204 protein-coding genes, 1 tRNA gene and 1 riboswitch (1 of these 206 only partly in view) are annotated in these 227730 nt (G+C 73.6%); of the genes, 96 read left to right on the top strand and 109 right to left on the bottom strand.

What is annotated here, in order from left to right:
* Positions 1 to 1299 carry the 5' portion of a KamA family radical SAM protein gene (locus ABD284_RS11210; protein WP_344142715.1) on the bottom strand. Its footprint begins 72 nt before the window's first position, so 1299 of the gene's 1371 nt are visible here — the first part of the coding sequence; the start codon lies at positions 1297 to 1299; the stop codon falls past the left edge of the window.
* Positions 1300 to 1789: 490 nt separating this feature from the next.
* Here ABD284_RS11210 and plsX point away from each other — a divergent pair, with 490 nt between their 5' ends.
* Together plsX and argS are read left to right on the top strand one after the other, a co-directional pair.
* Positions 1790 to 2890: a phosphate acyltransferase PlsX gene (plsX, locus tag ABD284_RS11205; RefSeq protein ID WP_344142714.1), complete on the top strand. Its 1101-nt coding sequence runs from the start codon at positions 1790 to 1792 to the stop codon at positions 2888 to 2890.
* A 254-nt stretch (positions 2891 to 3144) separates the two neighbouring features.
* On the top strand, positions 3145 to 4878 hold the full coding sequence (gene argS, locus ABD284_RS11200) for an arginine--tRNA ligase (protein WP_344142713.1): 1734 nt from the start codon (positions 3145 to 3147) through the stop codon (positions 4876 to 4878).
* Positions 4879 to 6297: 1419 nt separating this feature from the next.
* On the opposite strand, the gene ABD284_RS11195 is transcribed toward argS, so the two are convergent.
* Positions 6298 to 7041, bottom strand: coding sequence for a cellulose binding domain-containing protein (locus tag ABD284_RS11195; protein WP_344142712.1), 744 nt, complete (start codon positions 7039 to 7041; stop codon positions 6298 to 6300).
* A 197-nt stretch (positions 7042 to 7238) separates the two neighbouring features.
* Positions 7239 to 7802 carry a hypothetical protein gene (locus ABD284_RS11190; protein WP_344142710.1) on the bottom strand — a complete coding sequence of 188 codons (564 nt, stop codon included), beginning with the start codon at positions 7800 to 7802 and terminating at the stop codon, positions 7239 to 7241.
* 367 nt (positions 7803 to 8169) lie between these two features.
* Here ABD284_RS11190 and ABD284_RS11185 point away from each other — a divergent pair, with 367 nt between their 5' ends.
* Complete coding sequence (locus ABD284_RS11185; protein ID WP_344142709.1) at positions 8170 to 8787, top strand: YceI family protein; 618 nt, start codon at positions 8170 to 8172, stop codon at positions 8785 to 8787.
* Between the two features lie 35 nt (positions 8788 to 8822).
* On the opposite strand, the gene rbsK is transcribed toward ABD284_RS11185, so the two are convergent.
* Positions 8823 to 9746 (bottom strand): ribokinase, encoded by a 924-nt coding sequence (gene rbsK / locus ABD284_RS11180; protein ID WP_386698768.1) that lies wholly within the window; start codon positions 9744 to 9746, stop codon positions 8823 to 8825.
* A 73-nt stretch (positions 9747 to 9819) separates the two neighbouring features.
* Complete coding sequence (locus ABD284_RS11175; RefSeq protein WP_344142707.1) at positions 9820 to 10662, bottom strand: exodeoxyribonuclease III; 843 nt, start codon at positions 10660 to 10662, stop codon at positions 9820 to 9822.
* A gap of 655 nt (positions 10663 to 11317) precedes the next feature.
* Between ABD284_RS11175 and ABD284_RS11170 the strand changes: the two genes are divergently transcribed.
* The 4 genes from ABD284_RS11170 to ABD284_RS11155 all read left to right on the top strand — a co-directional run bounded on the left by ABD284_RS11170 (position 11318) and on the right by ABD284_RS11155 (position 16863).
* The gene (locus ABD284_RS11170) at positions 11318 to 12043 is read left to right on the top strand and encodes a response regulator transcription factor (RefSeq protein WP_344142706.1); all 726 of its coding nucleotides are present in this window, start codon (positions 11318 to 11320) and stop codon (positions 12041 to 12043) included.
* A complete protein-coding gene (locus tag ABD284_RS11165; protein ID WP_344142704.1) occupies positions 12044 to 13462 on the top strand; it encodes a sensor histidine kinase in 1419 nt (472 codons plus the stop codon).
* A gap of 133 nt (positions 13463 to 13595) precedes the next feature.
* Positions 13596 to 15533: an acyl-CoA dehydrogenase family protein gene (locus ABD284_RS11160; protein WP_344142702.1), complete on the top strand. Its 1938-nt coding sequence runs from the start codon at positions 13596 to 13598 to the stop codon at positions 15531 to 15533.
* Between the two features lie 121 nt (positions 15534 to 15654).
* A complete protein-coding gene (locus ABD284_RS11155; RefSeq protein WP_344142701.1) occupies positions 15655 to 16863 on the top strand; it encodes a winged helix-turn-helix domain-containing protein in 1209 nt (402 codons plus the stop codon).
* 68 nt (positions 16864 to 16931) lie between these two features.
* Here the strand turns inward: ABD284_RS11155 and ABD284_RS11150 are convergent, their stop codons facing one another.
* The 5 genes from ABD284_RS11150 to ABD284_RS11130 form a co-directional block, all read right to left on the bottom strand.
* Complete coding sequence (locus ABD284_RS11150; protein ID WP_386698806.1) at positions 16932 to 17513, bottom strand: GNAT family N-acetyltransferase; 582 nt, start codon at positions 17511 to 17513, stop codon at positions 16932 to 16934.
* A 57-nt stretch (positions 17514 to 17570) separates the two neighbouring features.
* On the bottom strand, positions 17571 to 18878 hold the full coding sequence (locus ABD284_RS11145; protein ID WP_344142700.1) for an RNA polymerase sigma factor: 1308 nt from the start codon (positions 18876 to 18878) through the stop codon (positions 17571 to 17573).
* Between the two features lie 7 nt (positions 18879 to 18885).
* On the bottom strand, positions 18886 to 19299 hold the full coding sequence (locus tag ABD284_RS11140) for a YciI family protein (protein WP_344142838.1): 414 nt from the start codon (positions 19297 to 19299) through the stop codon (positions 18886 to 18888).
* A gap of 174 nt (positions 19300 to 19473) precedes the next feature.
* Positions 19474 to 20616, bottom strand: coding sequence for an acetyl-CoA C-acetyltransferase (locus tag ABD284_RS11135; RefSeq protein WP_344142699.1), 1143 nt, complete (start codon positions 20614 to 20616; stop codon positions 19474 to 19476).
* Between the two features lie 112 nt (positions 20617 to 20728).
* Positions 20729 to 22777, bottom strand: a complete 2049-nt coding sequence (locus ABD284_RS11130) for a DHA2 family efflux MFS transporter permease subunit (RefSeq protein WP_344142698.1) — start codon at positions 22775 to 22777, stop codon at positions 20729 to 20731.
* 228 nt (positions 22778 to 23005) lie between these two features.
* On the opposite strand from ABD284_RS11130, the gene ABD284_RS11125 reads away from it, so the two are divergent.
* Positions 23006 to 24148, top strand: coding sequence for an acyl-CoA dehydrogenase family protein (locus ABD284_RS11125; RefSeq protein WP_344142697.1), 1143 nt, complete (start codon positions 23006 to 23008; stop codon positions 24146 to 24148).
* 34 nt (positions 24149 to 24182) lie between these two features.
* Positions 24183 to 24350 carry a hypothetical protein gene (locus ABD284_RS11120; protein ID WP_311546654.1) on the top strand — a complete coding sequence of 56 codons (168 nt, stop codon included), beginning with the start codon at positions 24183 to 24185 and terminating at the stop codon, positions 24348 to 24350.
* Positions 24351 to 24446: 96 nt separating this feature from the next.
* Here the strand turns inward: ABD284_RS11120 and ABD284_RS11115 are convergent, their stop codons facing one another.
* From ABD284_RS11115 to pdxH, 3 genes are all read right to left on the bottom strand, one after another.
* Complete coding sequence (locus tag ABD284_RS11115) at positions 24447 to 26699, bottom strand: ATP-binding SpoIIE family protein phosphatase (RefSeq protein ID WP_344142695.1); 2253 nt, start codon at positions 26697 to 26699, stop codon at positions 24447 to 24449.
* 209 nt (positions 26700 to 26908) lie between these two features.
* Positions 26909 to 27619: an iron-dependent transcriptional repressor DtxR gene (locus tag ABD284_RS11110; RefSeq protein WP_344142694.1), complete on the bottom strand. Its 711-nt coding sequence runs from the start codon at positions 27617 to 27619 to the stop codon at positions 26909 to 26911.
* Positions 27620 to 27935: 316 nt separating this feature from the next.
* Complete coding sequence (pdxH, locus tag ABD284_RS11105; protein ID WP_344142693.1) at positions 27936 to 28601, bottom strand: pyridoxamine 5'-phosphate oxidase; 666 nt, start codon at positions 28599 to 28601, stop codon at positions 27936 to 27938.
* 148 nt (positions 28602 to 28749) lie between these two features.
* Between pdxH and ABD284_RS11100 the strand changes: the two genes are divergently transcribed.
* From ABD284_RS11100 to ABD284_RS11085, 4 genes are all read left to right on the top strand, one after another.
* Positions 28750 to 29856 carry a citrate synthase 2 gene (locus tag ABD284_RS11100; protein ID WP_344142691.1) on the top strand — a complete coding sequence of 369 codons (1107 nt, stop codon included), beginning with the start codon at positions 28750 to 28752 and terminating at the stop codon, positions 29854 to 29856.
* A gap of 124 nt (positions 29857 to 29980) precedes the next feature.
* Complete coding sequence (serC, locus tag ABD284_RS11095) at positions 29981 to 31129, top strand: phosphoserine transaminase (RefSeq protein ID WP_344142690.1); 1149 nt, start codon at positions 29981 to 29983, stop codon at positions 31127 to 31129.
* Positions 31130 to 31294: 165 nt separating this feature from the next.
* Complete coding sequence (locus ABD284_RS11090; RefSeq protein ID WP_344142689.1) at positions 31295 to 32290, top strand: glycerophosphodiester phosphodiesterase family protein; 996 nt, start codon at positions 31295 to 31297, stop codon at positions 32288 to 32290.
* Complete coding sequence (locus tag ABD284_RS11085; RefSeq protein ID WP_344142688.1) at positions 32287 to 33240, top strand: aminoglycoside phosphotransferase family protein; 954 nt, start codon at positions 32287 to 32289, stop codon at positions 33238 to 33240. Before ABD284_RS11090 ends, ABD284_RS11085 begins: the two co-directional genes overlap by 4 nt.
* Positions 33241 to 33760: 520 nt before the next feature.
* On the opposite strand, the gene ABD284_RS11080 is transcribed toward ABD284_RS11085, so the two are convergent.
* Positions 33761 to 34822 carry a hypothetical protein gene (locus tag ABD284_RS11080; protein ID WP_344142687.1) on the bottom strand — a complete coding sequence of 354 codons (1062 nt, stop codon included), beginning with the start codon at positions 34820 to 34822 and terminating at the stop codon, positions 33761 to 33763.
* 100 nt (positions 34823 to 34922) lie between these two features.
* Here ABD284_RS11080 and ABD284_RS11075 point away from each other — a divergent pair, with 100 nt between their 5' ends.
* Entirely contained in the window at positions 34923 to 35648 is a 726-nt protein-coding gene (locus ABD284_RS11075) for a 3-keto-5-aminohexanoate cleavage protein (protein ID WP_344142686.1), read from the top strand.
* A gap of 320 nt (positions 35649 to 35968) precedes the next feature.
* Here the strand turns inward: ABD284_RS11075 and thpR are convergent, their stop codons facing one another.
* From thpR to ABD284_RS11055, 4 genes are all read right to left on the bottom strand, one after another.
* A complete protein-coding gene (thpR, locus tag ABD284_RS11070) occupies positions 35969 to 36592 on the bottom strand; it encodes an RNA 2',3'-cyclic phosphodiesterase (RefSeq protein WP_344142685.1) in 624 nt (207 codons plus the stop codon).
* A 171-nt stretch (positions 36593 to 36763) separates the two neighbouring features.
* Complete coding sequence (locus tag ABD284_RS11065) at positions 36764 to 38050, bottom strand: MFS transporter (protein ID WP_344142837.1); 1287 nt, start codon at positions 38048 to 38050, stop codon at positions 36764 to 36766.
* Positions 38051 to 38261: 211 nt separating this feature from the next.
* Positions 38262 to 38711: a MarR family winged helix-turn-helix transcriptional regulator gene (locus ABD284_RS11060; RefSeq protein WP_344142684.1), complete on the bottom strand. Its 450-nt coding sequence runs from the start codon at positions 38709 to 38711 to the stop codon at positions 38262 to 38264.
* 186 nt (positions 38712 to 38897) lie between these two features.
* Entirely contained in the window at positions 38898 to 40397 is a 1500-nt protein-coding gene (locus ABD284_RS11055) for an NCS2 family permease (RefSeq protein ID WP_344142683.1), read from the bottom strand.
* A 236-nt stretch (positions 40398 to 40633) separates the two neighbouring features.
* Here ABD284_RS11055 and ABD284_RS11050 point away from each other — a divergent pair, with 236 nt between their 5' ends.
* Positions 40634 to 41053 carry a DUF2530 domain-containing protein gene (locus tag ABD284_RS11050; RefSeq protein WP_344142682.1) on the top strand — a complete coding sequence of 140 codons (420 nt, stop codon included), beginning with the start codon at positions 40634 to 40636 and terminating at the stop codon, positions 41051 to 41053.
* 66 nt (positions 41054 to 41119) lie between these two features.
* A complete protein-coding gene (locus ABD284_RS11045; protein ID WP_344142680.1) occupies positions 41120 to 42604 on the top strand; it encodes a DUF7059 domain-containing protein in 1485 nt (494 codons plus the stop codon).
* Positions 42605 to 42634: 30 nt separating this feature from the next.
* On the opposite strand, the gene ABD284_RS11040 is transcribed toward ABD284_RS11045, so the two are convergent.
* The 5 genes from ABD284_RS11040 to ABD284_RS11020 form a co-directional block, all read right to left on the bottom strand.
* On the bottom strand, positions 42635 to 45748 hold the full coding sequence (locus ABD284_RS11040) for a sacsin N-terminal ATP-binding-like domain-containing protein (protein WP_344142679.1): 3114 nt from the start codon (positions 45746 to 45748) through the stop codon (positions 42635 to 42637).
* 121 nt (positions 45749 to 45869) lie between these two features.
* On the bottom strand, positions 45870 to 46535 hold the full coding sequence (locus ABD284_RS11035; RefSeq protein ID WP_344142678.1) for an AIM24 family protein: 666 nt from the start codon (positions 46533 to 46535) through the stop codon (positions 45870 to 45872).
* A gap of 206 nt (positions 46536 to 46741) precedes the next feature.
* The gene (locus ABD284_RS11030) at positions 46742 to 47551 is read right to left on the bottom strand and encodes a DUF3027 domain-containing protein (protein ID WP_344142677.1); all 810 of its coding nucleotides are present in this window, start codon (positions 47549 to 47551) and stop codon (positions 46742 to 46744) included.
* A 202-nt stretch (positions 47552 to 47753) separates the two neighbouring features.
* A complete protein-coding gene (locus ABD284_RS11025; RefSeq protein ID WP_344142835.1) occupies positions 47754 to 48137 on the bottom strand; it encodes a cold-shock protein in 384 nt (127 codons plus the stop codon).
* Between the two features lie 519 nt (positions 48138 to 48656).
* Complete coding sequence (locus ABD284_RS11020; RefSeq protein ID WP_344142676.1) at positions 48657 to 49451, bottom strand: hypothetical protein; 795 nt, start codon at positions 49449 to 49451, stop codon at positions 48657 to 48659.
* 255 nt (positions 49452 to 49706) lie between these two features.
* Between ABD284_RS11020 and ABD284_RS11015 the strand changes: the two genes are divergently transcribed.
* The 3 genes from ABD284_RS11015 (at position 49707) to ABD284_RS11005 (ending at position 53325) form a co-directional block, all read left to right on the top strand.
* Positions 49707 to 50057 carry a hypothetical protein gene (locus ABD284_RS11015; protein WP_344142675.1) on the top strand — a complete coding sequence of 117 codons (351 nt, stop codon included), beginning with the start codon at positions 49707 to 49709 and terminating at the stop codon, positions 50055 to 50057.
* 44 nt (positions 50058 to 50101) lie between these two features.
* Positions 50102 to 52561 (top strand): helicase-associated domain-containing protein, encoded by a 2460-nt coding sequence (locus ABD284_RS11010; protein ID WP_344142674.1) that lies wholly within the window; start codon positions 50102 to 50104, stop codon positions 52559 to 52561.
* Positions 52562 to 52857: 296 nt separating this feature from the next.
* Complete coding sequence (locus tag ABD284_RS11005; RefSeq protein ID WP_344142673.1) at positions 52858 to 53325, top strand: hypothetical protein; 468 nt, start codon at positions 52858 to 52860, stop codon at positions 53323 to 53325.
* Positions 53326 to 53329: 4 nt separating this feature from the next.
* Here the strand turns inward: ABD284_RS11005 and ABD284_RS11000 are convergent, their stop codons facing one another.
* Together ABD284_RS11000 and ABD284_RS10995 are read right to left on the bottom strand one after the other, a co-directional pair.
* Positions 53330 to 53545 (bottom strand): hypothetical protein, encoded by a 216-nt coding sequence (locus tag ABD284_RS11000; protein ID WP_344142672.1) that lies wholly within the window; start codon positions 53543 to 53545, stop codon positions 53330 to 53332.
* Positions 53538 to 54008, bottom strand: a complete 471-nt coding sequence (locus ABD284_RS10995; protein WP_344142670.1) for a hypothetical protein — start codon at positions 54006 to 54008, stop codon at positions 53538 to 53540. Before ABD284_RS10995 ends, ABD284_RS11000 begins: the two co-directional genes overlap by 8 nt.
* On the opposite strand from ABD284_RS10995, the gene ABD284_RS25865 reads away from it, so the two are divergent.
* Positions 53944 to 54252 (top strand): WCX domain-containing protein, encoded by a 309-nt coding sequence (locus tag ABD284_RS25865; RefSeq protein ID WP_465269416.1) that lies wholly within the window; start codon positions 53944 to 53946, stop codon positions 54250 to 54252. The genes ABD284_RS10995 and ABD284_RS25865 overlap by 65 nt on opposite strands.
* Positions 54249 to 54731, top strand: coding sequence for a CD225/dispanin family protein (locus ABD284_RS10990; protein ID WP_344142668.1), 483 nt, complete (start codon positions 54249 to 54251; stop codon positions 54729 to 54731). Before ABD284_RS25865 ends, ABD284_RS10990 begins: the two co-directional genes overlap by 4 nt.
* A gap of 24 nt (positions 54732 to 54755) precedes the next feature.
* On the opposite strand, the gene ABD284_RS10985 is transcribed toward ABD284_RS10990, so the two are convergent.
* The gene (locus ABD284_RS10985) at positions 54756 to 55133 is read right to left on the bottom strand and encodes a GNAT family N-acetyltransferase (protein WP_344142667.1); all 378 of its coding nucleotides are present in this window, start codon (positions 55131 to 55133) and stop codon (positions 54756 to 54758) included.
* Between the two features lie 256 nt (positions 55134 to 55389).
* On the opposite strand from ABD284_RS10985, the gene ABD284_RS10980 reads away from it, so the two are divergent.
* The 6 genes from ABD284_RS10980 to ABD284_RS10955 all read left to right on the top strand — a co-directional run bounded on the left by ABD284_RS10980 (position 55390) and on the right by ABD284_RS10955 (position 60376).
* The gene (locus ABD284_RS10980; RefSeq protein ID WP_344142666.1) at positions 55390 to 55881 is read left to right on the top strand and encodes a hypothetical protein; all 492 of its coding nucleotides are present in this window, start codon (positions 55390 to 55392) and stop codon (positions 55879 to 55881) included.
* 207 nt (positions 55882 to 56088) lie between these two features.
* A complete protein-coding gene (locus ABD284_RS10975; RefSeq protein WP_344142665.1) occupies positions 56089 to 57735 on the top strand; it encodes a DNA repair helicase XPB in 1647 nt (548 codons plus the stop codon).
* 61 nt (positions 57736 to 57796) lie between these two features.
* The gene (locus ABD284_RS10970) at positions 57797 to 58696 is read left to right on the top strand and encodes a transposase (protein ID WP_344142663.1); all 900 of its coding nucleotides are present in this window, start codon (positions 57797 to 57799) and stop codon (positions 58694 to 58696) included.
* Positions 58697 to 58954: 258 nt separating this feature from the next.
* Entirely contained in the window at positions 58955 to 59323 is a 369-nt protein-coding gene (locus tag ABD284_RS10965) for an ArsR/SmtB family transcription factor (RefSeq protein ID WP_344142661.1), read from the top strand.
* On the top strand, positions 59320 to 59808 hold the full coding sequence (locus ABD284_RS10960; protein WP_344142660.1) for an SRPBCC family protein: 489 nt from the start codon (positions 59320 to 59322) through the stop codon (positions 59806 to 59808). The genes ABD284_RS10965 and ABD284_RS10960 overlap by 4 nt, the downstream gene beginning before the upstream one ends.
* Before the next feature lies 1 nt (position 59809).
* Positions 59810 to 60376, top strand: a complete 567-nt coding sequence (locus ABD284_RS10955; protein ID WP_344142658.1) for a maleylpyruvate isomerase family mycothiol-dependent enzyme — start codon at positions 59810 to 59812, stop codon at positions 60374 to 60376.
* A gap of 40 nt (positions 60377 to 60416) precedes the next feature.
* Here the strand turns inward: ABD284_RS10955 and ABD284_RS10950 are convergent, their stop codons facing one another.
* Positions 60417 to 60653, bottom strand: a complete 237-nt coding sequence (locus tag ABD284_RS10950; protein WP_311546682.1) for a hypothetical protein — start codon at positions 60651 to 60653, stop codon at positions 60417 to 60419.
* A 227-nt stretch (positions 60654 to 60880) separates the two neighbouring features.
* Between ABD284_RS10950 and ABD284_RS10945 the strand changes: the two genes are divergently transcribed.
* On the top strand, positions 60881 to 61867 hold the full coding sequence (locus ABD284_RS10945) for a R2-like ligand-binding oxidase (RefSeq protein WP_344142657.1): 987 nt from the start codon (positions 60881 to 60883) through the stop codon (positions 61865 to 61867).
* A 104-nt stretch (positions 61868 to 61971) separates the two neighbouring features.
* On the opposite strand, the gene ABD284_RS10940 is transcribed toward ABD284_RS10945, so the two are convergent.
* Both ABD284_RS10940 and ABD284_RS10935 read right to left on the bottom strand, forming a co-directional pair.
* Positions 61972 to 62565, bottom strand: a complete 594-nt coding sequence (locus ABD284_RS10940) for a phospholipid scramblase-related protein (RefSeq protein WP_344142656.1) — start codon at positions 62563 to 62565, stop codon at positions 61972 to 61974.
* Between the two features lie 83 nt (positions 62566 to 62648).
* Positions 62649 to 64103: an FG-GAP repeat protein gene (locus ABD284_RS10935; RefSeq protein WP_344142654.1), complete on the bottom strand. Its 1455-nt coding sequence runs from the start codon at positions 64101 to 64103 to the stop codon at positions 62649 to 62651.
* 387 nt (positions 64104 to 64490) lie between these two features.
* On the opposite strand from ABD284_RS10935, the gene ABD284_RS10930 reads away from it, so the two are divergent.
* Complete coding sequence (locus ABD284_RS10930) at positions 64491 to 64919, top strand: NUDIX hydrolase (RefSeq protein ID WP_344142652.1); 429 nt, start codon at positions 64491 to 64493, stop codon at positions 64917 to 64919.
* Between the two features lie 152 nt (positions 64920 to 65071).
* On the opposite strand, the gene ABD284_RS10925 is transcribed toward ABD284_RS10930, so the two are convergent.
* Positions 65072 to 65566, bottom strand: coding sequence for a DoxX family protein (locus tag ABD284_RS10925; protein WP_344142651.1), 495 nt, complete (start codon positions 65564 to 65566; stop codon positions 65072 to 65074).
* Between the two features lie 92 nt (positions 65567 to 65658).
* On the opposite strand from ABD284_RS10925, the gene ABD284_RS10920 reads away from it, so the two are divergent.
* Positions 65659 to 66618: a LysR family transcriptional regulator gene (locus ABD284_RS10920; RefSeq protein WP_344142650.1), complete on the top strand. Its 960-nt coding sequence runs from the start codon at positions 65659 to 65661 to the stop codon at positions 66616 to 66618.
* 352 nt (positions 66619 to 66970) lie between these two features.
* On the opposite strand, the gene ABD284_RS10915 is transcribed toward ABD284_RS10920, so the two are convergent.
* Positions 66971 to 67822 carry a helix-turn-helix domain-containing protein gene (locus tag ABD284_RS10915; protein WP_344142649.1) on the bottom strand — a complete coding sequence of 284 codons (852 nt, stop codon included), beginning with the start codon at positions 67820 to 67822 and terminating at the stop codon, positions 66971 to 66973.
* A 163-nt stretch (positions 67823 to 67985) separates the two neighbouring features.
* Between ABD284_RS10915 and ABD284_RS10910 the strand changes: the two genes are divergently transcribed.
* Complete coding sequence (locus ABD284_RS10910; RefSeq protein ID WP_344142648.1) at positions 67986 to 68411, top strand: PPOX class F420-dependent oxidoreductase; 426 nt, start codon at positions 67986 to 67988, stop codon at positions 68409 to 68411.
* A gap of 375 nt (positions 68412 to 68786) precedes the next feature.
* Here the strand turns inward: ABD284_RS10910 and ABD284_RS10905 are convergent, their stop codons facing one another.
* The 4 genes from ABD284_RS10905 to thrC all read right to left on the bottom strand — a co-directional run bounded on the left by ABD284_RS10905 (position 68787) and on the right by thrC (position 73400).
* A complete protein-coding gene (locus ABD284_RS10905; protein WP_344142646.1) occupies positions 68787 to 69551 on the bottom strand; it encodes a maleylpyruvate isomerase family mycothiol-dependent enzyme in 765 nt (254 codons plus the stop codon).
* A 269-nt stretch (positions 69552 to 69820) separates the two neighbouring features.
* Complete coding sequence (gene groL / locus ABD284_RS10900) at positions 69821 to 71452, bottom strand: chaperonin GroEL (protein WP_344142644.1); 1632 nt, start codon at positions 71450 to 71452, stop codon at positions 69821 to 69823.
* Between the two features lie 343 nt (positions 71453 to 71795).
* Positions 71796 to 72074, bottom strand: a complete 279-nt coding sequence (locus ABD284_RS10895; protein WP_311546692.1) for a MoaD/ThiS family protein — start codon at positions 72072 to 72074, stop codon at positions 71796 to 71798.
* 60 nt (positions 72075 to 72134) lie between these two features.
* Positions 72135 to 73400 (bottom strand): threonine synthase, encoded by a 1266-nt coding sequence (gene thrC / locus ABD284_RS10890; protein WP_344142642.1) that lies wholly within the window; start codon positions 73398 to 73400, stop codon positions 72135 to 72137.
* A gap of 12 nt (positions 73401 to 73412) precedes the next feature.
* Positions 73413 to 73555, bottom strand: a riboswitch (SAM riboswitch).
* Positions 73556 to 73899: 344 nt separating this feature from the next.
* Here thrC and ABD284_RS10885 point away from each other — a divergent pair.
* The gene (locus ABD284_RS10885) at positions 73900 to 75339 is read left to right on the top strand and encodes an alpha,alpha-trehalose-phosphate synthase (UDP-forming) (RefSeq protein ID WP_344142833.1); all 1440 of its coding nucleotides are present in this window, start codon (positions 73900 to 73902) and stop codon (positions 75337 to 75339) included.
* Positions 75340 to 75420: 81 nt separating this feature from the next.
* On the opposite strand, the gene ABD284_RS10880 is transcribed toward ABD284_RS10885, so the two are convergent.
* Entirely contained in the window at positions 75421 to 76074 is a 654-nt protein-coding gene (locus ABD284_RS10880) for a GrpB family protein (protein ID WP_344142641.1), read from the bottom strand.
* A gap of 393 nt (positions 76075 to 76467) precedes the next feature.
* On the bottom strand, positions 76468 to 77724 hold the full coding sequence (locus ABD284_RS10875; RefSeq protein WP_344142640.1) for a S8 family serine peptidase: 1257 nt from the start codon (positions 77722 to 77724) through the stop codon (positions 76468 to 76470).
* Positions 77725 to 77991: 267 nt separating this feature from the next.
* Here ABD284_RS10875 and ABD284_RS10870 point away from each other — a divergent pair, with 267 nt between their 5' ends.
* Both ABD284_RS10870 and otsB read left to right on the top strand, forming a co-directional pair.
* A complete protein-coding gene (locus ABD284_RS10870; protein WP_344142639.1) occupies positions 77992 to 78327 on the top strand; it encodes a DUF3263 domain-containing protein in 336 nt (111 codons plus the stop codon).
* A gap of 150 nt (positions 78328 to 78477) precedes the next feature.
* Positions 78478 to 79302 (top strand): trehalose-phosphatase, encoded by an 825-nt coding sequence (otsB, locus tag ABD284_RS10865; RefSeq protein ID WP_344142638.1) that lies wholly within the window; start codon positions 78478 to 78480, stop codon positions 79300 to 79302.
* A gap of 177 nt (positions 79303 to 79479) precedes the next feature.
* Here the strand turns inward: otsB and ABD284_RS10860 are convergent, their stop codons facing one another.
* Positions 79480 to 79971 (bottom strand): nuclear transport factor 2 family protein, encoded by a 492-nt coding sequence (locus ABD284_RS10860; protein ID WP_344142637.1) that lies wholly within the window; start codon positions 79969 to 79971, stop codon positions 79480 to 79482.
* 843 nt (positions 79972 to 80814) lie between these two features.
* On the opposite strand from ABD284_RS10860, the gene ABD284_RS10855 reads away from it, so the two are divergent.
* Both ABD284_RS10855 and ABD284_RS10850 read left to right on the top strand, forming a co-directional pair.
* Positions 80815 to 81624 (top strand): helix-turn-helix domain-containing protein, encoded by an 810-nt coding sequence (locus ABD284_RS10855; protein WP_344142635.1) that lies wholly within the window; start codon positions 80815 to 80817, stop codon positions 81622 to 81624.
* A complete protein-coding gene (locus tag ABD284_RS10850) occupies positions 81621 to 81803 on the top strand; it encodes a DUF397 domain-containing protein (protein WP_344142634.1) in 183 nt (60 codons plus the stop codon). Before ABD284_RS10855 ends, ABD284_RS10850 begins: the two co-directional genes overlap by 4 nt.
* A 34-nt stretch (positions 81804 to 81837) precedes the next feature.
* On the opposite strand, the gene ABD284_RS10845 is transcribed toward ABD284_RS10850, so the two are convergent.
* On the bottom strand, positions 81838 to 82776 hold the full coding sequence (locus ABD284_RS10845; protein ID WP_344142633.1) for a GlxA family transcriptional regulator: 939 nt from the start codon (positions 82774 to 82776) through the stop codon (positions 81838 to 81840).
* Positions 82777 to 82984: 208 nt separating this feature from the next.
* On the opposite strand from ABD284_RS10845, the gene ABD284_RS10840 reads away from it, so the two are divergent.
* The 4 genes from ABD284_RS10840 (at position 82985) to ABD284_RS10825 (ending at position 84907) form a co-directional block, all read left to right on the top strand.
* Complete coding sequence (locus ABD284_RS10840; protein WP_344142632.1) at positions 82985 to 83635, top strand: DJ-1/PfpI family protein; 651 nt, start codon at positions 82985 to 82987, stop codon at positions 83633 to 83635.
* A gap of 173 nt (positions 83636 to 83808) precedes the next feature.
* Positions 83809 to 84138 (top strand): hypothetical protein, encoded by a 330-nt coding sequence (locus ABD284_RS10835; RefSeq protein ID WP_344142631.1) that lies wholly within the window; start codon positions 83809 to 83811, stop codon positions 84136 to 84138.
* 5 nt (positions 84139 to 84143) lie between these two features.
* The gene (locus ABD284_RS10830) at positions 84144 to 84611 is read left to right on the top strand and encodes a DUF2269 family protein (protein WP_344142630.1); all 468 of its coding nucleotides are present in this window, start codon (positions 84144 to 84146) and stop codon (positions 84609 to 84611) included.
* Between the two features lie 2 nt (positions 84612 to 84613).
* Positions 84614 to 84907 carry a hypothetical protein gene (locus tag ABD284_RS10825; RefSeq protein ID WP_344142629.1) on the top strand — a complete coding sequence of 98 codons (294 nt, stop codon included), beginning with the start codon at positions 84614 to 84616 and terminating at the stop codon, positions 84905 to 84907.
* Between the two features lie 49 nt (positions 84908 to 84956).
* On the opposite strand, the gene ABD284_RS10820 is transcribed toward ABD284_RS10825, so the two are convergent.
* Positions 84957 to 85982: a serine hydrolase domain-containing protein gene (locus tag ABD284_RS10820; RefSeq protein ID WP_344142628.1), complete on the bottom strand. Its 1026-nt coding sequence runs from the start codon at positions 85980 to 85982 to the stop codon at positions 84957 to 84959.
* Between the two features lie 457 nt (positions 85983 to 86439).
* Positions 86440 to 87348, bottom strand: a complete 909-nt coding sequence (locus tag ABD284_RS10815) for a hypothetical protein (RefSeq protein WP_344142626.1) — start codon at positions 87346 to 87348, stop codon at positions 86440 to 86442.
* A gap of 169 nt (positions 87349 to 87517) precedes the next feature.
* Here ABD284_RS10815 and eccCa point away from each other — a divergent pair, with 169 nt between their 5' ends.
* The 4 genes from eccCa to ABD284_RS10795 all read left to right on the top strand — a co-directional run bounded on the left by eccCa (position 87518) and on the right by ABD284_RS10795 (position 94118).
* Positions 87518 to 91543, top strand: coding sequence for a type VII secretion protein EccCa (eccCa, locus tag ABD284_RS10810; RefSeq protein ID WP_344142625.1), 4026 nt, complete (start codon positions 87518 to 87520; stop codon positions 91541 to 91543).
* Positions 91540 to 91974, top strand: coding sequence for a hypothetical protein (locus ABD284_RS10805; RefSeq protein WP_344142624.1), 435 nt, complete (start codon positions 91540 to 91542; stop codon positions 91972 to 91974). Before eccCa ends, ABD284_RS10805 begins: the two co-directional genes overlap by 4 nt.
* A 2-nt stretch (positions 91975 to 91976) precedes the next feature.
* On the top strand, positions 91977 to 93002 hold the full coding sequence (locus ABD284_RS10800) for a DUF6177 family protein (RefSeq protein WP_344142623.1): 1026 nt from the start codon (positions 91977 to 91979) through the stop codon (positions 93000 to 93002).
* A 66-nt stretch (positions 93003 to 93068) separates the two neighbouring features.
* The gene (locus ABD284_RS10795) at positions 93069 to 94118 is read left to right on the top strand and encodes an ADP-ribosylglycohydrolase family protein (protein ID WP_344142622.1); all 1050 of its coding nucleotides are present in this window, start codon (positions 93069 to 93071) and stop codon (positions 94116 to 94118) included.
* A 493-nt stretch (positions 94119 to 94611) separates the two neighbouring features.
* Here the strand turns inward: ABD284_RS10795 and ABD284_RS10790 are convergent, their stop codons facing one another.
* The 3 genes from ABD284_RS10790 to ABD284_RS10780 are packed head-to-tail and all read right to left on the bottom strand — an operon-like array spanning position 94612 to position 98570.
* Positions 94612 to 95094, bottom strand: a complete 483-nt coding sequence (locus tag ABD284_RS10790; protein WP_344142621.1) for an RNA-binding protein — start codon at positions 95092 to 95094, stop codon at positions 94612 to 94614.
* Between the two features lie 36 nt (positions 95095 to 95130).
* Positions 95131 to 95967 (bottom strand): hypothetical protein, encoded by an 837-nt coding sequence (locus tag ABD284_RS10785; RefSeq protein WP_344142620.1) that lies wholly within the window; start codon positions 95965 to 95967, stop codon positions 95131 to 95133.
* 5 nt (positions 95968 to 95972) lie between these two features.
* A complete protein-coding gene (locus tag ABD284_RS10780; RefSeq protein WP_344142619.1) occupies positions 95973 to 98570 on the bottom strand; it encodes an ADP-ribosyltransferase in 2598 nt (865 codons plus the stop codon).
* 482 nt (positions 98571 to 99052) lie between these two features.
* On the opposite strand from ABD284_RS10780, the gene ABD284_RS10775 reads away from it, so the two are divergent.
* On the top strand, positions 99053 to 101314 hold the full coding sequence (locus ABD284_RS10775) for a terpene synthase family protein (RefSeq protein ID WP_344142618.1): 2262 nt from the start codon (positions 99053 to 99055) through the stop codon (positions 101312 to 101314).
* A 55-nt stretch (positions 101315 to 101369) separates the two neighbouring features.
* Here the strand turns inward: ABD284_RS10775 and ABD284_RS10770 are convergent, their stop codons facing one another.
* On the bottom strand, positions 101370 to 101711 hold the full coding sequence (locus ABD284_RS10770; protein ID WP_344142617.1) for a DUF6507 family protein: 342 nt from the start codon (positions 101709 to 101711) through the stop codon (positions 101370 to 101372).
* 22 nt (positions 101712 to 101733) lie between these two features.
* Complete coding sequence (locus ABD284_RS10765) at positions 101734 to 102237, bottom strand: hypothetical protein (RefSeq protein WP_344142615.1); 504 nt, start codon at positions 102235 to 102237, stop codon at positions 101734 to 101736.
* A gap of 186 nt (positions 102238 to 102423) precedes the next feature.
* Between ABD284_RS10765 and ABD284_RS10760 the strand changes: the two genes are divergently transcribed.
* From ABD284_RS10760 to ABD284_RS10735, 6 genes are all read left to right on the top strand, one after another.
* Positions 102424 to 102759: a hypothetical protein gene (locus ABD284_RS10760; RefSeq protein WP_344142613.1), complete on the top strand. Its 336-nt coding sequence runs from the start codon at positions 102424 to 102426 to the stop codon at positions 102757 to 102759.
* A gap of 33 nt (positions 102760 to 102792) precedes the next feature.
* The gene (locus ABD284_RS10755) at positions 102793 to 103089 is read left to right on the top strand and encodes a pore-forming ESAT-6 family protein (RefSeq protein ID WP_386698803.1); all 297 of its coding nucleotides are present in this window, start codon (positions 102793 to 102795) and stop codon (positions 103087 to 103089) included.
* 347 nt (positions 103090 to 103436) lie between these two features.
* Positions 103437 to 104528, top strand: coding sequence for a TNT domain-containing protein (locus tag ABD284_RS10750; RefSeq protein WP_344142611.1), 1092 nt, complete (start codon positions 103437 to 103439; stop codon positions 104526 to 104528).
* Positions 104529 to 104615: 87 nt separating this feature from the next.
* Positions 104616 to 105941 carry a type VII secretion integral membrane protein EccD gene (eccD, locus tag ABD284_RS10745; protein WP_344142609.1) on the top strand — a complete coding sequence of 442 codons (1326 nt, stop codon included), beginning with the start codon at positions 104616 to 104618 and terminating at the stop codon, positions 105939 to 105941.
* Positions 105942 to 105984: 43 nt separating this feature from the next.
* Positions 105985 to 106893 (top strand): MinD/ParA family ATP-binding protein, encoded by a 909-nt coding sequence (locus ABD284_RS10740; RefSeq protein ID WP_344142608.1) that lies wholly within the window; start codon positions 105985 to 105987, stop codon positions 106891 to 106893.
* A gap of 3739 nt (positions 106894 to 110632) precedes the next feature.
* Entirely contained in the window at positions 110633 to 111463 is an 831-nt protein-coding gene (locus tag ABD284_RS10735; protein ID WP_344142607.1) for an SAM-dependent methyltransferase, read from the top strand.
* A gap of 109 nt (positions 111464 to 111572) precedes the next feature.
* On the opposite strand, the gene ABD284_RS10730 is transcribed toward ABD284_RS10735, so the two are convergent.
* Positions 111573 to 111998 (bottom strand): SRPBCC domain-containing protein, encoded by a 426-nt coding sequence (locus ABD284_RS10730; protein WP_344142605.1) that lies wholly within the window; start codon positions 111996 to 111998, stop codon positions 111573 to 111575.
* A gap of 478 nt (positions 111999 to 112476) precedes the next feature.
* On the opposite strand from ABD284_RS10730, the gene ABD284_RS10725 reads away from it, so the two are divergent.
* Positions 112477 to 113121 (top strand): maleylpyruvate isomerase family mycothiol-dependent enzyme, encoded by a 645-nt coding sequence (locus tag ABD284_RS10725; protein ID WP_344142603.1) that lies wholly within the window; start codon positions 112477 to 112479, stop codon positions 113119 to 113121.
* Between the two features lie 115 nt (positions 113122 to 113236).
* On the opposite strand, the gene ABD284_RS10720 is transcribed toward ABD284_RS10725, so the two are convergent.
* The 3 genes from ABD284_RS10720 to cysS form a co-directional block, all read right to left on the bottom strand.
* Positions 113237 to 113309 (bottom strand) — tRNA-Thr (locus tag ABD284_RS10720).
* 55 nt (positions 113310 to 113364) lie between these two features.
* Complete coding sequence (gene rlmB, locus ABD284_RS10715) at positions 113365 to 114417, bottom strand: 23S rRNA (guanosine(2251)-2'-O)-methyltransferase RlmB (RefSeq protein ID WP_344142601.1); 1053 nt, start codon at positions 114415 to 114417, stop codon at positions 113365 to 113367.
* Between the two features lie 424 nt (positions 114418 to 114841).
* Positions 114842 to 116248, bottom strand: a complete 1407-nt coding sequence (cysS, locus tag ABD284_RS10710) for a cysteine--tRNA ligase (protein ID WP_344142599.1) — start codon at positions 116246 to 116248, stop codon at positions 114842 to 114844.
* Positions 116249 to 116676: 428 nt separating this feature from the next.
* On the opposite strand from cysS, the gene ABD284_RS10705 reads away from it, so the two are divergent.
* Positions 116677 to 118521 (top strand): DUF2637 domain-containing protein, encoded by a 1845-nt coding sequence (locus ABD284_RS10705; RefSeq protein WP_344142598.1) that lies wholly within the window; start codon positions 116677 to 116679, stop codon positions 118519 to 118521.
* Positions 118522 to 118977: 456 nt separating this feature from the next.
* Here ABD284_RS10705 and ispF read toward each other — a convergent pair whose 3' ends face one another.
* The 3 genes from ispF to phoU all read right to left on the bottom strand — a co-directional run bounded on the left by ispF (position 118978) and on the right by phoU (position 121078).
* A complete protein-coding gene (gene ispF / locus ABD284_RS10700) occupies positions 118978 to 119484 on the bottom strand; it encodes a 2-C-methyl-D-erythritol 2,4-cyclodiphosphate synthase (RefSeq protein WP_344142597.1) in 507 nt (168 codons plus the stop codon).
* A 26-nt stretch (positions 119485 to 119510) separates the two neighbouring features.
* The gene (locus tag ABD284_RS10695; protein ID WP_311547025.1) at positions 119511 to 119993 is read right to left on the bottom strand and encodes a CarD family transcriptional regulator; all 483 of its coding nucleotides are present in this window, start codon (positions 119991 to 119993) and stop codon (positions 119511 to 119513) included.
* 422 nt (positions 119994 to 120415) lie between these two features.
* Positions 120416 to 121078: a phosphate signaling complex protein PhoU gene (gene phoU / locus ABD284_RS10690; protein WP_344142596.1), complete on the bottom strand. Its 663-nt coding sequence runs from the start codon at positions 121076 to 121078 to the stop codon at positions 120416 to 120418.
* A 123-nt stretch (positions 121079 to 121201) separates the two neighbouring features.
* On the opposite strand from phoU, the gene ABD284_RS10685 reads away from it, so the two are divergent.
* Positions 121202 to 122380 carry a sensor histidine kinase gene (locus ABD284_RS10685; protein WP_344142595.1) on the top strand — a complete coding sequence of 393 codons (1179 nt, stop codon included), beginning with the start codon at positions 121202 to 121204 and terminating at the stop codon, positions 122378 to 122380.
* Positions 122377 to 123069, top strand: a complete 693-nt coding sequence (locus ABD284_RS10680) for a response regulator (protein ID WP_344142593.1) — start codon at positions 122377 to 122379, stop codon at positions 123067 to 123069. Before ABD284_RS10685 ends, ABD284_RS10680 begins: the two co-directional genes overlap by 4 nt.
* 75 nt (positions 123070 to 123144) lie before the next feature.
* On the opposite strand, the gene dtd is transcribed toward ABD284_RS10680, so the two are convergent.
* Together dtd and ABD284_RS10670 are read right to left on the bottom strand one after the other, a co-directional pair.
* Positions 123145 to 123570 (bottom strand): D-aminoacyl-tRNA deacylase, encoded by a 426-nt coding sequence (dtd, locus tag ABD284_RS10675; RefSeq protein WP_344142591.1) that lies wholly within the window; start codon positions 123568 to 123570, stop codon positions 123145 to 123147.
* Between the two features lie 83 nt (positions 123571 to 123653).
* Positions 123654 to 125420, bottom strand: coding sequence for a DUF2207 domain-containing protein (locus ABD284_RS10670; RefSeq protein WP_344142589.1), 1767 nt, complete (start codon positions 125418 to 125420; stop codon positions 123654 to 123656).
* A 182-nt stretch (positions 125421 to 125602) separates the two neighbouring features.
* Between ABD284_RS10670 and ABD284_RS10665 the strand changes: the two genes are divergently transcribed.
* From ABD284_RS10665 to ABD284_RS10655, 3 genes are all read left to right on the top strand, one after another.
* Positions 125603 to 126586 carry a neutral zinc metallopeptidase gene (locus ABD284_RS10665; RefSeq protein WP_344142588.1) on the top strand — a complete coding sequence of 328 codons (984 nt, stop codon included), beginning with the start codon at positions 125603 to 125605 and terminating at the stop codon, positions 126584 to 126586.
* Positions 126587 to 126662: 76 nt separating this feature from the next.
* Entirely contained in the window at positions 126663 to 127610 is a 948-nt protein-coding gene (locus ABD284_RS10660) for a neutral zinc metallopeptidase (RefSeq protein WP_344142586.1), read from the top strand.
* Positions 127611 to 127740: 130 nt separating this feature from the next.
* Positions 127741 to 130212 (top strand): hypothetical protein, encoded by a 2472-nt coding sequence (locus tag ABD284_RS10655; RefSeq protein WP_344142584.1) that lies wholly within the window; start codon positions 127741 to 127743, stop codon positions 130210 to 130212.
* Here ABD284_RS10655 and ABD284_RS10650 read toward each other — a convergent pair.
* The 5 genes from ABD284_RS10650 to ABD284_RS10630 all read right to left on the bottom strand — a co-directional run bounded on the left by ABD284_RS10650 (position 130099) and on the right by ABD284_RS10630 (position 132653).
* Entirely contained in the window at positions 130099 to 130392 is a 294-nt protein-coding gene (locus ABD284_RS10650) for a DUF2516 family protein (protein ID WP_344142831.1), read from the bottom strand. The two genes, ABD284_RS10655 and ABD284_RS10650, sit on opposite strands and share 114 nt — an antisense overlap.
* A gap of 191 nt (positions 130393 to 130583) precedes the next feature.
* A complete protein-coding gene (locus tag ABD284_RS10645) occupies positions 130584 to 131525 on the bottom strand; it encodes a M56 family metallopeptidase (protein ID WP_344142583.1) in 942 nt (313 codons plus the stop codon).
* Positions 131526 to 131529: 4 nt separating this feature from the next.
* Complete coding sequence (locus ABD284_RS10640) at positions 131530 to 131892, bottom strand: BlaI/MecI/CopY family transcriptional regulator (RefSeq protein WP_344142582.1); 363 nt, start codon at positions 131890 to 131892, stop codon at positions 131530 to 131532.
* A gap of 159 nt (positions 131893 to 132051) precedes the next feature.
* A complete protein-coding gene (locus tag ABD284_RS10635; protein ID WP_344142580.1) occupies positions 132052 to 132306 on the bottom strand; it encodes a hypothetical protein in 255 nt (84 codons plus the stop codon).
* Positions 132303 to 132653: a DUF6247 family protein gene (locus ABD284_RS10630; RefSeq protein WP_344142578.1), complete on the bottom strand. Its 351-nt coding sequence runs from the start codon at positions 132651 to 132653 to the stop codon at positions 132303 to 132305. Before ABD284_RS10630 ends, ABD284_RS10635 begins: the two co-directional genes overlap by 4 nt.
* Before the next feature lie 157 nt (positions 132654 to 132810).
* Between ABD284_RS10630 and ABD284_RS10625 the strand changes: the two genes are divergently transcribed.
* The 5 genes from ABD284_RS10625 to ABD284_RS10605 all read left to right on the top strand — a co-directional run bounded on the left by ABD284_RS10625 (position 132811) and on the right by ABD284_RS10605 (position 137490).
* Positions 132811 to 133350, top strand: coding sequence for an O-acetyl-ADP-ribose deacetylase (locus ABD284_RS10625; RefSeq protein WP_344142576.1), 540 nt, complete (start codon positions 132811 to 132813; stop codon positions 133348 to 133350).
* 22 nt (positions 133351 to 133372) lie between these two features.
* The gene (locus ABD284_RS10620; RefSeq protein WP_344142575.1) at positions 133373 to 134347 is read left to right on the top strand and encodes an alpha/beta hydrolase; all 975 of its coding nucleotides are present in this window, start codon (positions 133373 to 133375) and stop codon (positions 134345 to 134347) included.
* Positions 134348 to 134764: 417 nt separating this feature from the next.
* Entirely contained in the window at positions 134765 to 136027 is a 1263-nt protein-coding gene (gene mshA, locus ABD284_RS10615) for a D-inositol-3-phosphate glycosyltransferase (RefSeq protein WP_344142830.1), read from the top strand.
* Between the two features lie 119 nt (positions 136028 to 136146).
* Entirely contained in the window at positions 136147 to 136662 is a 516-nt protein-coding gene (locus ABD284_RS10610; protein ID WP_344142574.1) for a YbjN domain-containing protein, read from the top strand.
* Positions 136663 to 136743: 81 nt separating this feature from the next.
* Entirely contained in the window at positions 136744 to 137490 is a 747-nt protein-coding gene (locus ABD284_RS10605; protein WP_344142573.1) for a phosphoglyceromutase, read from the top strand.
* A 351-nt stretch (positions 137491 to 137841) separates the two neighbouring features.
* Here ABD284_RS10605 and ABD284_RS10600 read toward each other — a convergent pair whose 3' ends face one another.
* Positions 137842 to 138204 carry a DsrE family protein gene (locus tag ABD284_RS10600; RefSeq protein ID WP_344142571.1) on the bottom strand — a complete coding sequence of 121 codons (363 nt, stop codon included), beginning with the start codon at positions 138202 to 138204 and terminating at the stop codon, positions 137842 to 137844.
* A gap of 62 nt (positions 138205 to 138266) precedes the next feature.
* Positions 138267 to 139049: a GIDE domain-containing protein gene (locus ABD284_RS10595; RefSeq protein ID WP_344142570.1), complete on the bottom strand. Its 783-nt coding sequence runs from the start codon at positions 139047 to 139049 to the stop codon at positions 138267 to 138269.
* Between the two features lie 308 nt (positions 139050 to 139357).
* Here ABD284_RS10595 and ABD284_RS10590 point away from each other — a divergent pair, with 308 nt between their 5' ends.
* The 3 genes from ABD284_RS10590 to ABD284_RS10580 all read left to right on the top strand — a co-directional run bounded on the left by ABD284_RS10590 (position 139358) and on the right by ABD284_RS10580 (position 143170).
* Positions 139358 to 139885: a nitrobindin family protein gene (locus ABD284_RS10590; RefSeq protein ID WP_344142569.1), complete on the top strand. Its 528-nt coding sequence runs from the start codon at positions 139358 to 139360 to the stop codon at positions 139883 to 139885.
* 1195 nt (positions 139886 to 141080) lie between these two features.
* Positions 141081 to 142109: a CAF17-like 4Fe-4S cluster assembly/insertion protein YgfZ gene (gene ygfZ, locus ABD284_RS10585; RefSeq protein ID WP_344142568.1), complete on the top strand. Its 1029-nt coding sequence runs from the start codon at positions 141081 to 141083 to the stop codon at positions 142107 to 142109.
* Positions 142110 to 142396: 287 nt separating this feature from the next.
* Entirely contained in the window at positions 142397 to 143170 is a 774-nt protein-coding gene (locus ABD284_RS10580) for a GIDE domain-containing protein (RefSeq protein ID WP_344142566.1), read from the top strand.
* 289 nt (positions 143171 to 143459) lie between these two features.
* Here the strand turns inward: ABD284_RS10580 and ABD284_RS10575 are convergent, their stop codons facing one another.
* The 9 genes from ABD284_RS10575 to ABD284_RS10535 form a co-directional block, all read right to left on the bottom strand.
* Positions 143460 to 144170: a type 1 glutamine amidotransferase gene (locus tag ABD284_RS10575; RefSeq protein WP_344142565.1), complete on the bottom strand. Its 711-nt coding sequence runs from the start codon at positions 144168 to 144170 to the stop codon at positions 143460 to 143462.
* Positions 144171 to 144188: 18 nt separating this feature from the next.
* Entirely contained in the window at positions 144189 to 145445 is a 1257-nt protein-coding gene (locus ABD284_RS10570) for a MurT ligase domain-containing protein (protein ID WP_344142563.1), read from the bottom strand.
* Positions 145446 to 145699: 254 nt separating this feature from the next.
* The gene (locus ABD284_RS10565) at positions 145700 to 147715 is read right to left on the bottom strand and encodes a hypothetical protein (protein ID WP_344142562.1); all 2016 of its coding nucleotides are present in this window, start codon (positions 147713 to 147715) and stop codon (positions 145700 to 145702) included.
* Between the two features lie 413 nt (positions 147716 to 148128).
* Entirely contained in the window at positions 148129 to 148437 is a 309-nt protein-coding gene (locus ABD284_RS10560) for a DUF1416 domain-containing protein (RefSeq protein WP_344142561.1), read from the bottom strand.
* Positions 148438 to 148545: 108 nt separating this feature from the next.
* Positions 148546 to 149385 carry a sulfurtransferase gene (locus tag ABD284_RS10555; protein WP_344142559.1) on the bottom strand — a complete coding sequence of 280 codons (840 nt, stop codon included), beginning with the start codon at positions 149383 to 149385 and terminating at the stop codon, positions 148546 to 148548.
* Between the two features lie 70 nt (positions 149386 to 149455).
* On the bottom strand, positions 149456 to 149878 hold the full coding sequence (locus ABD284_RS10550; protein ID WP_344142557.1) for a DUF4395 domain-containing protein: 423 nt from the start codon (positions 149876 to 149878) through the stop codon (positions 149456 to 149458).
* Positions 149879 to 150212: 334 nt separating this feature from the next.
* Positions 150213 to 150761, bottom strand: coding sequence for a TlpA family protein disulfide reductase (locus ABD284_RS25780; RefSeq protein ID WP_386698742.1), 549 nt, complete (start codon positions 150759 to 150761; stop codon positions 150213 to 150215).
* 4 nt (positions 150762 to 150765) lie between these two features.
* On the bottom strand, positions 150766 to 151461 hold the full coding sequence (locus ABD284_RS10540; RefSeq protein ID WP_344142555.1) for an LmeA family phospholipid-binding protein: 696 nt from the start codon (positions 151459 to 151461) through the stop codon (positions 150766 to 150768).
* Positions 151462 to 151704: 243 nt separating this feature from the next.
* Positions 151705 to 152940, bottom strand: coding sequence for a putative quinol monooxygenase (locus ABD284_RS10535; RefSeq protein ID WP_344142553.1), 1236 nt, complete (start codon positions 152938 to 152940; stop codon positions 151705 to 151707).
* A gap of 186 nt (positions 152941 to 153126) precedes the next feature.
* On the opposite strand from ABD284_RS10535, the gene ABD284_RS10530 reads away from it, so the two are divergent.
* Positions 153127 to 154032 carry an HAD family hydrolase gene (locus tag ABD284_RS10530; RefSeq protein WP_344142551.1) on the top strand — a complete coding sequence of 302 codons (906 nt, stop codon included), beginning with the start codon at positions 153127 to 153129 and terminating at the stop codon, positions 154030 to 154032.
* A 66-nt stretch (positions 154033 to 154098) separates the two neighbouring features.
* Here the strand turns inward: ABD284_RS10530 and ABD284_RS10525 are convergent, their stop codons facing one another.
* The 10 genes from ABD284_RS10525 to ABD284_RS10480 form a co-directional block, all read right to left on the bottom strand.
* On the bottom strand, positions 154099 to 155112 hold the full coding sequence (locus ABD284_RS10525; RefSeq protein WP_344142549.1) for an NAD-dependent epimerase/dehydratase family protein: 1014 nt from the start codon (positions 155110 to 155112) through the stop codon (positions 154099 to 154101).
* A gap of 351 nt (positions 155113 to 155463) precedes the next feature.
* Complete coding sequence (locus ABD284_RS10520; protein ID WP_013155353.1) at positions 155464 to 155562, bottom strand: 30S ribosomal protein bS22; 99 nt, start codon at positions 155560 to 155562, stop codon at positions 155464 to 155466.
* A gap of 339 nt (positions 155563 to 155901) precedes the next feature.
* Entirely contained in the window at positions 155902 to 156540 is a 639-nt protein-coding gene (locus ABD284_RS10515) for a histidine phosphatase family protein (protein ID WP_344142547.1), read from the bottom strand.
* A gap of 326 nt (positions 156541 to 156866) precedes the next feature.
* Positions 156867 to 158156 (bottom strand): glutamate-1-semialdehyde 2,1-aminomutase, encoded by a 1290-nt coding sequence (gene hemL, locus ABD284_RS10510; RefSeq protein WP_344142546.1) that lies wholly within the window; start codon positions 158154 to 158156, stop codon positions 156867 to 156869.
* Positions 158157 to 158275: 119 nt separating this feature from the next.
* Complete coding sequence (locus ABD284_RS10505) at positions 158276 to 159235, bottom strand: carbohydrate ABC transporter permease (RefSeq protein ID WP_344142545.1); 960 nt, start codon at positions 159233 to 159235, stop codon at positions 158276 to 158278.
* A complete protein-coding gene (locus ABD284_RS10500; protein WP_344142544.1) occupies positions 159228 to 160169 on the bottom strand; it encodes a carbohydrate ABC transporter permease in 942 nt (313 codons plus the stop codon). The genes ABD284_RS10505 and ABD284_RS10500 overlap by 8 nt, the downstream gene beginning before the upstream one ends.
* Positions 160153 to 161550, bottom strand: coding sequence for a Gfo/Idh/MocA family protein (locus ABD284_RS10495; RefSeq protein WP_344142543.1), 1398 nt, complete (start codon positions 161548 to 161550; stop codon positions 160153 to 160155). The genes ABD284_RS10500 and ABD284_RS10495 overlap by 17 nt, the downstream gene beginning before the upstream one ends.
* A 73-nt stretch (positions 161551 to 161623) precedes the next feature.
* Positions 161624 to 163780 carry a hypothetical protein gene (locus ABD284_RS10490; RefSeq protein ID WP_344142542.1) on the bottom strand — a complete coding sequence of 719 codons (2157 nt, stop codon included), beginning with the start codon at positions 163778 to 163780 and terminating at the stop codon, positions 161624 to 161626.
* On the bottom strand, positions 163767 to 165089 hold the full coding sequence (locus tag ABD284_RS10485) for an ABC transporter substrate-binding protein (RefSeq protein ID WP_344142541.1): 1323 nt from the start codon (positions 165087 to 165089) through the stop codon (positions 163767 to 163769). Before ABD284_RS10485 ends, ABD284_RS10490 begins: the two co-directional genes overlap by 14 nt.
* A 185-nt stretch (positions 165090 to 165274) precedes the next feature.
* Positions 165275 to 166303 (bottom strand): LacI family DNA-binding transcriptional regulator, encoded by a 1029-nt coding sequence (locus tag ABD284_RS10480; protein ID WP_344142539.1) that lies wholly within the window; start codon positions 166301 to 166303, stop codon positions 165275 to 165277.
* A 124-nt stretch (positions 166304 to 166427) separates the two neighbouring features.
* On the opposite strand from ABD284_RS10480, the gene ABD284_RS10475 reads away from it, so the two are divergent.
* From ABD284_RS10475 to ABD284_RS10465, 3 genes are all read left to right on the top strand, one after another.
* Positions 166428 to 167813: a glycoside hydrolase family 5 protein gene (locus ABD284_RS10475; protein WP_344142538.1), complete on the top strand. Its 1386-nt coding sequence runs from the start codon at positions 166428 to 166430 to the stop codon at positions 167811 to 167813.
* Positions 167814 to 167937: 124 nt separating this feature from the next.
* The gene (rraA, locus tag ABD284_RS10470; protein WP_344142536.1) at positions 167938 to 168432 is read left to right on the top strand and encodes a ribonuclease E activity regulator RraA; all 495 of its coding nucleotides are present in this window, start codon (positions 167938 to 167940) and stop codon (positions 168430 to 168432) included.
* Between the two features lie 48 nt (positions 168433 to 168480).
* The gene (locus tag ABD284_RS10465) at positions 168481 to 169035 is read left to right on the top strand and encodes a hypothetical protein (protein ID WP_344142535.1); all 555 of its coding nucleotides are present in this window, start codon (positions 168481 to 168483) and stop codon (positions 169033 to 169035) included.
* Between the two features lie 145 nt (positions 169036 to 169180).
* Here the strand turns inward: ABD284_RS10465 and ABD284_RS10460 are convergent, their stop codons facing one another.
* On the bottom strand, positions 169181 to 170362 hold the full coding sequence (locus ABD284_RS10460; RefSeq protein ID WP_344142534.1) for a metal-dependent hydrolase family protein: 1182 nt from the start codon (positions 170360 to 170362) through the stop codon (positions 169181 to 169183).
* A 1-nt stretch (position 170363) separates the two neighbouring features.
* The gene (locus ABD284_RS10455) at positions 170364 to 171593 is read right to left on the bottom strand and encodes a metal-dependent hydrolase family protein (RefSeq protein WP_344142533.1); all 1230 of its coding nucleotides are present in this window, start codon (positions 171591 to 171593) and stop codon (positions 170364 to 170366) included.
* Between the two features lie 93 nt (positions 171594 to 171686).
* On the opposite strand from ABD284_RS10455, the gene ABD284_RS10450 reads away from it, so the two are divergent.
* The 4 genes from ABD284_RS10450 (at position 171687) to ABD284_RS10435 (ending at position 175911) form a co-directional block, all read left to right on the top strand.
* A complete protein-coding gene (locus ABD284_RS10450) occupies positions 171687 to 172592 on the top strand; it encodes a MurR/RpiR family transcriptional regulator (RefSeq protein ID WP_344142532.1) in 906 nt (301 codons plus the stop codon).
* A 115-nt stretch (positions 172593 to 172707) separates the two neighbouring features.
* Positions 172708 to 174141 carry a sodium:solute symporter family protein gene (locus tag ABD284_RS10445; protein ID WP_344142531.1) on the top strand — a complete coding sequence of 478 codons (1434 nt, stop codon included), beginning with the start codon at positions 172708 to 172710 and terminating at the stop codon, positions 174139 to 174141.
* 1 nt (position 174142) lies between these two features.
* A complete protein-coding gene (locus ABD284_RS10440) occupies positions 174143 to 174871 on the top strand; it encodes an HAD-IA family hydrolase (RefSeq protein WP_344142530.1) in 729 nt (242 codons plus the stop codon).
* A 203-nt stretch (positions 174872 to 175074) separates the two neighbouring features.
* The gene (locus tag ABD284_RS10435) at positions 175075 to 175911 is read left to right on the top strand and encodes an alpha/beta fold hydrolase (RefSeq protein ID WP_344142528.1); all 837 of its coding nucleotides are present in this window, start codon (positions 175075 to 175077) and stop codon (positions 175909 to 175911) included.
* Between the two features lie 44 nt (positions 175912 to 175955).
* Here ABD284_RS10435 and ABD284_RS10430 read toward each other — a convergent pair whose 3' ends face one another.
* From ABD284_RS10430 to ABD284_RS10395, 8 genes are all read right to left on the bottom strand, one after another.
* The gene (locus tag ABD284_RS10430; protein WP_344142527.1) at positions 175956 to 176624 is read right to left on the bottom strand and encodes a bifunctional DNA primase/polymerase; all 669 of its coding nucleotides are present in this window, start codon (positions 176622 to 176624) and stop codon (positions 175956 to 175958) included.
* A gap of 97 nt (positions 176625 to 176721) precedes the next feature.
* Positions 176722 to 177705 carry a porphobilinogen synthase gene (gene hemB / locus ABD284_RS10425; RefSeq protein ID WP_344142526.1) on the bottom strand — a complete coding sequence of 328 codons (984 nt, stop codon included), beginning with the start codon at positions 177703 to 177705 and terminating at the stop codon, positions 176722 to 176724.
* 14 nt (positions 177706 to 177719) lie between these two features.
* A complete protein-coding gene (locus ABD284_RS10420; protein ID WP_344142525.1) occupies positions 177720 to 179405 on the bottom strand; it encodes a bifunctional uroporphyrinogen-III C-methyltransferase/uroporphyrinogen-III synthase in 1686 nt (561 codons plus the stop codon).
* Positions 179406 to 179573: 168 nt separating this feature from the next.
* Positions 179574 to 180515 carry a hydroxymethylbilane synthase gene (hemC, locus tag ABD284_RS10415; RefSeq protein ID WP_344142524.1) on the bottom strand — a complete coding sequence of 314 codons (942 nt, stop codon included), beginning with the start codon at positions 180513 to 180515 and terminating at the stop codon, positions 179574 to 179576.
* Between the two features lie 2 nt (positions 180516 to 180517).
* Positions 180518 to 181996: a glutamyl-tRNA reductase gene (locus ABD284_RS10410; RefSeq protein ID WP_344142523.1), complete on the bottom strand. Its 1479-nt coding sequence runs from the start codon at positions 181994 to 181996 to the stop codon at positions 180518 to 180520.
* A 106-nt stretch (positions 181997 to 182102) separates the two neighbouring features.
* Complete coding sequence (locus ABD284_RS10405) at positions 182103 to 182795, bottom strand: redox-sensing transcriptional repressor Rex (RefSeq protein ID WP_344142521.1); 693 nt, start codon at positions 182793 to 182795, stop codon at positions 182103 to 182105.
* A gap of 284 nt (positions 182796 to 183079) precedes the next feature.
* The gene (locus tag ABD284_RS10400; RefSeq protein ID WP_344142519.1) at positions 183080 to 183355 is read right to left on the bottom strand and encodes a glutaredoxin family protein; all 276 of its coding nucleotides are present in this window, start codon (positions 183353 to 183355) and stop codon (positions 183080 to 183082) included.
* A gap of 53 nt (positions 183356 to 183408) precedes the next feature.
* Positions 183409 to 183669, bottom strand: coding sequence for a MoaD/ThiS family protein (locus tag ABD284_RS10395; protein WP_344142517.1), 261 nt, complete (start codon positions 183667 to 183669; stop codon positions 183409 to 183411).
* Between the two features lie 107 nt (positions 183670 to 183776).
* On the opposite strand from ABD284_RS10395, the gene ABD284_RS10390 reads away from it, so the two are divergent.
* From ABD284_RS10390 to pstB, 7 genes are all read left to right on the top strand, one after another.
* Positions 183777 to 184544 carry a winged helix-turn-helix transcriptional regulator gene (locus ABD284_RS10390; protein ID WP_344142515.1) on the top strand — a complete coding sequence of 256 codons (768 nt, stop codon included), beginning with the start codon at positions 183777 to 183779 and terminating at the stop codon, positions 184542 to 184544.
* 278 nt (positions 184545 to 184822) lie between these two features.
* Positions 184823 to 186016, top strand: a complete 1194-nt coding sequence (locus tag ABD284_RS10385) for a hypothetical protein (RefSeq protein WP_344142514.1) — start codon at positions 184823 to 184825, stop codon at positions 186014 to 186016.
* Positions 186017 to 186124: 108 nt separating this feature from the next.
* The gene (gene mshD / locus ABD284_RS10380; protein ID WP_344142513.1) at positions 186125 to 187141 is read left to right on the top strand and encodes a mycothiol synthase; all 1017 of its coding nucleotides are present in this window, start codon (positions 186125 to 186127) and stop codon (positions 187139 to 187141) included.
* Between the two features lie 308 nt (positions 187142 to 187449).
* Complete coding sequence (gene pstS / locus ABD284_RS10375; protein WP_344142512.1) at positions 187450 to 188562, top strand: phosphate ABC transporter substrate-binding protein PstS; 1113 nt, start codon at positions 187450 to 187452, stop codon at positions 188560 to 188562.
* A 237-nt stretch (positions 188563 to 188799) separates the two neighbouring features.
* Positions 188800 to 189771 carry a phosphate ABC transporter permease subunit PstC gene (gene pstC / locus ABD284_RS10370; protein ID WP_344142511.1) on the top strand — a complete coding sequence of 324 codons (972 nt, stop codon included), beginning with the start codon at positions 188800 to 188802 and terminating at the stop codon, positions 189769 to 189771.
* Complete coding sequence (gene pstA, locus ABD284_RS10365; protein ID WP_344142510.1) at positions 189768 to 190877, top strand: phosphate ABC transporter permease PstA; 1110 nt, start codon at positions 189768 to 189770, stop codon at positions 190875 to 190877. Before pstC ends, pstA begins: the two co-directional genes overlap by 4 nt.
* A 54-nt stretch (positions 190878 to 190931) precedes the next feature.
* Entirely contained in the window at positions 190932 to 191711 is a 780-nt protein-coding gene (pstB, locus tag ABD284_RS10360) for a phosphate ABC transporter ATP-binding protein PstB (RefSeq protein ID WP_311546964.1), read from the top strand.
* A 104-nt stretch (positions 191712 to 191815) separates the two neighbouring features.
* On the opposite strand, the gene ABD284_RS10355 is transcribed toward pstB, so the two are convergent.
* Positions 191816 to 192820, bottom strand: a complete 1005-nt coding sequence (locus ABD284_RS10355) for an inorganic phosphate transporter (RefSeq protein ID WP_344142508.1) — start codon at positions 192818 to 192820, stop codon at positions 191816 to 191818.
* A 40-nt stretch (positions 192821 to 192860) separates the two neighbouring features.
* The gene (locus ABD284_RS10350) at positions 192861 to 193478 is read right to left on the bottom strand and encodes a DUF47 domain-containing protein (RefSeq protein WP_344142507.1); all 618 of its coding nucleotides are present in this window, start codon (positions 193476 to 193478) and stop codon (positions 192861 to 192863) included.
* Between the two features lie 562 nt (positions 193479 to 194040).
* Here ABD284_RS10350 and ABD284_RS10345 point away from each other — a divergent pair.
* The 3 genes from ABD284_RS10345 (at position 194041) to purM (ending at position 197180) form a co-directional block, all read left to right on the top strand.
* Positions 194041 to 194541: a sterol carrier family protein gene (locus tag ABD284_RS10345; RefSeq protein ID WP_344142505.1), complete on the top strand. Its 501-nt coding sequence runs from the start codon at positions 194041 to 194043 to the stop codon at positions 194539 to 194541.
* A gap of 10 nt (positions 194542 to 194551) precedes the next feature.
* Positions 194552 to 196027, top strand: a complete 1476-nt coding sequence (gene purF / locus ABD284_RS10340) for an amidophosphoribosyltransferase (RefSeq protein WP_344142504.1) — start codon at positions 194552 to 194554, stop codon at positions 196025 to 196027.
* A 97-nt stretch (positions 196028 to 196124) separates the two neighbouring features.
* Positions 196125 to 197180 carry a phosphoribosylformylglycinamidine cyclo-ligase gene (purM, locus tag ABD284_RS10335; protein WP_344142503.1) on the top strand — a complete coding sequence of 352 codons (1056 nt, stop codon included), beginning with the start codon at positions 196125 to 196127 and terminating at the stop codon, positions 197178 to 197180.
* 141 nt (positions 197181 to 197321) lie between these two features.
* Here purM and ABD284_RS10330 read toward each other — a convergent pair whose 3' ends face one another.
* On the bottom strand, positions 197322 to 197579 hold the full coding sequence (locus ABD284_RS10330) for a DUF3073 domain-containing protein (RefSeq protein WP_344142502.1): 258 nt from the start codon (positions 197577 to 197579) through the stop codon (positions 197322 to 197324).
* A 397-nt stretch (positions 197580 to 197976) separates the two neighbouring features.
* Between ABD284_RS10330 and ABD284_RS10325 the strand changes: the two genes are divergently transcribed.
* The 3 genes from ABD284_RS10325 to ABD284_RS10315 all read left to right on the top strand — a co-directional run bounded on the left by ABD284_RS10325 (position 197977) and on the right by ABD284_RS10315 (position 201342).
* Positions 197977 to 198912: a DUF8083 family protein gene (locus ABD284_RS10325; protein ID WP_344142501.1), complete on the top strand. Its 936-nt coding sequence runs from the start codon at positions 197977 to 197979 to the stop codon at positions 198910 to 198912.
* 675 nt (positions 198913 to 199587) lie between these two features.
* A complete protein-coding gene (bldC, locus tag ABD284_RS10320; RefSeq protein ID WP_011293174.1) occupies positions 199588 to 199791 on the top strand; it encodes a developmental transcriptional regulator BldC in 204 nt (67 codons plus the stop codon).
* A gap of 267 nt (positions 199792 to 200058) precedes the next feature.
* On the top strand, positions 200059 to 201342 hold the full coding sequence (locus tag ABD284_RS10315; protein ID WP_344142496.1) for an ROK family protein: 1284 nt from the start codon (positions 200059 to 200061) through the stop codon (positions 201340 to 201342).
* Between the two features lie 81 nt (positions 201343 to 201423).
* Here ABD284_RS10315 and ABD284_RS10310 read toward each other — a convergent pair whose 3' ends face one another.
* The gene (locus tag ABD284_RS10310; protein ID WP_344142495.1) at positions 201424 to 203871 is read right to left on the bottom strand and encodes a xyloglucanase; all 2448 of its coding nucleotides are present in this window, start codon (positions 203869 to 203871) and stop codon (positions 201424 to 201426) included.
* A 355-nt stretch (positions 203872 to 204226) separates the two neighbouring features.
* Entirely contained in the window at positions 204227 to 204586 is a 360-nt protein-coding gene (locus ABD284_RS10305) for a YkvA family protein (protein ID WP_344142493.1), read from the bottom strand.
* Positions 204587 to 204754: 168 nt separating this feature from the next.
* Between ABD284_RS10305 and ABD284_RS10300 the strand changes: the two genes are divergently transcribed.
* From ABD284_RS10300 to ABD284_RS10285, 4 genes are all read left to right on the top strand, one after another.
* On the top strand, positions 204755 to 205648 hold the full coding sequence (locus ABD284_RS10300; RefSeq protein WP_344142492.1) for an N-acetylmuramoyl-L-alanine amidase: 894 nt from the start codon (positions 204755 to 204757) through the stop codon (positions 205646 to 205648).
* 168 nt (positions 205649 to 205816) lie between these two features.
* Entirely contained in the window at positions 205817 to 206428 is a 612-nt protein-coding gene (locus tag ABD284_RS10295; protein ID WP_344142490.1) for a hypothetical protein, read from the top strand.
* A 384-nt stretch (positions 206429 to 206812) separates the two neighbouring features.
* Positions 206813 to 207604, top strand: coding sequence for a DivIVA domain-containing protein (locus tag ABD284_RS10290; RefSeq protein ID WP_344142489.1), 792 nt, complete (start codon positions 206813 to 206815; stop codon positions 207602 to 207604).
* A 212-nt stretch (positions 207605 to 207816) separates the two neighbouring features.
* Complete coding sequence (locus ABD284_RS10285) at positions 207817 to 208848, top strand: M48 family metallopeptidase (protein ID WP_344142488.1); 1032 nt, start codon at positions 207817 to 207819, stop codon at positions 208846 to 208848.
* A 79-nt stretch (positions 208849 to 208927) separates the two neighbouring features.
* On the opposite strand, the gene ABD284_RS10280 is transcribed toward ABD284_RS10285, so the two are convergent.
* Complete coding sequence (locus ABD284_RS10280) at positions 208928 to 209566, bottom strand: TetR/AcrR family transcriptional regulator (protein ID WP_344142487.1); 639 nt, start codon at positions 209564 to 209566, stop codon at positions 208928 to 208930.
* A 413-nt stretch (positions 209567 to 209979) separates the two neighbouring features.
* Here ABD284_RS10280 and ABD284_RS10275 point away from each other — a divergent pair, with 413 nt between their 5' ends.
* On the top strand, positions 209980 to 210252 hold the full coding sequence (locus tag ABD284_RS10275) for a DUF6504 family protein (RefSeq protein ID WP_344142485.1): 273 nt from the start codon (positions 209980 to 209982) through the stop codon (positions 210250 to 210252).
* Positions 210253 to 210329: 77 nt separating this feature from the next.
* Here ABD284_RS10275 and ABD284_RS10270 read toward each other — a convergent pair whose 3' ends face one another.
* The 10 genes from ABD284_RS10270 to ABD284_RS10225 all read right to left on the bottom strand — a co-directional run bounded on the left by ABD284_RS10270 (position 210330) and on the right by ABD284_RS10225 (position 222446).
* Positions 210330 to 210641 (bottom strand): hypothetical protein, encoded by a 312-nt coding sequence (locus ABD284_RS10270; RefSeq protein WP_344142483.1) that lies wholly within the window; start codon positions 210639 to 210641, stop codon positions 210330 to 210332.
* 505 nt (positions 210642 to 211146) lie between these two features.
* Entirely contained in the window at positions 211147 to 211617 is a 471-nt protein-coding gene (locus tag ABD284_RS10265) for an NUDIX hydrolase (RefSeq protein ID WP_344142482.1), read from the bottom strand.
* Between the two features lie 42 nt (positions 211618 to 211659).
* Positions 211660 to 212292 (bottom strand): class I SAM-dependent methyltransferase, encoded by a 633-nt coding sequence (locus ABD284_RS10260; protein ID WP_344142481.1) that lies wholly within the window; start codon positions 212290 to 212292, stop codon positions 211660 to 211662.
* 108 nt (positions 212293 to 212400) lie between these two features.
* The gene (locus ABD284_RS10255) at positions 212401 to 212772 is read right to left on the bottom strand and encodes an anti-sigma factor antagonist (protein ID WP_186355789.1); all 372 of its coding nucleotides are present in this window, start codon (positions 212770 to 212772) and stop codon (positions 212401 to 212403) included.
* A gap of 313 nt (positions 212773 to 213085) precedes the next feature.
* A complete protein-coding gene (gene meaB, locus ABD284_RS10250; protein ID WP_344142479.1) occupies positions 213086 to 214159 on the bottom strand; it encodes a methylmalonyl Co-A mutase-associated GTPase MeaB in 1074 nt (357 codons plus the stop codon).
* A gap of 34 nt (positions 214160 to 214193) precedes the next feature.
* Positions 214194 to 216425: a methylmalonyl-CoA mutase gene (gene scpA / locus ABD284_RS10245; protein ID WP_344142478.1), complete on the bottom strand. Its 2232-nt coding sequence runs from the start codon at positions 216423 to 216425 to the stop codon at positions 214194 to 214196.
* Positions 216422 to 218338, bottom strand: a complete 1917-nt coding sequence (locus tag ABD284_RS10240; protein WP_344142477.1) for a methylmalonyl-CoA mutase family protein — start codon at positions 218336 to 218338, stop codon at positions 216422 to 216424. The genes scpA and ABD284_RS10240 overlap by 4 nt, the downstream gene beginning before the upstream one ends.
* Positions 218339 to 218463: 125 nt before the next feature.
* Positions 218464 to 220014, bottom strand: a complete 1551-nt coding sequence (locus ABD284_RS10235; protein WP_344142476.1) for a hypothetical protein — start codon at positions 220012 to 220014, stop codon at positions 218464 to 218466.
* A 121-nt stretch (positions 220015 to 220135) separates the two neighbouring features.
* The gene (locus ABD284_RS10230; RefSeq protein ID WP_344142474.1) at positions 220136 to 220762 is read right to left on the bottom strand and encodes a YigZ family protein; all 627 of its coding nucleotides are present in this window, start codon (positions 220760 to 220762) and stop codon (positions 220136 to 220138) included.
* A gap of 121 nt (positions 220763 to 220883) precedes the next feature.
* The gene (locus ABD284_RS10225) at positions 220884 to 222446 is read right to left on the bottom strand and encodes an SLC13 family permease (protein ID WP_344142472.1); all 1563 of its coding nucleotides are present in this window, start codon (positions 222444 to 222446) and stop codon (positions 220884 to 220886) included.
* A gap of 224 nt (positions 222447 to 222670) precedes the next feature.
* Here ABD284_RS10225 and ABD284_RS10220 point away from each other — a divergent pair, with 224 nt between their 5' ends.
* The 3 genes from ABD284_RS10220 to ABD284_RS10210 all read left to right on the top strand — a co-directional run bounded on the left by ABD284_RS10220 (position 222671) and on the right by ABD284_RS10210 (position 224729).
* On the top strand, positions 222671 to 223444 hold the full coding sequence (locus ABD284_RS10220; protein WP_344142471.1) for a helix-turn-helix transcriptional regulator: 774 nt from the start codon (positions 222671 to 222673) through the stop codon (positions 223442 to 223444).
* Positions 223445 to 223475: 31 nt separating this feature from the next.
* Positions 223476 to 223955 (top strand): DUF3291 domain-containing protein, encoded by a 480-nt coding sequence (locus tag ABD284_RS10215; protein ID WP_344142470.1) that lies wholly within the window; start codon positions 223476 to 223478, stop codon positions 223953 to 223955.
* Positions 223956 to 224120: 165 nt separating this feature from the next.
* A complete protein-coding gene (locus ABD284_RS10210; protein ID WP_344142469.1) occupies positions 224121 to 224729 on the top strand; it encodes a superoxide dismutase family protein in 609 nt (202 codons plus the stop codon).
* 112 nt (positions 224730 to 224841) lie between these two features.
* On the opposite strand, the gene ABD284_RS10205 is transcribed toward ABD284_RS10210, so the two are convergent.
* The gene (locus ABD284_RS10205) at positions 224842 to 225573 is read right to left on the bottom strand and encodes a YidC/Oxa1 family membrane protein insertase (RefSeq protein WP_344142468.1); all 732 of its coding nucleotides are present in this window, start codon (positions 225571 to 225573) and stop codon (positions 224842 to 224844) included.
* Positions 225574 to 226264: 691 nt separating this feature from the next.
* Entirely contained in the window at positions 226265 to 226570 is a 306-nt protein-coding gene (locus ABD284_RS10200; protein ID WP_344142467.1) for a DUF6412 domain-containing protein, read from the bottom strand.
* A 274-nt stretch (positions 226571 to 226844) separates the two neighbouring features.
* Here ABD284_RS10200 and ABD284_RS10195 point away from each other — a divergent pair, with 274 nt between their 5' ends.
* Positions 226845 to 227165, top strand: a complete 321-nt coding sequence (locus ABD284_RS10195) for a phosphatase (RefSeq protein WP_344142465.1) — start codon at positions 226845 to 226847, stop codon at positions 227163 to 227165.
* Positions 227166 to 227730: the final 565 nt, after the last annotated feature.

The following is a 227730-nucleotide window of genomic DNA, read 5'->3' as shown; positions in this document are numbered from 1 at the left end:
GCCGAGTGCGGGTTCCAGGTCGGAGAGCCAGACGGCCTTCTCGTCGTAGCGGGCGAAGAAGGGCCTTCCCACGAGCTCGGGGTCGCGGGCCTGGATGAAGTGGCAGACGAACACCTTCTCGCCGGCCACCTCGGCAACCCCGTCGATGCACACCTTGCCGGGCGTGGCCGACATGGAGGGCCCGCGCACGGTGCGCGCCAGGCCGGAGACCTCGGCGAAGGCGCCGCGGAAGATCTCGTAGGCCTCGGCCAGCGGGACGGCGAAGTAATCCTGGGGCCCGGTGTCGCGCTCGACGAACATGTAGTAGGGCACCATGCCGTGGCGGACGTGGCTGCGCCACATGCTCGCCCATGTGGCCGGGTCGTCGTTGATGGTGCGGATCAGCGGCGCCTGGGTTCGGATGACCGCGCCTGTGTCGCGGATGCGCGCGACGGCCTTGCGGACCAGGTCGGGCGCCATCTCGTTGGGGTGGGAGAAGTGCGCCATGAACGCGAGGTTCTTGCCTGCGGCGACGACCTCCTCGAACAGGCGCAGCGTGCCCTCCGCATCGGGGTCGGTGGTGAAGCGCTGCGGCCAGTAGGCCAGCGACTTCGTGCCGATGCGGATCGACTCCAGGGTCTCCACGCCCAGCAGCGGCTCGATGTAGCGCCGCAGCACCGTCTCGCCCATGATCATCGGATCGCCGCCGGTGAGCAGGACGCTGGTGACCTCGGGGTGCCGGTGCAGGTACTCGACCAGATGGTCGACCTCGCTGGAGGCGAACTTGAGGTCGGGCTCGCCGACGAACTGCGCCCAGCGGAAGCAGTACGTGCAGTAGGCGTGGCAGGTCTGGCCCTGCTTGGGGAAGAACAGCACGGTCTCGTGGTACTTGTGCTGCATGCCCTCCAGCGGGTCCTTGCCCGTGGAGGTGGGGACGTTGAGCTCCATCTGCCCGGCCGGGTGGGGGTTCAGCCGCGCGCGGATCTCGTTGGCCGCGCGGTTGACCTCCGACCGGGCTGCGTCCTGGCGCAGCAGGTCGGCCATCCGGGAGACGTCGGCGGAGGGCAGCATGTCCGCTTGGGGGAAGACCAGCCGGTAGATCGGATCGTCCGGCGCGGCGTCCCAGTCGATCAGCTCGTCGACGACGTAGCTGTTGACCCGGAACGGCAGCACCGTGGCGACCGCTCGGACCGCGAGGCGCTCGGCCTCGCCCAGACCGGCGCGAGCCGTGAGCTCGTCCAGGTGCTTCGTCGTGTAGGCACGAAACCGGCGCCCGGTCGACTCGGGCGGGGACGGTGCCGCGTCGTGCGTCAAGCTCACGTGTCTCCTTTCCTGGGGGCGACGGCCCGCCGTGCGGGTGCAGCAGGGCAGGCGGTAGCCGGGGAGCCCGCGGTCGGCGGGCTTCCCGCGAATCATGGACCAGCTGTTGTGGGCCGGAAGGGACGATTGTCCCGAACCGGCCGAAGGTCGGTCTTACCCGAATCCCTATGGTTCGTACCCAGTTTCCCGCCGCCAACTGCTGAGCAGGGCCTTTTCACACTCCTGTGGACGCCGCGGGGCGGGGGGCGGGCACCGCTGCGCGTAACCTGGGCGCGTACGGTCAGGTGCGCCTGGGTGCGGGGGCGCGAGGCGAGAGGGTCGGCCGCGGCCTGTGCGTCCCGCGGCCGGGGCTGACGGTCAGGGTCGGGAATGACGGTCGAGGTCGGGGGATGACGGCCTCGGCCAGGGGCTGACGGTCGGGGCCGGGGCAGGGTCGGGGCCGGGGGCCGATCCCTGGCCGACGTTAACGGCGATCGAATGAGGGGGGCGGGTGACCACACCGCAGGCGGGCGCCCGCGACGGGCGCGGCGGGCCGGTCATCGCCCTGGACGCGATGGGCGGCGACCACGGTCCGCGGGAGGCGGTCAGAGGCGCCGTCCGGGCTGTGCGCGAACACGGACTGCGCGTCGTGCTGGTCGGCAGACGCGCCGAGGTCGCCCGGCTGCTCGCCGAGGAGGAGGCCGTGGGCGCCATGCCCGTCCTGCACGCGGAGGACGCGCTGGCCATGCATGAGGGCGCGCTGGCGAGCTGGCGCCGTCCGCGGTCCAGCGTCGCGGTGGCCTGCAAGCTCATCCGCCAAGGCGAGGCGAGCGCGCTGGTCTCGGCCGGGTCCACCGGCGGTGTGGTCGCCACCTCGACGGTGCGGCTGCGCACCCAGCAGGGGATCATGCGGCCGGCGCTGGCCGTGGCGCTGCCGACGCGGCCGCGCCCCACCATCCTGCTCGACGCGGGCGCCAACGCCGACGCCAAGCCCGAGATGCTGGTGCAGTTCGCGCACTTGGGCGCCGCTTACGCCCGCAGCGCGTTCGGCGTGGAGGAACCGCGGGTGGCGATGCTGACCATCGGCTCGGAGCCGGGCAAGGGCAACCGGCTGGCCCGCAAGACCGCCGAACTGCTGACGGCCGCCGCCGCGCAGGCGCCGCACGCCACGCGGCTGGACTTCCGCGGCAACGTGGAGGGCCACGACCTCCTCGCGGGCGAGGTCGACGTGGTGGTCACCGACGGGTTCACCGGCAACGTCGCGCTGAAGTCGGTCGAAGGCGCGGTGCGTTTCACGTTGCAGGCCGTGGGAGAGGCGATGACCTCGACCACCATCGCCAAGGCCGGGTCCCTGCTGCAGCGCAGGGCGCTGCGCGAGCTGCGCGACCGGCTGGACAGCGACACCTACGGCGGCGCGGTGCTGCTGGGGCTCAACGGCAGCGTGGTCATGGCCCACGGCGCCAGCCGCGCACCGGCGATCGAGCGCGCCTGCCTGCTCGCCCACGACCTGACCTCCGGCGGGATCAGCGAGGAGGTGCGCAGCCGGGTCCAGGCCGCGGCGCGCACCGCCCGGCGGCCCCGCCTGGGAGCGGCCGAGGACCACGCGCGCTAGCCGGGGCCCGCGGTCTGGCCGGGGCGTTCGGCACGTTCGGGGGGTCCGGGGGCGGGTGTCCGGGCGCGGGGGTCCGGGTGGCCGGGGGCAAGTGTCCGGGGCGCACCGACCTTCGTGTTGGCGCGGGCCCGCGGCACCCGGGGCACAGCGCCTCCCGCGGCGGCGGTCAGGTGCGCGCAGCGCCGCGCGTCGGCCCGCACCGGGCCTGTGGAAACCGCACCGGGGCGGTATGGCAGGTCGGTAGGCTTGACGTCATGGCCGACCCGCAGGAGATCCTCGCAGCACGGGTCCAGTCCGCACTCGGCGCCGCACTGGGCGCCGATTTCGCCGAGACCGACCCTGTCATCCGTCCGTCCCAGTTCGCCGACTACCAGGCCAACGCCGCACTGGCGCTGGCCAAGCGACTCGGCCGAGCCCCGCGCGACGTCGCCGCCGACATCGTCGCGCACCTGGACGTCGGCGACATGTGCCGCGAGGTCGAGATCAGCGGCCCCGGCTTCGTGAACCTGACCCTGCGCGACGACTGGATCGCCGGGCAGGCGCAGAACCAGCTGGACGACCCGCGCGCGGGCGTGCCGCGCCAGGACGCCCAGACCGTGGCGATCGACTACTCCGCGCCCAACGTCGCCAAGGAGATGCACGTCGGGCACCTGCGCACCACCGTGGTGGGCGACGCCCTGGCGCGCGTGCTGGAGGCGCTGGGCCACGGCGTGGTCCGCCAGAACCACATCGGCGACTGGGGCACGCCCTTCGGCATGCTCATCGAGCACCTGCTCGACTCGGGCGAGGGCTCGGCCGAGGCCGAGCTGGTCAAGACCGACCCCAACGCTTTCTACCAGGCCGCACGCGAGAAGTTCGACGGCTCGCCGGAGTTCGCGGCGCGGGCACGCAAGCGTGTGGTGGAGCTGCAGGCGGGCGACCCCGAGACCCTGCGGCTCTGGCAGGAGCTGGTCGACCTCTCCACGGTCTACTTCAACCGGATCTACGCCAAGCTCGACGTCACGCTCACCGACGCCGACCTCGCCGGCGAGAGCAAGTACAACGACATGCTCCCCGGTATCTGCGAGGAGCTGGAGCGGCGGGGCATCGCCGAGATCAGCGAGGGCGCGCTGTGCGTCTTCCTCGACGGCTTCACCGGCCGCGAGGGCAAGCCGGTGCCGCTGATCGTGCGCAAGAGCGACGGCGGCTACGGCTACGGCACCACCGACCTCGCCACGGTCAAGTACCGGGTCGAGGAGCTGGGCGCCCACCGCCTGCTCTACGTCATCGGCGCGCCGCAGTCACTCCACCTGCGGATGGTGTGGGAGACCGCGCGCAAGGCCGGATGGCTGCCCGAGGGCGTCGACCCCGTCCACGTGCAGATCGGCAACGTGCTCGGCTCCGACGGCAAGATCCTGCGCACCCGCAGCGGCAAACCCATCCGGCTGATGGAGCTGCTGGACGAGGCGGTGGAGCGCGCGGCCAAGGTGGTCGCCGACAACCGTCCCGACCTGGACGAGGACACCCGCGCCGGCATCGCCCGCGAGGTCGGCATCGGGGCGGTCAAGTACGCCGACCTCTCGGTCTCCCACGACACCGAGTACGTCTTCGACTACGACCGGATGCTGGCGCTGAACGGCAACACCGGCCCTTATCTGCAGTACGCGACCGCGCGTATCCGCTCCATCTTCCGCAAGGGCGGGGTCGACCCCGCGGCCGCGGCGGGCCCGGTCGCGATCACCGAGCCGGCCGAACGCGAGCTGGCGCTGTCCCTCCTGGGTTTCGGCCCGGCCGTGGCCTCCGTGGGCGCGACCCTGGAGCCGCACCGGCTGTGCACCTACCTGTTCGACCTCGCGCAGGCGTTCACCGGGTTCTTCGAGAACTGCCCCGTCCTCCAGGCCGAGGACCCGGCGGTGCGCGAGTCCCGCTTCGCGCTGATCGCGGCCACCCTGCGCACCTTGGAGAGCGGTCTGAACCTGCTGGGTGTGCGCGCACCGGAGCAGATGTAACCATCGCAGCACGCCCGGGGAGATCCACGGGCGCGCAAGCGATGGGGTGATGAGAGCGGCGGGTGGCCCGCCCCGCGGTAGTCGGCCCGGGTGGCAGTGGTTGGGCGCGCGACGAGGCAGCAACGGCGGCGGATGATCGAGCCCGCGACCATCGGTCCGGCTACTTCCGGATACCCACGCGACGAGGCAGCAACGACAGCGGACGGTCGAGCCCGCGACCATCGGCCCCGCCGCCCCCGGTTGAACTCCCAACGAGGCAGCAAGGGCGGTGGGTGGTCGAGCCCGCCAGTATCGGTCCGGCTCCCCCGGTTGCGCACGCGACGAGGCAGCGAGGACGGCGGGGGTCCAGCCCGCCAGTATCGGTCCGGCTCCCCCGGTTGCGCACGCGACGAGGCAGCAAGGGCGGCGGGGGGTCCAGCCCGCGACCATCGGTCCGGGTGCCGGTGGTTGGGCGCACGACGAAGCAGCGACGGCGGCGGATGGCCCGCCCCGCGGTAGTCGGCCCGGGTGGCAGTGGTTGGGCGCACGACGGAGCAGCGAGGACGGCGGGGGGTCGAGCCCGCGACCATCGGTCCGGGTGCCCAAAGGTTGCGCACGCGACGGGGACAGCAACGGCGGCGGGTGACCAGGCCACGGCCATCGGTCCGGCTGCCCCCGGTTACCCACGCGACGAGGCAGCAACGACAGCGGACAACCCGGCCCGCGACCATAGGAGACGAGACCCGCCGGATGCACACGGCGGCACCCCGGAGCGCCGCAGCACCCGTCCACGCAAGGCGATTCCTCCTTATGTGTCCGGATTACACCCCGCATAGAAGACCCTGCGTCGCCGCCGACGGCGACGAGACCCGCCGAATGCATGCCTGAAGGGCCTCCAGCGACGGTTTTCGGCGGCCCCGTCGCCCCGGGGGCGGTCGCAACACTCGGGGAAACAGACAAAACGGGACAAGAAGGCGTCACGTTTTCCGCATGACGGAAGCGCGGTGGACGGCGGCGGCGCCTCGCTGGTTTGAGCAGACTCATGCTCCCCCGATGGCTCACCTGGGGGCGGTATGCCCGAAATTTTCCCGCCAGGTCCGCCACCGGTGCCGGTACTCGCCGCTTCACCGCCTTCGCCCCCGCCGCCCCCGCCGCCCCCGCCGCCCCCGTTGGTCGTGGCATCGGCGGCGCCGTGCTCGGTGGGCGCGGGGTCGACCATCCGCGTCCGCGACGAAGCGGGCGGGTCGTGTTCCTTCCCCGAGGGGTCGCGCGCCTCCGCCGCTTCTGCGTTGGCGCTCGCCGGGGATCGCCCTGCGGGACGCACGGTGACGGTGGGCAATCTGGAGGTGTTCGGCTTTGAGGAGGTGGACACGCCCGTGCAGCGCCCCGTGCGCCGCTCGTGCGGTGGGCGGACAGGAGGGGGCCGGTTGAGGCGGCGGCTCAGGCCGGGGTGCAGGTCAGCCGGGGGTTTCCGTTGTCGCCCCTGGCGCTGCCGATGAAGCCGAATGCGGTGCTCTCCCCGGCGGCCAGCTCGCCGTTGCGGCCGACGTCGCTCGCGGTATAGCTGCCCCCGCCGCCGGACACCTCGGCGTTCCACGCGTGGTGGATCCTCTGGCCGTCGGGGAAGTCCACGGCCACCCGCCAGCCGTTGATCGGTGCGTCGGCGCTGACCGTGACCTCGGCCTGGAAGCCGCTGGACCACTCGTTGGTCACCGAGTAGCCGACCGCGCAGCCCCCGCTGGGCTCCGCCCCCGAGCCGGACGGCTCCTCACCGCCTGCCTGGGTGCCCTGGGGCGCCGTGCCGCCGTCCGGCCCTTCCGCGCCGGCGCCGCCCTGGCCCCTTCCGTCGGCCTCGGCCTGCTCCGACTCCTCCGGCGAGGGCTCCGCGGGCGTCGCCGAGGGCGCGCGGGCTTCGGCGGAGCTCTGCTGCTGGCCGTCGGCCACCGGCGCCTGGCTCGTGCTCGGGCTCGCGCTCGCCTCGTGCGGGGACGGAGGCGGTGGCGGATCGGCCACGTCCACTTCGGTGTCCCCGCCGCTCAGCACCATGCCCGCGATCAGCAGCCCGCTGCAGGCCAGCCCGCCGGACACGGCTCCGGCCGCGAGCAGGCGGCGCTTGCGCCGCTCCCGCCTGCGCCGCGCCATCCGGGTGGGGGCCGGCTCCGCGTCGTGCGTGTCGCTGCTCATACGGATCGCTGACTATTCGGGGGGATGAACGCGCCGGCGCCGGTTCCGTGGAAGGCAGGGGACCCGCGGCACCCAGGCAGCACAAGGGTACAACGCGGACACATCCGCACAAGGCGGACGCGGCCGGATCCGACCGCCGCCGACTGCATCGTCCGGCTGCGGGCGGGCGAGGACAGGCACCGACGCGGCCGGTGCGGTCAGTAGGGGTAGTCGGTGTACTCGTCCGTGGGCGTGCTGTCGGGAGACTCGGGGATGTCCCAGTCGCCGTCCTGCCACGGCGGCGAATCCGGATGGCCGTCGCCCGGCCCGTCTCCCGACCCCGGGCCGCCGCCGTCCTGCCAGTCCTGCCATTCCCGCCAGTCGCGGCCGTCGCCGTCTTGCTCCCCTCCGGAGCCGGATCCGGCGCCCGCGCCGGAGCCCGTGCCGCCGTCCGCACCGTCTCCGCCTTGGGCCGGCGCGCTGCTCTCGGTCTCCGGGACCGCAACGGGGGCCGATGCTTCGGCGGAGATCTGCTGCCTGCCGTCGTCCACCGGGGCCGGGGTCGGGGATGCGCTGGCGCCGCCGGGCGGCGGTGGCGGGTCGTCCACCCCGACTTCGGTGCCCTCGCCGCTCAGCGCCATGCCCATGATGAGCACACCGCTGCAGGCCAGGCCGGCGGTCAGGACACCGGCCGCGAGCAGGCGGCGCTTGCGGCGCCGTTCCTGCCTGCGCCGAGCGGTCCGGGTCAGGACCGGCTCCGCGCCGTGCGTATCGCTGCTCATACGGATCGCTGACTTCTCGGGGGACGGGCGCACAGGCGCCGGTTCCATAGGGTGCAGGGGGCCCACGGCGCACAGGCTCCACAAGGGTACAACGCGTCCATCCCGGACCGAGGCCGCAAAGCACCGCATCCGGACGGATCACCCTCCGGGAATGTGAGATACGCGATAGCGGAATGCGTGAAAGGCGACCGAAAGCAGTCTTTCACCGAGGACCGATACCCCTTGACCGTCGCGCACCGGCAATGGGGAACCGCGCGTGCGCCCCGGAGAATCCCCCGCCGTCCGGCGAGTAACCCCAGGTGCGATGCCGAAAGGCGTTGAAACGGGATATTAGCCTGAGATAGATCGAAACGAGGGGAAAGCAGACATGAACCCACACTCGTCCGAAGGCTACGACTTCGGCCCCGCGCCGGGCCACTGGCATCTGGATCCCATCCACTCCTGCATCATCTTCGTCGCCCGCTACCTGCGCTACGGCCGGGTTCAGGGTACGTTCAGCGACGCCAAGGGAGCGGTGATGGTGGCCGAGGATCCCATGCAGTCCAAGGTCGACGTCGGTATCCGCGCGTCCTCGGTCAACACGGGTGTGCAGGCGCGCGACGACCACCTGCGGTCCGCGGACTTCCTGGATGTGCAGAACCACCCCGAGATCAGGTTCACCAGCACCCGGATCGAGGAGCGCGCCGTGCAGAAGCGCACCTTCCTCCTCCACGGCGACCTCACGATCCACGGCACCACGCGGCCGATCACCCTCGACTGCCAGTGGGCGGGCGAGGCCCCCGACTACGCGAGCCCCGAGGACACCTACGGGCACTTCTTCGCCGGCAACGCCCAGATCCGGCTGTCGGACTTCGGCGTGGGCGACGGCGGGCCCGTGCCCTGGGGAGGCCGCCTGGTCGGCGACACCATCGACATCGTCCTCGAACTGCGGGTCCAGGACACCGACCCGATCCACTTCCAGCGCCAGATCGGCCACGTGGCCTGACGGCCCCGCACCGGCGCCGCCCGAAGGTCTGGTGATCAGCCTTCGGCCAGCAGTTCCTCGATCTCGGCGCGCTCCGGCATGGAGGGCGCCGCTCCGTGCCGCTGAACGGACAGGGCGGCGGCCGCGGCGGCGAAGCGCAGCGCGTCCTCGGGCCCGCGCCCCTCCGCCCGGGCGACGGCGAACGCGCCGCAGAACGTGTCGCCCGCGGCCGTGGTGTCGACCGGGACCACACGGCGGGCCGGCACGTGGACGGGCTCTTCGCCCCGCGCTCCGTAGAGGGAGCCGTCCTCGCCGAGCGTGATGATCGCCTCGGGCACCGTGCGCAGCAGCGCCGCCAGCGCCTCGCGCGGATCGGTCTCACCGGTGATGGCCGCGGCCTCGTGCTGGTTGGGCACCAGCAGGTCCACGGCCTCAAGCAGCTCAGCGGGCAGCTCCCGTGCGGGCGCCGGGGTCAGCACGGTCGGTACACCCGCGGCGCGCCCGGCGCGCGCGGCCGCGACGACCCCCTCCATCGGCAGCTCCAGCTGCAGGAGCAGGGCCGCGCTGCCCTCGATCAGCGCCGCGTCACCGTCGAGCAGTCCGGTGACCTCGCCGTTGGCTCCGGGCACGACGATGATCGAGTTGGCGCCGTCCGCCTCCACCACGATGTGGGCGACCCCCGAGGCACCGGCCACCGTGCGCAGCCGCGACACCTCGACCCCGCATTCGACGAGGTTCGTGCGCAGCTGCGTGCCGAACGCGTCGTCGCCCACCGCCCCGAGGAAGGCCGTGTCGGCCCCGGCGCGGGCCGCCGCCACCGCCTGGTTGGCGCCCTTGCCGCCGGGAACCTGGGCGAAGCTCGTGCCCGTGACCGTCTCGCCCCTGCCGGGGGCGGCCTCGACGTAGGCGACGAGGTCGGTGTTCACGCTGCCGAAGACCGCGATGCGCGGCCGTACCGCGGGGGAGGTGGTCGAAGTCACGCCCCGAACCATATCGGCCGGCCTGCGTGCGCCGGAGCCGCCCCGCCCGGGCGTGCGGCCGCCGCAAGGCCGGTCAGGCGCCCGCCAGGCCCGCGGAGTCGGCCGCCGCGGACTCGTCCTCGGCTCCGCCGTCGAGGTCGACCATAACGGGTGCGTGGTCGGAGGCGCCCTTGCCCTTGCGCTCCTCGCGGTCGATCAGGGCGCCGGAGACGCGCGCGGCCAGCGCGGGCGAGGCCAGCACGAAGTCGATCCGCATGCCCTTGCGCTTGGGGAACGACAGCTGCTTGTAGTCCCAGTAGGTGTAGACGCCCGGACCGGGGGCGTAGGGGCGCACGACCTCGGTGAACCCGGCTTCGACGACGCTGGTGAACGCGTCGCGCTCGGGCTTGGTCACGTGCGTGCTGCCCTCGAACTCGGCCATGTCCCACACGTCGTCGTCCTGGGGAGCGACGTTGAAGTCGCCGCACAGCGCGATGCCGGCCTGCGGGTCCTCGGCCAGCCGCTCGGCGCCGTAGGCGCGCAGCGCCTCCAGCCAGCGCAGCTTGTAGGCGTAGTGGGGGTCGTCGATCTCGCGGCCGTTGGGCACGTACAGGCTCCACACCCGCACGCCGCCGCAGACGGCGCCCAGCGCCCGGGCCTCGGGCGCCTCGGGATCGCCCCAGCCGGGCTGGCCCGGGAAGCCGACCTGGACGTCCTCCAGCCCCACACGGGACAGGACCGCGACCCCGTTCCACTGCGACAGCCCGTGGTGGGCGACCTCGTAGCCGAGGTCGGTGAAGAGCTGGGTCGGGAACTGGTCGTCGCGGCACTTGGTCTCCTGCACGGCGGCGACGTCGACGTCGCTGCGCTGCAGCCACGCGGCGATCCGCTCGCCGCGTGCCCGGACACTGTTGACATTCCACGTCGCGATACGCACACCGCCAGGTTAGCGCGCGGGTATGACAGCACGCGCGCTCCCGAGGCGGCCGGTCACGGCAGCCGGCGAGGTGAGGGAGGGCGGGTGGCGGGTACGACCAGTCGACAGAAGAGGTCTCGGTGCGGCCGTCCTCCGCACCGAGACCTCTTTGCTTCGCGCGCAGCGCCGCCGCGCGCGACCGCCGCGGTTCCGCGGCGCCGGTACTCGATTTCCGTCGGTACCCGTTCGTGCCCAGTGAGACGGCCGGGACGCCCGTTCGGTTCGCCTCGGAGCGCACGAATCCTCGCGCCGCTGCGATTCGGAGGCGGATCCGCGGCGCGTTATCAGCGATTTCCCAGCGCGTGCTCTGCCGGGTCCCAGCACTCTGCGCCATGCTGGCGCCGGGCCGCCGGCCGAACTGGACCGCGCGGCCCGCCGCCACGCGCCTGCGCGCAACCCGGACGTGCGGGGTCGTGGCGGCGGCGGGGCGCCGGGCACGGCGCGCGCCCGGCGTCCCCGCCGGCAAGGCGCCCCGGGCGCCACCGCTTCTGGCTCTGTGCGAGTCTCGTACGCCGCAAACGCGCGGGACGCGCGAGCGTGTCACCGCGTCCCAGGCCTGCGGCATCATGGGAGTCCAGGCCGGAGACCGCTCCGGAACCGCTCAGAGGTGGAATGCATGCGTGAGACCGCGACACGCTCGCACGTACTGGTTATCGACGACGAGCCCAACATCCGCGACCTGGTGCAGGCGGCGCTGCGCTTCCACGGATTCAGCGTGGCGACCGGGGAGACGGGCGAGGCCTGCCTGGACATGGTGCGCGACCAGGGCGCCGACCTCATCGTGCTCGACGTGCTCCTGCCCGACATCAGCGGTTTCGAGGTCTGCCGTCAGCTGCGCGAATCCGGCGACGAGGTCCCCGTCATCTACCTCACCGCGCGCGACACGCCCTCCGACACCGTCACCGGGCTGTCGCTGGGCGGCGACGACTACGTCACCAAGCCGTTCTCCGTCGAGGCGCTGGTCGCGCGCGTGCACGCGCTGCTGCGCCGAACACGCCGCGACGACGGCGGGGGCGGCGAGTCCGACCGCACCGAGGGCGTGCTGCGGGTCGGCGACCTCGAACTCAACGAGCGCAGCTGGACCGTGCGGCGCGCCGGAGTTCCCATCGAGCTGTCGCCGACCGAGTTCCGGCTGCTCGCCTACCTGATGAGCAACGCGGGCCAGGTGCTGACCCGCGCGCAGCTGCTGGAGAACGTGTGGGGGTGGGACTACGCCGGACAGTCCCAGATCGTGGAGACCTACGTCAGCTACCTGCGCCGCAAGCTCGACCCGCTCGGGCCCGCCCTGATACACACCCAGCGCGGCGTCGGGTACGCCCTGCGCACCCGGGACAGCACCTAGATGACCTACCGGGGAGGACTGCGCTGGCGGCTGCTGGTCGGGCTGCTCGCGGTCACCGGCACCGGCCTGCTGGTGACCTGCGTCGTCGGCTTCCTCACGCTGCGAAGCTTCATCACCGAGCGCATCGACGCCCAGCTCCAGCTCACCGCCGAGCGCGCGATGGTCCGCCTGGACAACGACACCCCGCCGGCGGGCGTGGACGCGCCCAGCCCGTCCCCCTACTTCGTGGTCCTTCTCGACAGCTCCACCGGCCAGATCACCCAGGTCTACGGCGACAGCTACCGCGAGGACGTCGTGCTGGACCGCATCCGCGCCATACCGCTGGAGGACTGGCGCGACTACGCCTCGACCGGCGAGATCTTCGAGCTGGAAGGCGTCGACGCCAACGTCGCCCCCTACCGCGCGACGGTGCGGCTGCGCACCGACACGATCATGGTCGCCGGAGTGCCCACGGGCGACCGCGAGCAGTACCCCTGGCAGCTGGTGATGACCCAGCTGGTCACGGCCACCCTGCTACTGGGCGGGCTGACCCTGGCGGGCCGCTGGCTGATCGGCCGCGGCCTGCAGCCGCTCGACGACATGGCCACCACCGCCAACCGGATCAGCGTCGGCTCCGACATGTCGGTGCGGATGCCGGGCTCGGGCACCCACAGCGAGGCCGGGCGCCTGTCGCTGGCCATCAACACGATGCTGCAGCGCATCGAGGACGCGTTCGCCGCCCAGCGCGCCTCCGAGGAGCGGGTGCGCTCCTTCGCCGCCGACGCCTCCCACGAGCTGCGCACTCCGCTGACGACCATCCGGGGCTACGCCGAGCTGTACCGGCAGGGCGCCATCCCCGACGCCGAGCTGCCGGGGGCGATGGAGCGCATCGAGAACGAGTCGCAGCGCATGAGCCGGCTCGTCGCCGAGCTGCTGGAGCTGGCGCGGCTGGACCGCACCGGTTCGCTCCAGCACGGCGAGGCCGACCTGGCCGTGCTGTCCGAAGACGTCGTGCGCGACGCACGTGCCCTGGAGCCCCAGCGCGAGTTCGTCCTGGAGGCGCCCTCGGAGCTGTGGTGCGTCGCCGACGAGGCGCGGCTGCGCCAGATCCTGGCCAACCTGCTGGCCAACGTCCGCGAGCACACCCCCGGCAAGACGCCGGTCGCGGTGCGGCTGCGCGCCGAGGGCGAGTACGCGGTGCTGGAGGTGGCCGACCAGGGCCCCGGCATGGCCGCCGACGACCTGCGGCGCGCCTTCGACCGCTTCTACCGCGGCAACCGCACCCCGGGCAGCGGGAGCGGGCTGGGCCTGTCCATCGTGCAGGCGATCGCCGACGCGCACGGCGGCGACGTCGACCTCGACTCGGCACCCGGCCGGGGCACCACGGTGCGGGTGCGGATCCCGCTGCGCACACCGGACCGGGACCCGGACACGGACTGAGCCATGCGGCTCCGCGGCCCAGCGGCGCTCCGGGACGTCCGCCATGCTTCACGACACCTACCGACGGGTAGGAGCGTGGCACAGGACATGACGACCCCGGCGCGACGCTGTGCTGGTGAGGTGATCCGACGACATGACCGCGGTGAACCGCGAATCCGCTCCCGAGCACGTCGACGAGCGCCAGGCCCGCGCGGTGGCCGAGGCCGCCCGCGAGACCGAATGGCGCAGACCCAGCTTCGGCAAGGAGCTCTACCTCGGCCGACTGCGGCTGGACCTGGTCCACCCCTATCCGCGCCCCTCCGCCGAGACCGTGGAGGAGGGCGAGGCGTTCATCGCCCGGCTGCGCGACTTCTGCACCACCATCGACGCTCAGCGCATCGAGCGCGAGGAGCGCATCCCCGACGAGGTCATGCGCGGCCTCAAGGAGCTGGGGGCGCTGGGCATGAAGATCCCTAAGGCCTACGGCGGGCTCGGGCTGAGCCAGCTCTACTACAACCGGGCCCTGACCCTCGTCGGCTCGGTCTCCCCCGCCATCGGTGCGCTGCTGTCGGCGCACCAGTCCATCGGCGTCCCCCAGCCGCTGCGGATGTTCGGCACCGAGGAGCAGAAGCGCGCGTTCCTGCCGCGCTGCGCCACCACCGACATCAGCGCGTTCCTGCTGACCGAGCCCGACGTGGGCAGCGACCCGGCGCGGCTGCACTGCACCGCCACGCCCACCGACGACGGCTCGGCCTACCTGCTCGACGGCGTGAAGCTGTGGACCACCAACGGCGTGGTGGCCGACCTGCTGGTGGTCATGGCGCGGGTGCCCGAGAGCGAGGGGCACCGCGGCGGGATCACCGCCTTCGTCGTCGAAGCCGGCTCCGAGGGCATCACCGTCGAGAACCGCAACCGGTTTATGGGCCTGCGCGGCCTGGAGAACGGCGTCACCCGCTTCCACCGGGTGCGCGTCCCCATCGAGAACCGGATCGGCGGAGAGGGCAAGGGCCTCAAGATCGCGCTTTCGACGCTGAACACCGGGCGGCTGTCGCTTCCGGCGATGTGCGTAGGCGCCGGCAAGTGGTGCACCAAGATCGCCCGCGAGTGGTCGCGCGAGCGCGTGCAGTGGGGCCGGGCGGTGGGCCGCCACGAGGAGGTCGCCAAGAAGGTGGCCTTCATCAGCGCCACCACCTACGCGATGACCGCCATGCTGGATCTGTCCAGCCAGTTCGCCGACGACGAGCGCAACGACATCCGCATCGAGGCGGCCATCGCCAAGCTGTGGTGCTCGGAGATGGCCTCGCGGGTCGCCGACGAGCTGGTGCAGCTGCGCGGCGGCCGGGGCTACGAGACCGCCGACTCGCTGGCGGCGCGCGGCGAACGCGGCATCCCCGCCGAGCAGACGCTGCGCGACCTGCGCATCAACCGGATCTTCGAGGGTTCCACGGAGATCATGCACCTGCTCATCGCCCGTGAGGCGGTCGACGCCCACCTGTCGGTGGCGGGCGACATCATCGACCCCGAGGCCGACCCGCGGGCCAAGGCCCGCGCCTTCGCGAAGGCGAGCGGCTTCTACGCGGCGTGGCTGCCCACGCTGGTGGTCGGCGAGGGGCAGCGCCCCGGCTCCTTCGGCGAGTTCGGCCCGCTGGCCGAGCACCTGCGCTACGTCGAACGCGCCTCCCGCAAGCTGGCGCGGTCCACCTTCTACGGGATGTCGCGCTGGCAGGGGCGGTTGGAGAACAAGCAGGGCTTCCTGGGCCGGGTCGTCGACATCGGCGCCGAGCTGTTCGCGATGAGCGCCGCGGTGGTGCGGGCCCAGCGCGACCTGGAGGACACTCCCGAGCGCGGCCGGGGCGCCTACGAGCTGGCCGACGCCTTCTGCCGCCAGTCCCGCCTGCGCGTCGACGCGCTGTTCACCGCGCTGTGGGCCAACACCGACGACATCGACGGCAAGCTCAGCCGCCGCGTCCTCGACGACCACTACACCTGGTTGGAGGAGGGCGTCGTCGACCCCTCCACCCCGGGGCCGCTCATCGCCCGCGCCGAGCCCGGCCCCTCGGCCAAGGACGACGTGCACCGCAGGATGGGCTGAGAAGAGGCACGGCCCGCCGTCCGTCGCGGGACGGCGGGCGCGGCCGTGCCGCCGCCCGCCGACCCCCGGCCGCACACGGCGGCCGCGGAAACGTCTCAGGGCCCGAGTAGCCTCGGGACACATGTACGACACAGCGCCACCGCACCCCCGCCGCGACTCCGTGCTCTCCGCGGCGCAGGCGCGCCGGGTCGCACTCGCGGCCCAGGGGTTCGCCGACCGGCCGCCCTCCGGCGCGCCCACGGCCCGCCACCTCCAGCGGGTGATCGACCGGGTCGGGGTCATCCAGATCGACAGCGTGAACGTGCTCGCCCGCAGCCAGTACCTTCCCGTGTTCGCGCGGCTGGGCGGTTACGACCCCGCCCTGCTGGACCGCGCCGCCACCCGGCGCGGCGGTCGGCTGGTGGAGTACTGGGCGCACGAGGCCAGCCTGATCCCGCCGACCACCCACCGGCTGCTGCGCTGGCGCATGGCGCGCGCCCGCGACGAGGCGTGGGGCGCCATACGGCGCGCTGCCGACGACCACCCCGGCCTCGTCAAGGCCGTGCGCGACGAGGTCGAGCGCAGCGGCCCGGCCACGGCCCGGCGGATCGAGGAGGCGCTGGAGCACGGCGCCGACCGCCCGCGTGAGCACTGGGGGTGGAACTGGTCGCTGGTCAAGCGGGCGCTGGAGTTCCTGTTCTGGGCGGGCGAGATCACCACCGACGGCCGCACGGTGCAGTTCGAGCGCCGCTACGACCTCGCCGAGCGGGTGCTCCCGGCCGCCGTCCGCGACGCACCCGATCCCGATCCGGCGCAGGCGCGGCGCGAGCTGATGGCCATCGCCGCGCGCGCCCACGGGGTCGGCACCGAGGTCTGCCTGCGCGACTACTTCCGGCTCGGCGCCGCCGAGGCCCGCACCGCACTGGCCGAGCTGGTCGAGTCCGGCGAGGTGGTGCCCGTCGGCGTCGCCGGGTGGCAGCGTCCCGCCTACCTGCACCGCGACGCCCGCATCCCGCGCAGGATCGGCGCCCGCGCGCTGCTGAGCCCGTTCGACTCGCTGGTGTGGGAGCGATCGCGCGCCGAGGCGCTGTTCGGATTCCGCTACCGGCTGGAGATCTACGTTCCCGAGGCCAAGCGGGTGCACGGCTACTACGTGCTGCCCTTCCTGCTGGGCGAGGACCTGGTGGCGCGCGTCGACCTCAAGGCCGACCGCCGCGCCGGACGGCTGCTGGTACGGCGCACCACGCTCGAGGAGTCCGCTCCGAGCGAGACCGCCGACGCGCTGCACGCCGAGCTGGAGCGCATGGCGGCGTGGCTGGGCCTGGCCGAGGGCGTGCACTACGAGGGCTGAACCGGCCGCTCCGGCCGCTGCGCAGCGCCGGCGGGGGCGCTCACGGGCAGGCCCGCCGGGGCGCGCGTTCAACCGCCGAGCGGTGCACTCAGCTCCTTGGCCAGCTCCTCGAATACCAGGTCGTCGCGCTTGGGCAGGCCGAACCGCTCGTCGCCGTAGGGGAACGGAGCGGTGCCGCCGGTGCGCCGGTATCCGCGGCGCTCGTACCAGGCGATGAGGTCCGCGCGCTGGCGCAGCACCGTCATACGCATGCTCGTGCAGCCCATCTCCTCGGCCGCCGTCCGCTCGGCCTCGGCGAGCACGCTCCCGCCCAGCCCGCCGCCCTGGGCGCCGGGCCGCACCGCGAACATGCCGAAGTAGGCCGACCCGTCGCCGCCGCCGACGACCTCGCAGCAGGCCGCCGGCCGCCCGTCGCGCTCGGCGACGAGCACGCGGGCGCCGGGCCGGGCCAGCGCCTCGGCGATCTGCCCGGAGTCCACGCGCTGTCCGCCCAGCAGGTCGGCCTCGGTGGTCCATCCCTGCCGCGAGGCGCCGCCGCGGTAGGCGGAGTTCACCAGCTCAACGAGTGCCGATACGTCGCCTTCAGCGGCGTCGCGGAAGACGATCCCGCCGCCGTCGCCGCGCGCCCCCGACCGCTCCCCGACCCGCACGTCGGACTCCTCTCGCTCAAGCACCGCCCCACTCTACTGCGCGGCCGTCCGGGCTTCTCAGCGCGCCGGCGGCCCGGCGCCGCCCGCCCGCGCCGCCCGGGTGTGCAGGTAGCGCTGCTGCTGGAGGCTGGAGGTGAGCCGGGCGGCGGCCAGGTAGTGCTCGCGGGCCCCGGCCGTGTCGCCGGCCATGGCCAGCAGGTGCGCGCGGACGGCGGGCAGCCGGTGGTCGCCGCCCAGCCGCCCTTCGGCCTCGATCCCGTCGAGGACGGGCAGCGCGGTGTCCGGGCCGCGGACCATGGCCAGGGCGACGGCGCGGTTGAGCGCGACGACGGGGTTGTCCGACACCCCCATCAGCACCTCGTAGAGCGCGAGGATCTGCGGCCAGTCCGTCTCCTCGGCGCTGGGCGCCTCGTCGTGCACCGCGCTGATGGCGGCCTGCAGCTGGTAGGGCCCCACCTCGCCGCGGGAGCGGGAGCGGTTCAGCGCCGCGGTCACCAGCTCGACCCCTTCGGCGACGAGCCCGGTGTCCCACAGGCCGCGGTCCTGCTCGTCCATCGGGACCAGCGTGCCGTCGGGGGCGGTCCGGGCGGGCCGGCGCGCGTCGGTGAGCAGCATCAGCGCGAGCAGGCCCGCGGCCTCGCTGTCGCCGGGCAGCAGCCGGTGCACGATGCGCGCCAGTCGGATGGCCTCGGCGGCCAGGTCGGTGCGCTGCAGGCTGGGCCCCGAGGTGGCGGCGTATCCCTCGTTGAAGACCAGGTAGAGGACGTGCAGGACGGCGCGCAGCCGCGCGGGCCGCTCGTCGGGCGGCGGAACGGCGAACGGGACGCCGCTGTCGGCGATGCGACGCTTGGCGCGGCTGATGCGCCGTGTCATGGCCGCCTCGGGAACGAGGAAGGCCCGGGCGATCTCGGCGGTGGCCAGACCGCCGACCGCGCGCAGGCTGAGCGCGATCTGCGAGGCCGGGGTCAGCGCCGGGTGGCAGCACAGGAAGAGCACGGTCAGCGTGTCGTCGCCGTCGGCCGCCGCCCCCGCGGCGCTGCGGTCGGCTCCCGGTGCGGTTCCGGCGCCGGGCACGAGGCGGCGCGCGGCCGTCTCCTCCCGGCGCCGGCGCGCCTGTTCGCTGCGCAGCAGGTCGGTGAGCCGGCGGGACGCGGCGGTGATCAGCCAGGCGCGCGGGTCGTCCGGCACGCCCTTCGACGGCCACTGCACGGCGGCCGCCAGCAGCGCCTCCTGCACGGCGTCCTCGGCCGCGTCGAAGTGTCCGTAGCGGCGCACGACCGCACCGAGGACCTGCGGCGTGAGGCGGCGCAGCAGGTCTTCGGGCGGGTGCGCCGCGTCCGCCGACGCGGTCCGGAATCCGACCACGGGACGGTCATCCCTCCGGCATGGGCGGCGCCTCGTCGATGGGGCGCACGTCCACGTACCAGGTCTTGCCGGGCCGGGCGCCCTCGGGGTGCGGGGTGTCCGCCAGCTGCGCCGCGATCTCGGTCGCCCGGTCGAAGCTTGCGCAGTCGACGATGGTGAACCCCGCGAGGACCTCCTGCGTCTCGGCGTAGGGGCCGTCGGTGACGACCGGCGCACCCTCCTTGCCCTCGACCCGGCGGGTGTGCACGGGCGCGCTCAGCCCGTGGCCGTCGACGAACTCGCCGGATTCGACGAGGTTCTGGTTCCACCGCCCCATGAACTCGTGCAGGGCCGCGACGTCCTGCTCGGACCACGGCGGCGTGTCGCCCGGCTTTCCGGTGAGGACGTCGTAGTCCTGCTGCGAGCCGTAGAGCATGATCATGTACTTCACGGGTCTCACCCCTGTCCGACCGGCACCCGCCTCTCGGGTGCCTTCTACCCGCGACGTCGGAGCCGGCCTCCCGTTCCGGACACGCCGCGGATGTTTTTACGCAACCTCGCGGCGAGGGACGGCCGACGGCGTGTGCTGGCCGCTGCGGGCGGCACACGCCGGGGGCTACACGCGTTCGACGATGGTGACGTTGGCCTGGCCGCCGCCCTCGCACATGGTCTGGAGGCCGTAGCGGCCGCCCGTGCGGCGGAGCTCGTGGACGAGCTTGGTCATCAGCACCGATCCGGTGGCGCCGAGGGGGTGGCCCATGGCGATGGCGCCGCCGTTGGGGTTGGTCGTGGCGGGGTCGGCGCCCAGCTCCTGCGTCCAGGCCATCGGGACGGGGGCGAAGGCCTCGTTGATCTCGGTGACGTCGATGTCGCCGATGCCCAGCCCGGCCTTCTTCAGCGCCGCGCGGGTGGCGGGGATGGGGGCGGTGAGCATGTAGACGGGGTCGTCGCCCATCAGGGCCAGCTGGACGATCCGGGCCATCGGCCGCAGCCCGTGGCGCTCCACCGCGCGCTCGGAGGCGATCAGCAGCGCACCCGCGCCCACGGAGACCTGGCTGGCCACGGCGGCCGTCAGCGCCCAGCCCTCGCGCAGCGGGTCCAGCGCGGCCATCTTCTCCAGCGTGGTGTCGGGGCGCACGCCCTCGTCCCGGGAGACGCCGGCCAGCGGTGCGACCTCGTCGTCGAAGCGGCCGGCGTCGCGGGCGGCGGCCGCCCGTCGGTGGCTCTCCAGCGAGTAGTGCTCCAGGTCCTCGCGGCTGTAGCCCCACTTCTCGGCCATCAGCTGCGCGCCGCGGAACTGCGAGATCTCCTGGTCGCCGTAGCGCTTGGCCCAGCCCTCGCCGAACAGGGACAGCCCGGCGTCGATGGCGAACTTCGCGTTGGCTCCCATGGGGACCATGCCCATGTTCTCCACGCCCGAGGCGACGACGAGGTCCTGGGTGCCCGACATGACGCCCTGGGCGGCGAAGTGCACGGCCTGCTGGGACGAGCCGCACTGCCGGTCGATGGTGACGCCGGCGGTGGTCTCGGGCAGGCCCGCCGACAGCCAGGCGGTGCGCGCGAGGTCGAGGGCCTGCGGGCCGACCTGGCTCACGCAGCCCATCACCACGTCCTCGACCGCCTCGGGGTCCGCACCGGTGCGGTCCATCAGCTCCTTGAGGACGTGTGCACCCAGGTCGGCCGGGTGCACGCCCGCCAGGGCGCCCTTCTTCGTGCCTACCGGGGTCCGGACGGCCCCGACGATGTATGCCTCAGCCACTGTGCCCTCCTGGGGAGGCTGCGGTGCTCCGCAGCGTGTCGGTCCTCAACCGAACCATATTCGGTTTCGGTGTCCAGGCAAGGCCCCGGGGCGCACCCGTCCGCCTCGGCGTTCACCGGCCCCGGACCGGTCTGAGCCGCGGCCCTTCGGCGGCGAGGGCGGCGTCCTCCTCGTCACCGAGGGAGTCCCGGGCGACGTCGCGCAGCACCCCGGCGAGCTCGGAGCGGTCCTTCTCGGAGAGGTCGGCCAGCGCCGTGCGTACCGCGCGCTCCTGGGCGCCGACGAGCCGCAGCGCCACCGCGCGCCCGTTCCCGTTCAGCCGCCACGCGCCGTCGCCGGACTCGGCGAGCAGGTCCGCGCGGTGCAGCTCCTCGTGTACCGGCACCAGGCCCGCCTCAGGGCGGCGACACAGCCGCGCCAGGTCCGCACCGGGGAGCGCGCCGGTGGCCGCGATGTGGGTGACGGTCCAGCACGCCGCGGGCGAGAGCTCGACGCCGGCCGCCGCGGCCAGCCGCTCGTACATCCGGCGCGGCTCCGCGGCTCCCGCCGCCCGGTAGGCCGCGGCCTCGACGCGGTCCAGCGGTTCGCGGGCGGTCGCCACGGGCGGCAGCGCCTCGTCCAGGTCGGGTGTGGCGATCGTGCTGCGCAGCGGGACCTCCTTGAGGAGCAGCGCGAACACGACCGCCGCGACGGCCACGGGCACCGTGGAGAGGAACACCGTGCCGACCGCGCCGGCGTAGGCGTTCAGCAGGTCCGCCTGGGTACCCGGCGCCAGCGCGTCCAGCGCGCCCGGGTCGGTCTCCAGCCGCTCGACCGAGACCCCCTGCGGCAGGTCCCCGCCGGCGGCGCGCTCGCGCAGGTCGGCGGCGAGCCGCCCGGCGAGGACCGAGCCGAACACCGCGGTGCCGATCGACCCCCCGATGGATCGGAAGAAGGTGCCGGTCGAGGTGGCCGCGCCCAGGTCGCGGAAGTCCACGGCGTTCTGCACGGCGGTCAGCACCACCTGCATCACCACGCCCAGACCGCAGCCCAGCAGCAGGAGGTACAGGCTCATCAGCGCGCCCGGGGTCTGCGGGCCCAGCGTGGACAGGAGCCCGAGCGCGACCGCGACCACCGCCATGCCCGCCACGGGGTAGGCCGCGTAGCGGCCGGTGTAGGTGATCGGCCGACCGGAGGCCACGGCGGTGACCAGCATCCCCAGGACCATCGGCAGCAGGTGCAGGCCCGAGGCCGTCGGCGAGTAGCCGTGCACCGCCTGCAGGAACAGCGGCAGGTAGGCCATCGCGCCCATCATCGCGAACCCTGCGCAGGCCAGCACCGCCGCGCCCGCCGCCACCGTGCGGTGCCTGAACAGCTCCAGCGGCATCACCGGATCGGCGGCCCGGCGCGCGCCGGCGAACCACAGCACCGCCAGCACGGCGGCGGCGCCGACCAGCCCGAGCACCATCGGCGAGGTCCACGGGTAGAGGCCGCCGCCCCAGGCGGCGACCAGCGTGAGGCACACCGCGGCACCCGCCGGAAGCAGGGTTCCCGCGTAGTCGATCCGGCGCCGCTCGCGCCCGCCGGCGGCCGCGGGCAGCGCCAGCAGCACGGCGGTGAAGGCGAGCAGGCCCAGCGGAAGGTTGATGTAGAACACCCAGCGCCAGCTCAGGTGGTCCACGAACAGCCCGCCCAGCAGCGGACCGGCCACGGCGGCGGCACCGAAAGAGGCGCCGAAGAGCCCGCGGTACCCGCCGCGCTCGCGCGGCGGGGCGATGTCGCCCACGATCGCCATGGCCAGCGCCATGAGTCCTCCCCCGCCGATGCCCTGCAGCGCGCGGAAGCCGATCAGCTGCGGCATCGACTGCGCGGCGCCGCACAGCGCCGAGCCGGCGAGGAAGATCAGGATGCAGGCCAAGAAGAGGTTCTTGCGGCCGTACCGGTCGCCGAGCCTTCCCCACAGCGGGGCACTCGCGGTCACGGCCAGCAGGTAGGCGGTGATCACCCAGGACAGGTGGTTGAGGCCGCCGAGGTCGCCGACGACGGCGGGCAGCGCGGTGGCGACGATGGTCTGGTCCAGGGCCGCCGGCACCACGGCGAGCAGCAGCGCGGTCATCACCAGGACGATGCCGCTCCCCTGCCGCTCGTTCCGCTCACGCTGCTGCGCTACGTGTCTACCCATCGTGGCCCCCTGATCGGCGCCGGAACACAGGCACGTGCGTCGCTGTGTGGCGGGCAGCCTAGGCAGCGCACCGGCTGCGGGACGCGCCGCCGGGCGGGCACTGCACCGGACTTTGCGGAACTTTCATCCGCCGCCGCCGCACCGAATCGTGTTCGGTTACGGTGGTGCTGCGTGCGGGACGCGGGCGCGCGGCACCGCGCAGCCCGCTGGACGACAAGGAGGCGGCCCATGCAACGGGAGCTCTTCGAAACCGAGCACGACCTCTTCCGCGAGTCGGTGGCCGAGTTCCTCAAGCGCGAGGTGGTCCCGCACCACGAGGCGTGGGAGAAGGACGGCATCGTGCCCCGCGAGGTGTGGACCAAGGCCGGCGAGGTCGGCCTGCTCGGGCTCGGCGTCCCCGAGTCCTACGGCGGTTCGGGCGTCGTGGACTTCCGCTTCAACGCCGTCGTCGACGAGGAGGTCTGCCGCGTCGGCGCCAGCGGCCTCGGGTTCGGCCTGCAGAACGACGTCATCGCGCCCTACATGGTGCACCTGACCACCGAGGAGCAGCGCCGCCGCTGGCTGCCCGGGTTCGCCTCCGGCGAGCTGATCACCGCGATCGCCATGACCGAGCCCGGCGCGGGCAGCGACCTGCAGGGCATCAGCACCTCCGCGGTGCGCGACGGCCACGACTACGTGCTCAACGGGCAGAAGACGTTCATCACCAACGGGATCAACTCCGACCTGGTCATCGTTGTGGCGCGGACCGATCCCGAGGCCGGGGCGCACGGACTGTCCCTGCTGGCCGTCGAGCGGGGCATGCCCGGCTTCGAGCGCGGCCGCAACCTCGCCAAGATCGGGCTGAAGGCGCAGGACACCGCCGAGCTGTCGTTCACCGACGTGCGGGTGCCCGCGGCCAACCTGATCGGCCGGGAGAACAACGGGTTCGCGCATCTGATGGAGAACCTGCCCCAGGAGCGGCTGTCGATCGCCGTGGCGGCCACCGCCGGGGCCGAGGCCGTGCTCGCCGAGACGATCGCCTACTGCAAGGACCGCACCGCTTTCGGGCGTCCGATCGGGAAGTTCCAGAACACCCGTTTCGTACTGGCCGAGTTGGCGACCGAGGCGGATCTCGCCCGCACCTACGTCGACCGGGCGATCACGCTGCTCAACCGCGGCGAGCTGACCGTGGAGGACGCCGCCAAGGCGAAATGGTGGACGACCGAGTTCGCGAACCGGGTCATGGACCGGTGCCTGCAACTGCACGGCGGGTACGGGTACATGATGGAATACCCCGTGGCGAAGGCATGGCAGGACGCCAGGATCCAGTCGATCTTCGGCGGCACGACCGAGATCATGAAGGAGATCGTGGGTCGCTCGCTGGGCCTGTAGCCACGCCCCCGAGGGTCACGGCGAAAGGGTCGGCATGAGCGGCGCGTGGGACGGGCTGATCGTCCTCGGACTCCTGATCATCCTGCTGGTGCTGGGTGTGCGCAGGCTCCGGCCGCGCATGCACATCCCGTGGACCACCGGCGGCATCGTGGTGTGCTTCATCTTCGTGGTGCTGATGCTGTGGGCGTGGTCCAACCGCTGAGTCCCCGCCGGCGGCTCCGCCCGGCCTGACCCGCGGGCGCCGCGTGGAGGCCCGCGCGGGCGGCGGTCCCGGGTCCGGGGGCCCGCCGCGGCGGCGCTACTCCGACTTCAGCGGGACCTCGAACCAGACCGCCTTGCCGTCGGGGGTGGGCCGCGAGCCCCAGCGCGTGGCCAACTGGTCGACGAGGTAGAGGCCGCGGCCGCCCTCGTCGTCGGCTCCGGCGCTGCGGATGCGCGGCAGCCGCAGGTCGCGGTCGAAGACCTCGACCCACACCGAGGCCCCGCCCCGGCGCAGGCGCAGCAGGAACTCGCTGGGCTGGGCCCCCTCGTCGTCGTCGGAGGACTCCTCCAGCAGGTCCGACCAGTCCTCGTCGAAGTCGTCGGCGTCGTCGCCGAGTCCGCCCAGGTCCAGGGTGTCGGAGGAGTCGCGCACGCCGTCGGAGGTGAACTCCCGGCGGACCGGGTGGGGCGTGGCGTGTATGACGACGTTGGTGACGATCTCCGAGACCAGCAGGCAGGCGAGCTCCGCCTGGTCGCGGTCCATGCCCCAGTTCTTGAACGTGCTGGAGGCGAGGTGGCGTGCGTCGCCGACGGTGGGGGCCTCGGCGATGAACCAGCCCTCCTCCATGGCGAGCTCGCCGGAGTGGGTGCGCACCACCAGCAGTGCGGTGTCGTCGTCGATCTCGCCGGGCACGGCGGTGACGGCGGTCTGGGCGATCTGCTCGACGTCCTTGTCGGCGACGTCACGCACGCGCCTGCGCAGCTGGTCCAGCGAGCGCGGGACGTCGACGGTGCCGCCGATGGGGCGCCGGTCGACCAGGCCGTCGGTGTAGAGCAGCAGCGTGGCGCCGGCGGGAAGCTCCAGTTCGGCCTGGTGGTACACGGCGTCGTCGAAGGGCGCACCGCGCAGCTTGACGCCCAGCAGCGTGTCGGTGACCTCCAGCGACAGCTCGTCGACGTGGTCGTCGCAGATCAGCAGCGGCGACTGGTGCCCGGCGTTGGCGTAGGACAGCTGGCGCGACCAGGCGTCGTAGACCATGTACAGGCAGCTGACGCTGGGCACCCAGGTGCCGCCGGAGCCGTCGGGGCGGCCGAGCTGGCGCACCCATTCGTCCAGTTCGCGCAGGATGTCGGCGGGTTCGCGGTCAGCCTGGGCGAATGCGCGCAGCGCGGCGCGGAGCTGGCCCATGACCGCGGCCGCGTGCGGGCCGCGCCCCTCGACGTCGCCGATGACGATTCCCACGCGCCCGGCCGAGAGCGGGATGACGTCGTAGAAGTCTCCGCCGACCTGGGTCTGGATGCCGTGGCCATTGGCCTCCAGCGGCTTCGCGGGCACGTAGCGGTGCGCGATGGACAGCCCGTCGAAGTCGGGGAACGAGCGCGGCAGCAGGCTGTGCTGGAACGCGAGCGCGGTGCTGCGCTCCTCCTCGAACAGGCGGGCGTTGTCGATCGCCAGGGCCACCCGGGAGGCGAGCGCGCCCACCAGGTCGCGGTCGAAGGCGCCGTAGCGGGTCTTCTGGCGGGGGGAGAGCCGGGACAGGGCGAGCGTGAGCACGCCCAGGAGTTCACCGCGGGCGCGCAACGGCGCCGCGATGGCAGATGTCACCCCCACCTGCTCGGCCACGAGCGCCGAGCGCCTGTCGTCGGAATCGGACGCGTAGGCGTAGTCGCCCACGAGCACGGTCTCCATCCGCCGCATCGCGGTGTAGACGAAGTGGCGGTCGGGGTAGCGGACCTCCTCGCCGACGTCGAACCAGGTGCCCGGCGGCGGGGTCCATCCCTCGGCGTGCACGGAGACGCGCCGGACGAGCCGGTCGTGGTCGAAGAGGTCGATGAAGCAGTGGTCGGCGAACTGGGGCACGAGGATCTCGGCGACGGCCTTCATCGTGGAGTCGAACTCCAGCGACCCCGCCAGGCGGCTGCCGACCCGCTCAAGCAGGCCGTAGAGGTCCTCGATGCGGCCGCTGCGCAGGGCCTCGCCCGCGAAGACGATGAAGCCGTCGACCGCCCCCGCCGAGTCCTTCATCGGCACCGCGTTGACGCGCACGTGCAGCCACGAGGAGTCGGGCCGCATGATCGCGAACGTGCCGTCCCAGGTGTCGCCCTGCAGAGCGCGGCGCGAGAGCTGGTTGGCGCGTTCGAGGTCGCCCTCCTGGATGCCCAGGCCGGCCAGCGTCACCCCGCGCGGGTCGGAGTCCGCGGGCAGCCCGAAAAGCTCGTGCGCGAAGGGGTTGATGTAGCGGAGACGACTGGCGCGGTCGGCTACGAGGACGGCGATCTGCGCCTGCTCGAAGACCGCGTCCCCGGTTAGGGCATCGTCGTCGTAGAAGGCTTCCCCCCGTCGGTTCATTCAGCCGCCACCTCGACCTCACCGGCGGCGGTCACGATGCCGCGCCGCACGGTCCGCACTGTGCCCGCGCGGCCGCTCCGATCGCGCCGGGGACCGCGCGCCATGGGCAGAGCATAGCCCGAGTGTGCAGGTATCTGCAGAGCAACGTGACATTTCGGCCCCGCGGACCCCGTGCGCGCAGCCGGCGGAGGGCACGGGTCCGGGCCGGTTCAGGGCTTGGTGACGAAAATGTGGCTGGCGATCTGCCGTGACAGTTCGCTGGGCTCGCCATCCTTGCCGCTACCACCAATCACCTGTACGCCGTTCTCCGTCTCGAGAACGGCGACTTCCTGCTCGGGTTGTACCCCGGCGCGCTTGAGATCGAGCATGACTTCGGGATCGCCCTGCAGCTGCTCGCTGATCCGCCGGACCTTGACGCTGGTCTCGGTGCCGTTGGCGACGTCGAGCATCGGCACGATGGACTCGCCGGAGAACGGCTCAGGGGCGTAGCCGGCCAGCCCCAGCTCGTCCAGCGCCGGGATGGGGTTGCCGTGCGGACACACCGACGGCGCGTTCAGCAGGTGCACCAGGCGCTCTTCGACCGCCTCGGAGATGACGTGCTCCCAGCGGCAGGCCTCGACGTGGACGTCCTCCCAGGGCAGGCCGATGACGTCGACGAGCAGGCGCTCGGCCAGGCGGTGCTTGCGCATGACCAGGGTGGCCAGCCGGCGGCCCTCGTCGGTCATGACCAGGTGGCGGTCGTTCTCGACGCGCAGCAGGCCGTCGCGCTCCATGCGGGCGACGGTCTGGCTGACCGTGGGACCGCTCTGCTGGAGGCGTTCGGCGATGCGTGCCCGCAGGGGCACAATCCCCTCTTCCTCCAGCTCGAATATCGTCCGGAGGTACATCTCGGTTGTGTCGATTAGCCCGTGTGCGGTCAAGGCTCCCCCTCCCCTCATGGGCCGTCCGAGAGTCGACGACGGCAGACTCTCAACACAGACCGGCCGCACGGGATTCCGGTTGCCCGCCGGCATCGTGCCCGGACGGGAACCGACCGCTGCGCCCTGGCCGCGGGAGCGGCCACCGATTCCGTTCATCATACCCCGGCGAGGGACAACCCACTGCGCCGCAGTGTGTCCCGTTCCACACCCGCGCAGCCGACCGAAACACCCCGCGGGCCGGGCGCCGAAGGCCGGCGGCGCTCCCCGCGCGCTCACGTGCACCGCCGCCGCGCGCACCCGCGCAGGTCGCGGGTTGCTAGGGCGCCAGCCGGTCCAGCTCCCAGACGCCGTCCTCGGGCCCTCCGGTGGCCAGGGTGTAGCGGAAGCGGTCGTGCATCCGGTCGGCGCGCCCCTGCCAGAACTCGACCTCCTCCACCTGGACCCGGTAGCCGCCCCAGTAGGCGGGCCGCGGGATCTCCTCGCCGCCGCTCCACACGTCGCCGAACTCGGCGTAGAGCGCGTCCAGCTCGCCGCGGTCGGCGACGCGGCCGGACTGGCGCTCGCTGGCCCATGCGCCGATCTGTGAGCCTCTGGGACGTGTACGGAAGTACGCGTCGTTCTCGGCGTCGGTGAGGCGTTCGCCGCGGCCCCGCACAAGCACCTGGCGCCGGATCGCGTGCCAGGGGAAGACCGCGGCCAGGCGCGGCTCGTCGGCCAGCGCGCGCCCTTTCCGGGAGCCGTAGTTGGTGAAGAACCGCAGGCCGGAGCGGTCGTACCCTTTGAGTAGAACGGTACGCGCACGGGGTGCGCCGTCGGGCTCCACCGTGGCGACGACCATGGCGTTGGGCTCGGCCAGCCCCGCCGTGTGCGCGTGTGTGAACCACGTGTGAAACTGCTCCATGGGATGCGCCGCCATGTCGGCCCTCCGCAGCGGAGCCCCCTCGTAGGGCTGCCGCAGCTCCGCCGGCTCGCTGTGGTTCACAGTGGAGCATCCTCACACGGCCTGCGGGGTAGGCGCCACATGCAGGACCGCCCGACCAGCGACACCGCGAGTGCCACCGAGACCTGACCGAACGGCCCGCCGGGCGCACCCGGATCCACCGGACCGCGACACTACGGAGGAAGCCGGTATGTCGGAGTTCAAGCCCGGGCTCGAAGGAGTCGTGGCGTTCGAGACGCAGATCGCCGAACCAGACAAGGAGGGCGGTGCCCTCCGCTACCGGGGCGTCGACATCGAGAACCTCGTCGGCAAGACGGCCTTCGGGCGGGTCTGGGGGCTGCTGGTCGACGACGGCTTCTACCCCGGCCTCCCCTTCGCCGAGCCGGTCGCCCAGTCGGTTCGCACCGGGGACATCCGCGTGGACGTGCAGAGCGCGCTGGCTGCGCTGGCCCCCCTGTGGGGCTTCAAACCGCTGCTGGACATCGACGACGACGAGGCCCGCGACAACGTCGCCCGCGCGGCCTCGGCCGCGCTTTCGGTCACCGCCCAGGCCGCCCGCGGCGACCTGCCGGAGGTGCCGCGCGCCCGCATCGAGGAGGGCGCCTCGGTGGTCGAGCGGTTCATGATCCAGCTGCGCGGCGAGCCCGACCCGCGCCACGTGAAGGCGGTCGACGCCTACTGGACCTCCGCCGCCGAGCACGGCATGAACGCCTCGACGTTCACCGCGCGCGTCATCGCCTCCACCGGCGCCGACGTCGCCGCCGCGCTGTCGGGCGCCGTGGGCGCCATGTCCGGCCCGCTGCACGGCGGGGCGCCGGCGCGCGTGCTGCACATGCTCGACGAGACCGAGCGCATCGGCGACGCGCGCACCTTCGTCACCCGCGCCATGGACCGGGGCGAGCGCCTGATGGGCTTCGGCCACCGCGTGTACCGCGCCGAGGACCCGCGCGCCCGGGTGCTGCGCCGCACCGCCAAGGAGCTCGACGCGCCGCGCTTCGAGGTCGCCGAGGCCCTGGAGAACGCCGCCCTTGAGGAGCTGCACGCCCGCAAGCCCGACCGGGTGCTGGCCACCAACGTCGAGTACTGGGCGGCGGTCGTGCTGGACTTCGCGGAGATCCCGACGGAGATGTTCACGGCCATGTTCACCTGCGCCCGCACCGCCGGCTGGTCGGCCCACATCCTGGAGCAGAAGCGGACCGGTCGGCTCGTACGGCCCAGCGCCGACTACACCGGCCCCGCCGCCCGCGCCATCGACGACGTCCCGGGCGCCCGGGAGGCCCTCGCCCAGGGGGTGTGAGACCCGCCGGCGCCGGCCGCCGGCACCGGGCCATCACGAGCGGCACCTGTGCGGCGGCCAAGGCCTCCCGACCGCGCGCTCGCTGGGCAAACGCCGCTAACCCGCCCCCCTTACCTGCGACGCGATGACGCCAGCCACTACCCTTGCCCAGGTGACCGACATTCAGATTCCCGCGAACCTGCTGCCCAGCGACGGCCGCTTCGGCTGCGGTCCGTCGAAGGTCCGACCCGAGCAACTCTCCGCCCTCGCGTCGTCCGGCTCCGGCTACATGGGGACCTCCCACCGGCAGAAGCCGGTCAAGTCCTTGGTGGGGCGGGTGCGAACCGGTCTGTCGCAGCTCTTCGACCTGCCCGACGGCTATGAGGTCGTGCTCGGCAACGGCGGCACCACCGCCTTCTGGGACACCGCCGCCCACGGCCTGGTGCGCCGGAAGTCCCAGCACCTGTCCTTCGGCGAGTTCTCCTCGAAGTTCGTCAAGGTCACCAAGGGCGCGCCGTGGCTCGACGAGCCGAGCGTCATCAGCACCGACCCCGGCACGCACGGCGAGCCGGCGGCCGAGGACGGCGTGGACGCCTACGCGCTGACCCACAACGAGACCTCGACCGGCGTGGCCATGCCCATCCGGCGGGTGCCCGGCGCCGCGGACGACGCGCTGGTGATGGTCGACGCCACCAGCGGCGCCGGCGGCCTGCCGGTCGACATCTCCGAGACCGACGTCTACTACTTCGCCCCCCAGAAGTGCTTCGCCGCCGACGGCGGGCTGTGGGTGGCGATCATGTCGCCCCGGGCGCTGGCGCGGGTCGACGAGATCGCCGGCAGCGGCCGCTACATCCCCGAGTTCTTCTCGCTGACGACCGCGGTCGACAACTCCCGCAAGGACCAGACCTACAATACGCCCGCCGTGGCCACGCTGATGCTGCTCGCCGACCAGGTCGAGTGGATGAACGAGCGGGGCGGCCTGGACTGGACGGTGCGCCGCACCGCGGAGTCCTCGTCGGTGCTGTACTCCTGGGCGGAGAAGGTCGACTACGCCAGCCCGTTCGTGGCCGAGCCCGCACAGCGGTCCCAGGTCGTGGGCACGATCGACTTCGCCGACAGCGTCGACGCGGCGGCGGTCGCCGCCACCCTGCGCGCCAACGGGATCGTCGACACCGAGCCCTACCGCAAGCTGGGCCGCAACCAGCTGCGCATCGGCATGTTCCCGGCGATCGAGCCGGACGACGTGCGCGCGCTCACCGGGTGCATCGAGCACGTGGTGAGCAAGCAGGGCTGAGGCGCCCCCGGCCCGCGCCGCCCGCCCGGCGGCCGCATGCGGCCGGTTCGCGCGACAGAGCGCAACACGATACACCTGATGGCCTGCCCGGACGCGGTGTCCGGGCAGGCCATCACTTGCGAGCGGGTGCCCGTGCAGCGCGGGCGTCCGAGGACGGATGCGGCTGTGCGCAGAAACAAGCAGGAGCCCGAGCTCAAGATCATTTCGCACCGGGGCGCCTCCGGGCACCGCCCGGAGCACACGCTGGGCTCCTACGAGCTCGGTGCGCGCGTCGGCGGCGACTTCATGGAGGTCGACCTGGTCGCCACGGCCGACGGCGCGCTGGTGGCCCGCCACGAGCCCGAGATCGGGGACACGACCGACGTCGCCGACCACCCCGAGTTCGCCGACCGCCGCACCACCCGGACCGTCGACGGACGCGACCACACCGGCTGGTTCGCGCACGACTTCACGCTGGACGAGCTGAAGACGCTGCGCGCCACCGAGCGGATCCCCGACGTCCGCCCCGCCAACGCCGCCCACGACGGCGTCTACGAGATCCCCACCCTCCAGGAGATCATCGACCTGGCCCGGCGGATGAGCGCGGAGCTGGGCCGGCGCATCGGGATCTATCCCGAGACCAAGCACCCCGCCTACCACTCGGGGCTGGGGCTGGACCTGGAGCCGCCGCTGCTGGCTGCGCTGCTGGACAACCGACTGGCCGGGCCCGAGCCGGAGCTTCCGGTCTTCCTCCAGTCCTTCGAGGGCGAGAGCCTGCGCAAGCTCGCCGACGTCCGGCTGCCCCGCGTCCTCTTGATGGGCACCGAGGAGCACTGGCGCCCGTTGCTCACCCCCGAGGGGCTGGCCGGGGTCGCGGAGTACGCCGAGGCGATCGGCCCGAACAAGGATCTGGTGATCCCGCGCGACGAAAACGGCGAACTGGGTGAGGCGACCGCCCTCGTGGCCGACGCCCACGAGGCGGGCCTGCTCGTGCACCCCTGGACGTTCCGCAGCGAGAACCGCTTCCTGCCCGCGGATCTGCGCAGCGGCGGCGGCGCAGGAGACTTCGGCGGGTTCGCCGCCGAGTACGGCGCGTTCTTCGAGGCCGGGGTGGACGGCGTGTTCACCGACCACTCGCGGCACGCGTTCCTGGCGCGGGAGATCTACCTGGAGGGCGAGTGAAGCCGCTGCGGCGGGCCGACGGCACGGCCCCCGACTCGCTGCCCGAGAGCGTGGCGCGCAACATCAGGGCCCTCGACGGCGGGCCCGCGTGGCTCAAGTCGCTGCCGGAGACGCTGGCCGACGTGCAGGCCGCCTGGGACCTGGCCCTGGACTCCCCGTTCGACGGCGGCAGCTGCTCCTGGGCGGGTCCGGCGCGCACCGGCTCCGCCGAGCGATCCGTGCTCAAGGTCTCCTTCCCGCACCGCGAGGCACGCGGAGAGGCGGAGGCGCTGCGCTTCTGGGACGGCGCCGGAGCCGTCCGGCTGCTGCGCGCCAGCGAGGACGGCTTCGCGCTGCTACTGGAGGAGTGCCGCCCCGGCGCCACGCTGCGCGACTCCCCCGGGGAGCCCGAGGACCTGCTCGCCGCCGGCCTGCACGTGCTCGCGTGGCTGTGGCGCCGGCCGCCGGAGCCGGGTCTGGATCTGGAGAGCCTGGAGACGGTCGCGACCGACTGGGCCGGGCTGGTCGAGGAGCGCCATCCCCGGCTGCGCCCCGGCGCCGATCCGCACCTGGTGCGCACCGCGGTCGACCTGCTCGGCTCGCTGCCGCGGACGGCCGAGCGGTCGGTGGTGCTGCACGGCGACATCAACCCGGGCAACATCCTCGCCGCCGAGCGCGCACCGTGGCTGGCCATCGACCCCAAGCCGATGGTGGGCGACCCGGGCTACGACGTCTGGCCGCTGATCATGCAGATCGACCCCCCGATGCGGCTGATCGACCCGCTCCCGGCGCTGCGCCGCCGGTTCGACACGGCCGCCGAAATCCTCGGCGAGCCCGCCGACCGGCTGGCGGCCTGGTCGGCGGCCCGGGCGGTGGAGTCGGCCTTCGACCGGTACAACATCGGCTCCTACCCGGCGGGCGACGCCGAACTGGCCCAGGCGGAACTGCTGGCCGACGTGGCGGGCCTGTAGCCGACGCGGCACCCGTACGGCGGTCCCCGGCGGCCCCTCACCCGCCCGGTCGGCGGGCCCGCGGCGTTCGCGCGGAGGCGTGCGCAAAGGCGTGGCCAACATTCTTCACAGCGGCCGTGCCGGCGTACCGAAGGCGCCGCCGCCGCTTGTGGGTTTCGGATCGCGATACGCCGCTGAACGGGGCATCACATCCGGTTCCACACACAACCGACATAAGCCATACGCTGCACAAACACGCGCGTGGACCAAGTTATCCACAGGATGGCCGAATGTCTGTGGATATCGGCCGCACCCCTGTGGACAACCGGCCCGCGCGGGCTCCGCCCGGGGCCCGGTCCCCAGGCGCCGGCGCGAGGCCCGCCGGCGGACCTGCCGCCCGGCGGGGCCGGGGCGGCGGTCGAGGGCACAGCGCCCGCGGCCGCCCGGCCGCGAGCGGTCCCGGGCGGGTTCCCGACCGGATAACGGCGGATCCCGAACGCGCGCTCCTCCCGGCAGCGGGTGCCGATCCGGTCCGGCGGGATCAGCTGCGGCGGGCCAGAAGGGCGATACCGGCGATCACGACGGCGGCCAGTCCCACGCCGGTCCAGATCAGGACCGCGGCACCTGTGCCGCCCCCGCTGCCGCCGGCCCCCGCGGCGCCGCCCTGCCCGGCCGTCCCCGGGCCGTCGGAGGCGCCGTCGCCGCCTTCACCGGGCTCCGCTCCGGGAAGCTCCAGCGGCACGCTCCACACCGGGCTGTCCGCGCCCTCCGTGCCCGCGAGCAGGGACCGCCCGTCGTGGGAGAAGGCCAGGGACTCGCCCTGGTCGGACTCCGGCAGCGGCACCCGGTCCACGACGCGCCCGCCGCCCACGCCGTCTGCGGCGTCGTAGACGGTGGCCGCCCAGTAGGTGCGCACCGCGTAGTAGGCGCCGTCCGGGGAGAAGGAGGCGTCGGTCGCGTACAGCGGCGCCGAGTCGACCCGGGTGAGGGTGTTGGTGGCGTCGGGGTCGAGGTCCTCGGGCGCCGCGTAGACCCCGCCGGCGACCTCCTTGCTCAGGATGTGGATACGGCCGTCGCGGGGGTCGACCATCATGGCCTCGGCGTCGCGGCCGCCGTCCTCGTAGGAGAAGCTGAACGTGGTGGCCGCGATCGCCTGGTCGGCGAGGTCGCGCGGCTCGGGCAGGCGGTAGACGCGGATGCTGGGCCAGCCGCCGTGGAAGTTGTCGCCGATGTCGCCGACGAAGACCGCGGGTTCGCCGTCCTCGCCCGGACCCACCGCGATCGCCTCCCAGTCGCGCGCCTCGACCCCCTCGCCGACCACGTCCACGGTCGCCACCGTGCGCCCCTGCTCGTCGACGGCGTAGATCTGCGGCCCGTAGGTTCCGCTGTCGTTGTGCGTCCAGTAGACGCCGTCGTGCCGGCTGGAGGCGGCCAGTCCGCTCGACTCCTGGATGCGCTCGTCGGTGATCCGGAACAGGGGCTCCGCAGCGGGGGAAGTGCTGTCAGCGGACGGCTCCGCGGCCGCCGCGCCGGCCGCGCCGGCGGGCGCCGCCTGCAGCGCCGCGAGCGCGAGCGTCACCGCGACCGCGGCGCTTCTCCTCATGGCCGCAATCCTGCCATTCTCGGCGCGGCGGCATGGCTTGCGACCCTCGCCTTGTGGGCATGCTCCGCATACACACGCGCATGAGCGGAAGGATGACCGAATGCGGCTCATCGCCTGCCTCAACGGGGACCGCCGACCCGGGGCGCATCCCGCGCTGCCCGTCTCACCGGAGCAGATCGTCGCCGACGCGCGCGCGGCGGTGGCCGCCGGAGCCGACGAGGTACACGTCCACCCGCGCGACGGCGGCGGCGCGGAGTCCCTGGAACCCCAGGTGGTCACGCCGCTGCTGCGGCTGCTGCGCGCCGAACTGCCCGACGTGCCCGTCAGCTTCACCACGGCGCTGTCGGCCGAACCCGACCCGGTGCGCCGCTACGACCTCGTCCAGCGCTGGAGCGCGCTGCCCTTCTCCGCGTCGGTGAACCTGCACGAGCCGGGGTCGGTCGAGGTCGCCCGGCTGCTGATCGACCGCCGGGTCGCGGTCGAGGCGGGGGTGTGGACCCCCGACGCCGCGCGCATCCTGGTGGCCTCGGGCCTGGCGGGCGACTTCTCCCGCGTGCTGGTGGAGCCGATGCAGACCACGACCGAGGACGCGCTGCACAACGCCTCGGCGATCGACGCCGTGCTGGACCGGGCCGGCCTGGAGCTTCCGCGACTGCTGCACGGCCGCGACGCCACGGCCTGGCCGGTCCTCGACACAGCGGTCGCCGCGGGCCTCGACGTGCGCATCGGCCTAGAGGACACGCTGCGCGACTCGGAGAACAACGCGGTCGAGGACAACGCCGCCCTGGTGGCGCTGGCGACCGCGCGCATGTCCGCGGCGGCGTAGGGCCGCCGGGCGCGGTCCGCGGGACGCCCGCGGAGGCGGCTGCGGCGCCGACGGGCGCTCGGGCGCATCCCGGCCGCGGGCCCGCGAGCGCGGGGCGCGGTCTCAGCCGATCGCCGCGCCGATCACGACGAGCAGCACGATGCCCGCGAGCACCGTGGGCAGCAGCCAGCGCTGCTTCCGGTTGTTGGTGAGCATGCTCATGGTCGACCGGCCTTACTCGCGTACCGCCGGGGGCGCTGGTGCCGCGTCCGGCTGTGGTCCCGGCCCGCTCGCCGCGGGCCCCGTCGAAGGGGCGGCACGGGGTGCGCGCCGGGGGATTTTCAGCTTAACGGCCAGGTTGCGAGGGTCTCGTAGCGGGGCCGTGCGGGATGGTGGCTGCGGACGAGGTGGATCGCGTCGACGGTCCAGAACGGCGTGGCCAGCCCGCCCAGGGCGTAGCGCAGCGCCGTCATGTCCGTGGGCGGCCTGCTGGAGGCCAGCGTCAGGTGCGGCACGAACGCGCGCCGGTCGAGGCGGACGCCGGACTTTCGGGCGACCTTGCGCAGCCCGGCGGCCAGCGCGGTCATGCCGTCGACGTCGCCCTCCAGGCCGGCCCACAGCACCGACGCCTGTCCGGTGTCGCCGGGGAAGGTGCCCCCGCCGCGGACCGCGACCGACATCCGCTCGTGCCGCGCGGCCTCGGCGGCGAGGCGCTCCTGGAGCGGCGGCACGCCCGGGGCGTCGACGTCGCCCAGGAACAGCACCGTGAAGTGCCATTCCGCGCGGTCCCTCCAGCGCAGTCCCAGCCCCAGCCGCGGCCGCCCGCCGGGGCCGTCCGAGCGCCCGGAGGTGTCGAGCGCGCCCCGGGCGACGTCGAGCCCGTCGGCGGCACTCAGCGCGTCTGCGGCGCGCGCCACCTCGTCCAGGACCTCCTTCGGCGGGTAAACCGCGACGAAGAGCCTCATGCACCACCCCGCATCGTCGTGCCTTGCGATGATCCCGCGTGCGGGAAGCATGCCATCGGCCGCGGTCCGGCGGTAGGGCACAGGGCCCTCCGCCGCAGAAATCCCGCGCCGCGCGGGCGCATCCCGCACACGGGGTCGGCGGTCGGCCGCCGGCGGGTCGCGGCGCCCCCGTCAGTCGGCGCCGCCCGCCCGCAGCGCGCCGCCCGTGCGCGCCGGCAGCGCCGTGACCCGCACGAAGGGGCGCCGCAGCGGCGACAGCCGCACCCGCACCCGCAGACTGCGGGCCAGGAGCACCGACACCACGGCGACGACGATCACGCTCACAGCACCGCCGACTCCAAGACTGGCACGGGGACCGAACGCATCGGCGAGGAACCCGACGATCGGCGCTCCGATCGGGGCGACGCCGAGGAACACGAGCATGTAGATGCTCATCACCCGCCCGCGCATCTGCGGGTCGACGCTGAGCTGGAACGTGGAGTTCAGCGAGGTGGTGAAGGTCATGAACGCCACGCCCATGAACACCAGGGACGCGACGAACGCACCGTAGCCCGGTGCGAGCGCCGACACCCCCTGCAGCACACCGAACGCCAGCGCACCGGTGAGCACGAGGCGCAGCCGGGGCCGCTCGCGGCGCGCCGCCAGCAGCGCCCCGGCGAGCGCGCCGACGGCCAGCGCGGCCGCGGCCGTGCCGAAGGCGGCGGCGCCGGTACGGAACTCGTTGTTGGCCATCAGCGCGATCTGGTTCTGCACGTTCGCGCCGAACATCTGCACGAAGACGGTCATAACCAGCAGCAGCACGAGGTCCGGGCGGGCCAGCACATAGCGCACGCCCTCCATGGTCTGGCCCTTGGCGCGCGGCGCGGGCTCGGTGACCTGCAGCTCGCCGGGCCGCATCAGCCACAGGCCGCCCAGCACGGCCAGGAAGGAGGCGGCGTTGATCAGGAACACGGGGCCGCTGCCGATCGCCGAGATCAGCAGTCCGGCGACGGCGGGGCCGGCGACCCGGCCGAACTGGAAGCTGGCGCTGTTGAGCGCGACGGCGTTGGGCAGGTCGCGGTCGCCGACCATCTCGACGACGAAGGTCTGGCGCGCGGGGTTGTCGACCACGGTCACCAGGCCCAGCGCGAAGGCGAAGACGTAGACGTGCCAGACCTCGGCGGCGCCGGCGGCGGCCAGCACGCCCAGCCCGGCGGCGAGGACGCCCATGGCGGCCTGGGTGGCGATCAGCAGGCGGCGCTTGCCCAGCCTGTCGACGAGGGTGCCGCCCCACAGCCCGAACAGCAGCATCGGCAGGAACTGGAGCGCGGTCGCCACGCCCAGGGCGATGCCGCTGCCGCCGCTGAGCTGGAGGACCAGCCAGTCCTGGGCGACGCGCTGCATCCAGGTTCCGCTGTTGGAGACGACCTGGCCGGCGGCGAAGAGCCGGTAGTTGCGGATGGCCAGCGAGCGGAACATGGCGCTGCGCGGCGCACCGCGCTTCCGGGCGGAGCCGGTGTCCGGGGCGCCGGGACCTCCGCTCTCTGGAGGCGCCGCGGCGCGGTCCTCGGTGTCCGGTGCGGCCTGCCGCTCGGGCTCGCTCATCGCGTCCTCGGACGCCGGGCCGGTACCGGCCGCGCCCGTCCCCCTCGGTCCTCGGTGCGGCTCGGGGGCCGGGAACCGGGCCGGGCTAGGCCTGCGTCAGCCGGTCCATGATCTCGGCCGCCCGGCGCAGGGTGTCCTTCTCCTGCGGGGTCAGCTCCTTGAGGCGCTGGGCCATCCACGCCTGGCGGCGCCGCCGGTCGGCGCGGACCATCTCCCGGCCCTCCTCGGTGAGGTCGACCAGCTGCCTGCGCTGGTCCTCGGGATGCTTGGTGCGCCGCACCAGCCCCCGCTCCTCCAGCGCCGCCACGATCCGGGTCATCGACGGGGGCTGCACCTTCTCGTGCTCGGCGAGCTCCCCCGGGGTCATCTCGCCGTGGCGGGCGAGGGTGAACAGTGCCGCGTTCTGCCCCAGCGACAGGGACGCGTCGAGCCGCTGCGCGCGCAGCCTCCGGGCGAGCCTGCCCACGGTCACGCTCAGCACCGACGCCAGCCCGGCGTCGGTCCTGGTCTGTTGGGACAGCGGAGACTTCTTCATTAGCAGGACTCATTACTTTTGCTAACAATACCGCGCACCAGGGTCATTCCCCCGCTACCCGGGAGGCCACAGCGCCCTATCCGCGAGGGCACACCGGCACCCCTCGCCGTGCACGGATGCACGCCGGCGCGGCGGCGCGCGGCGGCTGCGGGCCCGGTGCCCGCAGCCTATTCGGCCCGCGGCGGGTCACAGACCCAGCAGCGCCTTGATCGGCGCGAGCGCGAAGTACACCGCGAAGGCCGCGGCCACGATCCACAGCAGCGGATGGATCTCGCGGATGCGCCCCTGGGCCGTCTTGATCACGGTGTAGCTGATGAAGCCGACGCCGATGCCGTTGGCGATGGAGTAGCTGAACGGCATCATCACGATGGTCAGAAACGCCGGGATCCCGATCGAGTAGTCGCTGAACGGGATCTTGGTGACCTGGGTGACCATCATGAAGCCGACGATGACCAGGACCGGCGTGGCGGCCTCGAACGGCACCAGCTCGACCAGCGGCGAGAACAGCGTCGCCACCAGGAAGAGCGCGCCCGTGACGACCGGCGCGATGCCGGTGCGGGCGCCCTCGCCGACACCGGCCGCGGACTCGGCGAAGACCGTGTTGACCGAGGCCGGCGCGACACCGCCGGCGATCGTGCCCAACGAGTCGACGATCAGCACCTCGCGGGCGCGCGGGACGTTGCCCTTCTCGTCCAGCAGGCCCGCCTGTCCGGCGACCCCGACCATCGTGCCCATCGTGTCGAAGAAGTCGGCGAGCAGCAGCGTGAAGATCAGCAGGATGACCGCGATCGTCCCGGCGTTGGCGAAGCTGCCGAACAGGTTGAAGTTCCCGATGAGGCTGAAGTCGGGCAGGGAGACGACGTCGCCGAACGACGTGGGCAGCGACGGCACGGTCAGCGACCACCCCTCGGGGTTCACCTCGCCGCCGCCGGCGTCCATGGGCCCGACCTTCGCGAACGCCTCGACGACGATCGCCACGGCCGTGGCCGCGATGATCCCGATCAGCATGGCGCCGCGCACCCGGTTCACGATCAGCGCGATGGTCAAAAGCAGCCCGAGGACGAACACCAGGATCGGCCAGCCCGACAGGGTCCCGTCGCCCAGCTGCACCGGGACGGTGCTGCCGGCGGCGTCGGGCACCCGGCGGATGAAACCCGCGTTGACGAAGCCCACCAGCGCCAGGAACATGCCAACACCCACCGCGATGGCGCTCTTCAGCTCGGGCGGGATGGCCCGGAACACCGCGGTGCGGAACCCTGTCAGCACCAGCAGGAGCAGCACGACGCCTTCGAGGATCAGCACGCCCATGGCGTCGGCCCAGGTCATCTGCGGCGCCAGCGAGTAGGCGACGATGACGTTGAGGCCCATGCCCGCCGCCAGCGCGAACGGGTAGCGGCTGACGACGCCCATCAGGATGGTGATCACACCGCCGACCAGCGCCGTGGTCGCCGCCACCTGCGGGATTCCCAGGGTCTGGCCGTTCATGTCCTCGGCGGTGCCGATGATCAGCGGGTTGAGCACGATGATGTAGGCCATGGCGAAGAACGTCGCCAGGCCGCCGCGGATCTCCCGGGGGAACGTGGAGCCCCGTTCGCGGACGTGGAAGTACCGGTCGAGGCGGCCCGCGAGGCCGCCCGAACGCGCGGCGGCGCGGCCCTCGCCGGGGTGCTGTGGGTTCTGCTTCACTCGCTCGACCTTGGCAGACGGGGATTAAGGGACGAGGTCAGAGTAGTTGCAGGTTCGTACGAATCGGTACATCTCTCTGGGGGCGGTGTTGGGCGGATCATACGAACGGCCGCCGCCCCGGCGGCGCCACCCCCGCCGCACGGTGCGACCCCGTGTCGCGGCGCGCGAGTTCCGGACGCGCCGATACCGGGCCGCCGCACCCGGGCGCGCGGGCGGCCGTCGACTAGCCTGAAAGCGTGCGCCATCCCCGCAGACCCGATCCGGAGGTCCTGGAGAGCGACTACCGCGTCCCCACGGCCCTCGGCACGGCCGCGTGGACCGCCGCCCTGGTCGTCCTCCTCGCGATGGGCGACGGCCTGGCCGAGCAGGACCGCTGGTGGCGCTGGGTGTGTTTGACCGGGATCGTCTTCGGACTCTTCGGCTACGCCTACATCCCCCGCCACCTGCGCAAGCACGCCGAGTCCGGCCGGTTGCGCGCCGCCGAGGCGGGCGGGGCCGTTGCCGACCGGGGCGCTCCGGCCGACGGGCACGACGCGTCCGAGGGCGCCGCGCCCGACGGCGGAGCCGCAGCGCCGGGCGCACCGGCCGCCGGCCCTGCCGACGCCCCGCAGGACGGCACCCGCGGCAGCAGACGGCACCCGCCTCCGAAGAGGTGAGGCGCGGCGAACGCCCCGAGCCCGCGAACGCACACTCCACGGGCGGCACTCCCTGATAATGGGCGCGTGTCTGATTTGTTTCGCCCGTTTCCGCACGCACTCGCCGATCGGCTCCGCAAGACGCTGATCGACGCCGACTACACCGTCTCCGGCGTGCGCGACCGGCTCGGCGACATGGCCTCGCGGGCGCTCGCCCGCGAGCAGCTGACCCCTGCCCTGCGCGCCACGGGCGGCGAGGAGCGGCTGGGGATACTGCTGCGCCTGTGGTGGCTGCAGGAACCGGTCGCCGCGGGCGCGGCGCGCGCCGTGCTGCCGATCGACGACCTCGCCGACGCCGGGCTGGTCGCCGCGGACGAGGAGGGGGTGCGCGCGCTGGTGCACCTGGCCCCCTGGGAGATGGACGAGGGCCGCCCGGGCTTCGTCGTCTCCGACCCCACGGTGCGCCCCGGGCAGGGAGTCCCCCGTCCCGACCACGTCGTCGGCGCCGGCGGCGCGTCCGCGAGCATGGCGCAGCTCCTGGTCGACGGGCCGTTCGAGCGCGCGCTGGACGTCGGCACCGGCTGCGGCGTGCAGGCGCTGCACCTGGCCTCCCGGGCCGCCGAGGTGGCGGCCACCGACGTCAACCCGCGGGCGCTGCGCCTGGCCGAGGTCACCTGGGCGCTGTCGGACGTGCCGCACGTGCGCCCTCAGCAGGGGTCCCTCTACGAGCCGGTCGCCGGCGAGCGCTTCGACCTGATCGCGTGCAACCCGCCGTTCGTCATCACCCCCGACGCCCGCTACACCTACCGGGAGTCCGGCCTGGCCGGCGACGGCGTCTGCGCCGAACTGGTCCGCCGCGCCCCGGCCCACCTCACCGACGGCGGCTGGTGCCAGATCCTGGCCAACTGGCTGCACGTCGAGGGCGAGGACTGGCGCGACCGGGTCGGCGAGTGGATGGCCGGCACCGGCTGCTCGGGATGGGTGGTCCAGCGCGACGTGCAGGACCCGGCGGAGTACGTCGAACTGTGGCTGCGCGACTCCTGCGAGGTCGGCAGCCCCGAGTACACCCGGCGCTACGACGCCTGGCTGGACTACTTCGAGCGCGAGGCGGTCCAGGGCATCGGCTACGGCTGGATCAGCCTGCGCAACGACGTCGCCCAGGACGCCGCCGTGCGCCTTGAGGAGTTCCGCCACGAGATCGAGCAGCCGGTGGGGCGCTACCTGCCCGAGGTCGTCGACGGCGCCATGACCGCCAACCGGCTCACCGACGCGGCGCTGCTGTCGGCGCACGTGGCGCTGGCGCCCGAGGTCGTCGAGGAGCGCGTCGGGGTGCCCGGCGCGCCCGACCCCGAGCGCATCCTGCTGCGCCAGCGCGGCGGCCTGCGGCGGGTGGCCCAGGTCGGCACGATCGAGGCGGCGCTGGCCAGCGTGTGCGACGGCACGATGCCAGTGGGGCCGCTGCTGGACGCGATCGCCGAGCTGACCGACCGCGACGCCGCCGAGGTCCGCGCCCGCACGCCCGACGTGCTTCGCTCCCTGATCGCCGAGGGCTTCTTCCGCGTCGCGCGGTAGGCGCCCCCGGCGGCGGGGCCGGCCCCGGGGTCAGTCCAGGTCGGCCTCTGCCAGCAGCACCGGCAGGGACCGCGGGTCGCGCAGCACCGACGCGACCAGGTGGCGGGCCTCCCATCGGTCGGCCAGCAGGCACAGCGCGCGGGCCAGGCCGTCGGTGGTCGAGGCGTGGGCGGTCTTGCCGTCGCAGAACCACTCCACGGCGGTGCCGTCGACGGTCAGCTCCTCGTGGTGGACATAGGTGAGGACCCCGCCGGGCAGGAACGTTCCGACCTCGTCGGGCACCGGCAGCACCTCGCCCGTCGACTCCACCTGCGCGTCGACCTCCTCGCTGGCCAGCGCCAGGTCGAGCACGTCCGCGAGCGCGACGGCCGAGCGCGCCGGGGCCAGCACCGCGGGGCGCCCGCTCAGCAGCGGCAGCAGGTCGGGCCGGTCGACGACGACCGCGTCCTCGGCGTCGGCGAGCACGATTGCTCCGCCCTGGACCGCGCGGACGCGCTCGGGCGGAGCGACCCGGTCGGCGTCGACGCCGGCCAGCGCCGTCCACAGCTCGCGCAGCGCACGGCGGTCGACGTGGCGGTCGGGGTCGGCCATGCGGTCCAGCAGGTCGTCGGGGCCGTCAGCCTCGGCCAGCAGTCCGGCCAGGTCCGAGCGCACGCCGAGCGCGGCCGCGAGGCCGTCGTCGAGCCCGCTGGGCGCGGGGTCGTAGAGCCCGGCCAGTACGGGGTCGGCGTCGCCGGTGCGCAGGTCGGTGGGGCGCCGCCCGTCGAGTACCGCACCGGTGCGCAGCCACCAGGCGGTGTAGGAGGGGACGTCGACGACCTGCCCGCGTTCGCCCAGGACACGGGCGGGCGCGGTCACCGTCGCGCGCAGCCGCGGACCCGCCAGCAGCTCTAGCGCCTGCGGCCAGCGGTCCGCGCGCACGAACTCCAGGTCGGCGACGCCGGCGAACTCGGCGACCACGGGCGGAAGGTCGGGGCCGCCCATCCGCTCGGCGACCTCCTCGGCCCACTCGTCCAGGCCGTCGAGCCCGTCGAGCCCGGTGCCGTTGCGGGCGTCCTCCAGCGCTGCACCAAGGGTGAGGTCGGCGGTGCGCACCACCGTGAAGGAGTCGAGAACGCCGACGGCGGCCAGGGCGGTCTCGCCGTGGCGTTCGACGAGGTCGGCGGCGACGGTGCCGAAGGGCGCGTCGTCGGCCAGGATTCCGCGCAGCGGACTGGTGGGCAGCAGCAGCTCGCCGGCGACGGAGTAGCCTCCCTCATCGTCGCGCAGCGCCAGCTCGGCGAGCCAGGGCGCGTCCTCGGCGGTGGTCTCGCACAGCGCCACCAGATCCAGCACGGGGCCGCAGACGGCCTCGGGATCGTCGGCGTCCAGCGAGTTCTCCACGGCCGCGCGGGTCTGGGGGTCGGCGAGGACCGCCGCCGGCCCGGCCTCGACCGCGCCCAGCCGCTCCAGCAGCGGGTCGGCGGCCTCGGGGTGGACGACGCGCAGGCCCAGCGGGGTCAGCCGCTCGGCTTCGGCGGCGCCGAAGGTGGCGGCCGAGGGCACGAGCAGTCCCCGGGGGCCGCGCACCAGCCGGCCGTCGGCCAGCGGCACCGGCAGCGCGCCGAGCTCACCGATGTCCGCCCCGCTCCGCCCGGCCGTGCGCAGGGCCGCATAGAGGCGCGCCCACCAGGCGGGCTCGCGGTCGAGGTCGCCGAGCACGTCGGCCAGCTCGGCGAGGCCCAGTCGGCGCACCCGCAGCTGGGCCAGCGCCGGGTGGTAGGGGTCGAGGTCGCCGGGCAGCGCCGTGCCGACGACCTCGGAGAGCACGGAGACGACCTCGGGGCCGCCGTCGAGCACCACCGCGTCGCGCGGACGCACCGGCTCGCCGCCGGCGGTGCGCAGGAACGGGGTGTCGGGCAGCGGCTTGGCGGCGGCGGAGCGGAAGCGCCCGTCGAACTCGCCGTAGCCCATCAGCGACCGCGGCACCAGGTCCAGCGCCGCGCGGGGGTCGAGCTCGCAGAGCAGGTCGCAGTAGGCGTCGGCGGACTCGGCGACCAGGGTCTCGGCGGCCGGGCCCGCGGCGACGCGGCGGCGGTCGGGTCCCAGCGGGAAGGTGCCGATGAGCAGCGCGGGCAGCGCGAGCGCGTCGTCGGTGGGTGTGGGCGCGTGCACGACGGCGGGGACGTCGTCGGGCAGCGGGGCGGCGGCGCCCTCGGGCGTGAGGGGGACGGCCCAGGTGAGCGTCCACTCCAGCCGCCCGCGCTCCTCGCTGGGCCGGTCGGCCAGCAGAGTGGGGTCGAACCGGCCCGTGCGCGTGAGGGTGCGCCAGTGCACGGTGTGCGCCTCGGCGGCCCCGCCGCGGGTCTGCGCGCCGCCGTCGCCCGCGGTCCCGGGTGCGCGGTGCTCCACCCGGGTGACCACGTCCGCGCCGGTCCCGGGCTCGCGGGTGAGGATCCGTTCGCCGGTGTCGGTAAAGACGCGGATCTCGGCGAGGTCGGCCAGCGCGAGCAGCACCGCGGGGGTGGTGGACGCCAGCAGCTCGCGCAGTCGATCGGCGGACTCCGAGTCGCGCAGGAGCAGGCCGACCTCGGTGTCGTAGCCCTCGGCGGGCCGGGCCTCGGCCGCGAAGGGCAGCCGCAGCAGCGGCAGATGGCCGCCGCGCCGCTCCAGCTCCTCCGCGAGGCCGGGGGCGCGCCCGTCAGCGGTTGCGGCGTCGAGCGCGGGCCGGGCGAGGGCGCGGCTCCAGCGGACGGCGCCCCCGGCGGAGGCGACCGTGATGTCGTCGCTGAAGGCGGCGACGGCGGAGAAGCCGACTCCGAAGCGGCCGGTGGAGCCGGGGTCGCCCTCGTCGCGCTTGGCCGAGGCGCGCAGGGTGGACAGCGACTCCACGCCCGCGGCGGTCAGCGGTGCGCCCGTGTTGGCGGCGCTGAACCGGTCGCCGCGCAGCTCCAGCCGCAGCCTGCCGGGCACGCCCGCGCGCCGCGCGGCGTCGGCGGCGTTCTGCGCCAGCTCGACGACGACGCGGTCGCGGTAGGCGCCCAGCGCGTAGTCCTCTTCGGCGTTGGCGTCCTCCCGGAACCGGGCGGGGGCGTCGGCCCAGCCCTCAAGGACACGCCGCCGCAGTTCGGCGGTGCCGAACGGGTCGGTGGGTGACAGGGCCATGGGGGCTCCTCCCGCATCGGTGCTGAACTACCGTACGCGACCCGGATGTCCATTCTCAGCCGGACGGCGCGGAGGCCCCCTACCCGGCTCCTCACGAGACCCGGCGGCCCGCCGGACGGCCCTATCCCTGCGCCGCCGCGGCCGGGGGCGCGCCCTCCGAGGCCTGGACCAGCACGAAGCCCTGGCCCTCGAAGGAGAGCTGGAACGCCTCGCCGCTGCCGCGCCCGACCAGCGCCCCGGCCTTGGCCGTCCTGCGGACGCCGGTCTTCAGGCTCGACGCCCACGCGACGGCGGACTGGGTGTCGACGAAGGTGGGCTGGTCGACCTGGAGCAGCACCGGTGTGCCGTGGCAGGCGACCGCGATGCGCCCGGTCCCGGTGAACACGGTGTTGAACAGGCCCCCGGCGGTCAGTCCGGCGCCCTCGACGCGCTTGATGTCCCACTCCAGGCCGGCCTCGAAGGCCAGCACGTTCTCCCCGTTGACGGTGAGGGAGTCGCCTTCCAGGTCGATGACGTGGACGTCCCATGCGTCGCGGGCGAAGAAGACGTCCCCGCGCCCGGAGACGGTCATCAGCGGAAGACCCTCGCCGGTCAGCGACTTCTTGAAGAACTTGCCGAGCCCGCCGGAGCCCTTGTAGGCGAAGTCCACATCGCCCTGGTAGGCGACCATCGAGCCCTGGCGGGCGTAGACCTCGCCGTCCAGGCCGACCTTCAGCATCTTGGCGTTCTGCAGCACCATGCCGCGCTGCTGGGACTCGCGGACCTCGTCGAACAGCGGACTGCGCATAGCGGACCCTTCCCGGCCCGAGCCGCGGCGGCGGCCCGGCCTGATCGTGCGGCGCACCGGAGTCGGCGCGACGGGCGGATTCGCGCCCGTACTCCTGGGACGCCGCCGCGCCGCGCACGGTTTCCGGCGGCGGTTCCGCACACGGCCCCGCTCCGCCGGGCGCCGCGCGGAGCGGGCCGGCGCGGGCTCCGAGGGCCGGCCGCCGGTCAGCCGTCGGAGGAGACGAGCTCCAGCTCGCTGGTGTCGTCGAAGACGATGTGGTCGTAGCCCAGCTCGTCGACGACCGGGCGCAGCGGCGCCTCGGCGGGCACGGCGCGCTGCGAGGCCTCGGAGTGCGCGCCGCAGCCGTGGTCCAGGGAGACGACACGGCCGTCGTCGGGGGCGTACTCGTTGGCGCACACGCCGAACATCTGCCGGAACTCGCCGGCCAGCGGGGTCATGAAGCCGCAGGTGGCGCACTGGGCGGGCGCGGCGGCGGCGATGGCGCTGCGCGGGCCGCTCTCGCCGCCGTACCAGCGCTCGGCGGCGGTCTCGCGCCCGGTCTCGGAGAGCACGCGCGGGCGGCCGAGGCCCAGCTCCCAGACCATCTGGCGGTCGAGGCCCTCCTCGCCCAGCTCGTCGTCGGGGACCTGGGCGTAGCCGGGCTTGAGCCGGTCGTCGTCGTCCGCACTGGGCAGCAGGTCGCCCACGCCGAGGTCGCCGGGGCGCAGGCGCTCCTTCCAGGGCACCCACTCCGGTGCCAGCAGCGCCTCGGCGCCGGGCAGCAGTACGGCCTCGTTGACGGTCACCTTCTTGGCGCGCGAGGCGCGGGCCACGGTGACGGCGTAGCGCCAACCCGAATAGGCGGGGTCGAGGCACGCGAACAGGTGGGTGACGACACGGTCACCCTCGACATAGGCGGAGAGGTGTTCACCGACCCACTCCGGGCGTCCGATCTCGACGGCCGCGGAACGGGCGAGGTCGACCGCTTCGATGCATGCCTTGTCTGGTGCGGGAGAACGGCGGCTAGGGCTCACGTTTCCATTTTCGCTGATTACGGGCACCGGCACGACCAAGATAGCGATCGATAGTCGACCGTTACGCTCATGACGGTCCCGATTGCGGCTGCTCCGCGTACGGGTGTGACGGGATTCACTCTGCACGGCCCCGCCCGCCGGCGCGGCCGGGGCCCGCCGACCGCGCCGCGGGCGCGGCGCGCCGGAGCGGGTCGGCCGGCGCTCACGCCTCCAGGTCGTCGGCGACCTTGCGCAGCACCTGGGCGATCTTGGCGGCCTCGCGGCTCTCGGGATGCTTGCCGCGGCGGTAGGTCCCGGACACCCCGTCGAGGAGCTTGATGAGGTCCTCGACGATGACCACCATCTCGTCGGGCTTCTTGCGTTGGGCCTTGACCACCGAACGCGGCGCGTCCAGCAGCTTGACCTGCAGCGCCTGCGCTCCCTTGCGGCCCTCGACGACGCCGAACTCGACACGCTGGCCGGAATGCAGCGACTCGGTTCCGCTCGGAAGCGCCGACGAGTGCACGAAGACCTCACCGCCGTCGTCGCGGGTGAGGAAGCCGAAACCTTTTTCGCTGTCGTACCACTTGACCTTGCCGGTGGGCACGGGTGACCTCACGCTCTCGCCGTCGGAGTCCAACGAGGACCGGGTGCCGTCGCCCGGCTCCCGATCCTCCCATAGGGGCCTTTTCAGGCTAGTGCCCTGCGTTCCCGGCGGGCGAGCGAATTACCCCTGAAACGCGGGGAACGCACGGGCGCGGAACGCCTCCGCGCCGGGCCGCGGCGCCGGGCCGAGCGGTGCCGCCGAGATTGGAGAGGGGCCCGGATGCGGCTCTCCGGGCCCCTCTGTCGGAAGCGCTTGCCGATGCCGCTGGTTGCGGAGTTATGGGACGGGACCCGGCGCCACCGGAACGCCTCCGAGCTGTGGCGGCGAAACGCCGCTCGACGTCCTCGGCCGAGGAACGGCCGACATCCGGACGCACCAGCATCATTACCCGGCACCAGGGCCATGACGCGCTGGAAACCGCAGGTCAACCCGGATATTCCGCAGACTTGGCGTACAGCTGACCCGACCCCGGCGCGGCTTGCCCGTTGTTGGCCCGGCCGCGCCTGCGGCGGGCCGCGATCAGCGGTGGGGCAACCGCAGCGCGAGGTACACGCCGGTGGCCAGGGCGGCCGCACGCAGGCCGATCACACCGGTGTCCGTGAGCGACTTCCAGATGATCTGGTCGACGTAGATGTGGTCGACGCCGCTCTCCCACAGCGCCATGCCCACCAGCGTGGCCAAAAGCGGCAGTCCCAGGCCCGCGGCCTTGTCCAGGCCCGTCCACACCCGGCTCAGCGCGACGATCGCGGCACCGACGAGCCAGGCCGCCGCCAGCGCCCCGACGGCGCCGGCGGCCAGGTAGAGGAGGACGCCCACGGCCTCGCCGGGGTGGCGCCGCAGCGCCGCCGGGAGCCCGGCGAGCGCGTCGGTGCGGCGCCCCGGGGCAGGGGGCGTGCCGCCGCTCGGCCGCGCGCGGGGGCGCGGGCGGCGGCCGGGGGGCCGCGCTCCGGACCGCCACGGCGGCGGCTCGCGCACCGGGCGGTTGGCCGGTGCGGAGACGGCGCGCCGCCGCTCCTCGGCCCCCTCGGCGTCGTCCTCCTCGGCGGCGTGGGCGGCGGTGCGGACCGGGCCGGCGCTCGCGGTGGCTTCGGCGTCGAGTTCGCGGGCGATGAGCTCGGCCGGACGCCCGAAACCGTGCAGGATTCGGCGCACGTCCCCGACGGTCTCCGCGTCGGCGGCGGTGCAGGCGCGGTCGATCCGGGAGCGCAGGTCGGCGAGATAGGCGGCACGGTGCCGGGCGGGCACGTTCCCGTAGGCGGCGTCGGCGACGCGCGATAAGTACTGCAGCACAAGCTGGGCGGCCTGCTCGGTCATGCGACCAATGGTGCCGCAAGATCGCCGTGAGCCCTATGGGTCCTCGGCGATCTTTCACCCCCATCCGGACGCGCTGAATCGAGGGCAGGCCGCAAATCCGAAACCCGCTACCGAAAGTAGCCACACGATAACGCGGAGGCGTGTATGAATGGGGGCGCTCCGCCTTTCACCGCGCGCACCAAAGTGGCGAAACGGCACCGAAGCACCGAAACCGGCCCCCATATCCGACCTGCGATCCGACAACCAGGAGACAGCATGCGCACCCGCATCCTCGCCCTCGCCGGCGCCGCCCTGACGGCGGCCGCGCTCGCCTCGCCCGCCCCCGCGGCCGCCCGGCCCGCAGCGCAGGCCACCGGCGAAGACGCCGGGCGCCTGGAGGTCTACGCCGCACCCGGCCTGGGCTACAAGGAGCTGCGGGTGCCCGACGGCTGCCACGACTACGACAGCACCCGCAGGGTGTCCTTCGCCGACGCGGAGCCCATCGCGACCTACCGCTTCTACTCCGGTCCGGGCTGCACCGGGCACGTCGTCGGCGCCGGCCGCGACGACAGCCAGTGGATGCCCGCCCTGGACGGCGTCAGGTCGGTGCGCATCGACTTCGAATGACCGCGGCCCGGGGCCGGGACCTCCATCGCATAGCGTTGAAGGCGATGATCGACGACGCGGATGCCGGAGGCGGCACCGGTGGGCGCCCTCCCACCTTCACGGGATGGCTGCGCGGCAGATCCGACGCGCAGCTCGCCGCGCTCTTCGCGCTGCGGCCCGACCTGGTCACCCCCGTCCCCGCCGACATCGGCGCCCTCGCCTCGCGCGCGACCGCGCGCCCCGCGGTCCTGCGGGTGCTCGACCGGCTGGACGCGTTCGGACTGCAGGCCCTCGAAGGCCTGGTCGCGCTGGGCGACGACCGCCTCGGCGGCCCGCCCGGCGTCGAGGGCGAGCGCCTCGCGGCGGCGCTGGGCACCGGCTCCGAACGGCTCGGCGAGGCGGTCTCGGGACTGCTGGCGAGCGCACTGGTGTGGCAGGACGGCCCGCGGCTGCGACCCGTCAGCGTCCTGCGCGACATCCTGCGCACACCCGCCGGGCTGGGGCCGCCGCTGCGCGCGCTGCTGGCCGAGCGTCCGCCGGAGGCGCTGACCCGCATCGCCGCGGCACTGGAGACCGCCGGGCCCGCCGACAGCGGGCCGGCCGAGCGCATCGCCGCCGCTCTGGGCGAGCCCGCGCGGCTGGAGGAGGCGCTGGCGCTGGCCGGGCCCGACGCTCGGCCGGTGCTCGACCGGCTGCTGTGGGGGCCGCCGCAGGGCACCGTCTCGGGCGCGGCGGAGCGGGGCGGCGGCCTGGCCGCCGCGGCCTCGCCGATCGACCGCCTGCTGGCTCTGGGCCTGCTCGTGCCCACCGCGCAGGACACCGTGGTGCTGCCGCGCGAAGTCGCGCTGCACCTGCGCGGAGGCGCGCTGTTCCGCGAGGTCGGGACGGAGCCTCCGGCGCTGTCCGGCGCCCGGCACGGCGCGGAGACCGTGGTCCGGGCGGCCGCCGGTCAGGCCTTCACGGCCCTTCGCTCGGTCGCCGAGCTGCTGGAGCGCTGGGCCGAGGACCCGCCCGCGGTACTGCGCAGCGGCGGCCTGGGCGCCCGCGACCTGCGCCGCGCGGCCCGCGAGCTGGACACCGACGAGACCGAGGCCGCGCTGTTCGCCGAGACCGCGCGCGCCGCCGGCCTGCTGGCCGCCGACGGCGAGGTCGACGGCGAGTGGCTGCCCACCCCCGCGTTCGACCTGTGGCGCGAGGCCCCTGCCGAGCACCGGTGGCTGCGCCTGGCCGAGGCGTGGCTGCGCTCGCCGCGGGTCGCCTCGCTCGGCGGCACCAGGGACGCCCGCGGCCGCTCCCGCCCGGTGCTGGGTGAGGGCCTCGACCGGCGCTCGGCGCCGGAGGTGCGGATCGACGTGCTGGGCGTGCTGGCGGCCGCACCCCATGACCTCGCTCCCGATGCGGAGTCGGTGGCCGCCCGGCTGGCCTGGCTCCGGCCGCGCCGCCAGGGGCCCGCCTACGACGAGCTGGTCTCCGCTGCGCTGCGGGAAGCGGCGGCGCTCGGCCTGACCGGGCGCGGCGCCCTCGCCCCGCACGGCCGCGCCCTCGTCGAGGAGCTGGACGCGGAGGACGTCCCGCTGGCCGAGCGCGACAAGACGGCCGCCGGCGAGCTCCTCGCGCAGAACCTGCCCGAGCCGATGGAGACGATCCTGGTACAGGGCGACCTCACCGCCGTGGCGCCCGGACCGCTGGTGCCGCAGTTGGCCCGCGAGCTGGCGCTGGCCGCCGACGTGGAGTCCACCGGCGGCGCGACGGTCTACCGCTTCACCGAGTCCTCCGTCCGCCGCGCTCTGGACGCCGGGCGCGGCGCCGACGACCTGATCGCGCTGCTGGAGCGGCACTCCTCCACCGACCTGCCGCAGCCGCTGCGCTACCTGGTCCACGACGTCGCCCGGCGGCACGGGCGGCTGCGCATCGGCACCGCTTCCAGCTACCTACGCTGCGACGAGCCGACCGTCCTGGACGAGCTGACCCGCGACCGGCGAGCGGCCGACCTGCAGCTGTTCCGGCTGGCCCCCACGGTGGTCGCCGGACGCACCACGCGACCGGTGCTCATGGCCCGCCTGGAGGAGCTGGGCTACCACCCGGTGGCCGAGGCCGCCGACGGCACCGTGCAGCTGACCGGCACCGCGGCGCGCCGCGCGGATCCCTCCTCCGCTTCCTCGGCGGGCCGCGACCTGGAGGAGCCGGCGGCGCCGAACGCGGAGCTGCGCCTGGCCGCGGTGCGCGCGGTGCGCGCCGGCGACGAGGCCGCCACCACCGCGCGCCGCCCGATCGCCGCCCCCGGCGGCGCGCCGCCGCGCTCGCCCACCACCGCGACGCTGACCGCCCTCGCGGAGGCCGCCACGCAGGGCCGGCGGGTGTGGATCGGCTACCTCGACACCGAGGGCCGCGCCAGCAGCCGCATCGTCGAGCCCGCCCGCGTGGAGGGCGGCTTCCTCACCGCCTACGACGCCACCCGCGCGGCGGTGCACCGCTTCGCCGTGCACCGCATCACCGGGGTCGCCGATCTGGACGCCTCCTCCTAAGGCCTCTCCGGTCCCGGCACCCGCCGGCGGCAGCGCCCCGCGCTCGCGCGGGCGCGCTCGTGCGGGCGCGGGCGCGCCCGACGCCGGGCCCGCAAGCGCGGCGGAGCCGTCAGGAACCTCCGCTCCCCGCCGCCCCGCACCGGCCGACGCCGCCGGGCGGACCCGCGCCGCGCGTCCCCGGTCGGCCGCCGGTCGCGAACCCGGGGCAGGACGGCCTATCCTCCGCACGCCGCGCGGGCGGCGGCCCGTTTCCCCGCCTCCCGCCCCCGACTCCCGATCCGACCAGGAGCACGCGGATGTCCCCTCCCTCAGCACAGCCGCGGCCGTCCCGGCCGCCGGGTCCCGCACCGAAGCGGCGCCTGCCCGCCGTACTCGCCGCCGCCGCGGTCTGCCTGCCGCTCGGCGCGGCGATCGGGGTCGGCGGCCTGCCGGCCGTCGACCTCGACCTGTTCACCGAGGAGGTGCAGCGCGTGTCCTCGGCCGGGGACGGCGTGCGCTACGACCCCGACTCGCCGGGCAGCGGGTCCGGCCCGCTGCCGGTCGAGGCCGTGCTGCTGCGCCATCCCCGCATCAGCGGCGGCGGCTACACGCTCCGCATGGGCCACCACCCCGACGCCTACTTCCACGAGGTCCCGGTGCCCCCGGGCACGGGTGAGCCCGTGCGCATCTCCGGCGTGGACTGGGGCACCGACCGGATCACGGTGCGGTTCGCGAGCGGCCACCGCCTCGGCGTCCCCGCGGAGTACGCCGCCGGCCTGCGCTGACGGCTCAGCGGACCGCGCCGAAGAACGTGCGCATGTCGGCCGCGTAGGGTCCGGGCGACTCCATCGCGGCGAAGTGGTGCCTGCCGGGGTTGCCCTCGGGCCAGTGCACGATGCGGTTGCCGCGCTCGGCCAGCCGGCGGATGGCGGGCGGCCCCGCGTAGACGCCCGTCGGCACCCGGTCCTGCCCCTGCGGCCGGCCGAACTTTTCGGTCTCATACATCGGCCACGACGACGTGCCCGCGCTCCGGGCGAACCAGTACAGCGACGCGTTGGTCAGCAGCAGGTCGGTCGATGACCTCGTCCAGCGGTTCCGCGGCCATGGAGAACTTCTGGAACCTGTGCACGAGCCAGCCGAGCAGGGCCGCCGGCGAGTCGTTCCACCCGTAGGCGAAGGTCTGCGGTCCCCGGCGCAACAAGGCGTGGTGGTCCAGCCCGGCGGTGCTCCAGCGCTGGATCTCGCGGTACTGCGCCGGCTCCTCGGGAGTCAGGTCGCAGACGTCGGATTCGGTGGGCAACCCCGGCCCCGCGGTGAAGTAGACGCCGACGACGCGTTCGGGCGCCGCGCGGGCGATCTCCGGAGCGACGTAGGCGCCGCGGTGGACGTCGCACCCGTGGGCGATGAGCAGGTGCCGCCTGCACGGCCACGCCGACACGCTGGAGTGGCTGGCCGCCCGGCTGCTCATGCTCGGCTGCGCACTTGAGGTGCACGGGCCTCCGCGGCTGCGCGCCTGCCTGCGCGCCGCAGGAGCGCGCGCGGTCGCGGCGGCGGGGCCGGAAGCGGGGCGGCGGGCGGCCTTCCGACGCGGATTCCCGCTAGATTGCTGCCGGGGCGGGCACCTGTTCCGATGGGACGGGCGGCCCCGACGTGGAACCCGCCCGCGGATCGAGCCGTACGTCGGTCAGAGGAGGATGGCGAAGCCCTCATGAGCAACCAGTCGCTTCCGCCCGGCGCGTCCTCGCCGCGCGACGAGCCGCCGTCGGGGCGGCGCGAAATGCGCTCCCCCTTCGCGCGGCGCGAGACCCCCCGCGATCCGGGACGCGAGGAGGCCCGCCCCGGTCCCGCCCCCGAGCGCGACCGGCCCGCGGGCAGCGAGCGCGAGGGGCGCGACGATCCCGCCGCCGCGCCGCCGGTCGGCGCCAGTAGCCCGACGATGGCGCTGATCCTGCACGCCCTGACGTTCCTGTGCTGCTTCAACTGGATCTTCGGCGTGATCGGCATCGTCTTCGCCGTCCGCGCCGGGCACAAGCGCGACCAGGGCCGGCATGTCGAGGCGGAGACCCTCACACGCTACTCCTGGTACTGCCTGGGCGCGGCAGCGGTGATGTTCGCCGTGATGCTCGTGCTGACCCTGTGGCTGTTCACCCAGGCCGGCTCGCTTTTCGAGGGCGTGGTGGTCCCCTACTGACGGCCGCGGCGCGGCGCCGGGCGGTCAGGGCAGGCGCATCGCCATGCCGACCGAGTCCGGCGCGGTCTCGGTGAAGCCCAGCTTCCGGTAGAGGCGCCGCCCGGGCGGATCGGCGAGCAGGTTCACGAACGCGCCGGGCGGGGCCTGTTCGCGGATCACGTCCAGCAGGTGGCGCAGGACCGCGCCGCCGATGCCGTTGCCCTGGTGACCGGGAACGACCGCCATGTCCACGATGTGGAAGTACCAGCCCCCGTCGCCCAGCACCCGGCCCATGCCCACCGTGGTTCCGTTCGCCGCCACGGCGTGGCACGCCGCCCACGAGCCGGGCAGCGCCGCGACCGCCTGCTCCCGGGACACCGGCGAGAGGTCCGCCTCGGTCCGCAGCCGCCGGTAATCCTCCACCGAAGGGACTCCTGATCGGAGCCGGTAGTCCGTATGCACGAGGCAGCAGCCTAGTCGCCCGGCGCCTGCCGCGCCTCCTGCCGACGGCGCTGTGGACGCCGCGGACGCGTCCGCACGACCGCCCTTGGCGCGGGCGGGGCCGGGCGCATTACGCTTGCTGGCAGGACCGGGCCCGCCCGACCGCACCGCGGCAGCCCGGCCGGCCCGGCGGGCGCGGGGGCTCTCCCACCGGGGCGACCACGAAAGGCGGAAGCCGATGACCGACTTCTGGACCCGGCCCAGCTCCTACTGGGACCTCGGGCAGCAGGCGTCCGGCGGCTACCCGCCGCCGTACGGCGCGGCCTCCCACGCCGACCCCGTCGCGCGCGACCCGTTCACCCCCGCGCCGGCCGCCGCCTACGAGCGAGAGCACCGCGCCGCGGGCGCGATGGGCGGCATGCCCGCTCCGCAGCCGCGCTTCACACCGCCCTCGGAGCCTCCCGCCCGCGTCGGCAGCGCCGTGGCCGCGCTGGTGTGCGCGATGCTCACACTGCTCTGCCCGGTGCTGTTCTTCCTGCTGGGCTTCCCGGTGCTGACCCTGCTGGTGAACGTGCCCGCGATCGCGTTCGGCATCGTGGCGCTCGCCCGGTTGCACGAGCCGATGGAGGTCGAGCGCTACATCCGCTATACGTGGGCGTGCATCCTCGTCTACCTGGGACTGATGGCGGTGATCCTGATCGCGGCGATCATGGTGGTCCTCTCCTTGTAGCCGACGCGGCCACCCGGCCGCGCGCCCGCCCCGCCTGCGCCCGCCCCCGGCCGGCGGCGTTCCCCGGTTCCCGTACCGCCGCCCCCGCGCTGCGCATAGGGTTGTCCCGGCGGCGCCCGCGGGCATACCGCCGACCGCCTCGGCGTTGCACGCCGTGGCCCGCCTCGCGGAGGCGGCCGCCGCCGAGACCCCTGCTGCGAGGTACGTGTGTCCTGCCTGATCGTCCAGTCCGACAAGACCCTGCTGCTGGAAGTCGACCACGAACTGGCCGACGAGTGCCGCCGCGCCATCGCCCCCTTCGCCGAGCTGGAACGCGCCCCCGAGCACGTGCACACCTACCGCGTGACCCCGCTGGCGCTGTGGAACGCGCGCGCCGCCGGCCACGACGCCGAGCAGGTCGTCGACGCCTTCATCCACTACTCGCGCTTCCCCGTCCCGCACTCCCTGCTGGTCGACATCGCCGAGACGATGGACCGATACGGCCGCCTGCGCCTGCAGACCCACCCCATACACGGGCTGGTGCTGCACGCGCTGGACAAGGCCGTGCTGGAGGAGGTCGTCCGCGCCAGGAAGATCAAGGGCATGCTCGGCGAGCGGGTCGACGAGGACACCGTCGCCGTGCACCCCAGCGAGCGCGGCAACCTCAAGCAGGCGCTGCTCAAGCTCGGCTGGCCCGCCGAGGACCACGCGGGCTACGTCGACGGCGAGGCGCACGCCGTCGACCTCGCCGAGGACGGCTGGCAGCTGCGCGGCTACCAGCGCGAGGCCGCCGAAAGCTTCTACGCCGGCGGCTCGGGCGTCGTGGTGCTGCCCTGCGGCGCCGGCAAGACCATCGTTGGGGCGGCGGCGATGTCCCTCGCCAAGTCCACGACCCTCATCCTGGTCACCAACACCGTCTCGGTGCACCAGTGGCGCACCGAGCTGCTGCGCCGCACCACGCTCACCGAGGACGAGATCGGCGAGTACTCCGGCACCCGCAAGGACATCCGCCCCGTCACCATCGCGACGTACCAGGTCATGGCGGCGCGCAAGAAGGGCGTGCACAGCCACCTGGAGCTGTTCGAGGCCCGCGACTGGGGCCTGATCGTCTACGACGAGGTGCACCTGCTGCCGGCCCCCATCTTCCGGATGACCGCCGACCTGCAGGCCCGGCGCCGGCTGGGGCTGACCGCGACCCTGGTTCGCGAGGACGGCCGCGAAGGCGACGTCTTCTCCCTCATCGGGCCCAAGCGCTACGACGCGCCGTGGAAGGAGATGGAGAACCAGGGCTGGATCGCCCCCGCGGACTGCGTCGAGGTGCGGGTCAACCTCTCCGAGTCCGAGCGGCTGGCCTATGCCACCGCCGACCCCGAGGACCGGTACCGCTTCTGCGCCTCGTCGGCCGCCAAGACCGAGGTGGTGCGCGAGCTCGTGCGCCGGCACCACGACGAGCAGACGCTGGTCATCGGCTCCTACATCGACCAGCTCGACGAGCTGGGCGCGTCGCTGGAGGCGCCGGTGATCAAGGGCGAGACCCGGATCAAGGAGCGGGAGCGGCTGTTCGAGGCGTTCCGCTCGGGCGAACTGCGCACGCTCGTGGTCTCCAAGGTCGCCAACTTCTCCATCGACCTGCCCGAGGCCGGTGTGGCCATCCAGGTGTCGGGATCGTTCGGGTCCCGCCAGGAGGAGGCCCAGCGGCTCGGCCGTCTGCTGCGCCCCAAGTCCGACTCCCGCAGCGCCCGCTTCTACGCCGTGACCGCCCGCGACACGATCGACCAGGACTTCGCCGCCCACCGGCAGCGCTTCCTGGCCGAGCAGGGCTACGCCTACCGCATCGCCGACGCCGACGACGTCCTGGCCGGCGACGAGATCTAGACCGGTGATGGGAAATCGGTGACCGTAGCGAGGACATGACGAAGGGCGCCAAGATCAGTGTGTGAAGACAAACCTAGACGCCCTTCTCACCGCACTCTATGTCCACCTGGACGACGATGTCCTGCCCGCGCCCCGGCCGCGCCGCGGACCCGGCCGCCCTCCCGCACTCACCGACGCCGAACTGGTCTGCGTGGCCGTGGCCCAAGTCCTGCTGCGCTACAACGACGAACGCCACTGGCTGCGCGCCGCACCCGCACGCGTAGGCCACCTGTTCCCCCGGCTGATCGACCAGTCCGAGTACAACCGGCGGCTGCGCGACCTCGGACACGTCCTGTTCACCACCGCACTGCGACTGGCCCGGGCACTGCCCTCCTACGCCGACTCCCTGCGGCTGATGGACGGCACCCCGGTGCGCTGCGGAGCCTCGCGGACGACGGTGCAGCGCTCGGAGATGGGCGAGATCGCCGGCTACGGGCGCGACGTCTCCCACCACGCCTTCTACTGGGGTGCCAAGCTGATGCTGATCACCACCGCCGAGGGCGCGGTGTGCGCGTTCAGCCTGGCCAACCCCAAGGAGCTGGACGAACGCGCCCAGGCCCTGCACCTGCTCCATGCGCACCGGTGCGCGCCGGGAGACTGCCCGATCGTGTGCGACAAGGGCTTCTCCGGAGCCGCAACCGAGGCGGCCGCCGCCGAGCTGGGACACGTGCTCATCCGCCCGGCCCGCGAGGACGAGCCCCGGCCCGCGGTGACGGTGTTCCCCTCCTGGCTGCGCCAGCGCATTGAGGCCATCATCTGGACCCTGAAGAACCAACTCGGGCTGGAGCGCCATGCCGCCCGCACCACCGAAGGGCTGTGGGCCCGCACCTGCCAGCGCATCCTCGCCCTCAACACCGCGATCTGGCACAACTGGCTCATCGACGCCCCAGTCAAGCGGTCGCTCATCGCCTACGACCATTGACCAGCACACACAATTTCCCATCAACGATCTAGACCGGTGATGGGGTGGCCCGGCCCGGCATCGCGGTTCGCTTCCCAGCCGCCCGGCTCTTGGGCACCGGCGCCATGGTGTATCCGCCGAGTCCAGGACAGGCGGCACACTGCGGGGCGCGGCAGCCGCCCCCTGCACAGCAGGGGCTTGAGGTTTATCAACCTTCTGGTTGACGATCTGCGGTCGGCGGCCTAGCATCGTATTCAACCGCGACGTTGAGGAAGATCGGTGGACGACAGCACGGAACGGCTCGATCGGGCGTTCGCGGCACTGGCCGACCCGATCCGGCGTGACCTGGTGGCCCGGCTGGCCGGTGCGGACGCGACCGTGAGCGAACTGGCGGAGCCGCACGACATGAGCCTCCAGGCGATCTCCAAGCATGTGAAGGTGCTCCAGGATGCCGGACTCGTGACCCGCAGCAAGGACGCCCAGCGCCGGCCGGTCCACCTGGACTCGTCGGTCTTCGAGTTGATGACGAAGTGGATCGAGCGCTATCGCCGGCAGGCCGAGGAGCGCTATCGCCGCCTCGATGACCTCTTGGGCCGGATGGGCGACGAGGAGGTCCCGAAGCAAACCGGCGCGAAGGATGTGTCATGACCATGATCACGCACGGGACCGGGATCGTGGTGGATGAGAACATTCCGGCGATCGAGATCGTCCGGGAGTTCGACGCGGCTCCCGAGCAGGTGTTCCGCGCCCACGTCGACCCGGAACTCTACGCACAGTGGGTCGGGCCGCGCTCGGTGGCCACGAGGATCACCCGATGGGACGCCCGGACGGGTGGCGAATGGGCCTTCGCCGACGATCGTGACGGCGAGGAGATCGCCTCCTTCTTCGGCAGCTTCCACGAGGTGCGACCGCACGAGCGGATCGTGCGGACCTTCACTTGTGAAGGCGCGCCTGACGGCGTCGCGCTGGAGATCCTGACCTTCGCGGAGCTTGCGGGCGGGCGCACTCGGTTGACCGTGCTGAGCGTGGTGGAGGACTTCACGACCCGCGACGGCATCGTGTCCAGCGGCATGGACGTCGGTGTGACCGAGGGCTTTGAGAAGCTCGACGAGCTGCTTGCGAAGGAGGCCTGAGATGGCGTCTGCGCCCACGAGCCCGGCCCAGCGGCATGCCGACGACGCGGCCCGGTTCACCACGCTGGTCGAGTCCGCCTCGGCCGGGGACTGGGCGCGGCCCAGCCCGGTCGCGGAGTGGACGGCCCTGGACATCGTGAAGCACCTGGTCGAATGGTCCCGCGGCTTCCTTCAAGGGGCGGGGATCGAGCTCCCGGAGCTGCACGTCGTCGCCGATCCGGTCGCTGCCTGGAAGCGGCACGTCACCGACATCCAAGCCATCCTCGACGACCCCGCCGGGAGGGTGCTCAGCAATCCGCACACCGGCGACAAGCCCGTGGACGAGGCGATCGACGAGTTCTACACTCCCGATGTCTGGATGCACTCCTGGGACCTCGCCAAGGCGCTCGGGCGTGAGCCCGATCTTGGACAGGAGCGCGCCGGCGCCGCGCTGGCGGCAATGGAGCCGATGGATCGGCTACTGCGCGATAGCGGGCAGTTCGGTCCCGCGGTGCCCGTCGCCCCAACAGCCTCTGCGCAGGACAGGCTCATGGCCTTCATCGGACGCGACCCGTCCTGGCAGGCCTGATTCCCCGGGTGTCCGCAGCGCCGGGGTAGGACGGTGGGCGCTACAGCGGAGGCAGCGCGCCCAGCACGATGGTGAACCCGGCCAGGCACCAGGCGATCAGCGAGTAGCCGAGCGTCTGCGTGCGCAGCGTCGGGTTCCTGCGCACCGCGGGCGTGGCGAACGCGGCGACCATGAGCACCAGAGCGAGCATCGCCGGAATCAGCGACGCGACCGCGAACAGGCCCTCCTGCTCGGCGCAGGACGCGTAGCCGGAACTCTCCGGATCGCCGCAGAACACGTTTGTCTCCCGTTCCTCCGGTAATCGAACAGGCAATGCGCGGTCGAACACGCGGGGCGCCCGCCGCGGGCCGAAGGCGTGCCCCCGGACCTCCGCGGATGTACGAGGCGCCGCCGCCGGGCGCATGTCCGACCGTATCGCGGTCCGCGGCGGCCCCGCGCCACGCCTTTACACACGCGCGACCGGGGTCCAATGATGGGGGCGACCCGACTCGGAGGTGCCCCCCTATGACCGATTCCGCCGACACCGCTCCCACTCTTCCCCCCGAACAGCGCCAGGGCTTCCACTCGCTGCGTGCCAGGGGGCTCAACTGGGACTCCTTCCCGCTGCGGCTGTTCGCCAAGGGCAACGCCAAGTTCTGGAACCCCGCCGACATCGACATGAGCCGCGACGCGCAGGACTGGGCGGAGTTGTCCGAGGGCCCGCGGATGCGGATCATGCGGCTGTGCGCGCTCTTCGTCGCCGGAGAGGAGGCGGTCACCGAGGACATCCAGCCGTTCATCCGCGCGATGGCCGCCGAGGGACGACTCGGCGACGAGATGTACCTGACGCAGTTCGCCTTCGAGGAGGCCAAGCACGTCCAGGTGTTCCGGATGTGGCTGGACGCGGTCGGAATCACCGAGGACCTGCACCCCTTCGTCGAGAACAACGCCGGCTACCGCGCGCTGTTCTACTCGGAGCTGCCCGCCGCCCTGAACGCGCTGGTGGACGATCCCAGCCCGGCCAACCAGGTGCGCGCCTCGGTCACCTACAACCACATCATCGAGGGCTCGCTGGCCCTGACCGGCTACCACTCCTGGAACCACATCTGCACGGCCCGCGGGATCTTCCCCGGCATGCGCGAGATCATCAAGCGCATCGGCGACGACGAGCGGCGGCACATGGCCTGGGGCACCTTCACCTGCCGCCGCCACGTCGCCGCCGACGCCCGCACCTGGGACGTGGTCACCGAGCGCCTCAACGAACTGCTCCCGCACGTCACCGCGGTCGTCGAGCGCAGCAACGAGCCCGAGCCCGACGAAGAGGAGAAGCGGTACATGCTCTCCGACAAGGAGCTGATGGACTACGCCGCCGACCGCGCGCTGCGCCGCCTCGGCGCCATCGAGACCGCCCGCGGCATGCCGGTCGAGCGCATCGACGTCGACGCCTCGCCGGAGGCGCTCGAAGAGCGCTTCGGCGAGGAGGACCGCGCCCAGCTGGACAAGCTGGGGTAGCGGGCGGCGCCGGCGCAGCAGCGGCGCCCGGGTCCGGCCGCACAGCACGCACGCGAGCGGTCGGCCCCGCCGCGCCGTACCCGCCGGCCGCAGGTGGCGGCCGGCTAGCGCTTGCCCTCCATCAGCACCAGGTCGATGGTGATGCCCGAGGCGATGACCAGGGTCTTCAGCGGCTCGGGGAGGGTGGGGTAGCGCTGCCACAGGACGTAGGTGTCGGCGGCGGTGAAGAGTTCGCCGAAGTCGGGCAGGCGCCGGTCGACCCGCGCGACCTCGTGGTCGTTGGCGTCGGTGATCTGGAAGTCGAAGCCCATGAAGTTGCCCGAGATCGTGCCCAGGTGCCGCTTCCACGGGTCGAGCAGCCGGAACCCCGCCTTGAAGAACGTGAAGTCCTGGTCGATGTAGCCGATCGGACGGCCGTCCGGCAGCGCGACGGTCGTGGTCGCCGTGAACATCGCCCAGGACTTCTCGATGTACAGGCGCGGCCGCCGCCAGGCGTCGTCGACCATCACCTTGCGGGCGAAGCCGGCGGTGTTGCCCGCGAAAAGGCGCAGCGCCTGCATGCCGCCGTCCAGACCGATCTCGTGGACGTGGGCGATGTGGCGGCCGCGGCCGTCGTAGCAGTGGTATTCGGACTCGTCGATGAAGAAGCGCTTGGGCTGCTTCACCACGATCGGCGCTGTGTTGAACAGATCCTGCACGAACGTCTTGGACGCCTGCGCGGGACCGCGGGTTCCCGGGCCCGCGGTCTACGGCTCGGCTCCCGCATCGCCGCGGGAGCCCGTCAGCGCGCGAACGCCCCGCCCAGCTTCACCTCGCCGCCGGTAACGCCGAGTACGTCCGGACCGACGGCGCCGGTGGCGGCCGCGCCGTTGCGGGTGAAGCGCAGCGTCCACACGGCGCCCCGCCCCTCGTTCTCGCCGGGTGCGCCGACGGCCAGGTCCATCCGGTCGTCGCCGTCGAAGTCCGCCAGGCGCACCGCCCATCCGAAACCGTCGCCGTCCTCCCCCTGTCCGGGCACGCCCGCGCTGTCCTGGTCGACCATGGACGAGCCCGCCGTCGTCAGCCCGTCCGGCCCGCCCTTGAGGACGACGACGCCGCCCGGGTCGCCGATCGGTTCGCCGCCCCGGGCCTCGATGCCGGTCGCCGCAAGCACGTCGGCGAAGCCGTCGCCGTCCACGTCGCCGGCGCCGAGCTTGAACCCGAACCCGGCGCTGTCGTTGCCCTCCCCCGGCACCGAGCCGCTGTCCCTGGTGAACGCGGTGGCCTTGCCGGAAAGGCCGCCCGGGCCGCCGTAGAACACCTTGAGCGTGCCGGGGTCGCCGGGCAGGTTCTCGATGACGCCCTCGGGAACCTCGCGCATGACGAGGTCCCCGTAGCCGTCGCCGTTCATGTCGCCGATCGCCCCGGTGGTCGCCGGCGCCAGGCTCCGGTCGGCCCCATTCAGGCCGGACGGGCTCGACAGCAGCACCGCAGTGGGTTCGCCCATCTCCTCGAACGAGCTCATGACGACCAGATCGGTTCCGCCGTCGCCGTCGAGGTCCCCGGGGACCAGCTCCTGCAGGTCCAGGCTCCCCAGCGCGACGGGCTGCTTCCCGGCGACGCCTCCCTCCCGGGTGAACGGGCCTTTCAGCAGCACGGAGCCGTCGCCCGAGCGGTAGGCGACCAGGTCGCGCACGCCGTCCGCGTCGAAGTCTCCGCTCACGAGGTCCTCGACGTGGTCGGGAAGAACGGAGCCGTCCACCGCCGTCCCGCCGCTGAGCCCGGCCTCACCGCCCCACAGCACCGTGAGAGCGCCGTCCTCGGGCTTGGCGTGGTCCTCCCACGTACTCGTCACCGCGATGTCGGCGCAGCCGTCGCCGTCGAAGTCGCCGGCGGCCGCGGTGGCGCCGAACCCGTCGCGCGCGTCGGGCGTCCCCGGCACCCCCGCGGAGCCCTGGTCGATCACCTGCCGAGTGCCGGGGTCGGGGCCGCCGACGGATCCGTAGAGGACGACCACCCTTCCCGCGCCGACAGCCCCACCGGCCCCGGAGCCGGGAGCCAGGACGGCGAGGTCGGCGTAGCCGTCGCCGTTGAAGTCGTCGCGGTACTCCGCGTCCTGCGCCGGCTCGCCCGAGGGCTCGGGCCGCCCGCTGGGCGCGTCTTCCCCGGCTTCCGGTACCGGCCCGCATCCCGCGACCGCGACCGCGAGCGCCACTGCGGTGAGCGGTCGGCCCCGGGCCAGAGTACGTCGACGCACGATTCCCCCGAGACAGGCGATTGGGACATGGTTGGAGGAGGCTACACCCCGCCGTGCGAGCACGCACCGGGCTCAGCGGGACCTGTTGTGCCGCGCGACCGGGCGCCGCGGTACGCCGCACCGCACGCACCGGGCGCCCGCGTCAGGGACCGGAAGGGCCGGCTGCGCCCGGGGGCGCCCCGCTCGGCGCCCGCGGAGGGCCGCGGGGAGGACCACGCCTTGATCTTGCGGCGCGGGGCGCCGCGGCAGCCACCGGTGCCGCTCCCGCACGGCGGGGGAAGGAGCCGGGGCGGGTCTGCTGCCGACGGACGCGAACGCGGCGAGATCGGTGCCGGGGCACCGCGCAACAGGACGGCGACCCGTCCAACACGCCCTACAGTCGGATTCATGCCACCACCCGAGACGGGGGCCGTCCCGACTCCCGTGATCGACGCGCTCGCCTGGGTGCACGTCAGCGGCCGGCGGCTGCTGTGCGTACGCACGCGCGGCCGCAGCCTCTACTACCTGCCGGGCGGCAAGCGCGAGCCCGGCGAGAGCGACGGGGCCGCCGTCGCGCGGGAGGCCCGCGAGGAGGTGGGAGTGGCGCTGCGTACCGCGACCCTGGCGCCGTTCGCGGTCGTGGACGAGGCCGCCGACGGCCACCCCGAGGGCACGCGGGTGCGCCTGTCCTGCTACACCGCCGAGCACACGGGCGAACCCGCCCCTGCGGCCGAGATCGCCGACCTCGCCTGGCTCGCGCACGCCGACCGGCCCCTCTGCGCGCCGGCGGTGCGCCGCGTCCTCGACGAACTGCAGGGCCGCGGCGAGATCGACTGAGGAGCCGAGGGCGGACCGTGCGCCGCGCCTTCCGCGCACGGGCGGCGAGCGCACGCGCGCGGAAGGCGCAAGGCGGTGGAGGGGGCACGCACGGCCGAACCCCTCCGGCCACAACGGCGGGGCCGGTGCCCGGGGCGGGCCGGCGGACGCGCCTACCCGGCCGCTTCGGCCCGGTCCTCGGCGGTACGGGCCGCGCGCGGTCCGCGCCCGCCGTCGCCACCGTCCAAGGCCGAGGCCAGCACGGAGTCGACGCTGAACCTCCCCGGCCCGTGGGCCAGGATCAGCAGGCTGACGGCGGCCAGCACCATCACGTACTCGAAGCCGCCGGCGTCCAGCATGAGTCCGTTTCCGCTGTGCACGAAGACCCAGGCGCCGACCATGATCACGGTCAGAGCGGCCGCACCCGCACGGGTGGCGACGCCGAGAAGGAGCAGTGCGCCGCCGATCAGCTCACCGTAGGCCAGGAAGGCCCCGCTCAGCTCGGGCAGGGGAATCCCCAGCTCGCGGTTGCTCTGCACGATCGCGCCGACACCCTGACCGGCGACCTTGTCCCAGCCGTGGGCGATGAAGACGACGCCGACGCAGAGCCGCACCAGCAGGACCACCGCGTCGGTCAGCACCGCGTCCGAGCGGACCAGGAATTTCATCGGTTCTCCTTTGTCAGGGGACCGGTCCATTCGAACAGGCGGGCCCGCCCCGCGGGAAATACCGATTGTGAAGGATAGGCTACCCTAAAGGTATGCAGGAGTTCGACCTACGGGAATTGCGCTACTTCCTGGCGGCGGCCGAGGAGCTGAATCTCTCCCGGGCCGCCGAACGCCTGGGGATCTCCCAGCCGCCCCTTTCGCGCGCCATCCGGCAGATGGAGCGGCGCCTCGGCGCGCCCCTGTTCCATCGAAGCCACAACTCCATCCGGCTGACACCCGCGGGCGACACTCTGCTCAGCGAGGCACGCAAGGTGCTGGACGCCGCCGCCGCGGCGTCGCGGCGCACCCGGCGCGCGGGCCGGGCGGCCCCGGCGCTGACCATCACCGCGGCGCCCGGCCACGGCACGCGGCTGCTGCGGCGCATCGCCGACGCCTACGCACGCCTGCCCGGCGCCGCGCGCACCGACATCGCCGTCACCGGCTACCGCGCCCAGGAGGCGGCCCTGCGCAGCGGCGAAGCCGACCTCGCCCTGCTCAGCACGCCTTTCGACACCGAGGGCCTGCGGGTGCGCCCGCTGTGCTCGGAGGAGCGGGTGGCCGCGGTGCCCGCCGGCCACCGGCTGGCCGGATGCACTGCGCTGCGCTGCGCCGACCTCGCCGGCGAGCCGTTGCCGCGCTGGCCCGGCGACACCGAGGCGACCCGGCGGTACTGGTCGGGCCGGGACCGGGCCGCCACCGCCGCCGGCGCCGATGCGGCCCACGGCCCGCTCGTCCACGACATCTCCCAGGTCATCGAGGTGGTCGGGCTAGGGCAGGCGGTCGCCCTGGTACCGCGCCACGTCGCCGGTGCCAACCCCCGCCCGGACGTCGTGTACGTGCCGGTGGCCGACGCCAGCGCCCACCGGACCGTGCTCGCCTGGCCAGAAGGGCCGACCGGGCCGGCCGTCGACCTGTTCGTCCGCACGGCGGCCGGCCTCTTCGCGGCCGGGCCGGCGACCGGCCACGGCCCCGACTCCGACTCCGGCCCCGGCGCGGTGGCCGGACCGGTGTAGGCGCGCGCCTGTCGGTGTGCGCGTCCGGCCGGTCGGGGGTACGTACGCCCGGCTCCGGGACGGCGTCGCCCCCGCGGGCGGCGGCCACGCCCGCGAGCGGAATCGTCGTGGTGCGCGGAATCGGAATACCGCACGTCGTGCCTTTCACCAGGAAACACTGCGGCGCGTACCGCCGGTTTCCCGCGGGTCGTCCCCCTCGGTTCCGGAGTTCGAACAGGACGCCTCGCGAAAGTGACGGGAATCATATCCGTCCATTGTTGCGACCGGCACACCTGAGCGCATTCGACCGTCGATACTTAACCGGTTAAGCGTTGACCTGCGATTTTCCGCCGCCTACCTGCGGCGCGCCCGCTCAACCCGATACCGCGCGCAGACTCCCGGGAGCGCGACCCACAAGGCGCCCCAGCCCCGCGGACGCGGCCTCGTCCGCCGGCAGATAGGCGACCAGACGCAGAACGTCGGCGTCGGAGAGGTCCAGCGTCTCGTAGGCCAGCCGCAGCTCGCCGACCTCGGGGTGGGCGAACCGGCGCACCCCGGTGCGCACCGGCAGGGTCGGCGGCTCGGTCCAGCGCCGGGCGAACGCCGCTCCGCCGGTGACCGACAGCTCCTCGGCGAAGCGCGCCACCTCCGGGTCGGCGGGCATCGTGGCGAACCGGAGGTCGGCGACCAGTTCGTCGGCGACCCGCTCCCAGTCGGGAAGGGCGGCGCCCGCGCGGCCGTCGGTGAATACGAAGCGGACCAGGTTGGGCGGGTCGCCGTCGAGCAGGCCGAGGGGGCCGGCGACGCGGTCGAACCCGCTCGTAGTGGCGAGCACGTCGCAGCGGCGGTCGACCAGCACGGCGGGTTCGGGGTCGAGGCGGTCGAGCAGGGCGCGCACGGTGGGCCGCACCGACGGCGCGGGCGCCCGCTCGCCGGTGCACTGGGAGCCGCCGCCGTCCTTCGAGAGCCGGTAGAGGTGCAGCCGCTCCACGGGGGACAGCCGCAGGGCGTCGGCCAGGGCGCCGAGGACCTGCCCGGAGGGGCGGCGGTCGCGGCCCTGCTCCAACCGGGTGACGTACTCGACGCTGACACCGGCGAGCGTGGCGACCTCGGAGCGCCGCAGACCCGGTGTGCGGCGCCTGCCGCCGACCGGGAGCCCGGCCTCGCCGGGGGTGACCGCTTCGCGGCGCCGCCGCAGGAACCCGCCAAGATCGTTCTCGCCCATGGCCGAAGTGTAGGTGCCTCCTTCGCCGCCGGCGTGTCCCTGCCACTACCACTCTCAACGCGGCCTTCCTGCGCCGGCGGCGCTGTGGCCACAGTGGTGGTGCCGCCGTGCCGAGTCCGCCGGCGGCACCGCACACAGCAGGGAACAAGGAGCGCGGCCCGCCATGAGCGCATTCACTCAGACCGAGATCGAGTACCTGAACGAGCAGCCCCTCGGCCGGTTGGCCACAGTGGGCTCCGACGGCCGACCCCGGGTCAAGCCGGTCGGCGTCTTCTACGACCCGGAGAACGACGGCCTCGCCGTGGGCGGTCTCGACATGGCGCCGAGCAAGAAGTTCCGCGACGCCGCCGCCAACCCCGACGTCGCCGTCGTCGTCGACGACCTGGCCTCGGTCGACCCGTGGACCCCGCGCGGCATCGAGGTCAGCGGGCGCGCTGAGACCCGCACCGAGGGCGGCGAGGAGACCGGTGCGCGCCTGGGCGCCTCGTTCCCCTTCAGCCCCGCCTGGATCCTGATCCGCCCCCGGCGCATCGTCTGCTGGGGTGTCGGAACGGGCCCGTTCGAGTCGAGCGCGCGCACCGTCGCCTGAGCGCCTGCGCCGCCCCGCGGCCGGCGGGCCGGCGGGCACAGGCCGCCGGGCCGCCGAACGATCGGCTTGCGTCCCGCAACCGACTGCTCGGCCGAACCGGGCTCCGCGTCGCGGAGCCGCTCCTGGGCGCGACGGCCTTCACCGGCGAGGCGCGCGCCCGGACCCGCATCGCGGTGAACCCGGGCGCGGTCGGCGCAGCGCTGCCCGAGGGCCTTCCGGCGCCGTTGTGCGGCGGCGGAGTTCTCGCCCGGCCATCCCGCCGAGACGATCGAGCACTCCGAGGCGCGCCCATGGGTGTTCGGCGACGCCTTCACCGGGGTGCGCGTCCGCGGCCGACGCGGCCCGGGGAGGCCGCCGGGCGTGCGGCGCGGCGGGTCAGAGCATGGGCGGGAGCGAAGGGAGAACGGCGGCGGGCTCCTCGACGGGGGTGCCGCCGCGGTGGACCGTGAGGCGGGAGCCGTCGGCGCGGCCGGAGAGCCAGGCCAGGATCTCGCCGGCCGAACCCTGCGCGGTCACCGCCGGGCCGGCGGCGGCGCCGATGCGGTACTCGGCCCCGCTCGCGGTGTCGCGCAGCAGGACGGGCGGCAGCTCCTCGTCGGCCGCGAACCGCGTGGTGAGGCTCTCCAGCTCGGGGCCGGTGAAGAAGGCGGGCCAGTCGCCCGGCGTGTAGCCGAGGTCCAGGTCGACGTGGTGGTACTCCACCTCCGCCAACCGCATCCACACGACCCGCGCGGCCGGGAAGACGCGGCCGCTGCGGTGGCGGATCTCGAAGGTCCAGGCCTCCTCGGGCATGGTGCGCACGACCTCGGCCAACCGCTCGGCGGTGGCTTCGAGGTCGGCCGCCTGCTCCTCGGGAGCCCGCCCGGCGCCGTCCTCGATGTCGCGCTCGCGCGCCTCGGCGCTGGCGTACATGTCGGCCTGGACACCCTCGCGGGCTCCCTCCAGGATCCGGATCATCGCCTCGGCGCTGCGGGAGACGTGGGCCAGGACGTGGCCGCGCGTCCATCCCGGAAGCAGCGAGGGGTCGGTGATCCGGTCCGGGCGCGCGGCGGCGGCGGTGCGCAGCAGGCGGCCGGTGGCCTCCTCGATCGCGCCGAGCACCGCAGTGGGCTCCTCGGGCCGGACGCTTGATGCGGTCATCGTGGCCTCCTGTGCTGGTCTGCCCGCCTGCTCCGCGGCGGCGCGGCACGCTCGCGCACCGGCGTGCGGACCCGGGCGGAGCTGCGCCCGCGCACCGCGGAGGCGGGAAAGACGCTACCACCGGCCGACCGGGCCGACACGGTGCAGCGGCCGCGATGGCGCGATCGGACCGTGAACGCGAATCGGGCGGCCCCCGCAGTGGGGACCGCCCGTTCGTCGCAGGTGGCTGAGTTCGCGTACCGGACTCGCCGACCTCGGGCCGAGAGGCCTTAGAAGTCCATGCCGCCCATGCCGCCGGCGTCGGGCGCAGCGGCGCCCGCCTTCTCCGGCTTCTCGGCGATGACGGCCTCGGTCGTCAGGAACAGACCGGCGATGGACGCCGCGTTCTGCAGCGCGGAGCGGGTGACCTTGGTCGGGTCGATGACGCCGTCCTTGAACAGGTCGGTGTACTCGCCCGTGGCGGCGTTCAGCCCGACGCCGGCCTCCATGTTCTTCACCTTCTCCGCGACGACCCCGCCCTCAAGGCCGGAGTTGATCGCGATCTGCTTCAGCGGCTCCTCGATCGCCCGGCGGACGATGTCGGCGCCGATGGACTCGTCGCCCTGCAGGTCCAGCTTCTCGAAGACCGGGACGCCGGCCTGGAGCAGGGCCACACCACCGCCGGGCAGGATGCCCTCCTCGACGGCCGCCTTGGCGTTGCGCACCGCGTCCTCGATGCGGTGCTTGCGCTCCTTGAGCTCCACCTCGGTGGCGGCACCGGCCTTGATGACCGCGACACCGCCGGCCAGGCGGGCCAGGCGCTCCTGCAGCTTCTCGCGGTCGTAGTCGGAGTCGGTGCGCTCGATCTCGTTGCGGATCTCGTTGACCCGGCCGGAGATGTTGGAGGCCTCACCGGAGCCGTCCACGATGGTGGTCTCGTCCTTGGTGACCACGACCTTGCGGGCGCGGCCGAGCATGTCCAGCTCGGTGTTCTCCAGCTTCAGGCCCACCTCTTCGGTGATGACCTGGCCGCCGGTCAGGACCGCGATGTCCTCGAGCTGGGCCTTGCGGCGGTCGCCGAAGCCCGGGGCCTTGACGGCGACGGACTTGAAGTTGCCGCGGATCTTGTTGACGATCAGCGTCTGCAGCGCGCCGCCCTCAAGGTCCTCCGCGATGATCATCAGCGGACGGCCCGCCTGCAGGACCTTCTCGACGACCGGCAGGAACTCGTTGTTGTTGGAGATCTTCTGGTTGGCGATGAGGATGTAGGGGTCCTCAAGCACCGTCTCCATGCGCTCCAGGTCGGTGGCGAAGTAGGGCGAGATGTAGCCCTTGTCGAAGCGCATGCCCTCGGCGAGCTCCAGCTCCAGCCCGAAGGTCTGCCCCTCCTCGACGGTGATGACGCCTTCCTTGCCGACCTTGTCCATGGCCTCGGCGATGGCGTCGCCGATCTGGACGTCGCCGCCGGCCGAGATCGAGGCGGTGGAGGCGATCTGCTCCTTGGTCTCGACCTCCTTGGACAGGTTGGCCAGCTCCTCGCTGATGCGGGAGACGGCGGACTCGATGCCGCGCTTCAGGCCGACCGGGCTGGCGCCCGCCGCGACGTTGCGCAGGCCCTCGCGCACCATGGCCTGCGCGAGCACGGTGGCGGTGGTGGTGCCGTCACCGGCGACGTCGTCGGTCTTCTTGGCGACCTCCTTGACGAGCTCGGCGCCGATCTTCTCCCACGGGTCCTCGAGCTCGATCTCCTTGGCGATGGAGACGCCGTCGTTGGTGATGGTGGGGGCGCCCCACTTCTTCTCCAGCACGACGTTGCGGCCCTTGGGGCCGAGCGTCACCTTCACAGCGTCAGCGAGCTGGTTCATGCCGCGCTCAAGGCCGCGGCGGGCCTCCTCGTCGAACGCGATCAGTTTGGCTGCCATAGACTTCTTGTCCTCCCGAGACCGGGCTGATACGCGAAGGTACGAGCCGACGCCCGCGACGGACGGCCGCGGTGCTTCCGGCAACCCCTCTGCCGGGGACCTCGGCCTCATCGCCTCGAACCAGGGTTTAGCACTCAGCTTGTCAGAGTGCCAGCGACCCCATTATTAGCACTCCCCCTAGGCGAGTGCAAATGCCCTAACCAGACTTCGCCACGGCGTTACCCGCAGGTCAATGACGCCTCGCGGCCGGAAGCGGAAAAGCCCGCGCCCCGCCCTCGGGGGCGGCGGGGCGCGGGCTGGGCGCCCGGCCGGATCCGGCCGGGCGCGCCGGGAAGGCCCGGGGTCAGCAGCCTCCGGCCACGGCCGGGATGATCGAGACCTGGGTGCCCGATGCGGTCGGGGTGTCCAGGCCCTGGGCGAACCGCACGTCCTCGTCGCCGACGTAGACGTTGACGAAGCGGCGGATCTTCCCGGCGTCGTCGACGATGCGCGCCTTGATGCCGGGGTACTTGGCCTCCAGGTCGGACAGCACGGCCTGCACGGTCTCGCCTTCGGCGCTGACCTCGGCCTCGTCCTTGGTGTAGGTGCGCAGGATGGTCGGGACGCGGACACTGACGCTCATGACTGCGGTAACTCCTTGACTCGCTCGCCGGCCGGCGGTTGCGGGGGTTGTCCGGGCGCTCTAGAGCAGCCCGGCCTCCTTGAACACGTCCAGGGAGGGCTTGATGGTCGCGGTGACCCCGGCCTCGACGGCGTTCAGGGTCTTCAGGCCGTCGCCGGTGTTGAGCACGACGGTCTCGGCTTGGGGGTCGAGGGTGCCCTCGTCCAGCAGCTTGCGCAGCACGCCGGTGGTGACACCGCCGGCGGTCTCGGCGAACACGCCCTCGGTGCGGGCGAGCAGCGAGATGGAGTCGACCACCGCCGCGTCGTCGACGCGGGCGACCGCGCCGCCGGTGCGCCGGCAGACGTCGAGGACGTAGGGGCCGTCGGCGGGGTTGCCGATCGCCAGCGACTTGGCGATGGTGTCGGGCTTGACCGGCTGGATGACGTCGTGGCCCTGCTCGTAGGCGGCGGCCACCGGTGAGCAGCCCGTGGCCTGGGCGCCGAAGACCTTGTAGGGGCGGTCCTCGACCAGGCCAAGCTCGATCAGCTCGCGGAAGCCCTTGTCGATCTTGGTGAGCTGGGAGCCCGAGGCGATGGGGATGATGATCTGCTCGGGCAGGCGCCAGCCCAGCTGCTCGGCGATCTCGTAGGCCAGGGTCTTGGAGCCCTCGGCGTAGTAGGGCCGCAGGTTGACGTTGACGAAGCCCCAGTCCTCGCCGGCCGGGTCGCCGATCAGCTCCGAGCAGAAGCGGTTCACGTCGTCGTAGGTGCCGTCGATGGCCACGACCTTGCCGCCGTAGACGGCCGCCATGACGACCTTGCCCTCTTCCAGGCCCGCGGGGATGAACACGCAGGAGCGGAACCCGGCGCGGGCCGAGGCGGCGCCCACGGCGCCGGCCAGGTTGCCGGTGGAGGAGCAGGAGAGGGTGCGGAATCCGAAGGTGCGGGCGGCCTCGACGGCCATGGCCACCACCCGGTCCTTGAAGGAGTGGGTGGGGTTGGCGGAGTCGTCCTTGACGTGCAGTGAGCGCATCCCCAGCTCGGCGGCCAGCCGGTCGGCGCGCACCAGCGGCGTCAGTCCGGGGTTCATGTTCGGCAGCTCGGCGACGTTGCCCGGCACCGGGAGAAGGCCGGCGTAGCGCCAGACGTTGTTCGGACCGCGTGCGATGGCCTCGCGGGTGACCTCGCCGAACTCGTAGGCCACCTCAAGAGGCCCGAAACAGAACTCGCAGGCGAAGCGGGGCGCGAGGTCGTAGCGTTCGCCGCATTCGCGGCAGGACAGCGCGGCGGCGGGGCCGAAGGCGCGGGCGGAGGGCGTGTCCGTTTCCGTGGCGGTAATCGCCATGCGAGGCGTCTCCCCTCATCTTTCCTGGCTGACCGATCTGGCCCCAGGCCGGAGTTGGCACCTGCCTCGGCCGCCTCGCAGGATCGCGAGTAGCGCAAACCGAGATGGTTGCCGGGGCTTCGCAGGGCCGGTCCCTCCACCCCTCTGGATGAGCAATATGAAGTTGTCGGGATCCGCAGTTGGGCACTGGGGGCGCAGCGGAATCCGCACGCCACTGTAGCTCACGTTTCGTCCGAATTTCCATGGAGAGTGATCCGGGTAACACGCCTGACGCCGCTGCGCCGGGGTAGTGGCGCCCGTACCTGCGGCGCCGCGCCGCCGGGGCCGGATTCGGCGCGCTCTCCCCCGGGACCGCGGGGAACCGGCGGGTTTGCGCGGGGCCCGGGCAGGCGAGACCTATGACACCTTCGCGCAGCGGGCCCTGTTGTCAGCGGTACCGGTGTAGTGCAATGAGACGTCGGGCGCGATTCACGGTGACAGGTGAGAGGTGGACGATCAGGTGGACAAGGCGCAGATCCTCGTGGCTTCCAACAGGGGACCGGTGTCCTTCTCGATCGGCGAAGACGGCTCCCTCGACTACCGGCGCGGCGGGGGCGGCCTGGTGTCCGGGCTGAGCTCGGTCGCGGAGACGACCGACACGCTGTGGGTGTGCGCCGCCCTGTCCGAGGCGGACCGCACGGCCGCCGCCCGGGCTCCCGAGGCGCGGCTCGACCTGGCCGGCTTCGATTTGGGCGGCATGCGCGTGCGCATGCTCGACATCCCGCCGGACACCTTCACCGACGCCTACACCCGCGTGGCCAACTCGACGCTGTGGTTCGTGCACCACATGCTCTACGACACCCCCAACAAGCCGCGCTTCGACGCCGCGTTCCGCGCCCAGTGGGAGGGCTTCCGCTCCTACAACGCCGCCTTCGCCGAAGCGCTGCTGACCGGCTCCGCCGACAACGCCCGCGTGGCAGTGCAGGACTACCACCTGGCCCTGGTGCCCCGCATGCTCCGCCAGCGCCGCCCCGACCTGCGCATCACCCACTTCTCGCACACCCCGTGGGCGCCCCCGGAGTACTTCGGCATGCTGCCCGGCGAGGTCGGCCGCGAGCTGCTGGAGGGCATGCTCGGCGCCGACCACCTCGGCTTCCTCAGCCGCCGCTGGGCCGAGGCGTTCCTGCACTGCTGCGAGACGTTCCTGCCGATCGATGTCGACTGGGACCGGCGCACCGTGGAGTTCGGCGGGCGGGTGGTCCACGTGGGAGTGCACGCACTGGGCGCCGACGCCGACAGCCTGCGCCGGCGGGCGGCGGCGGCCGACGTCGAGGAGTGGCGGACCGCCCTGCGCGAGCGCGTCGGCGACACCAGGCTCATCGTGCGGGTCGACCGCACCGAGCTGTCCAAGAACATCGTGCGCGGCATGGAGGCCTACCGCGAGCTGCTGCGTGAGCACCCCGAATGGCAGGGCCGGGTCACCCATCTGGCCTTCGCCTACCCGAGCCGCGGCGACGTGCCGGAGTACCGCGAGTACACCGAGCAGGTGCAGCGGGTGGCCAAGGAGATCAACCAGGAGTTCGCCACCGCCGACTGGACTCCGCTCGTCCTGGAGCTCACCGACGACTTCCCGCGCTCGCTGGCCGCCTACCGCATGGCCGACGTACTGCTGATCAACCCGATCCGCGACGGGATGAACCTGGTGGCCAAGGAGGCTCCGGCGCTTTCCGACGACGGGTGCGCGCTGGTGCTCTCCACCGAGGCCGGTGCGGCCGACGAGCTCGGCGCCAACTCGTTCCTGGTCAACCCCTACGACATCAGCCAGACCGCGGGCGCGCTTCGCAAGGCGCTGGAGATGCCCGACGACGAGCGCCGCGCGCGCTGCGAGCGCCTGGTCGAGAGTGGCACAGCGCTGCCGCCCAAGCGCTGGTTCGAGGAGCAGTTGCGTGCCCTGAGGTAGCGCGCTCCCCCAGCGGGCGGGCGCACGCGGGCGCCGGAGCAGCGCGGGCCGGCGCCCCGGCCGGGCGGTGCGCCGCGGCGGTCACTCGGCGCGCGCGGCCGCCGACTCGCGGGCGCGGCCGATGATCTCCTCCACCAGGGCGGCCTTGGCGTCGGTGTAGTCGTCCAGGCTGTCCCAGGTGCGCCGCGCCAGCTCGCGCTTGGTGCGGTCGTAGCGCTCGCGGTCTCCGGCGTCGGCGCACAGGCGGTCGCGGAACAGCCGCAGCCGCTCGGCCTCTCCTGCGCCGGGCCCGTAGACGTGCACGTTGGTGTTCACGTCCGGACCGCGCAGCACGCGGTGGCCGTCCGCCTCGGGCTCGCGGTGCCACAGCGCGTAGCCCGCGGCCTCCAACGGGGCCAGGTAGGCCGCCTCGTCGCCGGGGTCGGGCACGATGAGCAGCACGTCGACGCAGGGCTTGGCGCTCAGGCCGGGCACCGCCGTGGATCCGACGTGCTCGACCTCCAGCGCGGCGGCGCCCAGCGCCCCGCGGATGCGGTCGGCCTCGCGCTGGAACAGGTAGGGCCACTTCGGGTCGGCCTCGACGACCACCACCCGGCCGTCGACGAAGTGCGGCGGCGGGGCGAGCGCGGCTGCGGCCGCCTGCGCGACGTCGCCTCCCCGCCGCGAGGGGAGGGGCGCAGGGACGCCGGGTGTGCGGGATAGGGGCGACCGGTCGGTCGACTCGTTGGGGGACATTCCGCCAGACTTCTATGCCCGGCGCCCTTCGTCAAGGCGCCCATCGGGGAAAACGCCTGTTCAGAGGCCACGTACAGCTCGCCCGCGGTCACTCAACGGCACGGCAGGGACGGCCGCGGGAGGTGCTCGGCGGCCGGGATCCCCGGCGTCGCCGGGGCTGGCGGCGGTACGCGGGTGCGCGGGGGCGCTCTGCGCCCGCCGGTCGCCGGGCGCCGGACGCCGGTCGAGTCGCCGCCCCCGGGGACGCGCTCCGCGCCGCCTGCCTGTTCTCGCGGAAGCCTGCGCACGGGAGCCGCCGGGCGCGGTCGGCACTCCCGCACCGGACCACCGCACCGGGGAGCCCGGCCGGACCCGGCCCGGAGCTGCTCGCCGCGGCGAGCAGCGGCACGGGTCTCAGCGCCGCCGGCGCCCGCCGCGGCGGCGCGCCGCCGGAGTGCGCCGCGTGCCGCCGGAGCGGGCCTCCGCGCCGACCGGCTCGCGGTCGTCGCGCTCCCCCTGGTCCTCGGCGCCTCCGCGTCCGCGCCCGGACCGGCGGGAAGGCAGGTCGTAGGGGTTCGCACCGGCGCGCCGGACCAGCAGCGCAGCGACGAGGGCCACGAGCACGGCCAGCAGCGCGCCGACCGTCCACAGCGCCCAGACCGGCAGCCCGGACTCCTCCGCGCGGGGCTGGTCGGCCAAGCCCTCGTCGAACAGCGGCTCGCCCTCGGCGGAGGAGGCGGCCCGCTCCATGGCGGCGGGGGCGTCGAGCACGCCCGCGCCGTAGCCGGGGGCCTGTGCGCCCGCCGCGCCGTCGCGGGTGCCCGAGGTGAGCGCGTCGGCGACCTCGCCGGGCCGCAGCTGGGGGTACTCGGCGCGCACCAGCACGGCGGCGCCGGCGACGAACGCTGCGGCCGCAGCGGTGCCCTCGGCGGTCGTGTAGCCGCCGCCCGCCTTTGGAGCGCGGACCCCGGCGCCGGGGGCCACCAGGTCGACGCCGGATGCGGGCGAGTCGCCGGTGAGCGCGAGGTCCTCGCCGACGGCGCCGACGGCCATCGCGCCCTCGTAGGCGCCGGGGTAGGCGGAGCCGCCCTCGCCGGCGGGTGCCACGACGAAGGCGCCGTTGCGGTTGGCGTAGCCGACAGCGGCGGCCACCGCCTCGTCCGGCTCGGCGCTCGCGGGCTCCGACGGCAGCAGGACCACCTGGGCCCCTTCGTCGACGGCGTAGCGGATGCCCTGGTTGAGCGCGTCGGACGCGTCCTCGCCGCCCTCGGCCACGCGCACGGACAGCAGGTCCGCGCCGGGGGCCACGCCGACGACGCCGCCGGTGTACTCCCGGCCGTGCCCGCGTCCAGCGATGATCCCGGCCAGGGGTGTCGCGCCGCCCCCCGATCCCGGGCCGGCGGCGAAGGCGTCCCCCTCGGTGAAGCCGTCGCCGAGGTCGGGGTGGGAGGCGTCGACTCCGCCGCCCAGCAGGGCCACGAGCACGCCGCCGCCGTCGTTGCGGTCAGCCGCATCGGCGGCGCCGACGGCGTCCATCCCCCACTGCTCGGGCCGCAGCTCGCCGCCGGTGTCGGCGCTCGCGGCGACCGGAGGCGCCGGCGGGGCCAGCAGCGCGACCGCGCACGCGACCGCCCCGGCCATACGCGCGGCGGCGCGGTTGCGGCAGATCACAGATACGCCGGTAACGCCCAACACTCAACCCCCAGCCCCGACTCACGTGGCCCGTCCTCGGCGGGTATCCGGGTCATTGTTCCACGTACGCGCAGTTTGGCGGTCCGGCGGCCGGCACGGCGGCCGGACCCGGGACGCCGCGCCCGACCGCGGGGCTCCGAGGACAGGGAACACTTACCCCGCGGCCCCATCATGATTGTTCGCCTCCTCACCCCCCACGGGAAGTCGCTACCATGAGTCGCGCCAATCCGGACGAGGAGGCGCCCAATGTCAGATCCAGGGCTATTCGATCAGCAACCCTCCGCCCATCCCAGCGAAGCGGAGACGCCCGCGGCTTCCTCCAGCGAGGAGCGCGAGCTCGACGAGAGGGAACAACGCATCCTGGCCTTCGAACGCCAGTGGTGGAAGCTGGAGGGCTCCAAGGAACAGGCCATCCGCGAGGAGTTCGGGTTCTCTCCCACGCGCTACTACCAGCTCCTCAACGGGCTGGTCGACCGCCCCGAGGCCCTCGCCTTCGACCCCATGACCGTCAAGCGGCTCCGCCGGCTGCGCGCCAACCGCCGCCGCCGGCGCACGGCCCGCCAACTGGGTATCCAGCTGTAGCGGCGCACGTTCAGCGACGCACGGCGGCGCACGACGACCGCCGCGCAATCCGAGGGCATACTCCAGATGAGGGGCGTGTCAGGGCGCGACCCGCACGACACAGCCCACTCCCTTCGCCCGCAACCCCGAACGGGAACGAGACGACCGCTCATGCCTCTGCCCACACCCGGTTCCGAGCAGGGTGCGGCCGCGCTGGACCGGATCGTCCAGCGTCCCGCCGACGCCGTGCTGTCGTTCGACTTCGACGGCACGCTGGCACCGATCGTCTCCGATCCCGCCGACGCACGCGCCTATCCGGGCGTGACCGCCGAGCTCTCCCGCCTCGCGCCGCTGGTCGGCCGCCTGGTGATCATCACCGGGCGGCCGGCCGCGGTGGCGGTCGAGTACGGCGGCCTCGCGGACGTCGACGGCGTCCTGGTGCTGGGCCACTACGGCCTTGAGCGCTGGGAGGACGGCCGCGTCACCGCACCCGAGCCGCCCGCCGGTGTCGCTCTGGTCCGCGAGGAGCTTCCCGAGCTGCTGCGCAAGACCGGAGCCCACGAGGGCACCGCGATCGAGGACAAGGGCCGTTCGCTGGCGGTGCACACCCGCCGGGCCGCCGACCCCGACGCGGCCCTGGAGACCCTGCGCATTCCGCTGGCCGCACTGGCCCAGCGCGCCGGGCTCACCGTCGAGCCCGGCCGCCGCGTGATCGAGCTGCGGCCCGCCGGAATGGACAAGGGCGCCGCACTGGCCGGCGTCGCGGCCGACGCCGGCGACGGCGCCGCCGTTCTCTACGCCGGTGACGACCTCGGCGACCTGGCCGCTTTCGAGGCCGTGGAGCGCCTGCGCGAGAAAGGCCTCCCGGGCATCACCGTGTGCAGCGGCTCCGACGAGGTCGCCGAGCTTGCCGCACGAGCCGACCTGGTCGTCGACGGCCCGCCGGGCATCGCCGACCTGCTCGCCGCGCTGCGCGAGGCGATCGAGGACCGGTGACCGGGCCCGGGCCTCCGTTCGCGGTCCGGGGCGGAGTGGTCCGGTCGGTCGGTCGGCCGGACACCATGCTCGCCCTGGTGTCCGCTGTATCCGCGGCGCAGGAACGGAGGAGTCTCGGCCCGGCACCGGGTCGGCCCCGGCACCGGTCGGCCGTCCCCATGGTGTCGGCGCGCAGGGTCACGCCCCTTCGGCGCCGCGAGCGGGCGGCGGGACCGGGGTCTGCTGGTAGAGGGCGAGGCGCCACGTGCCGTCACGGCGCGTGTAGGCGCTGGACATCAGCGCGGTGAACTCGGACCCGGGGTCCTCGCGGTAGGCGGTAGCCCGGTATACCAGTGCTGCGCTGCCGGGTCCCAGGCCGACCAGGCGCTCGTCGGTGATCTCGTAGCCGGACCACGGAGGCGCGTGCCGCAGCGAGGCGACGACGGTCGGGCGGTCGAACACCTCGCCGTGGGCGAGGACCATCACCCCGTCTTCGGTCATGAGCGAGCCGTAGACCTCGGAGCCGGTGCCGTCGCACAGGGAGCGCCAACCCCGGTGCTCCAGCTCCAGGAGTTCGGCTTTCAGGGATCCGGGGTCGGAAGCCGCATCGGAATCCGGATCGGGAGTCGGATCGGAGGTCGGGTCCGTGGACCCGTGTTCGGGGTTCGCGGCGTGGTGCCCGGACGTCATGCCTGCCTCCAAGGTTCAGCGCGGGTGTGTCGGCCGTACTGCGTCGACCGTGTCCCTGCGGTCATTCTCGCCGCCGAGTGCGGTCCCGGGAACAAGTTCGATGCTCACGGCGGCGTTTCGCCTCCCCCGTCCGGGGGCGCGGGGCGAAGGGCGAGCACGAAGGCGCGGACACGCGCGGCCCGGGGACGGGCGCGCCCCCGCGGCCGGGTCGTGTGCGGGGGCGCGGACGGGCGCGCGGGCGCGGGCGCCCTGCCGCGCTCTGGAGCGGGCGGCAGGTGGTGCGGCAGGTGGTGCGGCAGGTCGTGCGGCAGCGGGGGCAGGGACAGGTTGGCCTCCCAGGGGTTGCCGCAGTAGTTGCAGGCGTCGCCACTGCTGGGACGGCTGCACAGCCGGCAGTCCCACCGTCGGTGGGCGGGCCCGGGCGTACCGGATTCCTCGGTCACCGTCGCCACCCCTGTTTCAGGGGAGGGACCGGCCGAGAGCAGCGCAGCGAGCCGTCGCGGGAGCGGACGCCGCCGCCGGGCGGGATGTCGTGCGGCGTGCGCGGGACGAGAGGCGCGGCGGTCACGGCTCGAACCTCGCGAACCGCGGAGGAGCGGCGTGCAGCCCGCGCGAGGGCCGCACGAGCCGGAGGAAGAGACCGAACGGGACGGATAGGATCGCCATGTCGTCAGCTCCGTTTTAGCTGGGGACCGTGCCCCGGGGGTGTCTCCGCACCCGCCGGGGTCCTGCTTGTCACCAGCGTCCGGGAACCTGCGTGCGATGCTCCACAGATTGACCTCGGCCGTCGCAGATTTGTCCAAAGCAGTACCGCAGTGAATTCCTTTGGTACAGACTTGGGCCATGGCAGAGCGACAGCATTCGGACTGGGTCGCATTCGGACGAGAGATTCGACGTATCCGCACGTCAAAAGGAATGTCACTGCATGATGCAGCAATCCTGCTCTCCATCACCCCCGGAATGCTCTCGAAGCTTGAACGAGCTACGCGAGTACCAAAAAGGGACACTGTAGGAGAATTGGACCAGGCATTCAGTACCAACGGCTCCCTGCTCCGCCGCTGGTCGGATGTCACGCGCAGGTCGGCAGATCCAGACTGGTACAGGCGCGTCGAGGATGCCGAGGCTGCTGCGGTGGAGCTCCGGATCCATCATCCATCGCTGATACCGGGATCACTGCAGACGAGCGCCTACGCGCGTACCGTCCTCTCATACGGCCGCCCCTTGGATCAGCCCGGCGAGATCGATTCGATCTTGGCCCTCAAGACCAAGCGTGCCGAGCGCCTTCTGCAAGCGGGGGACCCAGCGCTCTCGGCTGTTGTCCCGGAGGCGGTGATCCGGGGCTGCCTCGGCGACTCCGAGACAGTGGCCGAGCAGCTCTGCCACCTGGTCCACCTGACAGAATCAGGGCAGTTGCGTATATATGTCGTTCCCGACGGCGTGCCGACCCACATCGCCCAGGCATCAGGAGCCTTCACGTTGATCTCCTTCGCCGACCGGCTACCACTTGCGTTCACTGAAAGCGCCAGCGGCGGTGGTCTGGTCGACAACCCCCGGGAAGTGCAGCGGTTCTCCACCCTTTTCGGCATCCTGCAAGGCTGGGCGCTCTCCCCAGCAGACTCGGTCGACCTGATAAGGAAGGCTCAACACGCATGATCAACGGCGAATGGAGCAAGTCCGGCTACTCCAACGCAGGCAGTGAGTGCCTCGAATGCCGTACCGAACAGAGCGCCGTCCGCGTCCGCGACACCCAGCACAGAGACCTCACCACCCTCACCTTTCCCCCCGACGCCTGGCACGAGTTCATCTCAGGCGTGAAGAGCGGCGACCTCTGAGGTCGCACCACGAGTTGCTTGGAGCGCGCCCCTCTCAACCGAAGCTGCGGCGGTAGGTGTGCGGGCTGACACCCGTCGTCCGCTTGAAGCGGTCGCGGAAGGCCGTAGGGGAGCCGAAGCCGACCTGGCCGCCGATGCGCTCGACGGAGTGCTGCGTGGTCTCCAGCAGGTGCTGCGCCCGGCGGATGCGGGCGCGGTGCAGCCACTGCAGCGGGGTGGTGCCGGTCTGGTCGCGGAAGCGGCGGATCAGGGTCCGGGTGCTGGTTCCGGCGCGGGCGGCGATGTCGGCCAGGGTCAGATCGGTGGCCAGGTTGTCCTGCAGCCAGGCGAGCAGCGGTTCGAGGAGCGACCCCTGGGGCGCGGGCGCGTGATCGTGCGCGATGAACTGCGCCTGCCCTCCCTCGCGCTCCAGAGGCATGACGGACAGCCGCGCGGCGTCGGCCGCGACGGCCGAGCCGTAGTCGCGGCGGATCATGTGCAGGCACAGGTCGAGACCGGCCGCGGCGCCGGCCGAGGTGAGGATCTGCCCGTTGTCGACGTAGAGGACACCGGGGTCGACGTCGACGGCAGGATGCGCGGCGGCCAGGGCGTCGGCCGCCGCCCAGTGGGTGGTGGCGCGCAGGCCGTCGAGGAGCCCGCTGGCCGCCAAGGGGAAGGTGCCCGAGCAGATGGAGGCGATGCGCGTACCGTCCGCGGCCGACGCCCGCAGCGCGTCGCGCACTGCAGGCGGCAGCGGGGCGGCGGGTGCGGCGGTCCCGGGCACGATGACCGTGTCGGCGCCGTCGAGCCCGTCCAGCCCCCAGTGCGCGTGCAGGGTGAAGGCGCCCGCGTCGACCTCCGCTCGCTCGGCGCACACGCGGATCTGGTAGCCGGGCCGCCCGTCGGGGAGCCGCGTGCGGGTGAACACCTCGATCGGCGTGGACAGGTCGAACGGGATCACCCGGTCCAGCGCGAGGACGGCGACAGTGTGCATGGCCAGAAGATACCCCTCCGCCGGAGGTAGCGCCCAGCCGCGGCGACCGTAGTGCGACTCTCGTCCCAGCTCACGGGCCGGTCATTGGATCTGTCGGTTTTCCGTTGCAAGGTGTCACTCGCGCCACTGGGCGGCGGAGTCGCCGCCCGCTAGCGTCGGTTGCGACATCGGCTCAGGCCGCATCCGCAGCGTGCAAAGGACCCTGTTCATGCACACCCAGATCGTCCTCTTCGACGGCTTCGACCCCCTCGACGTCATCGCCCCCTTCGAGGTGTTCCACGCCGGCGGCTCGGCATCGGGCGGCCGGGTGAGCGTCGAGCTGGTCTCCGCCGAAGGGCCGCGCGAGGTGGTCAGCGGCTCCGGCGGTCTGGCCCTGCGCGCCGCGGCGGCGCTCGACCCCACGCGCCCCGGACTGGTGCTGGTGCCGGGAGCCGCCGGGCGGATCGGCGACGAGCACCAGGACGAGCACATACCGACGCTGCTGGCCCGCACGCTGACCACGGAGCTGCCCGCGCTGCTGGCCGAGGCGCTGCGGGACCCGCGGGTGACCGTCTGCGGAGTGTGCGGCGGCTCCCTCATCCCGGCGATGGCCGGGCTGCTGGAAGGGCGCCACGCCACCACCCACCACCTGGGCCTGGATATGCTCGACGCCACGGGCGTCAGCGCGGTGCGGGCCCGCGTCGTGGACGACGGCGACCTCGTGACCGGCGGCGGCGTCACCTCCGGCCTCGACCTGGCCCTGTACATGCTGGAGCGCGAGGTCGGTCCGCGAGTCGCGCACGCCGTCGAGGACCTCTTCGAGCACGAGCGCCGCGGCACCGTGTGGCGGGACCGGGGCCTGTCCCCCGCCGCCTTCTGATCCCGCGCGGGCTCCGCGTCTTCGGACCCGCGTGCCCCCCACGGGCGTGCCCTTCCGCCTCCGCGCTCCCCCACCTCCGCGCCCTCGCAGCCCCACCCGCCCGCCGCTACGCGCGGGACGCCCGCCGCCCCGCATCGCGCCGCACCCGCGGCTCCGTCAGAAAGAGCAGCAGCATGCCCGTCGAAGGCACCTGGGACCTGTCCGTCTCCACTCCCGTCGGCACGATCAGCGCCGTACTCGAACTCCGGCGCGAGGACGGCGTCCTGACCGGCTCCGCCCACGGGGCGGGAGAGGAGGTCCCGCTGACCGGCCTCGTCCTGGACGGCGACCGGCTCACCTGGAAGCAGGCCGTCACCAAGCCCATACGGCTCAACCTGGCCTTCGCGGCGGAGGTCGACGGCGACACGCTGACCGGCACCGCCGCTGCCGGCCGCCTCCCCGCCTCCAAGGTCGCCGGGCACCGCCGCGCCGAGCGCACCGACCCCGCCGCCGCGGAGCTCTGACCGCCATGACGAAGCTCTTCCTTTCCCTGCATGTCGTGGCCGCCGTCCTGGCGGTCGGACCGGTCGCCGTCGCCGCGAGCATGTTCCCCGCCGCCCTGCGCCGCGCCTACAGCGCACCGGGCGACGGCGCCGCGGTCACGGGCCTGCGGATCCTGCACCGCATCTGCCGCGTCTACGCGGCGGTCGGGATCGCGGTGCCCGTCTTCGGCTTCGCCACAGCGAGCAGCCTCGGCGTGCTCACGAGCCCGTGGCTGGTCGCCTCGATCGTGCTGACGGCGGCGGCCGCCGCCGTCCTGGCCCTGCGGATCCTGCCCGACCAGGGTGCGGCGCTCGCCCCCGCGCAGGCCCCGGACCCCGCCGCCGCTGCCCGGACACCGGCCCGCCTGGCCATGCTCACCGGCGTGTTCAACCTGCTGTGGGTGGTCGTCACCGTGCTGATGATCGTCCGCCCCGGCTCGACCACGAGCGCCTGACCATGCGCCTGCTCCATCTGCGCATCGCGGCGCACGCCGAGCTCGCCACGCTGGCCCTCATGCTGGCCAACCTGGCGACCGTCCACCTCGAAGCGGTGTCCTCGGTGCTGGGCCCCTCCCACGGCTGCGCCTACCTGTTCGTCGTCGTCGCGGTCTGGCGCGAGCAGCGCGCCGGCGCCGCGGCCCGGTGCACGGCGCTCGTGCCCGGAGTCGGCGGCCTGCTCGCCTGGCGGCGGCTCCACCGCGCTCCCGATGCGGCGCCGCCTGGGCACCCGGGCGGCGCGCACCGGCCCTGACCCCGTCCCGGTCCCGCTCGGCACCGGCCCGCCCCGGCGCCTCGGCGCATCAGTCGGCGAAGGAGGCCCGCACCGCCGCCCTCAGGTCGAACAGGCCGGTCCGCCGGCGGCCGTGGTGGACGGCGTTGGTGAGCAGGCCGACGTAGCGGCCGGTAGCGGGGTGCAGGAACAGGCTGACCCCCGTGTAGCCGTGGTGGTACACCAGCCCGTCGTCGGTGACCAGCCAGGCCAGGCCGCGGGAGAAGTGCTCGTCCGCCGGCACCTGCGGGCGCCAGCTCTGGCGGAGGTACTCGGAGAACGCGTCCCGCCGCCCCCGCGAGCGGTCGTGCACCCGGAGCAGGTCGCGGGCGAACACGCCCAGGTCGATGGCCGTGGTGAAGACCCCGGCGTGGCCGGCGACGCCGCCCATCAGCGCGGCCGCCTCGTCGTGGACGACGCCCCAGGTGGGAGCCGTGCCGGGGATGCGGCGCTCGGTGGGCGCCACCGCCGGCGAACGCGACAGCGGGCCGTAGGTGGTCGAGGGCATGCCGGCCACCGACCACAGCTCGCCCGCCAACCGGTCCAGCGGGTCGCCCAGCAGCCGCTCCAGCAGCAGTCCCAGCAGGATGAACCCGCGGTCGATGTAGCGGTAGCCCTCCTCGTCCAGCGGCTCGGCGAGGATCGCCTCGGCGAGGTCCTGCTCGGTGCCGACGTAGCGCTCCAGCCAGGTGACCGGGTTCAGCCGCGACGTGTGGGTGAGGATCTGGCGCGCCGTGACCTGCCCTCCCGGGAAGGGGCCGCCGGAGAAGTAGGAGCCCAGCGGGGCGTCGAGCCCGACGAGCCCCTCGGCCACCACGCGCCCCATCAGCGGCCAGGTGGCCATGACCTTGGTCAGGCTCGCGACGTCGTAGCGGACGTCGGGCGCCGCGGGGTGGTCGCCGACGGTCTCGCCGATCCCTCCGACGGACACGAACTCCCACATGCTGTCGGTTCCGACTACGGCGGTCCCGCCCGGAAGCCACCCGGCGTCCACCATCACCTTCAGGACGCCGCGGATCTCCGCCCCGGTCTCTGCGAGCCAATCGCCGTCCAGCACGCGCCCCTCCCCTCCGAGCCCTGCCACTCGCCGGATACCCGGCGGATACCCAAAGGAGAGCCGATAGTCCCGCCGCGGGTCCAGTGTCCCAACCCGAATGGCGCGGCACGTCGTGACCGAAATTCGTGCCCCGTGACCTGCTCGGAAGCCGATCGGTGGCGGAACGTACGCCCGGAACCCCATCCCCCGGCCCCGCGGCGCTGTTCGGGCTCCGATTGCGGTGCCGCGAACCCGAAGAGGGGTGCGGGCCGATATTGCCGGGGCTGCAGGGACGGCGGGGAACGACGATAAGTGTGCGGCCACATCCGGGGGCCGCGGCCTGATGCGGCCAATCGGCCGGCGCCCCAAAGCCCGTCGCGCCACGTGCCTTTCCTGCGCCTCTCGCCTACGGGGCGCCCCGTCGACGGTTCCGGCGGGTCGTTTCCCGTTCTCGCGGGCGGTCCGGGACGGCGGCCCGCTACGCCTCCCGGTCGCCGCCCGCGCTCCGCCCGCCGCGGGCGCTCTTGCTCCTGCGGCGCAGCAGGCCGGTCTCCCGCAGGACCGCCTTCACCTGTGCACGCGCCCGCCGCGGCCGCGGGTCCACGGCCGCCAGCTCTCCCGCGCGCCACAGGTACACCCGCCGCGAGCACGGCTCCTCCGCCTTCTCGTGCAGTGCGGCGGCCTCCGCGGCGAACGCGGGCAAAGCCTTCAGCGCCGCCCGCGAGGCCAGCGGGTACGCCATCAGCGTGTCGAAGCGCGGCACCGCCACCAGCGCGGCGTCGCCGTCCTCCTCGGCGAGCAGCTCGTCCAGCTCGCTGAGCAGCACCGTCACATAGGCGCTGCCCGGCTTGGTGACCACCCGCACCTCGCCCCCGGCGGCCAGCGGGCGCGTGAAGTCGACGACGTCGGCCAGCTCGCGCTCGCGCGTCTGGCGCAGCGCGTAGCCCAGCCGCCGCAGCTGCAGCAGCCCGGCCCGGTGCCGGGTCAGCGGTGCGCCGTACTCGGGGTGCTCCACCACCACCAGAGCGTCGAAGTGCGCGCCGGCCGGGGTCCACACCAGCTCGCGGCGCCGCTCCTCGGACATGGCCGGTACCAGGCGGATGCGCAGCAGCTCGCGCACGTCGCCCAGCAGCTCGATCTCGGCGACGGCCATCGCGGCCCGGTCGGCGGTCTCGCGCAGCCAGGAGTCGACCACTCCCGGCCACTCGGCCCGCTCGGCCGCCGCGCAGCGCTCCAGCAGCCCCCAGGTGGACGCGCTCAGCTCGGTCCAGCCGAACCCGAGGACCACCGCCGAGGCCTCCCGGTCGAAGCCGGCGCCGGGCAGGGAGACCGGCAGCAGGCCTTCGAGCAGCGCGTGGACGTCGCCGGCGATCTCCAGCTCGTGCACGGACCGTCCCCTCCCTCCTGCTCTGACGCGCGGCGCGCCTGCGCGGCTCCCTCCGCGTCCGCCACCGGCGGATCGCGGCCCGCGCCGCCCGGACCGCTCGCGATTACGGTAGGGGAGGAACCCGTCGCGCCGAATAGGATCGTCCCCGTCCAGGCGGAAAGGAGCGCTGGTGACCACCCGCGTAGTGCATCGGCCGGCACGCACCGTCCACCCCTCGCCCCAGCGCGAGCCCTACGACGTGGAGGCGCCGCCGACCCTGCCCGACGGCAATGCGCAGGGCAACCAGCTCATGTCCATTCTGCCGATGATCGCCATGATGGGCTCGCTCACCGTCATGATGGTCCTGCGCAACCCCGCGTTCATGGCGCTCGGCGCCCTGGTGCTGGTGATCGCGCTGTGCGCCGCACTGGGCATGCTGCTCTCCCGCCGGGGCCAGGCCGCGCGCCAGCGCCGCAACCAGCGCGAGCTCTACCTGGAGTACCTGGAGGAGCTGCGCGAGGACCTCAGCGGCCGCGAGGACGCGGCGCGCGAGTACGCACAGCTGCTCGACCCTCCGCCGGCGGCGCTCTACGACGTCGTGCGCGACCCCACGCGGCTGTGGGAGCGCCGCCGCAGGGACCGCGACTTCCTGCGGGTGCGTCTGGGCACGGGGTCGATGCCGGGCCAGCCGCTGCGGCTGGGCGAGCGCGGGTCGGCGCTCACCCCCACCGACCCGTTCATGCTGTCGGAGGCCCAGGCCGCGATCCGGCGCTTCGAGCACGTGCCCGAGATGCCGCTGACCCTGCCGCTGGACATGACCGGCAACATCAGCGTCATCGGCGAGCGCGCCGACGTGCTGCGGGCGATGCGCTCCCTGCTCGCGCAGTTCGCCGTGTTCCACGCGCCCGAGGACGTCTCCCTCGCGGTGGCCCACCCCTCGTCGGCGGCGGCCGACTGGGAGTGGGTGAAGTGGCTGCCGCAGGCGCTCGACCACGAGCGCCGCGAGCACGGCGCCTACGCCCGGCTGATCGCGCCCACCCCCGCCAAGCTCGGCACGCTGCTCGCCGACGACCTGCGCGCCCGCACCGACTTCGCGGCCGAGCTGCGGCGCGGCATGGGCAAGCGCGAGGCCTACCAGACGATGCGGCGCCTGCTGGTCGTGCACGACACCCACGGCTCGGTCGCCCAGGAGCTGGTGCGCCCCGACGACGCGGTTCCGCCCGCGGCGCTGGGCGCTACCGTCGTGCACCTCGCCGCCGCGCAGATCCACGAGCCCGGCGACGTGAGCGTGCGCATCACCGTCGAGGGCGACCGGGTCCGGATCGAGGACCTGCGCAGGGACGACCCCGCGGGCGCGGCGGCCGTCGGCACCGTCGACGGCGTCGGGATCGGCGACATCACCGGCCTGGCGCGCATGCTGGCGCCGCTGCGCCTCTCGCGCGAGTCCGTCGAGGAGGCCGCCGCGGAGGGCGGCAGCTCCGACTTCACCGCGATGCTGGGCGTGGAGGACCCCGGTGACATGGACGTGGCCCGGCTGTGGGCGCCGCGCAGCGAGCGCGGCTTCTTGCGGGTGCCCATCGGCGCCGACGACCTGGGCCAGCCGATCATCCTGGACCTCAAGGAGTCCGCGCAGCTGGGCATGGGACCGCACGGGCTGTGTGTGGGCGCCACCGGCTCCGGCAAGAGCGAGATGCTGCGGACCCTGGTCATCGCCCTGGCCGCCTCCCACCCGCCCGAGCGGGTCAGCATGGTGCTGGTCGACTACAAGGGCGGCGCGACCTTCGCCCCCTTCGAGGAGATGCCGCACGTCGCAGGGGTCATCACCAACCTGGAGGACGACGCCGCGCTGATCGAGCGCGCCTACTCCAGCCTCTCCGGCGAGGTGCAGCGGCGGCAGCAGGTGCTGCGCGACGCGGGCAACGTCGCCAACATCGGCGACTACCACTACAAGCGCGCCCACGACCCCAGCCTGCCGCCGCTGCCCCACCTGCTGGTCATCATCGACGAGTTCGGCGAGCTGCTGACCGCGCGCCCCGACTTCATCCAGCTCTTCTTGTCGATCGGCCGCATCGGACGCAGCATCGGCGTCCACCTGCTGCTGTCCAGCCAGCGCATCGAGAGCGGCAAGCTGCGCGGCCTGGAGACCTACCTGTCCTACCGGCTGGGCCTGCGCACGTTCTCCGAGGAGGAGAGCCGCACGGTCCTGGACACCCCCGACGCCTTCCACCTGCCGGCGCTGCCGGGCTTCGGCTACCTCAAGGTCGACACCAGCGTCTACCAGCGGTTCAAGGCGGGCTACGTGTCGGGCGCCTACCGCGGCCAGGTGGCCGCCGAGGAGGCCGACGAGCGGGAGGGGCCGCCGCCGGTGTACCCCTACACGGCCTACAACGGCGCCGGGGCCGCCCACCAGGGCGCCCAGGCCGACTCCTCCGAGGACGAGGAGTCGGCGCTGCCCGACCGCACCGTGGGCCCCACCCTGCTGGACGTGATGGTCGACCAGCTGACCCGGGTCGGCGAGCCCACCCGCAGCGTGTGGCTGCCGCCGCTGCCGTCGGCGACCACGCTGGACGCGGTGACCGGCCCGGTGCGCATCGCCGACGAGGCCATGCGGCTGCCCCAGCCGCCCGGGCCGATGCAGGTCCCGGTCGGGCTGCTGGACGACGCCGCCCGCCAGTGGCAGGGCACCTGGAGCATCGACCTGTCGGCCTCGGGCGGGCACTTCGCGATCATCGGCGGCCCGCAGACCGGGAAGACCACGCTGCTGCGCACCATGGTGCTTTCACTGGCGCTGACGCACACCCCCGACCAGGTCTCCTGCTACGCGCTCGACCTGGTCGGCGGCGGGCTGCAGGCCCTGGCCGACCTGCCGCACGTCGGCGGGGTGGCCGCGCGCACCGACGCCGAGCGCGTGCGCCGCACCGTCGAGGAGGTGCGCGCGATGCTGGAGCGGCGCCAGGAGGTGTTCCGCGACCGCGGCATCGACTCCATCCAGCAGCTGCGCCGCATGCACGCGCGCGGCGAGGTGCCCGATCTGCCCAGCGCCGACGTCGTCCTGCTCATCGACGGCTACGGCGCGATCCGCAGCGACTTCGAGGAGATCGACGACACGGTCAAGGACCTGCTCCAGCGCGGCGGCGGCTACGGCATCCACGTCGTGGCGGCCATGCTGCGCTGGAACGACGTCCGCATCGCCATGCAGTCCAACTTCGGGCAGAAGTTGGAGCTGCACCTCAACGACCCCTCCGACTCCTCGGTGGACCGCAAGCTCGCCGAGACCCTGGGCGCCGACACGCCGGGCCGGGCGCTCACCGACCAGAAGCTGTTCGGCCAGGTCGCGCTGCCGCGTGTGGACTCGCTGGCCGAGGACGACAACCTCGGCGAGGTCGTGGAGAAGACGTGCCGCGCCATCGGCACCGCGTGGAAGGGGACGACGGCTCCGCCCGTACGGATCCTGCCGCACCTGCTGCCCGCGGCGACGCTGCCCGGCCCCGAGACCGAGCCCACCCAGGTGCCGATCGGCGTCGACGAGCAGGGTCTTGAACCCGTGCTGCTCGACCTGTTCGACCGCGATCAGAACCTGCTGGTGCTGGGCGACGGTGAATGCGGCAAGACCAACCTCCTGCGGCTGGTGGCCGAGGGGCTCATCGCCCGCTACCCCTCCGACCAGGTCGTGTTCGCGGTCATGGACCCGCGCCGCACGCTGCGCAACGTCATCCCCGAGGCGTATCTGGGCGGCTACGCCAGCAACGCGCGGGTGTGCCAGGGGCTGGCCGGGGGCGTGGCCAAGGAGCTGGAAGGGCGCATGCCCGATGACGCCGACCCCGATTCGGCCGATACCGGGACGCTCGGCGGGCCGCGCATCGTCGTCCTGGTCGACGACTACGACCTGCTCACCACCGCCGGCCAGAAGCCGCTGACCCCGTTCGTGCCGTTCGTGTCCAACGGGCGCGACATCGGCCTGCACTTCGTTCTCGGCCGCCGCGTGGCGGGCGCCGGGCGCGGGCTGTACGACCCGCTCGTGCAGGCCATGCGCGAGACCGGCGCCAGCTCCCTGCTGATGTCGGGCGACCGCAGCGAGGGGCAGCTCTTCCCCAAGATCTACGCCAACTACCAGCCGCCCGGTCGAGGACGGTGGATCCGCCGCGGCCGGTCCCCGCGTCTCATGCAGACGGCGATTCTGGACGCGGATACCGGGACGGGAGATGAGAGCCGGTGACATACGACGTCGTCGCGCTGGTGCGGCGCGCGCCCGACGTGCGGGCGCTGGTGGACGCCATGGTCGACGCGGGGCCCGATCTGAAGGTCGTGGGCGCGGGCGAGGGCGCCGTCCTCCGGCTCACCGACGATTCCGGACGCTCGCTGCTGGCGATCGAGGCGGCCCAGAAAGTCGAGGTGCCCGACGAGGTCGCCCGGCTGCTCGGCGCCCGGGCGGCCGCGGACATGCCCGACCCGTGCTGGTGGGTGGAGGCCCGCGCGCCGGGGGCGGGCGACGACGCGGCCGCGTTGGCCCACCGGTTCGCCGACGCCCTGGCGGGACGGCTGGGCGGTGCGGTCTGGCCGCAGCGCGCGTCCGCGCCGCCGGCACCGGGAGCGGCCGGCGCCGACGCGGCGGCGGACGCCGGCGGCGCGGACGGGGGGAGGAGGTGACCGTGGTCGCCGACCACCCCGCTGTCGACACCGCCACCGAGCAGGCCGCCGTCGTGGTGCAGGACCGCGACGTGGTGCCGCTGTCGTCGTGGCTGACCGACGCGCTGTCCGCCTGCGGCGCCGACGACAGGTCGCTGCAGGTGCTCACCTCCCCCGATACGCGTCTCACGCTGCCGCTGCGCAGCGTCCTGCAGAACCCGAAGGCGCGGTGGGTCGTCGAGGAGTCCGACGGCAGCGGCTACTTCGACGGGTTCTCCGGCGTGCCGCTGGCCTGGGACCGGCGGGCCGGGTTCGTGGTGGGCAAGAGCCACCGGGTGCAGCACGGCCCCACGCCCACGTTCATGCGCCCCGTCCGGGAACCCGGCAGCCAGCTCTGGATCGACCTGCGGCTGCGGCACAAGGCCCGCGAGGGCCTGGTCCTGGGTACGGGGATCGAACTGCTGGCCCAGGCGTTCGGCGGCGCGGACCCGGCCGGCTGGGGCACCAGCGAGCCGGCGCTGTCGCACTGGGACACCGCGCGTCTGACGGCGCTGTGCCGGCGCCGGTCGCCGCAGTCGACGTGGACGGTCTTCACCGGGCCCGGGACCGCGCAGCGCCCGTTCATCGGCACCCACCGGTCGACGCGCGTCGTCGAAGGGGTCAAGGAGGTCGTCACCTTCGCCGTGGGCTACCCGGAGGGGGTGGATCCCGCGCTGGAGCGGCTGCGCGGCGTGTGCCGGGGGTTCGCCGACCGCGGGGCGCTGACGAGCATGACCGTCCAGCGGTTCGCCGGCCGGGCGGACCTGACCTACCCGCCGGTGTGGTCGGGCGTGCCCGTGCCGGTGGGGATGGCGATCGGGGCGGAGACGGTCGCCGAGATCGGGATCGCCCACGCCGAAGGCGCCCCCGCTCCGGGGGAGCGTGTGGGACCCGCACGCGCTCCGGCGATGTGGTATCCGCTCGGCGACGGTACCGATCCCGAGGCCTGGAACGCGTTCCGCACGCTGATGGCCCATCTCCAGCCGGAGGGCGCCGGGCGGGCGGGCTGAGCCCGCTGCGCCCGCGCCGGTCCGGTCCCGCCGCACCCCGGCCCGAACCCCCGAGGAAGGATCTGCGTGAGCGACACCCACCCCGCACGAGAGCAGGAGCAGGAGCGGCTCGACCGGTCGGCGGGCGTGCTGCTCGGCGCGGCCTGCGGCGATGCGCTGGGCGTACCCTACGAGTTCGCGGCGCGCCTGGGGCCCGACACGCGCCCCGAGATGGCCGGCGGCGGGCTGGGCCCCTACCGTCCCGGCGAGTACAGCGACGACACGCAGATGGCGGCCTGCATCGCCCGCGCGTTCGCGGGCGCGCCCTACGCGGGCGCCGCGGAAGGCGCGGGCGACGGCGGCCGCGCGGGCGCCGTCGGCGGCGGGGCGCTCGATGCCGTCGCCGAGAACTTCCTGACCTGGATGTTCGAGGGAGCCAGCGACATCGGCAACCAGACCCGAGCGGTCCTGGGCGCGGCGGCGTCGAAGCGCGGATCGCCCGGTGTGGCCGAAGCGATGCTCGCGGCGGCGCGCGAGCGCTACGACGCGGGTGTGCCCAGCGCCGGCAACGGGTCGCTGATGCGCACCGGGCCGATCGGGCTGTGCTTCCCGGACGACCCGCAACGCACCGCAGCCGCGGCGCGCCTGGTCAGCAGGCTCACCCACGCCGACCCGCTCGCCGAGGAGGCGTGCGTCCTGTGGTGCGAGGGCGTCCGCCGCGCGGTCGGCGGCGGCGGCTTCGCGGGCGTGCGCGCCGGCCTGGACCTGCTCCCGGCCGGGCGCCGCGACCCCTGGGCGGCCCGGCTGGACGAGGCGGAGCAGGCGCCGCCGCACGCGTTCTCCCCGAACGGATTCGTGGTACCGGCGCTGCAGGCCGCCTGGTCGGCGGTCGCCACGACACAGGGCGAGGGCGGGGACCACCTCGCGGCCGCCCTGGAGAACGCCGTACGGGCGGGCGACGACACCGACACCGTCGCCGCTATCGCCGGCGCCCTCCTCGGCGCCCGCTGGGGTGCCTCGGCGGTTCCGCCCCGCTGGCGCGCGTCGGTCCACGGCTGGCCCGGCCTGTCGGCGGACGACCTGGAGGATGTGGGCCGGACCCTCGCCTCGCTCCCGGACTCGGCACTCGACAGCTGACAGGCAGACCGAGGCCCTCGCCCCGGGTGTCCCGCCCACAGGCTCTCGATGCGGGACACGACCTCGAAGGGGTCCCACGGGCCGTCGTGGCAAGCGCCCTCTTCGTTGAGGCGCTCGGCGATGGTCTGCGGATCGGCCATCGTCGCGGCACTCGTTTCGGCGAGCCGCCGGATGTGCGGCGGTACGCCTCCTGGCGCTCGTCCCGCTTTCGCTTCGCCTCCCGCTGCTCCGGGCTTCCGGCGTAGGGCGGGACATCGGGGTCACCGCGAATTCGTCGCACCATGGCAGCAGATTCTGGCGGATCGCCACCGGGCGCACCAGGGGCACACGGGATGGGGGGCCGACAGGCCCGGGCGGGCCGGGACGGCCTCGGGCGGAGTGGGCGGCACCGGCCTGATCGCGATCGACGGCCGGAGTACCAAGACGCCGCAATGCCCGTGAACCCTCCGGGCCGGCGCGGTACGAGGTCTACCTGGGAGAACCTGTTGCCCGACTATTCGAACTTGAACGCTGTAATGGCCTCGTCCAGTTCTTCTTCAGACGGCTCGGTCCGCGGTGACCGGGCCTCGATCCGTGCCCGGAGCTGAGCTTCGGCGAGCGCCTCGTCGTAGCCGCCATCTCCCGGCTGCAGGCGTTCGACGCCGTCCCACAGGGTGCCGTTGGGCAGCTCACCGCAGGTGGGCACCAGCACGGTCACCCCGTCACTGTCCAAGCGAGCCATTACGGACCTCTCATTGTGCGCGTGGATCTTCCGCCCCGTCTGCGGAGCCGTCGTTGTCCGCTGCGGGTTCGAGCCCGCGGCGTTCTCCGCGGCGGAGAACCACAGGTAGCCCAGGACGGACTCGCCGCGATCCCGTGCCACGGTCCGATGCCGCACCGGGCCCGAGCAGGTCGACGCGTAGCCGCGCCGGCGGCCCACCGGCTGGAGGCGCACGTCCTCGGTCAGCCTCGGGCTGAGCCACGTCTCCGCGTCCATGTCCCCGCATTCCGCCGCCAGTCGCGCCCGGGCGGCTCAGTCTCGCGCGCGGCGCTTCAGCTCCCCCAGGTTCGGCGCCCGCTGCTCCTCGGCGTCCGCGGGGATGCTGCCGGCATTGGGGTCCTCCTCGGCGCCGACCCAGCTGCGCAGCATCCCGAACGGGCTTAGCCCGTTGCTCTCGGCCTCCTTCATCCGCGAGATCCACCGACTCTCGGCACGGTGGCCGTCGACGCGCGCCTTGACGCGGGGGACAAAGCCGGCCGCGTCGTCGGATTCGGCCACCCAGAGGTACCCGAGGAGAAGGTCGCCGCGATAGGCGGGCACGTAGCGCACCGCCGAATCGGTAGCCATGGTGTAGCCGGGGCTGTCGGTCCGGAACGGGCTCAGCGGCCCCCAGCCCTTCGACCGGTCGACCGGTGTGCCGTCCGGGAAGTACTCGGGCTCGGGCGGAGCCGGAGGCACCGGCGCCTCGGTGTGGCCCGGGTTGGCCAGCCGCCGCAGCTCCTCGTAGCCGCCGAGTTCGGTGAACTCCGCACCGGCCGGGACCGCGCCCGCGACGGGATGCTCCTCCGCGCCGATCCACCGCCGCAGCGCCTCTTCGGCGGGCAGCCGCTCCGCGTAGGCCTGCTCCAGCCGTTCGGTCCACACCTTGGCGGCGTTGAACCCCTCCTTGACGCCTTGGGCGCTGAGCCGGCGGAGGAAGGACGCCCCGCTGGTGCGCACCCCCGCGTAGAGGTAGCCGATCACCGCACCGCCCAGTTCCACAGGGAGGTAGCGCACCGGCCCCGAGACCTGCGCCGAGTAGCCGACGCCGGGCGTCCTCGCCCCCGAGGGCGTACCAGCCGAAGCGGCCGCTCCATTCTCGCTGCTCACACCCCTCACCCCTTGTTCTCGTCGGGAAGCAGGACGTCGGCGTCCACCTTAATACTGCCGTCCGGGAGCCGCTCCACACCGGTGATCTTGTACTCCGTGCCGCGGGGCAGGATCAGCTCCCTCTGGTCGGGGTAGATACTGCTCTTGCCCATCCAGACGCCGTGGGCGCCCTCGGGCACGTTGAGGTGGAACTTGTACTCGAACGGGTTGTTGTCGACGACGGTGGGGTTCCTGCCGACCGACGTCGACATGTAGGCGTCCTCGGTCTGGGTCTCGCCGACCATCTTCTTCAGCGCCTCGTAGGCGTTGGGGCTGCTGGGGTCGAAGCCCTTCATGAAGCTGAAGTCGTGGAGGCCGCGGATCACCTCGACGTCCTCGGGAAGCTCGACGCTGCGCATGCCGGCGTCGATGTCGTCGATGCGGTTGCGGACGTCCTCCGGCGTAGGGAACCCGTCGAACGACTGGATCATCCGGCCGCGGCCGCCGGCGCTGTTGATCCACTGTTCGAGCCGCGCGTCCGGGTTCTCCGACGCCATGATGTCGTCGACGATCTGCCGCTGCTCGCCGGTGAGGTTCTCCGGATGGTCGTAGGCGTGCTCGACGTCGTCCATGGTGACACGCCCGTCGACCATGTCCATGAGGTGCATGCCGGGCCCGACGTTGTCCCATTTCCGTTGGAGAATGGACTCGATCGACGCCTGCTTCCGCAGGATCGGGTTGAGCCAGGACTGGCGGGTGTAGTCCTCCAGCCCTTCGCGCTGCGAGTCGGTCAGCCTGTCGTAGGTCTCCGGGCGGAGGACCTCCTCGCCGTACTGCTCGCCCGCCTCGTCGGTGTCGAAGCGGCGGACGCCGTCCTCGTCGACGTGGCCGGGGTACTCGCTCGGGTCGGTGCCGGAGTCGCCGTCCGGAGTCGTGTCGCCGTCCCCGTCGGGGTCGGCGGAGTCGCCGTCCGCACCGTCGCCGTCGATGTCGTCTACCTGATCGGTGTCCGCCGGGTCGCCGGGAGCGTCGTCGCCCTCGGGCGTGGTGTCGCCTTCCGGAACGCTGTCGCCGTCGGGGGTGCCGTCCCCGTCCGGAACCGTGTCACCCTCCGGGACCGTGTCGCCTTCCGGAACGCTGTCGCCGTCGGGAGTGCCGTCCCCGTCCGGAACCGTGTCACCCTCCGGAACGCTGTCGCCCTCGGGCGTGGTGTCGCCCTCCGGGACCGTGTCGCCGTCCGGCGTCGTGTCGCCGTCCGGAGCGTCGTTGTCGACGCCGTCCACCGGGTCCGTGTCCACCGGGTCGAGCGGGGTGTTGTCGCCGTCCGGTGCGGAGTTCCCGCCGGAGCCGCCGTCTCCCCCCGGGCGGTTCCCGCCGGCGTCGACGGGGTCGCCGCCGCCGACGGGGGTCGGCTGGGTGTCGAAGCCCTCGGCCTCGTCCAGCGAGTTCTGGATACCGTCGAGCTGCTGCTGGTCGATGTCGAGGTCGTCCAGCTGGTTCTGCAGGTCCTGAGTGCTCTGCTGCCCCGGCCGGTTGCCGACCGACTGCAGCTCCTGGGTGTTGACCTGCTGCTGGTCGGAACCGTCGCCGTTGGAGTCGCCGCCGGAGTCGTGCGAGCCGTCGCCCCCGACCTTGCGCGCCCCCTTGGCCAGCGCCTTGACCACGCCGGCGCCGCCCACGAACATGCTGCCGACGTTGAGAACGCTCTGCGTGATGACATACCCCGGCCGGTCGCCCCACTCGCGCCAGGGCACGATCGCGTGGGCGAACTCCTTCCAGCCGTTGCCGAGGTTGCTGCCCCACTCGCCCCAGGAGCTGACGCCCCAGCCGTCCTCGCCGTAGAGCCCGACCAGGCTGCCCAGGCCGGCGAGGGTGTCGCCCCAGTTGTTCTTGAGGTTGGTGCCCCACTCGCTCCACGAGCTGACGCCCCAGCCGTTCTCGCCGTACAGGCCGACCAGGCTGCCCAGGTCCTCGGCGATGCCGACGCCGAAGTCCTTCACGCCGTCCCACGCGTCCTCGTACCAGGGGGCGTCGTACTCCTGCGGCTTGGCCCAGGGGGTCTCGACGTCCTTCAGCGCCTCGGACGTGCCGTAGGCCTCCTCGTCGGGCCCCAGGTCGCCGCCGCCTCCCGGGTCCTGCGCGACGAACGTGGTGCCGCCGAACAGCGCCGTGATCGTGTTGGCGCAGTCGCGCTCGGCGCGCTGGTACTCGTACAGGGCCTGGAGGATGTCGTTGTTCAGGTCGTTGTGCTCGTTGACCTTGTCCTCGTCCTCGCGCCAGTCGTCGTCGCCCTCGATGTCGGAGACGAACGACTCCGCGTCGGCCTTCAGGGTCTTGAGCCGCGCCTTGATCGGCCGGACCTCGCCGGCGAACGTGATCAGCGCGGTGCCGACCTTGGTGACCGCCTCGTCGAAGTCGTCGCCCTTCGAGGCCACGGGGTCGATCGCGGCGAACAGCGTCTCCGCCTCCGGGGCGGCGTAGATCCCTTCGAGTCCCTTCCAGGAGGACTTGATGTCCTGCCCCGCCTGGGAGACGTCGGTGCCGTCGCCCTTGAGGTTCTCCCCCGCTGTCTCGACCGCGTCGCAGTCGACCTGGGGGACGGGCACCTCTTCTGGATTGATCACGCCGCTCAAAGCCGCACCGCCGGAACTCGCCGATTCTCGTCACTCACGCGCGCACGACCACAGGGCAGGGGGTCGTCGTCAGGAGACCATTCGCTCCGGGTCTCCCGGTACCGGCCGTCCGATTCCGGCCAGCGCGTACCGTCGTTCGCGGTCTGCCGATTCCCACGTCGCACGCACCTCGAAAGGGAACCGGCGCGCGGCCGACGATCCGTCGGCCCGGGGGCGCACCGGGTCGTCCACCGCGCTACCGCAGACACCGTCATTCTCCGTTCCATTCGCGCAATGCCACCGCTCGCCTGCGGAGGCACACCACTTGGGGAAAGCCGCGAATCGCCTGCTCCACGCATATCAGGCTTCCTCCGCCGCCACGTCTGCCTCACCTTGCGCAATCGCGAATCAGCACCCCCGCATGCGACCGAACGCCACCAATAAGATCCGGAAGGTGAAATAGCACCAGCAGGTCGACGAGAGTAGGTACGCGGATGGACGCGTTCACACTGCCCGACTTCTACCTGTCGCACCCGGCCCGGATCAATCAGCACGTCGAACGGTCCCGCCGGCACACGATGGAGTGGGCGCGGCGGATGGGCATGCTCGACACCCCGGCGCCCCGAGGCGGACTGGTGTGGGACGAGCACGACCTCGCCGTCATGGACTACGCGCTGCTGTGCGCCTACACGCATCCCGACTGCGACGGACCCACCCTCGACCTGATCACCGACTGGTACGTGTGGGTGTTCTTCTTCGACGACCACTTCCTGGAGATGTTCAAGTACACCGGCGACCTCGCCGGCGGCCAGGACTACGTCGACGGCCTCGAACGCTTCATGACCGCCGACGGCGAGGACCCGCCCGAGCCCGCCAACGCCGCAGAGGCGGGGCTGCGCGACCTCTGGCGGCGCACCGTGCCGCACATGTCCGACGACTGGCGGCGGCGCTTCATCCTCAGCACGCACAACCTGATGGTCGAGTCCATGTGGGAGCTCGACAACATCAAGCGCAACCGCGTGGCCAACCCGATCGAGTACATCCAGATGCGCCGCCGGGTCGGCGGAGCGCCCTGGTCGGCCAACCTGGTCGAGGTCGCCGCGGGCGCCGAGGTCCCGCCGGAGCTTGCGGGCTCGCGGCCGGTATCCGTGCTCGTCGACACCTTCGCCGACGCCGTGCACCTGCGCAACGACCTGTTCTCCTACCAGCGCGAGGTCCGCGAGGAGGGCGAGAACTCCAACGCCGTGCTCGTCCTGGAGCGGTTCTTCGACTGCTCCACGCAGGAGGCCGCCGTGCTGGTCAACGACCTGCTCACCTCGCGGATGCTGCAGTTCGAGGACACCGCCCTGGTCGAGACCCCCGCGCTGATGGCCGAGCGCGGACTGCCGCCCGGCCGGCAGGCGGCCGTCGCCGCGTTCGCCAAGGGCCTGCAGGACTGGCAGGCCGGCGGGCACGAATGGCACGCCCGCTCCAGCCGGTACATGAACGACGGCGCCGCCGCGCGCTCGGGCGGCCTCGGCGGACCGACCGGCCTGGGCACCTCGGCCGCGCGCCCGGCCCTGTCCTCGGTCGAGCCGGGCCTGCGCCGCAGGTCGCGCCAGCACGCCCAGCCGCTGCTCCCGCAGGTCGGCGAGCTGGAGTGCGAGCCGATGTACATGCCGTTCCCCCTCGTCCGCAGCCCTCACCTGGACGACGCCCGCGTCTACGCGGTCGGCTGGGCGCGCGACATGGGCATGCTGGAGCACGTACCCGGCACCGGCACCGGCGCGGTCTGGAACGAGCAGGACTTCCTCGACCTCGACCTCGCCTACTGCGCGTCGATGATCCACGCCGACGCCGAGCGGGAGCAGCTCCACCTCTCCAGCGACTGGCTGGCCTGGGGCACCTACGGCGACGACGCCTATCCCCGGTGGTTCGGCGCCACCCGGAACCTCGAAGCCGCCAAGCTCCAGACCGAGCGGCTGCCGATGTTCATGCCGCTGGACACCGAGGAGGACGACGCCCCCGAGCCCGCCAATCCACTCGAACGGGGCCTGGCCGACCTGTGGCTGCGCACCGCGGGCCCGATGAGGCCCGAGGCGCGCCGCAGCTTCCGCACCGCGGTGCAGGTCATGGTCGAAAGCTGGCTGTGGGAGCTGCACAACCAGGCACTGAACCGCGTGCCCGATCCCGTCGACTACATCGAGATGCGCCGGCGCACCTTCGGCTCGGACATGACCATCGGACTCTCGCGCCTCGCGCACGACGAGGAGATCCCCGAGGGGATCTATGAGACTCGTACGCTGCGCGAACTCGAAACCGCCGCGCAGGACTACGCGTGCTTCCTGAATGATCTGTACTCCTACCAGAAGGAGATCGAGTTCGAGGGCGAGGTCCACAACATGGTCCTGGTCACGGAGAACTTCCTCGACGTCGGCCGCGAGACCGCGCGCGACATCGTCGTCGACCTCGCGCGCGCCCGCATGGAGCAGTTCGAGCACATCCTGGCCACCGGGCTCCCTGACCTCCTCGACGCCTGGGAGCTCGACGACCGCGCCCGGGCGGTCATCACCGGCCATGCCGAAGGGCTCAAGTACTGGATGTCGGGGATCTTGGAGTGGCACCGCGCGTGCCTCCGCTACAAGGGCGACTACCTGCGGCGCAAGCACGCCCCGGATCCGAGGGCGGGGTTCTCGTGGGGGCCGACCGGGTTGGGCACCTCGGCGGCCCGTCTCGGGCGGTCGCCGTCGACCGCCGCGGGGGGTGTTCGCAGCTGACCCGGCGCGCGGCGGGGCCCGGCCCCGCCGCCCTTGCGGGCGGCCGCCCGCAGCCCTACAGGTCGAGTTCCTCGATGCTGCCGGCGTTGCCCTGGGCGTCGGAGGCCATCTGCAGGTTGCCGTCGAGGTAGGCGGAGGTGGCGTCGACGCAGCCCTTGATGCAGCTGCCGCTCTTGAGCACCATCTCCTCCAGCGAGGGACCGTACTCGCCGACGAACTCCTCCAGCGCGGTGCCGATGGGACCGCTGGCGGCGGCCGTCCCGGCATCGCCGACGTGCCCGCCGAACGTCTCGATCTTGGCGACCAGGCCGCCTTCGCCGTCGCCGCCGTTGACATGCCCGCCGACGGTCTGCATGACGCCGTTCACCTCGGGGGCCTGGATATCCCAGCCGCTCATGAGCCTGTTCCCTCCCGTCCTCTCAACGCCGGTCTCGGATGCTTGGGCGCTCACTGTCTGCGTTCGGTTCCACCGTTCCGCCGCCCGCGCTTCGGCCGGGCTCGGCCGACACCGGCCGCGCGGCCGTCCCCGAGCTGTCGGCGCCCGCACGGCTCCCGTTCCGACCTGCGGCGAAGCGGTCCGCGCGGAAGATGGAGGGGGGCCTCCCCGGTCGTTGGCCGCTTTCGGCCATCTGGAGCTCCGCGACCCGGTGCGACAGCTTGGTGAGACTGTCGTCGATCTGCGCCGCACCCAGCTTCACCTGGGCCGACAGCCTTCTGGTCGACGCCTTCAGGCGCGCCTGCGGGTCCCGGTCGGCCTCTCGGCCGGCCTCGGCCTCGTCGTCGGGGCCGGTGCCCTCGTCGTGCTCCGCCGCCTCGGGCGCAGCGTCGGCGACGGGCTCGGGCGGCTCTCCACCCGGGCGGCCGTGGGCGCCGATAGCGTCCTCAGCGGGCGGTTCGGCCGGATCGAGGTGTTCGAACTTCATGCGGTCGCTCCCCAGAAACGGTGCTTCACCCACCGGCGGCAGCCGACTGCCGATCGTCATTATGACCCATATAATTATGCGGCGGTTCCTCCCTCTTTACCGTCTGCGCCTAATCGCCGGAACCGGCGACCCGGCGGAGGCGTCCAACCGCGGAAGACAGCAGGTAACCGAGGAGCAGGTGAACAGATGTCACGTTGGGACTTCGGCGATCAGACGCTGACCACCCTGACCCGCAACACCTCGGGCACGGGCGACGAGCTCAGCAGCCTGATCACCCAGCTGATCGACGCCGCCGAGCCCCTGGCCAACCGGTTCAACGGCGCCGGCAAGGCCGCGTTCGACTCCTTCAAGAGCCGCGCCGACACGATCACGGCCGAGCTCAACGCCGGTCTGACCAACATCAACCAGGGCCAGGGCGGCATGCAGCAGGCCTTCATGTCCGGTAACCAGACCATGGCCGACGACGCCAACCAGAACATGGGCGCGGCGAACTTCGACGCCGCCAAGTTCCGCACGGCCTGACCCGGCAGCGGCTGAGGAGGACCCCACATGAGCATGGGACGCAACAGCTACGACCTGGGCGCCTCGGGCGAGGCGCAGACCAACATCCAAACGGTCATGACCCGCCTGGAGAGCCTGATCGGCGAGCACCAGGGCGACGTGACCTCCGCGATGGCGGACTTCATCGCCGACGGCGTCGACGAGGAGTACAGCGCCAAGGAGCAGAAGTGGCACGACGCCGCCGAGGAGGTCCGTGAGATCATCCGGCTCGTGCGCACGACCCTGGAGAACAACGACGAGACCGCCCAGACCTCGCTGTCCAGGGCGAGCACGGCCGTGCAGAGCATCTGACCTGCAGGTCCGACCGCGCAGGCGCCCCCGCCTGCCCATCGGCGATCGCCGCGGCGCGTCGGCGCAGCCTCCTCCGGCCCCTGCCCCTGCGGCCTTCCGGGGCGCTCGGCGCGCCGAGCGCCGCGCCCATCCTTCTCCGGCACCGTGCCGACCGACGGCCGCCGGAGCCTTCGGGCGCGGTACGGCACCGCCTCAGCCGCGCGCACCCGCCGCAGGGGCGCGCGGCCCGGTATGCGCCCCCGCCCCGTACTCTTGCGGGTGCCCTCTTCGTACGCCCTGCGGCCGCCACGCGGGCCCCTCCCGCGAGCACGGACCGTATCCACAGCCCGCTCCGCAAAGGAGGCTTGATGGCCCGCGACTACGACAGCCAGTTGCTGGAGTCTGTCGCCGTGCGCCGCAAGCGGCTCCGGGAGGCGGTCCTGTTCGGTCCGCAGCGCACCCGCCGAAGGCTCGACGAGAACGTCGCCAAGATCATCGCCGGGCTGGTCATCTCCGCCGTGGTCTGCGCGGGCAGCGTGGGCTGGTCGTTCCTGCAGAGTCAGCTCAGCAGCCAGGAGGACGCCGCCCAGGCCCAGGAGCAGGCCCAGTCGCCGCCTCCGCCCGCACCATCGGCACCCGTGCCGGCCGACTGGGTGGGCGCCGAGGTCACCATGGACATGCTCGCCGCCCAGCTCGGCAGCGCCGGAGTGCCGCCCGAGCTGTACGTGCTGCCCGACGAGCCGCGGCCCGCGACGGGCACCGCCACCAGCTACTACCTCATCACCGAGAACGAGCGGGGCTTCTCGGCGGGCATCGTCGAATACGAGCAGGGCCGCACCGGCGCGGACTTCCCCACCGAGGACGAGGCCGCCCGATGGCTCTACGGCGAGCTCGTCCTCGTCGACGCCGATCCCCGGCCCCTCAGCACCTCCGAGGAGAGCAAGGCCGCGAAGCAGACCGCCACGCTCGTCGACGACGTCGGCGCGCAGATCCGCCAGGGCAGCGGCGACGGCGTCAAGGCCACGCTGAAGCCGGGCATGCTCGTGGACACCTTCGGTCAGGAGAGCGGCTCGCTGCTCTTCCCCGACGGCCAGCCGTTCGGTGAGCGCGGCCTGCCCGAGATCGCCCGCCCTTCGGCGCCGTCCGACACCAGCCCCGCACCCGACGCCACGCCCTCCGGCACACCCGCGCCGACGGCGTCCGCACCCTCGGAGAGCGCGGACGCCGGCGCCGAAGCGGACGCGGACGGGGGCTCCGGCGGGTACCACCGATACCGTGTGACGCACCCCTTCAAGGTCGACGCTTCGCTGTCCCCCAGCGAGGGCGCCAACCCGGGCGGAGGCGTCAGGTTCACCGTCGAGGCCGGCGGTTTCATCCAGCCTCCGGCGCTGGTGAGTATCCGCTGGCTGCTGGGCAACGGCTACCTCGAACGGGTCGAGGCGAGCGAGGTGCCCGCCTGAACCACCGCCGCGACCGCGGCGCCGCACCCCCAAGCCTCCGCGCCGGACGCGGGGCACCGCAGCGAAGTAGTGATGGGAAAGGGCTCGATGACGTCTTGGAGCCGCGTGACACTCGTCGGTGAGAACCGCCGTGTCGACGCCGTCCTCCCGGCTCAGGAGCCGATCGGCGCGCTGATGCCCGAGGTGCTCAAGCTGCTGGGCGACCAGGGGCGCAACCCCGCCCTGCCCATGCACCTGGCCACGGCCTCCGGTGTGCACCTCGACGGCGACTCCACGCTGGCCGAGCGCCGCGTCTCCGACGGCGACGTGCTGCGGCTCGTACGCGTCGACGAGCCGGTCCCGGCCCCCGTCGTCCACGAGGTTCCGGACGCGGTCGGGGACGTCCTGGACGGCGACCTGGGCCGGTGGAATTACGCGGCGCGGCGGTGGAGCGCGACGTTCGCCGTTGCCGCGCTCGTCCTCGCCGCGGGCTCCCTGCTGTGGACGGGCACCGGCGGCACGGCGGGCGCCCTGGCGCTGGGCGGCGGCGCGGCGGTGCTGATGGCGCTGGGCTGGACCCTGGCCGCGACCTGGCGCGAGCCGGTGGGCACCGCGCTGGCGATCGCGGGCGGCGCGCTGGCCGGCGAGGCGGTGTGGCTGGCCGCGGCGGGCTTCGGCTGGCCCGGCTGGGTGCTGTGGTGCGGACTGGCGGGCATCGTCGGAACCGCGGTCATCGGCCTGGGCGTGACGACCCCGCTGGGGCGCGGCGGAATCATCGGCGGCGCCGTCACGCTGGCGCTGACCGCGATGTGGGCCGGCGGTTCGGCCTTCGGGTTGCAGCTGTCGCAGGTGGGCGCCGTCATGGCGATGGTGTGCGTGGTGGTCCTCAGCCTCATCCTGCGCTTCGCCATGGGGATGTCGGGGCTGACGGCGCTGGACGACCGGCGCGGCTCGGGTTCGGCCGTGGCGCGCACCGACGTCATGACCGCGCTGGCGAGTGCGCACCGCACGATGACCATCGCCACCGTCGCGGCGGCGGTCTCGGCCGGGGTGGCCGGGATGGGGCTCGCCGCCGACCTGAACGGGTGGACGGCGGCGCTGGCGGGCCTGCTCGCGATCGTCGTGGGCAGCCGGTCGCGGCTGTTCCCGCTCATCCTGCAGAAGGCGCCGCTGATGGCGGCGGCGCTGGCGATCGTCGTCGCCCTGGCGGACGCCTGGGTCGACCGGTCGGCGTGGGCGCTGTGGCCCGCGATCGGGGTCCTGGTGGCGGTGCTGCTCATCCCGGCCGTCGTGCTGGCCTTCGACCAGCCCGAGCACACACGGGCACGGCTGCGGAGGATCGCCAACCGGTTCGAGGCCGTCGCCGTCGTCGTGCTGATCCCGGTGGCGATCGGCTCCTTCGGCACCTTCGAGCGCCTGATCAACACGTTCTGACCCTTGCGACCCAGCGTCGGCACACTCTCCCGGAGGCCAGACGATGCACGACAGCGCGGAACCGTCCGCCGGCAGGGCCGCGCCCCGCGCCGCCAGGCACGGTGACTCGCTGCTGCGCCGCGTCGGCCGGGGCGCGGCGCGGCCGTTCCGGCCGCCCGAGGACGTCCTGGCGCCCGTCCGGCTGGGGCGGGAGCTGCAGCGCTCGGTGATCACCGGCCGCCGCGTCGTGGTGAGCCGGCCGCACGGCTGGGCGGCCGAGAGCACGGTGACCGCGCTGCTCGCGCTGGCCTTCGCGCACTACCGCTACGACCGCGTGCTGGCACTGGACCTGGGGCCGGGAAACAGCGGGCTGGGTCCGCGGCTGGGTGCGGCCGAACCGGGGGCGCCCGGGCTGGCGGGCGCCACGATCGAGTCGGACTCCTTCAACGAGGTCGCCCAGAGCCTGGAGCGGGTCGGCGAAGGGCTGTGGCTGCTGCCCAGGCTGCAGGAGGAGATCGCGCAAGGGGCGCTGGACGCCAACCGCTACCAGACCGCCGTGCTGCCGCTGACGCGTTTCTTCGGCCTGACCGTGATCGACCGCGCCGCCGACGTGTCGGACGGGCTCAACCGCGCCGCGCAGGCGAGCGCGCACGCGCACGTGCTGGTCGTGCCCTCGACCCGGGAGGGTGCGGCGAGCATCGGGCGCGCCTTCGACTGGATGACCGCCAACGGTGCCGAGTCGTTGCCGCGCCGGATCGTCGTGGTGTTCACCGAGCAGACGCGCGGGGAGGACCGCGCGTTCGACTTCCGGGGCTCGGCGGCGATCCTGCGCGAGAGCGGGGCGGAGGTGTTCCGGCTCGGCTTCGACCGCCACCTCGCGGAGGGCACGCGCATCGACCCTTCGCGCATTTCCGCCGCGACGCACGCGACGGCGACCCGGATCGCCGCGGAGTGCCTGCGTCGGTCGCTGTGAGGCGGGTGCGTCGGGTGCGGCGGGGAGGAGCCCGACCGGCCCGATCCGTGTGACGATGTCCGACGGGGAGCGTTGACGGCGCCGCCCCGAACCGACGCCCGGGGGTGCCCGACCATGCCCGACCGATCGCCGAACCGAGAGAACCCGCAGTACGGCGAGAACGAGGAGCCGCAGGAGCGGTCCCCGGCTCCGAGCGCGCCCGAGGAGCCGGACGGCGGCGCCTCCCCGTATGCGGACTTCGACGCGCCTCCGCCGCCGTATGCCCGTTACCAGGGGCCGCAGGGCCCATACGGCGGTGGCCGCCCGCAGCCGGGGGCGCGGCCGCCGACACACGCGGACGACGTGTCCGCCCCGGTCCGCGGCCGGCCCGCGGCGCACCGGGACGCGGGAGGCGCCGACCCGTACCGGCGGCCGGGCGGCGCTCCGGGGAGCGGCGGCGGTGCGGCGGGAGCCGGACCGGCGGGCACCGGCGCGGGCACCGGCGCCGCGGTCACTCCCGCGGGCGGCGCGCGACCGGGCGGCCCGTGGGCGGCAGAAAGCGCCGGAGGGCCCGGCGGTTCCGCAGAGGCCAAGCCGGAGGACCAGACCCACCCGCTGCAGCGCCGCACCAACCCCGCGGGCTCCGCCCCCGCCCGCCCGGCGACGGGTACGCAAGACCCGCACGGCTCCTACGGCCCCAACCCCGGCCCCACACCTCCCGCGACAGGCCCCGAGCCCCCCGCCGGAGCCGGCGGCACCGGCTCTGGTCCCGGCAGCACGGCCGCCGGACCGCAGAACCCCGGCAACGCCCATCCCGCAACCGGCCCCCACCACACCGGCGCGGCCAGCGGCGCGGCGCACCCGCCCGCGGGCCCACAGAACCAGGGCAGCACCGGGGGCGCGGGCCCTGCGCGCCCGGCGACGGGCCATCAAGCGCCCTACACCGCCCACGACACCGGCCCTGGACCCGCCACCGGCGCCGGCGCCGGCCCCGCGCATCCGACCACCGGGCCGCAAAACCCAGGCAACGCCTATCCCGCAACCGGACCGCAGCCGGCGACCGGTGCCCACGGCCCCGGGGCGGGGCATCCCGCATCGCCGCAGGACCCGTCGGGCGGCTCCCCTGCCTACGGCGGGCCCCGTCCCGAGGACCAGACGGTCCAGCTGCGGCGCCCCGGCTCGGAAGGCGCGGCGAGCGGGGGCTCCGACGATCCCGCGGGGCAGACCCAGCCGCCTTCCCTGCGCCCGTCCGCCGCGCGACGGCAGCAGGGCGGCTCGGCGGCAGTCGGCCACAGCCCTCCGGGATCGCCCTACGGGACGGGCCGCGAGGGACCGAGCGGGCCGCAGCAACCGCAGTCGGCGTACCCGGCGACCGGTGACCGGCCCTCCGCCGACCCGCGGCAGGGCGGCGACGTCCAGGGCGCCCGCGAGGGCGCGCCCCGCTACGGGCAGAGCATGCGCGAGACCGGTGAGCCGCAGTCCGCGTATCCGGCGACCGGCCGCGGGCAGGCCGGTGGCGCTCCGCAAGGCGGCGCCGACCGCCCCGCTCCCGCCCCGGCGCCGGACAGCGGTTCTCCCTCCCCGGCCGCCGGCCGCACCGGGGCGCCGTACCGGCCGGGCACCCACGCGCCGGGAGGCCGCCGGGACACTCCACCCACCGCCCCGTCCAGTGCGGCGGCGGGTACGCCGCAGGCCGCCGGCACCGAGGCGGCGAAGCCCGAGGACCAGACGCACCCGCTGCAGCGCCGCGGCGCGTCCGGTCCGGCCGACGGCTCCCAGACCTCCTCCGGAACCGCCCAGGCGCCGGCCGAACCCCCGACGACCGGCTCTCAGCACCCGAGCGGTCCGCCGTCATCCGATCCGGCCGCCCGTCCCGGCCATCAGCAGCCAAGCGGACCGCACGGAACATACGCGACGCAAGCCGGGGCCGGTTCCCACCAGCCCGGCGGCCCTGTGGCGACCGGCCGCGACCAGGGCACCCCGCCCTACCACCCCCAACCTCAACAGCAGCCCCAGCCACAACCCCAGCAGCCGAGCGGACCGCAGCAGCCCCACTCCGGCACCGCATCCCAGCGGCAGCAGGACTCCACGCGGACCCCCGCCAGGCGCCCGAACCCGGCCACCAACCGGCCCGGCGGCGTCCCGCCGACGGCCGAACCGGGCAGCGGCGGCACCGGACCCGGCTACCGAGCGGGTGGGCAGCCGCACGACCCGAACACCACACAGGAGCCGCGCCCCGCGGCGGCCGACCCCAGGGAGGCCGGCGCGCCCGCCGCATCGCAGGCCCGTCCCGGAACGGGAGCAGAGGTTCCGGCCCGTCCGGCCGCAGCCCCTCACCAGCCCGGCGGCCCTGCGGCGACCGGCCGCGACCAGGGCACCCCGCCCTACCACCCCCAACCCCAACAGCAGCCCCAGCCACAACCCCAGCAGCCGAGCGGACCGCAGCAGCCCCACTCCGGCACCGCGTCCCCGTTGCCCGACCGCGCCGGTGGAACGAAGGAGCCGCGGCCGGAGGAGCAGACCATCCGGCTCCGGCCCGTCGACGACTCGGGCCCGGACGATCCGGGCGGTCCCGCGAGTGGGCCTCCGCGGCTCGCGGATTCGGCCCGGCGGAACACTGGTCGGCCCCAGGACGCGGAATCGGCCCACGGCCCCGCATCCGCGCGGCAACCCGAGCCGGATGGCCGCAGCGGTGCGCAGCAGGCGGGCAGCGCGGGCGGGCCGCAGCCGCAGACCCCGCACGGCGGGTGGGGGCAGACCCGCGGCGACCGGCCGGCGAGCGGACCGCAGCCGTCCCGGGCGGCCTGGCAGCCGGACCCGCGCCCGCACCAGGCGGGCGGGGAGCCATACAGCGCTGCCCCGCCGAGCGGACCGGCCGGCACTGCGGCGTATCGCGGGACCGGGGCGCAGACCGCCGGGACCGCGGGCCGGGAACCGGCCTCCGGTCCGCAGCAGGCGTTCCGGCACCCGGCACCGTCCGCCGGTGCTCCGTCCGCACAGCAGCAGTGGACGCCGACGTCGGCACCTTCGGGGGGATACGCCGTCTCCGGCGGCGCGCCGGCCACGTCGGCATCGGGCGCGGCGGCGGCGCGGGCGCCCGCGCCGCCGCCCGTCCCGGCGGAGCATCCGTCGGGCCCGCAGGCAGGACACGCCGACAGCGCGTCGGTCTCGGCGATTCCCGGCTCCGCAGAGGCCAGGGCCTTCATCGAGGGGTCCGGGCAGGCGCCGCCGTCCGCGCCTACGGCGGCTCCGCGCGCGGCCACCCGGGGCGGCTCCTATGAGCGCCGCCTGCGCGATCTGCCCGGCGTTCCGGCCTCATTGCTGCCGAGGGCCCTCTACAAGGCCACCGGCGGCAGGGTGCGCCTGGGCTCGCGCGAGGGCGCCGGGTAGGCCGCCCGCCCCGGAAGCCGGTCGGGGCGGACCGCCCGGGGCCGCGTACAACACGGCGTCGGGCCCGCCCAGATCCGGGAGCGGCCACAACCGGCCCGCGGCGGCGCGGGCGGCGACCTCCGTCCCCGGCGCGGCGGCTCCGGTCGGCCGTCCCGGCTCCGATCGCCTCCGCTGTGCTGCGGCATCGGCCCCGCCTGGCTCCCGTCGCAATGCCCGTCGGCTGCCACGCACCGGCGGCGGCCCGCCGCCCGCTGTGACGAGCGCCACCGCGCCCGCGGCCCCGACGCTACAGAAAGCGCTTGCCAACCCGGCGATGTGATGCACAATGTGCACCCCCACGACCGATTCGTCCCCCAGGAGACGGACCTCGATGAGCACCGATTCCAGCGCTGAAGGGGGCCACGGCGTCCCGACCGTAGCGAGCGCGGCCCGCCTCTACGACTACTACGTCGGCGGCAAGAACAACTTCGCCGTGGACCGCGAGCTCGGCGAGCGGATCGAGCAGCAGATACCCGAGATAAGGAAGATGGCGAGCGCGAACCGGCGGTTCCTCGGCCGGGCGGTGGACTTCATGGCACGGCAGGGGATCGACCAGTTCCTGGACATCGGGTCCGGCCTTCCGGCGGAGAACCCGGTGCACGAGGTCGTGCGCCGACGCATTCCCGAGGCCCGGGTGGTCTACGTCGACAACGACCCGGTCGTCCGGGTGCACGCCGAGGCGCTGCTGGCCGACCGCGCGGAGATCACCGGCGTCGTCGAGGCCGACATGCGCGATCCCGAGAGCATCCTCGGCCGCCCCGAGCTGACCGGCCGCCTCGACTTGAACCGCCCGGTCGGGCTGCTGCTCGTCGCGATGCTGCACTTCCTGCAGGACCACCAGGACCCCTACGGTCTGCTGCGGCGCTACGTGGAGCGGCTGCCCGCCGGCTCCTATGTGGCCATCAGCCACGTCGAGAACGAGACCGCCCCCGAGCGCGCGGCCGCCCTGGAGCGGTTCTACGCGAACACCAGTTCGCCCGGCCGGGCCCGTTCCAGCGCGGAGATCGCGCGCTTCTTCGCCGGCCTGGAACTGGTCGACCCGCCCGGCCTGATCCATTGCGACGACTGGACCACCGAGCCCTCGCCCGTGGTCGACGCCGCCGACTACATCCCTCCGGAACAGGCCTGGGGACTGGCGGGGGTCGCACGCATCCCCGGCTGACGCCGGTGCCGATGCCGGGTCCCTCCGGGGAGCCGGCGGGCGCGCGGCAGTCGCCGCGTCCGGCGTCCGGCGTCCGGCGTCCGGCGTCCGGAACGGTGTAGGGCTGCCCTCAGCCCATCTCGTCCAGGACGCGTCCGAGCTCGTCGAGGCACGCGATCCACCCGGTCTCGGTCTGCGCGGCCCACGTGTCGTCGGCGAACGTGTGGGTGAAGACCATGCGGCACCCCTCACCATCGGGCTCCAGTTCCAGACGCAGCCCGTGGGTGCCGGTCTCCTCGTCGTACTCCCGCAGGGCGAAGACCCGGGACGGCTGAAACTCGGTGATCTCGGCCCGCGGCCCCGGAGCCCCGTCCTCGCCCTCGAACACGATGGCCCCGCCGACGCGAGGGGCGAGTTCCGCGGGGGTGAGCGGGTACCACCGGCCGAGGTGCTCCGGTTCGGTGATCGCCCGCCACACCCTCTCCGGCGGATGCGCGAAGCGCCGCTCGAAGCGCAGAGCCCACTGGTCCCCCACGCGGCGCAGTGCGTCGCTCATGCTTCCTCCGTACGTTGTCATGCGGCCCGCAAGGGCCGGGTATGGCTGATGCGTCTCTGTCTTCAGCGGCTTCGGAAAAGTGGAGTCGCTGCTTACAGAAGTGACGACGGGTGTTCCCCGGGCCGACGCCAAGACGGCGAGCGCCCGGAGGACCGGATGGAGCACCCCGCCCCACCGGTCCCGCTGGCCGCTTGCCGACTTCGTCGGCGGGGTCCCCTTCGCGGTGGGCGATCGTCCGGAACGGGGCCCACTCTCTGTCCGGTGTTGTTACGTGCCAGAGAATATAGCCGTTCGAGAATATAATACGGTGCCGACCCGCCGCATCCGCGAACGAGGGTCGACCGCGCCCGGTCGGGGACCGCATACTTGCGGAGTAGACACGACGGCGATGTCACCAACGCCGCCTGTGTGCCGGGACCGGCCTGGCGGCGACCGCGCCGGTCCCGGCACACGGGCGCGGACAAGGCGAGGCGGCACTATGGCGCAGCAGGGCGACGGGGCCGGGGCCGGAACGATGGCCATGGCCGTATGCGAACGCGTCGAGTTCGCGGAGCTGCTCGACTCCCTGTCGCCGGAGCAGTGGGACGCCACGACTTTGTGCGAGCGCTGGAGCGTGCGCGACGTGGTCGCCCACGCGATCAGCTACGAGGAGCTGGGGTGGGGCGGTCTCGCCGCCCGGCTGGCCCGGGCGGGGTTCAACGTGGACAAGGCCAACGCCATCGGCGTCGCGGAGTACTCCCCCCGCCCAACGGCCGAACTGGTGCGCATCTTGAGGAAGTATCAGCGCCCTCACGGGCTGACCGCTCTGCGTGGAGGCATGATCGCCCTGGTCGACGGCATGATCCACCAGCAGGACATCCGCCGCCCGCTCGGACTGCCCCGCGAGATCCCGCACGACCGCCTTCGCACCGCCCTCCGCTTGGCGCTGCAGGCCCCGCCCATCGGCGCGGCCAAGCGTGCCCGCGGCCTGACGCTCGTCGCGAGCGATCTGGACTGGACCCATGGCGACGGCCCCGAGGTGCGCGGCCGCGGCGAATCCGTGCTGATGGCGATCGCGGGACGCGGCGAGGCGGTGGACGAACTCTCCGGCCCGGGCCGCCCGCTGCTCGCGGAACGGACCTGACCCGCACGCCCGGAGCCCGGGTATAGCGTTCACACGGCGGACGTCCGCAGCCCGCCCCGAGAACTCCCGGCTGCTTCGCCTCAGGGCTCTGACCTGCCGGTTCGGGCATGAAGAGAGCCGACGAGGGGACTTGAACCCCTAACCCCTCGCTTACAAGGCGAGCGCTCTGCCAATTGAGCTACGTCGGCCTGTGCGCACCGCAGCGCTGCCTGGGGCGCACAGTCGCATCGTACCGGTTTCGCGTCAGTGCCCGGGCTGCGTGGACGCCGATCGGCGGCGGGTGATCTCGTAGAGGGCGACTCCCGCGGCTACCGAGGCGTTGAGGGACTCGGCGCCGCTGATCGGGATGCGGGCGATCTGGTCGCAGGTCTCGCGGACGAGGCGGGAGAGGCCCTTGCCCTCCGAGCCCGCCACGATGACCAGCGGGCCGGCGGCCACGTCCAGGGCCGCCAGTTCGGTCTCGCCGCCGCCGTCGAGGCCGGCGACGAAGACGCCCTCGCTCTTGTAGCCGTTGAGCGTGCGGGTGAGGTTGGTGGCCTGGGCGACGGGGAGGCGGGCCAGCGTGCCCGCGGAGGTCTTCCAGGCGGCGATGCCCACCCCCGCGGCACGGCGCTCGGGGATCAGCAGGCCGTGCGCGCCGAACGCCGCCGCGGAGCGGGCCACGGCGCCGAGGTTGTGGGGATCGGTGACACCGTCCAGCGCCACGATGAGCGGCGGGACGCCGGTCTCCTCCGCCGTGGACCGGGCCGCGTCGAGCAGGTCCTCGGGGTTCCAATAGCGGTACGGCCGCGTTTGCAGGGCGAGACCCTGGTGGGCGGCGCCGGGCTGGCCCTGGCTGTCGCAGCGCCGGTCCAGCTCCGTCCGGGATACCTCGCGCACCTCGAGACCGGCGTCGCCCGCGAGCCGCGCCGCCTCGGTGATGCGCTGGTCCTGGTCCAGGCTGTTGGCCAGGAACAGCCGCTTTGCGGGCAGCCCCGCGCGCAGCGCCTCCAGCACCGGGTTGCGCCCGACCAGCAGATCGGGCGTACCACCGCGGGCGCCCGGCTCAGCGGCCGCAGCTCGCGGCGGCGCCGTCGGAGCGCCCGGCTTCGCCGCGCCCGTGGGCGCCTGCTTGGCCGAACTCTTAGCGGGGTTCTTCGCGGGGCTCTTGGCCGCGTTCTTGGTGGAGCGGCGCGACTTCTCGGAGTACCAGTGGCGCTCCTCGGCCGGAAGCGTCCCCTTCTTGCCCTCCAGGGAGCGCTTCCCCTTGCCGCCGCTGCCCTTGGTGGGGCCCTTCTTGCTCTTCTTCGCCGGCATGGCCTGCTGTCCTCACCCTTCGGTTACCGCTGGTGTCGGCGCGCCGCTGCCCCGGTCGGGGGGCCGCTGCGGGCGCGAAAGCTCTGCTGTTCCGGCGGCCGCCGACGGCGGTGCCGTCCGCGGCGCCGGCCGGGCCGCGCCCGTTCCGCCGGGCCGGCCCTCCGGTCTGTGATGTGCCGCCGGCCGCCGGTTCGCGGCCCGCACCCGCGGGAGGCGCCGACGCTCTCCGACGTCCGGCCGCATTGATGCGGCACCCCTCCATGGTCGCCGATGGCAGCGGGTGGCCGCGCCATCGGCGGCTCGCGCCGGGGGCGCCGCCGGACCGACGCGCCGGTGCGGGCGCACCCCGCCCACCGCATACCGCCGACCGAGCGGCACAGCGTCCGCACCGCGGCGGTGCCGGCCACCCCGGTGCGTCGGCCGCTCAGTCCCGCCGGAGCTCCCAGCGCGGGCCGCGCGGGGTGTCCTCGACCACGATGCCGGCGGCGAGCAGCTGCTCGCGGATGGCGTCGGCGGCCGCGTAGTCCTTGCGCAGGCGCGCGGCCTGGCGCTGGTCGAGGGCGACCGCAACGAGCGAGTCGACGACGTCACGCAGCCCGGACCCGGTACCGCTCGCCGACCAGGTCTCGGAGAACGGGTCGAGCCCGAGTACGTCCAGCATGGCGCGCACCCGGCCGCCGAGCTCGGCGAGGCGCTCCTTGGCCCCCTCGGCGATCGCGGTGTTCCCCTCGCGGACCAGGCCGTGCACGACCGCCAGCGCCTGGGACGCGCCGAGGTCGTCGTCGAGGGCGTCGGCGAACGCCTCGGGCACCTCCGCGGCCCGCTCGACGGTGCCCGCGACCTCGCTCGCGCGGGTCAGGAACCCCTCGATCCGCTGGTAGGCGGCGGCGGCCTCGTACAGCGCGTCGTCGGAGTAGTCGATGGCCGAGCGGTAGTGGGCCTGCGCCAGGTAGTAGCGCAGTTCGACCGGGCGGACCTTGCGGACCATCTGCGGGATGAGCAGGGAGTTGCCCAGCGACTTGCTCATCTTCTCGCCGCTCATGGTGAGCAGCCCGTTGTGCAGCCAGTAGCGGGCGAAGCCGTCGCCGGCGGCCTTGGACTGGGCGGTCTCGTTCTCGTGGTGCGGGAAGACGAGGTCGAGCCCGCCGCCGTGGATGTCGAACGCGCTGCCCAGGTACTTGGTCGACATGGCCGAGCACTCCAGGTGCCAGCCCGGGCGGCCGCGGCCCCACGGGGTGTCCCAACTGGGTTCGCCCGGCCGGGCGCCCTTCCAGAGGGCGAAGTCGCGCGGGTCGCGCTTGCCGCCGTCGTCGGCGGTGTCGCAGGCGCCGCGCATCTGCTCGATCCGCTGGTTGGACAGCTCGCCGTAGCCGGGGAAGGAGCGCACGTCGAAGTAGACGTCGCCGGACCCGTCGCCGGCCGGATAGGCGTGGCCGCGGTCGATGAGCCGGTACATCAGCTCGATCATCTCGGGGACGTGGCCGGTGGCGCGCGGCTCGACCGTGGGCGGCAGGCAGCCCAGGATGTCGTAGGCGGAGGTGAAGGCGCGCTGGTTGCGCTCGGCGACCTCCCACCACTCGACGCCCTCGGCGGCGGCGACGTTGATGATCTTGTCGTCGATGTCGGTGACGTTGCGGCACAGGACGACCCGGTAGCCGCGGTACTCCAGCCAGCGGCGCAGGATGTCGAAGTTCACGCCCGAGCGGATGTGGCCGATGTGCGGCGGCGCCTGCACCGTGGCACCACACAGGTACAGCGAGGCGCACCCCTCGCGCAGGGGTGTGAAGTCGCGGACCTGGCGGGCACTGGTGTCATAGAAGCGCAGACTCACACCGCCCAGGGTAGCGGTTCGGCGGTTTACCACGGGCCCGCTCTCCACAGCCGACCGGCCCCGCACCGGGCCGGCGGCGTGACCTCCGCAGTCGCCGGCCGGCGACTGCGGGAAGGGCTCTTCACCCCTCCGGTTCCGGAGCCCGCTCCGAGGGCCCCGGGAGAACAGCGGCTCCCGGCGAGGGGCGGGTCGGTCGGCGGGAAGCCGTGAAACGGGCGTCCGCAATTCGGCGGAATCCGTCCCGAAATCCCGCGCACACGGCCCCGCGACCGCCGCCGGTCCATGACCCGCTCTTCCTCCATCAGCCCCCGACCGGGAGGAACGCAGCCGCGCCGCGCCGCGCGGCGCGCCGGTCCCGGATACGGCCGGTTTCGGGCGATACGCAAACTCGTGTTCGCCGCGTTCGCTGGGCTACGCTTCTGCGCACGATGGCCGTTAAAAGCTCCTCCAAACCCGCAGGTACGCGTCCTGCGCCCGAGCCGCAGCACTCCGGATCGCCGGTGGCCGCGATGCTGTTCACCGCGTTGGGCGTGCTGGTGATCGCCGGGTGCGCGGTTCTGCTCTCCTACAACGGCGTGTACCAGATCGCCGTGCAGGGCAACGTCGGCGCGCGCTACGCCCATCTGTATCCGGCGGTCTTCACGCTGCTCGTCCTCATGGCGCTGTGGACGAGCTACGTGCTGCGCACCGCCCCGCGCTCACGGCGGCTGTGGGCTGACGGGCTCATCGTCCTGCTGGTCGCCGTCGCCGCGGGCGCGAGCGCCCTGGAGGCAGGCGGCCTCGTGCTGGTGCCCGGCGTCGCGATGGTCGTCGCCGCGGTCGCCCCCTGGCTGGCGCTGCTGGTCGCCTTCCGACTCTTCCTGTCGGTGGTCATGCACCTGCGCGGCGAGGTCCCCGGCACCGGCCCCCGCCGCCCGCGCGAACGGCGGCGCGGAAGGAACCGCGCCGAGCCCGAGGACGAGCCTGAGCCCCCGCGCGCGCCCGCGCCCGCCGAGGCCGAGGAGGACACCCGCCCGCTGGACGAACTGCTGGACGAGGAGCCCCGGCCGCAGGCCGCCGCGACCGAGGCGCCGCCGCTGCAGCACAGCCCCGGGCCGCCGCCCCGTCCGCGCGCCCCCGAACCCGCGGACTTTCGCGACCCCGGCCCGCACCCCCAGCGCCCGGAGCCCGCCGACCGCCCCAGCCGCCCCGAGCGCGCCGAGCGGCCCGAACCGCCGGAGGAGCCCGCTCCGCCGCGCCGGCGCAAGCGCCCCGGCCTCTTCTCCCGCCGACCCGCTGATACCGGCGCCGGGACTGAGGAGCCCGACGAGCCCGGCCCGCACGACTCCCGGGAGCCGCAGCAGCCCGCCGACGCGCTCGGGGAAGTCGACTCCGGCTCCGCCGTCGGGTCCGCCCCGCTGTGGCCCGCCGCTGCCGCTCCCGTCCCCGCGGACCGTCCGGTCGACGACGGCGACGCACGGCCGACCGCCGGCGCGCCGGGCGCGCATACACGCGAATCCGAGGACTCCGACGAGTGGGCGTGGGCCGACGCCGAGGAGGACTCCGACCGCGCGCCGATCGCCCCCGCGTCCGGGGCAGAGGCGGCCGAGGCCGAATCGGGCCGCCCCGCGGAGGCCGAGGAGGCAGCCGACGCAGCCGCAGACGCAGCCGGCCCCGCGGCCTTGGACGCGGTCCCCGACACCGCTGCCGATCAGGAACCGGCCGCGGACACCGCGGCCGCCGCGGCGGCCGACTCGGGCCCGCTCCCTGCCGGCGCCGAGCCCGCTGGGGACGCCGCCGACACGGCACAGGACGCGTTCGAACTGCCAAAGCGCGAGCCCGGTGCCGCCGAGAACCCGATCAAGCGGGCCGCCGACGCCCCGCCGACTCCCGAGCCCCTCGGCGCCCCGGACCGGGACGGCGGGCAGACCGCGTCCGCGGCCGCCCCGGCGCACCCGGGAGAGGACGCCGACGGCTTCGTGCACGACCTGCCTTTGGGCGACCCGACCAATGACGAGGCCGAGCCCGGCACGGACGCGGCCTCCCCCGCGGACGAACCGGCCGCCGAGGGGACCGGGGGCGGGGGGCACAGCGGCGCCCCCGGCGCCGATCGGCCCGATCCCCACCGTGGCGACGCCTACCCCGCGGCGCCCCCGATCGAGAAGCGCCCGATGGTCCTCAAGCCCCGCCGGACACCGCCTCGCGTGGCGCCGCCACGCGAGGCGCCGTCCCCGTTCCCGGCCGACCCGCCGTCCAACCGGGTCCGCAGCGAGCCCAAGCCGCCCGAGGAGTAGCCGCCGCCGCGCGGCGGCTTGGCCGGTGAAGGACCCGCCGCCTCGGCGGCCGGGACGGCGGCGCGGCAAGCCGGAGGAACCGCGGATTCGCGCGGGCCCTCTCGCCGACGGGGAGCGGACCGCCGGGCGCCCGCCCCGGCCGCGCGCGGCCCGCCGGCAGGCGCCCGGCGGTCCCGCATGCCTCGCCCGGCTGTGCAAGGCGCGGCCCCTGCGTTCCGCAGGTGGCACAGCGCGCCTTCCGCCCGGCCTCGGCCGACCGCCCTGAGTGCCTCCGAAGCCGGCGTCCGGAATGGACCCGGCCGTATTTCGGTCGGCCGTCTCCGCGGCGCGGAATCGCCCTCCACAGGCCGAACTGGCCGTGGATTTGTCCGTAATGTGAGACAGCTTCGCCGAAACTACGGCGCGCGGTTGATTTCCGATCCGCGCCTTCTCACATCGCGGAATTGCGCCGGCGCTTCAGGCCGCTCCGGAGCCGTGTCCGCGCCCGTCCTCCGGCACGCACAGCGCCGTCGCGATCGCCGCCACACCCTCGCCGCGGCCGGTCAGGCCCAGCCCGTCCGTGGTGGTCGCAGACACCGTGACAGCGGCGCCCACCGCCGCCGACAGCACGCCCTCGGCCTCGGCGCGGCGCGGGGCGAACTTGGGGCGGTTGCCGATGATCTGGACCGCGACGTTGCCGACCTCGAAGCCGGCCACCCGTACCCGCGCCGCGGTCTCGGTGAGCAGGTCGACGCCCGAAGCGCCCTTCCACCGCGGATCGTCGGTGCCGAACTGGCTGCCCAGGTCGCCCAGCCCGCACGCGGAGAACAGGGCGTCGCAGGCGGCGTGTGCGGCGACGTCGCCGTCGGAATGGCCGCTGACACCCGTTTCACCCGGCCATTCCAGGCCCGCGAGGAACAGAATTCTTCCGGACATAAAAGGGTGGACGTCGGTACCGACGCCCACCCTCGGAATTCTTGACATGAATGCAGTCGATTTTCGGTGCTATGTCAGTTCGTGAGGACTTCGTCGAGCAGCGCCTCGGCCTTGTCCTCGTTGGTCTTCTCCGCGAGTGCGAGTTCGCTCACGAGTATCTGCCGCGCCTTGGCGAGCATCCGCTTCTCACCCGCGGAGAGCCCGCGCTCCTTGTCGCGCCGCCACAGGTCGCGGACGACCTCTGCGACCTTGTTCACGTCGCCGGAGGCGAGCTTCTCCAGGTTCGCCTTGTAGCGCCGCGACCAGTTCGTGGGCTCCTCGGTGTGCGGTGCGCGCAGAACCTCGAACACCCGGTCGAGGCCGTCCTGCCCGACCACGTCGCGCACCCCGACGTCCTGGGCGTTCTCCGCCGGTACGCGTACTGTGAGATCACCCTTGTCAACCCGGAGAACGAGGTAGGACCTATCCTCGCCCTTAATGGTGCGAGTCTCGATCGCCTCAATACGAGCAGCCCCATGATGGGGGTAGACAACGGTGTCGCCGACCTTGAAAGTCATGTGACAAGTACCCCTTCCGCTACCACCAGGATACCACGAATCTGTGACTTAACGTACCTATTGGTTTTACGTACGCGCAGGTCAGTGCCGCATTCGGGGTCTTGACAAAGCCCGTGCCAGGTGCTTCCGGGTCGACCGGAATGGGTACCCGACAGGGGCCGGAGCCGTGGCCACCGCGTGACCGCACGCCCCTCTGGTCGGCACGCAGGGATGCCCGAAGGAGCCCTTCCCTCCTCCATGGTCTCACTTCGGTCACAGGTGTGCGCAACGGGCGGGCAAAGAGGCGGCGGGCCCCCGCGCGCCCTGCTCACACGGGCCTGGAGCGGCCCGTCCCAAGCCGCGGGCACCCCGCGAAGGGGAGGGGCCGGCCGCCCGGCGCGCGGCCGGGGCGGCCGGCCCCTCCCCGAAGCCGGGCGCTCGGGTCAGGCCTCCGACTCGTAGTCCTTGGGCCGCTCCCCCGTCACCATGTAGACGAGGTTGTCGGCGACGTGCACCGCGTGGTCGCCGAAGCGCTCGTAGAAGCGGCCGGCCAGGGTGACGTCCATCGTGGCCTCGACCCCGTGCTGCCAGCCCGGGTCGAGGATGCGGGTGAGCAGCCGGCGGCGGAGCCGGTCCATGCGGTCGTCGTCGGAGTCGAGTTCGAGTGCGGTCTCGGCGTCGCGCTGGCTGACGACCTCGCCCGCCTTGATGACCAGAAGCTCGGCCTGGTGGCCCATCTCCAGCACGATGGAGCGCAGCTCCGCGGGGATGGCGGAGTCGGGGTGGCGCCGCCGGGCGATCTTTGCGATGTGCACCGCGTGGTCGCCCATCCGCTCCAGGTCGCCGGCCATGTGCAGTGACGTGATGATGATGCGCAGGTCGCGTGCCACCGGCTGCTGCCGGGCCATCAGGTCGAACGCCGTGGCCTCGATGTCCTCGTCCAGCCGGTTGAGCTCCTCGTCACCCGAGATGACCTCCTGCGCCGCGTTGAGATCGGCGTCGAGCAGGGCGGTGGTCGCGCGGGCGACCGCGTGCCGGGCAAGCCGCGTCATCTCGACGAGGCGCTCGCTGAGGGAGTCAAGCTCCTCATGATACGTATCGCGCATGGTTCACATCGTCCCAGTTCGTAGCTTAATCATTGCGAAAGCATCGGTGAATAGTCGCAGAACCTCGGTTGTAAGCCGTGGTCAGCAGGGTAAGGCAGCGGCTTTGCGGCTTACGATCGAAGCGTGCAAGGAGAACTGCTCGCCGCGCTAGCGGGACTGGTGGGCCTCGTGACAGGCGTCGCGGCGGGTCTGGCGTTCCGCATCAGCGAATCGGGCGGTACGCGCGCCAAGGAGGAGCCCCGCCAGGCCGAGCTCCCGGCCGGGATCGCCGAGGTGCTGGCGGCGCTGCCGTCCTCGGCGGTGGTGCTCGACCCCGCCGACCGCGTGCTGCGCGCCAGCTCCGCGGCGCGCGCCTACGGGATCGTCCGCGGCGAGGAGCTGGTCATCAGCGACCTGCTCGCCCTGGCGCGGCAGGTACGCCGCGACGGCGTCATCCGCGAGACCGAGATCGAGGTGGCCGTGCGCAAGTTCGGCCCCGACTCCACCTCGTTCGCCGTGCGGGTGGCGCCCCTGGGCGGCACCGGCCTGGTGCTCGTCCTGGCCGAGGACCAGACCGAGCGGCGCCGCGTCGAGGCGGTGCGCCGCGACTTCGTCGCCAACATCAGCCATGAGCTGAAGACGCCGGTCGGCGCCCTGTCCCTGCTCGCCGAGACCATCGCCGACGCCAGCGACGACCCCGAGGCGGTCCGCCGCTTCACCGGGCGCATGCAGCAGGAGTCCGCCCGGCTGACCAGCGTGATCCAGGACCTGATCACGCTCTCCCGGATCCAGGGCGCCGAGCCGATGGCCGAGCCCGACCGGGTCCCGGTCGAGGTCGTGGTCGACGAGGCGATGGACGCCGTACGGACCGCCGCCGAGACCAAGGAGATCGAGCTCGTCGCCAGCGGCACCGAGGGCGCTGTCGTGCTCGGCGACGAGGGCCTGCTGGTGACCGCCATGCGCAACCTGGTGGCCAACGCCGTCGCCTACAGCCCCGAACGCACCAGGGTGTCGGTCTCGATCGAGGCCGAGAGCGACATGGTCGAGATCAGCGTCGCCGATCAGGGGATCGGAATCCCCCCGCAGGACCTGGAGCGCATCTTCGAGCGCTTCTACCGTGTCGACGCGGCCCGCAGCCGGGCGACCGGAGGCACCGGCCTGGGGCTGGCGATCGTGAAGCACATCATGACCCACCACCGCGGTGAAGTCACCGTGTGGAGCAAGGAGGGCTCGGGGTCGACGTTCACGCTGCGTCTGCCCAACGCCCAGACCCGGGAGCGTCCCAGCCCCGGCGAAAGATCAAATCAGGAGGCAGCACAGTGACGCGTGTACTCGTCGTTGAGGACGAGGAATCCTACAGCGATGCCCTCTCGTACATGCTGCGCAAGGAAGGGTTCGAGGTCGCGGTCGCACCGACCGGAACGGTGGCGTTGGAGGCTTTCGACCGGACCGGGGCCGACCTGGTACTGCTCGATCTGATGCTGCCCGGCCTGCCTGGCACCGAGGTGTGCAGGACGCTGCGGCAGAAGTCCAATGTCCCGGTCATCATGCTGACGGCCAAGGACAGCGAGATCGACAAGGTCGTCGGCCTGGAGCTGGGCGCGGACGACTACGTGACCAAGCCGTTCTCCTCCCGCGAGCTGGTCGCGCGCATCCGGGCCGTGCTGCGCAGGCGCGGCGAGGACGAGGCCCTGCTGCCCACGGCGCTGGAGGCCGGTCCGGTCCGCATGGACGTGGAGCGGCACGTGGTGACGGTGCGCGGCGAGCACATCCAGCTCCCGCTCAAGGAGTTCGAACTGCTGGAGGTGCTCCTGCGCAACGCCGGCCGGGTTCTGACCCGGATGCAGCTGATCGACCGCGTCTGGGGTGCCGACTACGTGGGCGACACCAAGACCCTGGACGTGCACGTCAAGCGGCTCCGGGCGAAGATCGAGAGCGACCCCGGCACCCCCGAGTTCATCGTGACCGTGCGCGGCCTGGGCTACAAGTTCGAGCCGGTGGGCGAGGAGTAGCCCGGCGCCGGGGGGTGAGCCGGCGGCGGCCCTGCCCACGCCGCCGGAACCGGTCGGAGGTCAGAGACGGGCTGTTCACACCTCGACGACGACGGTGAACGGCCCCTCGTTGGTCAGCGAGACCGACATCTGCGCCCCGAACACCCCCGTCTGGACGTGTGCGCCGAGGTCGCGCAGCTCCTTGACGACGGCGTCGACGAGCGGCTCGGCCACCGTCCCGGGCGCCGCCGCCTGCCAGGTCGGCCGGCGGCCCTTGCGCGCGTCGCCGTAGAGGGTGAACTGGCTGACGACCAGCAGCGGCGCGCCGATATCGGAGCACGACGCCTCGCCGTCGAGGATGCGCAGGCCCCACATCTTGGCGGCCAGCCGCTTGGCCTCGGCGGCGGTGTCGGTATGGGTGACACCGACCAGGGCGAGCAGCCCCGGCCCGGTGATCTCACCGGTGACCTCGCCCTCGACGGTCACCGAGGCGTGTGCGACCCGTTGCAGGACCGCCCGCATGGGCTTCCTCCTCGTCGTTTCGGGCCCCTCGTGCCGGACGCGCGGGGTCCGGCCCGTGCCGCCGCACCCGCGGGCGGGCCGGCTCAGTTGAGGGTGCGGAACTGCCGCGTGTTGGAGATTACCCCGGTCAGCGTCAGCGCGAAGGACTTGATGGAGTCGGCGAAGTCCTGCAGCCGCCAGTCGTCGGGGCCGATGTACCAGGGCAGGCCGTCGGCCGCGTCCTCGCTGCCGGCCGCGGCCAGGACGGCCGCCCACCGGTCCACGTTGTCGAAGATGATCGCGTAGGGCAGGTAGCGGGAGAACACGCTCACGCGGTGCTCGGGCGGCACGTCCTCGGCGTCGGCGCTGAGCAGGTAGGACCGGAAGCCCAGGGTGTGCGCGAAGACCACGCTGCCCTGCCGGGTCTTCGCGGGCATGAACTGGGCCCCCACGGTCACGGCGGCGCCGGCGATGATGACGGCCAGCCCCGTGAAGGCCGCCTTGGTGAACACGGCCAGCACGACGGTCAGCACCAGGCCGAGCACGGTGATGGCGATCCCGGCGCTGGCCCAGCGGTTGCGCTCCAGGTTGGGCCGGTTGGCGAACCACTTCAGCCGCACCATGTCGCGGTACAGCTCCTCGCGCACCCGGGCCAGCCGCGCGGGGAACCCGCTGCGACCCAGCTCGGAGAGCTTGACCTGGTGCGCGTCGTGGAAGAGGGCGTCGAGCAGCATGCTCTCGTAGCCCAGCAGGGCGTCGTCGGGCGGAGGGCATTTGTCCAGCCGCCAGTCGGTGGCCGAGAACTGCGCGTGCGGCAGCTCGCGGATGGTCAGGTGGCCGCGCACCGCCAGGTCGACGACGGTGGCGGTGATGTCGACCACGTCGGCCTGCTCGTCGATGAGCGTGCCGATCTGCCCGGGGTGCACGTCGTCGGGCGGGCGGAAGCGGACTCCGCCGCCGGCGCCGGGGTCCGAGGCGTCCACCGGGGTGCTGTCGCCCGCGGCGGCCTCCGTGCGCAGGGCGCGCTCGTCGCGCCCGCGGATGCGGATCAGCGCGATCAGCACGCCGACCGGCACCAGCAGCAGGACGCCGAAGACCGCGGCGGTGCCCGGGGTGATCGCGAAGGCCGACTGCAGGGACCAGTCGCGGTCGACGATCGCCTCACCGCTGATCGCGCCCGCCGGGTAGCCCACGACCACGTGCAGGGTCTCGCCGGGGTCCATATCGGTCTGCAGGAAGCGGGCGCGGACGGCCTCGTGGCCGCCCATGTCGGAGGAGGTGCAGTAGATGGAGCTGCGCGCCCGGCCCGCTGTGCAGGACAGCGCCCTCGGCGGCACGGCGGCGTCGACGACGACCGTGGTCTCGGCGACGGTGCGGCTGTAGCCGCCGACCGCGGTCCACTCCATCTCGGTGCCGCCGCCCACGGGGTCGACGGCGCCGCGGACCGTGTAGCGCAGCACCGCTTCGAAACGCCCCGAGGTGTCCATCCGCACATCCAGGGTGTCGCCGCGGTCGTCGGTCGTGACGGTGATCTCACGCCCGGCGCCGTCGACGGCCGAGATTCCCGTCACCTCGTAGATGCGGCTGTGGTCGGTGTCGTAGGGCTCGCGCACGGAGAACGTGCGGACGAACTCCTCGGGCGGGTCCTGGCCGAAGGAGAGCGACTCCTCGGCGTGCAGCACGCCGTTGTCGCCGAGGTCCAGCCGGATGTCGTTGGTGATCTGCCGTTTCGCGTCGTCGGGCAGGGACGCGGGCAGCGACTCCGCGGCCGAAGGGGGTGCGCCCTCCTGCGCCGAGGCGGCGCCCGGGGCGCACAGCACGAGCAGCGCCCCGACCGCTGCCGCCGCCCGTGCGATTCCAACCCGCCACATGAGGTGAGAGCCTATCGTTCGGCGTCGTCCCGAGCGTAGACACGCGGTCCGATGCGCATCCCCCCGCGGCCGGTATCGGCCCGGACCTGCGCATCCCACCACGAGCCGTCATAATCGTGATCGGCGCGGGTGCAGGCGCATCCGGGCGGCACAGCGCATCCCAGGGGGAGGTGGCACAGCGGGTGGCCCTACGCACCGGGGCGGCAGGCCCGAACACGCTCCGCGGGCGGCAGGCGGCCGGCGGCGACTACGCACTCCCCGAGTATGCGCGGCGGACGCGCCAGCGGTTCAGCCTGAGCGTCACGCTGGTGCTGTTCACCGGGCTGACCGCGATCGGGTTCGCCACGTTCATCAGCGTCTCCGCGCTGTTCGGCCCCTCCGCCCACGCCGCTCCGGCGGTACCCGGCACCGGAGCGGCGCCGGTATCCAACGGGCAGCCGAACGGCCCCGGCGCCCGCGCGGACGCCCTCACGGACAACCCCCTCTACTCCAGCGGAAGCATGACGCAGGTCACCTGCCCGGCGCCCGCGCTCGACCCGGACGACCCGGAGTCGATGGAGGACTTCCTGCACGAGATCACCGACTGCCTGGACACCGCCTGGCGCGAGCAGTTCGCCCGGACCGGCACCGAGTTCGACGCCCCCAGCCGCATCTACTGGTACACCTCCGGCCAGAGCCCGTGCGGCAGTTATCCCACGGTGGGCACGGCCGCGTTCTACTGCCAGGCGAATGAAGGGCTGTATCTGGGTATCCAGGACATTGTGGAGAACTCGGCCGAGACCAAGAACCCCGAGGCCTATACGTTCCTGCTCAGCCACGAGTACGCACACCACGTGCAGGGTGAGGCGGGGATCCTGGGACGCTTCCACGGCGTGCGCGCCGACCGGGACTCCGGTGCGGTCCAGGACCGGCTCACCCGGCGAAACGAGCTGCAGGCCAACTGCCTGGGCGGGCTGTTCCTGGGCGCGGTCGAGGACAGCTACCCCATCGGTGCGCAGGAGTACGCCGGCATCCTCGACGACGCCGGGCGGCGCGGCGACTTCGACCCCGGCGAACGCACCCACGGCACACCGGCCAACGGGCGGATGTGGACCGCCCACGGCATGGACCGGGGCGACCCCGCGGCATGCAACACCTGGGAGGCACGGGAGGACCTGGTCGAGTGAGCATCCACACGAGCGCCTGTCCCGCGGCCCGTGCCGCCGGACGGCGGTTGCGCTGAACCGGCCCGGCGGATTGCGTATGCGGGCGTACTCACGGCCCTCCGGCGGGCGGGGCGGCGGCACGGCCGGCCGCCGGACCGCGCTCTATGCGGCGCTCGCCGCGCTGCTGCTGGGGCTCGCGCTGCTCACCGTCGTCGCAACCGACGGCGGCGACCGGTTCGACGCGGAGTCCGCCGCCTCGTCGGGCCGGGCCGATCCCGACCTGTCCCAAACCCCGGCGCCGACCGCCGACACCCAACGGCCCACCGGGCAGGCGGCCCTGGTCGACAACCCGCTGTACTCGACAGGTGAGCTCATGCCGCTGCCGTGCCCCGCGCCGCGGCTGGACGTCCACGCCCCGGCCTCCGTCGAGGACTTCCTCAACACCGTCACCGACTGCCTGGACGACGCCTGGGCCCGCCAGTTCGAGGAGGCCGGCATCCCCTTCGAGCCGCCGAAGCGGGTCTTCTGGAGCGAGGGCGGCTCCAGCCCGTGCCGCGAGTACCCCTCGTCTGCCGGCGCGTTCTACTGCCGGACGGTGAAAAGCATCTACATCGGCACCAGCGACGTGGTCGAGAAGTGGGGCGGCAACGAGCAGAGCGCGGTCTACGCCTCGCTCCTGGCCCACGAGTACGGCCACCACGTCCAGGGCGAGGCCGGGCTGCTGGAGTACTACCACGACCAGCGCGGGAAGGAGTCCTCGCAACTCCTGCGCAACGAGTGGACCCGCAAGAGCGAGCTGCAGGCCAACTGCCTGGCCGGGGTCTTCCTGGGCGCCGTCGAGGTCAGCTACCCGCTGACGAAGGACGACATCGACGCCGTCCTCGACGACGCCGCCGCCACGGCCGACCGGGCGGGCGCTCCCGCGGCGGAGCGCACCCACGGCTCCGCCGAGAACAGCGTGCTCTGGCTGGAGCACGGCCTCGAACAGGAGGCGCCGGGCGCCTGCAACACCTGGTCGGTCGAGGACGAGTCGGTGGTGCAGTAGGCGCCGTGCCGCCGGCGGGCCGCGCCCACCGCCGCACGCTCCGGCCGGTGGCCGGACCCGGCCGGTGACCGGGGATGTCTGCGGAGCGGCTCCCCGTACCGCGCGCGGGCCGCGTGCGAGAATCGGCGGCATGCCGGAGACACGGGCGGCCGAACTTCGGGTGCACGGAGTGAGCGGCGGACAGGCCGAGGAGCTGCTGGACGTCGAGCCCGCCGTGCGGGTCTGCGGCGACCCCCTCGCCGGGTTCTTCCGGTGGCGGCGCCGGCCGGACACCGAGACCGTGCCCGGCCTCCACCGCGAGATCTTCGCCTGGGGCAAGCTGACCTCGGGGCGCTCCTCACGCGCGCTGTGGCTGCTGCTCCTGCCGTTCATGCTGGTCAACGTCGCCTACTGGATGCGGCCCGCCCGCAGTAGCCAGGCGCCCTCGCGGGGGATGGCCGCGGCCGAGCACGTCTACGGGGCGGCCGCACGCCTGCTGGCGCTGAGCCTGACGGCGCTGCTGGTGCTGGCGGCCGCGGGCGTCGGCATGGACCTCGTCGGCTGGCAGTGCGCCGGCTACGGCCGGCGATGCGCCGAGCTGCGCCCGCTGCTCGGCCTGCTCGCCGCGCCCCAGGCGCCCTTGGCCGAGCCGGCGCGCGCCCTGGCCGCGGGTGCGCTGCTGCCGCTGGCGGTGATCGCGGTGCTGTGGCTGCTGTCGCGGCGCAGCGGGGCGCACACCGTGGCCGCCGCGCTGCCCGACCCCGTGCCCCGGCCCGAGGCCCCGCTGAGCGAGCCGGGCTTCTGGCAGGCCGACGCCACCACGGCACGGCTGCGCTCGGCCCACATCGCGGTGGCGGTCTCGGTCGTCGCCTTCCTGCTGGCCGCTCCGGCACTGCACCATGACGGTGCCTCGGCGCGGGGTCTGGCGGCGGGGCTGCCGATCGCGGGGCTGCTGGCGGCGACCACCGCGCTCAGCGCGGCCGGCGCCGTGGTGCCGGGCTCGACCGCGGCGGCGCACCGCCGCGCCGACACCGCGTGCCGCCTGGTCCGCAACGGCGCCCTGGTGCTGCTCGCGGCCGCCCTGGTCTATGCCCTGTGGCCGCGCCCGGCGTGGACGGCCGAAGGGACGCTGCCCTGGTACTCGACCGTGCTGAACACGCTGCTCGCCGCGCAGTGCGTCCTGGGCGCGCTGCTGCTGGCCGCCGCGGTCGTCCTGCACCGCGGCGCGGGCGCACCCGCCCGGGTGCCGCTTGCGGGGACGGCGGGACCGGCGGCGGCCGTTCTGGGTGCCCTGCTCGGCGGCGCCCTGTCGGCCGCGGTGGTCTACCAGGCGGCTGGATGGCTCGGCGGCTGCTACTACCCGGGAGCCCAGGCGGACGGCTGCATCGTGCTGCGTCCCGCCGCCGCGTACTCCTGGCTGCAGCTCGCGTTCACCCTGGAGGCCGCGATCGCGCTGGTGTGCGCAGGCGCGGCGCTGGTCCGGCTGCGGCTGCGCGCGCGGCGCGAGGCCGAAACCGCGGCCGCGATGTACGGGCGTCCGGCCGATGCGGACCGCACCCGCGACATCGCACGGGCGCGGGCCTTCGGCGGCGTCACCGAGTACCTTCCGCCGTCGCTGGCGGCCCTGGCGCTGCCGGTCGCGGCGCTGATCGGCCTGGCGCTGTTCTCGGCCGCCACCGGGCAGCTGACAGCCGCGCCCGGGCAGGCCGGCGGCGCGACCACGCCATCCCAGGCGGTGCTGACGGTGCTGGTGGCGGTCGGCTCGTTCCTCGGAGGCGGCTTCCTGGCGGCGCTGATGCTGGTCGGCGGCAGCGCCTACCGCGACGAGCCCACCCGGCAGGCGGTGGGGGTGCTCTGGGACGTCGGCACCTTCTGGCCGCGGCTGGGCCACCCGCTGGCGCCGCCCAGCTACGGCGAGCGCGCGGTCCCGCAGCTGGCGGCGCGGGTGACCGACATGACCGACCGGGGAACCGGAGTGGTGCTGTCCGGGCACTCCCAGGGGTCCGTGCTGGCGGCGGCGACGCTGTGGCAGGTGCCCGCTCGGGTACGCGGGCGCGTCGTGCTGATCACCCACGGCTCCCCGCTGTCGCGGCTGTACGCGCGCTACTTCCCCGCCTACTTCGGTCCGGTGGCGCTGGGCGACCTGCGTGAGCGCGCGTCGCGGTGGCGCAACCTGTGGCGCGCCACCGACCCGATCGGCGGCCCGGTGCTCGCCTTCGACGACGGGCGGGCCCGAGCGGTGGGCTACGCCGAGCCGATGCCGGACCCCCGGCACTACGGAGTCCGTCCGGGCGAGGCGCTGTACCCGCCGATCCTGGGCCACTCCTACTACACCCGCGACCCGATGTACGCGGAGTCGGTGCGCCACGCCCGGGACCTGCTGGCGGATGCGGCCGACGGGGCCGACGCGCCCGCGGTGCCCGCCGCGCGCAGCGGGACCGGCGCGGCGCCCGGGCGGCGCCCACCGCAGGAGGCCGGGGGCGGCACGGCACAGCCGCGGGAACCGGGGCTACCAGCGGCCGCGGGGCCCCTCGTTCCGTCCGATGCTGCGCACGGCGGGGCGGACGTCGAGCAGGTAGATCAGGGTGGCGATCAGCGCGATGAACACGAAGAAGCGGATTGAGCTGAACACCGCGCTGAACGCGACGAAGGTCCCCACAGCGAGCAGGCCGACCCACAGCTTCTTGGTCTGCTTGTCCATGGCGGGGAAGGCCTGCGCGGGCGTGCGGGAGGCGTCCACCAGGGCGAACAGGCTGGTGACGAAGATCGCTACGTAGATGAGCCACCAAAGCATATCCAGGATGCCGAGCACAGAACGCTCCGAACCTCGTGGCGGATGGTCTGCCGGCGGCGGTGCCCCCGGCCTCTCCCAGACTAAACGCGCGGGCCCGGGGGATCGTGCCCGGACGCCGAACGCTCGGCCGCCGCTCCGGCGGCGCCGGAGCGGCCTCTCGACGGGTGGCTCGGCGGGTGGAGGGGGTGGGAAGGGCGCGCCTACAGGGGCAGGCTCCACAGCACCGTGATGGTGCCCAGCAGCGCGACGGCGGCGCTGAGCACAGCGGTGGTCTGGCGGCGGGTGAGCTGCTGGACCGGGTTCAGCAGCCGGGAGACGCGGGTGAGGACCTCGGGCTCGTCGGAGGTCACCGCCAGGGCCCCCGCGGGCACCGGCGAGGTCCCCGAGGCGCCGAAGCGCAGCAGCGCCATGGCCAGCTCCTTGGGTGAGCGCTCGCGCCGGGCCTGGTCGTCGGCGCACATCTCGATCAGCAGCGCGACGGCGCGGTAGTAGACCTCGACCATGCGCACGTGCGGGAACGCGCGCTTGAGCGAGGAGAACGGGAGCAGCACCAGGTCGTGGCGCTGGCGCAGGTGGGCGTGCTCGTGTGCGATGACGGCCGCGAGCTCGCTGCGGTCGAGCACCTCCAGCGCGCCCGCGCTGATGACGACCTCCGAGCGCAGCACCCCGGGCAGGCAGTAGGCGGCGGCCGCGGGGTGGTCCAGGATGCGGGCGCCGGGAACCTCGGGGTCGTCGTGGGCGACCAGTCCGAGCAGGTCGTGGTGGCGGCGCCGCACGCGCAGCACCTGCACGAAGGAGGCCGTCAGACCGGTGAACAGCAGAAGCGTGAGGCTGACGGCCAGGATGACCGCTCCGACCTGGGTCGCGCCCAGGGTGGTTCCGGCGATCTCGGAGAGGTAGAGGTTGTGGGTGCCCGCGTCCTCAGCGAGCGCGAGCAGCCCGCCCACGACGCCGCGGCCGTAGGGCGCGAGCCCGAAGGCGAGCAGCGCCCCGATGGTGGAGAATCCCCAGGCCAGACCGAGCACCTGCCAGACGATGACAGCCACATAGGGCCCCCGGCGAGGCCACGAGGCCCGACGGAGCCGTGCCGCCGCGGCGAAGCAGCTGACTGCGATGGCGCTGAGCAGTGCGGCACTCACCATTCGGCTACGTCCTCGGCTCGTCGTTTTCCTCTAGAGCGCGCCGGAGCGCCTCGGCCTCACTGCCGTTCATGGACCTCACGAACGCCGCAAGGGCGGCGTCGCGGTCGCCGGTCTCGCCGAGGGCGTCGATCATGAGTTCCGAGACGTAGTTCTCGCGACTGGCGGCGGGACGGTAGCGCCATGCGCGCCCTTCGCGGTCCCGCGCCACGACGCCCTTCTTCGCGAGCCGGTCGAGCACGGTCATGACGGTGGTGTGAGCGAGGTCGCGGTCGGCCAGAGCACGGCCCACATCGCGGACCGTCAAAGGCTCGTTCCGCTGCCACAGTACATCCATCACCGCGCGTTCGAGATCGCCGAGCCGATTCATGACTCTGAGTCTACTCCCGGTAGTACTACACGCCGTCGCGACCCGCCTTCCGGCCCGCTGCGCCCAGTTTTACCCGGATTCGGCGATGGGGATACCCCCTTCACGACGCAGCCGTTCCCGCACCGCACGAGCTTCCGCACCACCGCACGCAGGAGCGGATCAACTCCACAGGGTCACACTCACGACCACGATCTCCCGCCGATGCTCGACGGGCATGAAGGTGAAGAATCCGCGGCCGCCGGCGAGCGGGAGGTCGCGCAGCACTCGGCCGCGCGCGGTCGGAACTCCGGCTGCGGCCGCCTCGCCTCCCATGGAAGCGAGCTCGTCCGCAAGCCGTTCGATCTCGGCCAGGACGCCCGCAGGCAGGTGGTCTCCCCGGTCAGGCGGCTCGAAACCCCACGTCCATTCGCTCACCGGCCCAGTGCCGCATCGACGTCGCTCAGGATGCGGCTGATCTCCTTCACCGCGCTGTCCGTGTCGGGGTGGCCGGTGTCGACGATGTGCTCCAACTCGGCCAGACGGCGGGCCGTGGCCGGACGACGCTCTATCTCGACGAAGCGGACCCACCTGTAGCAGAAGACGTGCAGCGGCCCGAGCTGCTGCTGCTCCTGCGCCTCGGTGCTGGCTTCCACGAGCTGGCGGTCGAACTCCTTCACCCGGGACGGCGTGATCCTGGAGACCGCTCTGCGCAATACCTCGGGCGTGGCGGCGGGACGGGGAATGAGGGCCGCGTCCGGGTCCTCGCTGTACTGCTCCGTCATGACTCCCCCTGGGCCGAGTGGTCGTTGGGGAGAGGGTATCCCTCCGGGACGGGGATGGGCAGGAGTTCCGGCGCGGTCTGATGTGCGGCGGGCGCCGCAGCGGGGAAGCAGGGAAGGGAGGCAGGGCCGCACGAGGCGACGGGAGAACGGAGTCGGGATGGACATCACGCTGGTCCAGGGCGACATCACCGAGCAGCGGGTGGACGCGGTCGTGAACGCGGCGAACTCCTCGCTGATGGGCGGGGGCGGGGTCGACGGGGCGATCCACCGCGCGGGCGGGCCCGAGATCCTCCGGGAGTGCCGGCGGCTGCGTGACACGTCTCATCCCGACGGCCTGCCGGCGGGCGACGCTGTGGCGACCACCGCGGGCAGAATGCCCGCCACGTGGGTGATCCACACCGTCGGGCCGGTCTACAGCGCGTCGGAGGACCGCTCCAGCACCCTCGCGTCCTGCTACCGCCGCAGCCTGGAGGTCGCGGAGGAGCTGAACGCCGCCGTGGTCGCGTTTCCCGCCGTCTCCGCCGGCGTCTACGGCTGGCCCATGGACAGCGCCGCCGACATCGCCGTGCGGTCGACCCTCGCATTCTCGCCTGCATCGTCGAATACATTGAGTGAGGTCCGGTTCGTCCTCTTCAGTCGGGACGCGTACGAGGCCTTCGCCCGAGCGCTCGAACCGACTTCCGGACCTGCCTCTTGACCTCGCCCTTTAGGATCTCGGTGTGTTCACGACCCTTTCCCGCCGGACCGCGGTTCTCGTCGCGTCCTCACTCGTCGTAGCCACGGCGGGCACGCTCGCGGCGGTCCGGGACGAGATGCCCCAGCCCGGCGGTGCGGCCGCCCAGGCCGCCGGAGCCGCGATGCTGCCGGGCGCCGACTCGGCGGTGCACCCGCGCCCCGGCGAGGTCGCGTCCTGCGACAAGGCCGGCACGAACGAGATCATCAAGGTCCCCGACAAGGGCGCCCCCGACGGCAAGCGCCCCATCTGGGTGCGGCGGCCGCCGGGCCCCGACAGCGACGACCTGCCCGTGCTGTACCTGCTGCACGGCTCCACCACCACCCACCTCGACGTCCGCGACGCCGGGGTCGGCGAGGCGCTGGACGAGCAGATGTGCCGCACCGGCGTGGAGTTCGTCGTCGCGGCGCCCTTCGGCCAGGAGGTCGGGGGCAGTGACACCGAGTGGGGCGACGCCGCCGACGGCGACTTCGCGATCGAGACGTTCGTCACCGAAAAGGCGATCAAGGCGGTCGAGGGCGAAAACACCCGCCCGCGCCGGCTGCGCGCGCTCGGCGGTTTCTCGATGGGCGGCTACGGCGCGGCCGCGCTGCCGCTGCGCCACCCCGACACCTACGCCCAGGCCGTCAGCTGGGCCGGCTACTTCAAGGTCGACGACCCCAGCGACACCTTCGGCGACAACCCCGGCGCCCACGCGCCCGACCGGCTCCTCGACGAGCCCGGGGTCGAGGACATCCGGTTCATGCTCGTCGAGGGCAAGGACGACCACACCCCCCTGCAGACCGGCAGCATCCACGGAGAGGCCGAGCGCTTCGCCAAGCTGCTGCGCAAGAACGACATGAGCGTGCAGACCATGCACCCCGAGGGCGGCCACAGCTGGGAGACCTGGGTGCCGACCTTCCCGCGGGCCGTGGACTTCCTGGTCGAGGGCTGGACCGCCTCCGCCGCGAAAGGCGGCTGAGCCCGCGCGGCGTTCGCGCCGGCCGCTCCGCGGCGCCCGCGGGCGGCCCGCCACCCAGCGGCCCCGCGGACCCGCGTCCACGCGCGCGCCGCGCGCCGCGCGCCGGCGCAGCGAGGCGCGCCTCGCTGCGCCGGCGGTGCGAAAGTCCACCCCGGGTGCCGGAGCGCCGACCCTGCGCGGCCATGATGGAACACTGTGCGCCCGCCCCCTGTTGAGTGGAGGAGATGTGCGGCCGTGAACGGCGTACGCGCCGGACACGGGCCGACCCGTTCCACCGGGCCCACGGGCAGGCCAACGGACAGCACCGGAAGGGACGAAGCAGTGGTGGCGGACAGCCCTGACGCGCTTGAGAAAGGACCCGCACAGCGCTTCCCGGCTCCCGGTCCCCCGGACCGCGGGCGGGTCGGCGGCGGCCCGCTGCCACGCAGAATCGCGTCGATCAGCCTGCACACCTCACCCTTGGAGCAGCCCGGCAGCGGCGACGCCGGCGGCCTGAACGTCTACACCGTCGAGGTCGCCAAGCGCCTGGCCGCCCGCGGCGTCGCCACCGACGTCTTCACCCGGGCCACCCGCCCCGACCAGCCCCCGGTCGTGGAGATGCTGCCCGGCGTCACGGTCCGGCACATCCCGGCCGGCCCCTACGGCGCGCTGGACAAGTCGGCCCTGGCGCACTACCTGTGCCCCTTCATCTTCGGCGTGCTGCAGGCCGAGGCCGACAACGAGCCGGACCACTACGGACTCGTGCACGGCCATTACTGGCTCTCGGGCCGCGCGGGCCTGGCCGCCGCGCAGCGCTGGGGCGTGCCGCTGGTGCAATCGATGCACACCCTGGCCAAGGTGAAGAACCTCGCCCTGGCCAAGGGCGACGCCGCAGAGCCGGAGTACCGGGTACGCGGCGAGGAGCACCTGGTGCGCAACGCCGACCACCTGGTGGCCAACACCGCCGTCGAGGCCGGCCAGCTCGTCGAGCACTACGGAGCCGACCCCTTCCGGGTGAGCACCGTGCCGCCCGGCGTCGACCTGGACGTGTTCAGCCCCGGCTCCCGGCGGGACGCCCTGCGCGAGATCGGGCTCGCCGAGGACACCGAGATGCTGCTGTTCGTGGGCCGGGTGCAGCGGCTCAAGGCGCCCGACGTGCTGCTGCGCTCGGCCGCCGCGCTGCTGGAACGCGACCCGTCGCTGCGCGGGCGGCTGGTGGTGGCCGTCGTCGGCGGGCTGTCGGGGTCCGACTACGCCCAGCCGCGCCGCCTGGCGGAGCTGGCGCGGTCGCTGGGCATCGCCGACATCGTGCGCTGGGAGCCGCCGCGCTCGCGGGCCGAGCTGGTGTCCTTCTACCGTGCGGCCACCGCCACGGTGGTGCCGTCCTACTCCGAGTCCTTCGGCCTCGTCGCCGTGGAGTCCGAGGCCTGCGGCACCCCCGTCGTCGCGGCGCGCGTGGGCGGGCTGCCCACGGCGGTGCGCGACGACGTCTCCGGCGTGCTCGTCGACGGCCACGACCCGGCCGAGTACGCGCGCGTACTGGAGCGGCTGATCCGCGAGCCCGCCCGGCGCGACGCGCTGGGCGCGGCCGCCGTGACCCACGCCGCCGGACTCGGCTGGGAGGCGACGGTGGACGGGCTGCTGGACGTCTACCGTGGGACCCTGGTCGAGGAGCGGCTGCCGGTGGCCTCGGGCCAGTAGCGCCGCGGGGCGCCGGGCCCGCCGCGACCGCCGGAGTCCCGGCCGCCGCGGCCGGAGCGCGGGGCACGCGGCACGCGCATCACGACCGAGCGGCACCAGGGAGGGAAGGTCACCCCGACATGTCAAGCCGAGCCAGAGCCGACGCCGTCGCCGCCGTGGAGACCGCGCTTCAGGAGTCCGGGCTCGACGCCGAGCGCCCGGACGCGGAGTCGTTCGTCGTCGCCCTGCCCGGGCAGCGCAAGCTCAAGACGGTGGTGTGGCTGAGCGTGGGCGAGCACAGCCTGCTGGTGAAGACGTTCTTCTGCCGCCACCCGGACGAGAACCAGGGCGGGTTCTACCGCTGGCTGCTGCAGAAGAACGACGGCATGTACGGGATGGCGTTCTCCGCCGACGAGGCCGGCGACGTCTACATCGTGGGCCGGCTGCCGCTCGCCGGGGTCACCCCGGAGGAGGTGGACCGGCTGCTGGGGTGCGTGCTGACCTACTCCGACGAGAACTTCAACGCCGCGCTGGAGCGCGGCTTCGCCTCCTCCATCCGCAAGGAGTGGGAGTGGCGCTACCGGCGCGGCTACAGCATGCGCAACCTCCAGGCCTTCCGCCACCTGGTGGAGGAGGACGGCAGCCCCGCGGGCTGACCCGAATTCCCCGCCGATTGGTCTGGACCACTGCCTTCCCGAGGGCGCGTCCGCAGAGGCGGAGTCGCTAGGCTGGCTGCCATGGCGACTCTGGTTCTACTGCGACACGGCGAAAGCGTCTGGAACGCCGAAGGGCTGTTCACCGGTTGGGTGGACGTCGACCTCTCGGCCACCGGCGAACAGGAGGCGCGCAGGGGCGGCGCGCTGCTGCGCGACGCCGACCTGCGCCCCGGCATCGTGCACACCTCGGTCCTCAAGCGCGCCGTCCGCACGGCCAACCTCGCGCTCGACGAGGCCGATCTCACCTGGCTTCCGGTGCGGCGCTCCTGGCGGCTCAACGAGCGCCACTACGGCGCGCTGCAGGGCAAGAACAAGGCTCAGACCCGGGAGAAGTACGGCGAGGAGCAGTTCGCGATCTGGCGCCGCTCCTACGACACCCCGCCGCCGCCGATCGCGGACGACGACGAGTACTCGCAGGTCGGCGACCGCCGCTACGGCCGGCTTCCGTCCGAGCTGATGCCGCGCACCGAGTGCCTCGCCGACGTCGTGGACCGGATGCTGCCCTACTGGTACGACACGATCGTCCCCGACCTGGCCGACGACCGCACCGTGCTCGTCGCCGCACACGGCAACTCGCTGCGCGCGCTGGTCAAGCACCTGGACGGCATCGACGCCGAGACGATCGCCGGGCTGAACATCCCCACCGGCATCCCGCTGGTCTACGAGCTCAACGACGACTTCACGCCGCGCAAGCAGGGCGGCGAGTACCTCGACCCCGAGGCCGCCAAGGAGGCCATCGAGGCCGTGAAGAACCAGGGCAGGAAGTAGCTCCGCCGTTCGGCGCCTGACACCGGCCCCCTTCGCGCACCGCGCCGCGGAGGGGGCCGCGTGCGTGCCGGGGCGCGGCACGGTGCCGGCGGGAAGGCGCCTTAAGCGTGGTTGCCGGGTCCGTCCGCAGCGGGCAGGCGCACGCGGGTGCGCCCCCGCCCAGGCGCGAAGCGCCGTTCTTCCGGCGCGGGCGCTGCGATAGGGAGCCGGTGCCGCTCCCGCACGGCCGGGGAAGGAGTCGGGGCGGGTCCCGCGCCGACTGGCGAGAACGCGGCGGGAGCGGTGCCGGGGCGCGGCGCCGGGCCGGTGCCGGTGCCGGTGCCGGTGCCGGTGCCGGCGGGGAGCGGACCGCTAGTAGACCAGCGCCTGCGCGCCCTCCCGGAGGGCCTCCTCGACGAAGGCGGGGGCGCCGGCGATGCGGACGCCCTCGATCAGGTCGCCCTCGGCGAGGTCGCGCCGGGCCGCGCACTGGGTGCAGACCGTGACCCGGCCCGCGGCCAGCACGCCCTGGAGCAGGTCCGACAGCGGCGCGGCGTGCGGCAGCGAGAAGGACTCGGCGCGGCCGGGAACCGCGTACCAGGCGGCCTCGCCGGTGAGCCAGAGCGAGACCTCGACGCCGCTGGCCGCGGCGGCCGCGGCGACGGTGAACGCCTGGTTGCAGCGTTCGGGTGCATCCTCCCCGGAGGTGGCCTTGATCACCAATGTGCGGTTCATGCGGCCAGCGTAGCGGCCGCGAACGGCCCTGCCGCCCGGGCTCCGGTGCCGCGTTCCCCGCCTCAGGCGGCCCAGGCGAGCATCAGCAGCAGACCCGCGCAGGCCGAGACCACGGTGCCGCCGCCGAGCAGCAGCGCACCGGCGCCGGCGGGCCGCTCGGGGCCATCTCCGGCGGGGCCGCCGCCGTGCTCGATGCGCAGCCGCCCGTCGGGCGGCGCGGTGATGCACGGGCGGCCGTCACGCAGCTCCACGTAGCCGTGCACGGTGATGGGGTCGCCCGGGCGCAGGATCCACTCGCGGTACTCGAACTCGATGGTCTCGCCGCGGAACAGGCCGGAGATGCGGCCTTTCACACGCGGCAGCAGATCGTCGGCGGGCGCCGGCACACCGCGCTGAGGGCGGCCCACCACCCGCTTCAGGCACAGGTCGGCGCCGGAGAGCGCCGCGTCCTCGGGGTCGACCAGCACCGGCTGCCGGCCGCGGCCGGCGCCGGCGCTCCCGGCGATGCCGAAGACGTCGGAGGCGCCGTAGTCGGCGATGGAGTCGCATGCGCGCACCCGCACCCGCTCACCGGTGGCGGAGTCCTCGGTCAGCGACCAGTAGTGGCGCAGCACCTCGTGGCCGTGCCAGACGCAGTCCTTGCGGGCCAGCCGGGACTCGACGGCGCCCGCGGGGCCGGGCACCGCCACACCCGTGACGCTCACTTCGCCGCCGGCCCTGGCGGCCAGCGCGCGCGGGCGGACGTCGTCGTCGGCGCGCCGGGCGAGCCAGCGGCGCAGCGCGCGGACGGCCAGCGGCGCGAGGACCGCCGCGCCGAGAAGGAGGGCCACCCCGATGACCAGCATTCCAGGCCGCCTCTCTTCGCTAAGTCGGTGGGATCGGCCGCGTGGCTGCCGCCTCGTGCGGCGCCGCGGCGCTGGCATCTTCTCTACCAGGTTCGGCGGTAGGAGCGGACACGCCCGATCGCCGCAGCGACGGGCGTAACCGCACTCTCCACTCTCGTGCGAGCGACGTGAACTCCGTGATACCCGACCGGAGAGGCCGCGCCGTGAATAACAGCTGGATTACGGGCCATCCGCGGCGAACACGCGGTGTCACCCGGCGGGCCGCACAGGTGCGTCGCGGCCGCCGCGAGCGGCTACGCTCGGAGACCATGCAGTCAGAGGTGCACCGGGATCTTGAGAAGCTGTCCTTCCTGATCGGCCGCTGGGAGGGCGTGGGCGTCACGGGCTACGCCGACATGGACGAGTTCCAGTTCGGCCAGGAGGTCGAGTTCAGCCACGACGGCGGGCCCTTCCTCGGCTACCGCAGCCGTGTGTGGCGGCTCACCGCCGACGGCTCGCTGGACGAGCTGTGGACCTCGGAGACCGGGTACTGGCGCTGCCGCCCCGGCCCCGCCGAGGAGCCCGCCCCGGACACGCCCTCGATCCACGTCGAGGCGCTCATCACCCACCCGGAGGGCTACACCGAGATGTACCTCGGCACGGTCTTCGCCAGCAGGGTGGAGCTGACCACCGACGCGGTGCTGAGCACGGAGACCGGCGAGCGGGTGACCGCGGGCAAGCGGCTCTACGGCCTCTTCGGCGAGCAGCGCGAAACCCTGGGCTACGCGTGGGACATGGCGGCGCGCGGGCACGACCTGCGCTCGTTCATGTCCGCGCAGCTCAAGCAGGTGAGCTAGGCGGTGTGCCGGGGGGATTCGGGTGAAGGCCGGAGCGCCGCCCGCACGTCGCCGCGGACTGCCGACCAGGCGGAACCAGGGCGGTAGTTCCTACGGTTCCCGCCGAACACTCCGTCCTGCGGTAGCCGACCCGCGCACATCAGTCTGAGCACGCTCGTTTACGACACGCGGGCCGCGCCCGGGCCTCCCAGCGGTCCCCTACCGCCCCCGCTGCCGCGGCTCCTCTTCGCCAGCCCGATGGTCGCGGCTTCCCCCGGCGGTCGCGGTCGTTCGTCCCTCGCTGCGCTCGGGGGCTCCACCCTGACCACCGGACCAGCGCAACCCGGGTCGGCCCCTGCCGAAGAAGGGGCCGGGTTGTCCGGCAGCGGAATCCCCGGAGACGGCGATCCCCATTCGTCACCGCCGGCCACCGCTGCTCACTTGGCAGGAAGGCCCTACATAGCAGGCGTGATGTCCCGGCACGTCGGTGACAGCCGACACGCCTGCAGCAGCGGTTGAGCAAGAAGAGGGCCTTGTGGTCCCGGTGTGGACTGCGACATCTGCGCCAACCCCCAGGAGGCGGCAAACGGGCCCGCCGCCACCGAAGCCGGGGTCGTGCAACCGCGCCGCAACCACCGCATGAGCCCGCTCCGGTCGGCTGCGCGCACCGGGGGGCTGGTTCGCCGCACGGGCGACGCGGGCCGGGCGGGAAGGGCGCTCGTTCGGGTGCGGTGCGCACCGCGCGCTCGGCGATCCGCCGCCGCGGCCTCCGACGCTGCGGGCCGCGGGTGCCCGCGGGTGCCCACCGGTGTCCCGACAGGGCGGATCCCCGGGGTGGCCTCCGCCGCGAGGGCGGGGCCGCGCCGACTGGACAAGGTCCGGCGACCCGGGGATCTGGGTGTCCACCGTGGATTCGCTAGGGCGATTCGATCCTTGTCACGCCCTAGCGGGCGGACACCTCGCAAGTCCCAAACGTCTTCACTGTTCGGACCACCTCCTTTCCTGCGTGCCTTCGACACTACGGCGCACGGGAAGAAGGGGGCAAACGGTTTTTTCTGCGCCGTATGGGTCCCGTGCCCGGTTCCCGGGCGGTCTCCGCCGGAGCCCGCACGGCCCTCCGCTCTCCCCCTGCGGTACCCGATCCCGCTCGCCGATCGGCCCTTTCGCTCCGGCGCCGCCCTGCGGGGCGGCGGTGCGGGCGCATACCATCGGAGGTATGACTTCGCCGCTGCTGACGCGTCCCGGTGCCGTCGCCGCCGCCTCGCCCGACTCCGATGTCGCCGCCCACTACGGCGAGCCGGTCCAGGAAGGCCGGGCGCTGGACCGCAGCGCCGCCTGGGTCGACCGCGGGAACCGCGACGTCGTCCGGGTGAGCGGTCCCGACCGGCTGAGCTGGCTGAACGACCTCACCAGCCAGCACCTCACCGGCGCCGCCCCCGGAACGGCCACCGAGGCGCTGGTGCTCGACACCAAGGGCCACATCCGCTTCCACCTGTCCGTACTCGAAGACGGCGCGTCCGTGTGGATGCACACCGAACCGGGCGCCGGCGCCGACCTCGCCGCGTTCCTCGACTCGATGCGGTTCATGCTCCGGGTGGAGGTCGAGGACCTCAGCGACCAGCGGGCCGTGCTGACCCTGGGCGGCCCGGACCGCGAGGCCGCGCTCTCCCTGGTGCCCGATCTCGGCGAGGAGGTCCCCGTCCGGCGCACCGGCTCCGGCGCCGACCTCTTCCTGCCCGCCGAGTCCCTGGAGCGGGCCGCGGCCGCGCTCGCCGACGCGGGGGTGCGCGCGGCCGGCATGCAGGCGCACGAGGCCGCGCGGATCGCCGACCACCGCCCGCGGCTGGGACTCGACACCGACCACCGCGCCATCCCGCACGAGATGGGCTGGGTCGGCCCTGCGGTCCACCTGGAGAAGGGGTGCTACCCCGGCCAGGAGACCGTCGCGCGCGTGCACAACCTCGGCCGGCCGCCGCGGCGCCTGGTGCTGCTGCACCTGGACGGCACCGCCGAGCGCCTGCCCGAGCGGGGCTCCGCCGTCGAGCTGGACGGCCGGTCGGTGGGCGCGGTCGGCTCCTCGGCGCGCCACCACGAGCTGGGCCCCATCGCGCTCGGTCTGGTCAAGCGGACCGTCCCGGTCGACGCCCAGTTCACCGTCGACGGCATCGCCGCGGCCCAGGAGGTGGTCGTGCCGCCCGACACCGGCGCCAACGCCGACATCGGGCTGCGCCGCCGCCCGGCCTGAACGCCCGGCACCGGCGCTCCGCCGGTGGCACGGGGCCGACCGCCCCGCCGCCGCGGGCGAGCCCCCGGCATGCGTCCCGTGGGCGGGGCGCCGCCCCGATCCATTAGTCTGCTGCTGCGGATTCCCAGCGGAAGCCCCGCGGCGCACCGCCGCGCGGGCCCACCCGGGGGCGGGCATGGTGCCGACGGGCGGCCGACCGAGCGCCGACGGCGCCCATCCGGTGCGCGGCGCCCTCGGCCGTCGGTGATCCGGCCTCTCCTTCACCACCGACGCGTATCGGACACCCAATGGACGACTTGGCAGTAACCCTCCAACTGGTCGCGCTGATCCTGGTCGGCGTCGGCGGCTACCTGTGGTGGCGCGCCATGCGGGCCCGTGCGCACCGCCGCAGGCTGGAGACCACGCCCAACTACCCGCTGGGCCGGCTGGCGGAGATCGACCCGCTCCCGGAGCGGGCCGAGGTGCTGGCCGAGGCCGCGGCCGGCCCGGAAGGGCTGCTCGTCTCGCCGTACTCGCAGACCGAGTGCGTCTGGTTCCGGGTCGAGGTGGTCCACCACCACTACGCCGACGAGACCGGCGACCGGCTGGAGCTGACCCCGGTCTTCGACCTGCACTCGCACCAGCCGTTCACGCTCAACGACGTGACCGGCTCGGCGCTGTGCCGCCCGCACTGGATCGAGGTGGAGCACGCCGACCTGGTGCACGACCGCTTCGACGAGGGCGCCGTACCGCCCACCGACGCGCTGTCGCCGCCGCACCTCGACACCGAGGAGCGGGGCGTGTGCACCGCCAGCACCAAGGTGGCCGGACCCGCCGCCCTGACGCCCGGCTGCACGTTCCGCGAGTGGGTGGTCCGCCCCGGCGAACGGGTCTTCGTACGCGCGTCCCCGCACCGCAAGGACGGCGGCGTCGTGCTGGTGGGCGGCGAGGACGACCCGATGATCGTCTCCACCCACAACGAGCAGGAGCTGATCCGCGAGGACCGCAGCAAGGAGGTCGTGGGCTACACGGTGCTGCCGGTCGCGCTGGTGCTGCTGGCCTTCGCTCTGCTGCTGGGCTAAGGCGTGCTTGGCGGGCCCGTCCGCAGCGAGCGGCGCACGCGGGTCCCCGCGCCCCAGGCGCTGAGCGCCGCTTCTCCGGCGCGGAGCGCCGCGACAGTGACCGGTGGCGCTCCCGCACGGCCGAGGAGTGAGTCGGGGCGGGCCCCCGGTCGACGGACGCGATCGCAGCGGGAGGGGTGCCGGGGCGCCGCGCAGCAGCACAGCGGCCCACCGAACACGCCCGAGGCCCCGGCCCGCCCGGCCCTCCGCGTCCGCGGAGCGGAGGCGGAGGGCCGGGGACGCCCGCGTGCTACAGCGCAGCCGCCAGGCGCTCCTCGTGCAGGGTCTCGCCCCAGGAGGGCGGCAGCGGGGCCAGTTCGCCCACGCGCAGGCGCAGCAGGAGGTCGGCCAACTGCGGGTTGCGCGGCAGGGCGGGACCGTGCAGGTAGGTGCCCAGCACCTGGCCCTGGTAGGCGCCCTCGGTCTGGCCGTCGTTTCCGATGCCGGTCAGGGTGCGCGACAGCGGGGTGGCGCCGCGCCCCAGCCGGGTGCGGCCCTGGTGGTTCTCGAAGCCGGTGATGCGGCCGCCGCCCAGCTCGGGGGCGACGTCGGCGACGATCTCGCCGACCGCGCGAGACTCGCCGCGCCCGCTGCGGATGTCCAGGATGCCCACGCCGGGCAGCGGGTTGTCGTCGTCGTCCCCGTAGGTCTCGCCGATGATCTGGTAGCCCGCGCAGACCGCCAGCACCGCCGCGCCGCGCTCGGCGGCGCGCTTGAGCCCGCCGTCGGCGCGCAGCCGGTTCGCCGCGAGGATCTGGGGGCGGTCCTCGCCTCCGCCGAGCAGGTAGACGTCGCCTTCGGCCGGGACTGGGTCGCTGGAGTGCACGTGGACGATCTCGGTCCGGATGCCGCGCTGCTCGGCGCGCCGGCGCAGGATCAGGGCGTTGCCCTGGTCGCCGTAGGTGCTGAGCAGGTCGGGGTAGATCCACACGATGCGTAGGACGCTGCTGGTGTCGCTCATCAGATGCCCTTCTCGCTCCTACTGGACGCGGCCGTAGTCGGCGCGGATCTGCTGGAAGGCGGTGTAGTTGGCGATGACGTCGATCTTGGTGATGTCGGGGGACTCGGCCTTGACCTTGGCCACGACGTCGCTGACACGGTCGGCGACCTCGAAGGGGACCTCGTCGGTCTCCAGGCGCAGCGCCAGGTCGGTGCGCCGCTCGCCCATCACGAACACCCGGCGGCCGCGCAGCACCGAGTAGTCGACGTCCCACAGCCAGGAGGTGTCCTTGCCGTCGGGAATCTGCGCGTTGACCGAGAGGATCACCGGCACCCGCGGCGGGTCCAGGACCGCGAAGGACTCCAGCCAGCCGGCGGGGTTCTTGGCCAGCAGCAGGCGGACCTCGACGCCGTCGGTCACCACGGACGTGTAGCGTCCGGCGACCGAGCGGATCTCCTGCAGGCGCGGCAGGGACTGGGCGGGCTGCAGCCCGTAGGCCGCGGCGGTGGCCATCGCGATCGCCGCGTTGGCGCGGTTGGCGTCGCCCGGCAGGCTCAGCCGCAGCGGCCAGGTCTGCCCGGCCGGGTCGACCACGGTGTCGGCGTCGTTGTCGACGGACCAGGTGGCTTCGGGGCGGCGCATGCCGCACTCCGGGCACTCCCAGTGCGGGTCGGGGTCGCGCTTGAGGTGGCCGCCGCACTCGGGGCAGCACCAGGAGTCCTCTTTCCAGCGCTGGCCGGCCGAGACCCAGGTGGCGTAGTCGGCCCCGAGGCCGGCCCAGGCGACGAGCGGGTCGTCGGCGTTGGCGACGACGTGGGCCTGGCTGCGGCCCAGCGCCTCGCGCCACTTCTTGGCCAGCAGGTTGATCTCCGACGCGCGGTCCATCTGGTCGCGGCTGAGGTTCATCAGCACGACCACCGCCGGGTTGGCGGCCTTCAGCACCTGCGGCAGGTACTTCTCGTCGACCTCCAGCACGGCCTCGCGCGCGTCGGGACTGTTCGCCAGCGCGGTGATGTGCCCGGTGGGCATGTTCGCGCCGTGCTCGTTGGTCGCGACGGGGCCGAGCTCCCGCAGCGCCGACGCGATCAGCCGCGTCGTCGTGGTCTTGCCGTTGGTCGCGCTGACCAGCGCGAGGCGGCGGCCGCGCGAGAGCTGGGCGAGCAGGTCCGGCTCCACCTTGAGCGCGATCTTGCCGCCGATGACGGAGCCGTCGCCGCGCCCGGTGGCCCGGGACAGCGAGGCCGCGCCCTTGCCCAGGACCGAGGCCAGTTGGGCACGCAAGGGAAGTTCGCTCATGATCCCCACAACGTTCGGAAAAGAGAGAGTGAGTGCGATGCGCCTGGGCGCCAGGCGGTGCGTCCCAGACTATTGCCCTTGCCCCACCGCACGGATACGCCGGAGTCCGCGGCCGGACCGGGCGCGAGGCGGCCAGGCTACCGGAGCGCCGGCCCCGTGCCGGGCACGGCCCGAGCCGGGCGGGGCGGGGCGGGGCGGGCGGTCCCGCCGGGCGGTCCGCGGAGGCTACCGCCGCGCCTGCGCGCACCCGGCCCTCAGACCGCGCGCCAGTCCAGCCGCTCGGGCGGCGGCCCCAGGTTGGGCGGGGGGTCGTCCTCGGCCGGGGTGCCGCCGTCGTCCGGGACGGCCTCGGCCGCGGCCGGCGGGGCCTTGGGGGCTTCGGCGACAGTGTTGAGAGTGGCGTCGGGCAGGGTGAGGATGCCCGGGTTTGCGTCGGCGAGCACGGGGCCGCCGGGTCCGGGCAGCACCACGGCCGTCGGCGGCAGGGTGCGCAGCCCGTGCACGTCGGCGCGGTGCTCGCCGACCGCGTCGGCCGCGCCGCCCCGCTCGTCCGGCGCCTCGCCGCCGATCCCGGCGGCCTGGGCCGTGGTGCGCCCCCACGTGGTGGCCGCGCGGACATGGCGGGCGAGGTCCAGCGGCGCCAGCGACGCGGCCGCGTTGCGCATGGAGACCGGAGCGGTGACGTCCTCCGCGGTGTCGCCGACGTAGCCGTCGGCCACCGAGCCCAGCAGCGCCTCGCCGATGACCTCGGTCAACCGGTGGACCCGCAGTGCCGGAGCCCGCTGCTCCGGCCCCGTTCCGGCACCGGCCGGCGGCGTGCCGCCGGACTCCAGCAGCGCGGGCAGCACCCGCGCGGCAGCGGCGGCGCTGGGCTGGCGCATCGCGACCGGGAAGCGGCCGCCGCCGGACAGCCAGTGCTCCGCGTCCTCGGCGACCTCGCGGAACAGCAGCACCAGCCCCGCACCGGCGCCGGACGCGGTCTCGCCCAGCCGCTCCAGGTCGTGGGCCGGCAGCGACTCCGCGCCGGCGACCACCACCGTGTGCTGCCAGGGGCGGGCGGGCGCCTGGTCGGCCGGGGCGCGGGTGGCGCGCAGCTCCAGCAGCTCGCTCAGTGCGGCCACCGTGTAGGTGCCGTAGGCGCGCGCGGAGACGTCGCCCAGCGTGCGGTCGGTGGCGATGACCTTCACCTGGGCGTAGGGCTCCTCCTCCGCGCGGCGGCCGACGCCCTCGAACGGTGCCAGGTGCTGTTCCAGCCCCCAGGCGCGCTCGCGCACCGCCCGGTCGTCGCCGCAGCGGTCGCGCAGCTCGGTGCGCCGGTCCGCGGGGAGCGGCCCGAGGACGGGGTCGGAGTCGGCCCCGGGGTCGTCGGAGGGGGTGCTCAGCGCCCGCAGCCCGCCGATGAGCTCGGCGACGCTGATCTGCGGGCCCAGTACCTCGAACAGCCGCAGCAGCAGCGTCTCGTCGGCGTCGATGTCGGCCTTCGCGTCGGCGGCGCAGGCCAGCGAGGCGAGGATGCGGGCCCGCTGCCCGGCCCCCAGGTTGGTGCCCAGGTTCATCCGCTGCAGGTCGGCCGGGAGCACCCACACCCGCGGGATGACGGCGGAGCGCTTGACCAGCGAGCACAGCTCGGCGGCGGTGCCGCGCCCCGAGAGGTCGACGACGGTGAGGTCGCCCCCGACGCGCAGCAGTGAGGCACCGACGGTGGTGAGCAGCGCCGACCAGCCGGTGTGGTCGCCCCCGGCCACGACGACGGTGTGCGTGCCGTCCGGCGGGCGGACCCCGTACCAGCGGGGCTGGGACTCGTAGACGCGCTTGCGGCTCTGCCACTCGGCGTAGGCGCGGGCGTGCTCCTCCTGGCGCTCGCGCAGGTCGCGTTCGCGTACGGCGCGCTCGGCCTCCAGGCGGCTCTTCTCGGCGCGCAGCCGCTCGCTCGTGACGCGGCGGCCCTGCAGCAGGGCGACGGCGATGGGAAGCGCCACGGCCGCGCACGCCAGGCAGGCGACGAGGACGAACAGGCCCGGCAGCACGCGCAGCGGCCACAGCGGCAGGCACAGCAGGGCGACGGCTCCCAGGACGGCCAGGGCCGCGTACAGCGGGCGGTGGGTGCGTGCCTCGGCACGGCGCTGGGCCGACACCCACTCCGCGCTGAGGGCGACGCGGTCGCCGGGTGAGGGGCGCTGCGGCGGCGGGCCGGGGGCGGGCGCCGGCACCTCGTAGCGCCAACCGAGGTAGGTCGGAGTCGGATGGGGTCCCGATGCGGGATCGGCCACCTCGAAGCACCTCCTGCCCGGCATCGGGGCGGCCGGGTCGGCATCGCAGGATATGCGGAGATCGTGCGGAGACTACCGCAGATGTTGGCAGGAGGTCTCCGGGTTGTCACGACCCGGCCGCGAATCGCGGCCGGCGGGCCGCGCCGGAGCGCGCGGAGGCTGCGCCCCCGGCGCGCGGGCGCGGCCGGTCGGGCGCCGGCCGCCGCCGAGACCGGCCGCCCCGCCGACGATCCGGCGGACACGAGGCGGACGCGCGGACGCCACCACCCGTCACCGGCCGGCGGGCCGCCTCTCGCCGACTCTCGCCGCCTCTTCGGGCGAGCCGACGGTGCGCGAAAGCAGCGGACGCCGGTGCCGGCGGGGATGCACCCCGCCCGCACCGGCGTCCGCGCGTCGTCCGGCCGCGGCCGTGCTCAGGCGTCGACCTGGAGGTCGACCACCTTCCCGGTCTCCGCGTCGACCTCGTACTCGCCGGTGAAGCCCTTCGAGGCCAGCACGCGCACCTTCCACGCGCCGTCGGCGGCGAAGAAGCGGAACGTGCCCTCCTCGCCGGTGGCCACCTCGCCGACGAAGTCGTCGGAGCTGTTCAGCAGGCGCGCGTAGGCGCCGCTGAGCGGCACGCCGTCACGGCGCACCACGCCCTGGATGACCGCCTGGTCGCCCGCGTCGGCGTCGGCCAGGGCCACTCCCCCGACCGGCGCTCCGCATCCGTTGTCGCTCACTGCGTCTCCTCCTAGGTCGTTGCCGGTCCGGTGCTCGTTCGGCGCCCGGGCCGGTGCCCTGCGCCCGCCGCGCGGACCGGCCGGCGGGCCGTGGCGGCCGCTACTCGGCTACTTGGCCTCGCCCAGCTCCACGGGCACGCCCACCAGCGAGCCGTACTCGGTCCAGGAGCCGTCGTAGTTCTTCACGTTGTCCAGTCCGAGCAGCTCGTGCAGCGCGAACCAGGTGTGCGAGGAGCGCTCGCCGATCCGGCAGTAGGCGATGATGTCCTTGTTCAGGTCGACGCCGGCCTCGGTGTAGAGCTTGCGCAGTTCCTCGTCGCTCTTGAAGGTGCCGTCGTCGTTGGCGGTCTTGGCCCAGGGGATGTTGCGCGCGGTCGGGATGTGGCCCGGCCGCTGCGCGCTCTCCTGCGGCAGGTGCGCCGGCGCCAGCAGCTTGCCGGCGAACTCGTCGGGCGAGCGCACGTCGACCAGGTCCTTGCTGCCGATGGCGTCGACGACCTCTTCGCGGAACGCGCGGATCGAGGTGTCCTGCTCCTTGGCGGTGTAGGCCGTCTTGGAACGCTGCGGGACCTCCTCGACCAGCTCGCGGGAGTCCAGTTCCCACTTCTTGCGGCCGCCGTCGAGCAGCTTGGTGTTCTGGTGGCCGTAGAGGCGGAAGTACCAGTAGGCGTAGGCCGCGAACCAGTTGTTGTTGCCGCCGTAGAGCACCACGGTGTCGTCGTTGGAGATGCCCTTTTCGGAGAGGAGCTTCTCGAAGCCGGTGCGGTCCACGAAGTCGCGGCGGACGGGGTCCTGGAGCTCGGTCTTCCAGTCGATCTTGACGGCGTTGCGGATGTGGCCCTTGTCGTAGGCCGACGTGTCCTCGTCCACCTCAACGAGGACGACGCTCGGCTCGTCGAGGCGGGCCTCCACCCAGTCGGCGTCCACGAGGACGTCGGAGCGGCTCATGGGGAACCTCCTTCAATCGTCGGTTGGTCGTTCGTTTCGCCGCGGGGGCGGTCGTGCGGTGCCGGACGCCTCACGGGGTACGGCCCGCCGGGGTCAGCCGGCGCATCAGCAGGAACATCTCGCAGCCCAGGCACAGGCCGAAGGCGGCGTTGAGGAAAGCGGCCAGAAGGGCGAGCGCGGTCGCGGCGATGCCCACCCAGGCGCCGACGGCGAGGTAGCCGACCAGTCCGACCAGCGCGAACACCAGTCCGACCGCCTGGGCGAAGCGCGGCGGAGCCGAGTCCTCGGTCTCCGGCGGCGGGCCCAGCCGGGGGCGGATCAGCCAGGCGTAGAGCAGGCCGTAGGGCGAGCGCCGCACACCGGCGGCGACGGCGGCGGCGAATACCAGCGCCTGGGCCGCGAGCAGCCACACACTTCCGGTGACCAGCACGATCGCCAGTACTGCGGTGGTGATGGCGGCGGTGAAGCGCTGACCTCGCGGGTCGACCTGCATCGTGGACTTACCACCCGGGTGAGTGCTGCTGCTTGCGGAGTCGAGGGGCGGCCGGCGGCCGGACGTGCGCGGCGGGCCGAATCAGGCCCGGGGGCGATCGGCTCTAGCGGACAGCACGACAGAGTGCGGTGGCGACGTGGCAGAAGTCCACGGCGCGCCGCTTGGTCAGAAACGGCTCTGTCGGAGAACTCACGCCCCTGATGGTACGTGGTGCGCACACGGATGTCACGGGTGGGTCGACTCACAGACCCCCGTCCGGCCTGGGCATCCGCGCCACCGCCGGCGGCCGGCCGTCGCGGCCGGGCCGCGGCCCCTCGGAGGGAGCGGCGCAGGGCTAGGGGATCGCCTCGCCCAGGGCCGCGATCACGTCGGGCTTGCGGGGCTGCCCGGCCGCCCGCTGGGTGATGCGGCCTCCGGCGTCGAGTACGAGCACGGTCGGCGTGCGCATGATGTCCAGCCGGCGGACCAGGTCCAGGTGCGACTCGGCGTCGACCTCGACGTGGGCCACACCCTCGACCATGGAGCTGACCTCGGCGAGCACGCGCCGGGTCGCGCGGCAGGGCTGGCAGAAGGCGGTGGAGAACTGCACCAGGGTCGCGCGCTTGCCGAGCCCGGCGCCCAGGTCGACCTCGGTCAGCTCCTGCGCCGCTCCGCCTCCGGCTGCGGGGTGTCCGCTCGCCGCCCGTGCGTCCATGCCGGATACCTCCCCGGATGCCGACTGCGCCGCCGCCTGCCGGAGGCGCGCCCGGCGGGCGCCGCCGAAGGCGCGGAAGCGCCCGTCGAACCGGCGCCGCAGCAGGCCGAAGGCGGTGCCCAGCACGAGGACCGCCGCCAGGGCGGCGGCTCCGGCCAGGGTCTCGGCGCCCGGTGCGCCCGCGTCCACGAGGCTACCCGGCGGCGGGCGAGGTGCCGACGAGCTCCACGTCGCGCGCCTCCGCCATGACCTCGACGCCGTTGGGCAGGGCCTCGATGCTCTGCACCTCGAGTCCGAACGGCATCTCGGGGACGGGCACCTGGAGCGACAGCATCTGCTCGACGAGGTCCATGCCGCCCAGCCCGGTCTGGCCGACCTCGATGTTGGAGGGGGTGACCATGATGGAGTCGTCCTCGACCGAGACCTGCAGGTCCGCCGAGACCGGCGTGCTGTACTGGCCCAGCGCGAGGTCGCCCGACATGCGCGGCTTTCCGTTCTCGTTCTCGATCACGATGCCCTCGGGCAGGCGCTTCTGTAGCTCGCTGTAGGGCAGCGTCACCTTCGCCTCGGCGGTGCCCGCCACCACGCTGGGCTGGGTCATCAGGTCCGACAGCGGTGCCGTGACGTCGCGCGCCGTGACGTTGACGCGCTCCAGCTGGACGCTGTCGACGACGATCGCCCCGGTGACGATCCTGATCTCGTCGTACTCGCCGCTGACAGCCTGCGTGAGGAAGGGGAAGCCGCCGATGGTGACCTCGGGTTCGGAGGCCATCTCGTACTGCTGCTCGACACGCGAGGCGATCTCGCTCTCCGCCGCGTAGTGCAGGCCGCGGTCGGCGACGGCCACCACGATCAGCACGAAGATCACAAAGACGAGGAACTTTCGCATCGGGCTACCAGCACGCTCCTGTTGGGTCCGGCGCCCCGCCCGGCTCCGACATCCGGCCGGCGGGCACGCCACGGCGGCGTCGGAGGGCGCCCAAAGCTCGGTACTTGATCGAAGGGTACTTCACGCGTATCGCCGCTCCGGGCCCGAGGGGGATATCCCAGCGAATTCTGACGAAGCACCCAGGCGCCCGGCCCGGTCCTGTCGGCAGGGCCGAGGGGCGGCACCGGCCGAACGACGACGAGGTTAGCGCGGCATGAGCATGCTGGCTAGGTTGTCGGTCGCGGAGGCGCCCGCGAGCGAGAGCTCGATCACGTTGGTGGCGACCACCGCCGCCGTGCTCCGCCTGCCGAACTCCAGCACGTGCGGCTGCTGCTCGTGCTCCTCCATCGCGAGCTCGTCGCGGTAGATCGCGTAGACGATCCGCTGCAGCGGCGCGCTGGGCACCGTGTGGCAGGCGAAGAGGAGGGTGTCCGGCTCATTGCGGGCGACCTGGTCGACGACCTCGTCCGCGGCCTCGTCGAACGCGTCGGCGCGGCCGTCGGCCAGCGTGTAGATGGTGATGACGCCGAGGATGCGCTGCTGCCGCGACGAAGCCGGGGCCTGCCGGCCCGCCGGGGCGCCGCGGGCGTCCCGGTCGTCATAGGGCTCGTCGTCGTAGCCGTCATAGCCGTCGTAGTCGTCGTCGTACTCGTCGCGGCCGCGCCGCCGGCGCCTACCCCACACACCGTCCTCCTCATCGTCGGCGGCGTCGTCGCCGCGTTCGTCGCCGCGGCCGCGGCCCGATCGGGAGCGGCCGCGGGCCCTGCGGTTGGGACGCTCTCGCGGGGGATCGACGGCCCGCAGGAAGCCCACCCACAGGGCCGCAAGAGCACCGAGCATCAGCAGCTGCCCGAGGATACCGAGGCCGAAGCGGCTGACGACGACCTCCAGCAGCACCGCGAGCCCCATCAGTGCGAGCACCGACAGCTCGTGCCGGGAGAGCCGGGGCTGGTCGCGGAGCCTCCGGGCCACCACGATCGCGCAGGCCACCAGCGCCACCGCGGCGAACACGTGCACCAGGGCCAGCGCCAGCGCCGGGATGGTGTCGTAGTGCTCGCGCATGACCGGGTAGTCGTTGTCGAACCGGCCGCGAAGCCGGTCCATGGTGAGCACCACCAGCGGCACGACGCCCAGGGTGGTCACCACCAGGCGGGTGCCGAAGCGCGCCCGCGCCGATCCCACCGCGTACTCCACGGCCCCCCAGCCGATCAGCAGCGGACCCAGGTGCCCGATGCCGATCTGCAGGATGCGGAACGTGGCTTCGTTGAAGCCGAGCAGCGCACCAGGGAAGGCCGCGCTCAGCGCGATTCCGAGCACGACCGCTGAGGCGCCCCAGGCCGCAGCGAAGAGCCGCGGCCTTCGGGCGCCGCGGGCGATCAGCGCCGCGCTGGCGCTCCAAGCCACAAGGGCGCAGACGAATGCCAGTCCAACCTCGACCATTCCGCTAATGATGGTGCACTCGCGGCCCCTGCCGTGAATCCGCGGGCATATTCTTCCGCCCGATTTGCCCTACTCACCAGTATTTGAACTGAATCAGCGGTTTGACATGTGAGTTACCTCACCGGACACAGAGCGGTATCCGCCGGGTTGTCCGGCCGTGCGCGGAGGGGTCTTAGGCTCGGAGGCATGTGGCGTTATCTCCGTCGGGCCGACCGCGGCCGTGCCGTCCTGGCCGGCGAGGCCTCGGCGGCCGCCGCCGAGGCCCGCAGCGGCGCGGCGCGGAGCCTCCCGGCGCCGGCGGATCCGGCTGCCGGCGCCGACCGCACCGGCGCGCCCATCGCCTTCTTCGACGTCGACAACACCCTGATGCGGGGCGCGTCGATCTACCACTTCGCCCGCGGCTTGGCCGCACGCGACCTCTTCACGACCCGCGACCTCCTGCGCTTCGCGTGGGGGCAGATGCTCTTCCGGGCCAGCGGAACCGAGCAGCCCCAGCAGATCAACGCCGCACGCGAGGCCGCGCTGGCCTTCGTCGCCGGCCACGACGTCGACGACCTCGTGGGACTGTGCGAGGAGATCTACGACGACACGATGGCCGGCCGCATCTGGGAGGGCACCCGCCGCCTCGTCCACCGCCACCTCGCTCGCGGCGAGCGCGTGTGGCTGGTCACCGCCACGCCGGTGGAGCTGGCCGACATCATCAAGCGCAGGCTCGGACTGGACGGCGCATTGGGCACGGTGGCCGAGACCGTCGACGGGGTCTACACCGGCCGACTGGTCGGCGACCTGCTGCACGGCCCGGCCAAAGCGGCCGCCGCTGAGGCGCTCGCCCGCCGCGAGGGCGTCGACCTGGACGACTGCACGGCCTACAGCGACTCCAGCAACGACCTCCCGCTGCTGGCTGCAGTGGGCCGCCCCAACGCGGTCAACCCCGACGACGCGCTGCGCGACCACGCGCTCGGGGCGGGCTGGCCGGTGCACGAGTTCCGCACGCACCGCGCCGCCCTGCGCGTAGGCGTGCCCGCGGCGCTCACCGGGGCGGTGGCCGGAGGCGTCGCAGTGACCGTTCTGCGCCGCCGCACACGCCGCTGACGGCGGCGCCGCGCCGCAGCGCGCGAGAGCGGTACGGGTGTGCGCCCGGCCGAGCGTGCGCGGCGCTCAGGCCCCCAGCGCCGGACGGGTCCGGTGCGGGCGGCGCGGAGGAGCCGCCCCGTGCCGGCGCGGGCCCCCGCCGCGCTCGCTCAGGTAGGCGTCGAACGCCTCGCTGGAGGTGTAGGCGGGGGACCAGCCCAGCTCGCGCTCCAGCTTGCCCGCATCCACCACGCGGCCGGAGCACAGCAGCCGGAGCTGGTCGGGCGAGTAGTCGAACTCGCCGCGCCGCGCCAGCCCGCCGAGCATGCGCAGACCGCGCTCGGGCATGGCGAAGCGCCGCCGCCCCACCCGCCGCAGGCACTGCGACAGCGGCAGGGATCCCGACCCCGCCACGTTGAACACGCCGGCGTTGGCGCTCAGCGCCATCCGGTGCACCGCCTCGACGCCGTCGTCCTCGTGGATGAACTGCATGCGCGGGTCGTAGCCGCGGACCGTCGGCACCAGCCGCAGCCCGAAGTAGCGGGTCAGGGGGGTGTCCACGGACGGGCCGATGAAGCTGGCGAAGCGCAGCACCGCCACCGAAAGCTCGGGGCGGCGCCGGGCGAGGGCGCCCGTGTGCTCCTCGACCTCGGCGGCGTTGTGCGCGTAGGCGGAGCGCGGCATGCTGCGCGCCTCGCCCTCCTCGGTGCACAGCAGCGTGTCGTGGCCGGACTGGCCGTAGACGGCGGCGCTGGAACGCACGACCAGGCGGGCGACCGACTCCGAGCGCTGGCAGCCGGCCAGCAGCTGCATGGTGCCCAGGATGTTGCCGTTGCCGGTGGCCGATCCTCCACCCGGAGCGCTCCCGGCGGGAGTCAGCCCCAGGTGGAGCACCGTGTCGGCACCGGAGTCGACGACGGTCTGCGCGATGCTGCCGCCGTGCAGGTCGGCTGAGACGTGCTCGACCCCGCCCAGCGGATGGCGCGGAGGCGCCGCGTCCACACCGACGACCCGGTCGACGCCGGGGTCGGCGGCCACGGCCTCGGCCACTCGGGCTCCCAGATGGCGGGAGACTCCTGTTACCAGTACGATGCGGCCCATTGGACGCGCCTCCACGATCGACTTCGTCCACACGGCTGAAGCCGGTGGACTCCGGTCGGCGCCGGTACCGACCGGTGCGGTACTGCCTCGGGGGTTCCCGCTGGTTCCTGCTTCCACCGTCGCGGTCTCGGCAGGCCGGCACGGCGTTCTCCGCCGCATGGGCCGCCGCGCGGCCCCGGAAAGCGGCCGACCCGGCACCGGAGCCGGGACCGCGCCGCCGGAAGACCGGTCAGGGGTTCTGACGGGGGCTTCCGAGGGGACTTCACTCCGGGAGAAGGAGGTCTCCGCGGCGACCGCGCCGCCGCAGCGCCCGGTGCCCGCGGAGAGACCGACCTCTGGTTGACGTCCCGGCTACTTCTTGTTGCGGCGCGCGACCCGGGTCCTCTTCAGCAGCTTGCGGTGCTTCTTCTTCGCCATGCGCTTGCGGCGCTTCTTGATGACGGAACCCATACGGCTCACCTCTCGCCAGCGGACCAGATGACACGACGGCCCGCCCCGCCCGCTGCACATGAGGCAGCGCGCGTGCGGAACCGGCGGAAGAATGCGGCGGGATCCGTCGCAGTGACGGGCGCGCGGGACCGCGCTCCGATGAAGGACGCCGCACCCGAGAGACCAGCCTACCGCTTGGCACAACGCGGTCGGCGCACCGGCCGCCCTCGTCGGCCGTTCCCCCGGCCCGAAACACGGATGCGGGGCGCCGAATTCCCCGCCGCCGCCCCTGATGCCGGCACCGCGCGCAGGCGTAGCCGCGCCGAGCCGCGCGCCGCCCCAAGCGGCGCCGACGCGGGCTCAGGCGCCCGGGACCAGGGGGCCGCTGCGGCGGTAGAGGTCGGCGGCCGGCTCGGCGTAGCCCACGCTGACCAGCTTCTGGTCCTCGAAGGTCAGCGACGTCACGCTGGCCAGGTTGCACTGCCGGCGGTCGGGGCGGTGCCAGAGCCGCTTCTTCTCGGCCGCCCGCCGCGCCATCCAGATCGGAAGCTGGTGGCTGACGCAGACCGCCTCGCGCCCCCACGCCTCCTTGCGCACCACCTTGATGACGTCGACCATGCGGGCCACGATGCCCGCGTAGGGCTCGCCCCACGAGGGCCGGAAGGGGTTGTAGAGCCGGCGCAGCACCTGCACGTCGCGGACCGAGCGCGACGACAGTGTCATGCCCTGGAAGGTGTTGCCGGCCTCTATCAGGCGCTCGTCGAGCCGGACGCCCACCCCGAACTCGTCGGCGACCGGCCGGGCGGTCTCCTTGGCGCGGTCGAGCGGCGAGGTGTACAGCGCGGCGATGTCGCGCCCGGTGAACCACTCGGCCGCCAGTGCGGCCATGTCCGTGCCGTTCTCGCTCAGGTGGAACTCCGGCAGCCGGCCGTAGAGGATCCCGTCCGGGTTGTGCACTTCGCCGTGCCTGAGGAGATGGACAACGGTGGTCGTACTCATGTGCGGGGGACCGATTCCCTTCCGATCGTCGTGGGACTGCGCCGGGCGGCGCGCGGCTCGCCCGGGACGCGGACCGCCCGCCGGGCGGCTACGGAGCGGCGGCGTGCCGAGTGCCGACGGCACGCGCGTCGCCGACCTCGACGGCGGCGCCGGCGCCGCACTACCAATCTATCGAGCGCGAACGGGCCGGCGCCCACCGCGCCCGGCCCCGCGGGTCGCCGCCCGGCGCGGCGGCGGGCGGGCGCCGCTTCGGCGCTCGGGCGCGCCGCGAGCCCGGGGCGCCGGACCCGCGGCCCGGTTCCGTCGAGGGCCGGTCGCTGCGCCGCTCAGACCTCGGCGGCGGCCCGCGCCGCCCGGGGCAGCGCGCCGACGATGCGCTCGACGGCGGTCTCGTCGTGCGCGGCCGAGAGGAACCAGGCCTCGAACGCGGCCGGCGGCAGGTGGACGCCCTGGTCGAGCATCGCGTGGAAGAAGGCGGCGAACCTGTCGAGGTGCTGGGCGCGGGCGCCGTCGAAGTCGGTGACCTCCTCGCCGGTGAAGAAGACGGTGAACAGGCTGCCGCCGCGCTGGACGCGGTGCTCGACCCCGGCCGCGCTCAGCTCGCGCTCCACGGCGGAGGCGACCTGGTCGGCGGCGGCGTCGATGCGCGCGTACACGTCGTCGGTGGCGTTGCGCAGCGTCGCCAGGCCGGCCGCGGTGGCCAGCGGGTTCCCCGACAGCGTGCCCGCCTGGTAGACGGGTCCGGACGGGGCGAGCAGCTCCATCAGCTCGGCGCGGCCGCCGAAGGCCGCCGCGGGAAGGCCGCCGCCCATGACCTTGCCGTAGGTGACCAGGTCGGGGGCCACGCCCTCCAGGCCGTACCAGCCGGACCGGCTGACGCGGAACCCGGTCAGCACCTCGTCCAGCACCAGCAGCGCGCCGTTGGCCGCGGCGATCTCCTTCAGCCGCGCGTTGAAGCCGTCGCGGGGCGGGACGACGCCCATGTTGGCGGGGCAGGCTTCGGCGATCACGCAGGCGATGTCCTCACCCTGCTCGGCGAACACCCGTTCGACGGCGGCGATGTCGTTGTAGGGCAGCACGACGGTGTCGGCCGCACTGGCGCCGGTGACACCGGGCGAGTCCGGCAGGGCGAAGGTGGCCACGCCCGAGCCGGCGGAGGCCAGGAGGGCGTCGACGTGCCCGTGGTAGTTGCCGGCGAACTTGACGACCTTGCCGCGGCCGGTGGCGGCGCGGGCCAGGCGGATCGCCGACATGGTCGCCTCGGTGCCGGAGTTGACCAGCCGGACCTGCTCGACCGGGGTGCGGGCGGCGATCTCCTCGGCCAGCTCGACCTCGCCCGCGGTGGGGGCGCCGTAGGAGGTCCCCTTGGCCGCGGCCTCGGTCAGCGCCTCGACGACGGCGGGGTGCGCATGCCCCAGGATCAGCGGACCCCAGGAGCAGACGAGGTCGACGTAGGTGTTGCCGTCGACGTCGGTGAGGTAGGGGCCCGCGCCCGACGCCATGAACGGCGGCGTGCCCCCCACCGCCCCGAACGCGCGGACGGGCGAGTTCACCGCACCGGGGACGACGGCGCCGGCTCGCTGGAACAGCTCAACAGAAGTCTCTCGTGTACCCACGTCCCCAAGTGTGGCAGGAGGCGCCCGCCGGTTCGCCCGCGTCCCGGCGCCGCCCGGACCGGTGCGCCGCGCTCCCGCCCGGCGCGTGCGCACGGGCGGGAGCGCCTCCGCTCCGCGGCCTACTTCAGGCCGGTCGTCGCGATGCCCCGGACCAGGTACCGCTGACCGAACAGGAAGATCACGAAGATCGGGACCAGCGAGACCACCGACATCGCCATCAGCGAGCCCCACGAGCTGTCGGAGGTGGAGTCGACGAACGTCCGCAGGGCCACGGGCACCGTGTACATCTCCGGGTCGGTGAGGAAGATGAGCTGACTGAAGAAGTCGTTCCAGGTCCAGATGAAGGTGAAGATCGCCGTGGTGGCCAGGGCGGGGGTGGACAGCGGCAGCATGACCTGCAGGAAGATCCGGGCGTGGCCGGCGCCGTCGATGTGGGCCGCCTCGGTCAGGTCGCGCGGGACCCCGCGGAAGAACTGCACCATCAGGAAGATGAAGAACGCGTCGGTGGCCAGCAGCTTCGGCACGACCAGCGGCAGGTAGGTGTTGATCCAGTCCAGAGAGGAGAACAGGACGTACTGCGGCACGATCACCACGTGGATCGGCAGCATGATCGACATCAGCATGACGGCGAACCACAGCTTGCGGCCCCGGAAGTTCAGCCGGGCGAACGCGTAGCCCGCCATCGAGCACGAGACCAGGTTGCCCAGCACGGCTCCGGCCACCACCACCAGCGAGTTCAGCAGGTAGTGGGTGAAGGGGTGGGCCAGCGCCGTCCATCCGAGGGTGTAGTTGCTCAGGTCGACCTCGCTGGGGATCAGCGAGGGGTCGCGGAAGATCAGGGCGTCGGGTTTGAGGGAGCTCGCGGCCATCCACAGCAGCGGGTAGATCATCACGAGCCCGACGGTGGTCAGCAGCGCGTGCTTGCCCGTGCGCCGCACCACCCCGGGCCAGTCGGCGCGGCGGAGTGCGGCCCGCGGCCTCGGCACCCCGCCGGAGGAGGGGCCGTTCGCGCCGGGCGCCGGAGCCCGGCCGCGGCGCTCGGCCCGGCTGTCGGTGGCGAGCAGGTCGTGTTCAGTCATCGTAGAAGACCCAGTACTTCGAGACGAGGAAGTTGACCGCGGTGAGCCCCGCGACGATCACCAGCAGCAGCCAGGCCATCGCCGACGCGTACCCCATGTGCAGGTTGGCGAAGCCTTCCTCGTAGAGGTACAGCGTGTAGAACAGCGTCGAGTCGATGGGCCCGCCGGTGCCTCCGCTGACGACGAAGGCCTGTGTGAACGCCTGGAAGGCGAAGATGGTCTGCAGGACCAGGTTGAAGAAGATGATGGGCGTCAGCAGCGGGACCGTGACGCTGCGGAACCGGCGCAGCTTCCCGGCGCCGTCGATGGCCGACGCCTCGTAGAGGTGCCGCGGGATCTGGCGCAGCCCGGCGAGGAAGATCACCATCGGCGAGCCGAAGGTCCACACGTTGAACACGATGAGGGTGCCCAGCGCGTAGTCGGGGTGGGCGATCCACCCGGGGCCGTCGATCCCGAACAGCGCCAGGAGCTGGTTGATCAGCCCGGTGTTGCCGAAGATCCGCCGCCACAGGATCGCGACGGCCACGCTGGCGCCCAGCAGCGAGGGCAGGTAGAACACCGAGCGGTAGATCGGCAGGCCGCGCAGCCCGCGGTCGAGGAACAGGGCGAGCCCCAGCGCAGCGGCCAGTTGCAGCGGCACGGAGACGAAGACGTAGGTGAAGGTCACCCGCAGCGACGTGAACAGCCGCGGGTCCTCGGCCATCGCCCGGTAGTTCTCCAGCCCGGTCCACTCGGGCGCGTCCAACAGGCTGTAGTCGGTGAACGACAGGTACAGCGACGCCGTGATCGGTCCGACGGTGATCAGCGCCAGGCCGACGAACCACGGGGCGAGGAACACCAGCGCCGCCCGGTTGTCGCCGCGCTCGGCCGGGCTGGTCCCGGCGCGGCCCGCTTTGGTGCGCCGCAGGGCGGCGAGCTCACCGATCGCCGACATGGTGCCTCCCCGACGCCTGCCCCCACGGGCCGCCGGAGGCCTCGGCCGGCTCGGGCAGCCCGAGCTCGGCGATGCGGACCGGCAGTCCCGACTCCATCGAGGCGTTGGCCGCCAAGCCGACGGCGACGGAGGAGAGCCCGTCGCCGAGCCCGGCCCGCCGCCCCAGCGGGTCGGGCGCGGCGACGCCGAACACGTCCTCCAGCAGCAGGGCGTCGCCGCCGCCGTGGCCGCCGTCGCCGTCGTCGGCGATGGGCACCGGCTGCGCCTTCTCCCAGTGCCGCTGCACGGTCAGCCACGCCCCCCGGCGGCGGGCCTCGCCGTCGGCGGTGTCGGCGACCGAGCTGGCGTCGAGCACGTACCGGCCGTCGGCGCCGGGCAGCACGGCGCTGCGTTCGACCACGTCGAGCTCGGCGCGCCCGGCCGTGCCGTTGACGCAGACGCGGTAGCCCTCCCACGGGCTGTGCGCGTTGAGCGAGTAGGTCAGCAGGGCGCCGCCGCGGTAGCCGGCCAGCACGGACACGTTGTCCTCGATCGTGATGCCGGGCGAGAACACGTCGCGGTCGCGCAGGTAGCCGTCGTGGGACTCGGCCTCCCAGTACAGGGAGCGCAGGACCGGGTCGGCGCGCAGGTCGAGGGCGAAGGGGTCGGTGCTGGGCGGGTCGGTCGTCCCGCGCTCGGGGCGCTCGCCCAGCCCGCGTGCGCGGGCGTTGGCGTCGCCGTAGAAGCGCAGGCCGCCGCCCGCGAAGACCCACTCGGGCGCGTCGGCCAGCCACCAGTTCACCAGGTCGAAGTGGTGGGCGGCCTTGTGCACGGAGAGCCCGGCCGAGCGCGCCTTCTCCCGGTGCCAGCGGCGGAAGTAGTCGGCGCCGTGCATGGTGTCCAGCGCCCACTCGAAGTGGACCGAGGTCACCTCGCCGATGCGCCCCGAGGAGAGGACCTCCTTCAGCGCGGCGTTGCGCGGCGAGTAGCGGTAGTTGAACGTCAGCACCAGGGAGCGGCCCGTCTCGGCCGCCGCCTCGGCGATCGCGCGGCAGCCCGCGACCGAGGTGGTCAGCGGCTTCTCCAGCACGACGTCGGCGCCGGCCCGCATGGCGCGGGCGGCGTTCTCGGCGTGGGTCCAGTCGGGGCTGGTCACCACGACGGTGTCGATCCGCCGGTCTGCGACCATGCGCTCCAGCTCCGAGGGCGCGTACCGGGCGGGCGCCGGCGCGTCCGGCCGGTGCTCGGCGACGAGGGCGTCGGCGGCGTCCATCCGCGCCGGGTTGGGTTCGCACCAGGCGGCCGTTTCGGCGGAGCCGGCGTAGGTGCCGGCCAGCGCGGCGATGAAGAACCGGGCGCGCGCCCCCGTGCCGACCACGGCGTACCGGCGGATCTCGGTCATGTGTCTCCTTCGCGTCGGGTGTCGCGTCGTGTGCGTCCGGGTGCCGGGCGCGGGTGTGCCGGGGGCGCCGTTGTCAGGGCGATCGCACGAAGCCCTCCCGGCGCACCGCCCAGGTCCCGTCGCGCGGGAAGCCGGGGGCGTGTACGCCGCCGTCGCCGTCGAACCCGCCGGCCATCAGCGCCACGGCGGCCAGCAGCCCGCCGTTTCCGGGCAGGTAGAGCGGCAGGCTCGCGGTCTGGCGGTTGTGGCCGTTGGGCAGGTAGCGGTTCTTCGGGGTGTCGCGCAGCAGCGCGTCGACGGCCGTGTGCGGCTCGCCCAGCCGGGTCGCCGTCATGGCCAGCGCCGGGTAGTCCCAGCCCCAGGTGCTCTCCCAGTCCCAGTCCGAAAGCACGTCGTGCAGCGTGGCCCGTACGGTCTCGGGATCGACGACGCCGGACGGGGGCACGACGCCGAGCGCGTAGACCATGGACGGATGGTCGGCGCGCACCGTGAACGGCTCGACGGCGATCGCGGCGTAGCGGCCGCCGCGCACCAGCGGGCGGCGCATCCGCGTGCGCACCTCGTCCCAGTAGGGCTCGGGCGCCGCCCCGGCCGACGTCCGCCACCGCTGGGCCGCCCCCAGCGCCCAGGCCCAGTAGGCCAGCTCGAAGGGCGGGTCGTGGGCGCGGTCGCGGATGCCGGCGTAGGACTCCTGGGCCGGGACCAGCGGCGGGCCCAGGGAGAACCCGTCGGCGGCGGGCTCGGCGACGTCGGCCATGAAGCGCGCGGTCTGCTCGACCACGTCGGCCAGCTCGGCCTGCTCACCGGGCTCGGCGCCGCCCGCCCGCCGCAGCAGTTCGGCGAAGTGGATGACGTGCGGCTGCTGCCAGAGCAGGAACGGGCCGATCCCGCTGGGGCTCTCGCGGCCGTCGGGGCCGACCTGCTTGGGCCAGCGCGCGCCCCGGTAGCCCTGCGCGGCGGCCGTGCGCTGCGCCGCCGGCAGGATGCTGCGGTAGAAGCCCATACTGCGGTTCAGCAGGTCGGGCCTGCCCCACAGCGCGAAGTGCGCCGCGTGCCACCAGTGCATCTCCAGATGGAACCTGCCGCGCCAGCTGTTGCAGGTCAGCCCGGTCTCCTGCGGAGGGAGGGAGCCCGCGCACTGGATCGCCGCGAGGTACTGCGAGAGGACGGTCCGGCGCTCCAGCTCGGCGGCGCGCGGATCGGTGCTGCCCGCCAGGTCGAGCGCCGCGCCGCGGCTCCAGAACCGGGGCCAGTGCTCCCGGCTCGCCGCGAACACCTCCGCGGCCGCCGCGCCCTGCGGGTCGCCGCCGTCGCCGCCGACCAGGGTCACCGCCACGTCGAGCGCGTCGGCCGCGGTCGACACCACCGCCTCGTGCTCGCCGGTAGCGGTGACCTCGGCCCCCGGCGAGGTCCGCACGCGCACGCGGTAGAGGGCCTCGCCCCGCCCGTCGAAGCGCCGCCGCACCAGGGCTCCGCCGGGCAGCGGCTCGACGTCGCTGGTGTGGGCATCGGGGCGCGACCAGTCGGCGGCGGCGCTCCAGGACTGCGACCCGTAGGGGAAGGCGATGCGGACGCCGATCCCGGGCGGGCCCGCGGTGCGCTCGATGCGCACGGCGACGGTGTCCTCGCTGGGATGGCAGGCGGTGCGTACGCGCAGCGACCGGTCGCCGGCGGAGAACGAGCTGGCGACCACGCCGGTCCACAGGTCCAGGACCTGGCGGCATCCGGCCAGCTCCGCGGCCCGCGGGGCCCGGTGGCCGCCGCCGTCGGCCAGCACCAGCCCGATGCGTGCCAGGTCCAGGCGGTGGGGGTTGGCGCGCAGCCACCGGGCGCCCTCGTCGAGCGCGGAGTCGTCGGAGCCGTCGATCGGCCCCGAGTCGACGTAGCCGACCTCTCCTCGCGGGGTGCGGTAAGGGCGCACCGTCCGGGCGAGATCGGCGCCTTCGGGAGGCGGCGCGCTGTGCCAGCCCCATTGGGACTGGGTGCCCAGCAGCGTGCCCGGAGCGCCGCCGGCCGGATCGGCGACCGGGTAGTGCTCGGGGAACGTCTGCAGGCCCGTGGCGTCGACCGTCATGCACAGCTCGCCGTTGCCGACCGACAGCGCGCAGTCGGGATCGATTCCCGCCGTCTCGACCCGGTGGCGCGCCACGAGGGAGTGCCGGTCGATCCGGTCGGCGGCGTCCGCGGGCGGGCCGCCGACCGGATCCCCGGCCGCGTCACGAGACCGCATCGCTGAGCTCGGTGACGAACTGCTTCGCGCCCTGGGACGGCGACTGCCGGCCGAAGAGCACCGCCTCGTGGGTGCGCTGGAGCAGGTCGACCGACTCGGTCGAGCCCGTGGGGCCGATGACGAAGTCGCCGTCGACCAGCCCGCTCATCCGGTCGACGAACGCGAACTCGACCTTCTGGCTCTCGCTCAGGTCGCCTTCCAGGTGCTCCCGGATCTCGGGGTTGGCCGGAATGCCGCGGTCGGACTTGATGAAGTCGGCCGCGCGCGGGTCGTTGACGAGGAAGTCGACGAGCGCGGCCGCCTCCTCGGGGTGCTCGCTGCGCTTGCTGATCGTGTAGAGCTGCGAGGCCTGCAGCCACATCCCGGTGCCCTCGGCGGAGGTGGTCTCGCCGGGTGCGCGCAGCAGCACGAGGTCGTCGCCGGAGGCCTCGCGGAAGGCGGCGAGCTGGTTGGACCAGGCGAGCTTCATGCCCGCCTTGCCCCGGCCCATCAGGGTCTGCTCGGGCGCCGCCTGGGCGGCGAGCTCGGCGGTCATGCTGGCCGATGGTGTGGCGCCCGCCTCCTCCAGCGCGGTGGTCAGCTCGAACCAGTCGTTCACCGTGCCCCGCTCGACGGCGACCCCGCCCCCGGGGGCGTAGAGGCCCAGACCGGTGCGCTGGTTGGCGTAGAGGTCCAGGGTGTCTGGCTGGGTCGGGTCCTCGGAGCCGTAGACGTCGCCGGGGGTGCCCTCGGACACCTCGCCGGCGATCTCGGCGTAGTCCTCCCAGCCCCATGCGTCGTCGTCGGGGAGCTCGACCCCGGCCTCCTCGAACACCGCCGGGTTGGCGACCACCGCGAACGTGTTCACGCCCGTCGGCACGCCGTAGGCGCTTCCGTCGAACTCGCCGTTGGACAGCGCTTTCTCGTCGAGCGCGCCGAGGTCCAGCTGCTCGGAGACCTCGGCGAGGTCGAGCAGGACGCCGCGCTCGGCGTACTCGCGCGGATAGGCGCCGCCCATGGTGATCACGTCGGGCTCGTCGCCCGCCGCGACCGAGGTGGACAGCCGGTCGAAGTAGGACTCGAAGTCGATCGACTCCGTCTCGACCGTGATGTCCGGGTTCGCCTTCTCGAAGGCGTCGACCGCCTTGTTGGTGATCTGCGCCCGTTCCTCGCTGCCCCACCACGAGAACCGCAGGGTCACCCGTCCGTCCGTCTCCGAGCCGCCCCCGCAGGCCGTGGCGAGCATGGCGGTGCCCGTCAGGGCCGCCGCCAGGCTGAAGGTCGTCCGGCGGCGGGTGGCCCGCCCGCCGGTGGCTGATGATTGCCGCATGAGCTGTACTCCCTCGTCAGGCCGTTGCGGTCGCCGAGAGTGCGAGGCGCGTCCCGCACCGCGCCCCCGCCCGCCGCAGGCGGCGGCCGGCGCACTGTGGTGTGGAACACACATTTACACCGGTGAAAATTGGAGCACGGAGACAGCCCGAGGTCAATCCCCCGATCCGTCCCTTCTCGGAAGGCTCAGGCCGGCTCGCCGACGCCGCCGGTCGACTCGCGCACGACCAGTTCGGGTGCGACGACCAGCTCGCGGCCGCCCGGCCCCGCGGGCGCGCCGCGGGCGATGCGGTCCACCAGCAGCCATACGGCGGTACGCGCGATCTCGGGCCGCCCGGGCTGCACCGTCGTCAGGCTCGGGCAGGAGAAACCGCCCTCCTCGATGTCGTCGAACCCGGCGACCGCGACGTCCTCGGGCACCCGCAGCCCCCGCTCGTACAGCACCCGCATCGCGCCCAGCGCGAGGACGTCGTTGAGCCCGTAGACGGCGTCCACCCCGACGCCCCGGTCGAGCACGCGGCGCATGGCCTCGGCCCCCGTGGTGCGCGTCCACTCCAGTGCCTCGCCGGTGCGCCGCGGATCGTGCTCGATCCCGGCGTCGGCGAGCGCCCGCGTGAACCCCTGCGTCCGCAGGGACCCGGCACCGGCGCCGCGCGTGTCGTAGGAGCCCACGACGGCGATGCGCCGGCGCCCGCGCTCCAGCAGGTGCTCGGCGACCGCCCGCGCGCCGGCGACGTTGCCCATCGCCACGTGGTGCACGCTGCCGTGCAGCGCCCGCTCGCCCAGCAGCACCAGCGGGTAGTCCACCTCCAGCCGGTGTGCGTCGGAGGGGCGCAGGCCCAGCGGCGAGAAGATCAGCCCGTCGGTCATCCGGCGGCGGTCGCTGGTCAGCGCCTCCAGCTCGCGCTCGCGCACTCCGCCGGTGCGTTCGACCAGCACCGTGTAGCCGCGCTCGGCCGCCGCGACGATCACCTCGTCGGAGAGCTCGGAGAAGTAGGGCAGCCGCAGTTCCGGCACCGCGAGAGTGATCATCCCGGTCCGGCCCAGGCTCAGGTTCCGCGCCGAGAAGTTCATGCGGTAGCCCAGCACGGAGATCGAGGCCAGCACCCGCTCCCTCGTCGACGGGCTCACGTGCGGGAAGTCGTTGACCACGTTCGAGACGGTCTTGACCGACACCCCGGCGTGCCGGGCAACGTCGCGCATCGTCACAGGCACCGCGTGCCACCTCCGGGATAGGTCGGTCTCGGCCGTCTCCGCGCCGCTTCCTCTCCCACAACCGTGGACGAAAGCGCGGTGCGCGGCCTACGTTAGGGTAACCGGTTACCGACGGGAGGACGGTATGGCGACACTGCCCTGGCTGCGGGTCGACGGGTCCCGCTTCGCCGACCCGCAGGGCTCGACGGTGACGCTGCACGGCGTCGGCATCGGCGGCTGGCTGAACATGGAGAACTTCATCGCCGGCTATCCCGGAACCGAGCAGCACCTGCGCGCCGCTCTGCGCTCCGCGCTGGGCGAGGAGGGCTGCACGCGCTTCCTCGACGAGTTCCTCGACGGGTTCTTCACCGAGTCCGACGCGGCCCACCTGGCCTCGCTCGGGTTCGACTCGGCGCGCATCCCGGTGAACTACCGGCACTTCGAGGACGATCTGCACCCCTTCGAGCTGAAGGAGGAGGGCTTCGCCCGCCTCGACCGGGCGGTCGACGCGCTGGCCCGGCACGGCCTGTGGTCGATCATCGACCTGCACGCGCTGCCCGGATGCCAGAACCAGCACTGGCACAGCGACAACCCGACCCACGTCGCGGCGTTCTGGCAGCACCGCCACTTCCAGGACCGCGCGGTGCACCTGTGGGAGGCGATCGCCGAGCGCTACCGCGACCGCCCCGAGGTCGCCGGATACAACCCCGCGAACGAGCCCGCCGACCCCACCGGCGAGCTGATCGCGCCCTTCTACGCCCGCGTGGAGCGCGCGATCCGGGCCGTCGACCCCCGGCACATCCTGTTCCTGGACGGCAACCGCTACGCGACCGACTTCAGCGCCTTCGCCGAGCCGCTGCCCAACGCCGTCTACTCCACGCACGACTACGCCCTGCCCGGCATCGCGAGCGGGACCGGCTACCCCGGAGTCACGCGCGGGGAGTACGTCGACCGCTCGGTGCTGGAGCGCACCTTCCTGCGCCGCACCGAGTACATGCGGCGCACCGGCACCCCCGTCTGGATCGGCGAGTTCGGCCCGGTCTACCCGGTCGAGAGGCCCCTGGAGGAGTGGCGGCTCGCGCTGCTGGCCGACCAGCTCGACATCTACCGCGAGCACGGCGCGAGCTGGTCGCTGTGGACCTACAAGGACATCGGGCTGCAGGGCCTGGTCCACGCCCGCGCCGACAGCCCCTACCTGCGCCGCATCGGCGACGTCCTGGAGGCCAAGCACAGGCTGGGCACCGACTCCTGGGGCGGCTCCGACGCCGGGGTGCGCTCGGTCCTGGACCCGATCGACGACCTGTTCGACCGGGAGTTCCCCGGCTTCGAGCCCTACCCGTGGGGGCGCAGGCAGTACATCGCCGGGCTCGTCCGGCACATCCTGCTGGCGGAGCCGCTGGTCGAGCGGTTCGGCCGCGCCTTCGCCGGCGTCTCGCCGGACGAGGCCCGCGCCCTCGCGGCGTCGTTCCGGTTCGAGGCGTGCGCCGAGCGCACCGAGCTGTCGGAGGTGCTGCGCGCCCACCTGCTGTAGTCGCCGCACCCGCGGGTCGCGGACACGCGGGGGCCGACGCCGGTCGCGCCCCGCGTTTCCGGCCCTCGGCGCGGTATCAGTAGGTTGTGACGGCACGGCACACCGACTGCGAAGGAAGCGCCCTATGACCGAGGTCTTCGCCACCGCCGACCTGATCGACGCGCACGGCGACGCGCTGGCCAGCTGCGAGACGCAGTTCCGCCAGTTCGGTGCTCGCAGCGCCTTCCACGGGCCGATCGCCACGATCAAGTGCCACGAGGACAACGCGCTGGTCAAGGAGCAGCTCGGCCAGCCCGGCGAGGGCTGGGTGCTGGTGGTCGACGGCGGCGGCTCGCTGCGTGCGGCGCTGATGGGCGACCTCATCGCCAAGTCCGCGCAGGAGAACGGCTGGGCGGGCGTCGTGATCAACGGGGCCGTGCGCGACGTCGCCGAACTGGGCCGCCTGGAGCTGGGGATCAAGGCGCTGGGCTCCAACCCGCGCAAGTCCGCCAAGACCGGGGCCGGGGCGCTCGACTCCCCCGTCGCCTTCGGCAACGTCGTCTTCGCGCCGGAGACCTGGCTCTACAGCGACGACGACGGCATCGTGATCAGTGAGGAGAAGCTCGACGTGCCGGCGTAGCGGCACACGCGGAGGGCGGCCGGGCCACGGCAGCGGGCGAGGGGGACGGTGGAAGCGCACAGGCGGCGATCGGTCGGGGCGGGCGGCGCGGAGCGCCCGCCGGTCCTGGGCGTCGACATCGGCGGGGTGGTCATCCACCGGACCGCCGACGACCACGACACCTCGTTCTTCGGCGAGACGCCCATGCTCACCCCGGCCGTCCCCGGCGTGTTCGACGCGCTCGCCGGACTGGCGCGGGGCGCGTTCCGCGACCGCGTCTACCTGGTGTCCAAGGCCAAGCCCGCCACCGCCGACCGCACCCGGCGCTGGCTGGACCTGCACGGCTTCACCGAGCGCACCGGCATCACCGGCGACCGCCTGCACTTCGTCCCCGAGCGCGCGGACAAGGCGCCCGTGTGCGAGCGGCTGGGCATCACGCACTTCGTCGACGACCGGATCGACGTGCTGCGCCACCTGGGGAACGTGCCCTACCGCTACCTGTTCACCGGCGGAGGCGGCACGGAGGACCCCCGCGCGATCCCGGACTGGGCCCGGCAGGCGGCCACCTGGGCCGAACTGGCCGCGGAGCTCCGCCGCTCCGTGCGCGCGGCGCGCGGCGGGTGATTGCGCAGGACCGCCGGGCCGCTCTCGTGCGGCCCGGCGGCACCGACGGCGGACCGGGCGGCCCCTGTGCACCCCGGCCGCCGGCCTGCAGCACCGGCACCGGCGCCGACGGTCTCGGCGCTCCCCGATGGGCGACGGGCCCGGGTCAGGTCCACCGCAGCGACTGGCGGCGCACCACCCCCCACGGGCTGCGCAGCAGGCCGGGGTCGGCGAAGGGGTCGCCGTCCACGAGGACCAGGTCGGCCGGGGAGCCCGGACGCACGCGGCCGGCGCCGGGCATCCCGAGCGCGTCGGCCGCCGCCGACGTCGCCGCCTTCAGCGCCTGCAGCGGGCTCAGGCCGTAGTCCCGCAGCGTCGTGATCTCGTCGACGAGACTCGGGTGGGCCATGCCCGGCGCGCCGGCGTCGGTCCCGGCGATGACCGCAACGCCCGCCTCGATCGCGAGGGCGACGCTGCGCCGGTGCGCCTCGACCACCTCGCGCGCCTTGCGCACCGCATAGCCGGGCGCCCGGCCGTCGGCCATCCGCCGGTACACCTCCGCGGTCGGGCACAGCACCGTGCCCCGGCGCACCATCTCCTCGACCACGTCCTCGGCCAGGAAGACGCCGTGCTCGACGGTGTCGATCCCCGCCCGGACCGCGTTGCGCACCCCGTCCTCGCCGAGCGCGTGGGCGGCCACCCGGCGCCCGCGGCGGTGCGCCTCCCCGGCCAGGGCGGCCAACTCCTCGTAGGTCAGCTCGCTGGCGCCGACCTCCTCGCCGTGGGACCGGCCGTAGACGCCGCCGGTGGCCGCGGTCTTGATCACCCCGGCGCCCTTGGCGACCTGGCCGCGGACGCCGCGGACCACGGCGTCCGGACCGTCGCAGGGGATTCCCCAGAACGGGTCGTGGCCGCCGGTCATGATCACCGTCTGGCCGGCGGCCACGATCGCGGGCCCGTCGAGGTGGCCCCGGTCCACGGCCGCGGCGAGCGTGATCGCGATGTCCCAGTCGCCGCCGAGGTCGCGGACGGTGGTGATCCCGGCGGGCAGGTAGGCGCGGGCGTGCTCGGCCGCCCGGACGGCGGTGAGCTGCTCGCCGTCCTGGGCGACGTGCGCGACCGGGTCGGTGCTGCCGTCCCACACCAGGTGCACGTGGGAGTCGACCAGGCCGGGCAGCACCGTGGCGCCCGCCAGGTCCACGCTGATGTCGTCGGCACCGGCCCGCGCCGTGCCCGGTTCGGCGACCTCGCGCACCAGGCCGTCTGCGCACACCACGTCGGCGGGGCGCGCCTCGGCCGAGACGCCGTCCCACACCCGGCCGTCGCGGAGCACCAGAGCGGGCGCCATCTCAGGGACGCCCCGCGACGACCGCGCCGCCCTGCAGTACGGCGCGCAGGTGGCGCTCGGGCTCGGCCAGGACCGCCACGTCGGCCAGCGGGTCGCCGTCCACGAGCAGGATGTCGGCGACGGCGCCCGGCGCGATCGTGCCCAGCTCGCCCTCGCGGCCCAGCAGCTCGGCGGCGGTCACCGTCGCCGAACGCAGCACCTCGTGGGCGGGCTGGACCCGGCCGCGGATGCTGAACTCCTCGCTCTGGTGGGAGTGCATGCTGCCCAGCAGGTCCGTGCCGAAGACCAGGCGGACGCCGCCCCTCCAGGCCAGCTCCAGGGCGTGCAGTCCGGCGTCGAGCACGTCGCCCACCTTGGCCTGGCCGGCGGGCGGCAGGCCCGCGGCCGCGCCCTCGCGGTGCAGGTACTCGTAGGTCACCAGCGTGGGCACCAGGAAGGCGCCGTGCTCGACGAAGCCGCGCACGCTGGAGTCGTCGATGAGGTTGCCGTGTTCGATGCAGCGGACGCCGAGCTCCAGGGCGCGGTTCACCGCGCCGGCCGTGTAGGCGTGCCCGGTGACGTAGCGGTTGGCGTTGCCCGCCTCCTCGACGGCGGCCCGGACCTCCTCCGCCGAGAACTGCAGCGAGTCCACCCGGTCGGTGGGCGAGGCGACGCCGCCGGAGAGCATGAGCTTGATGTGGTGGGCCCCGGTGCGCAGCTGGTGCCGGGCGCCGCGGCGCACCTCGGAGACTCCGTCGCAGACCAGGCCCACGGTCGGGCAGCAGGCGTGGTCGTCCAGCACCTGCCGGCCGGCGCTGCGCAGGTCGGCGTGTCCGCCGGTCGGCGACAGGGCCTTGCCGCCGAAGATCACCCGCGGCCCGGCCCAGAGGCCTTCGGCGACGGCCGCGGCCACACCGTGGTCGGCGCCGCCGACGTCGCGCACGGTCGTGAACCCGCGGTCCAGCATCCGGCGCAGGATACGGCTCGTGTGGGCCGCGACGTAGTATGGGGACTGCTCTGCGACTCCCCCGAGGTCGGCGCTTGCGGCGGTGGTGTGCACGTGGGCGTCGACGAGGCCGGGGACCAGGTGCCGCCCGGCGGCGTCGATCTCGTCGGCCGAATCCGGCGCCCGGAGCGCGCTCCCCACTTCCCGGACGCGGCCCTCGTGCACCAGCACGTCGGCTCCGCGCGCCTCGCCTGTGGCGGCGTCGCACACCACGCCGCCACGGATGATGAGAGTGTTCGAAGTCATGAGCTCCCTTCCCGCAGCCCTGCCGGGCTCCCGGCTGTCCGCATCCTGCCAAGAGCCGCCCGGCAATGCAATAGTTGTTGCATCATGGTGGAAATGAGTAGCGGGGAGAACGGGGCGGGAGGGCCCCGCCGGCAGGCGCTGCCCGCCTGGCTGACGTCGCGCCTGGAAGGCAGGCGGCCCGCCGCCGGCGCCCGGCGGGTGCTCGCGGCGATCGCCACCCAGCCCCGGCAGATGTCCTATGCCAGCACCTCGGCTGCGGCCGACGCGGCCGAGGTCAACGTCGCGACGGTGGTGCGCACCGCTCAGCAGCTGGGCTTCAGCGGCTGGCCGGCGCTGCGGTCGGAGATCCGGTCGCGCTACCTCTCGGGCCTGTCGGCCTCGGAGGTCCTCAGCGAGCACAACCAGGACGCCGGGCAGGGGCCGGCGTGGTCGACGCTGCGGCGGGACCTGCACAACCTGCAGGACCTCGCGCGGCTGCTGGACGAGGAGCAGATCGAGCGGGTGGCCCGGCTCATCCACCGAGCGGGCACGACGCTGGTCCTGGGCTCGGGCAGCTTCGGCGCGCCCGGCCTGCAGCTCTCCCACCTCGCGCAGACCATCGGCCACGACGTCCGGCTGCACCGGATCGGTGGCACCGCCCTGTTCAACGCGGTCTCCCTGCTGCGGCGGGGCGACTGCCTCGTGGTCTTCCAGCTCTGGCGCACTCCGCACGAGCTGCTGCAGGCCATGCAGGTGGCGGCCGAAGCGGGGGTCTCGGTCGTCCTGGTCAGCGACCAGGTCCGCGAGGACCTGACCGAACTCGCCGACGAGCTGGTGGCGATGCCCAGCGAAGGCGCCAGCATGTTCCCCTCGCTCGTGGCCGCCACCACGGTCGTGCAGTCGGTCGTCGCCGCCCTTGTGGCCTGCGATCCGGCGGCCGCCGCGGACTGGAGCGACGGGGTGGAGCGGCTCTGGTCGCGCTACGGCCTCTTCCCCGATACCGAAGATCGTCTGCAATAACTATTGCGTTCTGGTGGTCAGAGCGGGTTTCATAGCCCCACCCCGACGACGGGTTCCCCCTGGCCACCCGGGTCCCGCGCCCGCCGGCCGTCCATCGACCGCCCCGGAGGCGTCCATGCAGACGACCCATGTGCTCGTTCTCGTGCTCTACCTGCTCCTGATGGTGGGCATCGGCGCCTGGTTCACCCGTTCCAAAGAGGTCTCCACCGGCGACGACTTCGTCTTCGCCGGCCGGAACCTGCCGCGGCCGGTCATGATCGGCACGCTGCTGGCCACCTGGGTGGGCTCGGGCACGATCATCGGCGGCGCGAGCTTCGCCTACAGCTATGGCCCTCTCGCCTCGATCTTCTTCCTCGCGGGCACGCCGGTGGGGATCGCGGTGCTCTACGGCCTTGCGCGCCGTATCCGCCAAGGCGCGACCTACACCGTCCCCGAACTGCTGGAACGCCGCTACGGCGTAGCGGTCCGGATGATCGCGGCCGTCATCACCGTACTCGCCTACACCGGCATCACCGCCTACCAGTTCACCGGCGGCGGCCAGATCATCAGCGTGATCACGCCGCTATCGCCCGAGCAGGGCGCCGTCGTCGTGGCGCTGCTGGTGACCTTCCTGGCGGTGGGCGGCGGCCTGAAATCGGTCGCCTGGAGCGACTTCCTGTCCGCACTGGTCATCGTGGCGTGCCTGCTCGCCGCACTGCCGCTGGTGCTGGGCACGGACCTCGGCGGGGTCGGCGAGTACTGGCGGAACCTGCCCGACGGCTACCGGACCTTCAGCGGGGGGCTGAGCGCGCTGCAGCTGCTCGGCTACTTCCTGCCGCTGTTCCTGCTGATCCTCGCCGACCAGAACATGTACCAGCGGCTCGGCGCCGCCCGCGACGGCGCCGAGGCGCGCAGGTCGACCGGCGGGTTCTTCCTGTCCAGCTTCCTGGTGACGGTGCCGGTCGCGCTGCTGGGTTCGGCGGCGTTCGTCCTGATGCCCGACATCGAGCCGGACTCCGCGGTGCTGTCGCTCGCCGGCGAGGGGTACCTGCCCGTCGTCATGGGCGGCCTGCTGCTGGCCGGCGCGCTGGCCTTCATCATCACCACCGGGTCCTCGTTCCTGCTCTCCGGCGCCGGAAACGTGGTCTACGACGTGACCCGGCGGCTGTTCGGCGTGGAGATGGACGACCGGCGGCGGCTGATGGTCCACCGCCTGGCCGTGCTGGGCATCGGGGCCGTGGCCTATGTGCTCGGCCGGTTCTTCCCGACGGTGCTGGAGCTGCAGATGTACTCCTACACCGTCTACGGCGTCGCCCTCGCCCCGCCCGTCCTGGCGATCTTCCTGTGGCGGCGCGCCAGCAAGTGGGGCGCGCTGACCGCCATGCTGCTCAGCACCGGCGTCACCATCGTCTGGGAGCAGCTGGGACAGCCCTACAACGTGAACTCGGTGCTCGTCTCCCTGCCCGTTTCGCTGGCCACGCTGGTCGCGGTCAGCCTCGCCGTGCCCGACCGCGGCGCCCCTCGGACCGAGGAGGCCGCCGCCGCCGAATCCGCCGACCCGAAGGAATGAGATGACCCTCGACCTGACCGCGTTCCGCGTCCTGAGCTTCGACTGCTACGGCACCCTCATCGACTGGGAGCAGGGCATCGGCGCCGTCCTGGCGGACTGGGCCCGCGAGCAGGGGCTGGACCACAGCGGTGAGGCGCTGCTGGAGACCTACGCCGGCCACGAGGCGGCGGTGATGCGCGAGCACCCGGCGTGGCTCTACCCCGACGTGCTCGCCGAGGCGTTCGTGCGTACGGGCTCCTCCGCGGGCGCCGAGGTGGGCCGCGACTGGGCCCGTCGGCTCGGCGGCTCCGTCGGCGACTGGCCCGCCTTCCCCGATTCGGCCGAGGCGCTGGCGCGGCTGCGCCGCCACTACGACCTGGTGATCGTGAGCAACGTGCACCGCGACGGGTTCGCCGGCAGCGACGCGCACCTGCGGGGCGGCTTCACCCGGATCGTCACGGCCGAGGACGTGGGCGCCTACAAGCCCGCCGACCCCCACTTCGAGGCGCTGGACGCGGTGCTGGACGAGCTCGGCTGCGGGCGCGACCGGCTCCTGCACGTGGCGCAGAGCCTCTTCCACGACCACGTGCCGGCCCGCCGCCGGGGGCTGGCGTCGGTGTGGATCAACCGGCGCCACGGCCGTCCCGGTTGGGGAGCCACACCGGAGCCCACCGACGAGTGGCGCTACGACGCCGAGTTCCCGTCCATGGCGGCGTTCGCCGACGAGGTCGACCGCCGGCACGGCGACTGACGGCCGAGCGGCCGCAGCGGCGCGCCCTCCGGCCGCTCGGCCCCGTCGCCGCACCGGGGGCCGCGCGTGGGCGCCGCGTCCCGCCGGTCTCCGGCGCCGCCTGCACTCCGCCCGCCGTGCGGCAGCGAGCCGTCCGGGCGACCGGGTGCCTGGTGCTGTATTCCTGGAGTGAGCACGCCGCACACCCCGGAAGGGCGGTCACCATGGGACGCATCAAGGTCGGCAGCGAGAACAGCGCGGACATCGAACTGCACTACGAGGACAAGGGGTCCGGTCGGCCGGTGGTGCTGATCCACGGCTTCCCGCTGGACGGCAACTCCTGGGAGGGGCAGGTACCGGCCCTGCTGGACGCCGGGTACCGGGTCCTCACCTATGACCGGCGCGGCTTCGGCAGGTCCGGCCAACCCTCGACCGGCTACGACTACGACACCTTCGCGGCCGACCTGAACACGATCATGGAGACCCTCGACCTGCGCGGCGCGGTCCTGGTCGGCTTCTCGATGGGGACCGGAGAGGTCGCCCGCTACCTGTCCTCCTACGGCTCCGCACGCGTCGCCAAGGCCGCCTTCCTGGCCTCTCTCGAACCGTTCCTGGCGATCACCGAGGACAACCCCGACGGCGCGGCACCCATGTCCTTCTTCGAGGGCGTCTCCGCCTCGGTCAAGGAGGACCGCTACGCCTTCTTCACCGGCTTCTACCAGGACTTCTTCAACCTCGACGAGAACCTCGGCACCCGGGTCAGCGAAGAGGCCGTCCGCAACGCGTGGAACGTCGCGGCCGGCTCCGGGCCCATCGCCTCGGCCGCCGCTCCCCTCAGCTGGCCCACCGACTTCCGCGCCGACATCCCGCGCATCGACGTGCCCGCCCTGATCGTCCACGGCACGGCCGACCGCACCCTGCCCATCGACGCCACCGGGCGCCGCTTCGCCCGGGCGCTGCCCCACGCGCGCTACGTCGAGATCGAGGGCGCCCCGCACGGGCTGCTGACCACGCACACCGCCGAGGTCAACGACGCGCTGCTGGGGTTCCTCGACGCGTGACCGTCCGGGGCCCGGTAGGGGGCCGCACCTGCGCCCCGGCCCGCCTAGGACGGCACGAACTCCTCGCAGGCGTCGGAGAGGACGTCCAGCACGACGATGGGGTCGGGAAGGGCCGGTGCGCCGGAGGCCTCCCCGGTCTCCGGGGCGCGGATCCAGGCGACGGGGTTGCCCGAGGGGAGCAGCGAGGGGGCGCCCAGCACGTAGCTGTCGCGGCAGTGCCAGCGCAGCCCGGGGGTCTCCTCGATGCTCTCCGGTACGCAGTCCAGGTGGCAGGACCACCACTCGTCCTCGTCGGCAGGCGAGCGCGTGGCCACGAAGAACAGGTAGCGCTGGGCGTCGACGGCGGCCACCGGCCCCGCCTGCACCCCCGCGCGCCCCATCCGGGCCAGCGCCATGACGCCCGCGCCCGCCGGCACGTCGAACACGTCGAAGACCCGGCCGGTGGGCAGGATGACGTTGGCGCCGCTCGCGGCGCTCCACCACCGGGTGATGACCTCGGGATCGGTGGTGGCCTCCAGGCCCCACGTCGCCGAGACCGGGTGCGCTCCGGGGTCCGGGCAGCCCACGCGGTCGCAGCCGCAGGCGCGCCCGCCCGCCCCCGAGGGCGCCGCGCCGCGGCACACCGGCCATCCCAGGGCCGCGTAGCTCAGCGCCGCGCTGAGCATGCCGTCCGACGAGCGCCGGCGTCTACGCCGCTGCAGGACCTCCGCCACGATTGCTCCCCGTTCGCCTGATCGCCGGTCGATTCCAGTGGTGCCTCCCGCATCCCCGGCCTCGACCGCGATCCGGGGGAAACGGTGTGTCCCCCGCTCAGCGGAGCAATCGTGCGGCCTCGGTCGCCCAGTAGGTCAGGATCTGCCCGGCGCCTGCGCGGCGATAGGAGAGCAGCGTCTCCAGGATCACCCGCTCGCGGTCCAGCCAGCCCTTCTCGACGGCCGCCTCGATCATCGCGTACTCGCCGCTGACCTGGTAGGCCGACACCGGTACGTCCACCCGCCCGGCCACCGCGGCGACGATGTCCAGGTAGGCCAGCCCGGGTTTGACCATGACCATGTCGGCGCCTTCCGCGATGTCCAGCTCCACCTCGCGCAGCGCCTCGCGGGCGTTGGCGGGGTCCTGCTGGTAGGCGTTGCGGTCGCCGAACCGCGGCGCGCCCTCGGCCGCCTCGCGGAACGGTCCGTAGAACGCCGAGGCGTACTTGGCGGCGTAGGCGAGGATCGCGACGTCGGTGTAGCCGGCGCCGTCCAGCGCCGCGCGGATGGCGGCCACCTGGCCGTCCATCATCCCGCTGGGGCCCACGACGTCCACGCCGGCGGCGGCCTGCGCCACCGCGACGGCGGCGTAGCGCTCCAGGGTGGCGTCGTTGTCGACCTCGCCGGAGGGGGTGAGCAGCCCGCAGTGCCCGTGCGAGGTGTACTCGTCCAGGCACAGGTCCGCCATGACGACGACGTCGCCGCCGAGGTCGGAGGAGAGGTCGCGCAGCGACCGCTGCACCACGCCCCCGGGGTCGTCGGCGGCCGAGCCGCGCTCGTCCTTGAACTCGGGGATGCCGAACAGGATGATTCCGCCGACGCCGGCCTCGGCGGCCTCACGCGCCGCCTTGCGCGCGCTGTCGCGGGTGTGCTGCACGACGCCCGGCATGGACGAGACGGGGTTGGGCTCGCTGATGCCCTCCTTGACGAACATCGGCAGGATGAGTTCCTCGGGCCGCACGCGGGTCTCGGCGACCAGCCGGCGCAGGGCCGGGGTGCGGCGCAGGCGGCGCGGGCGCGCCGCCGGGTACTGGGCGTTCATCCTGGGCTCCCTGGTCACACGGTCTTGCGGCGCCGACCGCGGCGCTTCTGGCTGGGCTTGAGAGCGGGCTTACCCGCCGCGACGGCTTCGGCTCGCTGTGCCGCACCGTACTCCGCCAGCGCCTCCGCGAGGGCCGAAACCGAGGCTTTCGGCGCCGTGACGTCCACGCGCAGCCCGAACTCGCGGGCGGTCTTGGCGGTCTCGGGGCCGATGACGGCGATCACCGTGGTGTTGTGCGGCTTGCCGGCGATGCCGACGAGGTTGCGAACGGTCGATGAGGACGTGAACAGCACCGCGTCGAAGCCGCCGCCCTTGATCGCCTCGCGGACCGGGGCGGGCGGTGGCGCGGCGCGCACGGTCCGGTAGGCGGTGACGTCGTCGACCTCCCAGCCGAGGCCGCTCAGCCCCGACGACAGGGTCTCGGTGGCGATGTCGGCGCGCGGCAGCAGCACCCGCTCGATCGGGTCGAGCTCGGCGTCGTAGGGCGGCCACACCTCGACCAGTCCGGCGCCGGACTGGCTATCCGGCGGCGGCGTGAGGTCGGGCTGGATGCCGAACTCGCGCAGCGCCGCCGCGGTCTGCTCGCCGACGGCGGCGACCTTGACCCCGGCGAAGGCGCGGGCGTCGAGGCCGTACTCCTCGAAGCGCTCCTTGATGGCCTTGACGGCGTTGACCGAGGTGAACGCCACCCACTGGTAGCGGCCGGTGACCAGACCGCGCACCGCGCGCTCCATCTGCTGGGGCGTGCGCGGCGGCTCCACCGAGATGGTGGGCACCGACTCGGGAACCGCGCCGAAACCGCGCAGCTGGTCCGCCAGCCCGGAGGCCTGCTCCCTGGTGCGCGGCACCAGCACCCGCCAGCCGAAGAGCGGGCGGCCCTCGAACCAGGAGGGCTCCTTGTCGCCGGTCACGCCCTTGCCCATCAGGAACAGCGCGGGGGCGGTGACGTTGTGGCCCTTGGCGTCGGCGGCCTTGAGGTCGGCGGTCAGCCGCTGCAGCGTCGAGGAGACGGTGGTCTGCTCCGTCGTGGAGCCCATGCGCACGACCGCGGCCGGGGTGCTCGCGGGCTTGCCTGCGGCGATGAGCGTCTTGCACAGCCGCTCGATCCCGGGCCCGCTGTGGCGCGCATCGGCTCCGTCGGGCGCGTCGGGGAACATCACGACGAGGCTGGCGTCGCCGTGGGCGAGGCGCTCCCAGTCGAGGTCGCTGTCGCGCCCGTCGACGATGCGGGCCTCGCTGACGTCCTCGGGCAGCAGCGGGACGCCGGCGAAGGCGGGCACGGCGGTGGCGGCGGAGAGCCCCGGAACGATCTCGTACTCGATCCCGGCCTGGCGGCAGGCGGCCGCGAGGTCCGCGCCGCGGCAGCCCAGCAGCGGGTCCCCGCTGTAGAGCCGCACCACCCGCTTGCCCTCGCGTGCGTGCCCCACAGCCACGGCGTCCATCTCGCCGCCGCACTCGGCCGGGTCGATCACGGAGACGTCCTCGGGGCAGTGCCGCAGCAGCGCCTCGCGGTGCTTGGCCAGCTCGGGGCCGGGCTCGCGCAGGTTGACGACGACGTCGGCCTTGGCGAGCGCCGCCGCGCCCCGCAGAGTCAGCAGCTCGGCGTCGCCCGGACCCGCGCCCACCAGGGCCACATGCCCGCGCTGGGTCGGGCCCGATCCGTTCGGCGGCGGCTCCTGGTTACCACTCTGCGGATTCACTGTGCGATCGCTCCTTGCTCTTGCCCTCGGGCGCCCGCCTGGAGCGCCGCGCCGCAGGGCCGCCCCGACGCCGGGGCCGGTCGGGCGGTGCCGTCCGCCGCGCTGCGGCGGCACGGCCCGCGCGGTGCCCTGCGGACTCCTGCTTTCGTCCTCTCGTTCCTTCGGTCGCTATTCCTCCGCCGCGTCGGCGACGATCCGGTCGGCCCCTTCGCCGATCATCTCGCGGGCGAGCTCGCGCCCCAGTGAGGACGCGGCCGCGGCCGCGTCGCCGCCGGTGCCGACCGAGCGCTCGCGCCGCACCGCCTCGCTGCCGTCGGGGGCCACCACGGCGGCGCGCAGGCGCAGCCTGCCGTCGTGGACCTCGGCGTAGGCGCCCACAGGGGCGGCGCAGCCCGCCTCCAGCTCGGCCAGCACCGTGCGTTCGGCGGTGACGGCCGCGCGGGTGGCGGCGTGGTCGACGGCGGCGAGGTAGGCGAGGTCGCCGTCCGCGCGGGACGCCAGGCACTCGACCGCGAGCGCCCCCTGGCCGGGGGCCGGAAGCATCTGCTCGGGTTCGAAGACGTCGGTGACGTCGTCGAGGCGCCCCACCCGCGCGAGACCGGCGTAGGCCAGCACGACGGCGTCGACCTCGCCCTCGGCGATCCGGCCCAGGCGGGTCCCGGCGTTGCCGCGGATGGGCACGTAGGTCAGGTCCGGGCGCAGCGCCGCGAGCTGGGCCACGCGGCGCGGCGAGCCGGTACCGACGACCGCGCCGGGGGGCAGGTCGGAGAACTTGCGTCCGTCGCGGGCGCAGAGCGCGTCGCGGGGGTCGTCGCGGTCGGTGATGGCGGCGATCGCGAGCCCGTCGGCCGGGGCGGTGGGCAGGTCCTTGAGGGAGTGCACCGCGAAGTCGATACCGCCCGAGAGCAGCTGTTCGCGCAGGCTGTTGACGAAGACGCCGGTACCCCCGAGCTGCGTGAGGTGGGCCTGGGTGACGTCGCCGTAGCTGGTGATCAGCTCCAGCTCCACCCGCGTGCCCGTGCGGTCGGTGATGGCGTCGGCCACGGCCTGCGACTGGGAGGTGGCCATGGGACTGCGGCGGGTGCCGAGCCTGGCCGGGCGGTCGCTCACGGTCACCCCTCTCGCGCCTGCTCGCCGGGCGTGCGCTCGACGCGGCTGACGGCGTCGGCCGTGGCGGGGTCGAGGTCGAACAGCTCGCGCAGCGCGGCCTCGTAGGAGTGGCCGTCGGGGCCGGCGGCCAGCTCCTTCACGCGCACGGTGGGCTGGTGCAGCAGCTTTTCGACGACGCGGCGCATGGCGTAGGTGACCTCGCCGCGGGTCTTGTCGTCGAGTTCGGGCAGGCGCCCCTCGAGGCGGCTCAGCTCCGACTCCATGACCGTGCGGGCCTTGTCGCGCAGGGCCACGACCGTGGGCGCGACGAGCTCGGCGCGGCGCCCGCTCCGGTACTCGTCCACCTCCTCGTCGACGATTCCGCGCACCAGTGAGATGGCGCCGGCGCGCTCGGCCGACTCGTCGCCGCGTTCGGCGACCGCCCGGCGCAGGTCCTCGATGTCGACGAGGTCGACGCCCGGCAGCTCGCGCACGCCGGGGTCGATGTCGTGGGGCAGCGCGAGGTCGAGGAACACCAGCGGGCGCGCGGTCGAGCGGGCCCGCTCGACCCCGTCGCGGTCGAGCACGAGTCCCTGCGCGCCGGTGCAGGAGATCACCAGGTCGACCTCGGACAGGACCTCGGCCGCGGAGTCGAAGGGCACGGCGCGGCTGCGGATGGGCTCGTAGGCCTCGGTCAGGCACTCGGCCAGGCGCTCGGCGCGCTCGTGCGTCCGGTTGGCCACGGTCACCTGTCCGGCGCCCTGGCGGGCCACGGTGTTCGCGGCGAGCGCGCTCATCGACCCGGCGCCCAGGACGAGCACACGCAGGCCGGTCAGCGGCCGGGGGTCCGGCAGCGCGGCGCCGACCTCGTCGGCGGGGTCGCCGGACTCGGCCATGCCCGCGACGGGGCAGCCGGCGGCCGTGTCGGCCGAGGGCTCGGAGGCGTGGGCCGCCTCGGGGACGGGCGCGCCGATCCGGCGCAGCGCGACGTCCAGGCCGAGGCCGACCATGTCGGCGCCGGCGTGGTCGAGGTGGGTGTCGGTGTGGGCGCGCTTGCCCACGCGCAGCGCCCGCTGGCCGAGGTCGTTGAGGACGCGGTCGAGGGTGCCCGCCTGCTGGGCGTCCTTGATCGCGTTGCGCACCTGGCCGAGGATCTGGCCCTCGCCCACGACCATGGAGTCCAGCCCGCAGGCGACGGAGAAGAGGTGCTGGACGGCGCGCTCCTCGTAGTGGACATAGGCGTGGCGGGTCAGCTCGCTGAGGGGGACGCCGGTGTGCCAGGAGAGGAGTTCGGTGACGGCGGCCATGGCCGGGTGGAACTTCTCGACGTCGGCGTAGATCTCGGTGCGGTTGCACGTCGAGACCATCAGCACCTCGTTGACCGAGGGCGCCGAGGCCATCTCGGACATGACCTTCAGCCGCGCCTGCCCCTCCAAGGCGACGCGCTCCAGTAGCGCCACGGGCGAGCTGCGGTGGCTCACTCCTACGGCGAGGACACTCATCTGCACTCCAATGCGGGCTGCATCGCGCTGCTCCGTACCTGCGGCGCCTCCCGCACGAGCGGGCGCGCCCTCTGCTGTGGCCCTGCTGCCCCCGGATCGGCCGCGTTCACGACGGTCCCCTCCCGAACGGGTCGAGGCCGGCGTATCCGTCGGCCTTGCGTTGTTCGTGGAAGGCCAGGATCTGCAGCTCGATCGACAAGTCGACCTTACGCACATCGACGCCCGGAGGCACATTGAGTACCACCGGCGCGAAATTGAGCACACTGGTCACCCCGGCCTGAACGAAGCGGTCGCAGACCTCCTGGGCGGCCCCGGCAGGCGTCGCGATCACCCCGATCGAGACGTTCTCCCTGCCGACAACGTCCTCCAGGGTGTCGATATGCCCGACCGACAGCCCCGCCACGGTGTCTCCGAGCACGCCGGTGTCGGCGTCGAGCAGGGCCGCGATGCGGAATCCCCGGGTGCCGAACCCCCCGTAGTTGGCCAGCGCGCGGCCCAGGTTGCCGACTCCGACGATGGCCACCGACCAGTCCTGGGTGAGACCAAGCTCACGCGATATCTGGTAGATGAGGTACTCGACCTCGTAGCCGACGCCGCGGGTTCCGTAGGAGCCCAGGTGCGAGAGGTCCTTGCGCAGCTTGGCCGAGTTCACGCCGGTGGTCTCGGCCAGGTGCTCGGAGGAGACCGTGAGGATGCCGCGGTCGTCGAGCGCCTGGAGCGCGCGCAGGTACACGGGCAGGCGCGCGACGGTCGCCTCCGGGATTCCCCGATCGCGGGGCCGTGGTTCAGGGGGGGTCACTGGCGTGCGCTCCTGGACGGCGATCGTCGCTGCCGGATCGAACGGCCCGGCCGCAATGGGCCGCGGCGGCCCCGCGGGCTCGGTCGCCATCCCCGGCCGGACTGGACTTGCGCCTTCAGATTACGCCCTTGTGAATACGCGCACAAAGTGGGGTGCCGCGCGGGAAGCGCCGCGCCGGACCCGATCCCCGGGGGCGCCGGCGGGCGGGAACGCCGCGCCGGCAGGGCCGCCGCGCTGTGCGGACGTGCCGGGCAAGGGCCCGCCCGGAACGCGGCCGGAGCCGGTCACCGCGCGCGGGTCAGCGCCTTGCGTAGCCGGCGCTCATCCACCCGCCAGAAGTCGTGCTGGGCGCCGTCGACGAAGGTCACCGGGATCTTGTCCCAGTAGTCGTCGCGCTCGGCCTGCGGCGCCGAGTCGAGGTCGCGCACCTCCACCGAGGCGCCCACCTCGGCGCAGACGCGCTCGATGACCCCCAGCGCCTCGTCGCACAGATGGCAGCCGGACCTGCCCAGCATGGTCACGGTGCGCCCGGCGGCCGCACCGCCCGCGCCATCGGCCATTCCGCTTCCCTTCTCGCTCCCCGCTCGCTCACCCGCGATCCGCGCGCCGGCGCTCAGCCGCCGGCGAAGGGCGGCAGAACCTCGATGACATATCCCTCGTTCAGCAGCACTCCGGCGTGTGGACGCGCACCCACGGGGTATTCGTCGACCACGAAAGACGAGCGGTCGAGCACCCGCAGCAGCCGGTCGTCCTCGCTATAGGCGGCACGCACCGACTCCAGCACCTCGGCCAGGGTCGACCCGGTCACCGGCTCCTCGGACTTGCCTGCGGCTTCCTTGGCCGCGGCCCAGTACCGGATGGTTCCGTTCACCATCGGTTGATTATCCTTGTTGGTCTCGGAGGCAGTCACTTCATTATTTCTCCGCCGGGGGCAATGAGGCCTTCGACCACCGCCGCGCGCGGGTTGACGGGAAGAGACGCATGAGTCATCTGCTCCTACTCACGAACTCCAACGAACCGTCGGATCATGTCCTGCCCGCCCTCGGCCTCCTGCTGCACTCGGTCCGGGTCTCGCCGGCCGAGGCGGGGGCGCTGCTCGCCACCGGTCCCGACCGCTCCTCGAACCAGCCCGTCGACGCCATTCTCGTCGACGCCCGCAGCGATCTCGCATCGGCGCGCAACCTCTGCCGCCTGCTCGACACCACGGGGCTCGACTGCCCGCTGATCGCGGTCCTCACCGAGGGCGGCGTCGCCGCCCTCACCTCGGACTGGCAGGTACGCGACTTCCTGCTGACCACGGCCGGGCCCGCCGAGGTCGAGGCCCGGCTGCGGCTGGCCGTCGGCCAGGCCGACGCCGGCTCCGACGACCCCGACGAGATCCGCCGCGGCGACCTCGTCATCGACGAGGCCACCTACATCGCCCGCCTGCGCGGCCGCATCCTCGACCTCACGTTCAAGGAGTTCGAGCTGCTGAAGTTCCTCGCCCAGCACCCGGGCCGGGTCTTCACCCGCGCGCAGCTGCTCCAGGAGGTGTGGGGCTACGACTACTTCGGCGGCACACGCACGATCGACGTGCACGTGCGGCGGCTGCGCGCCAAGCTGGGCAGTGAGTACGAGTCGCTGATCGGCACCGTGCGCAACGTCGGCTACCGCTTCGTGCCCGACACCCCGCCCCGGCCGGCTGGGGCGGAGACCGCGGCACGTGCGGAGGGGGACGCCTCCGCGGCGGCCGCGCCCACCCAGGCCTGACCGGACGGCGGCGTGTGCCCGGTGCCGCCGCCCGGCGGGCGGCGGCACGGGGGCGCGGGCGGCGCGGATCGGCGCCGAAAGACCATGGCCGGTGCGCCCGGCCCGTGCCTGGGAACATGGGAATGGGCCGGGAAACGTCGCGTCACCGGTCTCGTCCCGAAGCTCCCGATTGTTTAGGATGCGGGGGCAGTCGGCGTGCGGTGACCGCTCCCGTGCTCCCCGTGGTCGCCGAGCCGTCCTCCGCCACCGCGGCGTCCCGAACAAGGAGGCCAACGCCCATGCCCAGCGGAAAGCGGCTCCCTCCCGCCCGCTACGCCCTGCCGTTGCGCCTGGCCGCCGCGATCCCCCTCGGCTCGCTCTTCGTCGGCTCCGGGCTGGTGGGCCTGCCCGGCCCGGCCGCGGCCGCCTCCGACCCCGCTGCGCCGGTGCTCTCCTTCGACCCCGCGTCGGCCGCGGTCGAACCCGGCGAGACCGCCGAGACCGTGCTGCGCATCGAGCCGGGGGACACCGAGGGCACGGTCTGCCTGTACGACCTGGTCCTCAGCCACGCCGGCTTCACGGCTTCGGGCCCCCACAAGGCGACGCCCCCGACCACCGCCGGCATCAGCGGGCGGCCCGAGAAGTCGGCCGAGGTCCGCGCCTCGGTCGCCTACACCGAGGTCGAGGAGGGCGCGCCCTGCCCGGAGGAGCCGAGCGAGCTGCTGAAGTCCAGTACGCAGGACGCGTTCGCGGTGACCGTCGCGTCGGAGTCGCCCGACCCCTCACCCACGGGCTCTCCGGACCCCTCGCCGACGGGCTCGCCCGACCCCTCACCCACCGGATCCCCCGATCCCTCACCCACGGGCTCGCCCGACCCCTCACCCACCGGATCCCCCGATCCCTCACCCACGGGCTCGCCCGACCCCTCACCCACCGGATCCCCGGACCCCTCGCCGACCGGCTCCTCCGACCCCTCGCCGAGCCCCCCGGGTTCAAGCCCCACCTCCAGCTCGACGGGCGGGAGCGGGAACCCGGGCGGTGACGGCGGCCCGGAGTCGGACTCCGACGGCGAGAGCGACGGCGGCGGCCCCTCCAACGGCGGATCCGGAGGCTCCGGCGGCGGATCCGGAGGACGCGGCGACCCCACCGCCCCGCCGCACAGCCCGGTGACCACCGGCGACGGATCCGACTACGGCGCGGGCGGCGGGGCCGACCTGCCGGATCTGCCCACGGGCGTCCCCGATCTGCCGGGGCTCGACTCCCCCTCCCAGGACGGCCCTCTGGCCGACCTGCCCTCGGTCGAACCCGGTGAGCGCGACTCCTCGGGAACCACCGAGGTCGCCGCGCGCGAGCAGGCCGCCACCTCGATGGTCACGCCCGCCGTGCTCGTGCTGTTCCTCGTCCTGCTGCTGCTGTTCTCCACGCCGCTGGCCCCCTCCCGGCGGGTGCGCATCGGCCCCAGCACCTACAAGGGCCGACGCCGCAAGCACTGACCGCCGCGGGCCGCCGGTCCGGTCGCCCGCTCGGCTGACGCACCGGACCGGCGCCCCCGCCGCCGAGGCGGGCCGCGCGCTCGGGCACCCCGGGGCTAGGCTCGGGCCATGACCCACGTGCGCACCACCGAGTCCCTCTCGCCCGACGAGGCTGCGGCCGTCGTCGCGCTGGCCGAGGCGGCCGGCGCCCACGACGGCGTCGCGCCGCTGTCCGAGCAGACCCTGCTGCGGATCCGGCACGGCGCATCCGCGGGGACCGCGCGCTTTCATCTGGCCGCCGAGGCGCCCTCCACCGCCGACCCGGCGGCCGGCGGCGCCGGCCCCGCCGGCGAACTCGTGGGCTTCGCCTTCGCCGCGCGCGCCGACGGCGAGCCCGACTCCGCGGAGTTCGTGGTCGCGCCCGAAGCGCGGCGCCGCGGGCACGGCGCCGCGCTGCTGCGCTCGCTGGCCGACGACGCGCCCCGCGAGGGGCTGCGCGTGTGGGCGCACGGCCGCACGGAGGGCGCCGTGGCGCTGGCCCGCACGGCGGGCTGGACCCAGGTGCGCGGGCTGTTGAAGATGCGGATGCGGCTGCGCGCCGACGAGCGGGGCGTTCCCGCCGAGGCGCAGCAGCACGGCGGTGGCGCGGCGCTGCCGGAACCGGTGCTGCCCGAGGCCGTCGGCCGGCAGGTGGTGATCCGCCCGTTCCGGGCCGGCGACGACGAGCACGAGTGGCTGAGGGCCAACGCCGCCGCGTTCGCCGATCACCCCGAGCAGGGCGGGATGACCCTCGCGGACCTGCGCGAGCGGGAGCAGGAGGACTGGTTCGACCCCGCGGGCTTCTTCCTCGCCGAGGAGACCGCCACGGGGGCCCTGGCCGGGTTCCACTGGACCAAGGTGCACGCCGACGGCGCCGGGCTGGCCGACGAGCCGGTGGGCGAAATCTACGCGGTCGGGGTCGACCCGGCCTGGCAGCGCACCGGACTGGGGCGCGCGCTGACGCTCGTGGGCCTGCGCCACCTGCACGAGCGCGGGCTGCCGTGGGTCCTGCTCTACGTCGACGAGGAGAACCGGGCCGCCGTCCGGCTCTACGAGTCGCTGGGGTTCTCGGTGTGGGACGCCGATGTGATGTACGCCGCACGATGACCCGAGCGCGCCGCGGTCACCGCTTCTACCTGCGAGATCACGAACACAGCGTGATATCCCGCCCATCGGCGGTGACGTCTCCTGGTCACACTCGGCGTGTCGGCGTGACATCGGCGTGACCTGAACGCGGTTCACCGCACAGCCATCAGTGAGCCGCCGCTCCTTCCCGCAGTCTCACGCCCCAGTTCACCCTGCGTTCACCCTGCTTGGGACCTCTGGTCACTTCGCGTGCCTACCTTCGCATTTGGCGAGGTCATCGACCGGGCTCGCCCAAAGGTGACGAAGTCCAAAGGAAGGACATCGGGGCTGTGAAGCTCTCCAAGTACAGCCAGTTCGCGGGGATTGCCCTCGCCGGCGCTCTTGCACTCACCGCCTGCGGCAGCGACCAGGCGGTCGACCCCCAGAACCAGCAGGCCGCCGGTGACGTGAACTGCGTCGACGGCGGCGGCACCCTCTCCGGCGCGGGCGCCAGCTCCCAGGAGAACGCGATGGCGGCGTGGAAGGCCGCATGGGAGGGCGCCTGCGCGGACTCGATCGTGCAGTACGACTCCGTAGGCTCCGGCGCCGGCCGCGAGCAGTTCATCAGCGGCGGCGTCTCCTTCGCCGGCTCCGACGCCGCGCTGGACGAGACCGAGACCAAGGACGCCACTGAGCGCTGCAACGGCTCCGAGGTCGTCAACCTGCCGGCGTACATCGCCCCCATCGCGGTGGCGTTCAACCTCGACGGCGTCGACTCGCTGAAAATGAGCCCCGAGGTCATCGCCAAGATCTTCGACCAGAAGATCACCAAGTGGAACGACGAGGAGATCGCCGAGCTCAACCCCGACGCCGACCTGCCCGACCAGGAGATCGTCCCGGTCAACCGCGCCGACGAGTCGGGCACCACCGAGAACTTCGTCGCCTACCTCTCCGAGGCCGCCGGCGACGCCTGGCCGCACGAGGTGAGCGGCAACTGGCCGATCGAGCCGGTCGAGGCCGCCCAGGGCTCCAGCGGCGTCACTCAGGCCGTCGAGGGCGGCCAGGGCACCATCACCTACGTCGACGCATCGCACGTCGGCGAGCTGGGCACCGTGAGCGTCGGCGTCGGTGATGAGTACGTCGAGTACAGCCCCGAGGCCGCCGCCGCCATCGTGGACGCCTCCGACCCCCGCGAGGAGAACACGGAGAACGACCACGCGGTCGAGCTCGACTACACCACCAAGGAGTCCGGCGTCTACCCGATCGTGCTGATCTCCTACCACATCGCCTGCATGGAGTACCAGGAGCAGAAGGACGCCGACCTGGTCAAGAGCTTCCTGAGCTACGTGGTCAGCGAGGAGGGCCAGCAGGCCGCGGCCGAGGAGGCCGGCTCCGCGCCGATCAGCCAGGACACCCGGGACACCCTGGTGGGCACCATCGAGAAGATCTCCGCGGGCTCCTGATCACCCGATCGCAGATCTCCTCCGCCGGGGCGGGGTTCGCACCAGGTGCGAGCCCCGCCGTCGGCGGTTTCGGCATGTCCGGGGCGCGCATACTCCCACGGCGGACTACACCGCACCGTGTGCCGGACCACCCCGCGACGACCAGCACAATGACTTCCGGCGGCGCGCACCGGCACGGCCGGCGTGCGCACCATTCGCCCGGTGGCGATCCATGACCGAATTCGACCGGAGCCTTACATGACAACCACGGACTCGTCTCAGACGGCCGACGCCCCCAGGGGCAAACGCCGACTCGGCGACCTCGTCTTCGCCAATTCCGCTCGCGGGGCGGGGCTGCTGATCCTGGCGATCCTGGCGGGTGTCGCCGTCTTCCTGATCGTGCAGTCCCTCAGCTCCCTCACGGCCAACGAGGCCAACTTCTTCACCAGCACCGAATGGAGCCCCGAGTCCGCCCCGGGCGACACGGTGCGGTTCGGTGTCGCCTCACTCGCCTTCGGCACCGTCCTCGCGGCGCTCATCGCCCTGGTGCTGGCCACCCCGATCGCCATCGGGATCGCGCTGTTCATCGTCTACTACGCCCCCCGGCGCCTCGCCGCGCTGCTGGGCTACGTGGTGGACCTGCTGGCGGCCATCCCCAGCGTCGTCTACGGCCTGTGGGGCCTGATCTACCTCACCCAGGAACTCCAGCCCTTCTACCGGTTCCTGGCCGAGTACCTGGGCTGGATCCCGCTGTTCGCCGGCCCGGTCTCCTCCACCGGCCGGACCATGCTCAGCGCGGGCATGGTCCTCGCGGTGATGATCCTGCCGATCATCACCGCGATGTCGCGCGACGTGTTCGCCCAGGTCCCCCAGGCCCACCGCGAGGCCGCCCTGGCACTGGGGGCCACGCGCTGGGAGATGATCCGCGTCGCGGTCCTGCCCTTCGGCCGGCCCGGCGTCATCGGCGGCGCCATGCTCGGCATGGGCCGGGCGCTGGGCGAGACGATGGCCGTCGCGATGATCCTCTCCCCGTCGCTGGTCATCTCCCCCTACCTGCTGCGGAGCGGCAACCAGACCATCGCCGCGCACATCGCCCTGCAGTACCCGGAGGCGACGGGCACCGGCGTCTCCGCCCTGATCGCCGCCGGCCTGGTCCTCTTCGCGATCACCCTGGCCGTGAACATGGCCGCCCGCTTCGTCGTCTCGCGGCGCAAGGAGTTCACCGAATGACCACCACGGAAAAGCAGACCGCCGCAGGCAGCCCCGGCGACGGGCCGAACCTGAAGGCGGAGGGCCTCTACACCCGGACCCTGCCGACGTACTTCCCGCTCGCCCTGCTCGCGGGCTGTCTGATCGTCGTCGCGGGCGCCTTCTACCTGCTGGGCGCCTTCCACCCGGTCCCGGTCGCGGTGGTCGCGGGAATCGTCTACCTGGCGGCGGTCACGACCGTCTCGGCGACGGTGGAGAACGGGCGCCGGGCGGCGGACCGGTTCGTCACCGGCATCGTCTACTGCTGCTTCATCGTCGCCATGGTGCCGCTGGTCTCGCTGCTGGCGACCGTGGTGGTCTTCGGCATGGAGCGGTTCGACCTGTACTTCCTCAGCGTCTCCATGAACGGCGTCATCCCCAGCATGGATGCCGGCGGCGTCTACCACGCCATCGTGGGCACACTGGTGATCACCGGCCTGGCGACCGTGATCTCGGTGCCGATCGGCCTGATGACGGCCGTTTACGTGGTCGAGTACGGGCGCGGCCGCCTCAAGCAGGCCATCACCTTCTTCGTCGACGTCATGACCGGCATCCCCTCCATCGTCGCGGGCCTCTTCGTGGTCGCCCTGTGGATCCTGCTCTTCGGTCCGGGCAACACCAACGGCCTGGCCGGCGCGATCGCGCTGTCGGTGCTGATGATCCCCGTCGTGGTGCGCTCCAGCGAGGAGATGCTCCGGCTGGTGCCCAACGAGCTGCGCGAGGCCTCCTACGCGCTCGGCGTGCCCAAGTGGCTGACGATCGTGAAGGTGGTGCTGCCCACCGCCGTGGCCGGGCTGACCACGGGAATCATCCTCGCGCTGGCCCGCGTTATCGGGGAGACGGCGCCGTTGATCCTCACCGCGGGCATGGCGTCGACACGGATCCAGGCCAACCCTCTCGACGGCGACATGATGAGTCTGCCGGTCTACATCTACAAGGCGGTCCGCGACATGGGCCTCTCCGGCGAGGCCGGAGTCTATGCCGAGCAGCGTGCGTGGGCTGCGGCGCTGACCCTGATCCTGGTGGTCATGCTGCTGTTCCTCGCGGCCCGCCTGGTGTCGCGCTTCCTGTCCCCCCGATCCCGGTGACGCCGCACCCGACACGACCAGCACGTTCAACCTGACTCACCTGAGGATTCTCCAGTGGCCAAGCGAATCGACGTCTCCGACCTGAACGTCTACTACGGCGACTTCAAGGCGGTCGAGGACGTGACCATGACCGTCGAGCCCCGCTCGGTGACCGCCTTCATCGGCTCGTCGGGCTGCGGCAAGTCGACCTTCCTGCGCACCCTCAACCGGATGCACGAGGTCACCCCCGGTGCCCGCGTCCAAGGCAAGGTGATGCTGGACAACCTGGACGTCTACGACCCGTCCGTCGACCCCGTCGCCGTGCGGCGCGAGATCGGCATGGTGTTCCAGCGCGCCAACCCGTTCCCGACGATGTCCATCTACGACAACGTGATCGCCGGCGCGAAGCTGAACAACCAGCGGATGAACAAGCGCCGCGCCGACGAGATCGTCGAGCGGTCGCTGCGCGACGCCAACCTCTGGGAGGAGGTCAAGGACCGGCTGAACAAGCCGGGAGCGGGCCTCTCCGGCGGTCAGCAGCAGCGGCTGTGCATCGCCCGCGCCACCGCGGTGGAGCCGACGGTGCTGCTCATGGACGAGCCGTGCTCGGCGCTGGACCCGATCTCCACGCTGGCGATCGAGGACCTGATCGCCAAGCTCAAGGAGAACTACACGATCGTGATCGTCACGCACAACATGCAGCAGGCCGCGCGCGTCAGCGACCGCACGGCCTTCTTCAACCTGGCGGGCACCGGCCAGCCGGGCCGGCTGATCGAGATGGGCGACACCAACAAGATCTTCACCAAGCCGGACAAGAAGGAGACCGAGAACTACATCACCGGCCGGTTCGGGTAGCCGCAGCCGGGATCGCCGCCGGCGGAGCCGGAGCTCCGCCGGCGCGCATCCGCCTTCGGCGGCCGGGCGTGCGGCGGCCGGCCCGCCCGGCGCCGCGGGCCCGGTCAGATCGGCAGTGCGGTGCTGAGCAGCACGTAGGCCGCGGCGGCCACCACGGCCGCGCCGGGCACCGTGGCCAGCCAGACGACCACGATGTTGCCCGCCATGCCCCAGCGCACCGCCGACAGGCGCCGCGTGGCGCCCACGCCCACGATCGCCGAGGTGATCAGGTGGGTGTTGGAGACGGGCACCTGCCAGATGAACGAGGTCGCGTAGGAGACGGCGGCCACGGTGCTCTCGGCGGCGAAGCCGCGGGGCGCGTCGAGCTGGATCACCCGCCGGCCCAGGGTCCGCATGATGCGCCAGCCGCCGGTCAGCGTACCCAGCGCCATGGCACCCGCCGCGGCGCACACCGTCCACAGCGGTACGTCGTACGAGTTCTGGTAGCCGGTGGTGACCAGGGCCAGGACCACCACGCCCATGGTCTTCTGCGCGTCCTGCAACCCGTGGCCCAGCGCCATGGCGGCCGCGGAGGCGCTCTGCGCGATCTTGAAGTTGCGGGTGATGCGCCGCACGTTGGTCCTGCGGAACAGCCACAGGATCGCCAGCATCGCGCCGTAGCCGAGCAGCCCGCCGATCAGCGGCGAGACGACCATCGGCAGGGCGAAGTCCGACGCCACGCCGCGCCACTCCACCGTGGTCGCCGAGGCCAGCGCCGCGCCGATCATCCCGCCCACCAAAGCGTGGGAGGACGACGAGGGCATGCCCTTGGACCAGGTGGCCACGTTCCAGGCGATCGCGCCGATCAGCGCCGCCAGCAGCACGGCCGCCCCGCCGGTGCCCTCCGGCGGGTGGATGATGTCGCGGCTGATGGTGCGGGCGACCCCCTCGCCGAGAAAGGCGCCGATCACGTTCATGACCGCCGCCATGATCACGGCGGCGCGCGGGCCCAGCGTCCGCGTCGAGACGGCGGTCGCCAGGGAGTTGGGGGCGTCGTGGAAGCCGTTGGTGTAGGCGAAGACGAGCGCGGCGAGCACAACCGCGCCCAGCGTCACGGAGTCGAGTGGCACGTCAGAGCCAAGCGTTCGGTCGGGGCTGTGGCGGGGGGAGTCAGGATTCCTTCACCGCGATGCTCTCGACCGTGTTGGCGACGTGTTCGAATGCATCGGCGGCGGTCTCCAGCTCCTCGATGACGTCCTTCAGCTTGAGCACGGTGAGGGCGTCGTACTCCCCGCTGAACAGCTTGGCCAGCAGGCGGCGGTAGATCTGGTCGGCCTGGTTCTCCAGCTGGTTGATCTCGATCCAGTAGCGGGTGAGGTCCTTCATCGAGCGCAGCCGCGGCATCGCCTCGGCGGTCAGCTCGGCCGCGCGCTCCAGCACCTCGATCTGGTCGATGATGCCCTTGGGCAGGCGGTCGAGGCCGTAGAGCCCGACCAGGTCGACGGCGGCGTCCATGGAGTCCATCACGTCGTCCAGAGACGACGCCAGCCGGTAGATGTCCTCGCGGTCGAAGGGGGTCACGAAGCTCTCGTTGAGTCTCCGCATGATCGCGTGGGTGCGGTCGTCGCCGGCGTGCTCGCAGGCGCGCATCTTCTCGGCGATGGCATCGCGGTCAGCGCCCTCGCTGATGAGCTCCACCAGCAGGCGTGCTGCGATGACGAGGTTGTTCGCGGCGTCGGCGAACATCTCGAAGTAGCTGTCATCACGCGGGGTCAGGCGCAGACGCACATCAATCTCCCGAAGTGCGGTGATCGTCCTCAGGGATGTTATGGGCACTCGTCCGGCCGGGGGCCGCGGCTGCACCGCGGACGCGACCGCGCGGCGCCCCCGTACCGCGACCCGGGGGCGGCTGGTATCCCTTGTTCAGTTGGACCGCGTCAGCGGCTGCGAAAGCCGACGTAGTGGAGCATTCATCCTATCTTCGCCTCCCCGGCGCACCGCTGAGCGCCGCAGGCGGCCCCGGTCTCGGACACCTCGGGAGAGAACTCCGCGGAAGCGACGCGAATCACATGCGGGCGGACGCGGTGCCCGCCGCCCGGTCCGCCGCGTCACCGCCGCGGAACGGTGTGTTCATGTCCTGGTCCACGTGTTGTCCCTCGACCGACAGTTTCCCTGGGTCCGGGAGATTCGGCAACCTTTCGTGACCAATGCCGCCGCACTTCCGGGACGGGCCGCAACCCGGCCCACCGCGCCGGTTCCCGCGGCCCTCGCGCGGGCGGCCCCGCTCGCACTCCGGCGGTCGCGGCGGCTGACGGGGCGCGCGTGTTCCGCGCTGCCTATCCTCGGGTGCATGCCCGCCAAGCCCACCGCCGCCCAGCGGCGCCACGCCGCACTGCGCGCGGGCCTGGACGCCCAGCTCGCCGCGCTCGGCGAGGCGCCCTACTCCGGCAGCGACCGCCCCGCGCTCGTGCTCAGCGCCTGCGCCGAGGCCGTTCTGCGCGCCCGCGACGCCGGAGCCGCCCCCGAGCGGCCCGCCGTCAAGGCCGCGGTGCGCGGCACGCTGGCCGAGCTCGCCGAGCGCGCGCCCGGCCACAGCCTGGAGGTGCGGGTGCCGCCCTACGGGGCCGTGCAGGTCGTCGAAGGGCCCCGGCACACCCGCGGCACTCCTCCCGGCGTCGTCGAGACCGACCCGCTGACCTGGCTCGCGCTGGCGGTCGGCGCGACCGCATGGCAGGAGGCCGTAGACGCCGGCGCTGTCAGCGCCAGCGGCGTCCGGGCGGACCTCTCGCCGCTGCTCCCGCTGTGGCCTCCCCGCGCCCCGGTGGACGCAGCTCCGGCGGCCGGCGACTAAGCTGGACACCGTGGCGCAACCCGACGGCCGGCTCACCACGGATCTCGACCCGCACGAACGCGCCCCGCAGGACGCATGCGGGGTCTTCGGGGTCTGGGCGCCCGGCGAAGAAGTCAGCAAGCTCACCTATTTCGGCCTCTACGCATTGCAGCACCGCGGGCAGGAGTCCGCGGGCATCGCGCTCAGCGACGGCGAGCGCATCGTCGTCTACAAGGACATGGGCCTGGTGTCCCAGGTCTTCAACGAGGCCACGCTCGACTCCCTGCAGGGCCACCTCGCGATCGGCCACTGCCGCTACTCCACCACCGGGTCGCCGGTGTGGGAGAACGCGCAGCCGACCTTCTACACCGCGCGTGAAGGCGGCCTGGCCCTCGGCCACAACGGCAACCTCATCAACACCCCCGAGCTCGCCGCGATGCTGCCCGACGAGCGCCGCGGCGCCACCACCGACACCGAGGTGCTCACCGGCCTGCTGGCCGACAACCCCGACCGCAGCACCGAGGAGGCGGCCCTGGAGCTGCTGCCCCAGGTGCAGGGCGCGTTCTCGCTGGCGTTCATGGACGAGAGCACCCTCTACGCCGCCCGCGACCCGCAGGGCATCCGCCCGTTCGTGCTGGGCCGGCTGGAGAGCGGCTGGGCCGTGGCCAGCGAGACCGCCGCGCTGGACATCGTCGGCGCCACCTACGAGCGCGAGATCGAGCCCGGCGAGCTGCTGACGATCGACGAGCGGGGCGTGCGCTCCCAGCGCTTCGCGCCCGCCGCCCCCAAGGGCTGCCTGTTCGAGTACGTCTACCTCGCCCGGCCCGACACCACCATCGCCGGGCGCAACGTCAACTCCAGCCGCGTCGAGGTGGGCCGGCGCCTGGCCAAGCAGCACCCGGCCGAGGCCGACCTGGTGATCCCGGTGCCGGAGTCCGGCACGCCCGCAGCGGTGGGCTACGCCGACGGCAGCGGCATCCCCTTCGCCCAGGGCCTGGTGAAGAACTCCTACGTGGGCCGCACGTTCATCGAGCCCAGCCAGACGCTGCGCCAGCTCGGCATCCGGCTCAAGCTGAACCCGTTGCGCGAGGTGATCGAGGGCCGGCGGCTGGTCGTGGTCGACGACTCCATCGTCCGCGGCAACACCCAGCGGGCGCTGGTGCGCATGCTGCGCGAGGCCGGCGCCGCCGAGGTGCACGTCCGCATCTCCAGCCCGCCCGTGATGTGGCCCTGCTACTACGGGGTCGACTTCGCCACCAAGGCCGAGCTGGTCGCCGGAAACCTCTCCACCGAGGAGATCCGCGCCTCGATCGGTGCCGACACGCTGGCCTTCGTCGAGCTGGACGAGCTCGTCGAGGCCACCGAGGTGCCCAAGCACCGGCTCTGCCGCGCCTGCTTCGACGGCGTCTACCCGATCGAGGTCGACGAAGGCGCCCGCGGCAAGTACCTGCTGGAGAAGTCCTGCGGCAACGCCACCGAGCGGCCGCTGGCGAGCGGTCGGCGCTGATCCGGGTCCCCGGCCCGCAGCCGTGCGGGCGCACCGGCCCGCACGGGCCGGGAGGGGACCGCCGACCGGACCACCGCAACGAGTTGAGAGGTTTCGCGTGGCAGAGGGTGCCAACAGCACGCCGGCGTACGCGTCCGCCGGTGTCGACATCGCGGCCGGCGACCGCGCGGTCGCGCTGATGAAGGAGCACGTCGGGCGCGCCCGCCGCCCCGAGCAGGTCGCCGACCCCAGCGGGTTCGCCGGACTCTTCCGGCTCGACGCCTCCCGGTACCGCTCACCGCTGCTGGCGACCTCGACCGACGGCGTGGGCACCAAGGTGATGATCGCCCAGCGGTGCGACCGGCACGACACCGTCGGCCTCGACCTGGTCGGCATGGTCGTCGACGACCTGGTCGTCTGCGGCGCCGAGCCGCTGTTCATGACCGACTACATCGCCTGCGGCAGAGTCGTGCCCGAGCGCGTCGCCGAGCTGGTCAAGGGCATCGCCGAAGGCTGCCGCCAGGCCGGGTGCGCGCTCTCCGGCGGCGAGACCGCCGAGCACCCCGACGCCATGCGCCCGGACGAGTACGACCTCGCAGGGGCCGGCACGGGCATCGTGGAGGAGGACGCGGTCCTGGGCCCGCAGCGCGTGCGCGAGGGCGACGCCGTGATCGCGATGGCCTCGTCGGGGCTGCACTCCAACGGGTACTCGCTGGTGCGCCGCGTGGTCGACGAGGCCGCGCTGCGGCTGGACGCTCGCGTGCCCGAGCTCGGCACCGAGCTGGGCGAGGAGCTGCTCAAGCCCACCCGGATCTACGCGCAGGACTGCCTGGCGCTGGCCGGGGCGGTCGAGGTGCACGCATTCGCCCACATCACCGGCGGCGGGCTGGCGGCCAACCTGGCGCGGTCGCTGCCCGAGGGGCTCGATGCAGTGGTGGATCGCGCGACCTGGTCGCCGCCGGCGGTGTTCCCGTTCGTCGCCGAGCGCGGCGCCGTGGGGCCGGCCGACATGGAGGCGACGTTTAACATGGGCGTGGGCATGGCCGCCCTGGTGCCGTCCGCATCGGCGCAGCGGGCTCTCGCGCTGCTGGAGGAGCGGGGAGTGCCCGCCTGGCACGCGGGCTCGGTGGTCGCCGGAAGCGGGAAGGCGCGGCTGGAAGGCGCCTATGCGTAGAGCCGCGGAGCGGGTCAGTCCCGAACACAGCCGGTTCGCGCCACCGCGGCGGCGCGAACCGGCTGTGTTTCAGAGCATATTGTGCGTGTCAGCGGGCTCAGACCCGGTCATGCGGACGTCACCGGCTCCGGAAGCGACTGATCAGCGGAGGCTGTCGGAGCGGTCGGACTCCTCTTCGACCGACTTCCCGCCGCTCGGATCCTCTGCGAGATCCGCATAACGGTCGACCAGGTCGTCGTAAGGGTCTTCGTGAGGCTGGTCCGGCGAATCCGGCGCTGCCCCGTCATCCTCAGCGACACCCAGCTCTGCCCGCAGCTGATCGAGGTCGGTGTGGCCGGAGTTGTACTTCAGCCTCCGAGCGACCTTCTGCTGCTTGGCCTTGGCTCGGCCGCGCCCCATGGCTCGACCCCCTCAACGATTGGGTTCGGACAAACCCCAGATCACTAGCAAAACCGCAATGCCGGGCTGACGGCCGTCACCGCACTGACGACAGGCGCCAGCTTACGTACGGATACAACCGTACCCGGTTTGGGCCCTACCTGCCTACGCCGCCCATGCCTAACAGGCGGCCAGGGGCGGGCACACGAGGCGGACCGTGCGGCCCGGGCGTGTCGGTGCATCCCCGGCGGCGGGTGCCGCGGAGAGCCGCGGATCCGACCCTCCCGGTACCGCGGGCTCCTTGTCCGGTCAACGACGCGGCGCACCGCGGTTGTTCCCCGTATCGCGGGGCACGTCGGCGTATCGGCGGGCAGGTCCGCGCATGCCGGACGCGGCGATCTGTGCCACGATTCCCCGCGTGCTGCCCAACCTGCCCTACGCCGCCTACCTCCGCGTCTATCAGCCGCTCATCGCGTTCTCCAACCGCGAGAAGGCCTATTGGCGGGCCTACGCCGCGTCGTCGCGGCGGCCCCGCCGCAGCGACGCGGTCGCGACCGAGCACGCCGAGAGCCTGCGCCGCCTGGTGTCCGCCCCGCCCGTCCCGGTCCCCGAGCGCGAGAGCGGCGACGCCTACGTCCGGCGCCTGGGCGGCGAGGTGTACGTCTGCCCATGGCAGACCCGGTTGCGGTCCTGGCTGGGCCTGCGCGACTTCCGTACCGAAACCCCGGCGCGGCTGAGCGCGGCCTTCATACCCGAGCCGGTCGCCGAGGCGGCCGAAGCACGCTTCGAGCAGTGGCGCGAGCGCGGCGAGCCGATGCGCACGCAGATCCTGACCAGCACCTGGACGGTGCCGCTCGCCTGGTTCTCGCCCTTCGACGCCGAGGAGCGCTGCCTGGTGCTGGGCGGCGAGGAGCAGCAGCCGGCCGACGCGGCCGACCCCGACACCGCCGAGCACGGCCTGCGCGGCGAGCGGGCCCGCCATCCGGCCGGAGGCGCGCGCCCCGCGCCGCGGACGCTGCTGTACGTGGCCAGGATGGCCGAGGCCCGCCGGCGCCTGGAGCGGGCGATCGCCCTGCTGCGCGAGCACGTCGGCGACAGCTCAGCGCTGTCGGAGGCCGCGGGGCTGCAGGACTGGCTGCTGGGGGTCGCCCACCCCCGCGCCCTACTGGAGCTGGACTACGGCGGCCTGGTGCACCTCGTCGACGACGAGGGCCTGCGCCAGGACCAGTCGGTGGCCGAGGTGGGCGCCGCGCTGACGGGCCTGGAGACCGGCGAGCAGGAGCTCGCGACGGCGATGTACCAGCGGGTCTCGCGGCGGTGGAAGGAGATGGAGGCCCTCAAGCACGCCAACTGAGGGTCACGGCTTCACCACGTGACCGCAGCGGCCGCTCGGCTTTGCCGCCACGCCGAAGCCCAACCTGGCGGCCAGGTTTCTCACCCAACGCGGTCAGCCAAGCGCGTTCTGACAGGCGGATATGTCTGGACGAGCTTCACAGTTGGCATCAACGCCGTCGAAACTGGGCATATTACTCCATACAGATCGACATAGACTGTATCGAACCGGTCACCGACTGCACTCTGCGTAACCGGAAAGCCGGGGCACACCGGGGATGTACGTGACACGGGAGAGGTGTCGATGGGAGAAGACACATACCCCGTTCACACTGCCCGCGCCGATGAAAGGCCAGGCCAGAACCTGAGCGCCGCCACCCGCCGCGTGCGGCGCCCCGGGTTTCAGTCGGGCCGTCTCTAGCACTTCCGGTTCACCGGATCGAGAAAAACAGGGCCGGAGAACGAAGTTTTGACCGAATACGCCACATGCCACTAAACGTGTCGCTAGAATCACTCAGCGTGACGCGACTCATGGGCGACTTTGCGACCTCCCATCCGACAAAGTCGCGTTAAGTGGTCGCGTAATCACCTCGGGTGATGCCAATATAGACCTACGAGGGCAATATTGGACATCCGGGCCAAGTGCCAGGATAAGGCTCAGGATCGGCACACAGATCCAGGAGGAGAGGCCGTACACATGTCAACTCGCACGCCCGAGGCGGAGCCCCTGTTGACCCCTGCCGAGGTCGCCACCATGTTCCGCGTGGACCCCAAGACCGTCACACGCTGGGCGAAAGCGGGCAAGCTGACCTCGATTCGGACCCTTGGCGGCCACCGCCGCTACCGCGAGACCGAGGTCCGCGCTCTGCTGGCCGGTATCCCCAGCCAGCGCTCGGAGTGATCTCCCCCGGCTTGTGCCGTATCCGGGGGGATCGAGTGGGGAGCGCGCGTCGACTCCCCGACCGCTGAGGGCGGGCCGCACGGCGGCCCGCCCTCCCGCCTGCCGGGGGCCGTCCGCGCCTGTCGTGCCTGCTGCACGGGGTGGGGCCTTTGCCGCCGAGTCGCGGCTGTCGGTATCTTCACGATGGAGCCGCGCAGCGTCTCGACCCCGCGCCACCGCACCGCGCGCGGACGCCGAACAGAAGACGAAGGCGGGAGGGGAGGCCACATGCGGGACATGCGTGTCGGCCCCACCGGCTTCCACGACGTCCGCGAGACCAACCTGGGCGTTGTACTGCGGGCCGTACGCACGCTGGCCCCCTGCTCCCGCGCCGCGGTGGCCGCCGCGACCGGGCTGAACAAGACGACGGTCTCCAGCCTGGTCGCCGACCTCATCGCGCGCAGCCTGCTCCGCGAGACCGGCGAGTCCGCCGAGCGCCGGGTCGGCCGGCCGGGCGTGATGCTCGCGCTCGACGACCGGACCATCGCCGCCATCGGCGTCGAGGTGAACGTCGACTACCTCTCCGTGGTCGCCGTCGACCTGCTGGAGCGCGACCTCGTCACCCGGCACATCCCCTTCGACGCCCGCTCCGCGGGCCCCGACGCCTGCGCGCATCGCATCGTCTCCGCGGTCTCCGAGGTGGCGGCGGCTCCTGCACTGCGCCGCCGCTCCGTGATCGGGCTGAGCGTGGCGGTGCCCGGCCTGGTCGACTCCCCCAACGGCGTCGTCACCCGCGCGCCCAACCTCGCCTGGCTCGGGACCCCGCTGCGCAGCCGGATCGAGGAGCTGATGGACCGCGCGGGCGCAGCGCCCGTCCCGGTCCTGGTCGACAACGACGCCAACCTGGGCGCCGTCGCCGAGTACCGCGGCGGCCACCTCGCGCACACCGCGGACCTCGTCTACATCACCGGCGAGGTCGGCATCGGGGCCGGTGTGCTGATGAACGGCGAGCTGATGCGCGGCTCCGCCGGCTTCGCCGGCGAGATCGGGCACGTGCGCATGGTCGAGGACGGTCCCGAGTGCGGTTGCGGTCGGCGCGGCTGCCTGGAGGCGCTGGCCGGAATCGAGGCCATCCTGCGCGCAGCGCTGCCCGACCGCTTTCCTGGGGGCGCGCTCAGCCGGGCCGACCTGGCCGACCTGGTCGAAACCGCCGTCGAGCGCGCCGCCGCGGAGGACACCGTCGCCGTCGAGGCCCTGGACACCGCCGGCGCCTGGCTGGGACGGGGCGCCGCGATGCTGGTCAACCTGGTCAACCCCGGTGCGGTGGTGCTCGGCGGGTACTTCGTCCCGCTTGCGCCGTGGCTGCTGCCCGCGTGCCGCGCGGCGGTGCGCGAGCTGGCGTTCGCGCCCGGCGCGGGCGGATGTGCCGTGGAGACCTCCGAGCTGGGACTGACCGCGGCCGCGCGCGGCGGTGCGGTGGCGATGGTCGACGCCATGGAGAGCGGGCGGCTGCCGCTGCCCGCTCCGCCGAAGGACGGCGGCGCGGCGGCGGCCGACGAAGGCGCCTCGTGACGTCCCCGCGGGCGCCGCGCCGCCCGCGTGCACGGTGAGCGGCACGCGGACGGCGCGGACGCCGGCCCGGGCGGCGGAGCGTCACTCGCCCCAGCCGCCCTCCCAGTACTCGCCGTCGCCTTCCTGCCACCAGCCCGCCTCGCCGCCCTGCCAGTGCGAGGTCCCCGCGGCGTCGCCGTAGACGATGCCCCGGCCGTTGGTGCCGACGTAGACCCGGCCGTAGACGTCGGGGTCGCCGGTGATGGCGGCGCCGGTCCAGCCGTACTGGTGCTCGTCGTCGTTGATCCGCGTCCAGTGGGAGCCGCCGTCGTCGGAGCGGTAGATCCCGCGCCGGCCGTCGATCTTCGCGCTGGTGTAGACGGCGGGGTAGTCCGAACCGGGCCGGGCCTTGCCGAAACCGACGGTGTCGGCCTGCTCCACGCCGGACACGCGCTCGAACGCCGCGCCGGAGTCGGTGGAGTGCCACAGTCCGTAGGCGCCGTCCTCGGATCCGCCGGCGAGCCACACGTCGCCCTTGCCGCCCGGCACGGCGGCGAAGCGGACGCTGCTCTGCGGCAGCCCCTGGGCGGCGGACTCCCGGAAGGTGGCGCCGCCGTCGGTGCTCACGTAGAACGAGCCGCCGGCGTAGGCGTAGAAGACGTCCGGGTCGACCCTGTCGGCCTGCACCCGCGCGCCTTCGGGGACGCCCGAGGACGCCGACCACGAGGCACCGGAGTCGGTGGAGCGGTGCACCCCGGCGCCGTCGGCGCTCCACACGACGGCCGAGCCGTCGGCGGCCATGGCGGCGGTGCCCGGACCCGTGACACCGGAGGGCTCCTGGCCGGGCTCCCATGTGGCACCGCCGTCGGCGGAGACGGCGATGGAGGGGACGGAGTCGTCGTCGCCGCTGCCGACCCGCACGAAGTGCTCGGGCGCCAGCTCCGCGAAGTCCAGCGACGTCACATTGCCGTGGAAGGGGCCGGTGTGCATGAGGTCGGGCACCCGGTCCAGGTCGTCGTGGCGGAACCCGCCGATGTCGCCCAGCGCCGACACCAGCGGGACGTCGCCGGGCGGTGCGGCCAGGTCGTTGACCGCGGTCTCCTCGATACCGCGGGCGCTGGGCTCGATGGTGACGGTCTCGCCGCCGTCCCAGTCGGTGAGGTCGCGCGTGCCGTAGAGGGTGGCGCCGGTGCCGTAGAGCATGTGGTCGGAGTCGAACGGGTCGATCTCCATGGCCTGGGTCATCCAGCCGAGCTTGGGCGCGGTCTCGGGCGGATCGGGGTTTTTGCCGAACGTCAGCCACGGCGAGGCCGAGACGTCCATCTCGTAGCGGTTGATCCGCTCCGGGTAGGCCCCGTAGCGCCAGGCCTGGGTCCAGCTCTGTCCGCCGTCGGTGGTGCGGTAGATCTGGATGTCGGGCCACCAGGAGATCTGCGTGCTGACCATGAGGGTCCCGGGGTTCTGCCGGTCGATGGTCAGGCCGCCGTAGCCGAAGTAGTTGTCCTCGGAGCCCGACGGCACCGGGCTGACGTTGCTCCACTCACCGGTGGCGAGGTCGAACTTCCACACGTCGCCGCTGCCGCCGGTGTAGGGACCGCCCGTGTCGCTGGTGGAGATGTAGAGCAGGCCGTTCTCGTGGTCGACCACGCCCTCGATGGCCAGGTGGCCCTCGGGCTGGCCCGGCACCCGCTCCCAGGTCCGGCCGCCGTCGGTGCTGCGGTAGACGGTGTTCTCCTTGTCCATCACGCCTACGTAGACGTCCTGCGTGCGGCGTCCGGGCGAGCCGCTGCCCTTGTCGAAGGCGATCCAGCCGACGCCCTGGTTGTCGCTGGACAGGCCCGATGAGTCGCCGGGGTCCTGCACGTAGTCGCCGGGGTTGGGGAACGCGGCCACCTCGGACCACGTCTCGCCGTAGTCGGTGCTGCGCCACAGTCCGTTGCCGCCGGGTGCGCCCAGGTAGAGCACGCTGTTGTCGTTGGGGTCGATCGAGAGCCGCTCGACGCCGCGGCCGGGCATGTTCCCGCCCAGCTTGAACGGGAGCTCGGTGGCCTCCCAGGTCTCGCCGCGGTCGCGGGAGCGCAGGATCGCGCCGTTGTCCGGGTCCCAGTCGTTGGTGTAGGTGCCTACAGCGGCGTAGACGTTGTCGGGTTCGACGGGGTCGGTGGCCAGCCCGGCGACGCCGGTCCGGCCCCACTCGTCCCAGCCCACCCAGTCGAGCAGCGGCCTCCAGCGCCCTGCGCCGCCGTCCCAGCGGTAGGCGCCGCCGATGTCGGTGCGGGCGTAGGCCAGGCCCGGCTCGGACTGGTTGAACACGACGCCGGGGATGAAGCCGCCGCCTTCGATCTGCGCGTTGCGCCACCGGTAGTCGGGCGCGGCCAGCGCGGGGGCCGCCGATCCGGTCGCGGTGAGGGCGGCCGCGGCGAACACCGCCGCCGCTGCGGCCGCGCCCGGGCGCGCGAGGCGCGGCGCGAGGCGGCGCCCGAGGGATGCGCGGCCGTCGGCCTCCGACGGCCGTGGCGGGATGGGGAAGGGAGGAAATGCCGAGGACACGTCAGGCTCCTTGCAGTGGGGGATGGCCCGCGCTCGGCTCCGGCTGCGCCGCTGGGGCGGCGGCGTTTCGAACCGGTTCGACTATGACGGCTCACGTAAGGGGGATCGAGGGGAGGAGGGTGGTTCCGGGTGAGCGCGGACGGAGCTTCGCGGTCAGTTTGCGGAGAAACCCGGCGACGCGTCAACGGGCGGAAAGCGAACGGATTCGCAGCGTGATCGCCGCGGAGGGCGTTCGGCGACGTCAGGCGGGCCGCCGGACGACCGGAAAATCGGCGAAGCGCTTCGACGCGGCGGCGATCACCGAAGCGCCCGGCCCGACGGCTCGGGCCGGGCGCCTTCAGCGGTACGGGGCGGCTCAGCCGACGACGTGCCCCTGCACGTACTCGTCGCGCCGCTCCCACTCCAGGTAGCGCTCGGACTCGCCCATCAGGCTGGTGGCGAGCCAGACGGCGACGCCGACGTCGTCGGCCAGGCCCAGCACCGGAACGAACAGCTCGGGTACCAGGTCGATCGGCGAGGCGACGTAGACGAGCCCCAGGACGAACATCAGCAGTCGGGTAACGCTGAGGCCGTCGTATCGACCGCGCAGGCGCGACTTCAGCATGCGCGGCAGCGCTGCGGCGCGCTCCCCCAGGCCGGGTGCGCCCGGCCGGGCGTTGTGCCGCACGGCCTGCCATGCCGCGGCCCCGGCGGCGGCGCGGTTGCTCTTGCGCATCGACTCCACCTCGACTTCGTGTGGCCCGGGGGTGCGGCCGGAACGGCCGACCTCCGCACTACTCACGATATGACGCGTGCACGGAAGCGAAAGTTCCGTATACCGGCTAGGTTGGTCCCCGCTCCCCCTACCCCCACTCTCCCCGACGCAAGGACGCCGTAGACCATCATGCGTACGAAACCCGCCGCGCCGGGGGCGATCCCGCTGATCGCGCCGTTCATGGCGGCGGCCGTCCTCGCCCTGCCCGCCTGCTCGGCGTCGAACGGAGACGGCACGCCCGACCCGTCCGCGGCGCCCCCGCCCTCCTCCGGCGGCTCGCGGTCCGCGCCTGCCGACGACCGGGGCTCCGGCAACGGCGAGGGCTCGGCCTCCCCCCAGGGCCCGCTGGCGGGCACGACGGTCGTCGTGGACCCCGGCCACAACGGCGGCAACGCCGACGCCGCCGAGGAGATCGCGGAGCCCGTCGACGCCGGGCACGGAAGCAAGGCCTGCGACACCGTCGGCGCCGAGACCGACGACGGCTACACCGAGCACGCCTTCAACTGGGACGTGGCCAAGCGGCTGCGGGGCGTCCTGGAGGAGGACGGCGCCGAGGTGGTGTTCACCCGCGACGACGACGAGGGGGTCGGCCCCTGCATCACGGAGCGCGCCGAGATCGGCAACGAGGCGAACGCGGACGCGGCGATCTCCATCCACGCCGACGGCGGCCCCGCTAGCGGTCAGGGCTTCCATGTCATCGCCCCGGGCGACCTGGAGGGCTACACCGACGACATCGCCGAGCGCTCGCAGCGGCTGGCCGTGGACGTGCGCGCGGAGTTCGAGGAGGGCACCGGGCAGCAGCGCGCCGACTACATCGCCGAGGACGGCCTCGACCACCGCACCGACCTGGGCGGCCTGAACCTCTCCGACGTACCGAAGGTGTTCCTGGAAGCCGGGAACATGAGCAACCCCGAGGACGCCGCCGACCTCTCCGACCCCCAGTGGCGCGGCAAGGCCGCGAAGGCGGTCGCGGCGGGCATCAGCCGCTACCTGCAGGACGAGCAGAGCGGCGAGGGCGAGTAGGCCGCCCGGCGCGCGCTTCGACCTATCGCCGGCCCCGAGCGCGAACCGGCCGACCGATTGCGGACTCGGGCGGCCGGCCTGCGGAAACGTTCGGCGGGCGCGGATGCGGCCGGAAGCGGAAGCGCGGGCGGGTGTCGCAGGCGCCACGCCTTACCCGATAATCGCGTAATGACCGATTCATCCCCCGAATTCCGACCATCGGCACCGTCGAAACCGGCGGCGGACGTGCCCCTGGAGTTCGACGTCGTGCTGCGCGGCTACGACCGCCGGCAGGTCCTGACCCTGTTGGAGACACTGCAGCGGAGCGTCGACGACCCCGCGGCCCCCGGGACCGTGACGCCCCGGGAGGCGCGCGACCGCGCCGCGTTCGACCTGGTCCTGCGCGGTTTCGACCGCGCGCAGGTGGACGCCGCCTTCGAGCGGCTGATGGAGTCGCTGACCGCCGTCCGCGGCGAGGAGACGGGGGCCGCTCCGGAGGGCGAGGGGCGTGCCGAGCTACCGGTGGTCGAGTTCGACCGGGTCCTGCGCGGCTACGACCCCATCGCGACTGCGGAGCTGGTCGACGCGGGCGCCGAGGCGCTGCGGGCGCTGCGCGGCGGCGAGAGCGACGCCGCCGCCGCGCGTGCGGCGGCCGCCGCCCTCCGCGACCGGCGCGACGCGCTGCCCCGGACCCTGCGCGGCTCCGACCGGCAGCAGGTGGACGGCGCCGTCGACGCGATCTGCGCGGAGTTGGAGAGCGGCCCGGACGGCCCGGACGGCACGCGCGGCTCCGGCGCCTGATGGGACGTGCCGAGTCGGAAAGACTCGGTGCCGCAGCCGCCGGCAGGTGAGCGCTTCCGACACCGGAAGCCTTCGGCTTCTGTTCTACGACCGTGCCCCTGCCGGCCGGCCGGGAGGCCAGACCGCTGATGGGCGGCGTGCCCGCCCGAAGGGCGTGAGCGCTGGATCCGTCGGGCCGCGCGCCGTGTCTTCCGCAGGCTGCATGAAGGCGTCTGAGAGGCCCGGAGCGGCGGCGCCCGCGCGGATCGGCAGCCGCGCCCGCGAGCGGGGACCGGACGGCGCCTCCGGAGCCGGCCCCGCGCCGACCCCGCGCGGCCGGTTTCGGCAGCGCCGAGCGGAGTGGTCTTCGCCCACGTTCGGCCGAGGAATCGGCACAATGTAGCCATGCCTCTGACACCGGCTGACATCCGCAGCAAGCAGTTCAACACGGTGCGCTTGCGCCCGGGATACAACGAGGAGGACGTCGACGCCTTCCTCGATCGGGTGGAAGCCACGCTCGCGGGCCTTCACGGAGGTCCGCGCAACGCGCCGCCCATGACCGCAGAGGAGGTGGACGGCGCGAAGTTCCGGACCACGCGGCTGAGCCCCGGCTACGACGAGGACGAGGTGGACGCCTTCCTCGACGTCATCTCGGCCGAGCTTCGGAGGCACGGCCTCGTTCGCGCCTCCGAGGCGGCGTGGCCCGGGCCCGCGGGGCCGTACGGACAGGGGCCGCAGCAGGGCCCCTACCCGCCGCACGGGCCGGGCCGGCACGGCCCCGGACCCCAGCACGGCGCGGGGCCCGGGGGCGGCCCCGTTCCGCCGCCTCCGGGCCCCGATCCGATGGCGCCTCCGCCCCCTCCGCCCGGCGGCGCGCCGCCCACCGGACCGCCTCCCTCGGCGCAGGGCGGACGGCCGCCGATACGTCCGGAGGACATCCGCAACCAGCAGTTCTCCACAACCCGGCTCACCACCGGCTACAACGAGGAGGAGGTCGACGCCTTCCTGGACAGCGCCGAGGCGACGCTGGAGGCCCTGATGCACGGCCGCCGCGAACGTGCACCGCTGACCGCCGCGCAGGTGGACCGCGTCAAGTTCTCCACCACACGCGCCCGACCCGGTTACGATCCCGCCCAGGTCGACGCGTTCCTGGACTTCCTCGCCCAGGAGTTCCGCCACTACGAGGGCACTCAGTAGCCCGGGCGAGGGCGCGCGGCACCGGCTCCCGGCCGTGCCCGCGCCGCTCCGTGCGCCCTGCGCCCCGCGCGGATCCGCTCCGCCGAAAAACCTCGCTCTCCGGACACGCTCGAATTGCCGAGCCTTCCATCCGATACAGAAAGTAATATGCGATAACTTGACGCACACGCGCGTGTCGCGACCGGCACGGCGATCCGGAGGAGGGCAGCACCATGACGCAAACGGCGGCCTCCGGCGACGGTCAGCGCCGCCTCCCACCGCGGCGCTCCGCCGCTCGTACCCGCGCGCCGCGCGCGGCCGCCGCCCGCGCTCCCGCGCAGCTCGTCCGGCGGGACCCGCAGCTGCGGCCGGCGCGGGCGGGCGCGGGGGCCGGGCACGCGCCCGCACACACGCCGGTGCGGCCCGCTCCGGTGCCGGCCGGTTTCGGTCCCCGTGCCGGTGATGCGGCGCCGAACGAGCCGCTGGCCGTCTCCCGGCACCCCTGGGAGGTACCGCTGACGCTCGCGGCCGTCCTGGTCACCTGCTGCGTGATCGGCGCTGCCGTCCACACGCTGTGGACGGGTGAAGGCGCGGCCCTCTGGGCGGCCGGGCTCGTGCTCGCGGGCATCCCCGGCGGCTGCTGGGCGGCGGCCGGCCTGCGGCACGCGCGCCGCCGGGCGCAGTCGGTCCGCATCTCGCCCACCCAGTTCCCCGACGCCGACCACGCCATCCGCCGGCTGAGCGCCGGCATGGGGCTGGCCGGCGCGCCCGACGCCTACGTCTACCCGGCCGCGAGCGCCGGTTCGCGGGCCTGGGGCATCGGACACGGCAGGCGCGGCTACATCGTGGTGCCCGGCGACCTGTTCGACTCCGACGGCCGGTTGCGCGACCCCGACGCCCTGCGCTTCGTCGCCGCCCACCAACTGGGCCACATCGCCGCCGGCCACGCGTCGTTCCACCTGCGGGCCGTGACGGCGCCCGCCCGGCTGGTGCCCGTGCTCGGCGCCGCGCTGTCGCGCGCCATGGAGTACACGGCGGACAACCACGCGCACGCGTACTGCCCCGAGGGAGTGCACGCGGTCCGGCTGCCGGCGGGGGGAGCCCGCCTGTACACGCAGGTGAACATGAGCGAGATGGCCGAGCGCGCGCGCACCGACCGGGGACCGTTCGTGTTCCTCTACAACCTGCTCTCCAGCCGGCCCGCCAACACCAAGCGGATGGCCGCCCTGCGCGACCGCTCCCGCCCGGGGCGCCTCTTCTTCTGACGGTCCACGCCCCGGTGGCCGGGGGTCGCGGCCGTCCACGGGGGCGGGGTACCTCCGGACCGGGGGCGCGCCTGCCCGTTCAGGCGCCCGAGCCGGGCCCGGCCGGGCGGAGCTCGGCCAGAAGGAGCTCGGCGAAGTAGGCGCCGACCTCCGAGCCGGTCAGCTCGCCACCTGCGCGGTACCAGGTGCTGAGGTGGTGCACGGCGCCGAAGTACTGGGTGACGGCGATGTCGGCGGGCACGTCGGTGCGGAACACGCCTTCGCGCTGGCCCTCTTCGATCATGCCGCGGAAGCACTCGTGGTACCGGCGCCGCTCCTTGCGCACGGCCGTCAGCCGGTCGTCGGAGAGCATGTGCAGCGACCGGAAGAAGATCCGGGTGTCGTCGAGGCTGTCCACAGTGGTGTGCACGACGTCGGCCGCGGCCTTGCGCAGGCGCTCGCTGACCGGGCCCTCGGCGCCGGCGAACCTGGTGAGCCGCTCCGTCTGCATGGAGAGCACGCGCTGGTAGATCGCGTAGAGCAGGTCCTCCTTGGACGCGAAGTAGTGGTACATCGCCCCCTTGGTCACTCCGGCGGCCGACACCAGCTCCTGCACGGAGGTGCGCTCGAAGCCCTGATCGGCGAAGAGCCGGGTGGCCACCGAGAGCAGCCGCTCGGGAACCGCGCGGCCGCGGTCGGGTGCGGTCGCCGACCGCTCGGAGCCGTCCGTGTTGTGCATGCGCCTTCCCGTCTGCCGAGTCCTGCGCACCGTGGCGCACGTTCCAGCATAGGCATACCATCCGGTCGGTCTCTGGACGCCCGGCCGACCGCCCCGCGAGGAGCGGTCGGGCCGCAACCGCTTCCGCGACACGGCAGGGGGCACGCCCTCGCCGCCGCCCGGGAGCCCTCCGCGGCCCCTCGCGGACCGCCGGCGACCCTCGGCCCGCGGCGCGACACGCCGAAGCGCGGGCGCCGACCGGCCACCCAAGCGACGGTGTATCAGCCGGTCGCCGGGGGTCGTGCGCATCACCGAACCGGCGGTCGACAGCGCGCCGCCCGGCGGCGGACCCCGATGCGGTCCTAAGGTAGTGGCCCGCCGCGACACGCCTCCGGCGACTGTCGACTCGAACGCATGTTCGATACACTGGCCGGGTGAGTCTTTACAACGAACGGATCGACGTCAGATCGACCACCGGCGGTCACCCGGCGTTCTTCGCCTGGCGCGACCGCACCTACCGTGTCCGGCGCGTCATCGGCGCCTGGGGATCGCCGGACGAACGCGCCGCTCGCAGCGCCAAGGCCGCGGCCGCCGACATGCGGCTGGTGCGCGTCGCCGCCGAGTCCCCTGACGGCGAGCTGAGCATCGCCGACATCAGCTGCGACAACACCACCGGCGACTGGACGATGCGCCGCCTGTGGGGCTGATCGGCCACGCGCCCGGCCGCCTCGCGTACAGCGGCCGGGCGGCACGGCCGCGGGCGGCCGCGCTCGGACGGCCCGCGTCACACCTCCAGTTCGGTCTGTCCCCGGCCCGCCCGGGTGGAGCGGCGCCCGCCGGCCCGCCTGAGGCAGCGGCGGCAGGTCACCGGGCTCTCGGTCGGCCGCAGGCGCAACGGGTCGGCGGCGGCGCGGCACACGACCGCCGGGACCCGCACGCCCACCCACGTCGTCTCCTCGACCGCGTGGACCACCGAGGAGGCGCCGATCGTCGCCCTGCCGCCCGACAGCTCGCGCCTGCGCCGGGCCAGGACCGCGGCGAGATGCTCGACGTCCGCCCCGGAGGTCCCGGGATCGTCCTTCGCCGGTCCGCTCATGGCACCAGCATCGCGCACCGCGCCGACAGCCGGAGCGCGTCCCGCCGCGCGGGTCCGCACCGCCGACCGGCGCGGGCCGCTGCGGCAGGGACCGGTACCGCCCTCGCACGGCCGGGGAAGGAGTCGGGGCGACTCCCTGCCGGCGGACGAGAAGCAGCAAGAGTGGTGCCGGGGCGCCGCGCAGGAGGGCAGCGACCGGGCGAACACACACCGCGCTTGTTTCCACCCTGGTCGGACGTGGTGCTCCCGCAGACCGACGGCGCGTTCGACGGTCCTTCCCACGTCACGGCGCGGTGCCCGGCCCCGGTTCGTCGATCCCCGTGGAGGCCCGGCGACCGCAACCGGGGTCGGGGCGCACCGGCGGGACAGGCCGCCCTCGCGCGGACGCTGCGAAACCCCTGCCGCACCCGCGCCGGACTCGACCGCCCCGGCTGCCCGGGGCCGCCCCCAGGGGCGGCGCGGGTCCTCGGCTGCGGGGCGGGCCGAGCGAAGCCGGGTGTGCAGGCTAAGGCGCGGTGTAGTACGCGGGTCCCTCTTCGCGGGCGTGGGCGATGCGGCGCATGATCCGCTCGTTCATCGGGGGCAGCCGGTCGGGGGCGAACCAGCCGACCTCCAGCGACTCCTCCTCGTCGGGGCGCGCGCTCCCGCCCACCGGGCGGCACCGGAAGGTGACGTCCATGAACTGCACCCGGTCGCCGTTTCCGTAGGTGAACGGCGGCTCGGTGACGACGCTGGCGATCCGCTCGCAGACCACGTCGACGCCGGTCTCCTCGGCAACCTCGCGCACGAGGGCGGCGGCCGGCTGCTCGCCGGGCTCCAGGATGCCGCCGGGCGTGCTCCAGGCCCCGTCGTCGGCGCGCCGGTGCAGCAGGATCTCCCCCGACTCCGCGATGACCACGGCGGTCACGCCCGTCAGCCAGAGCAGCTCGTGTCCCACGTGCTTGCGCAGGCGGAGGATGAAATCGGGTGTGGGCATGGCATCGAGGCTACCCAGCGGCGGCGCCGGCCGGCGCCGTGCTCACCCGGCGAGCGGGCGCCGGTAGACGAGCGAGTAGCGCCAGAAGAGCAGGCGCCGCACGCGGGCTCCGGGCAAGTGGCGCCGGGCCGCGAGGCGGACCCCGCGCAGGCTCATCCGGGGCTCGCGCATCGGAACGGGCGCCTCGGCCGCAGGGCTGGGGACACCGGTGAGGGTGCGGGCGGCGAACAGGCCGGCGCCGATCGCCCACTGCGGAGCCAGGGCGGCGGCCCCGGCGGCGTGGTCGGCCGCGGTCTCCTCGCGGTAGAGCCCGAGGACGGCGAGCACGCCGCCCGGCGCGAGCCCGTGGGCCATCGCCCGCACCGACTCGGCGAAGTCCATGTGGTGGAGGCTGGCGACGGCGGAGACGAAGTCGTAGGCGCCGGCCGCGATGCCGTAGTCCGCCAGGGCCGTGTTGGTGTGCTGCACGCCGAGCCGCCGCGGTGTGCGCTCACGGGCCTCGGCGATCATGGCCGGGTCGGGATCGACGGCCTCGACGCGGGCGCACCGGGCGGTGAGGCGGCGGGCGAAGCGCCCCGTCCCGCAGCCGACGTCGAGCGCGCGCACGCAGTGGCCGGGCACCTGGCGCAGCAGATACTCGTGGTAGTGGACGTTGTGGTCCCACGGGAAGGGCAAGGAGACTCCGAGTACGGCGCGGGCCCGTCGGCCGCACGGCACGGCGGCGGCCCCGGAGTCCCGGGGCGCCGCGCGCCGCGGCGCGGTCGTCCATGGGGTGCGGGGGGTTCAGCCCGCCTGCTGCTTGCTCTCCAGCAGCTCCATGGCGTTGACGGCCGCCGAAACGGAGTTGTGGACCGGAACCTGCCGGTGCAGGCCGACGAGGCGGACGACCTTGGTCACCCGTTCGTTCGGCGCGGCCAGCGCAAGGCTGCCACCGTGCTCCTTCACAGCCCGGTAGGCGTTGATGACGACGTTCAGGCCGCTGGAGTCCATGAACTCCAGCCCCGTCAGGTCGAGGATCAACCACGGACCGTGCTTGTCGATCGCGGACAGGACATGTTCGTGGAGGTCGTCGGCGGTCGCGATGTCGAGGTCGCCCTCGACGCTCACGATCACGCTGTGGTTGTCGACCCGGGTGCTCAGCCCAAGCCTGTGCACGTTCACTCCTCCCAGCCCCACGTGTCGATGAGGGGTCCCCTTGCTCACCCTACGGAAAACAGCGGATTTCGGTAGGGGTCCATCCGCGTTCTGTTGCGGCGGCGGCCTTGAGCGGGAGGGTTCGCGACCCGGCCGACGCCGATGAACAGGACCGCCGGAGAACGGCCCCTGCTCCCGTAAACCTTCGACCACATACGGTATTAGGCCTACCGCCCTGCGGGAATGCCGTCTCGCAAGTATTTTCTCCACAACCGGGACGTTCCAGACCCGGGGCCATTGTGGCGTGTTTCACTCCCCACACACAACGCCGCCTTCACGGGCTAAGCGGAGGATGTGATGAATCATGCCCTTCGTCCGATTCGTCCCCGCGCCCCGACGCGGCATCCCCCTGCCCCGCTGCGCCTCCGGCGCCGAAGTCGGCGAGGATCCGCTCGGCCGCCAGCGTGGGGGTGAGCTCGCCGGCGCGCACGCCGGACTCCAGGCGCGGAGCGTCCTCGCGCACCCGCGGATGCGCGAGCAGGCTGTCCATCAGGCGGTCGCGCACCTGCGCCCACATCCAGTCGACCTGCTGGCGGCTGCGGCGCCCCTCGAGTTCCCCGGCCTCCTCCAGCGCCGCACGGTGGTCGAGGACCGTCCCCCAGAAGTCGTCGAGTCCGTCGCCGGTCAGGCCACTGCAGGTCAGAACGGGCGGACGCCAAGCCGGGTGCACCGGTTGGAGCATGCGGAGCGCGCGGGAGAGCTCGCGTGCGGCCCTGCGGGCGTCGGCCTCGTGGGGGCCGTCCGCCTTGTTCACCGCCGCCAGGTCGACGAGCTCCAGCACGCCCTTCTTGATCCCCTGCAACTGGTCGCCGGTGCGCGCCAGGGTCAGAAAGCAGAAGCAGTCGACCATCTTGGCCACCGCGACCTCGGACTGGCCCACTCCCACGGTCTCGACCAGCACGACGTCGAAGCCCGCGGCCTCCATCAGCACCATGGTCTCGCGGGTGGCGCGGGCCACCCCGCCGAGCGTGCCCGCCGTCGGCGACGGCCGCACGAACGCCTGCGGGTCGACCGAGAGCCGGCCCATGCGGGTCTTGTCGCCGAGGATGCTGCCGCCCGATCGGGTGGAGGAGGGGTCCACCGCCAGCACCGCGACCCGGTGCCCCTGGGCGGTCAGCCGCGTGCCCAGGGTGTCGATGAACGTGGACTTGCCCACGCCGGGCACCCCGGAGATGCCGACCCGGTGGGCCGTGCCGGCGTGCGGCAGGAGCCGCACCAGGAGCCGCTGGGCGAGCTCGGCGTGGTCGGGCCGGCGCGACTCGACCAGCGTGATGGCGCGCGCGAGCGTGGGGCGGTGACCGGCCAGGACCCCCTCGGCGTAGGCGTCGACGTCGACGGCGCGGCTCATCCGGGCTCCTCGGCGGGCACCTCCCGTGCCCGGCTCACGGCCGGTGGCCCAGCTCGGACTCCAGGGTCTCCAGCAGACCCACCGCCGCCTCGGCGATGACCGTGCCCGGCGGGAAGATCGCCGCCGCTCCGGCCTCGTACAGGGCGCCGTGGTCGGCCGGGGGGATCACGCCGCCCACCGCGACCTTGATGTCGGGCCGGCCCAGGGACTCCAGCTCGGTGCGCAGCGCCGGCACCAGGGTGAGGTGGCCGGCGGCCAGCGACGAGACGCCGACGATGTGCACGTCGGACTCGGCGGCCTGGGCCGCGACCTCGGCCGGTGTCTGGAACAGCGGACCCACGTCCACGTCGAAGCCGAGGTCGGCGAACGCCGTGGCGATCACCTTCTGGCCGCGGTCGTGGCCGTCCTGGCCCATCTTGGCGACCAGGATGCGCGGGCGGCGGCCCTCGTTCTCCTCGAACGCGCGCACGCGCTCGGCGACCTCGGCCATCGCGGTCTCGGCGTCGGCGGACGAGCCGGCTTCCTCGCGGTACACACCCTGGATGGTACGGACCTGCCCGGCGTGGCGGCCGAAGACCCGCTCCATCGCCGCGGAGATCTCGCCGACGGTGGCCTTGGCGCGCGCGGCGTCGACCGCGGCGGCGAGCAGGTTGTTCTCCAGGCTCGCGCCGCCGGACTCGGCGGCGGCAGCGGCGCTGAGGCGGTCCAGCGCCGCGTTCACCTCGGCCTCGTCGCGCTCGGCGCGCAGCCGCTCCAGCTTCTCCACCTGCTCGGCGCGCACGCGGGAGTTGTCGACGCGCAGCACGTCGATCTCGTCGTGGGTGTCGGGCCGGTACTTGTTGACGCCGACCACCGGCTGGCGGCCGGAGTCGATGCGCGCCTGGGTGCGGGCCGCGGCCTCCTCGATGCGCATCTTGGGGATGCCGGCGTCGATGGCGGCGGCCATGCCCCCGGCCAGTTCGATCTCGTCGATGTGGGCCATGGCGCGTTCGGCCAGCTGGGCGGTGAGGCGCTCGACGTAGTGGCTGCCGCCCCAGGGGTCGATGACCCGCGTCGTGCCCGACTCCTGCTGCAGCACCAGCTGGGTGTTGCGGGCGATCCGCGCGGAGAAGTCCGAGGGCAGCGCCAGCGCCTCGTCCAGCGCGTTGGTGTGCAGCGACTGGGTGTGGCCCTGGGTCGCGGCCATCGCCTCGACACAGGTGCGCACCACGTTGTTGAACACGTCCTGGGCGGTCAGCGACCACCCGGAGGTCTGGGAGTGCGTGCGCAGCGACAGCGACTTGGGGTCGTCCGGGCCGAAGGAGCCCACCAGTCGCGCCCACATCCGCCGCGCGGCCCGCAGCTTCGCGACCTCCATGAAGAAGTTCATGCCGATCGCCCAGAAGAACGACAGGCGCGGCGCGAACGCGTCGACGTCCAGACCCGCCCGCCGGCCGGCGCGGATGTACTCGATGCCGTCGGCCAGCGTGTAGGCGAGCTCCAGATCGGCGGTGGCCCCGGCCTCCTGCATGTGGTACCCGGAGATCGAGATGGAGTTGAAGCGCGGCATGCGCTTCGACGTGTAGGCGAAGATGTCGGAGATGATCCGCATGGACGGCTGCGGCGGGTAGATGTAGGTGTTGCGGACCATGAACTCCTTGAGGATGTCGTTCTGGATGGTGCCCGCCAGCCGCTCGGGCGCTACCCCCTGCTCCTCGGCGGCCACGATGTAGAGCGCCATCACCGGCAGCACCGCGCCGTTCATGGTCATCGACACGCTCATGCGGTCCAGCGGGATGCCGTCGAAGAGCCGGCGCATGTCGTAGACGGAGTCGATCGCCACGCCCGCCATTCCGACGTCGCCGGTCACCCGCGGGTGGTCGGAGTCGTAGCCGCGGTGGGTGGCGAGGTCGAAGGCCACCGACAGCCCCTTCTGCCCGGCGGCGAGGTTGCGCCGGTAGAAGGCGTTGGACTCCTGCGCGGTGGAGAACCCCGCATACTGGCGGACGGTCCAGGGCTGGTTGACGTACATGGTCGGGTAGGGCCCGCGCAGGAACGGCGGCACGCCCGGGTACTCGCCCGCCAGGCCCAGGCCTTCGCGGTCGGCCGCGGTGTAGAGCGGCTTGACGCCGATGCCCTCGGGTGTGTCCCAGGTCAGCGACTCCGGGCTCTTGCCGACGGCCTCCTCGAACGCGCGCGCCCACGCCGCGGCGGCGTCCGCGCCGCCGGCACCGGCGGTCCGCTCGGCCGCGGCACCGGGACCGATGCGGCTGAAATCGGGAATCATCGGGCCACCCCCAGGGCGTCGTGCAGGTCTGCCAGCAGGCTGAGCGCGTCGCATCCGGCGAAGCAGAAGCCGTCGACGGCGGCGCCCGCCGGCGCGGCCGAAGCGGGCCCCGCAAGCAGGACCTGCTCGGCGCCCGCCTCCTTCAGCGCGGCGGCGGCCGCCGCGGCGTGCTCGGCGTAGAGCGGGTCGCTACCGCACAGGCAGGCGATACGCGCGCCGCTCTCGCGGAACGCGGCCGCGGCCTCGTCGGCCCCGCCCGTGGAACCGCCGCCCACGGTCTCGATCCCGCCCGAGCGCAGCAGGTTGCCGGCGAACGCGGCCCGTGCGGTGTGCTCGGCGACCGGACCGAGCGTGGCGAGGAAGACGCGGGGCCGCGCGCCGGTGGCGGCCAGATGGGCGTCGCTGCGGTCGCGCAGGTCCTCGAACTCCTGGGAGTAGCGCCGCGCGGGCAGCACGGCGGCCCCCGGCCGTTCGGGCGCGGCGGTCCGGGGCGGCGGCTCGCGCTCCACGGCGGGTTCGGCGAGGTCGGGGAACTCGCTGACGCCGATGATCGGGTCGCGCCGGCGGGCGATGGCGTCGCGCCGGCGCTGCCACACCTCGTCGACGCGCTCGGCGACAAGCCCGCTGGACAGCGCCGCGGCCATGCCGCCCGCGGCCTCCAGTTCCTGGAAGAACGCCCAACCGGCGCCGAAGAGGTCGGCGCTCAGGCGCTCGACGTAGAACGAGCCGCCGGCGGGATCGACGACCCGGGTCAGGTGGGACTCCTCGGCCAGGAGGGTCTGGGTGTTGCGGGCGATGCGCCGGGCGAACCCGTCGGGCAGGCCCAGAGCGGAGTCGAACGGAAGCACGGTCACGGCGTCGGCGCCGGCCGTCCCCGCAGCGAAGCACGCCAGCGTCGAGCGGACCATGTTGACGTGGGGGTCGCGGCGGGTGGCCATGGCGGCGGACGCAGCGGCGTGCTGGTACATGGCGGGGCGCTCGGCGGCGTCCAGGCCGCAGGCCTCCAGCACGCGGTCCCACATCGCGCGCGCCGCCCGCAGCTTGGCGATGGTGCCGAACTGGTCGGCGCTCGCGGCGAACCGGAACTCCAGCCGCCGCGCGGCGTCGGCGAGGCCGAGCCCGGCGCCGGTCAGCGCCCGCAGGTAGGCCACGCCGGCGGCCGTGGCGGCGCCCAGCTCCTGGGCCTGCGAACCGCCGGCCTCGTGGTAGGGCGTGGCGTCGGCCGTGGCCAGCCGCAATCGGGGATGGCGCGCGGCGAACGCGGCGGCGGTGCGCGCGGCGGCGTCGAGGTCGGCGGGCGCGCCGGTGCGGGCCGCCAGGCTCAGCGGGTCGATGCCCAGCCCGCCGGACAGGGAGCTCTCGGGCAGCCCGCGGTCGGTCCAGGCGCGCACCAGCCCGTGCGCCGCGGACTCGTAGTCGGCCCCGGCGTCCAGCGTGACGGGGCAGAGGTCGAGGTGCACGTCGGCCAGGACCTCGCCGACCGCGTCGACGGGAATGCCGCCCTCGCCGCACACCAGCCACAGCGCGCCGACGCCGTTCTCCAGGTCGGCCAGGACCGCGGTGCGGGTCCGGTCGGGGCGGGGGTCGCGGTGCTGCTGGCGGACCTGCCAGCCCTCGGTGACGGCGCCGTGCGGACGGGAACCGCGGGTGAAGGGCGCGAGCCCCGGGTAGCCGGAGCCGGGGTCGTCGCCGGCCGTGTACAGCGGCCGGACGGTGATCCCGTCGTAGGTGGCGGTGGCCAGTGCCGCCTCCGGCTCCGCGGCGTCGGGAACGGCCGCGGGGTCGGTCTTCAGCAGCACCTTCTCGACCAGCTCGCGCCACTGCTGGCGGGTGGCCTCGGGGAAGTCCGTCGGCGCCAGGCCGGCGGCGCCCTCCCCGTGCGCGGTCCGGTGACCGCTCTCCGGCGTTTCCATACTCCGGATGTTAGGCAACCGGGCTCCGGCCCCGCCAAAGCGGGGGCGGGGGCTGTGGAAAAGCCGGGCCGCGGAGCGCGCAGCGGCCCCGGAACAGCGGGGTGGCGCGCCGCGGCGGCGGCCCGCTATCCGGTGGGGGCCGTGTGCTCGGCGCCGGGGCCCTCCGCGGGCGGGAAGACGAAGCGCTGTCGGTCGCTGACGACGATGCTGTACCCCTCCTCGGTGACCGCCTCCACGTAGGCCCCGAGCCCTTCGGCGACGACGTCCTTGTCCATCGCGTCCAGCACGACCTGGGTGCCCGCGCCGTCGCCGCCGCCCGCGTCGCCGTAGACGTAGCCGCCCATGGCCAGCGCGGGCGAGATGGACTGCTCGAACTCGTCCTCGAACTCCCAGCGGATCGCGCCGGCGGCCAGGTCGACGGCGATCAGCGGGGTCTCGCCGGTGGCCTGCGGAAGCAGCACCGTACTCGTTTGCGGCTCGTAGAGGGCGCCCGGCAGCGGAGGCGGTGCGAAGGCGTCGCTCGACGGGTTCGCTCCCGGCTCGGAGAGGCTCCACAGCAGCTCTCCGGTGTGCAGGTCGTGCAGCGACAGCACGGACGGCTCCTCGGGCGCCGTCCAGCGCACCAGGACGGCGGTGCGGGTGGGCGCCTCGCCCGTCCCCCCGCCGCCGTCCGCCGATCCGGACCCCGTCGGGGACGGGGAGTCCCGGCCGTCCGACGGGGACGGCGCGTCGGGCGAGTCCGCATCCGAGGACTCCTCCGTACCTCCGGCGCCGCCCGGCTCGGCGGGGATCTCGTAGCCGCCGACGACCTGGGGGCGGGGGCGCTGGACGTCGGTGCCGCCGGCGAGGGCGGGGTCGTCGCCGGCGATGCTCCACAGCAGTTCGCCCGCGTCGTCCTCGGTGATCCCGCGCGCCTGCAGCAGCCCGGCGCCGTCGTCGAGCAGCAGCACGCCGTCGCGGGAGGCGACCGGTACCCCGTAGCGGTCGGGGTCGGGCTCGGGGGCGGCGGAGGTCTCGTCCTCGGCGTCGTCCTCGGCGTTCCCGGAGCCGGTGCCGCCCTCGTCCGCACCTTCGCCGCCGCCGTCCTCGGGCGGGGCCTCGAAGGCGAACTCCCACAGCTCCCCCTCGCCGGGGGCGGAGACCGTGTAGTCGCCGTAGGGCTCGTCGGCGCTCCACCCGGCGGGGCGGCGCACCACGGAGCCGCCGACGAAGGTGTCGCGGCCGCCCGAGCCTCGCCACACGGACTCGCCGTCGTCGCCGATGACCTCGGTACCGCCGTCGCGCCCCTCGACGACCAGCACCGGCGACCCGTCGGAGTCCGCGCCGAACCGCTGGATGTGGCGCTCGCCCTGCCACAGGGTCTCGCCGCCCTCGGCGTCCAGCAGCACGTGGCGCTCCTCGCTGTTGGAGCTGATGAGGAACGCGTCGCCGACCGAGGAGATGCGCACGCCCATCTCGTCGTCGAGGACGGACGGACCTTCGGCGCCGGGACCGTGCAGGCGGCGCAGCGGTTCGTCGCCGACCCCGGGGGGAAGCTCGCCCTCGAAGGCGGTGGGCAGCGGGCGCGGCGAGTCGTCGGGCCGGTCCGGCTCGTCCTCGGCCGTGCAGGCGGTCCCCGCGACGAGCAGCGCGACACCGGCGGCCGCTGCCAGCGGCGCCCGTCGCCAGGTGCGCATGAGCGGTCACTCCCTACGACGACATCATGTACCGGAATCCTAGACCGCTGACGGCGGGCCGACACACCCGAATACCGCGCCCCCTCCGCCGGGGCGGGCCCCGGCCGCCGGCCGGAGGCGGTCACCGCTCCGGCGCGACCTCGACGGTCGTGCTGCCGCCCACCTCGTAGCCGGCCCGCCCGCCGGTGGCCTCGGCCAGCCACGCGCCGAACCCGGCGAGGGCGGGGTCGGCCACCGCGACGTCGAAGTCCACACCCGCCCCGTAGCGCACGTCCAGGAGGCGGTAGCCCGAGTCGCGCAGCCCGCTCTCCAGCCTGCCCGCCAGCAGGTAGTCGGCGCTGACGGTGACCACCCGCAGCGTGCGCCGCTCCAGGAGCCCGACCTCGTCGAGCGCGGCGGCCACCGCGCCGCCGTAGGCGCGGATCAGCCCGCCCGCGCCCAGCTTCACTCCGCCGAAGTAGCGGGTGACCACCGCGGCGGCGTCGGTGACGGCGCGGTGGCGCAGCACCTCCAGCATCGGCACCCCCGCCGTGCCCGAGGGCTCGCCGTCGTCGCTGGAACGCTGGACGCCGCCGTCGGCGCCGAGCACGTAGGCCGTGCAGTTGTGCGCCGCGTTCCAGTGCGCCCGCCGCCGCTCGGCGATGAACGCGCGCGCCTCGTCCTCGTCCGCCACCCGCGCCAGGGCGCAGATGAAGCGGGACCTCTTGATGTGCAGCTCGTACTCGCCGCCACCGCTGATCGTCCGCATGTCCGTCTCGATCGTAAAGGGAGCGCGCGGCGGGCCGGGGGCCGGAGACCCGCTTACAGGCGGTGCCGGGCGCCCCGTCCTCCCTTCGGGGCGCCCGGCACCGGTCCGGGAGGGGCGGGGGTTACCCGCCCAGTGAGAACACCCAGTACGCGACGCCGTACATCGTCGCCATGATCAGCACCAGGGCGCAGATGTTCAGCCAGACGCCCGCACGCACCATCTGGTCGATGCGGATGTAGCCGGAGCCGAACGCGATCGCGTTGGGCGGGGTGGCGACCGGGAGCATGAAGGCCAGCGACGCGGCGAGCGCGGCGGGCACCACGAGCAGCAGGACGTCCAGGTTCATGCCCACCGCCACGCCCGCCAGCACCGGCAGGAAGATGGTGGCCGTCGCGGTGTTGCTGGTCAGCTCGGTCAGCAGCAGGACCAGGGCGGCCACGATCAGCACCACCACCCACGCGGGCACGGCGCTGAGCAGGCCCACCCGCTCGCCGATCCAACTGCTCAGCCCCGACTCCTCGAACTGCACCGACAGCGAGATTCCGCCGCCGAAGAGCAGCAGGATGCCCCAGGGCAGCTGGAGCGCGGTCGGCCAGTCGAGTGCGGCGACGCCCTCGCGCGGCCTGACGGGGATGACGAAGAGGGCGACGGCCACGGCCATCGCGATGCCCGCGTCGGAGATGTCGGCGAGCCACGGCAGGGCGTCGGCGATCGCCGCGGTGTCGGCCAGCAGGGGGACGGCGACCCAGGAGACGGCCGCGAAGACGAAGACCGCCAGCACCGTCCACTCGCCGCGCGACATCGGCCCCATCTCGTGGAGCTGGTCGCGGATGAGCTGCCGCCCGCCGGGCAGCGTGCGGATCTTCGGCGGGTAGATCACCCGGGTCAGCAGGAGCCAGGCCACCACCAGGAAGACCGCGGCCAGCGGCAGTCCGACCATCATCCACTGGCCGAAGCCGATGTCGATGTCGTGGTTCTGCGAGAGGTAGCCGGCCATGAACGCGTTGGGCGGGGTGCCGATGAGGGTGGACACCGACCCGATCGACGCCGAGTAGGCGATGCCGAGCATCAGCGAGGTGGCGAAGTTCGCGTCGCCCTTGCCGTCGCCGAGCTGGTTGACCAGGCCCAGCACCGACAGTCCGATCGGCAGCATCATCACGGTCGTGGCCGTGTTGCTGACCCACATCGTGATGAAGCCGGTGGCCAGCATGAACCCGGCGATGAGCATGACGGGGCTGGTGCCCACGGCGGCGACCACCGTCAGCGCGATGCGGCGGTGCAGGTTCCACCGCTGCATCGCCATCGCCAGCATGAACCCGCCCATGAACAGGAAGATCACGTCGTCGGCGTAGGGCGCCGCCACCTCGGCTATGTCGGCGCCGAGCAGCACCGGGAACAGCACGAGCGGCAGCAGTGCCGTCGCGGGCAGCGGGATGGCCTCGGTCATCCACCACACCGCCATCAGCGTCGCGACGCCCGCTGTCACCTTGCCGGCGTGCTCCAGCGAATCGGGCAGGAGGAGGTACACCGCCAGCGCCAGCACGACCCCGGCCGCCAGGCCGATCCTCTTGCGCGGCAGGCCGCTCTCGGCCTCGGCGGCGTCACCGGGGGAGGTGAGCGAGTCGCCGCCGGCCGGCTCTCCGGCGGTGGCCGGTTTCGAGCCGGGTTCAGTCGGTTTCTCCATGATTTTCCTCGGATCCCTTACGCACGTGTCGCGTATCACACGGTTTTTACCTTCACCTCGGCCGGTGAACCCCGGATCCGGTATCGAAGCGGCAACGAAGCGCACGCCCCGGCCCGTGCGAACCGCCGCCGCCCTCGGCGACCGGGCGGACCGCACCGGCGGCCGAGCGCACCGGCCTGTGGACGGACGCGGCCCGCTGCCTGGCGCGGTCGCACAATGGGGGCATGACCGGAACCGGTATCGACGCGCTGAGCGTCCTCGCCGAACCGCTGCGCCGCAGGCTCTACGAGTACGTCGCCGACCACGGGGGCGAGGTCAGCCGCGCCCAGGCGGCCGAGGCCGTCGGCGCGCGGCGCACCCTTGCGGCGTTCCACCTGGACAAGCTGGTCGAGGCGGGGCTGCTGGAGGTCGAGCGGCGCAAGGTCTCCGGGCGCGAGGGCCCCGGCTCGGGCCGCCCCGCGAAGCTCTACCGGCGCTCCCGCCGCGAACACGCGCTCCACCTGCCGCCGCGCGACTACGGCACCGCGGCCGCGCTGCTGGCCGAGGCCGTGGACCGCGCGGGGGCCGAGGAGGCCCTCCACGCGGCCGCGCGCGAGGAGGGCGAGCGCCGCGGCGCCGCGCACGCCGCCGACGGCGGGCCGGTTTCGTCCGCCGACCTCGCGGGCTGGCTGGAGCGGCACGGCTACGAGCCGGTGTGCGCCGAGGGCCCCGGCGCCGGTCCCGCCGCACCGCAGGAGACCACCGCGCCCGGGGCCGGTCGTCCCTCGCCCCCGGCAGAGCCCACCGCCGGGTGCCCGGCGCTGCGGCTGCGCAACTGTCCGTTCGACGCGCTGGCGCGCAGCCACCCGCCGGTGGCCTGCGGAATGAACCTGGAACTGCTGCGCGGCCTCCTGCACGGGGCCGGCGCGGACTCCTTCCAAGCGGACATCGCACCGGCGGCCGAGGGGTGCTGCGTGGTCATCTCATCGGAACCGGATTCTAAAAACAACCCTCATTGACATAGAAGTATGTCCAGTCCATGCTGACCCCATGAGCGACCACCACCTGGCCCAGATCAACGTCGGTGTCCTCAAGGCGCCCATCGACGCCCCCTCCATGGCGGAGTTCGCCGCTCTCCTCGACCCCGTCAACGCCCTCGCCGACTCCAGCCCCGGCTTCGTCTGGCGCTACACCGACGAGGGATCCAACGACGCCACCGCCGCCCGCCCCTTCGGCGACGACATCCTGGTGAACTTCTCGGTCTGGCGGGACCGCGAGTCGCTGTGGAACTTCACCTACCGCACCGACCACCTCGACACGCTGCGCCGGCGGCGCGAGTGGTTCCACCGGCTGGAGGACATGCACCTGGCCATGTGGTGGATCCCGGCCGGCCGCATCCCCACGCTCGACGAGGGCCGGACACGCCTGGAGCTCTTGCGCGCCGAGGGCCCTTCGCCCGAGGCATTCACGTTCGCCGCGCCCTTCCCGCCGCCCGCCGCGGACGAACCGGCCGCAACCGCCGCCGGCTGAGCCGCAGCTCGTCCCGGCCGCGCCCGGCCCGTCGCGCGGCGGCACGCGCGTGCCGCCGCGCGACGGGCACCGGCGGATCGCCGCGAACCCACGTGATGCGGCGGTCGCTTTGGGTAGCGTCGCCCTGACAACGACCGCGGAGATACGGGGGGTTCAGACGTGTCGGTGACCCGAGCCATCTTCGGCCTGGCGGCCGCATCACTGCTGATCGCGGGGTGCGGAGCGCAGGAGGGCGACGACGAGGGCGCCGCCGACCCCTCGCCCTCCGCCGACCAGACGGCCGAAGCCGGCGGCCCCGACCTCGCTCGCGTCAACGGCGAGTTCAAGACGTACTCGCCCGGAGCCACGGCGGTCACCTACGACAAGCAGGCCGTGCCGACGGGCTCCACCGCGAGCGTCAGCGTCACCCACGACGCGGCCGAGACCGACTTCACGCTCGCGGTGAGCGGCCTGAAGCCCGAGGAGACCTACGGCGCCCACCTGCACACGCAGGCCTGCGGCGAGAAGCCCGCCGACGCCGGCCCGCACTACCAGGACGAGCCCGCGCCCTCGAAGAACTCGCACGACCCGGAGTACGTCAACGACGACAACGAGGTCTGGCTGGACTTCACCACCGACGGCGACGGCGCCGCCAGCACCGACGCCGACGTCGACTGGCAGCCCCGCAAGGGCGAGGCCAACTCCATCGTGATCCACTCCGAGCACACCGAGACGGCCCCGGGCAAGGCCGGCAAGGCGGGAACCCGCCTGGCCTGCGTGAACGTGCCGCTGTAGGGACGGCCGCCGGCACCGGTCCGCGGCCCTCGCGGGGGCGGGCCGCACCGAACGGCGCCGCCCGGCCTTGGTCAGCAGAGGGGGCGGCGGGCGCAGCCGCCGCCCCGCCCCTTCACCCCGAGACGAGTCGCCGCAGCACCAGCCGCTCGGCGACGGTCCAGACGGTCGTCGTCGCCAGGTACAGCCCGGCCGCCAGCGGCACGAAGGCGGCCGCCGCCACCGTGGCGAACGGCAGGAACGACATCATCCGCGCCCCCGGCAGCGTCGGCGAGCCCGACTCGGCGGCCGCGTCCATCGCCGGAAGGGTCAGCCACCGGCGCGAGGCCCACGCGGCCGCGGCGACGACGCCCAGCAGCACCGCGAAGACCGCCCACCCGGAACCGGCGCCGCCGGCGATCACGTCGCCCAGCGCCGAGCCGAGCGGTACACCGCCGAGCGTGTGGCCCAGCAGCTCGTTTCCCCCGCCGCCGGCCGCAGGGCTCACGAACACCCCGTAGAGCACGGCGAACACCGGCAGCTGAGCCAGCGCGGGCAGGCACCCGGCCAGCGGCGAGGCCCCCTCGTCCGCATAGGCCTTGCGCTGCTCGGTGACGAGCCGCTGCGGGTCCTTGCGGTGGCGGCGCTGCAGCTCCCGCATGCGCGGCGCGAGCCGGGCACGCGTCTTCTCGGCGCGCACCTGGGAGACGCTCAGGGGCATCAGCGCCAGCCGGACGAGCCCGGTGAGGGCGATGACGGCGAGGGCCGCGGCGGCGGGACCCGCGACGGGCGAGAGCACCCCGGTGAGCGCCGTGACGGCGGTATAGGCCACCCCGACGGCGGCGGCGATGGGCGGAAGCATGTACATGGTGCAACCTCGGTTCTGTGTCGCGAAGGTCGACGGCGTTGCGGGCTGAAAAGCAGGACCCGGCCGCCGCGCCTCCGCGCGTCACCGGTCGCCGGCCCGGGAGGCGAACGGCGCCGCGCACCCACGCGCGCCGGTGCGGGCGAGCGCCGGTCCGGGTGCGAGCCGGCCGCGGGAGCGCCGCGGCGCCGGGCGCGCGAGCCGATGGCGGCCGCACCCGAGCAGCGGCGCTGGTGGGACGGCACGTCGGCGGGAGGGCACGAGCGCGGCGGGGGTCGCGACTCGGTGCGGAGGCCGAGCCCTGCACGGCGCCGACCGGATGCGATTCGGCGCCGTGTTCTCAGCGGCGATCGGCGATGGAGGCCGGCGCGGTGCGCACAGCCACTGAAGCGGACTCCCCGGCGTGTCGGCGCTCCCGCCCGCGGCGACGCGAGGCGGCCGACGCGCGCGTGGCGCGCCCGCGCCCGCACCACCCGCTGTCAGCTGACCCGGCCGGTCACAGTCGGGGCGGAGCGCGGCGCGGTCGGTGGGCCTGTCGCGGAGAGAGCCGCGAGCCGGACGGGCCCGCTCACGCCGGTCGGATCCGGCACGCGGACATGCGCATCAGGTGCAGCGGAAGGTGGGAGCAGCGGAGAACGAGGAGAGGCCGCCCGTCTCGCGGCCGACTGCGGAATCGCAGTCGGCGGCGCGGACGTCAGCCGATCGCCGCGGCGAGTCCCGGCGCCCTCGGGAGCGGCTTGCCCGGAGCATCAGGCGCGCGGACCGGCGGTTCGGACGCCCGTTGCGCAACGCGCAGCAGATGGTCGCAACGGCTGTCCTCTGCCGTGTCCGACATCGCCTGCGCACCTGCGCGGCACACCGCCCGCACCAGCGCAGCGGCCAGAACGACGATCGCCAGTGCGGCGAACGCGCCGACAGCGGGGCCGACGACCGGGAGTTGCGGCCAGCCGATGTCCGGGCCGAAGTGGAGCGCATGCCCGAGCGCGTAGTCGAGGCGCATCGGCACTCCTTCCTCCGCCATCGGACCTCCGCCAGAGGGCCTCCGCCATAGGGGCGGGTGAGGCGGGCGGGCTCCCGCCCGCTGTGTCCGCCTTCGTCCCCGCAGCTTATACGGCACACCGAGCACATCCGGTGGCGTCTCGGCCGAATACGGCGACACACCGCACGGAATCCATGATCGTCACTTTCCGCTTTGATTGGTTACACCTAGTGAGCATCGTCGAGTGAGCATTATTCGTTCCCCCTCAGGGACCCGAGGAAGCGAGAGCCCCGCCGTGCCGATCCGCCCTGCCAACCTCGCCACCATGTCCGCCACCATCGCCGGGGCCCGATCGGGAATGCGCTCCGAGAGGGACGAAGCCGTCAAGCCCGTCACCGTGACCTTCGAGTCCGGCCACCGCCAGGTGGTCGACAGCGGCGGCTGCCGGGCCCTGGAGTCCGAGCAGGGCGGAGTCATCGCCATCGAGACCGACGACGACGCCCGCTACGCCCTCTTCGCCGGAACCTCCTGCCAGGGAGGCCGAGCCATCACATCGGGCCGCGGATCGACGACCTTCAGCCAGCCGGTCCTCGCAGGCGCGATCGTCCTCGGATGATGGCGACTGAGCACGCCTGATACCGACGACCCCCGGTCGGAGGGAGGGGGCGGTGGGTGGCTCAGCCCACACCCATCGGGCCGGATGCCCGCCGGTTAAGCCAGCGACAAGGGCAGCAAAGGCAGCGGGGGGTTCAACCCCCGCCCATCGGTCCGGGTGCCCGCCGGTTAAGCCAGCGACGAGGCAGCAAAGGCAGCGGGGGGTTCAACCCCCGCCCATCGGTCCGGGTGCCCGCCGGTTGAGCCTGCGACGAGGGCAGCAAAGGCAGCGGTCGGTTCGGCCTGTGATCACCGCTTCCGGCCGCCGGTGGTTCCGCACCCGGCGGGGCGGCGAGGGTGGCGGGTCGGGCCCTCGGGCCGCCGGTCCGCCCGAGGACCGGCCGGGGAGCGGTGCGCCTCGGCCAACGGTGTAGGGGGGACCGTTGGGGCGCGCATTGATCGGCCGTTCAGGACGGGCGGATTGGCGGGCGGGGCGAGGAGACCGCTGTGATGCAGGCAGCGGTGTCCCGGGCCGCCGCGGTGGCCGCTCGGGCGGGGGGATTCAGGGCGCTATGCCCGGAATGCCC

The organism is Streptomonospora arabica (genome assembly GCF_039531585.1).
Taxonomy (GTDB): Bacteria; Actinomycetota; Actinomycetes; order Streptosporangiales; family Streptosporangiaceae; genus Streptomonospora; species Streptomonospora halophila.
Note: the sequence above shows the minus strand (reverse complement) of the source record. Positions and strands in the feature narration are given on the sequence as shown.

Coding starts and splice junctions, on each gene's coding strand:
- ABD284_RS10410 (WP_344142523.1), bottom strand. CDS start 181,996: ATGAGTGTCCTCGCCGTAGGAGTGAGCCACCGCAGCTCGCCCGTGGCG.
- ABD284_RS10485 (WP_344142541.1), bottom strand. CDS start 165,089: ATGCGGCAATCATCAGCCACCGGCGGGCGGGCCACCCGCCGCCGGACG.
- ABD284_RS11125 (WP_344142697.1), top strand. CDS start 23,006: ATGCAACGGGAGCTCTTCGAAACCGAGCACGACCTCTTCCGCGAGTCG.
- ABD284_RS10590 (WP_344142569.1), top strand. CDS start 139,358: ATGCAGTCAGAGGTGCACCGGGATCTTGAGAAGCTGTCCTTCCTGATC.
- ABD284_RS10520 (WP_013155353.1), bottom strand. CDS start 155,562: ATGGGTTCCGTCATCAAGAAGCGCCGCAAGCGCATGGCGAAGAAGAAG.
- pstC (WP_344142511.1), top strand. CDS start 188,800: ATGACAACCACGGACTCGTCTCAGACGGCCGACGCCCCCAGGGGCAAA.
- ABD284_RS10895 (WP_311546692.1), bottom strand. CDS start 72,074: ATGAGCGTCAGTGTCCGCGTCCCGACCATCCTGCGCACCTACACCAAG.
- ABD284_RS10345 (WP_344142505.1), top strand. CDS start 194,041: ATGCCCGCCAAGCCCACCGCCGCCCAGCGGCGCCACGCCGCACTGCGC.
- ABD284_RS10825 (WP_344142629.1), top strand. CDS start 84,614: ATGCGCCTGCTCCATCTGCGCATCGCGGCGCACGCCGAGCTCGCCACG.
- ABD284_RS10280 (WP_344142487.1), bottom strand. CDS start 209,566: ATGCACAACACGGACGGCTCCGAGCGGTCGGCGACCGCACCCGACCGC.
- ABD284_RS10830 (WP_344142630.1), top strand. CDS start 84,144: ATGACGAAGCTCTTCCTTTCCCTGCATGTCGTGGCCGCCGTCCTGGCG.
- eccD (WP_344142609.1), top strand. CDS start 104,616: ATGACGTCTTGGAGCCGCGTGACACTCGTCGGTGAGAACCGCCGTGTC.
- ABD284_RS10880 (WP_344142641.1), bottom strand. CDS start 76,074: ATGTCCCCCAACGAGTCGACCGACCGGTCGCCCCTATCCCGCACACCC.
- ABD284_RS10990 (WP_344142668.1), top strand. CDS start 54,249: ATGAGCAACCAGTCGCTTCCGCCCGGCGCGTCCTCGCCGCGCGACGAG.
- ABD284_RS11010 (WP_344142674.1), top strand. CDS start 50,102: ATGATCGACGACGCGGATGCCGGAGGCGGCACCGGTGGGCGCCCTCCC.
- ABD284_RS10920 (WP_344142650.1), top strand. CDS start 65,659: ATGCAGGAGTTCGACCTACGGGAATTGCGCTACTTCCTGGCGGCGGCC.
- ABD284_RS11185 (WP_344142709.1), top strand. CDS start 8,170: ATGAACCCACACTCGTCCGAAGGCTACGACTTCGGCCCCGCGCCGGGC.
- ABD284_RS10530 (WP_344142551.1), top strand. CDS start 153,127: ATGTGGCGTTATCTCCGTCGGGCCGACCGCGGCCGTGCCGTCCTGGCC.
- ABD284_RS10285 (WP_344142488.1), top strand. CDS start 207,817: ATGACGCAAACGGCGGCCTCCGGCGACGGTCAGCGCCGCCTCCCACCG.
- ABD284_RS10770 (WP_344142617.1), bottom strand. CDS start 101,711: ATGAGCGGCTGGGATATCCAGGCCCCCGAGGTGAACGGCGTCATGCAG.
- ABD284_RS10460 (WP_344142534.1), bottom strand. CDS start 170,362: ATGGCGCCCGCTCTGGTGCTCCGCGACGGCCGGGTGTGGGACGGCGTC.
- ABD284_RS10860 (WP_344142637.1), bottom strand. CDS start 79,971: ATGACGTCCGGGCACCACGCCGCGAACCCCGAACACGGGTCCACGGAC.
- ABD284_RS10300 (WP_344142492.1), top strand. CDS start 204,755: ATGCGTACGAAACCCGCCGCGCCGGGGGCGATCCCGCTGATCGCGCCG.
- ABD284_RS10655 (WP_344142584.1), top strand. CDS start 127,741: ATGCCGGAGACACGGGCGGCCGAACTTCGGGTGCACGGAGTGAGCGGC.
- ABD284_RS10230 (WP_344142474.1), bottom strand. CDS start 220,762: ATGCGGACGATCAGCGGTGGCGGCGAGTACGAGCTGCACATCAAGAGG.
- ABD284_RS10910 (WP_344142648.1), top strand. CDS start 67,986: ATGAGCGCATTCACTCAGACCGAGATCGAGTACCTGAACGAGCAGCCC.
- phoU (WP_344142596.1), bottom strand. CDS start 121,078: ATGCGCGATACGTATCATGAGGAGCTTGACTCCCTCAGCGAGCGCCTC.
- ygfZ (WP_344142568.1), top strand. CDS start 141,081: ATGACTTCGCCGCTGCTGACGCGTCCCGGTGCCGTCGCCGCCGCCTCG.
- ABD284_RS11140 (WP_344142838.1), bottom strand. CDS start 19,299: ATGATCATGCTCTACGGCTCGCAGCAGGACTACGACGTCCTCACCGGA.
- pstA (WP_344142510.1), top strand. CDS start 189,768: ATGACCACCACGGAAAAGCAGACCGCCGCAGGCAGCCCCGGCGACGGG.
- ABD284_RS11020 (WP_344142676.1), bottom strand. CDS start 49,451: ATGACCGAGCAGGCCGCCCAGCTTGTGCTGCAGTACTTATCGCGCGTC.
- rraA (WP_344142536.1), top strand. CDS start 167,938: ATGACCGAGGTCTTCGCCACCGCCGACCTGATCGACGCGCACGGCGAC.
- ABD284_RS10925 (WP_344142651.1), bottom strand. CDS start 65,566: ATGAAATTCCTGGTCCGCTCGGACGCGGTGCTGACCGACGCGGTGGTC.
- ABD284_RS10670 (WP_344142589.1), bottom strand. CDS start 125,420: ATGTGGCGGGTTGGAATCGCACGGGCGGCGGCAGCGGTCGGGGCGCTG.
- ABD284_RS11015 (WP_344142675.1), top strand. CDS start 49,707: ATGCGCACCCGCATCCTCGCCCTCGCCGGCGCCGCCCTGACGGCGGCC.
- ABD284_RS10390 (WP_344142515.1), top strand. CDS start 183,777: ATGAGTCATCTGCTCCTACTCACGAACTCCAACGAACCGTCGGATCAT.
- ABD284_RS10495 (WP_344142543.1), bottom strand. CDS start 161,550: ATGACCGAGATCCGCCGGTACGCCGTGGTCGGCACGGGGGCGCGCGCC.
- ABD284_RS10435 (WP_344142528.1), top strand. CDS start 175,075: ATGGGACGCATCAAGGTCGGCAGCGAGAACAGCGCGGACATCGAACTG.
- ABD284_RS10845 (WP_344142633.1), bottom strand. CDS start 82,776: ATGCACACTGTCGCCGTCCTCGCGCTGGACCGGGTGATCCCGTTCGAC.
- ABD284_RS11195 (WP_344142712.1), bottom strand. CDS start 7,041: ATGAGCAGCGACACGCACGACGCGGAGCCGGCCCCCACCCGGATGGCG.
- ABD284_RS10750 (WP_344142611.1), top strand. CDS start 103,437: ATGGCCCGCGACTACGACAGCCAGTTGCTGGAGTCTGTCGCCGTGCGC.
- ABD284_RS10555 (WP_344142559.1), bottom strand. CDS start 149,385: ATGAGCCGCTCCGACGTCCTCGTGGACGCCGACTGGGTGGAGGCCCGC.
- ABD284_RS10270 (WP_344142483.1), bottom strand. CDS start 210,641: ATGAGCGGACCGGCGAAGGACGATCCCGGGACCTCCGGGGCGGACGTC.
- ABD284_RS10725 (WP_344142603.1), top strand. CDS start 112,477: ATGGCGCAGCAGGGCGACGGGGCCGGGGCCGGAACGATGGCCATGGCC.
- ABD284_RS11080 (WP_344142687.1), bottom strand. CDS start 34,822: ATGAGGAGAAGCGCCGCGGTCGCGGTGACGCTCGCGCTCGCGGCGCTG.
- ABD284_RS10790 (WP_344142621.1), bottom strand. CDS start 95,094: ATGGACGCGGAGACGTGGCTCAGCCCGAGGCTGACCGAGGACGTGCGC.
- ABD284_RS10630 (WP_344142578.1), bottom strand. CDS start 132,653: ATGACGGAGCAGTACAGCGAGGACCCGGACGCGGCCCTCATTCCCCGT.
- ABD284_RS10580 (WP_344142566.1), top strand. CDS start 142,397: ATGGACGACTTGGCAGTAACCCTCCAACTGGTCGCGCTGATCCTGGTC.
- ABD284_RS11190 (WP_344142710.1), bottom strand. CDS start 7,802: ATGAGCAGCGATACGCACGGCGCGGAGCCGGTCCTGACCCGGACCGCT.
- ABD284_RS10215 (WP_344142470.1), top strand. CDS start 223,476: ATGAGCGACCACCACCTGGCCCAGATCAACGTCGGTGTCCTCAAGGCG.
- ABD284_RS11065 (WP_344142837.1), bottom strand. CDS start 38,050: ATGTTCCGCTCGCTGGCCATCCGCAACTACCGGCTCTTCGCCGCCGGC.
- ABD284_RS10870 (WP_344142639.1), top strand. CDS start 77,992: ATGTCAGATCCAGGGCTATTCGATCAGCAACCCTCCGCCCATCCCAGC.
- ABD284_RS10240 (WP_344142477.1), bottom strand. CDS start 218,338: ATGGAAACGCCGGAGAGCGGTCACCGGACCGCGCACGGGGAGGGCGCC.
- ABD284_RS11160 (WP_344142702.1), top strand. CDS start 13,596: ATGACCGCGGTGAACCGCGAATCCGCTCCCGAGCACGTCGACGAGCGC.
- ABD284_RS25865 (WP_465269416.1), top strand. CDS start 53,944: ATGAGCAGGTGCCGCCTGCACGGCCACGCCGACACGCTGGAGTGGCTG.
- argS (WP_344142713.1), top strand. CDS start 3,145: ATGGCCGACCCGCAGGAGATCCTCGCAGCACGGGTCCAGTCCGCACTC.
- ABD284_RS10855 (WP_344142635.1), top strand. CDS start 80,815: ATGGCAGAGCGACAGCATTCGGACTGGGTCGCATTCGGACGAGAGATT.
- ABD284_RS10395 (WP_344142517.1), bottom strand. CDS start 183,669: ATGGTGAACGGAACCATCCGGTACTGGGCCGCGGCCAAGGAAGCCGCA.
- ABD284_RS10205 (WP_344142468.1), bottom strand. CDS start 225,573: ATGTACATGCTTCCGCCCATCGCCGCCGCCGTCGGGGTGGCCTATACC.
- ABD284_RS10290 (WP_344142489.1), top strand. CDS start 206,813: ATGCCTCTGACACCGGCTGACATCCGCAGCAAGCAGTTCAACACGGTG.
- ABD284_RS10315 (WP_344142496.1), top strand. CDS start 200,059: ATGCGGGACATGCGTGTCGGCCCCACCGGCTTCCACGACGTCCGCGAG.
- ABD284_RS10995 (WP_344142670.1), bottom strand. CDS start 54,008: ATGAGCAGCCGGGCGGCCAGCCACTCCAGCGTGTCGGCGTGGCCGTGC.
- ABD284_RS10515 (WP_344142547.1), bottom strand. CDS start 156,540: ATGAGTACGACCACCGTTGTCCATCTCCTCAGGCACGGCGAAGTGCAC.
- ABD284_RS10595 (WP_344142570.1), bottom strand. CDS start 139,049: ATGCTGGTCATCGGGGTGGCCCTCCTTCTCGGCGCGGCGGTCCTCGCG.
- ABD284_RS10305 (WP_344142493.1), bottom strand. CDS start 204,586: ATGCGCAAGAGCAACCGCGCCGCCGCCGGGGCCGCGGCATGGCAGGCC.
- ABD284_RS11075 (WP_344142686.1), top strand. CDS start 34,923: ATGCGGCTCATCGCCTGCCTCAACGGGGACCGCCGACCCGGGGCGCAT.
- ABD284_RS10500 (WP_344142544.1), bottom strand. CDS start 160,169: ATGTCGGCGATCGGTGAGCTCGCCGCCCTGCGGCGCACCAAAGCGGGC.
- ABD284_RS10455 (WP_344142533.1), bottom strand. CDS start 171,593: ATGACTTCGAACACTCTCATCATCCGTGGCGGCGTGGTGTGCGACGCC.
- ABD284_RS10735 (WP_344142607.1), top strand. CDS start 110,633: ATGAGCACCGATTCCAGCGCTGAAGGGGGCCACGGCGTCCCGACCGTA.
- ABD284_RS10640 (WP_344142582.1), bottom strand. CDS start 131,892: ATGAATCGGCTCGGCGATCTCGAACGCGCGGTGATGGATGTACTGTGG.
- ABD284_RS10570 (WP_344142563.1), bottom strand. CDS start 145,445: ATGAGCGAACTTCCCTTGCGTGCCCAACTGGCCTCGGTCCTGGGCAAG.
- ABD284_RS10705 (WP_344142598.1), top strand. CDS start 116,677: ATGGCCGTTAAAAGCTCCTCCAAACCCGCAGGTACGCGTCCTGCGCCC.
- groL (WP_344142644.1), bottom strand. CDS start 71,452: ATGGCAGCCAAACTGATCGCGTTCGACGAGGAGGCCCGCCGCGGCCTT.
- ABD284_RS10765 (WP_344142615.1), bottom strand. CDS start 102,237: ATGAAGTTCGAACACCTCGATCCGGCCGAACCGCCCGCTGAGGACGCT.
- ABD284_RS11005 (WP_344142673.1), top strand. CDS start 52,858: ATGTCCCCTCCCTCAGCACAGCCGCGGCCGTCCCGGCCGCCGGGTCCC.
- ABD284_RS10695 (WP_311547025.1), bottom strand. CDS start 119,993: ATGACTTTCAAGGTCGGCGACACCGTTGTCTACCCCCATCATGGGGCT.
- ABD284_RS10610 (WP_344142574.1), top strand. CDS start 136,147: ATGTCAAGCCGAGCCAGAGCCGACGCCGTCGCCGCCGTGGAGACCGCG.
- ABD284_RS10265 (WP_344142482.1), bottom strand. CDS start 211,617: ATGCCCACACCCGATTTCATCCTCCGCCTGCGCAAGCACGTGGGACAC.
- ABD284_RS11035 (WP_344142678.1), bottom strand. CDS start 46,535: ATGCGCAGTCCGCTGTTCGACGAGGTCCGCGAGTCCCAGCAGCGCGGC.
- ABD284_RS10440 (WP_344142530.1), top strand. CDS start 174,143: ATGACCCTCGACCTGACCGCGTTCCGCGTCCTGAGCTTCGACTGCTAC.
- ABD284_RS10295 (WP_344142490.1), top strand. CDS start 205,817: ATGACCGATTCATCCCCCGAATTCCGACCATCGGCACCGTCGAAACCG.
- ABD284_RS10330 (WP_344142502.1), bottom strand. CDS start 197,579: ATGGGGCGCGGCCGAGCCAAGGCCAAGCAGCAGAAGGTCGCTCGGAGG.
- ABD284_RS10220 (WP_344142471.1), top strand. CDS start 222,671: ATGACCGGAACCGGTATCGACGCGCTGAGCGTCCTCGCCGAACCGCTG.
- ABD284_RS11155 (WP_344142701.1), top strand. CDS start 15,655: ATGTACGACACAGCGCCACCGCACCCCCGCCGCGACTCCGTGCTCTCC.
- ABD284_RS10850 (WP_344142634.1), top strand. CDS start 81,621: ATGATCAACGGCGAATGGAGCAAGTCCGGCTACTCCAACGCAGGCAGT.
- rlmB (WP_344142601.1), bottom strand. CDS start 114,417: ATGCCGGCGAAGAAGAGCAAGAAGGGCCCCACCAAGGGCAGCGGCGGC.
- ABD284_RS11115 (WP_344142695.1), bottom strand. CDS start 26,699: ATGAACCGACGGGGGGAAGCCTTCTACGACGACGATGCCCTAACCGGG.
- ABD284_RS10535 (WP_344142553.1), bottom strand. CDS start 152,940: ATGGTCGAGGTTGGACTGGCATTCGTCTGCGCCCTTGTGGCTTGGAGC.
- hemB (WP_344142526.1), bottom strand. CDS start 177,705: ATGAACGCCCAGTACCCGGCGGCGCGCCCGCGCCGCCTGCGCCGCACC.
- ABD284_RS10930 (WP_344142652.1), top strand. CDS start 64,491: ATGCCACCACCCGAGACGGGGGCCGTCCCGACTCCCGTGATCGACGCG.
- serC (WP_344142690.1), top strand. CDS start 29,981: ATGACGCCAGCCACTACCCTTGCCCAGGTGACCGACATTCAGATTCCC.
- thpR (WP_344142685.1), bottom strand. CDS start 36,592: ATGAGGCTCTTCGTCGCGGTTTACCCGCCGAAGGAGGTCCTGGACGAG.
- ABD284_RS10225 (WP_344142472.1), bottom strand. CDS start 222,446: ATGGAGAAACCGACTGAACCCGGCTCGAAACCGGCCACCGCCGGAGAG.
- ABD284_RS11000 (WP_344142672.1), bottom strand. CDS start 53,545: ATGTATGAGACCGAAAAGTTCGGCCGGCCGCAGGGGCAGGACCGGGTG.
- ABD284_RS10660 (WP_344142586.1), top strand. CDS start 126,663: ATGCGGGCGTACTCACGGCCCTCCGGCGGGCGGGGCGGCGGCACGGCC.
- ABD284_RS10730 (WP_344142605.1), bottom strand. CDS start 111,998: ATGAGCGACGCACTGCGCCGCGTGGGGGACCAGTGGGCTCTGCGCTTC.
- ABD284_RS10905 (WP_344142646.1), bottom strand. CDS start 69,551: ATGACCGCATCAAGCGTCCGGCCCGAGGAGCCCACTGCGGTGCTCGGC.
- ABD284_RS10775 (WP_344142618.1), top strand. CDS start 99,053: ATGGACGCGTTCACACTGCCCGACTTCTACCTGTCGCACCCGGCCCGG.
- ABD284_RS10605 (WP_344142573.1), top strand. CDS start 136,744: ATGGCGACTCTGGTTCTACTGCGACACGGCGAAAGCGTCTGGAACGCC.
- ABD284_RS10645 (WP_344142583.1), bottom strand. CDS start 131,525: ATGGTGAGTGCCGCACTGCTCAGCGCCATCGCAGTCAGCTGCTTCGCC.
- ABD284_RS11170 (WP_344142706.1), top strand. CDS start 11,318: ATGCGTGAGACCGCGACACGCTCGCACGTACTGGTTATCGACGACGAG.
- scpA (WP_344142478.1), bottom strand. CDS start 216,425: ATGATTCCCGATTTCAGCCGCATCGGTCCCGGTGCCGCGGCCGAGCGG.
- bldC (WP_011293174.1), top strand. CDS start 199,588: ATGTCAACTCGCACGCCCGAGGCGGAGCCCCTGTTGACCCCTGCCGAG.
- ABD284_RS11165 (WP_344142704.1), top strand. CDS start 12,044: ATGACCTACCGGGGAGGACTGCGCTGGCGGCTGCTGGTCGGGCTGCTC.
- ABD284_RS10600 (WP_344142571.1), bottom strand. CDS start 138,204: ATGAACCGCACATTGGTGATCAAGGCCACCTCCGGGGAGGATGCACCC.
- ABD284_RS10755 (WP_386698803.1), top strand. CDS start 102,793: ATGGGACGCAACAGCTACGACCTGGGCGCCTCGGGCGAGGCGCAGACC.
- ABD284_RS11100 (WP_344142691.1), top strand. CDS start 28,750: ATGTCGGAGTTCAAGCCCGGGCTCGAAGGAGTCGTGGCGTTCGAGACG.
- ABD284_RS10235 (WP_344142476.1), bottom strand. CDS start 220,014: ATGCGCACCTGGCGACGGGCGCCGCTGGCAGCGGCCGCCGGTGTCGCG.
- dtd (WP_344142591.1), bottom strand. CDS start 123,570: ATGCGGGCGGTCCTGCAACGGGTCGCACACGCCTCGGTGACCGTCGAG.
- ABD284_RS10960 (WP_344142660.1), top strand. CDS start 59,320: ATGACCATGATCACGCACGGGACCGGGATCGTGGTGGATGAGAACATT.
- ABD284_RS10740 (WP_344142608.1), top strand. CDS start 105,985: ATGCACGACAGCGCGGAACCGTCCGCCGGCAGGGCCGCGCCCCGCGCC.
- ABD284_RS10200 (WP_344142467.1), bottom strand. CDS start 226,570: ATGCGCCTCGACTACGCGCTCGGGCATGCGCTCCACTTCGGCCCGGAC.
- ABD284_RS11040 (WP_344142679.1), bottom strand. CDS start 45,748: ATGGCCCTGTCACCCACCGACCCGTTCGGCACCGCCGAACTGCGGCGG.
- ABD284_RS10575 (WP_344142565.1), bottom strand. CDS start 144,170: ATGAGCGACACCAGCAGCGTCCTACGCATCGTGTGGATCTACCCCGAC.
- ispF (WP_344142597.1), bottom strand. CDS start 119,484: ATGTCAAGAATTCCGAGGGTGGGCGTCGGTACCGACGTCCACCCTTTT.
- ABD284_RS11120 (WP_311546654.1), top strand. CDS start 24,183: ATGAGCGGCGCGTGGGACGGGCTGATCGTCCTCGGACTCCTGATCATC.
- ABD284_RS10915 (WP_344142649.1), bottom strand. CDS start 67,822: ATGGGCGAGAACGATCTTGGCGGGTTCCTGCGGCGGCGCCGCGAAGCG.
- mshD (WP_344142513.1), top strand. CDS start 186,125: ATGACCCACGTGCGCACCACCGAGTCCCTCTCGCCCGACGAGGCTGCG.
- ABD284_RS10945 (WP_344142657.1), top strand. CDS start 60,881: ATGACCGATTCCGCCGACACCGCTCCCACTCTTCCCCCCGAACAGCGC.
- ABD284_RS11130 (WP_344142698.1), bottom strand. CDS start 22,777: ATGGGTAGACACGTAGCGCAGCAGCGTGAGCGGAACGAGCGGCAGGGG.
- ABD284_RS10540 (WP_344142555.1), bottom strand. CDS start 151,461: ATGCGAAAGTTCCTCGTCTTTGTGATCTTCGTGCTGATCGTGGTGGCC.
- ABD284_RS10625 (WP_344142576.1), top strand. CDS start 132,811: ATGGACATCACGCTGGTCCAGGGCGACATCACCGAGCAGCGGGTGGAC.
- otsB (WP_344142638.1), top strand. CDS start 78,478: ATGCCTCTGCCCACACCCGGTTCCGAGCAGGGTGCGGCCGCGCTGGAC.
- ABD284_RS10525 (WP_344142549.1), bottom strand. CDS start 155,112: ATGGGCCGCATCGTACTGGTAACAGGAGTCTCCCGCCATCTGGGAGCC.
- ABD284_RS10445 (WP_344142531.1), top strand. CDS start 172,708: ATGCAGACGACCCATGTGCTCGTTCTCGTGCTCTACCTGCTCCTGATG.
- ABD284_RS11060 (WP_344142684.1), bottom strand. CDS start 38,711: ATGAAGAAGTCTCCGCTGTCCCAACAGACCAGGACCGACGCCGGGCTG.
- ABD284_RS10400 (WP_344142519.1), bottom strand. CDS start 183,355: ATGGCCGATGGCGCGGGCGGTGCGGCCGCCGGGCGCACCGTGACCATG.
- ABD284_RS10385 (WP_344142514.1), top strand. CDS start 184,823: ATGCCCAGCGGAAAGCGGCTCCCTCCCGCCCGCTACGCCCTGCCGTTG.
- ABD284_RS10475 (WP_344142538.1), top strand. CDS start 166,428: ATGGCGACACTGCCCTGGCTGCGGGTCGACGGGTCCCGCTTCGCCGAC.
- ABD284_RS10550 (WP_344142557.1), bottom strand. CDS start 149,878: ATGCAGGTCGACCCGCGAGGTCAGCGCTTCACCGCCGCCATCACCACC.
- thrC (WP_344142642.1), bottom strand. CDS start 73,400: ATGGCGATTACCGCCACGGAAACGGACACGCCCTCCGCCCGCGCCTTC.
- meaB (WP_344142479.1), bottom strand. CDS start 214,159: ATGAGCCGCGCCGTCGACGTCGACGCCTACGCCGAGGGGGTCCTGGCC.
- ABD284_RS10760 (WP_344142613.1), top strand. CDS start 102,424: ATGTCACGTTGGGACTTCGGCGATCAGACGCTGACCACCCTGACCCGC.
- ABD284_RS10980 (WP_344142666.1), top strand. CDS start 55,390: ATGACCGACTTCTGGACCCGGCCCAGCTCCTACTGGGACCTCGGGCAG.
- ABD284_RS10835 (WP_344142631.1), top strand. CDS start 83,809: ATGCCCGTCGAAGGCACCTGGGACCTGTCCGTCTCCACTCCCGTCGGC.
- ABD284_RS10840 (WP_344142632.1), top strand. CDS start 82,985: ATGCACACCCAGATCGTCCTCTTCGACGGCTTCGACCCCCTCGACGTC.
- ABD284_RS10450 (WP_344142532.1), top strand. CDS start 171,687: ATGAGTAGCGGGGAGAACGGGGCGGGAGGGCCCCGCCGGCAGGCGCTG.
- ABD284_RS10505 (WP_344142545.1), bottom strand. CDS start 159,235: ATGACTGAACACGACCTGCTCGCCACCGACAGCCGGGCCGAGCGCCGC.
- ABD284_RS10955 (WP_344142658.1), top strand. CDS start 59,810: ATGGCGTCTGCGCCCACGAGCCCGGCCCAGCGGCATGCCGACGACGCG.
- ABD284_RS10490 (WP_344142542.1), bottom strand. CDS start 163,780: ATGCGGTCTCGTGACGCGGCCGGGGATCCGGTCGGCGGCCCGCCCGCG.